Annotated in this window: 210 protein-coding genes, 4 tRNA genes and 2 riboswitches (2 of these 216 only partly in view); of the genes, 115 read left to right on the top strand and 99 right to left on the bottom strand. The window is 36.0% G+C overall.

Annotated elements, in window-relative coordinates; translation table 11 throughout:
• A protein-coding gene (gene rho, locus C1631_RS17025; RefSeq protein ID WP_109713516.1) for a transcription termination factor Rho crosses the window boundary here: on the top strand, positions 1 to 772 show its end. 1,058 nt of this gene lie to the left of the window's left edge; the window shows 772 of its 1,830 coding nt (coding positions 1,059-1,830); the start codon falls outside the window, past its left edge; its stop codon occupies positions 770 to 772.
• A gap of 27 nt (positions 773 to 799) precedes the next feature.
• Here the strand turns inward: rho and C1631_RS17020 are convergent, their stop codons facing one another.
• Positions 800 to 1,549, bottom strand: a complete 750-nt coding sequence (locus C1631_RS17020) for a 4-hydroxy-tetrahydrodipicolinate reductase (protein WP_103247422.1) — start codon at positions 1,547 to 1,549, stop codon at positions 800 to 802.
• A 285-nt stretch (positions 1,550 to 1,834) separates the two neighbouring features.
• Here C1631_RS17020 and C1631_RS17015 point away from each other — a divergent pair, with 285 nt between their 5' ends.
• On the top strand, positions 1,835 to 2,431 hold the full coding sequence (locus C1631_RS17015; RefSeq protein ID WP_103247423.1) for a superoxide dismutase: 597 nt from the start codon (positions 1,835 to 1,837) through the stop codon (positions 2,429 to 2,431).
• A gap of 69 nt (positions 2,432 to 2,500) precedes the next feature.
• Here C1631_RS17015 and C1631_RS17010 read toward each other — a convergent pair whose 3' ends face one another.
• The 3 genes from C1631_RS17010 to C1631_RS17000 all read right to left on the bottom strand — a co-directional run bounded on the left by C1631_RS17010 (position 2,501) and on the right by C1631_RS17000 (position 6,286).
• Complete coding sequence (locus C1631_RS17010) at positions 2,501 to 4,258, bottom strand: T9SS type A sorting domain-containing protein (protein ID WP_103247424.1); 1,758 nt, start codon at positions 4,256 to 4,258, stop codon at positions 2,501 to 2,503.
• 372 nt (positions 4,259 to 4,630) lie between these two features.
• Positions 4,631 to 5,050: a DUF6146 family protein gene (locus C1631_RS17005; protein ID WP_103247425.1), complete on the bottom strand. Its 420-nt coding sequence runs from the start codon at positions 5,048 to 5,050 to the stop codon at positions 4,631 to 4,633.
• Positions 5,051 to 5,098: 48 nt separating this feature from the next.
• Complete coding sequence (locus C1631_RS17000) at positions 5,099 to 6,286, bottom strand: endonuclease/exonuclease/phosphatase family protein (RefSeq protein ID WP_103247426.1); 1,188 nt, start codon at positions 6,284 to 6,286, stop codon at positions 5,099 to 5,101.
• A 247-nt stretch (positions 6,287 to 6,533) separates the two neighbouring features.
• Between C1631_RS17000 and C1631_RS16995 the strand changes: the two genes are divergently transcribed.
• The 4 genes from C1631_RS16995 (at position 6,534) to C1631_RS16980 (ending at position 12,137) form a co-directional block, all read left to right on the top strand.
• Positions 6,534 to 9,398, top strand: a complete 2,865-nt coding sequence (locus tag C1631_RS16995; RefSeq protein ID WP_109713698.1) for a TonB-dependent receptor — start codon at positions 6,534 to 6,536, stop codon at positions 9,396 to 9,398.
• Between the two features lie 39 nt (positions 9,399 to 9,437).
• Complete coding sequence (locus C1631_RS16990) at positions 9,438 to 10,829, top strand: M949_1556 family lipoprotein (protein WP_109713514.1); 1,392 nt, start codon at positions 9,438 to 9,440, stop codon at positions 10,827 to 10,829.
• A gap of 276 nt (positions 10,830 to 11,105) precedes the next feature.
• On the top strand, positions 11,106 to 11,795 hold the full coding sequence (locus C1631_RS16985) for a hypothetical protein (protein WP_103246810.1): 690 nt from the start codon (positions 11,106 to 11,108) through the stop codon (positions 11,793 to 11,795).
• Positions 11,796 to 11,798: 3 nt separating this feature from the next.
• Positions 11,799 to 12,137 (top strand): hypothetical protein, encoded by a 339-nt coding sequence (locus C1631_RS16980; RefSeq protein ID WP_123966718.1) that lies wholly within the window; start codon positions 11,799 to 11,801, stop codon positions 12,135 to 12,137.
• A gap of 186 nt (positions 12,138 to 12,323) precedes the next feature.
• On the opposite strand, the gene C1631_RS16975 is transcribed toward C1631_RS16980, so the two are convergent.
• From C1631_RS16975 to C1631_RS16950, 6 genes are all read right to left on the bottom strand, one after another.
• Positions 12,324 to 12,890, bottom strand: a complete 567-nt coding sequence (locus C1631_RS16975; RefSeq protein ID WP_103246835.1) for an inclusion body family protein — start codon at positions 12,888 to 12,890, stop codon at positions 12,324 to 12,326.
• 279 nt (positions 12,891 to 13,169) lie between these two features.
• Entirely contained in the window at positions 13,170 to 13,640 is a 471-nt protein-coding gene (locus tag C1631_RS16970) for a DUF6702 family protein (protein ID WP_228441297.1), read from the bottom strand.
• A gap of 58 nt (positions 13,641 to 13,698) precedes the next feature.
• Complete coding sequence (locus C1631_RS16965) at positions 13,699 to 14,451, bottom strand: LOG family protein (RefSeq protein ID WP_103246813.1); 753 nt, start codon at positions 14,449 to 14,451, stop codon at positions 13,699 to 13,701.
• A 7-nt stretch (positions 14,452 to 14,458) separates the two neighbouring features.
• Complete coding sequence (locus C1631_RS16960; RefSeq protein ID WP_103246814.1) at positions 14,459 to 15,172, bottom strand: nucleotidyltransferase family protein; 714 nt, start codon at positions 15,170 to 15,172, stop codon at positions 14,459 to 14,461.
• 67 nt (positions 15,173 to 15,239) lie between these two features.
• On the bottom strand, positions 15,240 to 15,656 hold the full coding sequence (locus tag C1631_RS16955) for a RapZ C-terminal domain-containing protein (RefSeq protein WP_109713510.1): 417 nt from the start codon (positions 15,654 to 15,656) through the stop codon (positions 15,240 to 15,242).
• Between the two features lie 97 nt (positions 15,657 to 15,753).
• A complete protein-coding gene (locus C1631_RS16950) occupies positions 15,754 to 16,773 on the bottom strand; it encodes an aminoglycoside phosphotransferase family protein (protein WP_109713508.1) in 1,020 nt (339 codons plus the stop codon).
• Between the two features lie 241 nt (positions 16,774 to 17,014).
• On the opposite strand from C1631_RS16950, the gene xrtF reads away from it, so the two are divergent.
• Together xrtF and C1631_RS16940 are read left to right on the top strand one after the other, a co-directional pair.
• On the top strand, positions 17,015 to 17,545 hold the full coding sequence (gene xrtF, locus C1631_RS16945) for an exosortase family protein XrtF (protein ID WP_103246817.1): 531 nt from the start codon (positions 17,015 to 17,017) through the stop codon (positions 17,543 to 17,545).
• Entirely contained in the window at positions 17,532 to 17,978 is a 447-nt protein-coding gene (locus C1631_RS16940) for an exosortase F system-associated membrane protein (RefSeq protein WP_109713506.1), read from the top strand. Before xrtF ends, C1631_RS16940 begins: the two co-directional genes overlap by 14 nt.
• A 53-nt stretch (positions 17,979 to 18,031) precedes the next feature.
• On the opposite strand, the gene C1631_RS16935 is transcribed toward C1631_RS16940, so the two are convergent.
• The 20 genes from C1631_RS16935 to C1631_RS16835 all read right to left on the bottom strand — a co-directional run bounded on the left by C1631_RS16935 (position 18,032) and on the right by C1631_RS16835 (position 46,190).
• Complete coding sequence (locus tag C1631_RS16935) at positions 18,032 to 19,033, bottom strand: cation diffusion facilitator family transporter (RefSeq protein ID WP_103246819.1); 1,002 nt, start codon at positions 19,031 to 19,033, stop codon at positions 18,032 to 18,034.
• A gap of 56 nt (positions 19,034 to 19,089) precedes the next feature.
• Positions 19,090 to 20,079 carry an aspartate-semialdehyde dehydrogenase gene (locus C1631_RS16930; RefSeq protein WP_103246820.1) on the bottom strand — a complete coding sequence of 330 codons (990 nt, stop codon included), beginning with the start codon at positions 20,077 to 20,079 and terminating at the stop codon, positions 19,090 to 19,092.
• Between the two features lie 72 nt (positions 20,080 to 20,151).
• On the bottom strand, positions 20,152 to 20,589 hold the full coding sequence (locus C1631_RS16925) for a hypothetical protein (protein WP_103246821.1): 438 nt from the start codon (positions 20,587 to 20,589) through the stop codon (positions 20,152 to 20,154).
• A gap of 86 nt (positions 20,590 to 20,675) precedes the next feature.
• Positions 20,676 to 23,348, bottom strand: a complete 2,673-nt coding sequence (locus C1631_RS16920; RefSeq protein ID WP_109713504.1) for a TonB-dependent receptor — start codon at positions 23,346 to 23,348, stop codon at positions 20,676 to 20,678.
• 208 nt (positions 23,349 to 23,556) lie between these two features.
• Positions 23,557 to 24,417, bottom strand: a complete 861-nt coding sequence (gene nadC / locus C1631_RS16915) for a carboxylating nicotinate-nucleotide diphosphorylase (protein ID WP_103246822.1) — start codon at positions 24,415 to 24,417, stop codon at positions 23,557 to 23,559.
• A gap of 12 nt (positions 24,418 to 24,429) precedes the next feature.
• Positions 24,430 to 26,001, bottom strand: a complete 1,572-nt coding sequence (gene nadB / locus C1631_RS16910; RefSeq protein ID WP_103246823.1) for an L-aspartate oxidase — start codon at positions 25,999 to 26,001, stop codon at positions 24,430 to 24,432.
• Between the two features lie 30 nt (positions 26,002 to 26,031).
• Positions 26,032 to 26,658 carry an NAD(P)H-dependent oxidoreductase gene (locus C1631_RS16905; protein WP_103246824.1) on the bottom strand — a complete coding sequence of 209 codons (627 nt, stop codon included), beginning with the start codon at positions 26,656 to 26,658 and terminating at the stop codon, positions 26,032 to 26,034.
• Positions 26,659 to 26,780: 122 nt separating this feature from the next.
• Entirely contained in the window at positions 26,781 to 29,045 is a 2,265-nt protein-coding gene (locus C1631_RS16900) for an FIDD domain-containing protein (RefSeq protein WP_103246825.1), read from the bottom strand.
• A gap of 124 nt (positions 29,046 to 29,169) precedes the next feature.
• A complete protein-coding gene (locus C1631_RS16895; RefSeq protein WP_103246826.1) occupies positions 29,170 to 31,431 on the bottom strand; it encodes an FIDD domain-containing protein in 2,262 nt (753 codons plus the stop codon).
• A gap of 164 nt (positions 31,432 to 31,595) precedes the next feature.
• Entirely contained in the window at positions 31,596 to 32,072 is a 477-nt protein-coding gene (gene rnhA / locus C1631_RS16890; protein ID WP_103246827.1) for a ribonuclease HI, read from the bottom strand.
• Positions 32,073 to 32,120: 48 nt separating this feature from the next.
• On the bottom strand, positions 32,121 to 33,707 hold the full coding sequence (dnaB, locus tag C1631_RS16885; protein WP_103246828.1) for a replicative DNA helicase: 1,587 nt from the start codon (positions 33,705 to 33,707) through the stop codon (positions 32,121 to 32,123).
• Positions 33,708 to 33,862: 155 nt separating this feature from the next.
• The gene (locus tag C1631_RS16880; RefSeq protein WP_109713502.1) at positions 33,863 to 36,019 is read right to left on the bottom strand and encodes an FIDD domain-containing protein; all 2,157 of its coding nucleotides are present in this window, start codon (positions 36,017 to 36,019) and stop codon (positions 33,863 to 33,865) included.
• A 99-nt stretch (positions 36,020 to 36,118) separates the two neighbouring features.
• Positions 36,119 to 38,215 carry an FIDD domain-containing protein gene (locus tag C1631_RS16875; protein WP_165828322.1) on the bottom strand — a complete coding sequence of 699 codons (2,097 nt, stop codon included), beginning with the start codon at positions 38,213 to 38,215 and terminating at the stop codon, positions 36,119 to 36,121.
• A 29-nt stretch (positions 38,216 to 38,244) separates the two neighbouring features.
• Positions 38,245 to 38,856, bottom strand: coding sequence for a hypothetical protein (locus tag C1631_RS16870; RefSeq protein ID WP_103246830.1), 612 nt, complete (start codon positions 38,854 to 38,856; stop codon positions 38,245 to 38,247).
• Positions 38,857 to 39,149: 293 nt separating this feature from the next.
• Positions 39,150 to 41,234: an FIDD domain-containing protein gene (locus tag C1631_RS16865; RefSeq protein WP_109713498.1), complete on the bottom strand. Its 2,085-nt coding sequence runs from the start codon at positions 41,232 to 41,234 to the stop codon at positions 39,150 to 39,152.
• Positions 41,235 to 41,674: 440 nt separating this feature from the next.
• Positions 41,675 to 42,910 carry an MFS transporter gene (locus tag C1631_RS16860; RefSeq protein ID WP_103246832.1) on the bottom strand — a complete coding sequence of 412 codons (1,236 nt, stop codon included), beginning with the start codon at positions 42,908 to 42,910 and terminating at the stop codon, positions 41,675 to 41,677.
• A 92-nt stretch (positions 42,911 to 43,002) separates the two neighbouring features.
• On the bottom strand, positions 43,003 to 43,365 hold the full coding sequence (locus tag C1631_RS16855; RefSeq protein WP_103246833.1) for a hypothetical protein: 363 nt from the start codon (positions 43,363 to 43,365) through the stop codon (positions 43,003 to 43,005).
• Between the two features lie 69 nt (positions 43,366 to 43,434).
• Positions 43,435 to 44,934 carry a GH3 auxin-responsive promoter family protein gene (locus tag C1631_RS16850; RefSeq protein ID WP_109713496.1) on the bottom strand — a complete coding sequence of 500 codons (1,500 nt, stop codon included), beginning with the start codon at positions 44,932 to 44,934 and terminating at the stop codon, positions 43,435 to 43,437.
• A 382-nt stretch (positions 44,935 to 45,316) separates the two neighbouring features.
• Positions 45,317 to 45,622 (bottom strand): hypothetical protein, encoded by a 306-nt coding sequence (locus C1631_RS16840; protein WP_103248791.1) that lies wholly within the window; start codon positions 45,620 to 45,622, stop codon positions 45,317 to 45,319.
• A gap of 175 nt (positions 45,623 to 45,797) precedes the next feature.
• Positions 45,798 to 46,190: a hypothetical protein gene (locus tag C1631_RS16835; RefSeq protein WP_103248792.1), complete on the bottom strand. Its 393-nt coding sequence runs from the start codon at positions 46,188 to 46,190 to the stop codon at positions 45,798 to 45,800.
• Between the two features lie 254 nt (positions 46,191 to 46,444).
• On the opposite strand from C1631_RS16835, the gene mfd reads away from it, so the two are divergent.
• The 7 genes from mfd (at position 46,445) to pth (ending at position 55,287) form a co-directional block, all read left to right on the top strand.
• On the top strand, positions 46,445 to 49,813 hold the full coding sequence (gene mfd, locus C1631_RS16830; RefSeq protein WP_109713492.1) for a transcription-repair coupling factor: 3,369 nt from the start codon (positions 46,445 to 46,447) through the stop codon (positions 49,811 to 49,813).
• A 390-nt stretch (positions 49,814 to 50,203) separates the two neighbouring features.
• Entirely contained in the window at positions 50,204 to 51,001 is a 798-nt protein-coding gene (locus tag C1631_RS16825) for a hypothetical protein (protein WP_228441293.1), read from the top strand.
• Positions 51,002 to 51,008: 7 nt separating this feature from the next.
• On the top strand, positions 51,009 to 51,824 hold the full coding sequence (locus C1631_RS16820) for a hypothetical protein (RefSeq protein WP_109713488.1): 816 nt from the start codon (positions 51,009 to 51,011) through the stop codon (positions 51,822 to 51,824).
• Positions 51,825 to 51,833: 9 nt separating this feature from the next.
• Positions 51,834 to 52,565, top strand: a complete 732-nt coding sequence (locus tag C1631_RS16815; protein WP_103249876.1) for a hypothetical protein — start codon at positions 51,834 to 51,836, stop codon at positions 52,563 to 52,565.
• A gap of 159 nt (positions 52,566 to 52,724) precedes the next feature.
• Positions 52,725 to 53,606 carry a hypothetical protein gene (locus C1631_RS16810; protein WP_109713486.1) on the top strand — a complete coding sequence of 294 codons (882 nt, stop codon included), beginning with the start codon at positions 52,725 to 52,727 and terminating at the stop codon, positions 53,604 to 53,606.
• 96 nt (positions 53,607 to 53,702) lie between these two features.
• Positions 53,703 to 54,638, top strand: a complete 936-nt coding sequence (locus C1631_RS16805) for a hypothetical protein (protein ID WP_103248824.1) — start codon at positions 53,703 to 53,705, stop codon at positions 54,636 to 54,638.
• An 85-nt stretch (positions 54,639 to 54,723) separates the two neighbouring features.
• Positions 54,724 to 55,287, top strand: coding sequence for an aminoacyl-tRNA hydrolase (pth, locus tag C1631_RS16800; RefSeq protein WP_103248823.1), 564 nt, complete (start codon positions 54,724 to 54,726; stop codon positions 55,285 to 55,287).
• A 167-nt stretch (positions 55,288 to 55,454) separates the two neighbouring features.
• Here pth and C1631_RS16795 read toward each other — a convergent pair whose 3' ends face one another.
• From C1631_RS16795 to C1631_RS16765, 7 genes are all read right to left on the bottom strand, one after another.
• Positions 55,455 to 56,090 carry a carbonic anhydrase family protein gene (locus C1631_RS16795; protein WP_103248822.1) on the bottom strand — a complete coding sequence of 212 codons (636 nt, stop codon included), beginning with the start codon at positions 56,088 to 56,090 and terminating at the stop codon, positions 55,455 to 55,457.
• A 52-nt stretch (positions 56,091 to 56,142) separates the two neighbouring features.
• Positions 56,143 to 57,735 carry a SulP family inorganic anion transporter gene (locus tag C1631_RS16790; protein ID WP_103248821.1) on the bottom strand — a complete coding sequence of 531 codons (1,593 nt, stop codon included), beginning with the start codon at positions 57,733 to 57,735 and terminating at the stop codon, positions 56,143 to 56,145.
• A 148-nt stretch (positions 57,736 to 57,883) separates the two neighbouring features.
• Positions 57,884 to 58,183 (bottom strand): hypothetical protein, encoded by a 300-nt coding sequence (locus C1631_RS16785; RefSeq protein WP_103248820.1) that lies wholly within the window; start codon positions 58,181 to 58,183, stop codon positions 57,884 to 57,886.
• A 20-nt stretch (positions 58,184 to 58,203) separates the two neighbouring features.
• The gene (locus C1631_RS16780) at positions 58,204 to 58,872 is read right to left on the bottom strand and encodes a carbonic anhydrase (protein WP_109713484.1); all 669 of its coding nucleotides are present in this window, start codon (positions 58,870 to 58,872) and stop codon (positions 58,204 to 58,206) included.
• 333 nt (positions 58,873 to 59,205) lie between these two features.
• Complete coding sequence (locus tag C1631_RS16775; protein WP_103249708.1) at positions 59,206 to 59,760, bottom strand: serine O-acetyltransferase; 555 nt, start codon at positions 59,758 to 59,760, stop codon at positions 59,206 to 59,208.
• A gap of 12 nt (positions 59,761 to 59,772) precedes the next feature.
• On the bottom strand, positions 59,773 to 60,924 hold the full coding sequence (locus C1631_RS16770; protein ID WP_103249709.1) for a glycosyltransferase: 1,152 nt from the start codon (positions 60,922 to 60,924) through the stop codon (positions 59,773 to 59,775).
• A complete protein-coding gene (locus tag C1631_RS16765; protein WP_109713482.1) occupies positions 60,925 to 61,488 on the bottom strand; it encodes an acyltransferase in 564 nt (187 codons plus the stop codon). It abuts the gene before it with no gap.
• Positions 61,489 to 61,527: 39 nt separating this feature from the next.
• Between C1631_RS16765 and C1631_RS16760 the strand changes: the two genes are divergently transcribed.
• Genes C1631_RS16760 through C1631_RS16750 form a run of 3 tightly spaced genes read left to right on the top strand, consistent with a single transcriptional unit; the run spans position 61,528 to position 63,517 of the window.
• Positions 61,528 to 62,502 carry a 3-oxoacyl-ACP synthase III family protein gene (locus tag C1631_RS16760; protein WP_103247444.1) on the top strand — a complete coding sequence of 325 codons (975 nt, stop codon included), beginning with the start codon at positions 61,528 to 61,530 and terminating at the stop codon, positions 62,500 to 62,502.
• A gap of 23 nt (positions 62,503 to 62,525) precedes the next feature.
• Entirely contained in the window at positions 62,526 to 62,759 is a 234-nt protein-coding gene (locus C1631_RS16755) for a phosphopantetheine-binding protein (protein ID WP_103247445.1), read from the top strand.
• Positions 62,759 to 63,517 (top strand): SDR family NAD(P)-dependent oxidoreductase, encoded by a 759-nt coding sequence (locus tag C1631_RS16750; protein WP_109713480.1) that lies wholly within the window; start codon positions 62,759 to 62,761, stop codon positions 63,515 to 63,517. The genes C1631_RS16755 and C1631_RS16750 overlap by 1 nt, the downstream gene beginning before the upstream one ends.
• On the opposite strand, the gene C1631_RS16745 is transcribed toward C1631_RS16750, so the two are convergent.
• Genes C1631_RS16745 through C1631_RS16735 form a run of 3 tightly spaced genes read right to left on the bottom strand, consistent with a single transcriptional unit; the run spans position 63,518 to position 66,068 of the window.
• Positions 63,518 to 64,678: a glycosyltransferase gene (locus tag C1631_RS16745; protein ID WP_109713478.1), complete on the bottom strand. Its 1,161-nt coding sequence runs from the start codon at positions 64,676 to 64,678 to the stop codon at positions 63,518 to 63,520.
• The gene (locus C1631_RS16740; RefSeq protein WP_103247448.1) at positions 64,678 to 65,517 is read right to left on the bottom strand and encodes a glycosyltransferase family 2 protein; all 840 of its coding nucleotides are present in this window, start codon (positions 65,515 to 65,517) and stop codon (positions 64,678 to 64,680) included. Before C1631_RS16740 ends, C1631_RS16745 begins: the two co-directional genes overlap by 1 nt.
• 8 nt (positions 65,518 to 65,525) lie before the next feature.
• Positions 65,526 to 66,068: an acyltransferase gene (locus C1631_RS16735; protein ID WP_103247449.1), complete on the bottom strand. Its 543-nt coding sequence runs from the start codon at positions 66,066 to 66,068 to the stop codon at positions 65,526 to 65,528.
• Between the two features lie 96 nt (positions 66,069 to 66,164).
• Here C1631_RS16735 and C1631_RS16730 point away from each other — a divergent pair, with 96 nt between their 5' ends.
• From C1631_RS16730 to C1631_RS16715, 4 genes are all read left to right on the top strand, one after another.
• A complete protein-coding gene (locus tag C1631_RS16730) occupies positions 66,165 to 66,935 on the top strand; it encodes a class I SAM-dependent methyltransferase (RefSeq protein WP_103247450.1) in 771 nt (256 codons plus the stop codon).
• Positions 66,936 to 67,038: 103 nt separating this feature from the next.
• Positions 67,039 to 68,061: an acyltransferase family protein gene (locus C1631_RS16725; protein ID WP_103247451.1), complete on the top strand. Its 1,023-nt coding sequence runs from the start codon at positions 67,039 to 67,041 to the stop codon at positions 68,059 to 68,061.
• A 136-nt stretch (positions 68,062 to 68,197) separates the two neighbouring features.
• A complete protein-coding gene (locus C1631_RS16720) occupies positions 68,198 to 69,631 on the top strand; it encodes an MBOAT family O-acyltransferase (RefSeq protein ID WP_109713476.1) in 1,434 nt (477 codons plus the stop codon).
• Between the two features lies 1 nt (position 69,632).
• Complete coding sequence (locus tag C1631_RS16715) at positions 69,633 to 70,556, top strand: SGNH/GDSL hydrolase family protein (protein ID WP_228441291.1); 924 nt, start codon at positions 69,633 to 69,635, stop codon at positions 70,554 to 70,556.
• Here the strand turns inward: C1631_RS16715 and C1631_RS16710 are convergent.
• From C1631_RS16710 to C1631_RS16605, 22 genes are all read right to left on the bottom strand, one after another.
• Positions 70,548 to 71,489: a glycosyltransferase family 2 protein gene (locus C1631_RS16710; RefSeq protein WP_109713474.1), complete on the bottom strand. Its 942-nt coding sequence runs from the start codon at positions 71,487 to 71,489 to the stop codon at positions 70,548 to 70,550. The two genes, C1631_RS16715 and C1631_RS16710, sit on opposite strands and share 9 nt — an antisense overlap.
• A gap of 105 nt (positions 71,490 to 71,594) precedes the next feature.
• Positions 71,595 to 72,536: a glycosyltransferase family 2 protein gene (locus tag C1631_RS16705; RefSeq protein WP_103247462.1), complete on the bottom strand. Its 942-nt coding sequence runs from the start codon at positions 72,534 to 72,536 to the stop codon at positions 71,595 to 71,597.
• A 137-nt stretch (positions 72,537 to 72,673) separates the two neighbouring features.
• Positions 72,674 to 73,669, bottom strand: a complete 996-nt coding sequence (locus C1631_RS16700) for an acyltransferase family protein (protein WP_103247455.1) — start codon at positions 73,667 to 73,669, stop codon at positions 72,674 to 72,676.
• On the bottom strand, positions 73,666 to 74,604 hold the full coding sequence (locus C1631_RS16695) for a glycosyltransferase family 2 protein (RefSeq protein WP_103247456.1): 939 nt from the start codon (positions 74,602 to 74,604) through the stop codon (positions 73,666 to 73,668). Before C1631_RS16695 ends, C1631_RS16700 begins: the two co-directional genes overlap by 4 nt.
• Complete coding sequence (asnB, locus tag C1631_RS16690) at positions 74,604 to 76,400, bottom strand: asparagine synthase (glutamine-hydrolyzing) (protein WP_109713472.1); 1,797 nt, start codon at positions 76,398 to 76,400, stop codon at positions 74,604 to 74,606. Before asnB ends, C1631_RS16695 begins: the two co-directional genes overlap by 1 nt.
• A gap of 47 nt (positions 76,401 to 76,447) precedes the next feature.
• Positions 76,448 to 77,371, bottom strand: a complete 924-nt coding sequence (locus C1631_RS16685) for a glycosyltransferase family 2 protein (protein ID WP_103247457.1) — start codon at positions 77,369 to 77,371, stop codon at positions 76,448 to 76,450.
• Positions 77,372 to 77,400: 29 nt separating this feature from the next.
• The gene (locus C1631_RS16680) at positions 77,401 to 78,324 is read right to left on the bottom strand and encodes a glycosyltransferase family 2 protein (protein WP_103247458.1); all 924 of its coding nucleotides are present in this window, start codon (positions 78,322 to 78,324) and stop codon (positions 77,401 to 77,403) included.
• 3 nt (positions 78,325 to 78,327) lie between these two features.
• Positions 78,328 to 78,645, bottom strand: coding sequence for a hypothetical protein (locus tag C1631_RS16675; RefSeq protein ID WP_103247459.1), 318 nt, complete (start codon positions 78,643 to 78,645; stop codon positions 78,328 to 78,330).
• A 35-nt stretch (positions 78,646 to 78,680) separates the two neighbouring features.
• Positions 78,681 to 79,607 carry a glycosyltransferase family 2 protein gene (locus C1631_RS16670; protein WP_103247460.1) on the bottom strand — a complete coding sequence of 309 codons (927 nt, stop codon included), beginning with the start codon at positions 79,605 to 79,607 and terminating at the stop codon, positions 78,681 to 78,683.
• A gap of 1 nt (position 79,608) precedes the next feature.
• Positions 79,609 to 80,277, bottom strand: coding sequence for an NAD-dependent epimerase/dehydratase family protein (locus C1631_RS16665; RefSeq protein ID WP_103247461.1), 669 nt, complete (start codon positions 80,275 to 80,277; stop codon positions 79,609 to 79,611).
• A 27-nt stretch (positions 80,278 to 80,304) separates the two neighbouring features.
• A complete protein-coding gene (locus tag C1631_RS16660; RefSeq protein ID WP_109713470.1) occupies positions 80,305 to 81,174 on the bottom strand; it encodes a glycosyltransferase in 870 nt (289 codons plus the stop codon).
• A gap of 4 nt (positions 81,175 to 81,178) precedes the next feature.
• Complete coding sequence (locus C1631_RS16655) at positions 81,179 to 82,366, bottom strand: glycosyltransferase family 4 protein (protein WP_103248371.1); 1,188 nt, start codon at positions 82,364 to 82,366, stop codon at positions 81,179 to 81,181.
• Complete coding sequence (locus C1631_RS16650) at positions 82,359 to 82,958, bottom strand: acyltransferase (RefSeq protein ID WP_103248370.1); 600 nt, start codon at positions 82,956 to 82,958, stop codon at positions 82,359 to 82,361. The genes C1631_RS16655 and C1631_RS16650 overlap by 8 nt, the downstream gene beginning before the upstream one ends.
• Positions 82,959 to 82,968: 10 nt before the next feature.
• A complete protein-coding gene (locus C1631_RS16645; RefSeq protein WP_103248369.1) occupies positions 82,969 to 84,342 on the bottom strand; it encodes a GNAT family N-acetyltransferase in 1,374 nt (457 codons plus the stop codon).
• On the bottom strand, positions 84,335 to 85,291 hold the full coding sequence (locus tag C1631_RS16640; RefSeq protein WP_103248368.1) for a hypothetical protein: 957 nt from the start codon (positions 85,289 to 85,291) through the stop codon (positions 84,335 to 84,337). Before C1631_RS16640 ends, C1631_RS16645 begins: the two co-directional genes overlap by 8 nt.
• A complete protein-coding gene (locus C1631_RS16635) occupies positions 85,292 to 85,993 on the bottom strand; it encodes a WbqC family protein (protein ID WP_109713468.1) in 702 nt (233 codons plus the stop codon). It lies immediately after the preceding gene.
• A gap of 1 nt (position 85,994) precedes the next feature.
• Positions 85,995 to 87,080 (bottom strand): DegT/DnrJ/EryC1/StrS family aminotransferase, encoded by a 1,086-nt coding sequence (locus C1631_RS16630; RefSeq protein WP_109713466.1) that lies wholly within the window; start codon positions 87,078 to 87,080, stop codon positions 85,995 to 85,997.
• 10 nt (positions 87,081 to 87,090) lie between these two features.
• Positions 87,091 to 88,287 carry an ABC transporter ATP-binding protein gene (locus C1631_RS16625; protein WP_103248365.1) on the bottom strand — a complete coding sequence of 399 codons (1,197 nt, stop codon included), beginning with the start codon at positions 88,285 to 88,287 and terminating at the stop codon, positions 87,091 to 87,093.
• The gene (locus C1631_RS16620; protein WP_109713464.1) at positions 88,287 to 89,129 is read right to left on the bottom strand and encodes an ABC transporter permease; all 843 of its coding nucleotides are present in this window, start codon (positions 89,127 to 89,129) and stop codon (positions 88,287 to 88,289) included. Before C1631_RS16620 ends, C1631_RS16625 begins: the two co-directional genes overlap by 1 nt.
• A 171-nt stretch (positions 89,130 to 89,300) precedes the next feature.
• Positions 89,301 to 90,164, bottom strand: coding sequence for a glucose-1-phosphate thymidylyltransferase RfbA (gene rfbA, locus C1631_RS16615; protein WP_103247076.1), 864 nt, complete (start codon positions 90,162 to 90,164; stop codon positions 89,301 to 89,303).
• Positions 90,165 to 90,186: 22 nt separating this feature from the next.
• Positions 90,187 to 91,266: a dTDP-glucose 4,6-dehydratase gene (gene rfbB / locus C1631_RS16610; protein WP_103247077.1), complete on the bottom strand. Its 1,080-nt coding sequence runs from the start codon at positions 91,264 to 91,266 to the stop codon at positions 90,187 to 90,189.
• A gap of 4 nt (positions 91,267 to 91,270) precedes the next feature.
• A complete protein-coding gene (locus C1631_RS16605; RefSeq protein WP_103247078.1) occupies positions 91,271 to 92,584 on the bottom strand; it encodes a UDP-glucose dehydrogenase family protein in 1,314 nt (437 codons plus the stop codon).
• A gap of 215 nt (positions 92,585 to 92,799) precedes the next feature.
• On the opposite strand from C1631_RS16605, the gene rimP reads away from it, so the two are divergent.
• From rimP to pckA, 11 genes are all read left to right on the top strand, one after another.
• On the top strand, positions 92,800 to 93,267 hold the full coding sequence (gene rimP, locus C1631_RS16600; protein WP_103247079.1) for a ribosome assembly cofactor RimP: 468 nt from the start codon (positions 92,800 to 92,802) through the stop codon (positions 93,265 to 93,267).
• A 17-nt stretch (positions 93,268 to 93,284) separates the two neighbouring features.
• Complete coding sequence (gene nusA, locus C1631_RS16595; protein WP_103247080.1) at positions 93,285 to 94,520, top strand: transcription termination factor NusA; 1,236 nt, start codon at positions 93,285 to 93,287, stop codon at positions 94,518 to 94,520.
• A 76-nt stretch (positions 94,521 to 94,596) separates the two neighbouring features.
• Positions 94,597 to 97,560 (top strand): translation initiation factor IF-2, encoded by a 2,964-nt coding sequence (gene infB, locus C1631_RS16590; protein WP_109713462.1) that lies wholly within the window; start codon positions 94,597 to 94,599, stop codon positions 97,558 to 97,560.
• Between the two features lie 611 nt (positions 97,561 to 98,171).
• Positions 98,172 to 101,222: a SusC/RagA family TonB-linked outer membrane protein gene (locus C1631_RS16585; protein WP_103247082.1), complete on the top strand. Its 3,051-nt coding sequence runs from the start codon at positions 98,172 to 98,174 to the stop codon at positions 101,220 to 101,222.
• Between the two features lie 13 nt (positions 101,223 to 101,235).
• Positions 101,236 to 102,777, top strand: a complete 1,542-nt coding sequence (locus C1631_RS16580; protein WP_103247083.1) for a RagB/SusD family nutrient uptake outer membrane protein — start codon at positions 101,236 to 101,238, stop codon at positions 102,775 to 102,777.
• 111 nt (positions 102,778 to 102,888) lie between these two features.
• Positions 102,889 to 104,829, top strand: coding sequence for a putative porin (locus tag C1631_RS16575; RefSeq protein ID WP_109713460.1), 1,941 nt, complete (start codon positions 102,889 to 102,891; stop codon positions 104,827 to 104,829).
• A 12-nt stretch (positions 104,830 to 104,841) separates the two neighbouring features.
• Positions 104,842 to 106,431 carry a bacillithiol biosynthesis cysteine-adding enzyme BshC gene (bshC, locus tag C1631_RS16570; RefSeq protein ID WP_109713458.1) on the top strand — a complete coding sequence of 530 codons (1,590 nt, stop codon included), beginning with the start codon at positions 104,842 to 104,844 and terminating at the stop codon, positions 106,429 to 106,431.
• A gap of 38 nt (positions 106,432 to 106,469) precedes the next feature.
• On the top strand, positions 106,470 to 108,419 hold the full coding sequence (locus C1631_RS16565) for a LysM peptidoglycan-binding domain-containing protein (RefSeq protein ID WP_228441288.1): 1,950 nt from the start codon (positions 106,470 to 106,472) through the stop codon (positions 108,417 to 108,419).
• Between the two features lie 70 nt (positions 108,420 to 108,489).
• Entirely contained in the window at positions 108,490 to 109,365 is an 876-nt protein-coding gene (gene fabD, locus C1631_RS16560) for an ACP S-malonyltransferase (protein WP_103247087.1), read from the top strand.
• A 6-nt stretch (positions 109,366 to 109,371) separates the two neighbouring features.
• Complete coding sequence (locus C1631_RS16555; protein ID WP_109713456.1) at positions 109,372 to 110,277, top strand: GYDIA family GHMP kinase; 906 nt, start codon at positions 109,372 to 109,374, stop codon at positions 110,275 to 110,277.
• A 127-nt stretch (positions 110,278 to 110,404) separates the two neighbouring features.
• Positions 110,405 to 112,021, top strand: coding sequence for a phosphoenolpyruvate carboxykinase (ATP) (gene pckA / locus C1631_RS16550; protein WP_103247088.1), 1,617 nt, complete (start codon positions 110,405 to 110,407; stop codon positions 112,019 to 112,021).
• Positions 112,022 to 112,149: 128 nt separating this feature from the next.
• Here pckA and C1631_RS16545 read toward each other — a convergent pair whose 3' ends face one another.
• Together C1631_RS16545 and C1631_RS16540 are read right to left on the bottom strand one after the other, a co-directional pair.
• Positions 112,150 to 112,557 carry a type II 3-dehydroquinate dehydratase gene (locus C1631_RS16545; RefSeq protein WP_103247089.1) on the bottom strand — a complete coding sequence of 136 codons (408 nt, stop codon included), beginning with the start codon at positions 112,555 to 112,557 and terminating at the stop codon, positions 112,150 to 112,152.
• A gap of 30 nt (positions 112,558 to 112,587) precedes the next feature.
• Positions 112,588 to 113,511: a helix-turn-helix domain-containing protein gene (locus C1631_RS16540; RefSeq protein ID WP_123966716.1), complete on the bottom strand. Its 924-nt coding sequence runs from the start codon at positions 113,509 to 113,511 to the stop codon at positions 112,588 to 112,590.
• A 487-nt stretch (positions 113,512 to 113,998) separates the two neighbouring features.
• On the opposite strand from C1631_RS16540, the gene C1631_RS16535 reads away from it, so the two are divergent.
• From C1631_RS16535 to C1631_RS16515, 5 genes are all read left to right on the top strand, one after another.
• Complete coding sequence (locus C1631_RS16535; RefSeq protein WP_103247091.1) at positions 113,999 to 115,216, top strand: phage tail-like protein; 1,218 nt, start codon at positions 113,999 to 114,001, stop codon at positions 115,214 to 115,216.
• A gap of 38 nt (positions 115,217 to 115,254) precedes the next feature.
• On the top strand, positions 115,255 to 115,692 hold the full coding sequence (locus C1631_RS16530; RefSeq protein ID WP_103247092.1) for a transposase: 438 nt from the start codon (positions 115,255 to 115,257) through the stop codon (positions 115,690 to 115,692).
• 18 nt (positions 115,693 to 115,710) lie between these two features.
• On the top strand, positions 115,711 to 116,043 hold the full coding sequence (locus C1631_RS16525) for a transposase (RefSeq protein WP_109713454.1): 333 nt from the start codon (positions 115,711 to 115,713) through the stop codon (positions 116,041 to 116,043).
• Positions 116,044 to 116,293: 250 nt separating this feature from the next.
• Positions 116,294 to 116,390, top strand: a riboswitch (SAM riboswitch).
• Positions 116,391 to 116,473: 83 nt separating this feature from the next.
• Positions 116,474 to 119,413, top strand: coding sequence for a SusC/RagA family TonB-linked outer membrane protein (locus tag C1631_RS16520; protein ID WP_109713452.1), 2,940 nt, complete (start codon positions 116,474 to 116,476; stop codon positions 119,411 to 119,413).
• A 16-nt stretch (positions 119,414 to 119,429) separates the two neighbouring features.
• Positions 119,430 to 120,923, top strand: coding sequence for a RagB/SusD family nutrient uptake outer membrane protein (locus C1631_RS16515; protein ID WP_109713450.1), 1,494 nt, complete (start codon positions 119,430 to 119,432; stop codon positions 120,921 to 120,923).
• Positions 120,924 to 121,063: 140 nt separating this feature from the next.
• Here C1631_RS16515 and C1631_RS16510 read toward each other — a convergent pair whose 3' ends face one another.
• Entirely contained in the window at positions 121,064 to 121,591 is a 528-nt protein-coding gene (locus C1631_RS16510) for a hypothetical protein (protein ID WP_109713448.1), read from the bottom strand.
• 618 nt (positions 121,592 to 122,209) lie between these two features.
• Between C1631_RS16510 and C1631_RS16505 the strand changes: the two genes are divergently transcribed.
• The 7 genes from C1631_RS16505 (at position 122,210) to C1631_RS16475 (ending at position 132,773) form a co-directional block, all read left to right on the top strand.
• On the top strand, positions 122,210 to 122,533 hold the full coding sequence (locus C1631_RS16505; RefSeq protein WP_103246911.1) for a DUF6660 family protein: 324 nt from the start codon (positions 122,210 to 122,212) through the stop codon (positions 122,531 to 122,533).
• 137 nt (positions 122,534 to 122,670) lie between these two features.
• Complete coding sequence (locus C1631_RS16500) at positions 122,671 to 127,032, top strand: CusA/CzcA family heavy metal efflux RND transporter (protein WP_109713446.1); 4,362 nt, start codon at positions 122,671 to 122,673, stop codon at positions 127,030 to 127,032.
• A gap of 91 nt (positions 127,033 to 127,123) precedes the next feature.
• Positions 127,124 to 128,362, top strand: a complete 1,239-nt coding sequence (locus tag C1631_RS16495) for an efflux RND transporter periplasmic adaptor subunit (protein ID WP_103246912.1) — start codon at positions 127,124 to 127,126, stop codon at positions 128,360 to 128,362.
• Between the two features lie 142 nt (positions 128,363 to 128,504).
• A complete protein-coding gene (locus C1631_RS16490) occupies positions 128,505 to 129,386 on the top strand; it encodes a bestrophin family protein (RefSeq protein ID WP_103246894.1) in 882 nt (293 codons plus the stop codon).
• A 21-nt stretch (positions 129,387 to 129,407) separates the two neighbouring features.
• Positions 129,408 to 130,310, top strand: a complete 903-nt coding sequence (locus C1631_RS16485) for a cation diffusion facilitator family transporter (protein WP_109713444.1) — start codon at positions 129,408 to 129,410, stop codon at positions 130,308 to 130,310.
• A 16-nt stretch (positions 130,311 to 130,326) separates the two neighbouring features.
• Complete coding sequence (locus tag C1631_RS16480; RefSeq protein ID WP_109713442.1) at positions 130,327 to 130,746, top strand: Fur family transcriptional regulator; 420 nt, start codon at positions 130,327 to 130,329, stop codon at positions 130,744 to 130,746.
• A 44-nt stretch (positions 130,747 to 130,790) separates the two neighbouring features.
• On the top strand, positions 130,791 to 132,773 hold the full coding sequence (locus tag C1631_RS16475) for a heavy metal translocating P-type ATPase (RefSeq protein ID WP_103246897.1): 1,983 nt from the start codon (positions 130,791 to 130,793) through the stop codon (positions 132,771 to 132,773).
• A 297-nt stretch (positions 132,774 to 133,070) separates the two neighbouring features.
• Here the strand turns inward: C1631_RS16475 and C1631_RS16470 are convergent, their stop codons facing one another.
• The gene (locus C1631_RS16470; protein WP_103246898.1) at positions 133,071 to 133,589 is read right to left on the bottom strand and encodes a GNAT family N-acetyltransferase; all 519 of its coding nucleotides are present in this window, start codon (positions 133,587 to 133,589) and stop codon (positions 133,071 to 133,073) included.
• Positions 133,590 to 133,935: 346 nt separating this feature from the next.
• Between C1631_RS16470 and C1631_RS16465 the strand changes: the two genes are divergently transcribed.
• The 15 genes from C1631_RS16465 to C1631_RS16395 all read left to right on the top strand — a co-directional run bounded on the left by C1631_RS16465 (position 133,936) and on the right by C1631_RS16395 (position 152,747).
• Positions 133,936 to 134,289: a hypothetical protein gene (locus C1631_RS16465; protein WP_228441285.1), complete on the top strand. Its 354-nt coding sequence runs from the start codon at positions 133,936 to 133,938 to the stop codon at positions 134,287 to 134,289.
• A 157-nt stretch (positions 134,290 to 134,446) separates the two neighbouring features.
• On the top strand, positions 134,447 to 134,722 hold the full coding sequence (locus C1631_RS16460) for a YHS domain-containing protein (RefSeq protein WP_103246913.1): 276 nt from the start codon (positions 134,447 to 134,449) through the stop codon (positions 134,720 to 134,722).
• On the top strand, positions 134,709 to 135,386 hold the full coding sequence (locus C1631_RS16455) for an SCO family protein (protein ID WP_103246900.1): 678 nt from the start codon (positions 134,709 to 134,711) through the stop codon (positions 135,384 to 135,386). The genes C1631_RS16460 and C1631_RS16455 overlap by 14 nt, the downstream gene beginning before the upstream one ends.
• A 137-nt stretch (positions 135,387 to 135,523) precedes the next feature.
• A complete protein-coding gene (locus C1631_RS16450; protein ID WP_103246901.1) occupies positions 135,524 to 136,198 on the top strand; it encodes a superoxide dismutase in 675 nt (224 codons plus the stop codon).
• Positions 136,199 to 136,203: 5 nt separating this feature from the next.
• Positions 136,204 to 136,575 carry a hypothetical protein gene (locus C1631_RS16445; RefSeq protein ID WP_185144676.1) on the top strand — a complete coding sequence of 124 codons (372 nt, stop codon included), beginning with the start codon at positions 136,204 to 136,206 and terminating at the stop codon, positions 136,573 to 136,575.
• Positions 136,576 to 136,817: 242 nt separating this feature from the next.
• Entirely contained in the window at positions 136,818 to 137,741 is a 924-nt protein-coding gene (locus C1631_RS16440) for a hypothetical protein (protein WP_103246903.1), read from the top strand.
• Positions 137,742 to 137,745: 4 nt separating this feature from the next.
• A complete protein-coding gene (locus C1631_RS16435) occupies positions 137,746 to 139,725 on the top strand; it encodes a TonB-dependent receptor plug domain-containing protein (RefSeq protein ID WP_109713440.1) in 1,980 nt (659 codons plus the stop codon).
• A 56-nt stretch (positions 139,726 to 139,781) separates the two neighbouring features.
• The gene (locus C1631_RS16430) at positions 139,782 to 140,648 is read left to right on the top strand and encodes an MbnP family protein (RefSeq protein WP_103246905.1); all 867 of its coding nucleotides are present in this window, start codon (positions 139,782 to 139,784) and stop codon (positions 140,646 to 140,648) included.
• A gap of 30 nt (positions 140,649 to 140,678) precedes the next feature.
• Positions 140,679 to 141,698, top strand: a complete 1,020-nt coding sequence (locus C1631_RS16425) for a cytochrome-c peroxidase (protein WP_103246906.1) — start codon at positions 140,679 to 140,681, stop codon at positions 141,696 to 141,698.
• Between the two features lie 119 nt (positions 141,699 to 141,817).
• A riboswitch (cobalamin riboswitch) is annotated at positions 141,818 to 142,002 on the top strand.
• A 109-nt stretch (positions 142,003 to 142,111) separates the two neighbouring features.
• On the top strand, positions 142,112 to 144,163 hold the full coding sequence (locus C1631_RS16420; RefSeq protein WP_103246907.1) for a TonB-dependent receptor plug domain-containing protein: 2,052 nt from the start codon (positions 142,112 to 142,114) through the stop codon (positions 144,161 to 144,163).
• Complete coding sequence (locus C1631_RS16415) at positions 144,160 to 145,296, top strand: YncE family protein (RefSeq protein ID WP_109713439.1); 1,137 nt, start codon at positions 144,160 to 144,162, stop codon at positions 145,294 to 145,296. The genes C1631_RS16420 and C1631_RS16415 overlap by 4 nt, the downstream gene beginning before the upstream one ends.
• Before the next feature lie 14 nt (positions 145,297 to 145,310).
• Positions 145,311 to 146,531: a cell surface protein gene (locus C1631_RS16410; protein WP_109713696.1), complete on the top strand. Its 1,221-nt coding sequence runs from the start codon at positions 145,311 to 145,313 to the stop codon at positions 146,529 to 146,531.
• Between the two features lie 32 nt (positions 146,532 to 146,563).
• Positions 146,564 to 148,843 carry a T9SS type A sorting domain-containing protein gene (locus tag C1631_RS16405; RefSeq protein WP_103246909.1) on the top strand — a complete coding sequence of 760 codons (2,280 nt, stop codon included), beginning with the start codon at positions 146,564 to 146,566 and terminating at the stop codon, positions 148,841 to 148,843.
• 495 nt (positions 148,844 to 149,338) lie between these two features.
• Entirely contained in the window at positions 149,339 to 150,835 is a 1,497-nt protein-coding gene (locus C1631_RS16400) for a hypothetical protein (protein ID WP_109713437.1), read from the top strand.
• A gap of 550 nt (positions 150,836 to 151,385) precedes the next feature.
• A complete protein-coding gene (locus tag C1631_RS16395; RefSeq protein ID WP_123966714.1) occupies positions 151,386 to 152,747 on the top strand; it encodes a hypothetical protein in 1,362 nt (453 codons plus the stop codon).
• A gap of 292 nt (positions 152,748 to 153,039) precedes the next feature.
• Here C1631_RS16395 and C1631_RS16390 read toward each other — a convergent pair whose 3' ends face one another.
• From C1631_RS16390 to C1631_RS16350, 10 genes are all read right to left on the bottom strand, one after another.
• Positions 153,040 to 153,828 carry a T9SS type A sorting domain-containing protein gene (locus C1631_RS16390; protein WP_103249538.1) on the bottom strand — a complete coding sequence of 263 codons (789 nt, stop codon included), beginning with the start codon at positions 153,826 to 153,828 and terminating at the stop codon, positions 153,040 to 153,042.
• A 221-nt stretch (positions 153,829 to 154,049) separates the two neighbouring features.
• Entirely contained in the window at positions 154,050 to 154,823 is a 774-nt protein-coding gene (locus C1631_RS16385; protein ID WP_103249537.1) for a T9SS type A sorting domain-containing protein, read from the bottom strand.
• Positions 154,824 to 154,866: 43 nt separating this feature from the next.
• Positions 154,867 to 155,010, bottom strand: a complete 144-nt coding sequence (locus C1631_RS24140; RefSeq protein ID WP_165828321.1) for a hypothetical protein — start codon at positions 155,008 to 155,010, stop codon at positions 154,867 to 154,869.
• A 256-nt stretch (positions 155,011 to 155,266) separates the two neighbouring features.
• Positions 155,267 to 155,338: transfer RNA gene (locus tag C1631_RS16380), tRNA-Glu, on the bottom strand.
• Between the two features lie 66 nt (positions 155,339 to 155,404).
• Positions 155,405 to 155,476, bottom strand: a tRNA-Glu gene (locus tag C1631_RS16375).
• An 85-nt stretch (positions 155,477 to 155,561) separates the two neighbouring features.
• Positions 155,562 to 155,633 (bottom strand) — tRNA-Glu (locus C1631_RS16370).
• Between the two features lie 10 nt (positions 155,634 to 155,643).
• The gene (gene rpsT, locus C1631_RS16365) at positions 155,644 to 155,898 is read right to left on the bottom strand and encodes a 30S ribosomal protein S20 (protein WP_076353226.1); all 255 of its coding nucleotides are present in this window, start codon (positions 155,896 to 155,898) and stop codon (positions 155,644 to 155,646) included.
• A gap of 66 nt (positions 155,899 to 155,964) precedes the next feature.
• Positions 155,965 to 156,285 carry a hypothetical protein gene (locus C1631_RS16360; RefSeq protein ID WP_068940338.1) on the bottom strand — a complete coding sequence of 107 codons (321 nt, stop codon included), beginning with the start codon at positions 156,283 to 156,285 and terminating at the stop codon, positions 155,965 to 155,967.
• A 353-nt stretch (positions 156,286 to 156,638) separates the two neighbouring features.
• Positions 156,639 to 156,710: transfer RNA gene (locus tag C1631_RS16355), tRNA-Glu, on the bottom strand.
• 59 nt (positions 156,711 to 156,769) lie between these two features.
• On the bottom strand, positions 156,770 to 158,056 hold the full coding sequence (locus tag C1631_RS16350) for an N-acetylmuramoyl-L-alanine amidase family protein (RefSeq protein ID WP_185144675.1): 1,287 nt from the start codon (positions 158,054 to 158,056) through the stop codon (positions 156,770 to 156,772).
• Positions 158,057 to 158,109: 53 nt separating this feature from the next.
• Between C1631_RS16350 and C1631_RS16345 the strand changes: the two genes are divergently transcribed.
• The 3 genes from C1631_RS16345 (at position 158,110) to C1631_RS16335 (ending at position 161,659) form a co-directional block, all read left to right on the top strand.
• The gene (locus C1631_RS16345; RefSeq protein ID WP_109713433.1) at positions 158,110 to 160,695 is read left to right on the top strand and encodes a putative LPS assembly protein LptD; all 2,586 of its coding nucleotides are present in this window, start codon (positions 158,110 to 158,112) and stop codon (positions 160,693 to 160,695) included.
• Positions 160,696 to 160,823: 128 nt separating this feature from the next.
• Positions 160,824 to 161,204 carry a RidA family protein gene (locus C1631_RS16340; protein ID WP_103248503.1) on the top strand — a complete coding sequence of 127 codons (381 nt, stop codon included), beginning with the start codon at positions 160,824 to 160,826 and terminating at the stop codon, positions 161,202 to 161,204.
• Entirely contained in the window at positions 161,204 to 161,659 is a 456-nt protein-coding gene (locus C1631_RS16335) for a hypothetical protein (protein ID WP_109713431.1), read from the top strand. Before C1631_RS16340 ends, C1631_RS16335 begins: the two co-directional genes overlap by 1 nt.
• Before the next feature lie 65 nt (positions 161,660 to 161,724).
• On the opposite strand, the gene C1631_RS16330 is transcribed toward C1631_RS16335, so the two are convergent.
• Positions 161,725 to 163,254 (bottom strand): trypsin-like peptidase domain-containing protein, encoded by a 1,530-nt coding sequence (locus tag C1631_RS16330; protein ID WP_103248501.1) that lies wholly within the window; start codon positions 163,252 to 163,254, stop codon positions 161,725 to 161,727.
• Positions 163,255 to 163,593: 339 nt separating this feature from the next.
• Here C1631_RS16330 and trhO point away from each other — a divergent pair, with 339 nt between their 5' ends.
• Together trhO and C1631_RS16320 are read left to right on the top strand one after the other, a co-directional pair.
• Positions 163,594 to 164,970, top strand: a complete 1,377-nt coding sequence (trhO, locus tag C1631_RS16325) for an oxygen-dependent tRNA uridine(34) hydroxylase TrhO (RefSeq protein ID WP_103248500.1) — start codon at positions 163,594 to 163,596, stop codon at positions 164,968 to 164,970.
• A gap of 5 nt (positions 164,971 to 164,975) precedes the next feature.
• Positions 164,976 to 165,551: a 5-formyltetrahydrofolate cyclo-ligase gene (locus C1631_RS16320; protein ID WP_109713429.1), complete on the top strand. Its 576-nt coding sequence runs from the start codon at positions 164,976 to 164,978 to the stop codon at positions 165,549 to 165,551.
• On the opposite strand, the gene C1631_RS16315 is transcribed toward C1631_RS16320, so the two are convergent.
• Both C1631_RS16315 and C1631_RS16310 read right to left on the bottom strand, forming a co-directional pair.
• Positions 165,500 to 166,081, bottom strand: a complete 582-nt coding sequence (locus C1631_RS16315; RefSeq protein WP_103248498.1) for a hypothetical protein — start codon at positions 166,079 to 166,081, stop codon at positions 165,500 to 165,502. The two genes, C1631_RS16320 and C1631_RS16315, sit on opposite strands and share 52 nt — an antisense overlap.
• A complete protein-coding gene (locus C1631_RS16310) occupies positions 166,065 to 167,246 on the bottom strand; it encodes a hypothetical protein (RefSeq protein WP_103248497.1) in 1,182 nt (393 codons plus the stop codon). The genes C1631_RS16315 and C1631_RS16310 overlap by 17 nt, the downstream gene beginning before the upstream one ends.
• A 183-nt stretch (positions 167,247 to 167,429) precedes the next feature.
• Here C1631_RS16310 and C1631_RS16305 point away from each other — a divergent pair, with 183 nt between their 5' ends.
• The gene (locus C1631_RS16305) at positions 167,430 to 167,771 is read left to right on the top strand and encodes a hypothetical protein (protein ID WP_109713427.1); all 342 of its coding nucleotides are present in this window, start codon (positions 167,430 to 167,432) and stop codon (positions 167,769 to 167,771) included.
• A 129-nt stretch (positions 167,772 to 167,900) separates the two neighbouring features.
• Here the strand turns inward: C1631_RS16305 and C1631_RS16300 are convergent, their stop codons facing one another.
• From C1631_RS16300 to C1631_RS16280, 5 genes are all read right to left on the bottom strand, one after another.
• Positions 167,901 to 168,668 carry a TrmH family RNA methyltransferase gene (locus C1631_RS16300; RefSeq protein ID WP_109713425.1) on the bottom strand — a complete coding sequence of 256 codons (768 nt, stop codon included), beginning with the start codon at positions 168,666 to 168,668 and terminating at the stop codon, positions 167,901 to 167,903.
• Between the two features lie 27 nt (positions 168,669 to 168,695).
• Entirely contained in the window at positions 168,696 to 169,481 is a 786-nt protein-coding gene (locus C1631_RS16295; RefSeq protein ID WP_109713423.1) for a CPBP family intramembrane glutamic endopeptidase, read from the bottom strand.
• A gap of 88 nt (positions 169,482 to 169,569) precedes the next feature.
• Positions 169,570 to 170,058: a LytTR family DNA-binding domain-containing protein gene (locus C1631_RS24135; protein ID WP_165828320.1), complete on the bottom strand. Its 489-nt coding sequence runs from the start codon at positions 170,056 to 170,058 to the stop codon at positions 169,570 to 169,572.
• A gap of 383 nt (positions 170,059 to 170,441) precedes the next feature.
• Positions 170,442 to 170,864, bottom strand: coding sequence for a hypothetical protein (locus C1631_RS16285; RefSeq protein ID WP_109713419.1), 423 nt, complete (start codon positions 170,862 to 170,864; stop codon positions 170,442 to 170,444).
• Between the two features lie 10 nt (positions 170,865 to 170,874).
• Positions 170,875 to 172,368, bottom strand: a complete 1,494-nt coding sequence (locus C1631_RS16280; RefSeq protein ID WP_438502078.1) for a DNA recombination protein RmuC — start codon at positions 172,366 to 172,368, stop codon at positions 170,875 to 170,877.
• Between the two features lie 156 nt (positions 172,369 to 172,524).
• Here C1631_RS16280 and C1631_RS16275 point away from each other — a divergent pair, with 156 nt between their 5' ends.
• The 5 genes from C1631_RS16275 (at position 172,525) to C1631_RS16255 (ending at position 180,380) form a co-directional block, all read left to right on the top strand.
• Entirely contained in the window at positions 172,525 to 173,199 is a 675-nt protein-coding gene (locus C1631_RS16275; protein WP_103248264.1) for a response regulator transcription factor, read from the top strand.
• A 1-nt stretch (position 173,200) separates the two neighbouring features.
• On the top strand, positions 173,201 to 174,562 hold the full coding sequence (locus C1631_RS16270; protein WP_103248265.1) for a sensor histidine kinase: 1,362 nt from the start codon (positions 173,201 to 173,203) through the stop codon (positions 174,560 to 174,562).
• 270 nt (positions 174,563 to 174,832) lie between these two features.
• Positions 174,833 to 176,107, top strand: coding sequence for a TolC family protein (locus tag C1631_RS16265; protein ID WP_109713417.1), 1,275 nt, complete (start codon positions 174,833 to 174,835; stop codon positions 176,105 to 176,107).
• Between the two features lie 59 nt (positions 176,108 to 176,166).
• Entirely contained in the window at positions 176,167 to 177,282 is a 1,116-nt protein-coding gene (locus C1631_RS16260; protein WP_109713415.1) for an efflux RND transporter periplasmic adaptor subunit, read from the top strand.
• Positions 177,282 to 180,380 (top strand): efflux RND transporter permease subunit, encoded by a 3,099-nt coding sequence (locus C1631_RS16255; RefSeq protein ID WP_109713413.1) that lies wholly within the window; start codon positions 177,282 to 177,284, stop codon positions 180,378 to 180,380. Before C1631_RS16260 ends, C1631_RS16255 begins: the two co-directional genes overlap by 1 nt.
• A gap of 89 nt (positions 180,381 to 180,469) precedes the next feature.
• Here C1631_RS16255 and C1631_RS16250 read toward each other — a convergent pair whose 3' ends face one another.
• The 6 genes from C1631_RS16250 to C1631_RS16225 form a co-directional block, all read right to left on the bottom strand.
• A complete protein-coding gene (locus C1631_RS16250) occupies positions 180,470 to 181,225 on the bottom strand; it encodes a DUF5995 family protein (protein WP_109713410.1) in 756 nt (251 codons plus the stop codon).
• Positions 181,226 to 181,339: 114 nt separating this feature from the next.
• Positions 181,340 to 181,567, bottom strand: a complete 228-nt coding sequence (locus C1631_RS16245; protein WP_123966712.1) for a hypothetical protein — start codon at positions 181,565 to 181,567, stop codon at positions 181,340 to 181,342.
• A 561-nt stretch (positions 181,568 to 182,128) separates the two neighbouring features.
• A complete protein-coding gene (locus tag C1631_RS16240; protein WP_123966710.1) occupies positions 182,129 to 183,733 on the bottom strand; it encodes a GEVED domain-containing protein in 1,605 nt (534 codons plus the stop codon).
• A gap of 184 nt (positions 183,734 to 183,917) precedes the next feature.
• Complete coding sequence (locus C1631_RS16235) at positions 183,918 to 184,388, bottom strand: YciI family protein (protein WP_103248041.1); 471 nt, start codon at positions 184,386 to 184,388, stop codon at positions 183,918 to 183,920.
• A 55-nt stretch (positions 184,389 to 184,443) separates the two neighbouring features.
• A complete protein-coding gene (gene pncB / locus C1631_RS16230) occupies positions 184,444 to 185,622 on the bottom strand; it encodes a nicotinate phosphoribosyltransferase (protein WP_109713409.1) in 1,179 nt (392 codons plus the stop codon).
• 95 nt (positions 185,623 to 185,717) lie between these two features.
• Positions 185,718 to 186,194 carry a Dps family protein gene (locus C1631_RS16225; protein ID WP_103248039.1) on the bottom strand — a complete coding sequence of 159 codons (477 nt, stop codon included), beginning with the start codon at positions 186,192 to 186,194 and terminating at the stop codon, positions 185,718 to 185,720.
• Positions 186,195 to 186,632: 438 nt separating this feature from the next.
• Between C1631_RS16225 and C1631_RS16220 the strand changes: the two genes are divergently transcribed.
• The 9 genes from C1631_RS16220 to C1631_RS16180 all read left to right on the top strand — a co-directional run bounded on the left by C1631_RS16220 (position 186,633) and on the right by C1631_RS16180 (position 196,088).
• Positions 186,633 to 187,580 carry a sulfatase-like hydrolase/transferase gene (locus C1631_RS16220; protein WP_103248038.1) on the top strand — a complete coding sequence of 316 codons (948 nt, stop codon included), beginning with the start codon at positions 186,633 to 186,635 and terminating at the stop codon, positions 187,578 to 187,580.
• Positions 187,581 to 187,749: 169 nt separating this feature from the next.
• Complete coding sequence (gene rpsL, locus C1631_RS16215) at positions 187,750 to 188,163, top strand: 30S ribosomal protein S12 (protein ID WP_002983146.1); 414 nt, start codon at positions 187,750 to 187,752, stop codon at positions 188,161 to 188,163.
• Between the two features lie 23 nt (positions 188,164 to 188,186).
• The gene (rpsG, locus tag C1631_RS16210; protein WP_034677991.1) at positions 188,187 to 188,663 is read left to right on the top strand and encodes a 30S ribosomal protein S7; all 477 of its coding nucleotides are present in this window, start codon (positions 188,187 to 188,189) and stop codon (positions 188,661 to 188,663) included.
• Between the two features lie 6 nt (positions 188,664 to 188,669).
• On the top strand, positions 188,670 to 190,787 hold the full coding sequence (gene fusA / locus C1631_RS16205; protein WP_109713406.1) for an elongation factor G: 2,118 nt from the start codon (positions 188,670 to 188,672) through the stop codon (positions 190,785 to 190,787).
• Positions 190,788 to 190,803: 16 nt separating this feature from the next.
• Positions 190,804 to 191,109 (top strand): 30S ribosomal protein S10, encoded by a 306-nt coding sequence (gene rpsJ / locus C1631_RS16200; RefSeq protein WP_002661363.1) that lies wholly within the window; start codon positions 190,804 to 190,806, stop codon positions 191,107 to 191,109.
• Positions 191,110 to 191,415: 306 nt separating this feature from the next.
• Positions 191,416 to 193,425: a TonB-dependent receptor domain-containing protein gene (locus tag C1631_RS16195; RefSeq protein WP_103246780.1), complete on the top strand. Its 2,010-nt coding sequence runs from the start codon at positions 191,416 to 191,418 to the stop codon at positions 193,423 to 193,425.
• 29 nt (positions 193,426 to 193,454) lie between these two features.
• A complete protein-coding gene (locus tag C1631_RS16190; RefSeq protein WP_103246781.1) occupies positions 193,455 to 194,075 on the top strand; it encodes a hypothetical protein in 621 nt (206 codons plus the stop codon).
• Between the two features lie 173 nt (positions 194,076 to 194,248).
• Entirely contained in the window at positions 194,249 to 195,451 is a 1,203-nt protein-coding gene (locus C1631_RS16185) for a PepSY-associated TM helix domain-containing protein (protein ID WP_165828319.1), read from the top strand.
• A 133-nt stretch (positions 195,452 to 195,584) separates the two neighbouring features.
• Positions 195,585 to 196,088 (top strand): low affinity iron permease family protein, encoded by a 504-nt coding sequence (locus tag C1631_RS16180; RefSeq protein WP_103246783.1) that lies wholly within the window; start codon positions 195,585 to 195,587, stop codon positions 196,086 to 196,088.
• A gap of 95 nt (positions 196,089 to 196,183) precedes the next feature.
• Here C1631_RS16180 and C1631_RS16175 read toward each other — a convergent pair whose 3' ends face one another.
• The 8 genes from C1631_RS16175 to C1631_RS16140 all read right to left on the bottom strand — a co-directional run bounded on the left by C1631_RS16175 (position 196,184) and on the right by C1631_RS16140 (position 205,824).
• Entirely contained in the window at positions 196,184 to 198,898 is a 2,715-nt protein-coding gene (locus C1631_RS16175; RefSeq protein WP_109713402.1) for a hypothetical protein, read from the bottom strand.
• 77 nt (positions 198,899 to 198,975) lie between these two features.
• Positions 198,976 to 199,947 carry a hypothetical protein gene (locus tag C1631_RS16170; RefSeq protein WP_103246785.1) on the bottom strand — a complete coding sequence of 324 codons (972 nt, stop codon included), beginning with the start codon at positions 199,945 to 199,947 and terminating at the stop codon, positions 198,976 to 198,978.
• Positions 199,944 to 200,351, bottom strand: a complete 408-nt coding sequence (locus tag C1631_RS16165) for a hypothetical protein (protein WP_103246808.1) — start codon at positions 200,349 to 200,351, stop codon at positions 199,944 to 199,946. The genes C1631_RS16170 and C1631_RS16165 overlap by 4 nt, the downstream gene beginning before the upstream one ends.
• Positions 200,352 to 200,549: 198 nt before the next feature.
• Positions 200,550 to 200,969 (bottom strand): hypothetical protein, encoded by a 420-nt coding sequence (locus C1631_RS16160; protein ID WP_103246786.1) that lies wholly within the window; start codon positions 200,967 to 200,969, stop codon positions 200,550 to 200,552.
• A gap of 186 nt (positions 200,970 to 201,155) precedes the next feature.
• Complete coding sequence (locus C1631_RS16155; RefSeq protein ID WP_103246787.1) at positions 201,156 to 201,959, bottom strand: hypothetical protein; 804 nt, start codon at positions 201,957 to 201,959, stop codon at positions 201,156 to 201,158.
• A 5-nt stretch (positions 201,960 to 201,964) separates the two neighbouring features.
• The gene (locus C1631_RS16150) at positions 201,965 to 202,696 is read right to left on the bottom strand and encodes an MIP/aquaporin family protein (protein ID WP_103246788.1); all 732 of its coding nucleotides are present in this window, start codon (positions 202,694 to 202,696) and stop codon (positions 201,965 to 201,967) included.
• Between the two features lie 24 nt (positions 202,697 to 202,720).
• Positions 202,721 to 204,217 carry a glycerol kinase GlpK gene (gene glpK, locus C1631_RS16145; protein WP_103246789.1) on the bottom strand — a complete coding sequence of 499 codons (1,497 nt, stop codon included), beginning with the start codon at positions 204,215 to 204,217 and terminating at the stop codon, positions 202,721 to 202,723.
• A gap of 8 nt (positions 204,218 to 204,225) precedes the next feature.
• A complete protein-coding gene (locus tag C1631_RS16140) occupies positions 204,226 to 205,824 on the bottom strand; it encodes a glycerol-3-phosphate dehydrogenase/oxidase (RefSeq protein WP_103246790.1) in 1,599 nt (532 codons plus the stop codon).
• A 203-nt stretch (positions 205,825 to 206,027) separates the two neighbouring features.
• On the opposite strand from C1631_RS16140, the gene C1631_RS16135 reads away from it, so the two are divergent.
• The 30 genes from C1631_RS16135 (at position 206,028) to C1631_RS15990 (ending at position 223,236) form a co-directional block, all read left to right on the top strand.
• On the top strand, positions 206,028 to 206,789 hold the full coding sequence (locus C1631_RS16135) for a DeoR/GlpR family DNA-binding transcription regulator (RefSeq protein WP_109713400.1): 762 nt from the start codon (positions 206,028 to 206,030) through the stop codon (positions 206,787 to 206,789).
• A gap of 492 nt (positions 206,790 to 207,281) precedes the next feature.
• Positions 207,282 to 207,908 carry a 50S ribosomal protein L3 gene (rplC, locus tag C1631_RS16130; RefSeq protein ID WP_027371722.1) on the top strand — a complete coding sequence of 209 codons (627 nt, stop codon included), beginning with the start codon at positions 207,282 to 207,284 and terminating at the stop codon, positions 207,906 to 207,908.
• Positions 207,899 to 208,528, top strand: a complete 630-nt coding sequence (rplD, locus tag C1631_RS16125) for a 50S ribosomal protein L4 (RefSeq protein ID WP_103246793.1) — start codon at positions 207,899 to 207,901, stop codon at positions 208,526 to 208,528. Before rplC ends, rplD begins: the two co-directional genes overlap by 10 nt.
• Positions 208,529 to 208,531: 3 nt before the next feature.
• Positions 208,532 to 208,822, top strand: coding sequence for a 50S ribosomal protein L23 (gene rplW / locus C1631_RS16120; RefSeq protein WP_047376571.1), 291 nt, complete (start codon positions 208,532 to 208,534; stop codon positions 208,820 to 208,822).
• Between the two features lie 22 nt (positions 208,823 to 208,844).
• Positions 208,845 to 209,666 carry a 50S ribosomal protein L2 gene (rplB, locus tag C1631_RS16115; protein ID WP_103246794.1) on the top strand — a complete coding sequence of 274 codons (822 nt, stop codon included), beginning with the start codon at positions 208,845 to 208,847 and terminating at the stop codon, positions 209,664 to 209,666.
• A gap of 2 nt (positions 209,667 to 209,668) precedes the next feature.
• Entirely contained in the window at positions 209,669 to 209,947 is a 279-nt protein-coding gene (gene rpsS, locus C1631_RS16110; protein WP_002983209.1) for a 30S ribosomal protein S19, read from the top strand.
• Positions 209,948 to 209,949: 2 nt separating this feature from the next.
• Positions 209,950 to 210,348: a 50S ribosomal protein L22 gene (rplV, locus tag C1631_RS16105; RefSeq protein WP_047096818.1), complete on the top strand. Its 399-nt coding sequence runs from the start codon at positions 209,950 to 209,952 to the stop codon at positions 210,346 to 210,348.
• Between the two features lie 7 nt (positions 210,349 to 210,355).
• Positions 210,356 to 211,105, top strand: coding sequence for a 30S ribosomal protein S3 (gene rpsC, locus C1631_RS16100; RefSeq protein ID WP_034694675.1), 750 nt, complete (start codon positions 210,356 to 210,358; stop codon positions 211,103 to 211,105).
• Between the two features lie 98 nt (positions 211,106 to 211,203).
• Positions 211,204 to 211,629, top strand: coding sequence for a 50S ribosomal protein L16 (rplP, locus tag C1631_RS16095; RefSeq protein WP_034694677.1), 426 nt, complete (start codon positions 211,204 to 211,206; stop codon positions 211,627 to 211,629).
• A 12-nt stretch (positions 211,630 to 211,641) separates the two neighbouring features.
• A complete protein-coding gene (gene rpmC / locus C1631_RS16090; RefSeq protein WP_027371716.1) occupies positions 211,642 to 211,827 on the top strand; it encodes a 50S ribosomal protein L29 in 186 nt (61 codons plus the stop codon).
• Positions 211,828 to 211,839: 12 nt separating this feature from the next.
• Complete coding sequence (gene rpsQ / locus C1631_RS16085; protein ID WP_027371715.1) at positions 211,840 to 212,094, top strand: 30S ribosomal protein S17; 255 nt, start codon at positions 211,840 to 211,842, stop codon at positions 212,092 to 212,094.
• Between the two features lie 2 nt (positions 212,095 to 212,096).
• The gene (gene rplN, locus C1631_RS16080) at positions 212,097 to 212,465 is read left to right on the top strand and encodes a 50S ribosomal protein L14 (protein ID WP_002983226.1); all 369 of its coding nucleotides are present in this window, start codon (positions 212,097 to 212,099) and stop codon (positions 212,463 to 212,465) included.
• Between the two features lie 21 nt (positions 212,466 to 212,486).
• Entirely contained in the window at positions 212,487 to 212,813 is a 327-nt protein-coding gene (rplX, locus tag C1631_RS16075) for a 50S ribosomal protein L24 (protein WP_076353265.1), read from the top strand.
• Between the two features lie 11 nt (positions 212,814 to 212,824).
• Positions 212,825 to 213,376: a 50S ribosomal protein L5 gene (gene rplE, locus C1631_RS16070; protein WP_103246796.1), complete on the top strand. Its 552-nt coding sequence runs from the start codon at positions 212,825 to 212,827 to the stop codon at positions 213,374 to 213,376.
• 3 nt (positions 213,377 to 213,379) lie between these two features.
• Positions 213,380 to 213,649 (top strand): 30S ribosomal protein S14, encoded by a 270-nt coding sequence (rpsN, locus tag C1631_RS16065; protein WP_002983233.1) that lies wholly within the window; start codon positions 213,380 to 213,382, stop codon positions 213,647 to 213,649.
• A gap of 147 nt (positions 213,650 to 213,796) precedes the next feature.
• Positions 213,797 to 214,195, top strand: coding sequence for a 30S ribosomal protein S8 (gene rpsH, locus C1631_RS16060; RefSeq protein ID WP_103246797.1), 399 nt, complete (start codon positions 213,797 to 213,799; stop codon positions 214,193 to 214,195).
• Positions 214,196 to 214,212: 17 nt separating this feature from the next.
• A complete protein-coding gene (gene rplF, locus C1631_RS16055; RefSeq protein WP_103246798.1) occupies positions 214,213 to 214,758 on the top strand; it encodes a 50S ribosomal protein L6 in 546 nt (181 codons plus the stop codon).
• Between the two features lie 15 nt (positions 214,759 to 214,773).
• On the top strand, positions 214,774 to 215,127 hold the full coding sequence (rplR, locus tag C1631_RS16050) for a 50S ribosomal protein L18 (RefSeq protein ID WP_034694689.1): 354 nt from the start codon (positions 214,774 to 214,776) through the stop codon (positions 215,125 to 215,127).
• Positions 215,128 to 215,146: 19 nt separating this feature from the next.
• Positions 215,147 to 215,668 carry a 30S ribosomal protein S5 gene (gene rpsE, locus C1631_RS16045; RefSeq protein WP_103246799.1) on the top strand — a complete coding sequence of 174 codons (522 nt, stop codon included), beginning with the start codon at positions 215,147 to 215,149 and terminating at the stop codon, positions 215,666 to 215,668.
• Between the two features lie 11 nt (positions 215,669 to 215,679).
• Positions 215,680 to 215,856: a 50S ribosomal protein L30 gene (gene rpmD, locus C1631_RS16040; RefSeq protein ID WP_027371710.1), complete on the top strand. Its 177-nt coding sequence runs from the start codon at positions 215,680 to 215,682 to the stop codon at positions 215,854 to 215,856.
• 21 nt (positions 215,857 to 215,877) lie between these two features.
• Positions 215,878 to 216,327 carry a 50S ribosomal protein L15 gene (rplO, locus tag C1631_RS16035; protein ID WP_103246800.1) on the top strand — a complete coding sequence of 150 codons (450 nt, stop codon included), beginning with the start codon at positions 215,878 to 215,880 and terminating at the stop codon, positions 216,325 to 216,327.
• 9 nt (positions 216,328 to 216,336) lie between these two features.
• Entirely contained in the window at positions 216,337 to 217,716 is a 1,380-nt protein-coding gene (secY, locus tag C1631_RS16030; RefSeq protein WP_045491124.1) for a preprotein translocase subunit SecY, read from the top strand.
• Between the two features lie 3 nt (positions 217,717 to 217,719).
• Positions 217,720 to 217,935 (top strand): translation initiation factor IF-1, encoded by a 216-nt coding sequence (infA, locus tag C1631_RS16025; protein ID WP_034684855.1) that lies wholly within the window; start codon positions 217,720 to 217,722, stop codon positions 217,933 to 217,935.
• Positions 217,936 to 217,997: 62 nt separating this feature from the next.
• Positions 217,998 to 218,114, top strand: coding sequence for a 50S ribosomal protein L36 (rpmJ, locus tag C1631_RS16020; protein ID WP_007839480.1), 117 nt, complete (start codon positions 217,998 to 218,000; stop codon positions 218,112 to 218,114).
• A 7-nt stretch (positions 218,115 to 218,121) separates the two neighbouring features.
• Complete coding sequence (rpsM, locus tag C1631_RS16015; protein ID WP_034738759.1) at positions 218,122 to 218,499, top strand: 30S ribosomal protein S13; 378 nt, start codon at positions 218,122 to 218,124, stop codon at positions 218,497 to 218,499.
• A 12-nt stretch (positions 218,500 to 218,511) separates the two neighbouring features.
• Positions 218,512 to 218,901 (top strand): 30S ribosomal protein S11, encoded by a 390-nt coding sequence (gene rpsK, locus C1631_RS16010; protein ID WP_034694697.1) that lies wholly within the window; start codon positions 218,512 to 218,514, stop codon positions 218,899 to 218,901.
• A 19-nt stretch (positions 218,902 to 218,920) separates the two neighbouring features.
• Positions 218,921 to 219,529: a 30S ribosomal protein S4 gene (gene rpsD / locus C1631_RS16005; RefSeq protein WP_045491111.1), complete on the top strand. Its 609-nt coding sequence runs from the start codon at positions 218,921 to 218,923 to the stop codon at positions 219,527 to 219,529.
• A 33-nt stretch (positions 219,530 to 219,562) separates the two neighbouring features.
• Positions 219,563 to 220,558, top strand: coding sequence for a DNA-directed RNA polymerase subunit alpha (locus C1631_RS16000; protein WP_027371705.1), 996 nt, complete (start codon positions 219,563 to 219,565; stop codon positions 220,556 to 220,558).
• 6 nt (positions 220,559 to 220,564) lie between these two features.
• Positions 220,565 to 221,086, top strand: coding sequence for a 50S ribosomal protein L17 (gene rplQ, locus C1631_RS15995; protein ID WP_047422412.1), 522 nt, complete (start codon positions 220,565 to 220,567; stop codon positions 221,084 to 221,086).
• Positions 221,087 to 221,160: 74 nt separating this feature from the next.
• Complete coding sequence (locus C1631_RS15990; protein WP_109713398.1) at positions 221,161 to 223,236, top strand: T9SS type A sorting domain-containing protein; 2,076 nt, start codon at positions 221,161 to 221,163, stop codon at positions 223,234 to 223,236.
• Positions 223,237 to 223,301: 65 nt separating this feature from the next.
• Here C1631_RS15990 and C1631_RS15985 read toward each other — a convergent pair whose 3' ends face one another.
• Positions 223,302 to 223,739 carry a hypothetical protein gene (locus C1631_RS15985; RefSeq protein WP_103246804.1) on the bottom strand — a complete coding sequence of 146 codons (438 nt, stop codon included), beginning with the start codon at positions 223,737 to 223,739 and terminating at the stop codon, positions 223,302 to 223,304.
• 67 nt (positions 223,740 to 223,806) lie between these two features.
• On the opposite strand from C1631_RS15985, the gene C1631_RS15980 reads away from it, so the two are divergent.
• The 5 genes from C1631_RS15980 to C1631_RS15960 form a co-directional block, all read left to right on the top strand.
• Entirely contained in the window at positions 223,807 to 225,666 is a 1,860-nt protein-coding gene (locus C1631_RS15980) for a glycoside hydrolase family 35 protein (RefSeq protein WP_109713396.1), read from the top strand.
• Positions 225,667 to 225,813: 147 nt separating this feature from the next.
• A complete protein-coding gene (gene eno / locus C1631_RS15975) occupies positions 225,814 to 227,106 on the top strand; it encodes a phosphopyruvate hydratase (protein WP_103246806.1) in 1,293 nt (430 codons plus the stop codon).
• An 81-nt stretch (positions 227,107 to 227,187) separates the two neighbouring features.
• The gene (locus tag C1631_RS15970; RefSeq protein WP_103246807.1) at positions 227,188 to 228,474 is read left to right on the top strand and encodes a citrate synthase; all 1,287 of its coding nucleotides are present in this window, start codon (positions 227,188 to 227,190) and stop codon (positions 228,472 to 228,474) included.
• 487 nt (positions 228,475 to 228,961) lie between these two features.
• The gene (locus C1631_RS15965; RefSeq protein WP_109713394.1) at positions 228,962 to 230,023 is read left to right on the top strand and encodes a helix-turn-helix domain-containing protein; all 1,062 of its coding nucleotides are present in this window, start codon (positions 228,962 to 228,964) and stop codon (positions 230,021 to 230,023) included.
• An 80-nt stretch (positions 230,024 to 230,103) separates the two neighbouring features.
• Positions 230,104 to 230,686: the start of an outer membrane beta-barrel protein gene (locus C1631_RS15960; RefSeq protein ID WP_109713392.1), read on the top strand. Its footprint extends 1,592 nt past the window's final position; 583 of the gene's 2,175 nt are visible here — the first part of the coding sequence; it begins with the start codon at positions 230,104 to 230,106; its stop codon lies off the right edge, out of view.

Raw genomic sequence — 230,686 nt, 5'->3', positions numbered from 1 at the left:
AGATTTATTTGCACCCATTGGAAAAGGGCAGAGAGCAATGATTGTTGCCCAGCCTAAAACAGGTAAAACAATGTTGCTAAAAGATATTGCTAATTCTATTGCAGCGAATCATCCGGAAGTATATATGATGGTTCTTCTTATCGATGAACGTCCGGAAGAAGTTACTGATATGGAAAGAAGCGTAAATGCAGAAGTTATTGCTTCTACATTTGATGAAGCAGCCGAAAAACATGTGAAAGTAGCAAACCTGGTTCTTGCGAAAGCTCAGAGAATGGTAGAGTGCGGACATGATGTGGTGATCCTGCTGGATTCTATTACAAGATTAGCAAGAGCGTATAACACCGTTACTCCTGCTTCAGGTAAAGTTCTTTCCGGTGGGGTTGATGCCAATGCTCTTCACAAGCCAAAAAGATTCTTCGGTGCAGCCAGAAAAATAGAAGGAGGAGGGTCTTTAACCATTATAGCAACTGCATTGATTGATACAGGTTCTAAAATGGATGAAGTTATCTTTGAAGAATTTAAAGGTACTGGTAATATGGAGCTTCAATTGGATAGAAAAATAGCTAACAGAAGAATTTATCCTGCCATTGATCTTGTGTCATCAAGTACGCGTAGAGATGATCTTCTTCTTGATGAAGTTACATCGAAGAGAATGTGGATTTTAAGAAAATATCTTTCTGAAATGAATCCTGTAGAAGCGATGGAGTTTGTTGATAAAAACATCAAAGGAACCCTGAATAATGAAGAGTTCCTGATGTCTATGAATAGATAATAAATTAAATTTTCTTAAGCCGGGCTTCTATACTTTGAAATAAGGATGTAATAAATCCTCAAATTTATAGAAGCCCGGTTTTTTATTGATAAGATGTTCGGCGGCAAACAAGGCTCCATTGCCAAAAGCATCTCGCGAAATTGATTCATGAATGAGTCGTACCGTCTGGAAGGGAAAACCAAAAATAACCTCATGTTTTCCGACAATTCCTCCCGCTCTTATAGTATTGATTTTTTCGTCTTTTACATCCAAGACATCCGCAATCCGGATGGCAGTCCCTGAAATTCCTTGTTTGTCTTTAAAGTGCTCTTCAATAATCTCTATATCTACTGATGGGGCAATCTTTTTTAAAAATTGGGCAGCATATAAGAGGTAATTAATTCCCAAAGTAATATTTGGAGACCAAAATACAGTTGCTTTTTGAGCCAGTTTATGAAGAAATCCAACTTCTTTGTCAGAGTAGTGGGAAATTGCTGAAATGATTTTTATTTCATTTTCAGCTGCAGATTCCCCATACATATAAATACCCTCTTTAGAGGAGAAATCTATAATGGCATCTACAGGATGTTCTTTCAATAATGCTTCCACACTCATTTTTTTATCTGAATAAAAATACCCGGGATCATCACTTTCTATCCCTAAGAAATCAGCGGCATCTCTGGTAGTTAGCCGGTTCGTTTTCCTGTAAATCCACTGTAAAGAATGATCTTTGCTTTGAAGGATTACTGAAGCAACGGCCTTTCCTGCCTTTCCAAATCCAAAAAGTCCAATTTTCATAATAAAAGTCTTTTAAGTTAAACATTCAGTGAGAACAATATTTTTTTATGGAATAGTGCTCGTTTTGTGTAAGTTACAAAATTGAAAATAAAGTATGTTTTCAATAGTATTCACCATATGTAGTGATGGCAATCATTTTTAATCAGAGTGAAAAAAAATATTTTTAAAATTTAATTCATTCTAAATCAATATGTCAATGTTAAAGATTTATTAAAGTAATCCCCAATCTTTGATAATAGCTTAAATATTGGCTAATTTTGGGTTATAACATTAAAAATAAAGATTATGTCATTTGAATTACCAAAATTAGGATATGCATATGATGCATTAGAGCCTACTATCGATGCAAAAACTATGGAAATCCACTATACAAAACATCACCAGGCGTATATTGACAATTTAAATAAAGCAATTGAAGGGACTGACTTAGCTGGAAAATCTATTGAAGAAATCTGCCAGACAGGAACTGATAAGCCTGCTGTAAGAAATAATGGAGGAGGACACTTCAATCACTCTTTATTCTGGGAAATTTTGACTCCGGGAGGAAGCAAAGAGCCTGTAGGAAATGTAAAAGCTGCTATAGATAACTATGGTGGTCTTGAAAAATTCAAAACTGATTTTTCAGATGCTGCTAAAACAAGATTTGGTTCAGGATGGGCTTGGTTGGTGAAAAATGCTGACGGATCCGTATCTGTTTCTTCTACTCCAAACCAGGATAACCCATTAATGCCTGTTGCGGACGTTAAAGGAACTCCGGTTCTTGGATTAGACGTTTGGGAGCATGCTTATTATTTAAACTATCAAAACAGAAGACCTGACTATGTTTCTGCATTCTTTGACGTAGTAAACTGGGATAAAGTAGAGGAATTATTCAACAAATAATTTTAGGCTATTATAAAAATAAAAAGGTTCAGAATTTTCTGAACCTTTTTATTTATTGATATTCTGTGATTATTTGATGATAACCATTTTTGAGGTTTGATTTCTTTCTGAATTGATTTTTAGCAGATAATTTCCTTTTACTATACTTCGTACGTCGATCTGTTTTTCATTTCCTTTTAGGATTAATTTTCCTGACATATCGTATAATTCCCAGGAAATCAGTTTCTCATTCCCACTACTGATATTAATATAGTCTGAAGCAGGGTTTGGATATACTTTTAGTTGAGATGGTACTGTCAATGTTTTCTCATTAGAGTAGTTTGCAGATGAAGTATCGTTGTTTTTTGCAAAAGCTTCAATGCCGTCACACGGGGCAATATACGCCTTAAATAAGCTGCCTGCGGTAGCTATTGAACTAAAGCCTGGAAGTAATAGTACATTTTGACCAGCCTTATAATTAACAACTAACCCATTATTAATAACTGAAGATGCAATGATTGACTGAGCTGCCTGAAAATTCATTGAATTTGCAATTGGATAATCAATAACCTCAATATTAGGACATTTATTGGTATTATCTAAATGAGGAACCAATTGGGGAAAAGCATATCCATTTTTTGCATTTGGAATTTGGCTGCCAATATTGTTAAAAGATGAATTAACAATATTGGGATTGTCCATAATTACCCAGGAGTATGAATGATAGCTATTTCCGGATGTCCAGCCTAAAACAACATCTCTGATACCTGAAGCATTATAAGCTGTTTGATAATTTTGAATCATATAAATTTTTCCGTTAGCAGCTCGTTGCATAGACAGGTTATGCCCTCCCTGGTGACCATATACATAATTGAATGTACTGTTTGAAATCTGATATGAATAAACGGTTGATGTTGCTGCCGGATAATCACATAGGCATTTGTCTGAGTTTGTGAAATAGAGGAAATCACTATTCCCCGAAAACTCTGCACTGTTCGTGAAATCAGAAGGTTCTAAAAACTGACCTCCGCTGCTTGGAGGGACAATATTAGTCTGATTGCTGAAAATTCCTGTAGCGTTGTCAAAATCAGAAAGATAAATTCCTTTATTATTTCCCTTATTAATCCTTGTTGCCAGTTTCTTGCTATTGGGAGATATCTTAAAAAAGTTTCCATAGTTGGGCGCAGGGCTGGACACAGGGTTTGTGTTTAGTCCTCCAGGTGTAAGTTTATAAGATAAAAAATTACCATTATTAGCCGTTACAATCCAATAAGAATTTCCATTGCTTCCCACTGTCGACGTTAATGCATTGGTAGGTGAATTCGAAAATAAAATATTATTCTTTGAGGTAACAGCTCCCAAACCTCCATTTAAAGACATATCTACAATGGCATATCGTAATCCATAGTTATAAGAGGTTGTATCGGATAAATTTTCCTGATCATCTACTTTCTTATCACCATTGATGTAAAATACGTAATAGATAGAATTGGAATTAGGTAATGGAACGATAATGGAGGATTGGTCGGATGGATTCCCAAATGTATTGAAGGCGGTGTTATTAACGCCAAATAAATTGTCTCCATTGTTCATAACGGCTCCGTTTTTATCATAAATTTTATAGCCGTCACTATAGAATAAAAGATTTCCCGTATTCTTATCACTAATTACCGAACTGGCATATCTTAAGTAAGGAGAATTTATAGTATGTATGTAGCCCAAATAATGCGTAGCATCAAATTTCCACTTATTATTGCCAAATACCCAATGGTCATTTTCATGTTGGGCATATAAAGAGTTTGCACCAAGACATAGCGCCATGAGTAAAAGAGAGATTTTGTTTTTCATATGGTTATTGGTTTGTTATTTAGTTTTTAAGAATGTTTGTTTTTGCCAGAATAAATATCGGGTTCATTTTTTACCGGCCTGTAATGGAAGAGTAATCAATAAACCTTTGAGCAGGTAGAATGTCAGTTAAATTGCTATTTATATTGATCGTTTCACTGCAGAATGAGGGTGATGCCAGCGGAATGTAAAATTGGTGGGATACGCAGATCGTGAGCACAGATCGTGCTGGAAAAAATTTTTTCATGGCTTACTATTAGTTTTTTGTTTTCTGGAATTCAATATCCAGTGAGTTACAAATATAAATAAAACTTGGAAGAGATGTATACATTATTTATGTATTGAGGCAAGAAAGTTACTGTTTGATAATAAATACTACCTTACAGCGTCACTGCCTGATAACCCATTCATTTTAAGTCCGTATTTCCATTTTACATAGGCAAATACCTGATACAACTTATATTCGAATTTGATTCCGTAGTTTTCACGGGGATCATAATCAATTCCCGACTCTATAATGTTTCTATATTTTCCTGAATTATAATAACCGTTCCATTCATTGACAAGAAAGGTATTCTTTGTTTTCAGATACGATTCTGAATATTGGCTGATAGGTCTGGCAACGGCATTTAAAAAATAATCAAACTGAGTATCTATCACCGTGAGATCCCATTCTCCGTCATCATTTTTAGACGGTTTCATCTCATTATGCTCTTTGTCTTTCTTTGAATTGTCCTGTGAGAAACAACTAAAAGGGATTAAGACAATGAATAGTATTAAAATGATATTTTTCATACTCATAAAGTTACACAAAAAAAGCACTCATTGAGAGTGCTTGAATTTTTATGGTTCTTTCTGGAGAACTACAAATGCCGGGAAGTGGTCACTGTAGCCGCCTGTAAACTGATCTCCATTCCAGGATCTGAAAGGGTAGCCTTTATAATTTCCTTCTTTATTCACAAGATAAGCCGGAGCAAAAATTTCTGCTTTATATACAGAATATTCTTTTGTTACCTGATCAGAAACCAGGTTTTTAGAAACAATAATCTGGTCGAATAAGTTAGGAGCATCCTGGTACGCCAAAGAAGCAACCCCTTTTTTGTATAGAGGATACATTAAATTGAGATAAGGAGTTTCATCACTTAAATCTTTTGGGCTCGCCTGTGCTTTCAGATAATTTTTCAAGCTGGAGCTTACAGGATCATCATTAAAGTCACCCATAGCGAAAAGCTTTGTTGAAGGGTCTACGGCTCTTATACTGTCCATCTGTTGCTTTAGTAAAGCGGCGGCGGCATTTCTTTTAGGTAAAGAAACTGCTTCTCCTCCTCTTCTTGAAGGCCAGTGATTCATAAAGAATGCCACCTTTTCATTATCTAAAAATCCTGTTACCACCAAAATGTCTCTGGTGTATTCTCTTCTTCCGTCACTGCCAAAAATTTTCAATTCCTTTTTTAATGAATTGCTCGGGGTGAATCGTCTTTTCTGATAGATTAAAGCAACATCAATACCTCTGTAGTCATACGAGTTGTAGTGAATAATTCCATAATCGTATTTTTTCAAAGCGGGTTCATTAATAAGATCTTCAATAACCTGTCTGTTTTCAACTTCGATCAGACCTACTACTGCAGGAGCTGTTTTGGTATACTGTGCTCCCATTTCAGAAATTACTTTTGCCTCGTTGGCTAATTTGGCTTTGTATATTTTAGAGCCGTAATTCTTAGCACTTTTTGGGGTGAATTCTTCTGAGCCACTTTGGTATCTGACTACTTTTTTTCCTTTTAAAGCCCCATCACTCCAAGGTCCGTCATACTTTTCAACATCTAAAAAGTTTACAGAATCGATGGGGATGCTTCTATGGAATGCCGGATTTTTGATATCTTTAGTTCCGTCAATATAATCTGCTGAGCGTATTGTATCCCAAAGGTTTTCTACATTCAAAAAGCCAACAGTAGCCACTTTTCTAAGTTTTCCCTGTTGTGCAAAAGCCATTACTGAAAAAATGATGGCCATAAAACTCATAAATCTCTTCATCCTCTAGAGTATTAAAAATTATTTAAACGACAAATTTACTTCTTTTTAATTCATTCAATTTTAAATATTTGTAAATTTAAAAGGGAATAAATATAAGCCTTTTACTTAATCATTCATAAAAGCTTGCAATGTTAAGGAAAAATAATGTTAAAAAAGTTGTTAATTGCAAATTTTGACTAAATTTGTGCCCCCAACTTTTAAACTGTTGAGAATTAAGAAGAAAAGTATTAAAAAAAATAATATACTCATGATTAAAAAACTATCATTAGTCTCTTTATTTACTTTACTTCCTGCTTCATATTATTTTGCACAGACCACTGTGTCTGCGTATCTTAAGGATGCAGAAGGAAAGCCTATTGAAAAGGCACAAGTAGATTTAAAAGGGAGCGAAAATGATGTAACGGCTGACAAAATTGGATATTTCCAGTTTGTAGATCTGCAGCCGGGCCATTACCAAATTGTGATTACGAAACCCAACTTCGAAACCAAGTTGATGGAGTTTGACGTAGCGGATGAGAAAAGAAAGGATTTAGGAGTTATTACTCTTTATTCTGCTCTTACAAGCGCTGATCAAGGTTTAGCGATTATTGACAATGATGATGATGATAGCAATAGCAGTGGACAAGCTTCAACTGTAGGTTTGCTTCAGTCTTCTCAAGACATTTTTAGCAGAATTGCCGCGTTTGATCTTGGATTTTACTGGTTCCGCCCAAGAGGAATTGATGGAAGAACAGGCGAAAATATGCTCAACGGGGTTTCTATGTTGAAATCTGATAATGGTAATGTGGACTTCAATAACTGGGGTGGACTGAATGAAATTACAAGGTATCCTGAAGTTTCTGCCAACCATTCCCCTTCGGAATATACATTTGGAGGAAACAGCTCGGTTGTTTACAAAAATACAAAGGCCAGTGAGTATAGAAAAGGGTTCCAGTTTACCCAATCTTTAACCAACAGAAATTACAGAAACAGAACTTCCCTGCGTTATTCTTCAGGAATGAGTAAAAAAGGATGGGCTTTCACTGTAATGGGTGCAAGAAGATGGGCTGAAGAGGGAATCCAGGAAGGTACATTCTATGATGCTTATGGAGCGTATTTAGGAATTGAGAAAAAATTAAGTGACAATCACACGGTAACATTCAACTTTATTGGTGCTCCTTACAGAAGATCTACTGCAAGCCCGAGTACACAGGAAGTATATGATTACAGAGGAGTACATTATAATTCTTATTGGGGATATCAGGATGGAGAACAAAGAAGTGAAAGGGTAAGAAAAGGTTTTCAACCTATTTTTCAAATTCAGGACTTCTGGAAGATTAATAAGAAATCAAGTCTTTGGACATCGCTTTCGTATCAGTTTGGGAAAGACAAAGGTTCCCGTTTAGACTGGCAGAATGTTCAGAATCCATCTCCTACGTATTACAGAAATTTACCAAGTTATTATGACTCTTTAGATCCTAATGCTTCAGTTATCAATGCTGATGGTTCAATGACCACTTCACAGGATGCCTACAGAACAGCATTGGCAGCATGGCAATCAGGAGATCCAAAAGTTACTCAACTGGATTGGGATAGATTATACAGAAGAAACATGTCCCAGCCAGTAGGATCTTATTATGGGCAGACAGGTAAAAGAGCTCTATATTATCTGGTAAATGATGTAAGCGATGATAGAATCTGGAATGCAGCAACCCATTTTGTACACAATTTCACGGATACAACTAAATTTTTACTCAATGTATCTTATCAAAACTATTATTCTGAGCAATACAGAGAGGTAAATGATCTTTTGGGGGCAGACTTTGTACTGAACAGAGATCCGTTTGCAGCAACCAATCAGCCTGGGAAATCAGGTTTGTTCAATGATGGTGAAGGCAATGTAACGAAGAGGGTAGGAGATAAAATGGGGTATGACTACATTTTCAGAAGACAGGAAGTGAAAGTAAACCCGGGATTAAAATTCTCAACAGGAAAATTTGATGTATTTGTTTCTGCAATGGCAGGATATTCATCTTCCAACAGAGAAGGCTTATTCAAACATTATTTATATAATGATTCTTACGGAAAAGGAACAGACTATAATTACTGGAATTTTGGCCTTAAAGGCCAGATCATTTATAAACTAAACGGAAGAAACTTCCTTGTTTATAATGGTGCTTATTATAATCAGGCTCCTTATCTGGAAGATTTGTTTGTAAATCCAAGAGTCAACGGATCTGTAGCTCCGGGGATAAAAAGTATGGTAGTCAATGCTAATGATCTTAGCTATGTGATTTCTACTCCTTTCCTGAAAATGAGATTGACAGGATATTTGATTGATACAAGCAATGAAACTACTGTTCAGAGATTCTTTGCAGATGGAATTCCATTGAAGAGTGTTGATGCAGACGGTAACCAAACGAACGTTCAGAGTGCATTTGTTTCACAGATCATGACTGATGTGAAGAAAAGAAATATGGGCTTGGAACTGGGCTTAGATGTGAAGGTATTACCTACATTATCATTGCAAGGTTTGGCAAGTATCGGACAGTATACTTATCAGAATGACCCAATGACGTATTTTGCGTCAGATGCTGTAGGAGTTTTCGGTAACGGACTTCCTTATACAAGTATGGGTAAATCTTACCTTAAAAACTACCGTCAGGGAGGAACCCCTCAACAGGCGTTCTCTTTAGGGTTCCGTTATAATAACCCTAAATACTGGTGGGTAGGTGGAAACTGGAATTATTTTGATGATAATTATCTGGATCCTGCTTCATTGGTAAGAACAGAATCATTTGTACAGAATGACAATACCGGTACACCTTATTCAGGTTTAACAGAAGGGGATTTAAGAAGAGTGTTGCAACCTAACAAACTCCCTTCATCTTTCTTCCTGAATGTAAATGCAGGTAAATCATGGGTGATCGGCAAGTATTACGTATTGCTTTCTGCAACCGTAAATAATGTGTTAGATAACAAAAGATACATTACAGGAGGGTTTGAGCAAACAAGAAATGCCAAGTATCCTAGTTTTGCTCAGGATCTTGACAGAGAATTTACTTTATTTGCTCCAAAATACTGGTATACTCAGGGAAGATCATATTTCGTGAACTTACAATTTAGATTTTAATCATCAGTTTATTAACTACTTTAATTAAAAAATATCAAAATGAACATAAAGAAATACTTAAGTCCGGTAACAGGAATTGCATTCGCTGTAATTGCTCTTGCTTCTTGTGTACAAAAAGACGAGTGGGAGACTCCTCCCATTAAATGTGAGAATAAATTTGCTGCACCCAACATTTCTCTTGCTGATTTTAAAGCTCAGGCTCCTGCTACAGGATATAAACTGATTACTACAGATCAGATCTTTGATGGGTATGTAATTTCTTCAGACGAAAACGGAAACTTCTACAAAACCATCTCTTTCCAGGATAAAGCTGAAAACCCTACAGCCGGTCTTCAGATTGAAGTTGATAAGTCAAGTAACTATGCAGACTTCCCTGTAGGTGCTCATATCAGAATTAACGCAAAAGGGTTAAGATTAGGTCTTGACAGAGGAACTGTTAAAATAGGTTCTGTGGACCCCACTTTTTCAATTGGAAGAATTCCTGCCTCTTTGTTAAGCAGATATGTATCTGGGGTTTGTAATGGGAATGGTCTTGAAATCGTTGCTATTAAACCTGTTGAATTACCAAATCTTAATGCAGCTAAGAGCGATCAATATATCAATACTTTAGTTAAGGTTCCTAATTCTCAGTTTGCAATCGGAGATATTTACCCTGTTAACAAAACATATATTGATTATGTTGGAGGTGCTGGTGTAGATACAGACAGAGGATTGGAAGATGGTGCAGGAGGTTCTGTTACCCTGAGAAATTCAGGATTCTTCTCTGAGGGAGCTACTTTATTACCAACAGGTAACGGAGATATTACTTTTGTAGTAAGCCGTTATAATACCACTTGGCAAATGCTTATCAGAAATACTAAAGATATTAATTTTAAAGGAAGCAGAGTAGATGCAACACCGCCTAAAGGAGGTACTGATATTGCTTATTTAGGTTCTTTCTTAGAAAATTTTGAAAGTTATTCTACAAGTCCTACGAACCTTGAGATTTATCCTAAATATGTAAACGATGCGGTGTTAGGAAACAGATACTGGCAGTTAAAAACTTTCAGCGGTAATAAATATATCCAGTTGGGAGCGAACTCAGGTTCGGGAAGTTACCTGACCTATTTTGCTGTACCAGTAAACTTTACCGATGCTAGTACATTAAAATTTGATGTAAATGTTGGATTCTGGAATGGTAATGCTCTGAAAGTTTACTATACAACTAATTATACTCCTCTTGGAGATATTACTGCAGCAACTAAGGTAGATATTACTTCAGAATTTACAATTCCTCAAGCTCCTGCGGTGAATTATGGAACGCTTACCCCTGCGGGAACTTATAATATTCCTGCTTCAGTGACAGGAAATGGATTTATCTTGTTTGAATACTCTGGATCATCATCCGGTGTAACAACTTCAATTCAATTAGATAATATTCAGGTTCAATAATTGAGCTACTATTTAATATACAGGCCGTCTTGAAAAAGACGGCTTTTTTTATCGTTTTTGGCAGCAAAATTATTGTCCAGCGAAATTAAAAGATTAAAAGATTTTTTATGGAAACAAATTTAATTTCTAATTTCGCTGTCTAAACTAATATTTTATATTAGTTTAGATAAGCCAAGAGGGCTGTCAACATACAATTACGCTACCAATAATCCAATACGGTTTATTGATCCTGATGGAAGATCAGAAACAGACTGGTTTAGAAATTCATTGGTTCAGTTGGAATTTAGAGATGATATAAAAAGTCAGGAAGATTTAGATGATAAAGGAGTAAATGGAAAATATGTAGGTGAAACATTCCGTGAAGGAGGAATTTATTATGCAGCAGATGGATGGATGTATGATGATACTGAAGGTGGTGGTGGAAGAGCTATTGCTGATGGGAGAGTTAAGGATGTTGGAGAGGTTAAAATAACTCCTAAAAGTGTTATTGCTGAAAGAAATTTAGATGCTGCACGTACTCGTTTAGGAGAAGCCGAAAACGATTTTTGGGGGCGTTATGCGATTGGTCTTACGGCTGGAGGAAGTTTGGGCTATTATACAGGTAGTTTGACTATGGCATATAATCTAGGATCTGGAAAATTAAATTTTTTTGGTACATATGGAACACTTAATCTTCCTAGTGCGGGAACAATGGTACAGATTAATTTTATGAATGCCTATGGTACTGTAAATGGTCAAAAGTTTAAAGATGTTTTTGGTGGTATGGTTGGAGAAAGTAAATCCTATTCCGGGTCCTATCTATTAGGCTTTGAACATGCTAAGAGTTCTCAAGACGGAGAAATATCTAACTTTGGAACAGCTACCACAAGTATCAATCTAAAACTAGGATATGGAGCAGCCGTAGCTAATACTACTACATATAATTTAAGCAAAATGTATTATGGATTTACACCTCAATTTGATTAGTTTATGAAACAGTTAATTAAAATAGTAGTAATTTATTTATTTGGATGTTTTCTATTACATTCTTGTTTTAATTGTTCTCGGTATACTAATATGCTTTTACAACAAGAGTGTAACATTATTGTTGATATAGTAGTGCCAACTGGAGCGAGTTTGTTTAAAGTCAAAGGACATGATCCGATTACTCATGATCTTAAAATCTCTGAACCAAATAGATGGTGGAGTTTATATGCTAATGAGATAGAGGTTGGAGATACTATTGTAAAAAAGAGAGGAGAGTTGACATTTAATATTCATAAAAAGGACACAGTTATAGTTCATAAATGGAAATGTGATGAAAATTAAAATAACTATTAAAAGATTTATTCTTTATTCTTATACTTAAGAAATTAGATAATATTCAGGTTCAATAATTGAACTATTATTTAATATACAGGCCGTCTTTAAAAAGCCGGCTTTTGTTTTAATATGTTATTTTTAACTCCCTATCAAAAAACCACCGCGCATCCGCAGTGGTTTAATACTATCTGTTTATTCAACCGTAATCGTCGGATCCCAGCAGCAATAGCTGTAAAGTATCTGCCTGTCACTGTTATTAGGGTCTAAAGTATATAGAGCAAAGTTAAGAGTATAATTTCCTATTCCTGTGCGTCCTATCGTAGCGTCATAGCTGTAAAAGTTAACATTGGCAGGTATAGCGGGAAGCCCGTCTTTTTTTGTATGATCCGGGACAACAGCCAGTTTTCGGTCTACAACATCATAAAACATCGGGTTACCGTTAAATATTTCGTCTCCCGAATATTTTTGAAAACCATAGATAATGACAGCGTCATCCGAATTCTGATAAATTGAGCTACCTCTGAAGGATACTCTGTCTCCGTTTCTTGCTTTCAGATTTAAATCTCCTGTTGCCTGGCCCAAAAGAGCGTTTCCACTTGGAACGATCATATATTTGGCAATGTGGTCAATAGGTACCGGGCTGTCACTTTTTGTACTGGGAGCAAGGTTTCTTTTTTTCATGTAGTCTTTCACATAGTCTGTGTCGATAACGACCATAATGTCAATGACCTGACTTGATGATAATTGTGATGTGTCCATGTTATTATTATTTTCGTTTGGTTTTTTCCTACTCATATGGCTTTTCAGATGTCGCCCCGTGATTATTGGTGATACGGCTTCACTGTTGAGTTGTAATTACATCACAAATTTATAATGCCACCCATACCTGCCCAAGAGTATAAATGCTGAAATTTAAAGCTAGGTATTTATACTTAATTAATCTCTTGTCGGTGATTTGTTTTGCTTGTGTTCAAAAAAATACCCCGAAAAGTCTAGCTTTTCAGGGTACCCATTTATAATGGTTAAATCTAATTTTGTTTAAAAAGATACTTCATTCACTTCTTTTCCTCTTTGGAAGTTCATTGTTTTCTGGCTGCCTTTATAGGCAATATTAACCAGATTGATCTGCTTAGGAAAAGCGCTCAGAAGGATCGTATTTTTAATCTTTAAGGTATTGATATCCGAAACACCTCCCGTCTCGAAATATACCCATACAGTTTCTCCGCTGACCTGACTTCCGGTGAAAGTAATTGTTTTAGCAGCACCATTGACAAATACATCAAAATTATTGTTCACATATTTTTTCACTTCTGCTTCGAATCCTGCTGTATTCGGATTGATTTTAATTGCATCAGAGATATGGCTTGTATTCATTTTTGTGGTAAACTTCAATGTTTTGCTTCCATCAATATAATCCACCTTGGTCATTGAAGAGAAAAAGTCTACATACATAAAACTCATTAACACAAAAAATGTTAAAATTCCTGATATATATAAAAGTTTTTTCATCTTAATTAATAGATTTACAATCATACTTGCTAGTTATAGTTCACAAATAATATGCCAATTAGAAATTAACATTTACGGAATATTTGTCATAAAATGCTTTAATATGTGCTACTGCCTCATCTGCAGTGTCTACCACACGGTAAAGATCGAGATCATCTTCTGCAATCATACCGTCTCTAAGGAGAGTGGTCTTGAACCAATCCAATAATCCTCCCCAAAATTCGGTTCCTACCAATACGATGGGAAATTTGCCAATTTTGTTGGTTTGAATCAAAGTCAATGCTTCGGTAAGTTCATCCAGTGTTCCAAAACCTCCTGGCATTACTACAAAGCCTTGCGAATATTTTACAAACATTACCTTTCTCACGAAAAAGTAATCGAAGTTCATTGAATAGGACTTGTTGATATAAGGATTAAAATGCTGTTCAAAAGGAAGGTCAATATTCAATCCGATGGATCTTCCCTTGGCATTGAATGCACCTTTATTTCCAGCTTCCATGATTCCCGGGCCCCCACCAGTAATGATACCGAAACCTAATTTGGTAATCTTTTCAGCTATTTCCACAGCCATTTCGTAGTATTTATTCTCGGGTTTCAGGCGTGCAGAACCAAAGATAGAAACACAGGGTCCGATCTTAGCCAGTTTTTCATAGCCATCTACAAACTCTGCCATGACCTTGAATACCATCCAACTGTCCTTGGTAATGGTTTCATCCCAGGTTTTTTGTCTTAAGCTGTTATGTAATTTTGTTTCATTAATGTCAAGTTCCGGATTTACTAAACTTTCATCCCTAGTTCCATCAAGTTCCATTGCACAATTATTTAAAATATTTTTCGGCTTCTATTACAGATTCTGGTCTTCCGACATCGATTAAAATACTGTCGTGTACAAAACCATGAATATGCTCGGTCTGCATAAGATCCAGATATTCTTCCATAACAGAAAATTTGCCTGTTCTTTTTATTTTTTCAAAGATGACGGGATTGATGCAGTGAACGCCACTGAAGGCAAGAGCTTTGAATCCTTTATTAAATTCAGCAAGCCTTTGTTCTCCTGTCTGTACATTCAGCCAACCTTTTAAAACCATATCATCGTTGAAAAGAAGTTTTCTCGAACTTTCACGGTCCGAAACTGCTAAAGTAGCAAAATCTTTTATCTTTTTATGATATTCTATCAACGTATTGATGTTTATATTGGTTAAAATATCAGCGTTCATGATCAGAAAATCTTCTCCGTGATCAAGAAATCTTCTTGCAAAAATCAAGCCGCCCCCTGTTTCAAGCAATTCGTTGGTTTCATCAGAGATTTCAATCTTACAATTAAAATTATTGTTTTTATGTAAAAAATCAACAATCTGATCGCCAAAATGATGAATATTGATCACAAAATCTGTGATTCCAAAGCTTTTCAGATAATTGATATTCCTTTCTAAAAGAGGAATGCCATTTACTTTTGCCAAAGCTTTAGGGTGATGATCTGTAAAAGGTTTAAGTCTAGTGCCTTTTCCTGCTGCGAAAATAAGAGCCTTCATAGTAGTATACGTAATGAGTGATTAATAATGAGTACTATAACAAGTATATGAAATTACTTACTGCCCATTACTGATTACTGATATTCAGTTGTGGTTGTTCATCGTGATGGAGGGTTACTTCAGTTCCTTCAGGATATTTTTCTTTGATGAATTCTGCAATTTTTATTGCGGAGTATACCGATCTGTGCTGTCCACCGGTACATCCGAAATTCACCTGCAGATTTTCAAATCCCCTTGCAAGATAATCCTCAATGTTGATAGAAATAATTGATTTTACGAGCTCTAAAAATCTGGGCATCTCTGTTTGGGTTTCAAGATATTCCTGAACTCCGATATCGTTGCCGGTTTGGCTTTTATATTCTTCAATTCTTCCAGGATTCAAAATTCCTCTGCAGTCAAAGGCAAATCCGCCCCCGTTTCCGGACTGATCTTTGGGAATTCCTCCTTTTTTGTACGAAAAACTGTGGATGTCGATGTGTAGCATTTTCTTCTTTTTATTTTTTATTTCAAACCATTTAGGTTCTTTAAGTTTTTAAGGTAAGTTAAGATTTTATCATGGTCATCCTGAGGGGAATCGAAGGTTATTTATTTAATAGGGTATCAATCTTTAACTTTGTTTGTTCCAGGGTCAGTTGCCCGATCAGCTTATCAAGCTCAGGATAATTTTTCATTTGATCCCATGAAGCTGCAAACTGGGTGATATTCTGAATTCCTTTTTCCAGACTGGCGATGAAATGTTGTTTTCTCTGAATTAACCCCCTGAATCCATAAGCTCCCAACACCTGTAGAAATCTCATCATTTGAATTGGCTTTACCGAATGATATAGTTGAAGTTGAGTTTCCTGATTTTCAAACTGCTGAATATAGAAATCAAGCATTTCATTTTTAAAATCTTCAGGAAAATCGGCTTTAGCCTGAAAAAGAAAGGAGATCACGTCATACATCAACGGACCTTTCATTGCAGACTGATAATCTATAAATGAGACTTCATTATTTTCATTCACCATAATATTTCTTGCCTGAAAATCACGGATCATGATTCCTTTGGGCTCAAGGCTTTCAATAAGAGCTGCAATGTGTTTAAATTCTTTGAGGAGTTTTGATTTATTATATTCTAACTCCAGAACATCGGCTACAAAATTTTTAAAATAGTAAAGATCATGTATTACAGGAAGCTCGTCGTAGCTTTCATATTCAAACGTTCTGGAGAAGTCTATTTTCCCCTGAGTTTTAATCTGCATTTGAAAAAGCTTTTCCAGGGTTTGTCGCACCAGAGACTTTACATGAGGTGAAAGATGCTCCTTCGTAATTATTTCCGAAAGAGTATGAGCCCCTAAAAACTCCTGTACATAAGTTGTCCGGTCAAGAGAGACAGCCAAAATGGTTGGAGTATTAAGTTTTAATTCAGAAAAAAGGGCAGAATAATAAAGGAAACTTTCATTCTCCGGGATATTTTCATTGTAGGTGATAATGTATTTTTCTGTACCGGCAGTCGCCAGAAAATTCACTCTCGCTGAGCCGCTTTGAGCCAATGTCACGAATTCGGAAGATTTTTTTCCCAGATGGTTTTCAAAAAATCGTTTTGTGTTTTCAGAAGTCATATATGGAAACAAATATAGTAATTTAACATGAGTTAGGAGACAATGTTTCCAGATGTTAAAATGCAGGTCGGATAGGGAGGTTATGAATTTTCGAAATAACAATTGTTTGTAAGTATTTAACGGAAAAATGTTGACATGTTCCCGTTTTATAAAATTCAGCTTTCCCGGGTTTGTGATATAAAATTTGGCTTTCTTCATTCAAAATCAGTTGTGTTTGCAGTCTAATTTTTATATTTGTAACATGTTAAAGGACTTTAAGCCGGTTTTAGGAATTTTACTGCGTTTCATCACCATCTATCTGGTGTTGCTTTTTGCTTACCAGTTTTATCTGAACAGTAGTAAAGAGGGCGGACTGGATCCTTTTTCAAGGCTCATTGCCAATCAGGTAACCTTTTTACAGAACGGAGTAGGATATCCCACTGAATTGTATGATGATGTAAAGAATGAACAGCTATGGTTCTATGTAAAGAATCATTATGTAACAAGAATGGTGGAAGGCTGTAATGCTATTTCTGTGATGATCTTATTTGTTTCTTTTGTTTTTGCTTTTTATAAAGGAGGGAAAACATTCTTATTTGTAGGAATAGGGTTGATTTTACTTTATATTATGAATCTTTTAAGGATTGCAGGGTTGAATATTGTAATGGCGGATTATAAGGAATATGGGAAAATGTTCCATGATTTTATATTTCCTGCTATTATCTATGGAACTGTAGTTGTGCTTTGGTTAATCTGGATTAAATTCTTCGCTTTAAAACATGAAAATTCTTAATTGGTTGTTAGTCATCGCAGGAGTTTGTGGGCTTGTGAGCATAAGAATTCTTGAAGGGCAGCTCTTCTATGATCCTTTTCTGGACTATTTTCATGAGGCTAATAAAAATATTGAATTCCCAACTTTCGAATGGGGGACGTTGATTATGGGACATCTTTTCAGATTTATTCTGAACTTGCTGTTTTCCTGCCTGATTATCTATGGTTTATTTAAAAGTAAACAATGGACTTTACAAGGATCTGTCATGATGGTTATCATATTTGCGATTGCCTTTCCTATTTATCTCTATTGTATCTATGACCAATTTGAAATAGGTTATCTCTTTTCTTTTTATATGAGAAGATTTGTGATTCAACCCTTGATTATTCTTTTGATTGTTCCGATGTTTTATTATAGAAAGCAGATGATGGTGAAAGAGGAGAAAGAAAGCTGAAAAACAGAATAGATACATGTTATTTACTTTCGCAACCTGATTTATTAATTCAGTTATTCTGCACAATGTTTATCAACACTTGTGATATTCTCTGCAGTCCATTCTACCCGTTTGATAAAATCTTTTTGACGAACAGGGCATTCTTTAATCTGGCAAACAGTGCATGATACCGGTTTGCAGTCATCCATGTGGAAATTAAATTCAATGGTCCGTTTAATGTTTTTGGCAAGAAGGATAATAACTTTCTCCATTTCGTTATGGGCATCACGAAGATCATAATACCAGGGAAGGGTAATGTGGGCATCAATATGGAGTGAAGATCCGAATTGCTGGATTTTCATATTATGTACATCAATCCATTCTGTTTGTCTGTTTTCTTCAAGGATTTTAATAACCTGGTGTAATATTTCAGGATCTTGCTCATCCATAATCCCACTTAAGGATTTTCGAACGATTTTATACCCGACAAATATTATGTAAAGCCCGAATATTAATGCTACCGCAGAATCAAGCCAGTAGATTTTTGTAAAATATACAATGACCAAACTACCTACTACACCCAGAGTTGTAATGGTATCCGACTGAAGGTGCTTTCCTGAAGAAATAAGGACCAGGGAGTTTTCTCTTTCTCCTTTTTTAATAGAAATATATCCCAACAGATAATTGATAACGGCGGTGGCTGTAATAATCCATATCCCAAGATCAATTTTGCTTAGTGTTTTTCCAACAATGAGACTATGGATCCCTTCATAAATAATCATCAATCCTGCAATGGCAATCAACGCCCCTTCGATTCCGGAAGTGACAAATTCTACTTTTCCATGGCCATAGGGATGGTCTTCATCTTTAGGTTTAGCCGCGAGATGTAGAGAATAAAGCCCCATGAATGCGCTGATCACATTCACAATACTTTCCATAGCATCAGAGAATACAGCGTCTGAATTGGTCAATTTCCAGGCAATGATTTTTCCTATAAAAAGGATCACCCCAAATACTGCAATAAGCTTCTGGAATCCTATTTTATCTTTATGGGTATTCTTCGAGGTATTTTTCATATTCAGTTTGATAAAAAAAAGAATCTCAATTTTGAGACTCTTTTTATTTTGTTAGTTTATACTAAGTTGTTTGCTACAAGGTATTCAGCAATTTGTACAGCGTTCGTTGCTGCCCCTTTTCTCAGATTGTCTGCTACGATCCAGAGGTTAAGCGTCTTGGGCTGTGACAGATCTCTTCTTATTCTTCCTACGAAAACTTCGTCCTTTCCTTCCGAGTATAAAGGCATTGGATAGTGATTGTTTTTCACATCATCCATTACTACCACTCCAGGAGTTTCAGATAAGATTTTTCTTACTTCATCCAATTCAAATTCATTTTCAAATTCGATGTTTACACTTTCTGAGTGACCTCCCTGAACAGGAACTCTTACTGCTGTTGCCGTTAAATTGAATGTGTCGTCTCCCAAAATTTTCTTAGGTTCTTTCATCAGTTTAATTTCCTCCTTGGTGTAATCATCATCAGCAAATACATCACAATGAGGTAATGCATTTTTGAAGATCTGATACGGATATACTTTTGCAGTATCATTTCCACTGATTTCTCCGTTCAGTTGATCCACAGCAGCTTTACCTGTCCCAGTTACAGACTGATAAGTGGAAACGATTACTCTTTTTAAATCATATTTTTTGTTCAATGGTCCTAAAACCATAACCAACTGAATGGTAGAACAATTCGGATTTGCAATGATTTTATCTTCTTTCGTTAAAACATCAGCATTGATCTCAGGAACCACTAATTTTTTATCAGGATCCATTCTCCATGCAGAAGAATTATCGATAACCGTTACTCCGGCTTCTGCAAATAAAGGAGCAAATTCAAGAGAAGTAGATCCTCCGGCAGAGAAGATAGCAATATCCGGTTTGGCAGCTATAGCGTCCTTCATGCTTACAATCGTAAATTCCTTCTGTTTATACTTCACCTTTTTACCTACAGATTTTTCGGATGCTACCGGAATTAATTCTGTTACAGGGAAGTTTCTCTCCTCCAAAACTTTAAGCATAACTTGTCCAACCATTCCTGTTGAACCTACTACAGCTACTTTCATTGATTTAATTAAAAATTTAAGATTAAACTATTTATAAATTATAACGCATTTTGTATAATTTCTTTGTCTATTTTATGCCCCGAAGACTCTTGTCCAAGGGAACGCGAATGCAAATAAACCTACTGCAATTAATCCCATAATCACTACTCCTAAAGAGATGGTATCATTAGATTTTACTTTTTTGTTGACAATCGTCATCAAAACAGCAGCAATAAGCATAGAAAATGGATGCTCAACATATTGGAATCTTGAATAAGAATCGCTCATTAGTGTTCCTGCTGACATAGCAGCCTTAACACCTGGCGATACCAATAACATGATTATTCCCAGCAAAAACTGAACGTGAAAAAAGATCATTGTGAATAAAGTCGTTTTCTTTAAAAACTTGTTCACTTTTCCACTGAATCCGAACATGGTAGCCAAAAGTGCAATGATAAATAATGCTACTAGCAGCAGTTCAAGATACCCGAATCCTTTGTGGGCATTAAGCAAAATCTTGTAAAAATCCATAATCTATTTTTTTTGTACACAAAGATAACAAAAATCCCGGCTCAAAGCCGGGATTGATATTTATAAAATCTAATGTTGTGATATTATTAGAAGTTGAATGATAATGTTGCTGCCCAAGTTCTTCCGAAACCGAATAAAACACGGTTGTCTGTTGCAACTCCTTTGTACATATACCCTAATTCTTCGTAAGTTTTCTTAGCTGTATTGTTTGAACCATCCGCTAATTTTGAAGGAGCATCATTTGCCATTACATTCGTTGATGCATCAGAAATGTAGAATGTATCAAACAAGTTGTAAACGTTTGCTCCGATTGTGAAATACTGAGAAGCATCTTTTAACTTGATTTTGTAAGAAATACCTAAGTCAAACAGGTTGAAATCAGGTAATTGTAATACTCCTTTGTCCTGTGCTGCCTGATTAGAGAATGTAGCAATATCAATAGAAGAATAAACTTTTCCTACATATCTCCATGTTCCGAAAATGCTTAAATCTTTTACCGGCTTAATGGTAGCTCCTAATGAAGCTGTCATTTGAGGAATACTGTTATTACTTGTTCCTCCTACTTTTACTTTATCAAGGTAAAGTGTTGCTGCTGATGAAGTAGATGTTCCTGCTAATGTAAGAGGGTTGTTGTTGTCATCAAATGCAGAACCTGTTGCATTCCCCTGGTAGAAATAGTCACCCCAAGAGAACATTCCCTGGAATTCTAAGAAGTTTGTTGGTTTGTAAACCGCGTCAAATTCAACTCCCTGGTGGATTTCAGTAATACCACTGATTTCCGCATAACCTGTAGTGGTCGTGTTGTCAGCTAATGTAAAGGTCTGGTTTGTTCTTCTCAACCATCTGTCTCTCCATTCAGTTCTGTATAAGTTAACATTTGCACTGAATTTTGGAGATCTGAAACCATATCCTACTTCAGCTGAGAAAATTTTCTCATTGGTTAAATTAGGATTTACAACCTGGAAGTTACTTGGATAAACAGAGTTCATAAACGGCTGTTTGCTGTAATAACCAATATTTGCGAATACATTGTGGTGATCGTCAATGTTGTAGTTGGCTCCCCCTTTAACATTATATCCAAAAAGATTTTTGAATCCTGTTTTTGTATTCACAACTTGTCCTTGTTGCTTTGTTACTCCATCTTTAACGAAGTTGTCGATTCTTTGGTATCCCTGGTTGGAAACTGATCCCTGAATGAATGCAGATAATTTATCTTTAGTATATTCAACCTGACCAAATGCACTGTACCATATAACTTCACCATCATTGCTGTATCCGATCTGTTCATTTAGAGGAGCTGTTTTCCCTCCGAACGGGTTCCATGCAAGTTGTTTATAGTCGTATGTTCTTGTAACATTATAAGGGGCTACATTATTATTAAGAATTTCCTGATACCCTTTTGCTCCGTATAGATCTGAAACTACCTGATAGTGGTAACCATAGTAATATCTGTCATCTGTACCGATTGAGAAATTCCAGTTATCATTAAGTTTGTGCTGAAAGTTCGCTAAGATACCATACCAGTTGTGAGAGTTAATACTCGCTCTTCTGATAAGACCATCTCTTACCTGATATTGTTTTCCATTAGCAGGGTTAGTCACTGAGTACGGAGTACCAGCCATTAAACCGTTGTTTAATGCGAAAATTTTATCATAGTCGTAAGTTCCATCTGTTCTTCTGTACGAGTTGATGTTGTTTGTTGTAGGAGTTCCGTTACTGTTGAATTTCCCATTCCAGAAGCTACCAAGGTCTCCTGTTCCACCACCTCTACCATTAGACATATATAGAACTGTACTTAGTTTAGACTTTTCATTCATCGTCCAGTCCCAGTTTAACATTATTACTGGTTTTGAGTAATAGTTTGCTCTGTTGGCAATAGAAACTGATCTTCCTTCTGCATTGGTGTAATATCCCCAGTCAGAGTTATAAGTTCTGTCAGGAGTATTGTCTTTATCCGGGTTATAAGTTATATAATCTTTAATGAAAGGAGAATACGTTCTTTGGTCGTGCCATTGAGGAGATCCTGTAATGGTGAACTGGAAATTGTGTTTTTTGTTTGGCTCCCAACCTAAAGCAAAATAGTAAGCATAAGATTCATAATCTGTATTTTGGATATAGGTACCTCCTGCTTGTCTGCTCATTAGGAATGAAGTAGACCAACCTTTGTCTGATTTACCGGTATTGTAGGCAAAAGATGTTTTTAAAAAGTCATTGTTACCAACTCCTAATCTAACGATACCCCCTCTTTTCATGTCTGCAGATCTTGTAAGGAAGTTCATCGTACCTCCTACAGAAGCAATGGCTAATTTAGAAGAACCAAGTCCTCTTTGTACCTGCATAGTACTTGTTACATCTGATAAACCTGTCCAGTTTGACATGTATACGGTACCTCCTTCCATGTCGTTTACAGGCATACCATTTACCATTACGGCAATGTTTCTTGATTCGAATCCTCTGATTACAATTTGTGAGTCTCCGAAACCACCACCACCTTTAGTTGCATATACAGAAGGTGTTGTGTTTAAAATTTCAACAAGTTCCTGATTTCCTTGTCTTTCAAGAATTTGTGCAGCTTTAATAGTAGAAACTGCTACTGGTGTCTTTCTATCTTTAGCGATATCCGTTACACCTTTTAGGATTACCTCTTCAATATCTTTAGACTTACCTTGTACGGTGTCCTGAGTTTGTTGAGCGTAATAAACACTAGCTGTGGATAATGTAATTACCGCAGTTAGTATTGATTTGTTGATTAATTTCATAATCGTTAGTAATAATTAGATTTAATTTTCTGCAAAATTCGCAAAATTAAATTTAACTATTATTAACTCAATGTTAATTTTTAATCAGTCTTAATAATATTAAGTAATTGATTTTCAATATTATAAATAAAAATTGAATTTTTGTATGAAAAAAGTCATGTTGTTGAATTTTTAATAAAGTGGTGGTGTTTTTGTTGAAAATACAAAGCTATTTCACTGCTTTGAGACTCAAATCTATATTTTCAGCCGAGTGTGTAAGGGCGCCTGCAGAGATATAGGTGACACCTGTAGAGGCAATTTCCTTAAGCATATCACGAGTGATTCCACCTGAAGCTTCAGATTCACAAGAGCCATTGATCATCTCTACTGCTTGCTTCATTGTGTTTACATCCATATTATCAAGCATAATTCTGTCGACTTTTGCTTTGATTGCTTCCCGTACCTCTTCAAGGTTTCTTGTTTCCACTTCTATCTTTAACTTTTTTTTGTTCTTTTTAACATAGTCTTTTGCCATATTAACAGCATTCGTAATGCTTCCGTTATAATCAATATGGTTATCCTTCAGCATAATCATGTCGTAAAGACCATATCTGTGATTGGTTCCACCACCAATGGCTACTGCCCACTTTTCACAGATTCTGAAATTAGGAGTGGTTTTTCTGGTATCCAGTAATTTCGTTTTTGTTCCTACCAATCTTGAATCCCATTCATGGGTAAGGGTTGCAATTCCACTCATTCTTTGCATGCAGTTCAGAAGGAGTCTTTCTGTTGAGAGAATAGATCTGGCACTTCCCGTTACCATTAAAACAACATCACCCACTTTTGCTGTGTCACCATCTTTAAGAAAAGTTTCAACTTTTAAATTTTTATCAAAAGTTTTGAAAATAATTTCTGCTAATTCCACACCTGCCAGAATGCAATCTTGTTTTACTAAAAGCTTTGCGCTTTGCACGAGATCATTTGGGATGGTAGAAAGTGTGGAGTGATCTCCGTCCTGTATATCTTCTTCTAAAGCGTTATGTATAAAAGTTTTCAGTGCTTTATCGGTAACGTAGCTGGGTCTTTTCATGATGGTATGCTTTTAAGCTAAATCTTTATTATAGAATGCTCCTTTGTTTTCTTTCATCTCCATAGACTGGCTGATGATAAGATGAGCAACGGTGGTTAGGTTTCTTAATTCTGATAATTGGGGAGACAAAATAGAGTAGTGATAGATTTCGTCAACAGCGGCAGCGATTTCCTGATGTTTCTGCAGGGCCATATTAAGACGTCTGTTGCTTCTTACAATACCTACCAGATCACTCATCATTTCCTGAAGTTGTTTTCTGAGGTAACTGACGATTACCATCTCATCCATGATTTTCATTCCATCCTCATTCCATTCAGGAACGGCTTTCAGATCATCAAAGTTAAAACTATTTTCTTTTAACAACTCGACTGTTTTCATAGCAGCGTTATGTCCAAAGACTAATCCTTCAAGAAGGGAGTTTGAAGCGAGTCTGTTTGCACCATGTAATCCGGAGTTGGTGCATTCTCCTACAGCAAATAGATTTCTGATAGAAGATTGCCCGTCCCGGTCTACTTCTATACCTCCCATTAAATAATGGCAAGCTGGTACGACAGGGATTAATTGCGTAAACGGGTCGATTCCTTCATCTTTACACTTTTTATAAATATTAGGGAAGTGCTCGAGAAATTTTTCCGTATTCATTTCACGGCAATCAAGACCTACATATTCGTCTCCGGAAATTTTCATTTCGTTGTCGATTGCTCTGGCTACAATATCTCTTGAGGCTAATTCTTCACGCTCATCATACTTTTGCATAAATTTTTCACCTCTTTTGGTTCTCAGTTTTGCTCCATCTCCTCTTACAGCTTCTGAGATAAGGAATAGCATTCCGTCAATCTTATTATATAAAGCTGTAGGATGAAACTGGTAATATTGCATATTGGAAACCTTTCCTTTGGCACGGGCTACGAAAGCAATTCCGTCTCCTGTTGCAATGGTAGGATTGGTTGTATTTTTATAAACATGGCCAGCGCCTCCGGTAGCTGCCAGAGTTATCTTTGATGTTATTTTCTTGATGGTTTTAGACTTTTCATCCAGAATATAAGCTCCATAGCAATGAATATCTCCTTCGTTAAGTTCTTTTCCCGGAACATGATGCTGGGTGATGATATCAATGACATAATGGTGGTCTAAAATTTCAATGTTAGGGCTGTTATTTGCTGTTTCCAACAAAGCTCTCTCGATTTCAAAACCTGTGATATCTTTATGGTGAACAATTCTATTCTCCGTATGACCTCCTTCTCTTCCTAAGGCAAATTTGCCGTTTTTCATATCAAACTGAGCTCCCCATTCTACAATTTCATTGAATCTTGCAGGAGCTTCTTTTACAACCATTTCAACAACATCACGCTTATTTTCGCCATCACCGGCGCGCATAGTGTCGTCAATATGTTTTTGAAAATTATCATTTTGAAAATCAGTTACTACAGCCAGTCCGCCTTGTGCGTATTTGGTATTGCTTTCATCTTCATCAGATTTTGTTACAATGATGATTTTAGCATCAGGAAACTGTTCAGAAACTTTAATGGCATAGGAAAGTCCGGAAATGCCGGAACCGATTACTAATACATCCGCTTTTATCATATGCTTGCTTTAGGTACAATCGTTTAAATATTAAATAAATTTAAACAATTTTTCGTTTGGTTTTCTTACTTTTTTCATGTGCTGGAAGTTATCTTCTTCAGAACGGTAGCCTAAAGCGAGGGTGACGGTTACTTTTTCTGTTTCGGAATTTATATTGAGGATCTCTTCGATTACGTCTTGACGGAAGCCTTCCATGGGGCATGAGTCTATATTTTCAATGGCAGCGGCATACATGAGATTGGCCAATACGATATAAGACTGTTTTTCTGCCCAGTTGAAAATTTCCTCCGGTGTTTTTTGGGTAATGTGCTGGCTTATACTTTTTTTGAACGGATCAAGCTCCTCTAGAGGAGTGTCTCTTACCTCAGATATATGATTGAAATAACCACGGATATAGTGCTCTTCAATTGTTTTTTTGGATATAATGACAATAAGGTGAGAGCATGTGGAGATTTGCGATGGATTATAAAAAGCAGGAATCAACTTTTGTTTCATTTCCTCACTTCCAACAATGACGATTTTATAAGGCTGAAGTCCCAGCGAACTTGCAGACAGTTTTCCTGACTCAAGAATATTATTCAAAGTTTCCTGAGGAATGAGTTGATTATTAAATTTTTTCACAGAATATCTTCTGCTTAAAGCTTCCAAATAATTCATGAAGCAAATTTAAGGATTGAATATGAATAAAAAGTCTTTAAAACGAAATATATCCTGTTAATCATACAAAAAATCACCCCGACCAGCGGAGTGATTCTCTTTATAATAGATGAAATTGGTGATTATTCTCTGTTTTTTACAAGAATCCAACCTGAGAACTTGATTGGAGTATTGGAAGTGTTATTTTTATTGCTTTCATCCCATGAGATGGAGTACCAGTAACTTCCTGTTGGAACTCTTCTTCCGTTGGCTGTTCCGTTCCAGGTATATCTGTTGGATTTATCTGCTCTGAAAAGTTGTACACCATATCGGTCATAAATATTAACTTCCAGATTTTGTTTTCGGGATAATGCTGAATAATCTATGATATCATTGATCCCATCGTCATTAGGTGTAATTACATTGATAAGATTTGGAACAGTGATAGTAACTTGTATCGGGACACAATTATAACTGTCCTTTACATATATTTTTGCTTCGCCCCGGGCAACATTAGGAAAAACATTAGAGTCCTGCCAGCTAACATTGTCCATTGAATACTGATAAGGTGGTTTTCCACCGTTTACAAATACTGTAACCGTATTTCCTGAAATATCAATACTTGTTATAACCGGATTTTCAGCGGCATATACTTTTACTGTTTGCAATGCAGTACATTCTCCTGTCTTTAGTTTTACCCAATAGGTTCCAACCCCAACATTGCTGATCGCTTGTGTTGTTGCTCCTGTGCTCCATTCGTAGTTTTTGAATCCCGGGCCAGCATCTAAAGTTGTTTTGCTTTCTATACAAATGGTTTTATCTTTCAAAATACTTGATACAACAGGTGGAACTACCGTAAGGGTAACTTTAGCAATGGAATAACATCCGTTTGCCCCAAATACCTTGACGTAAGCAACTCCGTTAGGTGCAATGTATGCTCCGGCATTGGGGATAGGGTTGGTTCCGTTAATAGCATCTGCCAAAGAAGGATAGTATTCCTTTGTTAGCCCGCCTTGTGAAACCACAGCAGAAGAAATATTGAAAAGCGCCGTGGACGGATTGGTTTCAATAAAACAGGACTTTAGTTCAGTATCATTCACTACGATAACGGGGTGATGGTTCAGTGTAATTTTAGCGGTGCTTACACATCCTTGTGCTGTAGTTACTCTTACATATACCGTTCCTGCCCCAGCAGCATAAGCGGTAGGATTGGCAATTTGATTAGTGCCCGCATTCATGTCAAATAAAGTAGGATAGAACTCTTTGGTGGTACCAGTTAAAGTGGTTACGTTGGCGGTAGTGAGGTCGAAAGTTGCTGTCCCTGCATTGTTATTATTACATCCCGTAAGGGTGGCGTCAGTGGCGGCAAAAGGGGTCGGGTTAAGTTGTATAACTCCATCTCCATTGTCGCACAGTGTGGAAGTTGGATCTTTAATAACCACTTTAATAGTTGTATTTCCTGAATACTGAAAACTTGCAGGATTGGCAATAGGAGTAGCATTTCCTAAAGTATAATAAGTGAAAATATAATTTGCCGGGTTAGTAACGAACTGTGAATTGTAGGATGTCAGATCAACCACACCATTTCCGGTTGCAGGATTAGTACATACAAAAGGAGTAATTGTATTATTTAAAATGGGAACTTTATCTACAAATACTTTTGCATCCTTAATAGAATGTCTTGCGCTTGCTCCTCCTGTGGCGGCGGAGAACCCGAAATATCCTTGTGACATTCCCGCAGCACCACCGGAAGGAGCAAAAGATTGGTCAACGATGAGTACCCCGTCAATTCTTATTTTGATAATCCAGTTGGTAGGATTTGAAAGATCTGTTTCTCCGTTTACTTCAACATGTTTATAAGTGTTTCCCACAAATGGTTGGGTGGCAATCAGGTCTGGTGAGTGGAAGGTACTTCCGGGAGTGTTGTTGAATTCAATATTATTCCCTGCGGTATTATTAGTGCCATATAAGAGATGTACTTTACTCATCTGTCCTTCGGTGGTGTTGTTGAAAATATCAAAACCAACCATTAATCCGGAAGCATTAGCAGGTATTCCTAATCCTCCTCCCGAAACAAATCCTGTAGGAGGATTGGCCAGATACCAAAAGGTAAAGCCGTCGCCTCTTCCAAATTGAGTGGTTCCATTACCGTCAATTCTGAAGTCAAACTCTACTTTCCATTTGTCACAGTAGCTTAGTGTGATAGGATCGGCAAGGGTGATAGCTCCGAATCTGCTGGTCTGGTCTGTAGTAAGTCTTATAAAGTCTGTACTTACAACGGCATCTGAGACAAGATTCCATCCGGTGGTATTGACTGGATTTCCGGTAAGCTGATACGTTTGTGAGAGTAATTTTGATGGTAGCCCTAATAGAATGATTAATAAATAAATAAGTATATTTTTTCTCATAATAATTGGATTGTTAGTTGTCTTTGTATGTATTGAGTGTGGGTTTTTATTCTGAGGTGTGCTGTTTGAATGATTACATATTTATTAAGGGCTGCTATGCCATAGAAAGCAGCCCATAACAAAGTTATTCTCTATTTTTTACCAAAACCCAACCTGAGTATTTGGTTTCGGTATTGTTTTTATTGTTTTCGTTCCAGGAAATGGTATACCAGTAAGTGCCGGTAGGTACTCTTTTGCCTGATGCCATCCCATCCCATGTGAAATTTCTCATTTTCCCGGCCTCGTAAAGTTTATTCCCGTAACGGTCATATACTATGAATACTAGGTTTTTCTTGTATGCCAAGGCAGAGTAATCAATGAAGTCGTTGATGTTGTCTCCATTAGGTGTTATGGCATTTACAAGATTTGGAACTGTGATTTGAACTTCAACCGGCGGACAATTGTAGAAATCTTTTACGTAGACTTTTACTTCTCCTCTTGCCAGACCGGTGAAAATATTAGAGGTCTGCCAGGTGGCACCGTCTATTGAGTATTGATAGGGTGGTGTTCCTCCTGCTACATTAACTGTTATGTTATTATGATTGATGTCAATGCTTGAAATGACAGGATTGGGAGCTGCCAGTACTTTAACAACCTGAGTGGTAATACAATTTCCTGTTGTAAGCTTTACCCAATATTGTCCTACACCAATATCTTTTATTGAAGGAGTGGTTTCTCCTGTGCTCCATTCGTATCCGTTAAACCCTGGTCCTGCATCGAGATCTGTTTTTTCACCAATACAAACTGTTTTGTCTTTCAATATTGCTGATTTTACAGGGGGAAGAACAATAAGATTGATTCTGGCAATCGCAAAACAGCCGTTAGTATCTGTTACTTTTGCATATACAACAGTGCTGGTTGATATATATTGGAGAAAATTTACAATTTCATTAGTACCGCTTAAAGCATTGGCTAAGGATGTGTAGTATTTTTTTGTTGCTCCGCTTGTTAAGGAGGTTACATCGGCAGAATTGAGATTAAATAAGGCGCTTGAAATATTATTTTCAATAAAACAGGATCTGAGAGTTGCTTCTTTTACCGGTGTTTCCGGGTAAAATGCTAAAGTAATTTTCGCACTGCCGGTACAGCCTTGTGGTGTGGTTACTTTTACGTAAACAACTCCCGGAGCAGATAAATAGCTGTCCGGATATAAGATTTCATTTGTATCTGCATTCAGGTCGTTCAGGGTTTTGTAATATTTTTTGACAGCTCCCGGAACTCCTGTTACATCTGCGGTATTCAGGTTAAAAGTGGCAGTACCAATCTTGTTGTTGTTACAGGCAAGAATTGTTTTATCATCTGCTTTAAAAGGAGCTATACTTAACTGAATTTTTCCGTCCGGGTTATCACAGAGTATTCCTGCATTATCTTTTATAACCACAGTAACCGTGGTATTGGCATTGAATTGATAATTGGTAGGGTTCGCAATGGGAGTGGAGCTTCCCAGAGGATAATAGGTGAAGGTATAGTTAGATGGATTGCTTACAAATTGAGCATTGTAACTCGTAAGGTTTACACTTCCATAACCGGTAGTGGGATTTGGACAAAAAGACTGACTTATTGAATTTAACAGAATAGGAACCTTGTCAGTATAAATTTTTACATTTTTAATAGAATGTCGGGATCTGGCACCTCCTGTAGAAGCTGAAAACCCGAAATATCCTACAGTCATTGCAGCAGCTGTACCTGAAGGCGCAAAAGACTGGTTGCAAATTACATTTCCATCAATTGTTATTTTTATAATCCAGTTAGCGGGTGCAGCCGGATCTACCTGGGCGGTTACTTCTACATGCTTATAAGTGGTTCCCTGAAAAGGTTGGGTTGTATTGAGATCGGGCGAATGAAAAGAGCTTCCGGGAACATTAAAGAATTCCACGTTATTGTTATCTGTTGTATTGGCAACTTGTCCATAAGCAACATGTACCTTACTCATTGTGGCAGTAGTAGTATTGTTGTAAGTGTCAAATCCTACAATAAAGCCGACTGCATTTTGTGAAACTCCCAGACCAGAGCCCAGGACGCTTGCAATAGGAGGGTTTGCCAGATACCAGAAGGCAATTCCGTCTCCGTTAGAGCTTTGGTTTGAATCCATTCTGAAGTCAAATTCTACTCTCCACTTGTCACAGTATTTTAGGTTTATAGGATCATTGAGTCTGATAGATCCTGACTGGTTGTTGGTGTCCGGGGTGAGTTGTATGAAGTCAGTATTTACTGTTGCTGTGGGAACTACAGTCCAGCCTGTTGTATTGACTGGATTTCCGGCAAGTTGGTAGGTTTGTGCCAGTATATCATTTCCCGAAAAGCAAAATATAATAAGAACAAAACAAAACGATAGAATTTTATTCATTTAAAAGGGATTTAGATTAATAAGTAAAGATATTAAATCCTGATAAATAAATGTGTATTTAATGTTAATTTTGTTAAAAAAATAAAATATTATTTAATAAATATTATCTCTTATGATAAAATAAGTAAAGTTATAGATGTAAATATGGAATTGTCTTAATTGAATTAAAAAAGAGAATTGTTATCTAATCCTTCAAAATAAGAATCAATTTCTAAATCCGGAGAGTTGGCAGCAGCAACGGCTAATTTGTCACATAGCTCGTTTTCGAAGTGACCTGCATGGCCTTTAATCCAATGCATATGTGGAGTATGTTTATTATAAAGCTCAATGAATTTTTTCCAGAGATCAGGGTTTTTTACATTTTTCCACCCCCTTTTAATCCATCCTGAAATCCATTTCTGATTGACGGCATCAGCTACATATTTGCTATCCGTATAAACATGGATTTCATTTTCTGTAGATTTTAGTTTTTCCAGTGCTGAAATCACTGCAAGCAGTTCCATTCTGTTATTAGTGGTTTTTCTGAACCCTTTGGAAAATGTCTTTTGATAGTTTTTTTCAGGAACACGCATAAGGATTCCATATCCTCCTTTTCCGGGGTTTCCACTGCAAGCTCCATCGGTATAGATTTCGATTTTCAAATCTGCTGTATAAAAATGAGTTATTGAATCTTCTTATAAATATAAGGGCTAAAACGGAAAATCATCATCGTCGTCAAAGTCATTCATGGATGACCCTGAAAGTTTTGAGCTATCCGGCAAATCAAAGGCTGCTCCAGGTTGAATGGTGGTTTTGATTTTATCAAATCCACTAGGTTCACCAAAATTGGATGGGTAACCTCCTCCGGCACCACCATCGAGGGCTGCTTCAATATCACCAAATTTTGCGAAATGCTTTAAGAAAGATAACCTTACGTCAGCAGTAGCACCATTCCTGTGTTTTGCAATAATTAATTCGGCCTGATTTTCTGTAGAAGTTTCCTGTCCTTCTTCATCATTATCCCATACAGTGATTTTATAATATTCAGGTCTGAAGATGAATGATACGATATCCGCATCCTGCTCAATCGCTCCGGATTCCCTTAGATCTGAGAGCTGAGGTCTTTTTCCGGGACGGGTTTCCACACTACGGGAGAGCTGAGAAAGGGCAATTACCGGTACATTAAGTTCTTTTGCAATTGCTTTTAATGATCTTGAAATCATGGAGATTTCCTGTTCACGGTTTCCAACACCTTTTCCACCACCACCTGCCGTCATCAGCTGAAGGTAGTCGACCATAATCAGTCTTACTCCATGTTGCATAACCAGTCTTCGGCACTTTGCTCGGAAATCGAATATGGAAAGGGATGGGGTTTCATCAATATATAAGGGAGCATTTTCCAATTCAGAAACGTTAGAAAATAGTCTTTGCCATTCTTCGTCATCAAGAGTTCCTTTTCTTAGTTTTTCAGAAGAAATTCTGGTTTCGGAAGCAATCATCCTTGTGATAAGCTGTACAGATGCCATCTCGAGAGAGAAAAGGGCCATTGGTATTTTGTAACCTACTGCAATGTTTCTTGCCATGGAAAGAAGGAAAGCGGTTTTTCCCATTGCGGGACGAGCTGCAATAATGATAAGGTCGGAATTCTGCCAGCCTCCGGTTTCTTTATCTACATCTCTGAAACCTGAAGGAACTCCTGAAATACCTTCCTTGTCTTTTAAAGCCTTGATGGTATCAATAGCTTGTTTTACTAAAGAATTTGCGGTGTCGAATCCCTTCTTAATCGTTCCGTTGGTGATTTCAAAGAATGATTGTTCTGCTTTGTCCAGAAGTTCAAAAACATCTGTAGATTCTTTGTAAGAAGAATCGATTACATTGGCTGAAACATTAATAAGACTTCTTAAAATATATTTTTCAAGAATAACACGTACATGATATTCAATATGGGCAGAGGAGCTTACTCCCATTGTCAGATCAATGATATAATGATCACCTCCAGCCTGGCTTAATTTATCACTTTTTTTTAAATCCTGAATAATCGTCATTAAATCTACCGGGTGATTGCCTTCATAAAGCTTTAAAATTGTAGAAAAAATGATCTGATGTCTGGGATCATAAAATACTTCCGGGGTAAGGAGGTCAATGGAATGGTCAAGACCTTTTTTATCAATCAAAAAGGTTCCGATAACAAGTCTTTCAAAATCCACTGCATTAGGAGGCATTTTTCCATCCGCAATAGACAATTCTTTTGCAAAGTTTCCGTGTGTAAGGGATGATAATGTTTCTTTCTGCGCCATGGTGCAAAGATAGTTTATTTAAAAAATAATAAAAAAATAGTATTCAACAAATTATTAGCAGTCTTTCTGGAAATACTGTCAACAGGCGATTGCATGTGTTGATAAAAAAATCACCTCAGTCTGAGGTGATTTTTTTAATATCTTAAGATAAGAACTTATTCTTTATTTTTTACCAATATCCATCCTGAATATTTTGTTTCGGTACTATTCTTATCATTTTCGTTCCATGAAATTGTATACCAATAAGTTCCTGTAAGTATTCTCTTGCCAAAAGCTGTTCCATCCCATGTGAAATTTCTTGACTTGTTGGCTTCATAAAGTTTGTTTCCGTATCTGTCGTATACCGTGAATACAAGATTTTTCTTATAAGCTAAGGCTGAATAGTCAATGTAATCATTGATATTATCTCCGTTTGGAGTAATTGCATTAATCAGGTTTGGAACTGTAACGGTTATCTGAATTGGAGTACAATTATAGGTGTCTTTTACATAGATGGTATTCTCTCCTCTAGGAAGCCCTGTAAATGAGTTGGAATCCTGCCATGTAACACCATCCACAGAATATTTGTACGGAGGAACTCCACCTGTAGCGGTAACAGTGATGTTATTATTGGTGATTTCTATAGCGGTAATCACTGGCTGCTGGCTTGCGCGTACATGTACTTCCTGTACGGTGAAACATTTTCCAGTCTGAAGTTTTACCCAATAGGCTCCTATGCCAACATTGCTGATAGATTGAGTTGTTGCTCCGGTGCTCCATTCATAGCTAACAAATCCAGGTCCTGCATCCAGTGTGGTTTTGTTTTCCGCACAGATAATTTTGTCTTTTAGGACACTTGATGTTACTGGAGGTAATACTTTCAGAGTGATTTTACCAATAGAGTAACAGTGCTTATCATTTTCAACCCTTACATATATTATTGTGTTTTCCGAAATATATGCTGAAGGATTTAGAATAGGGTTTGTTTGGTTCTTAGCATCACCCAATGTTTTGTAATACTTAATAATGGTATTGGCAGGAATCGGGTTGGGAAGACCGATTGAAGCTTTGGTAAGATCAAAGGTTGAACGTGTAATATCATTGTCAATATAACAGTTTTCGATTGTAGTATCTGTCAGATTAACCGTTGGGAAAAACAATAACCTGATGGTTGTTGTAGCCTTACATCCAAAATTAGAAATTACCCTTACGTAAACGGTTGCTTCTGGGGAAAGATAGTTTACAGGATCTGTAATTTCATTGGTTTCAGCGTTCATATCAGCCTGAGTAGGATAGTACTTAATAGTAGCTCCCGGCCCTCCGAAAACATTAGCCTGTGTCAGATCGAATTTTGCTTTACCCTCTCCGTTATTGTTACATGAATATAGAGTGGCAGTATTTGCAGTGATGCTTGCATCAACAAAATTGAATTTTCCGGTAATAAAACATCCGTTTATCGGGTTGTTCGGATTTGTAGGATCTTGATATACGACTCTGTAATAGTAGGTTGTAGTTGCATTTACAGTTTCTATTCCAAGTGGATTCTCCCCTGTAAGTACATCATTGGTGTTGCGGTGGTAGCTCACATGGAAGTTACTGCTGTTTCCGTTGATAATAGCACCGGTCAGAGTTGAGAAATCAAACTGTGTAGGTAATCCACAAACCATAACCTGGCTTGGATCAGCAGGGTTTGCGGCAGGAATTCCCGGTGTTATAAATGGATAAGGCGCAAGAACCGGATCGTTAAAGGCTGAGCTTAAACTTGCAGTACCGGACCATACCATAGAGAATCCTTTGGCTGTACTACGGTAGTTGTCGATAATCAGAAAATAAGTTTCACCTGCCAAAACGTTCATATAAGGGCTCCACTTAGTACCGTTGTTCATATCTGCTGTAGAGTTGGGAGGGAAAGTAGGAAATACTGCAGGTGGTACCATGTTGATATCCAGTCCTGTATCTCCTGATGCACCTGAGAAATTACACCTGATCGGTTGTTTAAAAATATTTTGTGCCGGATCTTGAATTACGCCTGGGCATCCGGTTGTAGAAGGTCCGTAAACAGCAAAGTCATAATCATCAGTTTGCTGATTGGGTTTGATGGTAAATGCCAGAGTTCCTGATGTTGCTGCAGTAAAAGTATACCATACCGATAAGTTTTCATTGGAATTTAGACATCCTCCATTTTGTTTAAGGATTTCTACGATATTACCATGACCGGAAGGGTTATATGAAATATCAGAGTTACCACAAATGGGTATTGCAGAAATACAGTCTGATTGTGAATAGACTGCTTGAGTTATAAATAAAATTAAAAAGAGTAGTATTTTTTTCATTGTTAAAATGATTTTTTGTGAAACAAAATTGTGCAAAATAATTTTTATCATTTTTAAAAGAGTAAAAGCCGCCTTTAGCGGCTTTTAATTATTATATAATTACTCTCTGTTTTTTACAAGAACCCATCCCGAGAATTTAAACGCTGTGTTCTTTTTGTCATTTTCATTCCAGGTTAGGGAATACCAGTAGGTACCTGTTGGTATTTTTTTACCGGCAATTGTTCCATCCCACTTGTATCCGTTCGATTTGTCAGCCTGGTGGATTTTAGCACCGAATCTGTCAAAAACAGTCAATATCAGATTTTGTTTATCTGCAATGGCAGAGTAATCTATTGTATCATTTACCCCATCTCCGTTAGGAGTAATTACGTTAATAAGGTTGGGAACCAATACAGTGATTACAATGGGCTCACAATCATATGCATCTTTTACATATAGTTTGTAACTACCTCTTGCTATATTTGAAAATACATTGGTGGTTTGCCATGTGATATTGTCCATTGAATACTGATAATCCGGAGTTCCTCCGATTACATTTACCGTTAATGTATTGTTTGAAATATCAACATTGCTGATAACAGGTTGTTCTGAAGGATATACTTTAACAGTTTGTGTTGTAACACATTCTCCTGTTTTTAGTTTTACCCAGTAGGTTCCTACTCCTACATTATTGATTACCTGTGTTGTTGCTCCGGTACTCCATTCATAACTTTTGAATCCAGGTCCTGCATCCAACGATGTTTTGTCCTCTATACAAATGATTTTATCTTTCAGTACCTCAGATCTTACGGGAGGAGTTACTTTTAAAGTGATTTTTACTACGGTATAGCATCCTCTGTTATCAAATACCCGTACATATACCACTCCATTAGGAGCGATATAGTTGGCGAAATTAAGTATTTCGTTGGTTGAGTCTACTGCATCTATTAAGGATGGGAAGAACTTTTTACTTGACGTATTTCCCAGATCTGTCACTACAGCATTGTTCAGATTGAATAAACCTGTTGATGGGTTGGTTTCTAAGAAACATGTTGTTAATTCTGCATCACGTGCTGTTACCAGAGGGAAAAACTTTAAAGTGATTTCCGTAGTAGCAGTACAACCAAACTGGTTTGTTGCTTTTACAAAAGCAGATCCTTCTGCTGAAACATATTGATAAGGGTTTGTGATCTCGTTGGTGCCATTATTAAGATCATACATGGATGGATAATACTTTAATACATGAATGGGGTCTGCACCTATTGTTGCTGTTGTCAGATCATATAGTGCCGTTCCTGAATTGTTATTGCTACACGAGGTAAGTGTTGCCGGATTCAGGGTAAATGATTTGTCCAAAAACTTTATCTGACCAAATTCTCTACATTGATTTAAGAAATTGCTTGGGCTGTTAGGGTCTACATAACTAATAGCATAATAATAGGTATTTGTTACGTCGATATTGGTTGGTGCAGTGATAGCATTGGCATCATTTGAAGAATCTGCACTGCTGGCGTAATATTTTACAATAAAATTAGGATTGGTATTTAATATCTGTGCCGAAAAAGTAGAGAAATCATAATTTACAATTTTTCCACAAACCGGAATTTCACCATTTTGAGTAGGTCCCGGCTGTACAAACGGTTTTGGCTGATAAGTCTGTGTGGAATTATGATCAAAAGGAGTCAATAATTTAGCTGTTCCTCCAAAAGTTAAGGTAAATGGAGCAATGAGTGGAGAATAATTATTCAAAAGAAGATGGTATACCTGTCCGGGAAGGACATCAATATATTTTACATAGCCATCTCCTCCTCCTCCTTCCGTGGTATCGGTAGAGGTCATATCAAGCCCGGTAGGGTTTATGATGGTTGAATTAACACCAGCATAAGAACATCTTAATGGGGTGGCACCTGTATTGGCGCAGTTATGATTGGGGCCATACAGTGCAAAATCATAGTCAATCCCTACTGCAGTAGGGCCTGTGGGAGTCACTACAAAAGTCAGTGTCCCTGCGGTCTCTATGCTAAAGGTAAGCCATATGGAATTACTCTCTCCGTTAGGTCCCAGACAACCTACCTGGCCTTCTTTAACAGATCCCCATCCGTTAGGTGTCAGGGAAATAGCGGCATCGCTGCATATCGGTATGGCAGAAGTACAATCTTGCTGTGCAAAAGCCATCTGAGCTAAGAAAAATAGAAAAACGAGTAGATGTTTTTTCATGTTGATCATTTTAATTTGTTATTTCCAGATTATTGTACAGAGGGCACCAATTGCTTTCCCCATGAGGAAGATTGGTTGTCTGAAGATTTTGGAATGGAAAATTCACCTAAAGCTTTATGGTATAAAATGTCAGCATTGGATTTATCTCCTGATTTTTCTTTGATTTTTGCTTGAAGGATAGTCAGTCTCGGATTATTGACGGAGTTAGCTTCAGCTTTTGCTATACTTTGAGAAATGACATTTAGGTCTGGTTGACCGCTTTGAGAGCCATCAAGCTGCATTTTCTGAACATACAGTAAACCTAATAATATGTTAATCTCGGCATTGTCTTTTTGTATTGTCCATACTCCTGTTGCTATTTTTCTAGCTAAAGCATTGTCGTCCATAAGGCTAGCTCCGGAAGCTTTCTTTAGAAGGGCTTCATTCTTAAGGTATAAAGCAACGGCTGAGTAGTAGTCTGCCTGCCACTTTTCAGATGTTTTTGCAGTTGAAAAGTTGTTAAAAAGATTGTCATATTCGTTTGCTGTTTTAGCGGTATTGAACTGTAAAACAGCCTGTGATAGGGTTTTATCGGTAAAAGTCTGTGCCTTTACCCAAAAACATGTTATAAGTAGGGATAAAATTAGTAAAGGTTTATTCATAAGGGGATATTTTATATAGCAAATATAAAAAATTATTAACGTTAAATTAAAGATTTTGAGATATATTTAAGGAAAGTGGAGTATTGGTTTGTAATAATGTATTTCACTATTTCGATTAAATTTATTTTATAAACGAGGATTTTTATAATTTGGTATACCCGCGCTGATATTCATCAAATCTTAATTTCTGAAAAGGTTACTTTTATTACTTTGGAATTAAAAAAATAAAACTCAGAATAGAATGTTTTCTACTCTGAGTTGTAAAGGTGGTGACCGTTCACTATTTGAATATTTTATTCTCTGTTTTTTACCAAAATCCAACCTGAATATTTGAAAGATGTATTTTTTTTATTATTCTCAGTCCATGTTATTGTATACCAATAGGTTCCTGTTGGAACCTTTTTGCCCCCAATGGTACCATCCCATTTATAACCGGATTGCTGATCGCTTTGGTGAATTTTATTGCCATATCGGTCAAAAACATTCATAATGAGATTTTGTTTATCTCCTAATGCTGAATAGTCTATTGCATCATTAATGCCGTCATTGTTGGGTGTTATAATGTTCACCAGATTTAGAATGGCAACGGATATCTTAATAGGGACACAATTGTAAGAATCTTTTACATAAACATTGTGGTTTCCTCTTGAAATGTTCGTGAATATATTAGAACTCTGCCATGTGATATTATCTATAGAATAGCTGTACGGTGGAGTTCCTCCTGTAGTATTGATGATTATTGTATTATTAGAAATTTCAATGTTGGCTATCACTGGTTGCTCAGATGGGTAAACTTTTACTTTTTGAGTGGTAAAGCATTCTCCTGTCTTTAGTCTTACCCAATAAGATCCTACCCCTACGTTATTTATGAATTGAGTTGTCGCTCCTGTACTCCATTCATACCCTGTAAAACCTGGCCCGGCATCCAATGTTGTTTTGCCTTCCATACAAATTATTTTGTCTTTTAAGATGTCTGATTTTATAGGAGGCAGGACAGCTAAGATAATCTTGGCTATTGAAAAGCATCCGCGACTGTCTGTAACTTTTACATATACTACTCCGGAAGGAGCTATATATGCTGTTGAGTTATTTATTTCGTTTGTTCCATTAATGGCATCGGTAAAAGAAGGAAAGTATTTTTTAGTGATGGTAGATTGGGTAGTTACAGATGCATTGGCCAAATTGAATGAAGCGGTTGAGGGGTTAGATTCTATATAGCAGGATTTCATTTCTGCATCTTTTACAATTACGAGAGGATAGAAAGTTAGATTGATCTTTGCTGTGGCTGTACATCCATATGGGGACGTTATCAGTACATAAATGGTATTGGTTGATGATAAATAAGCATTTGGATTTGTAATTTGGTTGGATCCTGTGTTGAGGTCACCCATGGTAGGGTAGTATTTCTTTGTTGCGGTTCCTCCGTATACATTCGCCGTTGTTAAATCAAAAATTGCAGTACCGATATTGTTGTTATTGCACATTGTTAAAGTTGCATCATTAGCGATAATATTTCCTTCTTTGAATTTAAATTTACCAATTTGTTTGCATGAGTTAATAGGATTGTACGGATCAGTAGGATCTTGATAATGGATGCTATAATAGTATGTGGTGTTTGTATTTATGGTCTGTGGTGTTACAATCGGATTGTTTCCTGCCAGTGCGTCGTTCTGGTTGGTATGGTATGTAACTGCAAAATTAGAATTACCATTGATAATTCCTGCTGATAAGGAACTAAAATCAAAAATAGTGGGATTTGTACATACAATTACTTCATTGGGATCTGCAGGATTACCAGCTGGTATACCGGGTGGTATAAATGGGTTGGGAGAAAATGTGGGGTTGTTAAAGGGAGATGCTAATGTTGCTGTACCTCCCCATGTCAGAGAAAACCCATTAGCATTGGCACTATAATTATTGACCAGAAGATAATAGGTTTGCCCTGGTAAAACATCCATATACTTACACCATGCCCCCAAATTTGCTGTTCCGGTACCGGCATAAGGAAAAGTAGTCGTCATATTGAGTCCTGTAGCTCCGGAAGTGTATGTGGTGTTACACCTGATTGTATTGCCTTTATTATTGCAGGTAACATTGGGGCCCCATACGTAAAAATCATAATCCGTTGCAGTACTTTGAAGGGGAGTAATTGTGAATGTTAATGTTCCGGCAGTGGCAATCGTAAACTTATACCATACAGAATATTTTTCTGTAAAAAGACTGCAGTTTCCGTCGGGAAGCTCCTGGACGCCAGGTCCATCTGGAATGTATGAAATATCGGAGTTACCACATACTGCCATTGCGGTAATGCAATCTTGCTGGGCAAATGAATGCTGACACAGAAATACAATTAAAAAAAGAAGTAATGTTTTTTTCATATTTAGTTTTTTATAGAAAAATAGTTATTATTTGTTTTAAATATCAATCCCTATCTGGTCATTTATTTGAATGCTGTGAAAATTTTCATTTGTTAGCACTGGGTACTTGAGGGCTCAGATTTTAAAAACTTTTCGAATTGCGTAGATAACCTTGGTTCTGCACGTTGAAAGAATGCCTTAAAATAATTAGGACAATTAAAGACTAAAATGACGTCCATAGTGAAATAATTTTTATACTCAAATATAAATAAAATACAATATAATCAGCAATAGATTGATTAATTTGTATTTTATTTAAGTATTTAATATTATTTATGAAATTGATATTGATTTTTTATAAAAACAAGTGAAAAAATTCTAAAGAAAGAACATCTCCATTGATGCTTCAATGGAGATGTTCTTTAAAATATGTTAAAAGTGATTCTAAATCTTTAGGGAAGCTAGTATTGCATTTTTCTCAGTTTAGGATTGGTACTGCCCACAATTAGAGCAACTAAAACAGTCATTGTTCCGCCAAATACAACAGATCGAACGACCCCTAATAACTTGGCCATGAGCCCGCTCTCAAATTGTCCCATTTCATTACTGGACATAATGAATATTGAGTTAACACTGAGTACGCGGCCTCTGATGTGATCCGGTGTTTTCAACTGTACAATAGTTCCTCTGATTACAACAGAAATGCCATCAAGCATTCCGCTCATAACCAAAAACATAAAAGACAGCCAATACAATTTGGAGAGACCAAATCCAATAATACACAGTCCAAAGCCGGTAACTACTGTAAGGAGTATTCTGCCTTGGTTTTTACGCAAAGGAACAATTGATAATAGGGTGATAATACACATGGAACCAATATCTGAAGCTGCATTTAACAACCCAAAACCTTCAGCACCGGAGTTAAGTATATCCGTTGCAAATACGGGGATTAAAGCTACTGCACCTCCAAAAAGTACAGCAAACATATCCAGACACAAGGCCCCTAAAATTTCTTTGGTTTTAAAAATATAAGAAATCCCTTCACGCATACTATCAACAACATTTACCGATTCCTTTTTGTATTCTGAATATTGTTTATTCAGTTGCCAGAAATAAAGTGAAGCAACGAATATTAAAGATAAAATAACAACAAGTGTCCATTTTACCCCAAAATATCCAATCAAAAGCCCTCCAATGGCATGGCCACATACTGAAGATATAAGAAAAGTCGCCTGATTCAGTGTTACAGCATTGGGTAGATTTTCTTTTTTTACAATTTTCGGAATCATCGAAGGTACAATGGGACCAATAAAAGCACGCGCAATTCCGGTGAAAAAGATTACTCCATAAATAAAATAGGTAACCTGATGGCCTGTAAAATGCATTTCCACATTGAGGAATGCAGGAATCAGCAGAAGCCCGATTAGAAAGATGTAAGCGTAGTTACAAATAAGCAGTAACCGTTTTTTTTCATTCATGTCAATAACATGACCGGCATACAAAGCACAGCTTACTGCCGGAATTACCTCCGAAAGACCAATAAGTCCGATAGAAAAAGGATCTTTTGTCAATTGATATACCCACCATCCCAACAAGGTGGCAAGCATTCTGAAAGCTAAAACAATAAAAAATCTTCCGGTTAGAAGGTTCCTGAATTCAACATTTTGTAATGTTTTTAACGGGGTAAAGGAAATCATGAACAAAAATAGCCCTAAAAATTTATTTAAGGCTATTCATATGACAATTTTTGAAAGATATATTAAATATATTTCAAAAGATAAAATCTATTTTAGTCGGCTCTTGATGCACTGATGATGATGGCAGCAACACCTGCAGCACCAATTATCGTTGCACCTGTAGCAATTCTTGCTTTTCTGCTGTCTTTTACTGCTGCTACATTAGCTTTAGGAATAATTACTTCTGTACTGTCTTTTTTACCTGCTGTACCTACAAGATTATCTCCTACAACATTTCTAAAAAGAATTTTTTGCTTAGGAGAGCCGTCTCTCATAGTAACCTTATAGATTTTCCCTGCTTCAAGGTTAGAATAGTTATTTTTTGAAATGTCTTCACTATATTTTGTAGTGGCACAAGAGGTAATGACAAATAAAGATGTTAATAAAGACGATTTTAACAGTACAGATGCTTTCATTATTTTCTTTTAGTTTTTCAAATTTATAATTTTTTTTGAAAATATGTTTTTGGAATTCAAAAAATATCTTTAAAGTTTGTAAATTTCTAACAAATTTGCAACATTTCTATCGTTTGCTAATCTTGGAGTCTTATTTTGGCCACCCAATTTTCCCTGAGATTTGGCATATTCATGAAAGGCATTCTTTTTGAGTTTCGTGATTTTCAGTTTTTGCAGAATATTTCCTGAAATCAGATCTTCATAATAAGTATTGCGGGATCTGAGTTGCAGATCCAGTTCACTTCTGAATCGTTCTATATCCTCCGGTTCTTTTTCAAATTCGATCAACCACTCATGATAAGGGAGTCCTTCTTTTGGGTTTACTTGTGGGGCGAGGTGGAACTCTGTAATTTGAGCTGCATGTTTTTCAAGAGTTGCTTTCAGCGCTTCTTCAACTTCAAAAGCAATAACATGCTCTCCAAATGCGGAAGTGTAATGTTTTGTTCTGCCACTCACTAAAACCCGATATGGAGCCTTGTCGATAAATCGAACCACATCTCCTATAGAATAAGCCCATAAACCTGAATTGGTGGTAAGGATTAAAGCGTAATCTTTATTCAGTTCAATGTCTTTTAAGGTCAACCTTCTGGCATTAGGTTTCCCATATTCTTCCAAAGGAGTGAATTCGTAGAAAATTCCATGATTGGTAAGCAGTAACAATCCTTCTTTTGTATAGTCATCCTGGAAGGCAAAAAATCCTTCGGAAGCCGGAAAGGTCTGAATAATATCTACTGTACCTCCCAGAAGATCCTCCATTTTATCCCGGTAAGGTTCGTAATTTACCCCTCCGGTGACAATAAGTTGTAGATTAGGAAACAATTGCTTGATCTTTTTTCCATGTTTTTCAACCAGTTTTTCAAAATACATGATTAACCATGGCGGGATCCCTGAGATAAGGGTCATGTTTTCATGTTCGGTTTCTTCAATAATCTTATCTACCTTATCTTCCCAGTCTTCCATAATATTGGTTTCCCAGCTTGGCAAGCGGTTTTTTTGAAGATAACCTGGAATATGATGAGCTACAATGCCGGATAATCTGCCGGTTTTTATTCCGAAAACTTCCTCCAGTTCAGGGCTTCCTTGCAGAAAAATCATCTTTCCGTTGACAAAGTCAGCACTGTTTTTTTTGCTGATATAATGAAAAAGAGCACTTTGTGCGCCGGCAATCTGAAAAGGCATTGCTTGTTTGGAAATCGGGATGTATTTAGACCCTGAAGTAGTACCTGAGGTTTTGGCAAAGTACTCCGGAGTCTCTGTCCAGAGAATATTGGCCTGTCCTTTTTTTACTCTTTCAATATAAGGTTTAAGGTCTTCATAGTCTGCAACAGGAACCCTTTCCTGGAACTCTTTAACAGAATGAATATTTGCAAAATCATGCTCGCGTCCAAAAAGTGTTTTTTGAGCAGTATGTACAAGAGAGATTAACAATTCCTCCTGATTTTTCTCTGCGTTTTTCTTGAATACCTCCGTTTTCCGAACATGTTTTTTTGCCCAGATAAGTGCTGCATTTTTCTTGAAGAAGTTTAACATGCTCCAAATTTATAAATAAGTAAAGAATTTGTAATCATTTTTACATAGCCAGACATAAAAAAACCGATGAAAATTTCATGGGTTGCAGAGATTTTGGTTGTGAAAGCAACAAAAATTTTAAGTATTCCTATTGTACTGGCGCTTTGTTTTCTGTCAATGTTGCTTTTTTTTTGCGGCATTGATTGTTTTATCATCGGAATTTTATCACGGTTTAAAAAAGATTAAAAAGAAAGAGGAATGTTATGATGGTTTTACAAAAACAATCCAATAGTAAAGCTAAACAGGATCAGTGACCTTGTAGAGCATAAAAAAAACCGATGAATGAATCCATCGGTTTATCGAAATTTGATTATGAAAATAACAACTATATGTTAAGTTATGCTTATTTGTTCTCCTTGTATCTTTTATCAGGAGTACCGTCTTTTTTTAAGTGCTTGTTTTCTTTATATCTTTTGTCCGGAGTACCGTCCTTTTTCATTTTTGCTACAGGCTGAGCGGGTTTTGCCGTTGGAGCTGGCTTCGCTGTTTTTACTTCTGCCGGTTTTGCGGCTTTTACCTCAGTAGGTTTTGTTGCTTTTACAGTTTTTACAGTTTGATGAGTTGTAGTACTTGTAGCGGGAGCAGTCTGCTGAGCAGTGGCAAGTCCTAGTCCTAAGATTAATGACATTGCAGATAATAATTTTTTCATAGGAAATACTGTTTGTTTTTGTTGAATAAAGATATACAAAAAGCAGGCTAGAAAACTGGTATTTTTGAACTTAACTAAAGTTTATCAGAGCTTAAAAAAAAATTAAAGCAATTTTTGATAATAAAGAAGCCTGTTTTAAAGAAAACAGGCTTTGTTATATAATTTTAATTAAATCTTAACGAGTACAATTGGCAGTCCATGTTTTGCCATCTTTCAGATAAAGGATTTTTAATTCATTGTTGTCAATTCTGATATAAGAGGTTGCCGTAGATCCTACCATGACAAGAGTGTTGTCTCCTTTGTTCTCAAACTCAATTCCGTTGAGATCGGGAATGCTGTTTGAAAATGAAAAGTTATACTTGGTTCCGCTCGCAATCTTGGTTACAAATACACTTCCATTATCGGTACTGATATTCGTAGATCCACCATCATTGTAAGAAACTTTTCCTTTGTAGGTTCCTGCAAAAAAGTCGTTGTTTGTAGGATCATCATCCTTACTGCACGATGAGAATGATACAGCTGCAACAATCAGCATAAACAGTCCTAAGATTCTAATTGCTTTTTTCATAATACTATACTTTAATTGTTTGGTAGGAATAAAGTCCCAAACACCATGCCATGTGGAAATATTAGTGATTTTTTAACGAGTTATTAAATAATTTAGCAAAAAATTAAGATTTTAGCGGACTAAGTTCTTTATTTTTACATTTGAAACATTCTGTCACTCATTCAAAGAGAAAAATATCCTTACCTTTGTTATGATATTATAACGGTTTCGGAAAACTCCCGAAATCGCTTTTGTCGTTTTTACAATTACTATTTATGCAGTTAAAATCCATCAACGAAAAGTTTCTTCCGGATCTGATGCAAAAGGAATTCGGGAAAGAAATTTTTACCCAGTTAGAAAATGATCAGCATATTACTGTAAAAGGAAGTGCGGGATCTTCAATTTCTGTTTTTGTAGCTGAACTTTTTTTAGTTCAAAAGAAAAATATTCTTTATCTGGTAGACGATAAGGAGGATGCCTTGTATGCCAATACTGAAATGGAAGATTTGCTTGGAAAAGAAAAAGTACAGTATTTTCCGGCGACTCATCTTGAGCCTTATCAGGTTGAAAAAACCCAGAATGCCAATTTGGTTTTAAGAACTGAGGTTTTGAATAAAATCAATTCCGGAAGATCTCCAAAAGTGATTGTGGCCTATGCGGGAGCTTTATCTGAAAAAGTATTAAAAAAGGAAGACTTTAAGGCTATTTCCCATCATATTAAGGTAGGTGATCAGTTGGATTTCGATTTTGTGGATGAGCTGTTGAACCATTATCATTTTCAACAATCCGATTTCGTTTCAGAGCCTGGAGAATTTTCTGTGAGGGGAGGAATTGTAGATGTATTCTCTTATTCTTATGAAAAGCCTTATAGAATTACTTTTTTTGGGAATGAGGTTGAGAGTATCAAAACATTTGATATAGAAACACAACTTTCTGTAGATAAAGTAAAGGATTTTCAGCTGGTTTCAAATATGAATTTTTCAGTAACAGGAAGCCGGGTCTCATTACTTCAGTTACTACCTAAAGAAAGCTACGTCGTTTCGAAGAATGGAATGATTGGCATGCAGAAGATCAGGACATTCTATGAGAAGTCCCTGGAAAAATATGATACATTAAGTAAAGATATTGCGCACAGAACTCCTCAGGAACTTTTCATTTCAGATCAGGAGTTCTTATTTGATTATAAAAAGTTTAAGACCGTTGATTTTGGTAATACTGTTATTGAGGGATTAAAGGAATTCACCGAGGTTAAAATGGAACAGCTTCCACAACCTTCTTTCCATAAAAACTTTGAGCTTCTGATTGAAGATATTGAAGAAAAGCAAAATAAAGGATTCGATACATGGATTTCTTTTTCAACAGAAAAACAAAAAGAAAGACTTGAATCTATCTTTGAAGAACTGGAACATGAGCTTCCTTTTAAAAGTTTCAAATCGGAGTTGCATGAAGGATTTGTAGACAATGGACATAGGCTGTTGGTGTATACTGATCACCAGATCTTCGATCGATATCAAAGGTATAAAGCGAAAAATACTTTTGCCAAATCAGAACAACTGACATTGAAAGACCTGATGTCTTTGAAAATCGGAGATTATATTGCACATATTGATCATGGGATCGGAAAGTTTATGGGGCTGGTAAAAGTGAACAACGACGGTAAAATTCAGGAATGTTTTAAGTTGACTTATAAGAATGGTGATTTATTATATGTGAGTATTCATTCATTACATAAGATTTCAAAATACAATGGTCCTGACGGCAGAGAAATTGTATTGAGTAAACTTGGATCTCCTACCTGGAAATCTCTAAAACAAAAAACAAAAGCAAAAGTAAAACAGATTGCTTTTGACCTTATTAAATTATATGCTCAAAGAAAGACTGCAAAAGGATTTGCCTACACCCCGGATTCTTACCTGCAAAATGAGCTGGAAGCAAGCTTTATCTATGAAGATACTCCGGATCAGGAAAAAGCTACAGTCGACGTAAAAAAAGACATGGAGGCTGATACAGTGATGGATCGACTGGTGTGTGGTGATGTAGGTTTTGGGAAGACCGAAGTTGCTATTCGTGCAGCTTTTAAGGCAGCAACAGATGGTAAACAGGTTGCTATATTGGTTCCGACAACTATCCTGGCATTTCAGCATTACAGAAGTTTTAAAGAAAGGCTAAAAGACTTTCCGGTAAATGTCGCCTATGTAAACCGATTCAGAACAGCAAAGCAGAAATCTGAAACATTAGAAGCTCTTAAAAATGGTAAAGTAGATATTATTATAGGAACCCATCAGTTGGCCAGTAGTTCTGTGAAATTTAAGGATCTTGGTTTATTAATTATTGATGAGGAACACAAATTTGGAGTATCAGTGAAAGATAAATTGAAGACTCTTAAAAGTAATGTCGATACGCTTACCCTTACAGCAACACCAATCCCGAGAACATTACAATTTTCACTAATGGCAGCGAGAGATTTATCTGTAATAAAAACTCCCCCGCCCAACAGGCAACCTGTAGATACCCAATTAATTGATTTTAATGAAGAAGTACTTCGTGATGCTGTGTCGTATGAACTTCAGAGAGACGGGCAGGTCTATTTTATCAATAACAGAATTGAAAACCTTAAAGATATTGCCGGACTTATCCAGAGATTAGTGCCGGACGCCAGAGTTATTACCGGTCATGGTCAGATGGAAGGTAAACAATTGGAAAAGAATGTCCTTGACTTTATGGAGGGTAAGTATGATGTTCTCGTGTCTACAACCATTGTTGAAAGTGGGGTAGATGTACCTAATGCGAATACCATCTTTATTAATGATGCCCAGAGATTCGGAATGGCCGATCTTCACCAGATGAGAGGAAGGGTGGGACGAAGCAACAGAAAAGCATTTTGTTACCTGATTACACCTCCTTATGATATGATGACCTCCGATGCCAGGAAGCGTCTGGAGGCTATTGAGCAGTTTTCAGATTTAGGTAGTGGTTTCCAGATTGCGATGAAAGATCTTGAGATTCGTGGTGCCGGTGATTTGCTGGGGGCAGAACAAAGTGGATTTATCAATGAAATGGGTTTTGAGACCTATCAGAAACTAATGCAGGAAGCTTTGGAAGAGCTGAAAGATGATGCTGATTTTGAAAGCTTATTTGAAAATGAAGAAGACAGACAAAAATTATTCAAGTCAGTAAAGGATGTCAATATAGACACCGACTTAGAGTTAATGTTGCCGGATTTCTATATTTCCAATACCGAAGAAAGGCTGTTATTGTATCAGAAAATTGCTGAAATTGACAATGAAAATGATCTTCATCAGTTTGAGCTTGAGTTGATTGACCGTTTTGGTGCCTTGCCAAAAGAAGCTGTGAATCTCTTAAAAAGTGTTTCTTTAAAATGGCTGGCAGCAGATATTGGTTTTGAAAAAATTGTGATGAAAAATGGGGTGTTTCTGGGATATTTCCCGGGCAACCCACAAGATAAATTTTATCAAACAGACCGATTCAGACATATCATCAGCTATTTGACAAAAAATCCTGCAGAAGCGCAGCTTAAAGAGAAATCCGGTAAGGAAGGAAACCAACTTATGATGAGAAAGGAAAGGGTAAAAAATGTAGACGAAGTCAACATATTGTTAAAAACAATAATTGAACATAATTAGGTTATAAATGTAGTATCAGGTAGATATTTTCAATACATTCAAAAAACATATAAAAACTTAAGTTTTTATATGTTTTTTTGTGATTAATATCAGTTTTTCTTTTTAAAATATTCAATACTAAGAGAGTTAATGCTGTTTTAACAGTGTGAAAATCACCTTTTAATGATTAAAAATAGCTGGCAATTGACTGTACAGAAAGGGTTTGAAGTTGTTTTTCATTCCAGATTAATTTCAAAATTTGAGTCATGTAGTAATAATTCTACTTTTTCGTGTGATTAATTCTATGCCGTAATGTGTTTATTTCTATGGGTTTATGATGTATAACTGGAATTTTTTCGATTTCTAATTTGTACATTTGCAGTCCTTATTATGAAAAAAATTATATTTTGCATGGCTGGATTTTTATCATTCTACGCCAACGCACAGGTGGGAATCGGGACTGCTAAGCCAAAGTCTACACTCGATATCAATGGAAAAACCACCTTAAGAAAAGAACTTAGAGTAGGAGGAACCTCAACTCAGGCCGGAAGTGCGGGTCTGAACGGTCAGGTTCTGGTTTCTCAGGGAGAAGGTAAAGCTCCTGTCTGGAAATCATTGAATGTTCCTTTTATAGAAGAAGGGCAGTATAAGCTGATCAATTCGTATTTGTCATCAGATCAGATTGGTATTGCAAGCCTTTCAAATGGTGTAGCAGGTGATAATGTAAACAAGAATAATGTGGAAGATGATATTACCGATATAACAAAGGGAAAATGGGCGAAAATTACTGGGCTTGAAACTACTTTTACCATAAAAAACGGAAAAAACAGATTAACGTATCAGTTTCAGACGGGCGTTGAAATGAAAGCTCCTACAGCGACAACATCTGAAAACATACGGTTTGCCTGCGGTGTTTTCCGAAATGGGAAACTGGTGGCAGTGCGACCTGACAGAATAGCTTCAAATAATAACTCTGAAAAAGGAGGTCTTCAGGATTATATTTTTACCCTTAATTACACAGAACTTAATGTTCCGGTTGGAATACAGAAACTTGAGTTTGCATGTAGAAAAATTACGACTTCAAATTTAAACTCTCAGTTTGCAATAGGTCGTGATGTTGCAGGTTCCAATGGTGCTTCTAATGCATTTACGCTGGAATCTACGATGAAGATAGACGTTATTGAATACGTAACCTATAAATCCAATTAATCAAGTGATGAAAAATATAATATCAACTTTATTCCTTTTTTCAGGATTGATGTTGTCTGCTCAGATAGGCATTAATACAGATTCTCCAAAAGCAAAACTTGATGTAAATGGTGATGCGAATTTAAGAAAGAAAATAATGGTATCGAATACCACGGATAATACACTTTCAGAAGGGAAAAATGATCAACTTCTTGTTTCTCAGGGTGAAGGCTATGCCCCTATTTGGAAAACACTTCGTATTCCCGAATATGAACCAAACAAGTTTTATCTGATATTCAATAACTCCTTCTCAGATAAAAACGGGATTGAGTTTTTAACTTCTGAAGAACCTGTTATGACCACTTCTAAAGGAGCTACCTTTACCAAAGGGGCAGATATCAGTACATTGAAAGGATTTAAAAAAATTGATGGTCTTTCTCAAACAATCAGTGTGTTTAGTACTGAGAGTAAGGCTTATTTTCAGTTTGAAACTGTTGTACAGGCAAATTTTGCGGGTAATGGTTCCCCAGATACTTCTATAGACTATACCTGTGGTATTTTTGTCGATAATAAGCTGATTAATATGAGACAAAGGAATTTAAAGGCAATTAATTCTCAGTATCCTTTCCTTACTCACAACCAAATCGGAATTGTAGCCAACCTTTCCAAAGGAGACCATACAGTAAGTGTAGCATGTTCGAGACTTGCATCATATGGCGATACTTCTAAAAAGCTGGCTATTGGAAAAAATACGAGTACCAATATTAACAACTTTATTGCACAATCCTCTTTAAAAGTGGATGTTTATGAAGTTCCGCAAGTATTTAATCCGATAATAAACTAAAAAACAATTATGAAAAAAATATTTTTTACTCCATTCTTACTGATGATCGGATGGGTAAACGCTCAAATCGGAATTAATACGGCAAATCCTGTCAATACACTAGACGTAAACGGTGATTTAAATGTAAGAAAAGAGATAAGAACTGGAGGAACAGATTTATTGAAAGGATCGGCGGGAAATGCAGGAGAAATTTTTCATAACAACTCAGAAATGCAGGCCAACGATTGGAAAAGTATTAAAATTGCAGACGGACAAGGGAGTATGTCTTTGTTTTCAATCAATACGACAGCAGATCAGACCGGAGTTTCATTTACAGGAAATGGTAGCCCCGTTCCTTACAATGATGGGGATTCTATTAATGGTTGGAGTGTACTACCCGGGAATTCAGATACTTTTTCTGTGACAAACAGCAACAATAAGGTGACATTTTCTTTTCAGACTACTGTTCAGAAAACGGAAACAGATGCGTCAAGTTTTGCGTGCGGGGTTTTTGTGGATGATGCACTGAAAGCAGTAAGAACAGATGTTTTGCTGGGTGAAAAAGGAGCGTATAAAATTTTTAATCTTAATGCTACCCTTGCTAATCTTACTCCTAAAAACAAGTATGTTGTAAAAGTTGCCTGTATAAAAAGAACGATCAGTAATAATATATTGGGAATAGGAAGAGCGGTTGATGGTACATTCCTTAGTAATGACATGTCTCAATCCGTTTTGACAACTTCTGTATTACAACCTTATTAATTTTTAATTTTCATAATAAACAATAATTAAGAATCTAAAAACGTTATGTTTTTAGATTTTTTTTGTTTATTATCTTTATTTATTGTGAATTTGTCTGCAAAAATTAATCGGTTTTATCGAAAATTGAATTATATTTGAAGATGTTAAAACTAATTTTCTATGGCGAAAAACTATTTTCTTAAACTATTTGCCGGTATTGCTATTTTTGGTATGCTGGCTTCATGTAATACTACTGCAGATCCTACGGAATCAATTCCTAATCCGGATCCGGGGGTTCCCCCTCCAAAAATTTTAGAAAAGGTTTCTGTAAACAATGTTTCCCAGGAAGAATATGTAAGCACCGCAGGAATATTGGATCAGGCAATTTTTAAAGATGAAACATCTGCTTCCGGTGCCAGCTATACCGCAACTTTAACCTATACCATAGGAGCTGATAATAAAAAGAAAGACATTAAGACGATAAGCTTTGTAAGTTCCTCATCTACAAGTTTTAAATATGTTTTTGATATCACTCCGGATAGCAAAGGGCAAATTTACAATGCAACCTGTATTGCTACAAATCCGAATGCCGGACTCTCATATTTAAGTGATTATACTTTTACTTATGATGTCACTTCAGGCAAATTATCTAAAATTCTGGAGAAAAGAAAAGAAGGAGGAATCAGTGCATACAATAAATTTATTGAATATGCCTTTACCTATAACGGAGAAAATATTTTCCAGACGATCTGTTCAAAAGGAATACTGGATATCAATGGAAATCCGAATATGGGTACAGCAACTCAGTCCAAATATAGCTTTCAAAACTATGATAATCACAAAAGCCCGTTTTCTACTCTTCCCAAAACGTATTCCATCGTCCGAAGTTTAATAGATCCGGCTCATTTCTATAAGGCATCTCCGAATAATCCAACTTCAATGTATATTGAAATTCCATTAAAACCTTCGGTTAATACTGCCCAAAGTTATAGTTATGACAATCAGGGATACCCAACGGTTGAGAAAAATCAGAAAGTGGCGTATACCTACAAAAATTTTTAGGAAGACTGTAGCCACGATATTACTTAGAATATAAATAATCATATAATTTTAATATAAAAAAATTATATTTGTCAAAAAATAATCAATTATCAGGAAATGAAACAAATTTTCTATTTTATTTTATTAATAGCAGGCTTTTCCTCAATACACTCCTGCAAAAGCTTATTAGATGAGGAAGGAAATCCTTTGCTGGATCTGAATAACACAGGAGGTTTATCTGGTCCCAGAGCATTATATAGAGAAATTACAGATAAAGATACCATAGCCGAATACTTTTATAGTGGGCTTCTGGTTAATAAAGTAATTACAGATAGTGCATCGGTTACAGACATTATGTACAGTGGTGATAAAATCAGCCAAATTAACTTCAATGGTTTCCTGGATCTTGATGGAAACGGAAAACTAGATAAGGACAGTGTATCATATACTCAATTGTTCACGTACGGACCTAATAATAAAATAGATAAGATTTCTGAAAATCGTTCTATTTTTAGAAGACCACCACCTGTTCCACCGGCAACAACACCGGGACCACAGACTTTGCTAAGAAAAGAAAAGACTTTATATAATGTGTACTATAATAACAGTACAGCAAAATTAGATTCTATCATTATGAGAAATGGTCCTGATGCAGCAGGAACAACTTTTGCTTTTACAGCATATTCAAAAACACGATATACCTACGTAGGGGATAATGTCTCTAAAGTAGTAAGACATTATGGACCTTTAGGAGCCGGAGATGTGTTTGGTGCGCCAACCACAAAATATAGCTATGAGTATTATGCTTATGATGATCAGATAAGTCCATTCACGTTATTGCCTCATGCTTACAAGCTTTCAAGATTATTGTCTACGGTAATTAATGATAAAGAAAGTCTTATTCTTTCTCCAAACAACCCTAAGAGATGGTCGGTGACAGATCTTTCGCCACCTATTCCAACTCCGATTGTAAAGAGTACAAACTATGTTTATGATCCTCAAACCTACATGACAAAAGGATATGGTGTTAATTATATTTATAAACCTCAGTAAAATCCTTTTTTAAGAATATTTAAACTCAATCTTCCGAAGATTGAGTTTTTTATTTTTTATCTCTTAATTTTGCAAAAAATTTCTGATGAAATATTTAATAGTTGGCCTGGGAAACAAAGGCGCAGAATACGAAAATACCCGACACAATATAGGTTTTAAAGTAGCAGAGAAAATTGCGGAATCCATGGATGTATCATTCAATACCGCAAACTTTGGCTGGATGGCAGAAGGTAAACACAAGGGCAGAAAAGTTTTCGTCCTTAAACCGGATACCTATATGAATCTTTCAGGAAATGCTGTAAGATACTGGATGCAGAAAGAAAATATCCCTTTAGAAAATGTACTGATTGTGACGGATGATCTTGCACTTCCTTTTGGAACATTAAGAATGAAGGGGAAAGGTTCCGATGCAGGTCATAACGGGCTAAAAAATATTAATGAAGTATTGCAGACTCAAAATTATGCGAGGCTTCGTTTCGGGATATCTGCTGATTTTGCAGCCGGCCGTCAGGTTGATTACGTATTAGGAACCTGGAGTGAAGAAGAAGCAAAAACACTCTCTGAAAGAATTGAAACCTTTTCCAAAGCGAGTCTTTCTTTTGTTTTTGCTGGTATCAATAATACCATGTCAGCATTTAACGGAAAGTAGGAATACTATTACAAAACCCAATTGCGATAAAAATAAAGGCCATCGGATTTCCGATGGCCTTGTTGTTGTGCTTTAAAATTTGATTTCCAATCAATTTGACCAGAGCAAAGCTCTGTTTTATATTATTTTTTGTACTAGCTAGCTGAAATATGGATAATTTAATAATCTTATAACCAGGTTACGGCACCGGTTTCAACATCATAATTGGCTCCAACAATTTTAATTTTACCCTCTGCTTCAAGATTTTTAAGAGTAGAGCTTTGTTTACGGATATCCTCAATTGCATTTTTTACGTTCTGCTGATTAAGTCTTTCCAATAGTGCACTGTTTTTTGACGAGCGCTCTTCATTTTCTTCAATCACTTCATCGATGATTGGGCTAAAATGATTGATCAGGTGGTTTAGGTTATCCATTCCCATTCCTTCAATCTGTGCTGCATCAAGACCTCCTTTTAATGCTCCGCATTTCGTATGGCCCAGAACTACGATCAGTTTAGAACCTGCAACATTACAACCGAATTCCATTGAACCAAGAATGTCCTGATTAACAAAATTACCGGCAATTCTGATACTGAACACATCTCCCAGCCCCTGATCAAAAATTAGCTCTGCAGAAGTACGGCTGTCTATGCAACTTAAAACTACAGCAAAAGGCCACTGTCCTTCACGGGTAGCATTTACCTGCTCCAGAAGATCTCTGTTTGCTTTAAGATTGTTGACAAACCTTTGGTTACCTTCCTTTAAAAATTCTAATGCTTTTTCAGGAGTAATTGTTGATTGAGTTTCGTATGTATGTGCTTTCATATAATTGTATTGTTTGAATTTAAAGTTAAAAAATAATTGATAATAAATGAGCTTACATAGCTCTTTTGTGAGTAATTAATATGTGAGAGTCTTCGCTTCTTTCATAATCTCTGTATGAAGTTTTGAAGCCTAAAAGCTCTACATTGATATCTTCTTCTTTTGCCCGTATATTGGCAAAATCCTGAATCATCTCCAGAACATCTGTAGCAATGTATGAGGTATCTCTCGCATCAATAGTTACAGTAGAATTAGGTTTGATATTTTTAAGCGTTTTTTTAATAGCGGCTTTATTTAAAAATGAAACTTCCTCAGCCAGTTTGATCTTGATTCCATCTGCATCATCCAGTTTTTCTCTGCTTAAATAATACGCTCTTTTCATATTTCCCTGAAGGATATAGAAAATAGAGATGGCAAGACCAATTCCCACTCCTTTTAGCAAATCTGTTGCTACCACGGCTACAACCGTTGCAACGAATGGAACAAACTGGAATTTTCCAAGATGCCAGAAGTGCTTGAAAGTAGCCGGCTTTGCCAGTTTATACCCTACTAAAATTAATACGGCAGCAAGAGTGGCAAGTGGAATGAGATTGAGGATGAAAGGTATGGTAAGTACACATACCAGTAATAATACACCATGGATCATTGCTGATGATTTAGATGTAGCTCCGGCATTGGCATTAGCAGAACTTCTTACCACCACAGAAGTCATTGGAAGCCCTCCGATGAAAGAGCTTATCAGGTTTCCTATTCCTTGTGCTTTCAGTTCAAGGTTAGTGTCTGTGATCCTTCTTTGTTTGTCTAATCTATCCGATGCTTCAATACAAAGTAAAGTTTCAATAGAAGCTACAATGGCAATAGTTGCTCCTACGATCCATACTTTAGGATTCGTAAATCCTGCGAAATCAGGCATAGTGATCAGATTCTTAAAGTCATCCAGTGTTTTTGGAACAGGTAATAGTACCAAATGTTCCTTCGCAATAGCCAAAGAACTTCCGGACATTTTGAACAGTTCATTGATTAATATTCCGGCAACAACTGCCACTAAAGCCCCCGGAAGCATTTTCATTCTTTTTAAAACCGATACTTTATCCCATGCAATAAGAATGGCAACAGATACCAGCGTTATGATGATTGCTCCTGCGTGAATATCGTTAATCAGTTCATTGAAGTAATTGAAATTGATCCCATTATCGAAAAGACTTTCATGGCCTTCGTGATCTTTGTCATATCCAAGCGCATGAGGAATTTGTTTTAAAATAATAATAATACCGATAGCGGCAAGCATTCCCTCAATAACGTTATTGGGAAAATAATTTGAAATACTTCCTGCTCTTATGAATCCTAAAACCAATTGAATGAGCCCTGCAATGATACCAGCGCAAAGGAACAGTTCAAATGCTCCAAGATCAGTGATTGCGGTAAGAACAATCGCCGTAAGGCCTGCAGCGGGCCCTGAAACGGAGATGTTGGAATTACTAAGAAATCCAACAACAAGTCCTCCTACAATCCCTGCTATAACCCCGGATAACGGTGGTGCGCCGGATGCCAGAGCAATCCCTAAACACAGAGGGAGTGCTACTAAGAATACAACGAGTCCAGAAGGGAAATTCTCCTTGATTCCTCCTAAAAATGATGTTTTTTTCATGATATTTTTGAGAATATTATAACCGATCGATTTATCTCTAAATCATCAATTATAAAAGATTGGAAATTTAATTTTAAAGCACGCACATGATATCCACTGCCTAAAAAAGACAGGAATAACTATAAAAAAATCTAATTATACTTTAAAATTAAGCTTCCGGAGGCGGAGAAAATATAGTAAGTAAGGGAGCCAGATGAAAAGAATCATCCAGCGGTACAAAAGACACACCCTGAGGGTCAGGTTCTGAAAACTTCAGATAATCAAAGACATCCAAAGGTTTTGGAAGCGTCTTTTCATACACAATTAATGAGGATGGATGAGAATGTGGCTCTTCTTCATTGACTATTATATTCGTTCTCAGAATATCCCAGCCTGCTACCGCAGCAATGCTTGGCAGCGCTGTAAAATTCAGAAAAAACGTTAATACAATAATACTCCAGAATTTCATTTTACATTCTTTTTACAAGACTATTTAGTCTTTTTGTTCATGACCCAATCAGAACCTGTAAGATTGTAGATTTTCTGAATGTCTTTCAAGATTTTCTCAAAATCAATCTCCAAATCGATGATCTTACCCGTTCTAAGGTCAAATACCCAGCCGTGTACAATAGGTTGTTCTTCTAAAATATATCTTTCCTGTACACATGCCATTTTGATAACGTTAATACACTGTTCCTGAACATTAAGTTCCACAAGTCTGTCATAACGCTTGCTTTCATCTTCAATAGAATCAAGCTCGATCTGATGCAGTCTGTAAACATCACGAATATTTCTCAACCATGGATTTAATAATCCAAGATCCTGAGGGGTCATCGCTGCTTTTACACCCCCGCAGTTATAATGCCCACATACTACAATGTGTTTTACTTTAAGATGTTCTACAGCATATTGGATTACTGCTGTGGAGCTCATATCTAAAGTATTGACAACATTAGCAATGTTTCTGTGAACAAAAACCTCTCCGGGTTTTGCCCCCATCAATTCTTCCGCTGTTGCTCTGCTGTCTGAGCATCCGATATACAGATAATCAGGATGTTGAGTTTTTGCCAGCTCGTGGAAGAAATTCGGATCTTCTGATATTTTGGATTCTACCCATTTTCTATTGTTTTCAAAAATAACTTCGTACGATTGTGACATAATTTTAAATTTTTAAAAGGTTTATAATTATTTGTTTCGTTTAAATTATTTTTAAAATCAATAGATCAAATCAATAATCATGCAAAAATATACTTTTTGCTGAAGAATCAATCACCTTTAACAAAGTTTAATATTAAAATATGCTTAAAATCATATGTAATATTGTGATATACTTTGTTTTTAGCATGATGATTATCCATTCAATAATCCCAACGTTTAAAAACTAAGATAAAATTACAAAGTAAAAATTAAACTTTGCCATTTGAAAATTAAAATATTCTTAATTTTTAAATAAAAAACTCCTTTAAGGAACCGGCCGGTTTTTTTGAAATATTATATTTTATTATTGATATAACCCTTTGTTGCATTGATTGCCGGGGTAATCTTTCCAGGATTTCCCATCACTACCGAATCAGCTGGCACATCGAAATTGACATAAGAATTGGGAGCAATAAGAACATTGTCCCCGATGTGGATATTTCCTACAATAACAGCATTGGGACCAATCCATACTTCATCACCAATGACCGGAAACCCTTCATTTTTTCCACGGTTTTGTTGCCCTATGGTAACACCTTGTGCAATATTACAGTTTTTTCCGATTTTTGCTTTCGGATTAATGACCAATGCACCCCAGTGTCCAAGATAGAAACCTTCCCCGATCTCTGTCTCAGGATAAATCTGAAAACCATATTTGATCTGATAGTGTCTTAATGCAATTCTCCAAAATATACCTGGAATCGATTTTTTTTTGTAGGTCTGTGCTTTTCTCAGAACATAAATATAATGAAGGTTGGGGTTGATGCACTTTGCCCAAATCCCAAATGTAGAAAGCCACTTGCCGCTTTCTCTATAAAAATCTTTTTGTATTGCTGTGTAATCTGACATAACAAAATATATTTATACTTCGTCAATAATTTCCTGAAGATAGGTTACTGATTTTTGTAAGACAAATGGAAGATCTGTATGGGCTATTTCTTTTTCATAATGTTTGGATAACTCCTTTTCAGTGAGTAATTTTTTCATCCCTTCATAGATTCCGTCTTCGGAATTGGGAGTGATTATCCCCAGTTTCCCATCCTGAAGGAGATCTTTGATTCCGGAAACATCAGTAGAAACAATAGGTTTATTCAGAATAAGTGCTTCTGCAATAATCGTTGGGAAACCTTCATGCCTGGAAGACATGACATAAAAATCTGATTTTTTCAGATAAGGATAAGGATTGCTTCTGAAACCTAACATCTTAACGGTACTCTGTAGCCCAAGCTGATTCAGTTTGGATTGAATGGTGTCAAAATCAAAGCCGTCACCGATGATGATGATCTGGTGTTTCAGCCCTTCATCAATCAGTTTTTTATGAACGTCCAGAAGTCTGTCGTATCCTTTTTGAGGATATACAGTACCTATAGTGATAAATGTAGGAAGGTCTTTAGAGAAAGGATAATCATTGATGTCTGCATTGGCTTTTTGCAAGGTATCTTCTTTATCGATAGGATTGAAGATTTTGACAACTGATTGTTTTTCTTTGTCATTTATTGCCAGCTTTTGCATCTCTTCTTTAAGTTTGTTGGAAATAACAAGAATCCTGTCAAATTTGAAAAACTTCCTGATGATATCCGGAGTATATTCTTTTAGATTAAAAATATCATTCTGAATCCAGATAATCTTTTTTGACTCTTTCTGCGGACTGGATAAGAGCTCTCTGTACATCCCATGGATTGCTGCAATTTCTACATCGTATTTTTTATTCTTTAGTACAAATCGGTAAAGAAGTGAAGGGAACTTCAGAAACATTTTCTGATAAAGAACTCTGAAAGCCTTTACGGGAATTTCATGAGGCTTGTTGGTGGTGATCATTTCACCTTTGATCAGGTAATATAAATTGACCCATGATGGTACTTCCTGAATGTACATGCCGGTATAAAGGTTAATAAGCAAATCAACTTCGTATTTGTCTTCCGGCAGGTTTTTCAGAAAATTAATTAAAACTTTTTCTGCACCTCCATGTCGTAGGGAACCGATTCTGATAAGGATTTTCTTTTTTTCAGTCATTTATTTTTTAATGGGTTTATAGGTATATGGAAGATTCTTTTTAATATAATCTTCCAGTTTTGCCCGGTCAAGTTCCAATTCTCTGGGGTATATGCTGTTGTTTTTTAACGCTTTATCACCATATTCTTCAATGGTACATATGTATTTTGCGGGAACCCCGGCATATACCGTTCCATTGGGCATGGACGAAGTTAAAATTGAGCCGGCTCCCAGAACACAGTTGTCTCCCATTTGTACACCCAGCATAATGATACAGTCTGCACCAATTAAACATTGTTTTCCAATTTTTATTCTACCGAATGCTCTTACATCCTTATATTTTTCAAAAAAATGTAAGGCATTATATCCTCCATCATGGTTGATGAGTCTTACATTATTTGAAAATGTAGTTTCATCCCCAATTTCAATCAAAAAAGGTTCGGTTCCAAATTCGGGAACTTCTACAAAACGAACATTTTTTCCTACTTTTAATCCTTTTGCAATACAAATTTTAAGGTAAATTTGCTGGATGAAATATTGATAGGTCGTATGAATTTTCAATATGATACGGTATAGCAATATCATTATTCTAAATTTGTTTTTCCTACAAAGAAAAGAATTTCTATGATAAAAATTTCTAAAATAGCATATTATTTGCCTCAGTCAGTTCTTACTAATGAGGATCTGGAAAAAGAATTTCCTGAATGGAGTTCTAACAGAATTAAAGAAAAGGTAGGGATTACTCAACGTCATGTTTCTGCTGAAAATGAAACGGTTCTGGATCTGGCGATACGATCTTCAGAAAAGCTTTTTGAAGGTTATGATAAAAATAAAATTGATTTCATTCTTTTTTGTACACAAAGTCCTGATTATTTCCTGCCAACTACGGCTTGTATTCTACAGGATAAATTGGGTTTAAGAAAGAATATAGGGGCCATGGATTTTAATCTGGGCTGTTCCGGATTTGTGTACGGCCTGGCATTTGCAAAAGGTTTAATAGCTGCAGGAATTGCCCAAAGTATTTTATTGGTTACTTCAGAAACATATACCAAGCACCTTAATCCTAAGGATAAAGGAAATCGTAGTATATTCGGGGATGCATCTGCATCTGTCATCGTTGAAAAAGCGGATAATAAAAGAGATTATAAATTCTGTTTGGGAACGGATGGAAGTGGAGCTGAAAATCTTATTGTTAAAAAAGGAGCTTTCAGAACTGACTTTCAATTGAATTCTGATCATGAATTTAATGCAGATGATCTTTATATGAACGGACCTGAAATTTTTAATTTTACCATCGAAAATATTCCGGGGCTGGTAAAGGAAACGCTGGAAACAAATGAACTGACAATGGAAAATATAGATCATTTTGTTTTTCATCAGGCGAATTCCTTTATGCTGAACTATTTGAGAAAAAAAATAAAAATACCGGCAGAAAAGTTCTATATTGATATGGAAAAAACCGGAAACACCGTTTCAGCAACGATTCCTATAGCCTTAAAAAATATGATAGATAAAGGAATGCTGAAGGAAGGAGACAAGGTTTTATTGGCGGGCTTTGGAGTGGGGTATTCCTGGGGCGCAACCATATTGGAGATTTAAAGAATATCATAAATAAAAAATATATGAAGACATCCGTTTTTTTAGAAAAATTGCAAGAAGAATTAGAAGAAGAACAAGCGCTTACGGTGGATACCAATCTGAAAGAATTAGAAAGTTATGATTCTATCAGTTTGCTTTCAATCATTGCATTTGTTGATGAAAACTTTGAGAAAACAGTGGATACAAAAGATTTTAAAGATGTAGAAACCGTTTCAGATCTTATGAAAGTGATCGGTAATGAAAACTTTGAAGATTAATGAATCAGTTTTCACTAAAAGATAAAACTATTCTTATTACAGGGGCTTCTTCCGGGATCGGGAGAAGCTGTTCTGTAGAATGCAGTAAGGCTGGAGCCAACCTGATTTTGATGGGCAGGAATGAAAAAGAAATGGCAAAAACGATATCCATGCTTGTCCCGGATGTTAGAGTTGAAACTATTATTGCAGATATTACAGGATGCCATAATCTTGAAGAATTGATTGCGGACAAGGTTTCTGTAATGGGAAAAATTTCAGGATTCATCCACTGCGCCGGAGTTGAAAAAACGCTTCCCTTAAAAAAACATACCGTACAACTATATCAGGATATTTTTGCCGTGAATGTCATCGCAGGATTTGAGATTGCAAAGATCATATCCCTTAAAAAATATAAAACCGAAACTTCTAGTTTTGTGTTTGTCTCTTCTGTAGCAGGAATGGTAGGGGAAATAGGAAAAACAGCATATTCATCGAGTAAAGGAGCCCTTATTTCCGGTGCTCGTTCTATGGCTATGGAGCTTTCAAGAAGTAATGTACGGGTCAACAGTATCAGCCCGGCAATGGTTGATACTCCGATCTTAGAGAAAATGTTTGAAAGTATTGGAGAAGAAGCTGCTGAAGAAATCCTTAAAAAACACCCTATGGGAATCGGAAAACCCGAGGATGTAGCAAATGCCTGTATCTTTCTTCTTTCTGATGCTGCAGGTTGGATCACCGGCTCCAATCTCGTAGTAGATGGAGGATATTCTGCTCAGTAATTATCCCTGATAAAGATCCTCAATAATACCTTCTACGGCATTGAAAATTTTCTGATTGTCAAACTGACTTTCGATCGTTTCAAGGTTCTTTTTGATCCTGGAAGTGAGTTCAGTATCGGTCAGGAATGTTTTCATTGCTTCATACATCTCATTCGTGTCATACTTGATGAGGTAACCTGTTTCTCTGTCTTTGATCATAATGCCTACGTCACCGGTATCTGTAGCGATAATTGGTTTTTGCAGGATGAGAGCTTCAGCAATCACCAAAGGCCATGCTTCAGACTCGGAAGGAAGTATAAAATAATCCGCATTTTTGATGTAAGGATAGGGGTTCATCCTGTTACCTGTTAAAATAAAGCTATCCTGAACATTATTGGTTTGAATCTGGTCGGTAAGATTTTTCATTTCTTCGCCACTCCCAATGACCATAATGCTATGCTTAAATCCCTCGTCAATAAGCTTTTTATGAGCATCTATCAGTTTATGGTAGCCCTTTCTGCTGTGAAGACGACCTACAGAGACAAAAACAGGACCTTGAGGAAGGGGTTCTATTTTTTCTTCTGCTTTTTTCTTTATTTCCTCAATGGGAATAGCATTGATCACAACACTTTCCGACGGATATTGTAAATCCGGATAGCATTGGTGCATAAGATCCTTTATTTTTTGAGAGCAATAGATCATATGGTCGAATTGAGGAAAGTTATGCAAAATGTCCGGAACTAAAGGCTTCATTGCCGGGATATTGATTTCTGAGTGAAACCATCCTATCTTTTTTGATGCCTTATTACTGGAATTAATAACTGATGAAAATGTGGTATAAGTAGGAGCTATCTCTATATCAAATTTTTTATTTCCCAATATGCGATCAGAAAATTTTTGATCTTTCATCGCGCGGGAGAGTTTTATTCTTCTGCGGATAAGCTGGAGCTTATGAATAAGTGGATTTTTAGAAAAGCCTTCTTTCCCTTCAGTCATGTATATTTTTTGTACATGTTTTGGAAATTCATTCCTAAGTTCCCCCTGATTGAGATTGAGGTATACTGTAATGTCAAATTTTTCAGGATTCAGATTGTTGAGCATACTTAATATCACTTTCTCAACACCTCCCATTTCCATAGAGCGGTGTCTGAACAGAACCTTTATTTTCTTATTTTCTGACATTATCTGAAAAGTTTTTGTAAAGTAATGAAGATTTTTTTCTTTATCCTATGTAAAGGTTTGTTTTGATATTCAAGAAGTGCAAAAATTTCCTTTTGATCGGTGTAGGTTTCCGGAACTTTTTTACCGTTGATGCTTTTCAGGTTTCTTCTCTTCATGGTATTAAACACTACCTGAGCAAAATATTCATAAGATTTTCCTTTGTTATCATTTTGGGAAATTCCTCCGGCATGTGTTCTGTACAGATAATTGGTTTCATCAATAAAATAGACATCCCCTTTTTCATACAATTTTAAATAGAGATCCTGATCTTCTGAAATTTTAAGTGAAGTGTTCATTTTTGCAGTTTGCTCATACACCTCTTTTCTGAAATTTACGAAATGGCTGATCTGTATCGGATAATTGAAAAAATAGGGATCGTTGTTTCTTACCTGCATCGCAGATTTAAAAGGAGCCAGCGGTTTAAGATTTTTATCACAAGCCATAAACCGTGAATAGGAAAGGACTACATTTTTCTTCTGTTGAAAAACATTCATTGCAGATTCAATAGCTGTTGGAAGAATAGCATCATCCGGATCTACAAAACCGCATATTTCCCCTGTAGCCAGCTCAATAAGTTTACTTTTGGTAACCCCTACGCCAGAATTTTTTTCATTCTCAAAAAATTTAAACCTATTGTCTCCTGCGATAATCGCTTTTATTTGTTCTTTTTCCTCTTTTGAAGAGGCGTCATCCAGAATAACAGCTTCCCAGTTTTTATAGGTTTGTAGAAGTAGGGAATCATAACAATCCCTGAATAGCGCAGAATTGTTATAATGAGCAATGAGTACGGAAAATTTCATGCCTGGGTTTAAAGTGTATTGAGTATTAATTCTTGTTTGTTAATTACCTGTGTGTTAGGGAGAACATCCTGATAAATGGTGCATCCAGCACCAATAATACAATTATCGCCGATTGTTACCCCTTTCAGTACCGTTACGTTGCTTCCCAGCCAGCAGTTATTTCCTATTTTGATGGGAGCCTTCGTAAATTTTGAAGGGTATACTTTAAATTCAGGGGAGGTTTCATATACATGGTTGTGATCATAAAGCTTTACATTTTCACCAAACAATGTATTGTTACCGATTGATATATGGTCCAGGCAATTAATTGAACAGAAATTATTCATAAAAAAATCAGTTCCTATTTCTAATGATGCATTTTCTAAAACTACGATCGAAACATAGTTCCTAAAGTCGGCTGATGTCCCTATACTTACTTTTTTCAGGTTTTGATGAAAGATAAAATGAGTTCCTACTCCCAATCTTATATTTTGAGAAGTAATATTAGGATGTTTTTTGAGCAGAGAGAGCTGCTTTTTTCTTTGAATCTTTTCGAGAAAACTGTAAAGCATAGGCTAACTTTTTTTTCATTTGAGTTAGACAAATATAATCTGTTTTAGATAAATGAAAAAAAAAATCTTTACTTTTGCCTTATTAAAGCCAACACAGTGAGTGAAATAGCAAGAGTTCTCAAAACATTTATAGGGTATATAAAAAGACCCGATCTTTATCCGGAGCTAGGCCGGAAAATTATTAAAAATACGATCAACAGAGGTAACGCTTTTAAAGGAAAAGAAAAAACACATTTCTGGGCTGCCGAAAGGGCAATAACGCAGAAAGAAGCCATTTCAAAACTTTTTGGGCTTGAAATGGATGCTTTTCGAAAAGATTATCAGGAAGTTTTAGCTAACGCTGCACAGAAAGAAAAGGATTGTCCTGTAAAAATGGGAGGTCCGGGAGCATTAGAATTATTGTATTATGCCTGTGAGTTTACCAATGCTCAAAACGTAGTGGAAACAGGAGTAGCATACGGATGGTCTTCCCTTGCCTCTCTTTTGTCTCTAACGAAGAGACAAGGTACATTATACAGTTCGGATATGCCTTACCTGGCACAAGATGGTGATCAATATGTAGGCTATGTAGTTCCTGAACAATTAAGAACCAATTGGAAACTTTTCCGGTTTGCAGATAAAGAATCATTGCCTAAAATATTTGCTGAAAACGCTGTTTTTGATGTTTTGCATTATGACTCAGACAAAAGTTATAATGGAAGAATCTGGGCTTATGATGAGTTGTATAAACACCTGAAGAAAGGAGGCGTTTTCATCAGTGATGATATTGGTGATAATTCTGCTTATCAGGATTTTTGTGAAAAGAACAGGGTTGATACGACTGTAGTAGAGTATGAGGGAAAATATATTGGTGTTTTTATCAAATAGTCTTTAGAATAGCTACAGTTAATTGTTGAAAAATCGTGAGACGTTTCCGGATGCAGAAAAGTTTGTATAAAACTTACAATACAGCGCTGTTTAAGCAGTTTTTATGAAGATCCCACAGATTACATTTACCCGGTTTCTTGCGGCTATGGCAATTGTCATTTCCCATTTCAACAAAGACATGTTTCTATACAAAATAGACTACATCTCAAATATCTTTCTGAAAGCTAATGTTGGTGTAAGCTACTTTTTTATTCTTTCCGGATTTATTATGATTATAGCCTATCACAGGAAGGAAAAAATAGGGTATCTGGATTACTATAAAAACAGATTTGCAAGGATCTACCCTCTTTATGTACTGGGGCTTCTGCTTTATCTGGTCACGAAATATTCTAACTTTAGTTTTTATAAAGGATTTTTGTATTTGTTTGGATTGCAAAGCTGGGTTCCGGGAGAAGCAATGGTTCTTAATTTTCCTGGCTGGTCTATTTCAGTGGAGTTTTTGTTCTACCTGATCTTTCCATGGCTGTATAATTATTTTTATTCTAAGGGGAATAAAAGCATTTGGATCATTACCATTCTTATCTGGATTGTAACGCAGGTATTTTGTAGTCTGTATGCAGATTCATCGTATTATCAGGGGCCTCATACACAAAGCCATGAGTTGTTGTACTATTTTCCGCTGATGCATATTAATGAATTTTTAGTTGGAAATCTGGCAGGATTGTTTTTTATGAAAAATCATAAACGAAAAAACTATGACCTCCCTGTGATCATTATTTTCGGGTTGGTGCTGTTGTCTTTGGTCTTTCTTCCTCTTTTCTATCACAATGGATTAATGGCGCTGCTGTTTATTCCGCTTATTGTTTTAATATCAAGAAATAACGGAGTGCTGACAAAAATATTTTCATTAAAACCGTTAGAATACCTTGGAGAGGCAAGCTATGCAGTGTATATTACCCATATTCCTGTTTTATATATTTTGAGAGAGGTTTTAAGAAAATATCAACTTGATATTGACAGCATGTTTGCAATTTATATGGTAATTCTTATCATGACTTCAGTGCTGTTTTATCAGTTTATTGAAAAGCCGTCAAGAGATTATCTTAAAAAAATAAAAATTAGCTGAGAATATTTATTTTTGTGTAATTTAAAACACTCAAAATGATCGAAAATAAACGTTGTTCCCAAAGAAATAGCATCGAAAAGAAAGTTTCATTGCTTATGGGAAGTGTTTACATATTAATAACTTCTAACAAGGCAATATGTTATTTAATTCTATAGGATTTCTTATTTTTTTACCGATCGTATTCTGTCTTTATTGGTTTGTTTTCAATAAAAAGTTTCAACAACAGAATAGATTGTTGCTTTTGGCAAGTTTTTATTTCTATGCTTGTTGGGACTGGAGATTCCTTTTCTTACTCATGTTTTCAATTGGGCTGGATTACTTTTCAGGGATTAAGATTGAGAACAGTAAAAATAAAAATGAAGCTAAATTCTGGCTTACTTTAAGTATTGTGATCAATCTGGGTTTTCTTGGATTTTTTAAATATTACAACTTCTTTGTAGGAAGTTTTGCAGAACTTCTTAACGGGTTCGGATTCAAAGCGAATGTCTGGCTTCTTAAAGTTATTCTGCCGGTGGGGATTTCCTTTTATACATTTCATGGGCTTTCTTATGTCATAGATGTATACAAAAAAAGAATTAAGGCAGAACGGGATTTTACAGACTATGCTGTTTTTGTCAGTTATTTTCCTTTGCTTGTGGCTGGTCCTATAGAACGAGCAACCCACTTATTGCCTCAGATCCAAAAAAAGAGAGTATTCAATTATGAGCAGGCTGCTGATGGGATGCGCCAGATTCTTTGGGGATTTTTCAAGAAAATGGTGATTGCGGATAACTGTGCACCTTTGGTCAATGAAATCTTTACTAATTACCAGACGGAAAGCCCGGGAACTCTTGCGATTGGAGCCGTATTGTTTGCTTTTCAGATCTATGGTGATTTTTCCGGGTATTCGGATATTGCTTTAGGGGTTTCCAGATTGTTTGGTATTGAGCTTCTTAAAAATTTTGCATTTCCGTACTTCTCAAGAGATATTGCAGAATTCTGGAGAAGATGGCATATTTCACTTTCATCATGGTTCAGAGATTATCTTTACATTCCATTAGGGGGAAGTAAAGGAGGGCTTCCCATGAAAATCAGGAATACATTTATTATTTTCCTCGTTTCCGGATTCTGGCATGGTGCTAATTGGACATTTATTATTTGGGGCGGGCTGAATGCTCTGTATTTTATGCCACTTTTGCTTACCAATAAAAATCGTCAGAATCTTGAAGTTGCAGCACAGGGTAAACTATTACCATCTTTTAAGGAAAGTCTTCAGATGTTTATTACTTTTATGGCGACCTGTATTGCCTGGGTTTTTTTCAGGGCAGCCACCGTTAGTCAGGCATTTGAATATATAAAAAGAATTTGTAGTAAGGATCTGTTCACTATACCCCATCCATTGCCTGTAAAAATAATAGCATTGGTGGGATGTATGCTTCTGGTAGAATGGATCAATAGGGAGAAGTTTCACGGACTGGAAATAAAGAGGTTCAGCCCGTGGATAAGACGTTCGTTTTATGTGGTAATCATTTATATTATTCTCCGCTACGCTAACTTCGGGAATAATGAATTCATTTATTTTCAGTTTTAGGATGAAAAAGTTTTTAATAAAAATACTACCTTATTGTATTGCAGTAGCGATTATATTTGCTGTATTGGGAAGCTTTGCTGACGGAAATACAGATGACAATTATATGCATTTTGCGGTCAAAAAACCGCAGAATATTATTTTAGGGGATTCCAGAGGATCACAGAGTGTGGTGCCGGGAGTTTTGAAAAATAAGTTTTCCAGGGAATTTGATAACTTTTCTTTGAATATTGTTCAGTCGCCATACGGGCAGGTGTATTTTTCGGCGTTAAAAAGGAAGTTAGATCCTGAAACTAAAGATGGAGTTTTCATTTTGACTGTCAATCCATGGAGTTTATCATTGGATAAAAACGTGAGGAACTTCAAGGAATATCCGGAATATCATTCGCCTTTAAATGACGTATACACATACGATCGGGCTCCGAATTATGAATACCTTTTAAAGCATTATACGAGAAGCTGGTTTAAAATCTATACCGAAAGGGAAGCTGCAGTTGGGAAATCAAATTCATTCCTTCATGAAGACGGGTGGATGGAAATTAATGTGGATATGAATCAGGATTCTGTTCAGGCCAGAACCAGGCAGAAGGTTATATTTTATGAGAAAATTGCAAATCAGGTTGAATTATCAAATGACCGTCTGAGAGCTTTTGACGAGATCATTAATTACCTGAGGACCAAAGGAACGGTTTATCTTGTCCGGATTCCTACCTCCAGAAATATTATGGCTATTGAAAATAAAAAATATCCACATTTTAATAAATTATTACAGGATATTTCTCACAAACAGAATGTGAAATTTTTTGATTTTTCCAATAATACTGATGATTACAGATATACTGACGGGAACCATATGTATAAAGAATCAGGTAAGATTTTTACTTCCAGACTTGCAGACTCTATTCGGGCAGGGAAGACCCTAAAATAAACTGTTTCTAAAATTGATATTGTAAACTCCGGAACGTATACTCTGATAGTCTGATATAAGGTTTTTTAGAATCATGCCCCACTTTTTAGGTGCCGGAGCATTGGCAATCTGGAAACTTCTGTAGATTCTGTTGATATGAAGTTTTATATGATCTGGAATTGTTTTTTCATTTTTAGCCCAATCATCTACTTCTTTCCATAAGAGAATTCTGGTCGTTGCAGGATTTATTTTTTTAGCATCTACCATAGTGATTCTGTTGTTTTCATGTACCCCTCTCATCGCCACAGCCTTATCCAGTATTCCCGGATGCAGATCAAGATAAAAGGAGAGGCGAAATAAAAATTCCGTATCCTGATGAAGCCTTAAGCTGGATTTAAATAATGGATTCATTTTTTGAATCAGCGCATCTTTCCTTATTGTTAAAGCATCAATACTAAATAATCCAAAAGCTCCCAACATAAAAATTTGACCTGGAAAAACCTCTTTTGGATTGTGTTTTTTGTAAACGGTAGTCAGTTTATCTCCAAATACGGGATAATATTGTTCTCTTGCTTTCTCTGAATAATAATGAACCCCCAGAGCGCCGTAAACTCCTTCTACCTCAGATTTTTTAAATAATTCTTTTTCTGCATCAAACCTGTTGGGAAGATAGTAATCATCTGCATCCAAAAAAGCAATGAAATCTCCTGTAGATTTTTCTATTCCCAGATTTCGGGTAGGGCCGGCTCCATGATTTCCTTTGTCGGGATGCTGATACAATTTTACTCTGTTGTATTTTTCAACAAGCTGCTCACATATCTGTAAAGCATTGTCAGGAGATTGGTCTTCAATCAGGATCACTTCATGCACTTCATCAAATTGAAGAGCAGACTCTACTGCTTGAGTTACGAATTTTTCGGCATTATAAACAGGGATTATTACTGAAATTTTCATTTTTACTAATTGTCCTTTTTGATCATTTGTGAATTTAGCGCAAGATAATCAAATATAAAGACTTGTGGCTTAAGAATCAATTTTGTTTTAAATATAAAGTAATAATCATATTAAAGAGCCTCTGAAGTTAATATTATAAAGACCAGATCTGATGCTTTTATAATCTGTAACCAGATATTTGGCAATCATCCCCCATTTCTTTAATGTGGGAGCTTTGGCAATTTCAAAACTTCTGCGCATTCTTTTGATATGTATTTTTGTTTCCCTGGGAATTGCATTTTCAGTTTGTGACCACTGATCAACTTCCTTCCAAAGCAGTGCCCTTGAGAAGGCAGGGTCAATTACACGCATATCTACTTTAGTGATCCTGTTATTTTCATGTACCCCTCTCATGGCAACGGCTTTGTCTATGCTTCCGGGATAAAGATCAAGATAATAGGACAGGCGGAAAAGAAATTCGGTGTCCTCATGAAGCCGCAAATGGCTTTTGAACAAAGTTTTCATTTTTTTCATTAAGGATTCTCTGCGTATTGTTAGTGTATCAATACTGAAAAGACCGAAACTCCCCAGCATATGAAGCTGGCCAGGAAAAACATCTTTTGCCTTATACTTTTTATAAACGGTGGTCAGGCGATCTCCATATAGCGGATAGTATTGTTGTTTAGCTTTTTCAGAATAATAATGAACACCAAGAGCTCCGTACACTCCTTCAACCTTTGGATTTTTGAACAATTCCCTTTCTGCATCAAATCGATTGGGCAGGAAATAATCGTCTGCATCAAGAAAGGCTACAAAATCTCCGGTTGCTTTTTCTATTCCCAGGTTTCTGCTTGAGCTAGCACCGTGATTTTCTTTATCCGGGTGTTGATAAAGTTTTACTCTATCATGCTTTTCAGCTAGTTGCTGACATATTTGTAATGCGTTATCCGGTGATTTATCTTCAATCAGAATGATTTCAATTACTTCATCGAATTGAAGAACAGATTCAACTGCCTGATAAATAAATTTCTCTGCATTATACACGGGAATAATTACTGATATCCTCATTTCCATTTCTCCTTTGTCAATAAATTAGAATTATTTTGTGTTTTACTAAGTACCTTTTGAAAAACGAAATTTAAGCTTTTAATTTTAGTTTCACAATTATAAATTTCCTTTTATTGTGAAATATTCATTAATATATTTTATGCCTTCATTTTTAGTTTTAAATACTTCGTTATCTTTTTTTCTACAAAATGGTAAAGGAATGCGGCCAGTGCAATGACAACAATTATTTTTAGGATAAAATAGGGAATGTTGAGGTATCCGTCAACTTTAAACCTTCTGAAAAGGATTTCAACGAAAGGGTGGGAAAGGTATAAGGAGTAGGAGATATCCCCTAAAAAGACCAAAAAACGATTTCCCTTGAAGTGGAAAGTATAATCAAAAAGCAAAAATGAAAATACAAATAATGAGACAATCAATAGACTGATAAAAGTACCTGAAGGGATACTATTGAATAACAACAGCAGGAAAGAGATAATTCCTGTTGCAGAAATGAGAATAGCCCATTTCTTATGGATTGTTACCTTGCTCAGTAGCAATGCAAATAATATTCCTACTACAAAATATAGATTTAACGGGCTTGTAACCATTTGAAAGTATGCGCTATCAGGCGGATTAAGGACTCCCGCAATGTAAGAGATAATAAAAAAGGCGACAATGAATATATATCTTCTTGCGTAGAACAATAATGAAATTCCGAATATCAGATAGAAGAACATTTCATAATTGAGTGACCAGCCAAGATATAATACCGGAAAAGTATTTTTTTGTGGAAGGAAGAGAATAGAGTGAATGAGTCGGTTTAATCCATCCCCGTGCATGTAACTCATAAGAGATCTTCCAAGAATGATCCATGCAAAGGTCAGTAAAAAATATAACGGTATTATTCTTATAATCCTCCTTTTGAAGAATAAAATAATTTCTTTTAATGTATTGACACTGAAGTCTTTTTTTTGGGTAGTAAAAGCCATGATGAATCCACTGATTACAAAAAAAATATTAACCCCAATACTGCCTTTACTGAATAAAATATCACCAAGGCGAAGATTCTGGAAATTAATATAATCCGCGAAGTGAAAGCAGCATACCAATAATGCTGATATTCCTCTTAGTATTTGAAGGTTATTGAGCTTCATGAGTGAGAATACGTAAAGCGGTATTTGGTCCTTAGGATATCAGAATTTTTAAGAGCGGCTACCAATATGCCTACCATCTTTGAAATTCCTTTTTTTTCTGAAAGTTCAAAGGCCTTTTTCTGTAAATAGATATGCCGGGAAACATCTTTTTCCAAAGGTAAAGGTTTTGACCATTCATATAAAGAAGTCCAGAAAAGGTGTTGTCTTTGGTTGTATTGTGGTGAGTATCTTGCAATCTTTGTTATCCTGTTGTCATCATGTATTCCTCTCATCGCAACTGCCTGATCTATGATACCGGATTTTAAATGACAATGATAGGAGAGTTTAATAATAAAATCTGAATCCTGATGTACACGTAAAATATTATTAAACCTCAAATTGGATTGTTCAAGAGCAGACTTTCTTACCGTTAATGCATTCAGGTGAAAAAATGAACCGAAAGTTTTCGGTGTAAGCCCCAGAAGTCCTCTGAATACTTCTTTCCCTTCTGCTGGATATTGTACAGTAGTTAATGTACTGTCACTAAATTTAGACTGGAATTCCAGTTTCCCTTTTTCGGTAAGATACTCAATGCCTATAGCGCTAAATACTCCATCTATTTTAGGATCGTTTAATAGTGTTTTTTCGGCATCAAATCTATTGGGAAGGTAGTAATCATCTGCGTCCAAAAAAGTAATGAAATTCCCGGTAGCCTTTTCAATCCCCAGATTTCTTGAAGCTGCTGCCCCATGATTTTCTTTATCCGGATGCTGAAAAAGAAGAACCCTTGAGTTTTCATCAGCTAATTTTTTGCAAATTTCCAGTGACTGATCAATGGATTTATCTTCAACTAAAATAATTTCTTTAACTTCTTCAAATTGTAAAGCTGATTGTACTGATTTTTCTAAAAACTCAGCAGCGTTATATACCGGGATGATGACAGAAATATCAAGCATTATAGTACAGATTTATTATTATGAGCCCAAAGAGCAAGTTGCAGCAAATTCCAGTGTTTATGATCTTTGTTTAGAAATTTCTGCGTAGCATCAAAATCAATATAACCGAAAACTTTTTGATTCGGATCTTTAAGCAGATCGTTGGAAAGTCTTATAAGATTGTCTTCTTCAAACCAGCTTTTAACACTGATTCCAAAACCTTGTTTTCGACGGCCTCTGATTGTATCTGTCCAATAAGATCCCATAGATTCGCGAAGAATGATTTTATCGTTTTCATTTGTAAGTTTAAGCTGATCCGGAAGTTGAATGCAAAATTCTGCAAAATCAATATCCAGAAAAGGAGTTCTTACTTCTAACGAGTTGGCCATGGCCATTCTGTCTGATTTTACCATCATATTTCCGGGAACATAATTCTCCAGATCAACCCTCATAATGTCGTTTAACGAATCGGGATCAGGGGTAAAACTGTAACCTTGCTGATAATTTGTTGAACATCCCAACATCATACGTTCATCCTTATTGAAATCATTTCTCACTGAATTCAAATGGAAATCAAGGATGGAATCATATTTTAAATTTTGTTGGGTAACGAAAGAAACCGTTTTTGCTCTTTTATAAAGATTAAGCCCGAACCTTGCAATAATATTTTTATAACTGAAATGATTTTTCATCATATTTTCCACGGTATAAAAATGATATCCGCCGAATAGCTCATCTCCAACATCTCCGGAAAGGGCTACGGTAAGATTTTTCCTTGCATTTTTACAGATTTCATAATGAGGAAGGTAAGAGGTATCTGCAAAAGGTTCGTCAAAGAAAGGAGAAACATGTAATAATGATTCAGCCAGATCCTTTTTCTGCTCGTGGACTTCTATATGATTTGTTTTGTATTTATCGGCAATCTCTTTAGCATATTTGAGCTCACTGTCTTTGTGGTCATAGCCAAAACTGATCGTGGTCTGATGAGGTAAGAATTCATCCACCAAAGCAACCACAGATGATGAATCTAAACCGCCACTGAGAAAGCTTCCTACCTGCACATCTGCAATAAGTTGCTTTTTAACGGCATTTTTCAGAAGATACATAAATTCTTCTTTGGCATCGGAAAGACTGATTACCCTGTCTTTTGCCGGTAAACTGTAGTAGCGTGAGACATTTACTTTACCTTCTTTCCAGATCAATTGGTGGGCGGGTGGTAAAGTATGTATATTGCTGTAAATACTCTGATAAGTACTTACATATCCATATTGAAGGTAGTTGGATATCGCTTCAGGGTTTACTGCCGGCCGGATTAACCCGGAAGCCAGAATAGCTTTGATTTCTGAAGCAAAAATAAACTCATTATTATTTCCTATGGCATAATAGAATGGTTTTTCCCCAAAACGATCTCTTGCGCAGAATAATTGCTGTTTACGATCATCCCAGAGGGCAAAAGCAAACATTCCCGGAAGGTCATGGATGAGGTTTTCCTGTTTTCTCTGATACATGGCAAGAATAACCTCCGTATCTGAATCTCCGTGATAAGGATATTCCGCATATTGTCTTTTGAGGTCCTGGTATCCGTAGATTTCTCCATTAAGGACAATACATTCATTTTTTGTATTAGAGAACATAGGCTGTTTCCCATTTTCAGAAAGGTCTATAATGGAAAGCCTGCGATGGCCTAATGCAGCATTGTCATAGAATTCAAAGTCTGAAGAATCAGGGCCACGATGGATCAGGGAATCTGTCATTTTTTTGATTTCCGCCTGATAATTTCTTGCGTTGTTACTTATAATTCCTGCTATTCCGCACATATGCTTTTATTTTTCATCATTAATTTTCTCATTTTGTATAGGCTAATTTACGATAGATTAAGGAAAGTAGGGCCTGTTTGAATCAGTTGATTGCGTAAATCGGTCAACCTTCCTCCTTCGTGGGAAATTTTTTTGTATTTTTTAGATAGCTGTTTATATTGACTGAAATTGCCCGTCAGAAAATTTTTGAGCATGCTTTGTTTAAGTGCTTTCTTTTCCAGGTTCAATCCATTGGGTAAATTGGGGTTCATGGCATTCACTTCTACCCGCACATTTTCAAATTTTGTAAAATCTATTTTGTGTAAAGATTGTACTCCATCATGTACGACTTTACTGCCCGGAACAAGCAGTACTTTCTTTTGGTGAAAATGAATACGGTTTACATACTCATCATCTTCTCCGTAATGGAAAAAATAAGGATTAAACCCACCCACGGTTTCTATTGTTTTTCTGGGAAGCAACCAATGGGCAGCATTAACGAAATGAATTTCATAATAAGGTTTCAGTGTCTGAAAATACAGGTCCGAAATCAGTCTTGTCTTTTCATAGTTTTTGGCAATATACTGGTCTAAAAAAATATCCAGAAATTTTTCTGAACCATCTATATGAAAAGGGCTGATGATTCCAATTTCATCTTTTTCGGGATGCTGGGCATAGATATCAAGCATTTTTTCCAGGCTGTCTTCGTAGAGCCAGGCATCCTGATTCATCAGGTAGAAGAATTCCGCGCCATTTTTATATGCTTTTTCAATTCCTATATTATTGGCTTTCCCGAATCCTAAATTGCTTTCAGACTGGATAAAACTCACTTCAGGAAATTCATTTTTGATATATTCCTGTGTCCCGTCAGTAGAACCATTATCAATCACAATGCATTGTACCGGAACTGAAGATTTTCTTAAGCTGGTAAAGCATCTTTCAGCCCATTTCATGGCATTGTAAGTAACAATAATAATATGAACGTCAGGCATTGTAAAAAGTTTAATTGTATAGGGTTAAATTATCTTGTAAAAGTATATTTTATCGTTTTTAACAGTTGTTTGATCGCTGTACCTGTATTTCCGGAAATACTAAGGCGTTCAAAAATTGTCGCGTAGAGCTTTCCGTTGAATAGGGGAGAAACAAACTCCTTTTCATAATAATACTTGTTGATAAGCTGATCCAGTGTACTTAAAATTTGCTGATCTGCCCTTTTATCACTATTGATTCGTTTGATATTCTTAAAAAGATCAATAGAAGTACGGTATTGCTTTTCAGTCTCTAATGAGCTGAAAACACCTCCACTGTGAAGCCTGTAGACGCCTACAATTTTATTAAAGCTTCTTCCTTTTCCAAATTCCAGGGCATGATAAAAATAATACAGGTCTCTGTAATTGGGATAAACATCTATCCATTTACTATCAATACAGTCTTTTCTGATCAGATAAGTAAAGGTTTGGGTAGGACGCTGTACAAAAAAGCTGTCCTGTGTATAATCAATATACTCCTTTCCTTGAAACATATGATCTTTTCCGTCCTCTGTCAATGTATTTTCATCCTGATGAAACAGTAAATTTCTGGCAGTCACCATAACATATTCCCGGTTTTTTTCAAGAAAATCATATTGAAACTGTAATTTTTCATGATCAGTCCAGTAGTCATCACCTTCACAGTAGGCTACATATTTTCCTTTTGCCTGTGCAAATGCAAATCTTTGGTTTTCAACAAATCCGATGTTGGTCTTATGATTAAAATATCGGATAATGTCGGGATACTGAGCAGCATATTCGGCAATAACACGATCAGATTCATCTGGCGAGTTGTCATTGCAAATGATCAGTTCAAACGGAAAGTTTGTTTTTTGGGAAAGCACACCTTCAATCGCCTCCTTGAGATAAGGCGCGTGATTATAAGTGAGCATGATGACTGATATTTCTGGCTTCATTGGTTAGTAATGAAATCTGTTAATAGAGGGAACGATATCCTGAGGTTTCAAATTTATTAATTCCTGAGGATTATTTTTAAGATCCTGATAGGTATAAGGAATAAACTTTCTGAAAAAACAGGTGTCCAGCTCCACATTTATGGGTAAGTTATACTTTTTTTGAACAATTCCGAGGCCATTATCTGTGTCACAAACAAAGACACCCGGATTTTGTAGATGTTTTTTAGTGTATACACCACAAACACTGTTGGTGCCAATCTCAAGATACCTTTTAAGATTACCCTTTTGTATTATACTGTTAATAAGACGGAGTTTGTTCATTTGTGTAAATTTGGATTACTATTTCATCATTGAAATTATTGCGATATATTGAGAAAAGCAGTTCCTTTATTTTTAATGATGGACCTGGAGTTTATGATTTCATTAAATCTGGCCTTTTGATACTGGTATTCTTTCAAAGTATCAGAAGCAGCAGAAAATTGCAGTTTGAGAGCTTGCTTTATCATTTTAGGGATAAAATCTCTGTTGAGTACTTTCGAGTCGAAAGGAAGTGCCGGATCCAGATATCGTTGTTCCCTTTGTACTCTCAGGGCATTAATATGACTGGTTTTCTGGAAATCCTGTTTGCCGTCATGTACCACTTTGCTTGCCGGACATACAATGATTTTCTTCCTGAAAAATGAAATACGCTGTACATATTCATAATCTTCAGAATAATGAAAAAAATAAGGATTAAAGCCCCCGATTTCTTCAATCGTCGCTTTGGGAAGCAGCCAGTGGGCGGCATTCACAAAGTCTATATCATAATAATCTTTCAGGGTACCATTAAAGCTGTCTGAAAATATTCTGTTGGTCTGGGTGTTTCTTGCCAGATACCGTTCGAAAAAGATATCGAGCTTTTTCTCGCTACCGTCCATGTGTATTGGGCTTAAAATTCCAAGCTCGCTTTTATCGGGGTATGCGTCGTAGACATCCAATAGTTTCCGGAAACTGTCCGGGTAAATCCATGCGTCCTGATTCATCAGGTAGAAGAAATCTGCTCCTTCTTTATAAGCTTTTTCTATCCCGGCATTGTTCGCTTTTCCAAAACCCAGATTTTGTGGGGATTGAATAAAATCGACTTCGGGAAAGTGTTTTTTGATATATTCCTGAGTGCCATCTGTTGATCCGTTATCTACTACTATACATTGTACGGGAACAGAAGAGGTTCTTAAACTTGAAAAACATCTTTCTGCCCATTTCATGGCATTATAGGTAACAATAATCACATGAATAGTCGTCATCTTAAATATACTTTCGGGTTAACGTTTCCAGATATTTTTCAGGACTCATCCCTGAGAAAAAGGCGTGAATTTCTTTTTCAAAATCGACTTTGTAGAAGTCACCTTCATTTACCTCTGAATAACAGGCTTTTTGATGGGTTTCATTTTCAATAGCGCCGATAATTTCTTTTAAATCAAAATTATAAGGAAAAGAAAAATTGATCACTTTATTAGGAAGATGCAGGCAATAAGATTCTAAAAATTTAGAAATATCCTCTATATCCAACAATAACCTTCGGGCTTTGGTATGCACAGTAAACTGGTTTGAATGCGCAATCTGATTTTTAAGAAAATTGAATAAAGTATTAGGATTTCCTCCGTTTCCTACAATATTTCCAATTCTTAAAATTAAATAATGATCAATATTATTCTTTATATACTCCTCTATATTCTTCTTGTAAATAACATAAGGACTATTTTGTTTGGATTGGTCATGAATACTTAATGTAGAAAAATAGATGATTTTTTTTTCTCTATGTTGCTCATATGTAGTTTTTAGAAGAGAAAACTCTCTTTCGAATTCGGAATCTTTGGTTTCCAGAGAGTTTGAAACACCCGAAGCAAAGAATACATAATCCTTTGAATCAATTCCTGTTAATGAGTTCGCAATAAGTCCGTTTCCTATAATCATATTTTATTAAACGATTTTAGATAAATTTTAATTCTTTGTGTTCTGTTTTTTATTGATACTTCTTGCGTACCTTATATAGTTATAATATTTTTTTATGATTTCCCGATGATCATTAAAATTAAGTTTTTTGGGATAAAATTTTAATGTTAGAAATATGTTTTTTTGACTAACAGGATAATATTCAAAAAAATTATACAAAAAGCCTAAAAATATTTTCTTTTCAGTTTCTGGATCTATTTCTTTTTGAAAATCAGATCCTATACTTTCCCTTACTTTGATATTGGCATCCAGCCAGTTTTTATCCAGCTTTCCACCAGAGAAATGTTGAATCAGGATATCATCAACTACATAATTCTGATGTTTTTTAGAAACTCTTAAACTAAAATCAAGATCGTAGCCGTGAAAGCCTTTCAATAGTTCCTCGTTGAATTTAAATTGATTAAAATTTTCTTTTTTAATTCCTAAAAAAACTCCGTCAACGGCAAAAACTTTATTTCTGTTTTCCTTAGTTGTTTGAATTGGGAAATATTGTGTGTCCTCTTTATTTCCCTGTAAAATATTTACAAAATTATACTTCTCTGCAACAGTCCAGCTTGATGGCGCAGAAGGGACATAAGATGATCCTGCTAGTCCTATAATCCCAGTGTTTTTCTGACTTAAATGATTGATGAGCTTATTTCCCCAATCTTCATTTTTGAATAAAATGTCTTCATGGATAAAAAGCAAATAATCAAAATTAGCTTTTCCTGCACCTTTGTTATAAGCTTCACAGATTCCCATTAATCCCGGATTGTCAATTTTTATAATTTCATAAGGCACACCAATAGTTTCTTCAATATTTTTCTCGAGTGCAGAAAAGTAATGGGGAAGGTATGATGAAATAATAATCGAAATCATTTAATTAATTTATAAGACCATCAATAATTTGGAAAATCTCGGATGTAAGCTTGCCTTCAGAATATTCGTTTTCCAGCCTGTTCTGAATTTTCAACCCATAATTTTCTCTTAATTCGTTGTTTTGTAAAAGTTTTACTATTTCTGAAGCCATTATATCAAGGTCAAGATAAGGCGCTAAAACGCCGAAACCGTTTTCAAGAAATTCTACAGCGCCCCCACTATTTTCAAATGCAACGATTGGTTTCTTCAACTTAGCGGCAGTAAGCATCACCAATGGAAATGGATCCTCTCTGGATAAGAGTAGAAAAATATCAAATATATTTATATAATCATTGGGAAACTTGTTGTGATCCACATAAATGATTTTATCCAAAACCCCCAACTTCTCAGCATCTAATTTTGAACATTTTACCGGACCGATGCTTGAAGAACCTCCAAGATTAATAAACTTAAAATTAATATCTGTTTTATCTGCAATTTTTTTGACAAGAAGCGGAACTAAATCTGTTCCCTTTCTTAATTCCTGAGAACTTGCTATTCCCATAATAATGTCAGATTCCGGGATGTTGAGTTCTTTTTTTATTTGAATCTGATTTTTTTGAATCTCAATTTTTTCATCAACAAACGAATGGATAGCCTTTACTTTTTTAGGATCTGCTTTGTATCTATTGATAAGATTATTTGCTACAGCATTAGACCCTGCAATAATCATCGAAACGTTTGATATGTTTTCTACAATAAAATCCGGTGAATAGGCACTTTCAATCCCAAAAGTAAGCTCATGGATTGCTACAACGGTAGGAATGTTCTTTTTATAAAAAGGTATCGTCCAGATTAATGTTTCAGCAGTGTTTGCATAAACAAGATCGTAGTTATTTTGAAGAAGTCTCCCTGTTATTTTTTCAATTTGTTCTTCTCTGCTTTCTGTTTTTGGAAAAAAAGCATTTTGGATTTTTTTGAAGTTTCGGTTTACAAAAGGTAAAGACTGGTTGTAATAGTTGGCAACCATAATCTTACTATCAGAAAGTTTGGCAAAGTCTTCATACAGCTGACCTGGCCTTAATAATAAGACATCAATTTTGTAGTTTTTTCTTTCTTGTCTAAGTTTTTTCAAGACACTTAAAACAAGAATTGGAGCTCCTGATAAGGATGCTTCATGGGATATTAATAATATTTTTTTTGTTTCACTCATTTTGCAAAGATTCTGATATTAAATTTTGACTGTTTTTCATAATAGTATTTGATGGAATAGACTTGTGTATTACACATCCTGCACCAATGATACAATTGTCGCCGATCTCAACACCTTTTAATATAACAGCATTGCTTCCAACCCAGCAGTTTTTTCCAATTTTTATTGCCCCTGTTTTAAATGCTGTCTTATCAACAAAAAAATCAGGATTAAATCCATATTTGTGATTATGATCGTATAATTTTACTCCTTCTCCAAATATTGTGTTGTCTCCAATAGTAATTGTATCAATACAGTTTATAGACGAGTAATTGTTAAAGAAAACTCCGTTTCCAATAATGAGATTTGCCCCCGGAAGAACTGAAATACGACAATAGTCCCTTACAAAAAAGGTTTCACCAATCGTAATATTTCCAAATTCACCTTCATTTCCTTTAAAAATATGTACATCCTGAGGTGCGAAAGTATGATGAATATTAATATTAGGTAATGCTGTAAAACGCCACCACATCTTCTGTTTCTCTTGTTTCTGAAGATCAAATATAAGAGAAGTTATTTTTTTATTGATGTAATTTTTTATTTTTTGGAACATTGAAATCGATTTATTTCTTTAGCCTCATTTTTTTTAAAAGCTTGATATTTAACATTTTTAAAAGATAACTAAAAGATGTTATACTTTCGAGATAGTTATAATCTTTAACTTTTATCTCTAAAGATCTTTTTTCGTCGAAAGGTCTTAAAAGTGCTTTTTGAAAATTAGTATATTGTACTTTCAGATTATCAGAAACTTCTTTAGCACTTTTAAAATGGTGCAATAAAAATTTTAGAGAAAACATTGTGTTTATAATCTGATCTACTGTGTTTTGTGTACTCCATATACCGCTTCCGACTCTGTATACAGCCATTTCTTCAGGGAAATATTTTATAAGACCATAAGATGCATTCAATAAATGCAAAGGATAATCTCCGATCGGAGAATATTTCATCCATTCAGGAAGTTTCTCAAAATTTTTTCTAAATAAAACGGAAACAGTAATAATGAAATTTTCTTTTGATAAATCTTCTAATGTGTATGTTTTTTCTTCGTTTGGATTAGAGTATGTGAATTTTTCTTCTTTCGTGGTTAGCTCTTTAATCTTATGAAAACTAAGACTATATTCAGGATTTCTTTCTAGAAAGTCAACTTGTTTTTGAAGTTTTAGAGGATTGATCCAATAATCGTCACCTTCACAAATTGCAATATATTTTCCGGAACAGTTTTCATAAATCGTATTTTGATTATCTATGGCTCCAATATTATTAGGGTGAAGTAAAAGTTTAAATTTTCCAGGATATAGATTTTGATAGCCAAGTAATATTTCTCGGGAATTATCTTTTGAGCAGTCTTCGCCTACAACAATATCATAATTGAAATTTGTTTTTTGCTCTAATAAACTATCAAGACAATCTTTTAAAAATTGTGCGTGATTATATACCATTACAAATATACTTACAGTAGGATTTTTAAGTTCACAAAGCTGTAACGACATTTTAATATCATCAGAGTTCTCCTCAATAACTACAAAATTATTTCTTTTATAAGATTTTACGGCGGCAATATTTTCTGGCTTTACATGTAGATTTATTTCAGAAAGTTTCAATACTTCCTTGGCATAATAAAGTATTTGATATGTTGCTAATTGAGAAATTCCTTTCCCCCAAAAGTTTTTATTACCTATGAAAATATGAAATTCAGCAGTAGTATTTTCAATATTTGTAAGCTGTACATTTCCTACATATTGGTTATCGCATAAAATGGCAAATCTTTTACTTTTTTCGTCCTTTAGAATCCGATCAATCCACTCTGATTCTATTTCCTGAGTAATTTCTCTATCGGGACGGGAACCTGTAAATTTCCAAACTTCAGGATCGTTTCTCCAATGATATGAAGTAAGAGCATCTTCTTTTACAAGAGGTCTTATTAAAACATTATACATATTCTAAAATTTTTTTCATATCATTAACGGAATATCTTTGGTCTACGGGTATTGCAATAATCTCCTTTGTTAAAGCGTAAGAGTTATGCTCTTCGCGGCTCCACTCCAGAACATTGGGCCAGTAAGTAGCACAATAGATACGATTACTGATAAGCTTTTGTCTGAGTTTTGTATCAAGCGTTCTAAAGGGATATACCATAGGGACGCATTTTTCGTCGAGGTCAATTGGCAAAAGATTCTTTTCTTTTAGTATTTCATGTAAGAACAGAAAATTTTCTTTCCTTTTTTTCCTGATATATTCAAAATCTATCCCGGATAGAATTTTTTTAGTAAGCGTTGATATTGCTTTTATAGACTGATTTTCTATAGAATTATCATTTTCCGTGAAATCATTATACCCTTCCTCGGCAGAGAGGTCTATCCTTTTTAAGAGATGGCTCATTCTATCGTAGCTTACATCTTTTTCAAGAACTAAATCGAGCTGTTTGTCGGTATATAAATAGCCTCCATCTGCGACTCCAAAAAACTTTCTTGGAGAATAAAATGTATCAATACCTTGTATTACAGGCGAAAAAAAAGCTTGGGCATTATCTAAAATCAAATTTTTGGTTATTTTTTCTGCTAATTTTTCAATAAACTTTTCTTTGATTCCAAAGTAGTTCGTGTATAAAAAAGCTTCCGAATCTTTTATGGAAGAATAATCAAAAAGTGGTTCTAAATTAAAATCTATATCATAGAACTCATATGAAATATTTAATTTCTTAATTGGTTGTAAAAGTACATCACATGTATAGTATGGAATATAAATTTTTGTGTAAGCTTTTACTCTAAGAATATATTCCAAACAATTTCTCGCTGAATTTAATTCTATAGCGTCTTCTCCAAAATAACATGTTTTGTTATTTGGAAGTTCAAGCTCAAAATAACCACCTATTGCTTTTGTATCCATTTATATTAATTCAAGCTGGTTTAACATATCTTTTATTTCTTCTATAGAATTGAACATTAAAATATCAATAATAGATAACCAAGGTACAAAATCATGATTAAATTGTAGATAATCCACTTTTTGAGTCTTTAAAAAAAGTAAATTGATATCATGTTTGTTAAAATATTCTTTAGTATACAATTCTTGTCCTCCAATGGGATTGATATAAGTGACCGCATTTTCTTTTTTACAAATATCAATAAGTCTTTCTTCTCTGGACAATTCTACATTATGATAGATTTCAGATGTCTTTTCAATTTTTGTAGTAATACCAAGATAATTGCAGGTTTCTACAAGACTCAGATAAATTAAATCACTTATTTTGTCATAATCATCAAAAGATTTTTTTAAAATTGAAATGACAATATCATAGTTTGGAGCTTTTTTATAAGCCAACTCAAGTGTTTTGAAAAATTTATCTTTCCATTTAATAAAAAGAACCTTATTAATTTCTATTTCATTGATTTTTTTAAATGAACTTGCGTCTTTCAACGGGATAGAAAATAAATGACTTTTTCCGTTAAGAAGAATGTTATTTCTATTGATCCAGCCTTGTTTTATATAATTTACATCATCATAGATAATAAATTTATCAACAGCATTGATGAGTTGAAAATATCCAATATAAGGCATGAAATATGGTTGCATGACAGCGATTCTCATACTAATCGTTGTTTTGTATTCTCAGCATTAATCTGGCAATTAATTCTATTTCTTCAAATGTTAGATCATAATAAAAAGGAAGGCATAGAGCTCTTTTAGCAATGTCTTCAGTTATAGGAAGTTCCAGTTTTGGTAAGTAAGGTAATGCTGAAGCCAGACTCGGATAGAAATATCTTCTGGTAAAGATTTCCTGTTTATCCATTTCTGTTTTTAATTTTAAAAGTAATTCTTCACTTTCTAATATAATAGGATAATATGCATGATTATCATTAGCCTGAATGTGCCATGCAGGTTTAAAATGTTTTAATCCTTTAAGCTTTTTATCATAAAGTTCAGCCAAAGCCTTTCTTTTATCATGTATTTTAGAAATGTATTTCAAATTTACAAGCCCCATTGCAGCATGAAACTCAGAGTTTTTACCATTAAGACCTAATTCTGAAAAAGAATCAAACCCGGAAATTCCAAAGTTTCTGATAAAGGCTAGTTTTTTTAACAAATCGGGATCTTTTGTTATTACTAAACCGCCTTCAACGGTATGATAAAGCTTAGTAGCATGAAGGGAGCAGGTAGAAATATCACCGTATTCAAAAATTGATCTGCCATTTACTTCTACACCAAATGCGTGGGCTGCGTCATAAATAACTTTAAGATTGTGCTTTTTGGCAATAGCCTCTATTGTAACAACATCGCAAGGGTTTCCATATACATGAGTAGCAAGAATTGCACTAGTTTTTTCTGTAATTGCTTCTTCTATCTTTTTAGCATCAATGCATAAACTATTGGGGTCTATATCTACAAAAACGGGTGTGCATCCTTCCCAAACAATAGTGCTGGTGGTAGCAATAAAAGAAAATGGAGTAGTAATGACTTCACCTGAAATTTCCAATGCTTTTATGGCCATTTGAATCGCAATAGTACCATTCGTTACAAACAGTAGGTGATTAAGTTTTAAGTGATCTTTAAGCTCCATTTCCAGCTGGCTCGCTAAAGGCCCCATATTAGTAAGCCAGTTTCTTTTCCAGATACCGTCTAAATATTTTTGAAATTCTTCCTGTGGAGGAAGAAAAGGTTGTGTTACTGGAATCATAATAAATTTTTTAATGTAAAGTTATCATATTTTCACTGTCAAGTTCAAATGGTATCCATTGTTCTTTTTCCCCACTTACCGTAAACTCAATGATATTGTTAATTCGAAGATAGGGTGATTCTGTAGAAGCATCATATAAGCTGACATCTAAAATGTATTTTCCTAATGTGAAAAGTGGATTTTTAACAGTGATCTTATAAGTGATTGTTGTGCTTTGTCCTATACTTTCTTTGTGTTCTTTAATAGAAATTCCTGCAATTGGTTTCTGTTCTTTATCCTTGAATTCTAAATACAGCACAGGTAACTCCTCAACGGGTTTATTCATTTTGAATTCAAAAACGAGATTAAAATCCTGATGACGGTGTATTTCGTTATTCAAAAGATCTGTTTTTACAGAGCTTAATGCAAAAGTTTCATTATCATATACCTTGTTTTGGCTGTTGTTTGAAAACTTATTGTAATAAAGCTGTATCCCTTTTCCGATTTCTCTTCCCTGATACTCAACTTTGCCATGATCCATTAAAACTATCTCATTGCATATTCGAGATACCATTGGCATACTGTGAGAAACAAAGATAACAGCAGTATGAGGAAGCAATTCGTCAATTTTACTAAAGCACTTTAATATAAATCCCAGATCTCCCACGGCCAACACTTCATCAATAATTAAGACATCCGGTTCAAGATGGGCTGCAACAGCAAATCCCAAACGCACTTTCATACCTGAAGAATAGTTTTGTACTGGAGTATCTATAAATTCTCTAATCTCCGAAAAATCTATTATAGATTGTAATTTCTCTTCAACTTCTTTTTTAGTAAATCCTAAAATGGAAGCATTATTATAAATATTCTCCCTGCCTGTAAGAATGGGATTAAAACCAGCCCCTAATTCTATCAAGGCACCTATTTTTCCTTTCATTACAATTTGTCCTTTATCAGGAGTATATAAGCCATTGAGGACTTTTAAAAGAGTAGACTTCCCGGCGCCATTATGACCGATCAAGCCAATACATTCTCCTCTTCTGAGCTCAAAACTTACGTCATGCACAGCCCAAAATTCCTGAGGACGTAATTCTTTATTTATTGCTAAACCTAATGTACTGCGGATAATATCTGAAGCTCCATATTTAAGAGAGCTTTTCAGATTTTTACTGAATTTTTTAGATACATTTTGTACGGATACTAAAACCTCTTTGTCTTTTTTCATTATCCTGCGATTTTTTCAATAACTATTGGCATTGATTTTCGGAAAATAACCAAGCCTATTAATAAAACAATAAAGCTAACAGCCGTTAATATCATTGTAAACATGAATGACTGAGTTTCTACTCCTACCAATGTATTTCTGGTATCATTGATTATATACGTTAAAGGATTTAAATTGAATAAAAATTTAAAAATTCCTGATCTTGGCACGGCATAGACAACGGGTGTCAGATACATTAATAAAGGAATTCCTGTAATGAGAACCTTACTTATATCCGTGTAAATTAACCCTAAGGGGGTGATAATTAATCCTATAGCAAAAGCAAAGATGATTAAAGCTACCATATAAAAAGGAAAAAGCAGCAGACTCTCTGATGGTGTAACCTGATAAATTATCAAAATAGCAACAGCAGGGATCATTTTTATCATTAAATTAAAAAAGGTAGTGTACAATCCTTTCATTAATAGCGCTTCTTTTGGAAAATTGATTTTAGAAATGATCGCTTTTCCTGAATTTACCGAATTTATTGGGCTCTGTACAGCTTCAGCAAAAATATTCCAGATAGTGGTGCCTAAAATAACAAAAACAGGATAAGGTATTCCTCCTGGTATATTTACATTTACCACTCCCGAACCATTCAAAAATAACCAAATTAAAGAATTTATAATTACAGGAGCCAGTATCCAAAAGAACCCTAATAAAGACTGTCTATGTTGAGATTGTATATCTCTCTTAGTCATTTGGTAGGCCAAAAAATTGGATGATTTAATATCTCGAAAAATAGATTTGAGTTCTTGGAAAAAATGTGTTTTTTTATCAGATGTGTATACTACGGTTTTCAAAGTAGATTTTTTTTCAAATTTATAATAATTAATCTTATTCCTTATTTTATGTATTAGGAAATATTATTTACATATAACAAGAAAATTACAACTAATATATTAATAGTTGTATTATAATCAAAAACTATTAACATTTGCGTCAATAGTTTTTGATTTTTACATATAAATTTATTATTTTATTACCAATTGCTTAAGGTATTCACCGTATCCGCTTTTCCCATATTTAACTGCCGTTTCAAGCAGTTTTTCTTCATTGATGAATTTATTTCTAAAGGCAATTTCTTCAATACAACCGATTTTGAACCCTTGTCTTTTTTCAATAACACTTACAAATTCAGAAGCATCGTGAAGGGAATCAAATGTACCGGTATCCAACCATGCGGTTCCTCTATCTAATACTCCGACTTCAAGTTTACCATTTTGAAGATAAACGTTATTTACGTCTGTGATTTCAAGTTCTCCTCTGTGGGAAGGTTTGATATTTTTAGCAATTTCCACAACGTTATTGTCATAGAAATATAATCCGGGAACGGCGTAATTTGATTTGGGTTGTAAAGGTTTCTCTTCAATAGAAACTGCTTTGAAGTTATGATTAAATTCAACCACACCATATCTTTCAGGATCTGCTACATGGTAAGCAAAAACGACTCCTCCGTCAGGGTTGGTCTTGTTTTTTAGTAAAGTTCCCATTTCGGAACCATAGAAAATATTATCTCCTAATACAAGAGCTGCGGGATCATTTCCAATAAATTGTTCTCCCAGAATGAACGCTTGTGCCAGTCCATCCGGGCTTGGTTGTACTACATATTCTATATTGCAACCCAATTGGGAGCCATCACCTAAAAGTTTGATGAAACCGGGCTGGTCATGTGGAGTAGTAATGATCAGAATATCCTTAATCCCGGCTAAAAGAAGGGTAGAAAGCGGATAATAGATCATGGGTTTGTCATAAACAGGCATCAGTTGTTTGCTGACAGCGATAGTTAGAGGGTAAAGTCTTGTACCGGATCCTCCGGCTAAAATGATACCTTTCATCTTTTAAATCTGTGTTTTAATATTAATTGTATTGATTTTCGTAATACTTCTGGTAATCTCCACTGGTTACGTTTTCAAGCCATTCTTTGTTTTCAAGGTACCAATCTATGGTTTTTCCTAATCCTTCTTCAAAGGTAACTGATGGTTTCCATCCAAGATCTTTGTTTAGTTTAGTCGCATCAATAGCATAGCGCTTGTCATGTCCTGGTCTGTCCTTAACGAAAGTAATCAGCTTTTCAGAATAACCTTCAGGTCTACCCAGTTTAGCATCCATTTGCTTAATTAATTCTTTGACCAGATCGATATTTTGCCATTCATTAAAACCTCCGATATTGTAAGTTTCTCCTGTTTTTGCTTCATTAAAAATCTGGTGGATACCTTTTGCGTGATCAATAACAAATAACCAGTCTCTGGTATATTTTCCATCCCCATAAATTGGTAAAGGTCTTTCGTTGATGATATTTGAAATACACAATGGAATTAATTTTTCAGGGAAATGGTTCGGGCCATAATTGTTGGAACAGTTAGATACAATAAATGGCAGCCCATACGTATTTCCATAAGCTCTTACCAGATGGTCAGATGCTGCTTTTGAAGCAGAATATGGAGATTGGGGGTCATAAGAGGTTGTTTCTAAAAAGAATCCTGTTTCTCCTAAACTTCCATATACTTCATCGGTAGAAACATGATAGAATAAATTAGTTCTTTTCTCATCAGGAAATCTGCCATGAGTGTGATCAGCATTTAATGTCCAGAATTCCTTACACAGGTTCAGAAGATTAGCTGTTCCGTTAACATTGGTGTCAATAAAAGCCATTGGATCTGTGATGCTTCTATCCACATGGCTTTCTGCAGCCAGATGTACTACTGCATCCGGATTGTATTTTTCAAATACTTTCCTTAGTTCTTCCGGTTTGGTAATATCTGCTTTTTCGAAAATATAATTAGGTTCATTTTCGATGTCCTTTAAGTTTTCCAGATTTCCGGCATATGTAAGAGCATCAAGGTTAATGATGGTGGTATTCGGGTTCTCTTTTACGAACTCTCTTACAACATGAGAGCCAATGAATCCTGCTCCTCCAGTAATGATAATATTTTTCATTTAATTATTTTGAAATGGTCTTTCTTCCTATACTTTTATAATAAAATCCGTTTTGCTCCGGGATTTCAAGCGGATACATATTCCTTCCGTCAAAAATAGCCTTATTTTTCATTTTTTTGGCAATGAGTTCAAAATTTGGATTTTTGAATTCCGGCCACTCTGTCGAGATGAATAGGGCGTCTGCATCTTCCAATGCATCATACATCCCTTTGGCATATTGTATTTTTTCACCAAGAAGTTTTTTAACATTGCCTTCTGCAACAGCATCATATGCTACAACTTCTGCGCCTTTTTCCAATAAAAGGGCGATATTATCTAAAGAAGAAGCTTCTCTGATGTCATCGGTGTTCGCTTTGAAGGCTAGTCCCCACATCGCAATTTTCTTGCCGGCAATGCTTCCTCCGAAATATTTTTCAATTTCTGAAATAAGAATTACTTTCTGGGCGGTGTTTACATTTTCAGTCGCTTCCAGAATCTGGAAATTGAAGTCCTCCTGTTTTCCAGATTTGATAAGGGCTTTCACATCTTTAGGAAAACAACTTCCTCCATATCCGATACCTGGAAACAAGAATCTGTGCCCGATTCTATCGTCACTTCCCATTCCCAGTCTTACTTTGTCTACATCCGCACCTACTTTTTCGCAATAATTGGCAATCTCATTCATAAAGGTGATTTTTACGGCTAAGAATGAGTTGGCTGCATACTTTGTCAGTTCCGATGATTTTTCATCCATGAAAATAATTGGAATTCCGGTATTGGTAAAAGGCTGGTATATTTTAGACATAATGTCTTTCGCCTTTTCGGAACTGGCTCCTACCACAACTCTTGAAGGGTTCATCGAATCTTCAACGGCAAAACCTTCCCGTAAAAATTCAGGATTAGAAACAACATCAAAAGGAATATCTGTTTTAGAAGAAATTACTTCTCTTACCCTATCAGCGGTACCTACAGGAACTGTGCTTTTATTCACAATAACTTTGTATTCGGTCATCATTTCACCAATATCACTGGCCACCTTCAATACATAAGACAGGTCAGCAGACCCATCTTCTCCGGGAGGTGTAGGTAATGCGAGATAAATAACTTCGCTTTTGTCTAGGGATTCTTTTAAATTTGTAGTGAAAAATAATCTTTCAGACTGAATGTTTCTCAGAAACATCTCTTCAAGGTTCGGCTCATATATGGGAACAATGCCGTTTTTCATACCTTCTACTTTCTTTTCATCAATATCAACACAGTATACTGAATTGCCAAGCTCTGCAAGGGTAGTTCCTGTCACTAATCCTACATAACCTGTTCCTACAATCGTTATATTCAAAATGTTTGTTTTTAAAATTCAGAAACAAAAATAATAAAAATACTTTCATCTGCTTCTTTAAATTATTGTAAAAGAATTTCTCTCTATTTACTTGATAATAAGATAATTTTGCATTTTTGGAAAAAAAGCGTATATTTGCATTGGATTTACAGGAAAAATGGGAAGGCTTCGAAAGAAAGCCTTTTTTCGTACTGTAAATCAAGATAAAAGAATGTATGGAGTTTAAAAAAAGAATTGAAGAATTATTAAATGAATTCCTTGAGACCAGAAAAGATCTGTTTCTTATTGATCTTAAGATTTCTGCAGGGGATGATATTACAGTGATTTTAGATGGTGATGACGGGGTTTCTTTGCAGGATTGCCTTGATGCAAGCCGCGCCATAGAATTCAATATGGATCGTGAAGAGCATGACTTTAGCCTTCAGGTGATGTCCGCAGGATTAAGCGAGCCATTAGCGACACCAAGACAGTTCAATAAAAATATAGGAAGAGAGATTGAAGTGATGCTGGGGGATTCTTCCAAGATTGAAGGGGAATTGTCAAAAGTAGACGATGAGAAGATCACACTTGTTTTACGTTACCGGAAGCCGAAAGATATCGGAAAAGGAAAGGTAGATGTGGAAGAGGAGAAAGAGATTTCTTACTCTGAGATCAAAAAGGCATTAGTAGTAATTAAATTTTAAAAAAGAAAAAAGAATAGATGGATAATATAGCGTTGATTGAATCCTTTGGTGATTTTAAAGACGAAAAAGGGATCAGTAAGATTGATCTTATGGCAATTATTGAAGATTCACTGAAAACACTTTTGAGAAAAAGATTCGATTCAGATGATCATTTTGATGTAATTGTAAACCCGGATAAAGGAGATTTTCAGATATTTTTAAATAAAACAATTGTTGAGGACGAAATGTCTGAAGATGATGATTTGGAAATTGAAATTTCTGAAGCGAAGAAAATTGACCCTACGTTTGAAGTAGGTGAAGACTTTACAATGGAAATTCCTGTTGCTCAGTTGGGAAGAAGAAATATTCTTACCCTGAAGCAAATCCTGGCTACAAAACTTCAGGAGCATAATAATGCAATGTTGTATGAGCAATTCAGAGATAAAATCGGAGAAATTGTAGTAGGTGAAATCCACCATATCCGCCATAAGCATGTGATTTTGCTGGATGATGAAGGAAACGAATTTATCTTACCAAAAGAAAACCAGATCCCGTCCGATTTCTTTAAAAAGGGGGAGAATATCAGAGCTATTGTTGAAACAGTAGACTTTAAAGGTTCTAAACCACAGATTATTATTTCCAGAACTGCACCTAAATTCCTTGAGAAATTATTAGAACTGGAAATTCCTGAGATCCAGGATGGAACAATCATGCTGAAAAAAGTAGTGAGAATTCCTGGTGAGAAGGCGAAGATTGCAGTAGATGCTTACGATGACAGAATTGATCCGGTAGGAGCTTGTGTGGGTGTTAAGGGATCCAGAATTCATGGCGTTGTAAGAGAGTTGAGAAATGAGAACATCGATGTTATTCAGTGGTCTAAAAACCCTGAGATTTTGGTGAAGAGAGCTTTAGGAAATGTTACAGTTAATAAAATTGACATTAATGAGGAGCAAAACTATGCACTAGTATATACTCCGGTTGAAGAAATTTCTAAAGTAATTGGAAAACAAGGACAGAATATTAGACTGGCTTCTTGGTTGTCAGGATATGAAATTGATGTATATAGAGAATCCAGTGAGGATGATGATGTTGAATTAAGAGAATTCAACGATGACATTGATCAGTGGATTTTGGATGAATTTAAGAAAGTAGGATTAACTACTGCAAAATCTGTATTAGACAAAGAGACGGAAAGTCTTTTAAATATGGTTGACCTTGAAGAAGAAACTATTGAAGAGGTGAAACGTATTCTGAGAGAAGAATTTGAAGATTAAGATTTTAAATAAATTTTAATAAACAGTAAAAAGAAATACTTTAATTTTAAGAATTAAAAAACAGTAAATAATATAGATGCCAAAAATTAGATTAAATAAAGCGGTTAAGGAATTCAACATTTCGATGTCCAGATTAGTAGAATTTTTACAATCTAGGGGATTTGAGGTTGAAAGCAATCCTAACGCTCAATTGGAAGAAGCGGCATATTCTGCATTGGAGGCTGAGTTTGCTAAGGATGGCGAACAACGAAAGGCTTCCCATGAGGTGGTGATTACTAAAGTTCCGGAAGAAAAGCTGGAAATTGAAGAGAAGAAAACCCCTGAAGTGATAAGAGCTAAAGCAAATAAACCAGAAACTAAGATTTTAGGTAAAATAGATTTAGAACCTGGAAAACCTGAAATTGAAGAAACCCCTGCTGCTCCTGTAGCGACACCGGTTGAAGAAAAGAAAGAAGAAATCGTGAAAGAAGAACCGGAAGTAAAAGCAGTACCTGAAAAGCAGGAGTTTAAAGTTTTGGATAAAATTGATTTGTCTCAGATAGAATCTAGAAATAGACCTGTGAAAAAAGACAAACCGAAAGTAGAGGAGAAAAAAGAAGAAATAAAACCTGTGGAACCAGTAAAAGAAACTCCTAAGCCGGTAGTTGCAGAGGAGAAAAAAGTAGAAGCTCCAAAAGTGGAAGCTGAACCGGAATCTCAGGAACCACAAAAAATTGAGACAGTTTATCAGAAGCTTGATGGTCCTAAGATTGTCGGAGAAAAAATTGATTTGACTCAATTTGCACCAAAACCTGGTTCTGGAGCTAAAAAGAAAAGAAAGAGAATTGAAAAACCTGGGCAAAATAACCAACAAGGTCAGGGGAATAATCAAAACTCAGGAAATAACAACAACAATAACCAGGGTGGTCAAGGCCAGGGAAACCGTCAAAACAATAATGGTGGACAAGGTGGAAACCGTCAGGGACAAGGAGGTCAGGGGAACCGTCCTCAAGGTCAGGGAGGTCAAGGTGGTGGAAACCGTTTCGGAAACAACCAGGGAGGAAACCGTCCTCAAGGTCAAGGTGGTGGCGGCTTCAAGAAAGGAGGCCAGAACAACAGACCTGGTCAGAGAGTGATGCCGGTTGAATTAACTGATGAGCAAGTTAAAAACCAGATTAAAGAAACCTTAGAAAAGCTTACAAACAAAGGAGGTAAATCTAAATCTGCAAAACATAGAAAAGACAAAAGAACTTTCCGTAGAGAGCAGGATGAGCGTCAGCAGGAGCTTGAAGCACAAGACAGAACTCTGAAAGTAACTGAGTTTATTACAGTAGGTGAATTAGCGAGTCTAATGAACGTTTCACCAACTGAAGTAATCTCTGCTTGTTTCTCACTTGGGGTAATGGTGACCATGAACCAGAGACTGGAGGCTGATACCTTATTATTAGTAGCAGATGAATTCGGTTATAAAATTGAATTCTCGGATGCTGATCTTGAAGATACAGATACAGAAGATGAAATCGATGCTGAAGAAAGCTTATTGTCAAGAGCACCTGTAGTTACCGTAATGGGTCACGTTGACCATGGGAAAACTTCATTATTGGATTATGTTAGAAAAACGAATGTAATCGCAGGTGAATCTGGAGGGATTACCCAGCACATCGGTGCATATAATGTGAAACTGGAAAATGGTCAGAGAATTACATTCTTAGATACTCCGGGTCACGAAGCCTTTACGGCAATGAGAGCAAGGGGTGCGCAGATTACCGATATTGCAATTATCGTGATTGCTGCCGATGATGATGTGATGCCACAAACAAAAGAAGCAATTGCTCACGCACAAGCTGCACAGGTACCAATGATCATTGCAATCAATAAAGTTGATAAACCTAATGCAAATCCTGATAACATTCGCCAGCAGCTTTCAGGCTTGAACCCTCCGGTTTTAGTAGAAGAGTGGGGTGGAAATGTTCAGGCGCAGGAGATTTCTGCTAAGTTTGGTAATAATGTAGACGTATTATTGGAGAAGGTTTTATTGCAAGCTGAAATGCTTGAATTAAAAGCGAATCCTGATCGTTCTGCCAATGGTGTTGTTATTGAAGCATCTCTTGATAAAGGTAGAGGATATGTTGCTACCATGTTGGTACAAACCGGAACCTTAAGAGTGGGAGATTATGTAGTAGCAGGTAAAAACCACGGTAAAGTAAAAGCTTTGCTTGATGAAAGAGGGAAAAATCTTGCGGAAGCGGGTCCTTCAATTCCTGCAACGATCTTGGGATTAGACGGAGCACCGACAGCTGGTGATAAATTCCGTGTATATGCTGATGAGAGTGAAGGTAAAGCTATTGCAAATAAGAGAGAACAACTTCAAAGAGAACTTTCCATCAGAACGAAAAAACATACAACTCTTGAAGAGTTGGGTAGACGTATTGCTTTAGGAGAATTCAAAGAATTGAATATTATTCTTAAAGGTGACGTTGATGGTTCTGTAGAAGCGTTATCTGATCAGTTACAAAGACTTTCAACGGAGGAGATCAGTGTGAAAATTCTTCACTCAGGTGTAGGACAGATCACAGAATCTGATATCAACTTAGCGGCAGCATCAGATGCTATTATCATTGGATTCAACGTAAGAGCTGGTGCTAATGCAAAAGAACTTGCAGATCGTGAGGAAATTGAAATCAGAACTTATTCGGTAATCTACAAAGCTATCGATGAGGTTAAAGAAGCAATGGAAGGAATGCTTTCTCCGGAGATTCAGGAGCAGGTGATAGGTAATGTTGAGATCCGTGAGGTATTCAAGATTTCTAAAGTCGGATCTATTGCTGGTTGTATGGTTCTTACCGGAAAAGTGACAAGACAGTCTAAAGTACGTTTATTGAGAGACGGTATTGTTAAATTTGACGGGGAGCTTGAAAGCTTGAAGCGTTTCAAAGATGATGTGAAGGAAGTAACAAAAGGTTACGAATGTGGTCTGAACCTTAAAGGATATAATGATATCGAAATAGGTGATATTCTTGAAGTGTACGAAGAAGTAGCTGTTAAGAAAAAACTTAAATAATATCTTAATATAATCATATAAAGTGCCATCTCTTGAGATGGCACTTTTTTTATGTCTGATCCTATAGTGTTGCTGCTTTTATGTATGTTATTAATTTTATTTTCTATTAGAGTTTATTTTTTTCATGTACGCGCTTTTTTTTAAGTTATTATATAAAGAAGTTTTTTTTTAAATAAACAGTGTTTGTACTGGAAATATTCCTTGTCGCTATTTATTCAACAAATATGATTGAGTGTTTTTATGACTTTTTATTGATCGTTTTAATTTGATCTGTTCTATGGTAAGATGTTGAATTTGTGACTTAAATATCTGAATTTGGCTTTTTTTAACGTGGTAATACAGGTTGAAAAGTTAAATTTATTCAATAATTAAGTTTAGAATGATTATAAATAAAAAAATATTCATTTATAAATTAATTATAAAAAGTGGTTATTTTGAGCTTTTGTTTGAATTTAACCCTTTTTTATTCATTTAAAATTGCGATAAATTCATAATTTAAACTGTAATTCATGTTTGTTGTTAAAAATATACATATAGATGTGGGTTAAAAATTTGCTAGTGTTAATATTTATTAACATATTTGTCGCTAAAATATATTAAAATTTGTTAATATGAATGTTAAACTACGTGTACTAAGTGCGGGAGCATTGTTCTTTTTGGGACAGGCAGCTTACGCACAGCAAAAGCCTAAAGATACAACAGCTGGAGAAACAGCGATTGAAGAAGTTGTTGTAATAGGGTATAGCCAGGTTCCAAAAGAAAGTTATGTTGGAACAGCGTCTAAAGTTGATGCTAAGTCAATTGATTCGAAAAACGTATCAACTGTGAGCCAGGCGCTTGCAGGGGAAGCAGCAGGGGTAAGAGTAATCAATACTTCTGGACAACCGGGTACAGATGCGACCATCCGTATCAGAGGTTTTGGTTCAATGAGTGGAAACAGAAGCCCATTGTACGTACTTGATGGTATGCCTTTTACAGGAAACGTTAGTTCAATTAACCCTGAGGACATCGAAAACATGGTGATCCTTAAAGATGCTACTGCTACTTCTATCTATGGTGCTAGAGGTGCTAACGGGGTTGTTGTTATTAATACCAAGAAAGGTAGATCTAACAAATCTGTAATTCAGTTGGAGTCTAAAGTAGGTTTCAACATGTCATTACTTCCAAGATATTCAACAATCAGTTCTCCTGAAGAATATGCAGGACTAAGCTGGCAGGCTTTAAGAAACCAGGGTAGACTTGCAGGAAATGCTAACCCGACAGCGTATGCTAATACAAGACTATTCAGTACTGCAGGGATCAGCCCGGATTATAACATCTGGGGTACGGCGGCTGCAAACCTGATTGATCCTGCTACAGGTATGGTACGTCCTGGAATTGGTAGAATCTATGATCCGGAAAACTGGGAAGATTATGCTTTCCAAACATCTGCGAGAACAGAAAATAACTTATCCATCAGTGGTGGTAGCGGTAAAACTACATATTATACAAACATTGGTTACCTAAGTGATAAAGGATATTCCATCAACTCAAACTTTGAAAGATATAACGGTAGATTAAATTTAACGCACCAGGCAAGACCTTGGTTGAAAGGAGAATTTAATTTAGGTTATGCATATTCAAAAGCAAAAAGAAACGGACAAACGAGTGACTCTGGAAGTATTTTCTGGTTTGTAGACAATATTCCTTCTATCTATCCTTTGTTTACTCGTGATGCGGCAGGAAATAAAATCCCGGATCCGTATTTTGGAGGAAATCAATTTGATTATGGTTTGGGAGATTATGGTAGAGGTTTCGGAGGTCTAACCAATGCAATTGGCGATGCTACGAATAATATCAATAATTTCTACAAGCATGAAATCAATGCCAACATGTTCTTAAAAGCTGATATTACTAAAAATTTAAGCTTTGAAACAAGAGTTGGTGGTCAGTACTATAACAACAGTAATGATCAGGTAGATAACCCTTACTATGGAAACGCTGCAAGTCAGAATGGTTATATTTCTAAGTCTAAGACAGAATTAATGGCTTATAACTGGTTACAGTTATTAAGATACCAAAAGAGATTTGGTGACCATAATGTAATGGCTTTTGCGGCTCACGAAAGTAACAGCTGGGAGCAGAAATATTTATCTGCCGGAAGACCAACGATTATTGACATGATTCCTGAATTGAATCAAGGGGTAGGAGAATCGTTATCAGAATCTTATACTTATAATTATACATTAGAATCTTACTTTGGTCAGTTAACTTATGATTTCAAAGGAAAGTATTTCTTCAATGGTACAATCAGAAGAGACGGAACTTCAAGATTCTTACAAAATAAATGGGATACATTCTGGTCAGCTGGTCTTGGATGGTTAGTTACTAAGGAAGATTTCCTTAATGACAATAAGATCGTTAAGCACTTAAAACTGAAAGCAAGTTATGGTACTGTTGGTGACCAGGCTATTGTTGGAAGTACAGCTGCTTCTGCTCAAAACATGGGGTATTATCCAGGATATAACGTTTACAATCCAGGGAACTTCATGGGACTTCCTGGAGCAACATATGTACAGGATGGTTATCCTAGATTGACTTGGGAGAAATCAAATATATTCCAGGTAGGTGCTGAAATCGGATTATTCAAAAACAGAGCTGTTGAACTTGAGGTGGATTACTACCACAGAACAACAAACGATTTGATTTTTGATAACAGATTAGCTCCTTCTACAGGTAATGGAATTTTAAAAGTAAATGACGGTAAGCTTGTTAACCAAGGTTTAGAATTTACTTTGAAAACACATATCATTAATAAAGATAATATGTACCTTGATTTTGGTATCAATGGGGAGATCTTACGTAATAAGCTTACTCAGATGCCATTGGATCAATCTACAGGAAATGCTAAGATTATCGACTTATCTGAAGCAGGATTTGGTAGAGCAGAAGGAAGATCTTTATATGACTTTTACATGAGAGAGTATGCGGGAGTAAATTCTGCTACCGGTGCTGCTCAATGGACAGTTAATTATGTTGATACCAACGGAAACGGAAAATTTGATGCTGGTGAGCAAATTAATTCACTTTATGAATTCCAGAAGCTGAATCCTAATGCGGATATCAGAACAGGAGTAACTGAAGTATACTCTCAGGCAACTCAGAAATTCTTAGATAAATCTGCTATACCTGCAATCAGAGGTGCATTTAACCTTGATTTTGGATATAAGCAATTTACTTTAGGAGTACAATTCCTATATAGCCTTGGTGGATATTCATATGACGGATTATATGCCGGATTAATGGGTAATGGTGTTGTAGGTAGCAACAACTGGCATACTGATATCAGACAAAGATGGCAAAACCCTGGTGATGTTACAGATGTTCCAAGAATGTCTTCTAACGCTGCCATTGATGCTAACCAGAATGCGAGATCAAGCAGATTCTTAGTGAAGTCTGATTATCTTGCACTTAACAATATCCGTTTAGGATATAACCTTCCACAAGACTTTGTAAAGGCAATTGGTCTTACAGGATTTAACTTATTCGTAAGTGGAGATAACTTATGGATTGCAACTAAGAGAAAAGGATTTAATCCAAGTGTTTCAGAAACAGGAGCGAGCAGCACTTATTCATATGCACCGCTATCAACTATAACTTTTGGAGCAAAAATTAACTTCTAACAATTAATTTACAATGAAAAAGATATTATTATTAAGTATAGCATTATCAGCATTGACTGTTTCATGTCGTGAAGAATTTCTTGAATCTGCACCGACAGAAACAATCGCTGATGCTCCTGCACAAACAAAACTGAACGGTTTGTATGTGATGATGATTAATACAGGAACGGGGGGGACAAGTTTAGATCACGATGATTTCGGTCAGAAAGGATACGATATTTACAGTGACATGCTTTCTCAGGATATGGCGCTTGAAGCTACCTCTTACGGATGGTATGTGGCTATGGCGAATATGACGGCTCAGACTGACTTTACCAATACCATGAACTACAAGCCATGGAGGTATTATTACAGAATGATTGCAGGTGCTAATCAGATTATCGACGCTCTTGGAGGAACAACTGCGGTTCCTACTACCGATGCAGATAAATATGCTATGGGACAGGCGAAAGCTTTACGTGCTTATGCTTACTTTTATCTAATGCAATTCTATACGAAAGGATATAGTGCTAGTGAAGCAGCGATTCCTGTATATACTAAAGCGGGTATGCCTGCTCAGCCTAAATCTACTCAGGCTCAGGTATATGCTCTAATTGTAGATGACCTTACGAAATCAGTTAACTATCTGGAAGGTTTCGCAAGAACAAACAAAGGGATGATCGATCAGTCGGTTGCCAAAGGACTTTTAGCATACACGTATGCAGCTATGGATCAGCCGGCACAAGCTGCGGCATTATCTAAAGAGATCATTAATGATTACGGATATACATCAACTTCAAAAACAGAGACGGTGAGAATGGCTCATTCTGCAGGATCTACTGTTGTAAGTGGAGGTGGATTTAACGATTTGAAAACACCAAGCTGGATGTGGGGATTTGATATTGCGGTTGTGAACGGATTAGATCTAGTAAGCTGGTGGGGCCAGGTAGATATGTTCACGTATAGCTATGCCTCTGTAGGAACCAGAAAAGGAATAGATTTAGGTCTGTATGGTACTATGAAAGGTAGAGATATCAGGAAAAACCAGTTTGTAATGAGTACGATCAATGATAGTGAGGGGACTCCTATTGCTACGACTCCTGCAAGAAACTTCCCGGGTAATAAATTCTTTGACCTGAACAGAATTGCTCAGGGACAAAGACAAGTTACCGCTGACTATATCTTCATGAGAGTGGATGAATTCTATTTCCTTGCTGCTGAATCTCTTGCTAAAACTGGTCAGGATGCAGAAGCTAAAGCTATTTTAAAACAAGTGCTTTATAATAGATACTCAGATGCTCCTGGTAGTACTACAGAACCAGTAACTGCTGCTGCATATGTTGACAGTTTCCTTGATCCATTAACAGGAACAGGTCTTCAAGCTGAGATCTATAACCAGACAAGACTTGAATTCTGGGGTGAAGGTAAATCTTATCTTGCATTTAAGAGAAACAAAGCTACCGTTACAAGAGGTTCTAACCACTTGTTCTTCGTAGGTACTGCGTTCCCTTATAATGATGCTAGAGTATCTTTAACAATTCCTCAGGAAGAAATCGTAAATAACCCTCATTTCTAATTATAGAAAAAAGGTATAAAAAAAGAAAATTTTCTTTTTATTTAACTAAAAAGGTTGTCTCAAAAATGAGACAGCCTTTTTTTTATTAAATTTGCTGAACAATAATGAATAATGAAGTACATCCTTTTCATAATCACCTTCTTCAGTTTAGCTGCCCAGGCGCAGATTGTTGATTCAACAAAAACTCAAAAGCTTCAACGAAACCCGGAAGATACTCTGGTCATCGACTCCGGAAAAAAAGATTCTTTAAAAATTTTCAAACCCACCATCAACGATTATTTGTTTCAGACTCAGTTTTCTGAAAAGAAAGTCTTTGATACGGTGATGACTTTTGATAAAACACATATTTTCTCTCAGTATAATAATCGCGATAACTTCGGAAGAGTACAGCCTGCCAATATTGGTTCAGGATTTAATCCGCTTGTATTTGAAGTAAATCCGGAGCAGAACCTGTCTTTGCTGCCATCTAATAAATCTTATATGATTTTAGGAGCAAATGAAGTGAAGTATTATGATGTAAAAACTCCTACCGCTTCATTCATCTATCACAATGCAATGAGAAACGGAGCAGCATTACGATCTACTTATACTCAAAACATTGGTAAAAGGTTCAATTTTGCTCTTGAATATATGGGTCTTAGGTCTCAGGGATTATACAGAAACTCACTGGCTGCGAATAATAATACCATATTCTCCGGACACTATATTTCCAAAAGTGGAAATTATGAGCTTTTTGCCCATTATATCCATCAAAACATAAATAATCAGGAGAGTGGAGGGATCACCGAAGATAATCTGTTTCAGAATGGGGACAGTAACTATAAAAACAGACAGAATGCTCAGGTAAACCTGGCTTCTACAAGCTCTCAGTTTTCATATAGGAGGTATTATCTCAGCCATCAGTTTACGCCTTTTAATGCAGAGAAGTTTCCTTTTAGTATAAGACATACAATGTCACATCAGGGAAATAAATACTATTATAATCAGGGATCGTTGGAAAGGTATTGGTACGAAGTGCCCACAGAACTGGTCAACGGATTTCCTTTAACAACAAAGAAGTACTCGGATAATTTCAGCAATACAGTAAGTTTGGTTTTTAATAATGAAAAATTCAAGCTTGATGCTGGAGTACGTTATCAGATGATTAAATTCGGAATAAGAGATATTGCGACAGTAGGAGGGGTTCCTTTTCCGGGTGAGCTTAAAGAAAACAGGATAGGGGCAGTAGGAAATCTACAGGTGAAGCTTTGGGATAAAGTTCAGCTCAATTCATTCTTGGAATTTTCAAACGGAAGTCAGTTTAAAAGCTATCTGAGGACTGCCAATAATTTGAAGTTCGAGCCTGTAAAAGACTATTTTGTCAATGCAAAAGTAAACTTCCAAAGTGCTTATCCTTCATTTAATTACCTGTTGAATACTTCTGTTTATAACAATTTTAATTATTATCTGGAAAATGCCAAAAATCAGTCGGTAATGGAAATTGGAGGAAGTGTTAACTTAAAGTGGTTTAAAACAGAAATTTTTGCCAATTATTTCAGAATCGACAACTATACGTATATTGATAATGAAGGGAGCCCACAGCAAAGCGACAGCTCGCTCAATATTTCCCAAATTGGAGGAGATGCAACATTCAGCTTTGGCAAATTTCATTTGAATACAAGATTGCATTTTCAAAATGCATTAACCAATAAAAACTTGCTTCCAATGCCGAGTTTTATCGGAAGAGCCAATTTCTTTTATCAAACTCAGGCCTTTAAAAAAGCTGCAGAAATTCAGGCGGGGCTTAAGGTATACTACTTCTCTAAATTTGCTTCAAGAGAATATTTCCCTGTCCTAAATGAATATATGTTACCCGGTTCCGATTCTTTTTCCATTGGAGGACAGCCGATGGTTGACCTTTATATCAATATGAAAGTGAAAAAAATGTTCTTTTTCATAGAAGGTCAGCAAATAGGAACCGTTATTTCCAACAACAAAGCCTATGCATTTCCACATTATCCGGTATATGACTTCAGATTGAATATTGGCATCGTGTGGTATTTGTTCAACTAAAAACGATACAGGTTGAAAACAATTAATAAAATATCATTTAATGATATAGAAAACATCCCTCAATTGGTAAAAGACTTTTTGAGTCAAAAGATTGAAGGGTTTGAAAATAAAATATTTTCTGTTGAGAACTTTCGCCAACAGATCCACCTTAAAGCAGATTCTTCTTTATCGGTAGAACAGAGGAATATATTGTCCGGAGTGTTTGAAGAGCAACTTTCGCATGTGAAACTGTCTTCAAGGCAAAAAGAAAATTTGGAGAGCCTTAAACTCCCTAATACATTTACCATCACCACAGGACATCAGCTGAATTTATTTTCAGGACCGGTTTTCTTTGTCTATAAAATTTTACAGACGATTAAAACATGTACTTATCTGAAAGAACATTTTCCGGATTTCAATTTTGTGCCGGTCTACTGGATGGCATCTGAGGATCACGATTTTGCTGAGATTAATCACTTTAAAACCGAAAATAACTTCTATGAAATCAATGAAAAATCAGGAGGTCCGGTAGGTAGAATTCAAATCAGTGATACCTATTTTATTTCTGAGTTTGAAAAAGAATTCAATGACACTGTTTTCGGGACGGAATTGATTTTAATGTTGAAAGAAGCCTACAAAACAGGAAATACATTAACACAAGCCATTCAAATTCTTGTTAATCGTCTTTTCTCTGAATTTGGACTTTTGATCCTGGATGGTGATTCCGAAAAGCTTAAAAACGAAATGAAAGAAATCTTTAAAGATGAGCTTCTTCACTTCAGCTTACACAAAGAATCTGAATCGAAAGTAAATTTCCTCACTGAAAAGTACGGTAAAGTTCAGGTGAATCCCCGTGAAATTAATCTATTCTATCTTTCAGAAACAAGAGACAGAATTGAGTTTAACGGACAGAAATATATTATTGTTGACAAAAATATTCAGTTTACAGAGGAAGAAATACTGACTGAGCTGGAGAATCATCCGGAAAGATTTAGTCCAAATGCCTTAATGCGCCCAGTATATCAGGAAAAAGTATTGCCTAATCTGGCTTATATCGGAGGAAATGCCGAAATCATGTACTGGCTGGAACTGAAAGATTATTTTACAAAAATCAAAATTCCTTTCCCTGTACTTATTCCAAGAAACTCTATGCTTTTCGTTAAAGAAAAGACATTGGGGAAAATTGAAAAACTGGATCTCAGAATTGATGATTTCTTTCAAAATTTTACCGCAATTACCAATCAGAAAATTTTAAAAGATAACAGCATTTTAAAATTATTGGATGAAAAAGAAAACCTTCTGATCAATAATTTTTCAGAGCTCAGAACTTCTGCAGAAAGCACTGAAAAGTCATTTGGAAATATGGTCAAAGCAGAAGAAGTGAGACAGCTGAAATCATTTAAGAGAATGAAAAAACGTTTGCTTCATGCTGAAAAAATAAAGCAGGGAGAATTATTGGAAAGACTTGAAAATCTATTTTTAAATGTACATCCTTCAGGAACCTGGCAGGAAAGAGTCTATAACTTTAGTGTGTTCTTTTCAGACTATGGGTATTCATGGCTTGAAAATTGTTTGGAAGAAATGGTGGTTCAAGAATCCAAATTAATAATTGTTGCCATTTAATTTTAAAGGAGTATTTTTGTAAATTATAAAGATCGAATATGATAAAGAGGTTTTTTATTCTATCCAGTTTATGTATGGTTTTGGGAGTTTCAGCCCAGAAGTCGCATACCGTTGTACAAGGTGATAATCCTTACAATATTGCAAAGAAGTATGGAATAACTGTAGATGAATTGCTGAAGCTAAACCCTAAGCATAAAGATGGCAAACTGGCTATCGGAGATATTTTAACGATCAAATCTGATAAAACAACCTCTCCGGTTGTAACAAAAACGGTTGTTGCAGAAAAGGTAAAAACAACTCCGGTTGCCAATGGTGCTCTGGGAAAAATTGTTTTACAGCCTAAACAAACCATTTATGGGATTACAAAACAATATAGAATTTCTGAAACCGATTTAAGAAAACTGAATCCTGAATTGGATTCTCACATGAAAATAGGGGATGAAATTACTTTACCACTGGCCAGTATCAAAAAATATGGTGACAGCCAGCAGGTTATTGCTGCCGAAAAACCGGTGGAAATTCCCGTTGAAAAGAATGTAACCCCTTCTACCCCTGCTGCAGCGACAGAAGGTGAAGCCTATGTAATTCAGGCAAAAGATAATTATTACAGAATTACAAAACAGTTTGGAATCAGTCAGCAAGATTTGTTTGCTTTAAACCCGGGTTTGGAGGAAAAAGGATTAAAGCCGGGTGAAACTATTAAAATAAAAAAATCAACTGCTGCGGACTCTGTAGTAACAGAACCTGTACATCCAAAAGAAAAAATGGATTCCGGGAACGAAAAACCATCAGCATCCAATACTGTTGTGGCAGGAGATGACTATGTAACCTACACTGTTCAGCAAGGAGATACTGTATTTTCTATTGTCAACAGATTCGGAGTTTCAATTGATGACCTGATTGCTCTTAACCCGGATCTTTCTCATGGGCTAAAGACAGGTATGGTTTTAAAAATCAAAAAACAGGATCCTGTTTACATCAAGAAAAATGGGGATGCTCTAAGTGTGGTATTAATGCTTCCATTCGGATACAGTACCAATGAAACCCAGTACAGAGGGATGGCCCTAGACTTTTTGACGGGTGCTAAGCTGGCAATCGAAAGAAATGCAAAAGGAGGTCAGAAACTTGATATTAAAGTCGTGGATTCAGGGAATGAAGCCTCATTCAAGAATTCTTTGACTCAAATCAATCCTGAAAATACAGACCTTATTATTGGACCATTCTTCAAATCGAATGTAATTGATGTTCTGGATTTTACAAAAAATCAAAAAATTCCTGTTGTAGCCCCATTTGCCAACACTCCGGAACTTTATAACTACAGCAACCTGATCATTGTTGAAACCAATAATCAAACCTATGCTGATAAAATTGTGGAAGAAGTAAAAGCGGTCTATTCAGATCAGAAAATATATGTGGTAGCAGATTCGAAAAAAGAAAATGCCAACTACATCAAAGCAGGTCTCGAAAAAGCAGTGAAAAACCCTAATGTTGTAATTGTTAATTCCCCTGCTGATATCCAGCTGGATCAGAATATGATGACAGGACAAGCTGCTCCGGTTGTTGCTATTTTAGCTAATGACGATATGGGAGAAGCTTTTGCAAACAAAATCGTTGCTCTTTCCAAAGAAGCTCAGGGAGTAAAAGCATTCAGTATGTTTTACTCTCCGGTATTTGAGAAGAGAGTGGATGATTTGAGCCAGGCAAGTCTGGTATACCTGATGGATAGAAAGATCAATACAGATGGTAACTTTGAAAAGGAAATCCTTGCGGCTTATAAAAACAAATATTGCAAAACACCTCCAAAATATGCAATCGTAGGTTTTGATGTGGTGAATGATATGTTGACAAGAGAGAATAAAAAGGGGGAAATATTCAAACAGATGAATAAAGTACAGACTCAGCTTGCTACCAAGTTTGAATTTGTAAAATCAAAAGCAAATGGTGCTTATGTAAATACCGGTTACAGAGTAATCAGGTTGGTACCTTAGATGATTTATATCTGTTTAAAAGGATATTATTAACATTATAAGTATATTTGCATAATATTTAATTAAGTACATGAAAGCACTTGTATTTCCTGGGCAGGGTTCTCAGTTCGTAGGAATGGGAAAGGAGTTGTATGATTCTAGAAAAGATATTAAAGATCTGATGGAATCTGCCAATGAAATTTTAGGATTCGATATTCTTTCCATTATGTTTAACGGAGCAGATGAGGATCTGAAGAAAACAGAGGTTACCCAGCCTTCAATTTTTATTCATTCAGTAGCAGCATTAAAAGCAGTAAACGGTCTTGGAGCTGAAATGGTAGCAGGACACTCCTTAGGAGAATTCTCTGCGTTAGTTGCCAATGGCGTTTTATCTTTTGATGACGGTTTGAAACTGGTATCAGAAAGAGCTAAGGCAATGCAGGCTGCTTGTGATGCAAATCCAAGTTCTATGGCTGCAATTTTAGGATTGGAAGATGCTAAAGTTGAAGAGATCTGTGCTCAGATCAGTGGAATTGTTGTTCCTGCAAATTACAACTGTCCCGGACAATTGGTTATTTCAGGAGAAACACCTGCTGTAGAAGAAGCTTGTGCAAAACTAAAAGAAGCAGGTGCAAAAAGAGCATTGCTATTACCTGTAAACGGAGCGTTCCATTCACCATTGATGCAACCGGCACAAGAAAGATTAGCCGCAGCGATCGAAAAAACAAAATTCAGAAAAGCGACTATTCCTGTATATCAGAATATTACAACTACTGCAGTTACTAATCCTGAAGAAATCAAACAAAATTTGATTGACCAACTTACAGGACCTGTAAAATGGACGCAGTCTGTTCAGAATATGATTAAAGACGGTGCATCTAATTTCGTAGAAGTTGGGCCAGGAAAGACCCTTCAGGGATTGATTAAAAAAATTGACGGATCTGTAGAATCTGCCTCTGCAATATAAAAAAATATGAACGCGATTTTTTCACCGGGAAAGCTTATGCTTACTTCAGAATATTTCGCGATTGATGGAGCTCTTGTCTTAGCGGTACCAACCAAGCTGGGACAAGAGTTTTTTTTTGAAGAAAAAGAAGATGGAAAATCACTGATTCTTTGGGAAGCTTATCATCAGAACAAATTATGGTTAACAGCTGTCATAGATTATAAAAACTGGCAGATTCTAGAAACCAATCTCCCTTCAGGTGCTGAATTTATTTTAAAAACTTTACAAAACGTTCAGCAACTTTCTACTACAAGGTTCAAAGATAATCTTACTTATTATTTAAAAACAAATCTTCAGTTTCCGGCGGACTTTGGTTTTGGAAGTAGCTCTACCTTAATGAATAATCTTGGTGAATGGGCTGAGATTGATCCTTTCCATTTGAATTCAATCAGTCTGGGAGGAAGCGGATATGATATTGCAGTAGCAAAAGAGAAGTCTGCTGTTCTTTTTCAAAGCAAGCCTGAAATCAAATATGAAAAGGTAGATTTTAACCCTTCTTTTAAAAATGAGCTGATTTTTATTCATTTAAATCAAAAGCAAGACAGTCGGGAAGGAATTAACCTTTACAAGTCAAAAAAGAAATCCCAGAAATTAATTAATGAATTTTCAGATATTACAAAGAAAATTTTATTATGCAATGAATTGGAAAAATTTTCTGCCTTACTGATGATTCATGAGCAAAAAATTGCTAATTTTCTTGAAATACCTACAGTTAAAGAAAAATTATTCTCAGATTGCCCTTCTTTTGTCAAAAGTTTAGGGGCATGGGGGGGGGATTTCGTGATAAGTGCCAAATTTGGGGGCTTTAAAGACTATTTTTGGGAGAAAGGATTTTCCACCGTTTTTGAATGGTCTGATATAATTGATTTATAATCAATATTTTACGATCCCGTTTTTTTATTTGCCATTCTGACTTATATCAGTATATTTAAACCGTCTTTAACAAATAATTAATATTATTTTTGTTGAACTCAATAAAGAAATAGAAAATATAAGTAAAATGAAAAACACTAAAATCATCCAGGATTTAGAAAAATTAGGGATTAAAGGAAACTATGAAGTAGTGTATAATCCTTCTTATGAAGAATTATATCAGGCTGAAGTTTCTCCTGAAAATCAAGGATTTGAGGAAGCTGAGCTTACAGAGTCTGGCGCGGTATCGGTAAAAACAGGAATTTTCACAGGTCGTTCACCTAAAGACAGATATATTGTTCAGGATGATGTTACAAGAGATACAATTTTCTGGGATGGTAAAGTAAATTTACCAACTACAGCAGAAACTTTCGGGTCTTGTAAAGAATTAGTGCTGAACCAGCTTGCTGAAGCTAAGAAAATTTATGTAGTTGATGCTTTCTGCGGAACCAATGCAGATACAAGACTTAAAGTAAGATTTATCGTTGAAGTAGCATGGCAGGCGCATTTCGTTACTAATATGTTCATCCGTCCTTCTCACTATGAGCTTGAAAACTTCGGAGAGCCTGATTTCACCGTAATCAACGGATCTAAAACAACAAATCCAAACTGGGAAGCTCAAGGTCTGAACTCTGAAAACTTCATCATGTTCAACCTTACAGAAAAATTACAGATCATCGGAGGTACCTGGTACGGAGGTGAAATGAAAAAAGGAATGTTTGCCATGATGAACTACTATCTTCCATTAAAAGGAATGGCTTCAATGCATTGCTCTGCAAACGTTGGAGAAAAAGGAGATGTTGCTTTATTCTTTGGTCTTTCAGGAACAGGTAAAACAACTTTATCTGCTGATCCTAAAAGATACCTTATCGGTGATGATGAGCACGGTTGGGATAACAACGGAGTATTCAACTATGAAGGAGGATGCTATGCAAAAGTAATTGACTTATCAGAAGAAAAAGAACCGGACATTTTCAGAGCAATCAAAAGAGATGCACTTCTTGAAAACGTTGTTGTGAATAACGGGGTAGCTGATTACAAAGACGGATCTATTACTGAAAATACAAGGGTTTCTTATCCAATCTACCATATCAATAAGATTGTACTGCCATCTAAAGCGGGACATGCGAAAAAAATCGTTTATCTTTCTGCTGATGCATTCGGGGTATTGCCTCCTGTTTCTATCTTAAATGAAGATCAGGCACAATATCACTTCCTTTGTGGGTATACCTCTAAATTAGCAGGAACTGAAAGAGGAATTACTGAGCCTCAGCCATCTTTCTCGCCTGCATTTGGTGAAGCATTCCTTACGTTACACCCAACAATGTACTCCAAAACATTGATCGGTAAAATGAAAGAGCACGGAGCTAAAGCTTATTTGGTAAATACAGGTTGGAACGGTACTGGAAAGAGAATTTCTTTGAAAGATACAAGAGCAATTATCGATGCAATCATTGATGGTTCTATTGATAACGCTCCTAAAACTCAGGTTCCTATCATGAATCTTGAGATTCCTACTGAGCTTCCAAACGTTTCTGCTGGTATTCTGGATCCTAGAGATACTTATGAAAATGTTTCGGAATGGGAAGAAAAAGCAAAAGATCTTGCTTCAAGATATATCAAAAACTTCGAACAGTATTGTGATACTGAGGAAGGTAAGAGATTAATCCCTTCCGGACCTCAATTACAGGAACAAACAATCTAATACGATTACTAAATATAGAAAGCCTCATCATTGATGAGGCTTTTTTATTATATTTCTCATGAGCTAAGGCATTTAAAGATGTTCTTCTGAAAGGAAACTTTTTAACTTTAAAATCTGCCTATTTGATTTTACTGTAAGCTCAGTAACGCTAATCTGTAGCCATCCATTCCAAAACCAGACAAAACTGCATCTGTATTGGCTGCCGTTACAGATTTCTGTCTGAATTCCTCTCTCTTATAAATATTACTGATATGAACCTCCACTTTTGGCTTCTGTATGTTTTTTAAACAATCTGCAATAGCATAGGAGTAATGGGTAAAAGCCCCGGGGTTGATCACAACTGCATCAAAATCATCTTTCTGAAGCCTGTTGATAAGTTCCCCTTCAATATTAGACTGATAGTAATTTAATTCATGAGTGTGGAACTCCGATTTCAGATTTTCCAAATAGGTTTCCATAGAGATAGTGCCGTAGATTTCAGGTTCTCTTGTGCCTAAAAGATTTAAATTAGGGCCATTAATAATCAAAACTTTCATATAAAAAATTTACTCAAAGATAAATATTTTCTATAGATCCTGAGCGTCTCCGATCTTTAGGTTTTGATGAATGTACTCTGATGGGGTAATTCCTTCTATTTGTTTAAAAACTCTGTTGAATGTAGATTGGTTAGAAAAACCAGCTTCTGTATAAACATACATAAGCGTGGTTTTCTGAAAGTCAATTTCTGTGAACAGTTTTTTTACATATTCGATTCTGTAAATATTAAGATAGGTATTAAAGTTAGGATATCCCTTATATCGGATTGCTTTGGAAATATATGAACTGTTAACATCAATAACGACACTTAATTTTGAAAGATTGAATTTAATATCCTTAAAAAGCATGTCCCTACTCATTGAAACTTCGATTCTTTCAAATAATTTTTCCATTCCTTCTGTATCTATAATTGTTTCTGAAGGAGTCTTAATTTCTATTATTCTGTTATTGAGCTGATGCAAGAATTCTTGTCTTTTCAATTTGTCTTTGTAATAAATAAGCAACGCAATGACCGCAATATTTGAAATAAATAATATGATATCTGTAATCATTACTTCCTTATGAGAATGATGAGGAAAGTTAAAGTCAATGGTATTGCCTGCTATGATCGCGGCAATAATGGTTACTAAAGTATAGACAGTAAACCATACTACTTCTTTTTTAGGAAAAAAGATATAGGCGCCTAAGGGAATAGGTAATAACCAGCAAAATCCTGCTACTGAATTGTTCCAATAAGCAAGCAAAATATAAAAATTATAGATAGGTGCAAGAATCAGATAGGATCGTACAAGTGTATTTGCTGAACATTTTTTTCGCAAAAAAGGATAGGTAAACGCAAGCGAAATAATTCCCAAAAATAGATACCATGACATCATTTTATAATGAATATAAAAGTAATAAATGGAAAAGTAAACGGTCAGGATAGAAATCATAAGAATGATGTATCGATCCATCAGTTCGAGTTTTAATTTTTCTATTTTATCTGTTTTTATATTCAAAGTAGCTATTTAAAATTGTTATTATTTCAAATTCACTAATGATTTTTAATAAATCATTATTTTATTGATTTGTATTTCAGGGAAATACGGCTTTTAAGTTATTTTCCGGATTTTCATTGATCAATCTTTCCATTCGCATGTTTAATACAAATAAATTTGCTGAACAGGATTTTTAAACATACAATATATTGTAAAAAATACATTTCTAATATTCTTTATTTAGCCTATTAATTAAGTTTTAATGTTTAATATTTCCTTTTTTGGATTGAAATTTAATAAAATTATTGAGAAATTATGGAATATCCAAGTGATATTTTTCTTGATGCCAGTCATTCTTTTTAGGAATTTTTTCGAATTTATTTTGAACCAATGATCAACACAAATGCTTTTAGAGACAGACTTTATTTTTTAAGATATAAATACTAGTTAAAATTATTTCAGGATGAAAAAAACATTATTATTACTTAGTGCCGTTGTTTCTGTAACGGCAGCTTCCCAGATTGGGATAAACACTTCAAATCCACAAGGAATTTTCCACGTAGACGGTTCGAAAGATAATGCTGTAACAGGTGTTCCTACAATTTTGCAGCAAGCCAACGATTTTACAATAACTTCAACCGGGAGTGTTGGTGTGGGTACTGTTGTGCCTCATTCTTCGGCTTTGTTGGATATCAATACGGATGGTTTGGCAGCTAACAATAAAAAAGGGGTTTTATTTCCACGTGTACCACTTAATTCAAATACAGATGTCATTACAATCCCTAATCCGGCTACCGGACTGATGGTCTATAATACAGGTACCGGTAGTTTACTAAATGCAGGATATGTATATTGGAATGGTTCTGAATGGAGAAGCATTACCAATACAACTTCCATAGCTCCTAAAATCTCATCACTAAATTGTTCGGGTGCTAAATTGAATCCCCCTACATATACTGCAGGGCAAGTGTATAACGGAACAATGACGGTTCCCTACAGTGGAGGAAATGGAGGTTCATATCCCGCAGGAAGCTCTATTGTGTCAACAGGAGTAACAGGATTGACTGCAACCCTGCAAGGTGGAACATTATCTAATGGTGGTGGTTTTCTTACCTATTTTGTAAGTGGAACTCCTTCAGCTTCTTCGCCTAATACGGCTTCATTTGTGATTCCACCAATGTTTGGAGCCTCTTCATGTACTGCAACAGTAGGGGCAGATGTTCTTAATATTGGAGAAACTGTTACGGCTATTTATTCTGTACCTAACGCTACGGCGGCGAATACAGCCTTTAATCTTAGTTCTTATGTTGCAGCCAACGGGTTGCAACCTCTTCCAACTATTGACGGAATTGAGGTTTCCTTACAAGGAAATAGCAGTGCCTATTATTATCCGAGAATTTATAACAGAGCAAGTACGTCTCAGTTGATCAGCTATCAGTCTTTTGCTACTCAGGTGAATCAGAATAAAACAAACCTTAACGTAACATTAGCTTCAGGTGATTTTGAAAATACAGACAGCGACGGGATTGTTTACTGGACAACCTCGGCTGCAGAAGTGGAAACAACCAATCTTCAGGTACAGGTAAATACCAATACCTACCGATGGTATGAAATTAAGTGGTGGTGTATGGAAGTTTCGGGAGCAAAAAAGATTTTTATATCCCTTACAAGAAAAGCATAGTCTTACTAACAAATGGTGAAATATAATATTGCATAATAATGAAAGTAGATCTTAAAAGCATTAGCATTGGCTATTGTATTAAAGAAAGGGTTAAGGAGAAAGGTATTTCTATAGAGCGTATTTGCAAATTTTTAAACTCTACAGAGTTGGAAGTTGAAAAAATGTATAAACAGGATAGTTTAGATACAGAAAGCCTTCTCAGGTGGAGTAAACTTTTGGAGTATGACTTCTTTAGAATATATACTCAGCATCTTATTATGTTTGCACCTCAGGATGGGAGACAATATAATGTTGCATCAAAGAGAGTGAACTCTTCGTTACCTCAATTCCGGAAAAATATATATACTAAGGAGCTGATCTATTTTATCTTAGAATTAATAAAAACCGGTAAGAAAACAAAGCTCCAGATAATAAAAGAATATGCAATTCCAAAAACAACACTTTATAAATGGGTTGAAAAATATCAGGTAGATTAATTTGAAAATGAGAAGATAATGAAATACACACAGCCCCATTATAAGAAGATTTATACTGATATTATTATGATGAAATATCCTGAGAAATTTGAAGCATGTAAATTTCTTTTACAGAAGGAGAAATTCTCAGCATTGGATGTTATTAAATTAGATCAGATTATTTTTGGTAACATTACCAGACATACAAATCAGTTTAATCAAAGACATAAATCCTATGACCAGTCCACAATTCTAAAAATTCTGGAATTCCAGAAGGAGAATGGTTACAATAATTCTGAGATGGGACTTCAGTTTAAAATAAGCAGAAACTCCTTAGCGAAATGGAAAAAAATGTTTCTTTCTAAAAATTAAATATTCCTACAGTCTAAAACAAAAAAAATGACACCACAGTGTCATTTTTTTTGTTTTAGACAAAATTATTATTTTGAATAATTTGTAATGATATTTATCATGTTTGATGAAATGATAATTGCTGTAATGCTTTATTTTAATGGTTTTTAATAAAAATGAATGTTAATTTTTTTAAAATTATGATAATAAAATTTAAAGTCTACTTGTTTTGTAGACTAAATATTTCTAGCTTTGCAACCATATTTCGATCGGCTTATAAAGAAAGATGGAGGGAACTGACCCTGCGAAATCTTGACAACCTGTATGATGCAAGGTGTTACATTCAGCCTTTAAAGGAAAAATAAGCATTTGGTTTATCGTATTTATCGATACCCTTTGCTGTCTATTCTGCAAAGGGTAAAATTTTAATATATGATAAATAAAACTGATTATGATTGGTAGAAGTTTAATTAATTATAAGGTTTGGATTCCGCCTGTCGCTGCATTTTTCTTAGGGATTACCAGTGTAAGCGGGCAAAGTATCAGACCCAAAAAAGATACACTCAAAGAAAAAGAAATTGATGAAGTAGTAGTGGTGGCCTATGGAAAGGCAAAAAGGAACAGTTATACAGGTTCTGTATCCACTATTTCGAGTGATAAAATCAATAACAGACCCGTAACAAATATAACAAAGGCTTTAGAAGGACAGGTTCCGGGGATTCAGACGACAAGTGCATCCGGCCAGCCGGGTTCTACGGCTACCATCCGAATCAGAGGGATTGGATCTATCAGTGCTGATAGTAATCCTTTATATGTTGTAGATGGAATTCCTTTTGATGGTAATATCAACGCTATCAGCCCCAACGACATAGAAACTATCAGTGTTCTCAAAGATGCTACAGCCAGTGCGTTGTATGGATCAAGAGGGGCCAATGGGATTATTATCATTACCACAAAATCGGGCAGAAAAGGTGAAGCTAGAGTTAATTTAAATATCAGCCAGGGATTTTCCGGAAGAGCGGTAAAAGATTATGAACAGGTAAGTACCGATCAATATTTTCAATTGTACTGGGAAGCATTGAGAAACGGATATCAGTCCGGGCAAATCAATGCTCAGCAGGCAGCACAAATGGCTACTGATAATCTTACTTCAGGGGTAGGTTTATCAATTAACCCCTACGGTGCCGGATATCCAAAGCCTGTAGGTACAGACGGAAAGTTGTTACCGGGTGCAAGTGCTTTATGGAATGACAACTGGAAAGATATTTTACAGAGGGTAGCTTCCAGAAATCAGGTAGATCTGGATATCAGTGGTGGAAGTGAAAAAAGCAACTATTTCTTTTCATTAGGATATCTTGATGATAAAGGAATGGCTATTGAGTCAGGATTCAAAAGATACAACACCCGATTAAAAATCAATTCTGAGGTAAAAAGCTGGTTGAATGTTGGAGTGAATTTAAGTTATACCAATAGTATTCAGCAGGCTCCTCCTTCATCCGATTCTAAATCGAGCAATATCATCCAGGCGGCAAGGACTGTTCCTTCTTTCTATCCTTATTATGAAAGATACGCCGACGGATCGTATGTGCTGGATGCCAATGGAAACAGAATTTATGATTTTGGGAAATACAGACCGACAAGTGCTTTGCAGAATGAAAATGCCGCAGCAACCTTACCCCTGGATAAAAATGAAAACAAAGAAGATAACTTTTCAGGGAAAGGATTTCTAGATTTTACCTTCTTACCTGAATTGAAATTCAGATCAAGCTTCTCGGTTGATTTAGTGAATTATAACGGACATTTTTATTCAAATCCGCTGATTGGACAGGGAAGTGAAACTAATGGTTCTGTAACAAGATCAAACAGCAGAACATTATCCTATACCACAAGTAATATTCTGACCTTTGACAAGAAATTCGGGAAGCACCACTTCAATATTCTGGGAGGTCAGGAATTTTACAAATATGATTATCAAACCATCTCAGGAACAAGAACTCAGTTTTCATTACCTTACTATTATGAACCAGATGCTGCGGCTTTGTTAGGTAGCTTTAGCGGAAACAGTGATAAAGTAAGCCTTTTAAGTTTTCTGGGTAAGGTAGAGTATGATTTTAACAATACCTATTTCTTATCTGCGTCTGGAAGAGCAGATGGTTCTTCAAGATTCTCTCCGGGAAACAGATGGGGTAAATTCTGGTCTGTAGGGGGCTCATGGAAAATCTCGAATGAAGAATTTATTAAAAACCTGAACTTCTTTAACCAATTGACTCTTCGTGCAAGTTATGGTGGACAAGGGAATGACAAATTATTGCAACCTAATAAATCTCCGTTATATTATGCTTATCAGGAATTATACAGGTTCTATAACAACCTTGGTGAGCCGGGAACTGTTCTTGAAAAAGCCTTGACAGAGAATTTGAAATGGGAGACCAACCTTAATCTGAATGTGGGATTGGAGTTTGCAATTCTTAACAACAGAATTAAGGGTAATGTAGAATATTTCCAGCGAAAAAGTCAGGATCTTTTGTTTAACATGCCTGTTGCTCCGTCATTAGGAATCAGTGATTTCCCTGCCAATATCGGAACCATAAAAAATACAGGTTTTGAGTTTTCATTGTTTACGACCCCTGTCAAGACAGAAGATTTCCAATGGAATGTAGATGTTAACTTAAGTACTTTAAACAATACCATCACCAAGCTTCCTAAAGGATCTATTGTAAGCGGAACCAAGTTGTTGCGTGAAGGAGGTTCAGTATATGATTTTTATCTGGCTGAATGGGCAGGTGTTGATCCGAATAACGGAAGCCCGTTATGGAAAACTTTTACCACAGATGCTAAAGGAAATACAGTGGAAGGAACAACTTCTGAGTTTGCAAAAGCTACGAGAACGATTCAGGAATCTGCATTGCCTAAACTTACCGGAGGGGTAAGTACCAATATCGCGTATAAAAACTTTGATTTTTCAGCATTGCTGACCTTCAAGATTGGAGGTAAAGTATTGGACACAGATTATACTTCAATCATGCATAGCGGAAATCTGGGTGGTCGTGCATGGAGTGCAGAGATGATGAACAGGTGGACCCCGGAAAACCGTTATACAGATGTTCCTGCATTGAGTACAATAACAACGAACTGGACGGGTAATTCTACAAGGTTTTTATACTCCGGAACGTATGCAAGACTTAAAAATATAAGTTTGGGATATACCCTTCCTTCGGATTATTTTGAAAAAATTGGATTGAAAAAATTCAGAATTTATATTCAGGCAGAAAACCTTCTGACTTTCTACAAACATAAAGGAATGGATCCTGAACAGGCCCTGGACGGTACCACATATTACAGGTACCCGGCAATGAGAACCATTACTTTTGGTCTTCAGGCAACGCTTTAACTTTAAAATTGAAACAATGAAAAATTTAAAATATTTATCGCTTAGTTTAATCGGGTTGTGGTCGCTTACAAGTTGTGAAAATGAACTGGAGACTGCTCCCACAAATCAGGCGAATCAGGTCGAGGTTTTCAAAACAGCGGAAAGTGCAGAAACCGTAATCAACGGAGCCTGGGCTAAATTTAATGATGATGGAACGACCTATGCCAATATTGGGTATTCAACGGTTTTGAGAGCCAGTGATGCCATGGGAAGTGACGTAGCTGTTTTAACGAATAAATATGGATTTGCGTCTACCTATCAGTTTACAGAAATGGCTAACAACACCGCCAGCCGGCCATTGTTTATCTGGTCTATGTTGTATTCCACGATTAATAATATGAATAATGTTATTACAAAAATTGATGGAACAGAAGGAAGCCAGGAAAAGAAAAATCAGGTGAAAGGACAGGCGAAAGCATTGCGTGCATTCTGCTACCTCAATATTGCAAGCTTTTATCAGTTCAGTTATTTTAAGGATAAAACAGCTTTGACAGCTCCTATTTATACAGAACCTTCAACGATCAATACTCCGGCAAAGAAGAGATCAAGTCTGGAAGACATTTATACTTTGATTAAAAGTGATCTGACAGATGCGGATATCTTATTGAAGGATTATGACAGAAATAATAAGGATAAAATCAACCGTGCAGTAGTGAACGGGCTTCTGGCAAGAACTTATTTAAATACCGGAGACTGGAGCAAAGCGTCTGCCTCTGCGAAAATTGCAAGAGAGGGTTTCCCATTGATGCCGTCCGAAAAATATAAAGACGGATTCAATGACATCAATAATGTAGAATGGATCTGGGGACACGGCCAAACTCAGGAGCAGTCGGATGCGAGTTATGCCTTCCATTATTTGGATGTGTCTTCATCAGGAAGCTTCTACTACAGCTTTATGGCTGATCCGTACTTTAAAGATTTATTTGATTCCAATGATATCAGATCTCAGCTATTCTCATGGGATGGCCTTAAAGGAAGGGAAGGTTTACTTAGATATGCTAAGTTTAAATTTAAACCCACTCTAATCGGAGATCTTGTATATATGAGAGCTGCTGAAATGTACCTGATCGAAGCTGAGGCTGAAGCAAGAATAGGGAATACCTCACAAGCTGTAACGGTTTTAAATCAATTAAAAGCAGCGAGAAAAGCTAATGTGTACACCGGTCCTTCGGGCCAAAATGAGGTAGTGAAAGAAATTCTGATTGAAAGAAGAAAAGAACTCTTCGGAGAAGGGTTTGCCCTTTCAGATATTATCAGAACACAAGGAACGGTAGTAAGAAAACCGTTTGTTGATGCTGATGGAAAACCTGTGAAAGTTCAGATCACAGCTCCGGACGGAACCGTAAAAACGGTGGACGGAAGAGGACATTCTATTTTTGCTTTCCCTGATAAATCTGCTTTTGTTCCGAACAGCAATTATTATTTATTCAGTATTCCACAGAGAGAAGGGGAGAACAACCCGAATCTATAAGATAAAGTCCATAGTTTATAATTAGATTGATTTTTTAGCCATCGTGTTTGCGGTGGCTTTTTTGTGAATAGTATTTTTAATAAAAATGCCTGCCTCATTTTTGAGGCAGGCATTTAATTAGTATTTTAAAAAATCAATATCTATTTTATCACAAAATCTTTAGGGATAAATTCTTCCAATCGATAGGTTTCAATCATTTCATTTTGCAAGAAGTGTTCAACTTTCATAAGTTTATCTAAATCCTTCCAAAGGATCATTTTCCCCAAAATATCAGAATAGAATATAGCAATATCGATTCTTATTTTTTCAATTCCTATATGATATGTTTGGACGTCTGATTGAAGTGCTTCGTTAAAATCAGATAAAAGTTTGCAACAATATAAGATTTGATCTTGCTCTAATGAGAAAGCCTTAAATATAATAGGTTTTAGTCTATTAAATATGGACTTTTTTTCAGGAATAAAATTAAAATTCTTAAAATCTGTTTTAGGCAAATGAAAACAACTGTCTAGGTATTGGATTACTTGAGAAGGAGTTATAATATTGTTAAAATAATCCTGAAGTTCCTCCCATGTAGTCCACCTGCTCCTGTCGAGTGATAGATCAACTAGCCTTAGATAAGCATATAAAAACAATAACTGAGAATAATTTATTTGAACTTTTTTCATAATAACAATTTATAATCCTAACCAATTCCATCGTATATACTTTGGATAAAATCTGATGTTTTTGATAGAGCACTATTGCCTCAGCTGCAAACAAATAGAAAGTTATATACGTTGAGAAAAAGTAATACAAATGCCATTCTCGTCAAAGAGTCCATTTTCTGATAAAGTAAAATCAAATTCTTTATCCGGAAATAGATAATAAAGTCCCATCTTCCAAAATTACAGAATATATAATCCTATTTTTTTTGAGCTTCAGGTTCATGAGATTTAACGTCCTCTGAGAAATAAAAGACATCAGAGATTGAAATATTATTTATATATTTTTCCTTTCCTGCTGAGTGTTATCAAATCTATTTTCTTCTTCGCCATAACCATTAAAATTCGAAAGCAAGTAGATATTGCTATTTATTTGAATAAAATCGGGACTCATAGCTTTCATTAGAAATAATATTTGTTCGATTGATAAAGTATATCCAATATGATAAATCAGACTCTAAATCATAATCCAAAATAGTTTTAAATAAAAAGATGTCATGAAAATGATAAAGTTTATTTTACATTTCCACTAAGTTTCAATTGAATTTACTCATTTTAGAAAAAAACTTTACCTTTGTAGCAATGAATCTATTAAGATGGATACTGGCAATTTATTTCATGGCGTTATCATTAATGCCATGTGAAGATGCGTCCCATCCTCTGGATTCGGGAAATAAGAAAGTTTCTCTAACTATTCATGGAGTACATTCTACTGAAAAAGGAGATATCTGTTCTCCTCTTTGTGCATGCAGTTGCTGCCAGATGGCGGTCTTTGCATTTAAAATGGATCCTCTCCTGGAGATCCCTGAACCGATTCAAGCTTATTTTTCAAAGAAAATACTATTTCGTAAAAACGACTTTGCCTACCAGGTATATGATCCTATCTGGCAGCCTCCCAAAATTTAATTTTTATTGACCGTTAGAAAGTTACGCTTTCTGAACATAATGAAACTTTGCAATACCATTGCAGAGCTTTTCAGGATATTTTTGCTGCAGTATTCTTACTGTATGCATTTATTTTCAATACAAATTAAATAGAGATCGTGTTAGATAAAATCATAAAATTTAGTATCAAAAACAAGGTGGTCATTGGTCTTATGACCTTAGTGTGGATCATCTGGGGAGTGTGGAGTGCTACCAAACTACCCATAGACGCTGTGCCGGATATTACCAATAACCAGGTGCAGATCATTACCGTATGTCCTACATTGGCAGGACAGGAAGTAGAGCAATTGGTAACCTTCCCGATTGAGCAGAGTATTGCCAATGTACCGGGAATTCAGGAGACAAGAAGTATTTCAAGATTCGGGCTTTCTGTCATTACGGTGGTATTCAAAGAAGAAGTTGATGTGTACTTTGCAAGACAGCTGATCAGTGAACAATTGAAAAGCGCAGTAGAAGAAATTCCCAAAGGGGTAGGAACGCCTGAACTTGCTCCTGTGAGTACAGGATTGGGAGAAGTATATCAGTATATTCTCCATCCTAAAAAAGGAAGTGAGAAAAAATACAATGCTAAAGAACTCAGAACAATGCAGGATTGGATCGTCAGAAGACAGCTCAACGGAACACCGGGAGTTGCTGAGATCAACAGTTTTGGGGGAGAGTTAAAGCAATATGAAGTTGCCATAGATCCTAACCGCCTGAAAGCGATGGGAATTAGCATCAGCGACTTATTCACCGCACTTGAAAAAAATAATCAGAATACCGGAGGGGCTTATATTGATAAAAAGCCTAATGCTTACTTTATCCGGGGTATCGGGTTGGTATCGTCTCTGGAGGATATAAAAAATATAGCCGTAAAAAATGAAACAGGAAGTGTTCCTATTTTTATAAAAGACGTTGCAGATGTACGTCTGGGAAGCGCTGTTCGATACGGAGCTTTAACGTATAACGGGAAAGTAGATGCTGTTGGGGGAGTCGTCATGATGCTGAAAGGAGCCAACAGTAATGAGGTGGTAGAAAATGTTAAAGCAAAAATTCCTACCATTCAGAAATCTCTTCCGGATGATGTGGTGATTGAACCTTTCCTGGACAGAACCGATTTGGTGAGCAGAGCGATCAGTACGGTAGAAAAAAACCTGATGGAAGGAGCTTTAATCGTTATATTCGTTCTTGTGGTTTTTCTTGGAAACCTAAGGGCCGGACTTATCGTGGCTTCTGCCATTCCGCTTTCTTTGTTATTTGCATTGGGAATGATGAATGTTTTCGGGGTAAGTGCCAATCTGATGAGCTTAGGAGCGATAGACTTTGGACTTATTGTGGATGGGGCGGTAATTATCGTTGAAGCCACACTCCATTTATTACATAATAAAAATAAAGGAGTGCTCACTCAGGTTCAAATGGATCAGGAAGTGGGAAATGCAGCCTCCAAAATGATGAACAGTGCCATATTCGGGCAGATTATCATCCTGATTGTATATGTTCCGATCCTTACACTGGCAGGTGTAGAAGGGAAAATGTTCACCCCAATGGCTAAAACGGTAGGGTTTGCTATCATTGGAGCAACCATATTATCGATTACGTATATTCCGATGATGAGTGCATTATTCTTATCTAAAAAGATCTCCCACAAAGAGACACTTTCAGATAAAATGATGAATGCAATCCAGAAGGTGTACCAGCCATTGCTACAGAAGGCAATCAAAATAAAATATATTATCGTTTCAGCAACAGTTGCTATTTTTGTCATTGCTGCCTTTATCTTTAAAGGCATGGGGGGAGAATTTATTCCACAATTACAGGAAGGTGATTTTGCCTTTCACTGTATTCTTCCTCAGGGAAGTTCTCTGAGCCAGAGTATAGAAACATCCATGCAGGCTTCCAGAATTATCAAGCAATTTGATGAGGTAAAAATGGTGGTAGGAAAAACAGGTTCCGCTGAAGTTCCTACAGACCCTATGCCACCTGAAGCTACCGATATGATTGTGGTATTGAAACCGCAAAGTGAATGGAAAAGTAAAAAATCCTATAACGAACTGGCTGATGAAATCAGTGAAAAACTGGAAGCCATTCCTGGAGTGTTTTTTGAGAAAAACCAACCAATCCAGATGCGTTTCAATGAATTGATGACCGGGATCAGACAGGATGTGGCTGTGAAGATTTTTGGAGAAAACCTTGATTCTTTAGCAGTATATGCAGATAAAGTAGGAAAAGTGATTCAGACAGTTGATGGTGCTACTGCCCCTCAGATTGAAAGAGTGAGTGGTTTACCACAAATCAATGTACAATATGACAGAACAAGAATTGCCAATTACGGATTAAATATTGAAGACGTTAATAATGCAGTAAGTACTGCATTTGCAGGAAAAGCTGCCGGGCAGGTTTTTGAAAACGAGAGACGTTTTGATCTGGTAGTTCGTTTAGACAGCCTTCATAGATCAGATATTTCTGATGTTAATAATTTAATGATTACTACCGCTACAGGAGCACAAATTCCATTATCACAGGTAGCCAATGTAAGTTATAAGCTAGGTCCTGCACAGATCAGCCGTGAACAAGGAAAACGTAGAATTGTTATCGGATTTAATGTAAAAGGCCGTGATGTGGAAAGTGTCGTGAAAGATATTCAGGCAAAACTGGACAAAGATATCAAACTTCCTTCCGGATATTACTTTACGTATGGCGGACAATTTGAAAATTTACAGGAAGCAAGCAAGCGTTTGATGATTGCTGTTCCGGTATCTTTACTCCTTATTTTTATGCTGCTTTATTTTACGTTCCGATCATTCAAACAGGCCGGATTGATTTTTACAGCCATTCCGATGAGTGCTATTGGAGGAGTATTTGCGCTGCTTCTCAGGGATATGCCATTTAGTATCAGTGCCGGGATCGGATTTATTGCCCTCTTTGGGGTAGCTGTTCTAAACGGGATTGTACTGATAGGAACTTTCAATCAGCTTGAAAAAGAAGGGGAAACCGATCTTTTAAAAAGAGTATATGAAGGAACAAAAAGCAGATTAAGACCTGTTTTAATGACTGCAACAGTAGCCTCATTAGGATTTTTGCCAATGGCTATTTCCACAGGAGCAGGAGCGGAAGTTCAAAAACCTTTGGCAACGGTAGTTATCGGTGGGTTGGTATCAGCAACTTTTCTTACTTTATTCGTTTTGCCGATGCTGTATATTATTTTTAACACGAAGATTTTGAAAAGAAAAAGCAATAATACGGGATCCTTTACCATAGTTCTTGTGTTGGGATTGATGGTGATAGGGCAAACCTTTAAAGCCCAATCTAAACAAATGTCCGTAGAACAGGCAGTACAGATGGCGGTTGATAATAATTTAATTTTAAAATCAAAAGATTTAAGTATAAAATCGGCTGAAGCATTGAGGCCTACATCCAAAGAACTTCCCAAATTAAGTTTTGAAGCTCAGTTGGGACAGTACAACAGCCGGAATTTTGATCAGTCGTTTGCTATTTCCCAAAGTATTCCTTTTCCAACATTGTTTAAAGCAAAAAAGGAATTAATCAATGAAAATATCAAAAGCAGACAAATTGATAAAGAAGTAACGGCCAATGAATTAATAAGACAGGTTCGTACTTACTATTATCAGATTGAGTATTTACAATATAATAAAGCACAGCTTACAAGCCTCGATAAGGTGTATGATGATTTTATCAGAATTGCAACTGTAAGATTTAAGGCTGGTGATATTAAAAAAATTGAAATAAATACAGCAGAAACACAAAAAGGAGAAATTGATCTGCTATTAAGACAGAATGAAGTATTTTTAAATAATGCCTATAAGAATTTAAAAACGGTTTTAAATTCTTCTGAAGACTTTGAAGTTCCTTTCAATCAGAATTATGAACCTTTAAAGGTGGAAAATGTATTGGATAGTACAGTTGTTGCCAATAATCCCTCTGTGAGGGCCCTCTACCAGGAAATGGAAATTGCCGAGAAGAATAAAAAGGTTGAGAAATCTATGGGATTGCCTGACTTTAGCTTGGGATATACAAACCAGTCATTGATAGGCTTTCAGAATGTAAACGGGCAGGAAAGATATTATGGATCCGGAAATCGGTTCAGTGCTGCAACAGTGGGAGTTTCTATTCCGTTGACGTTTGGAGCAACCAAGGCAAGAATCCAGTCACTGGAATATGAAAAACAGGTAGCTGAAACCAATGCAAAAATGCAGCAGAAACAGCTGACCACACAGTTGGACAACGCATTCAGTCAGTATCAGCAGGATATTCAGCAGTATGATTATTATACCAACCAGGCGATTCCTAATGCTGAAAAAATTGTTAAATCCGCTCAGTTAGGATATAAAACGGGAGAAATATCTTACGTAGAATATCTTTTTGCTTTACAAACGGCAACCAATATTCAGTTAAAATATCTGGAATCTATCCAGCAAGTCAATCAATCTGTAGTAACTATTAATTCAATTATCAATAAATAATATGAAATCATTATTCACAACGTTTTCAGGTAAACAAACACAAATGAAAGTGGTGATTACATATGACCGTATCAAAAATAAATATTTGCATATGAAACTCAAATATAATATCATATCCCTTGTTCTTGTTTCACTGTTCATTGTAAGCTGTGGAAAGAAAGAAGCTTCAGCAGAAAATACCACTGAAAAAGCTCCTGAAAAAACAGAACAAAAGGAAAAAGCAAAAGAAGAAGCTCCCGCAACAATTGCGGCATTAACTGATGAGCAGATGAAATCAGTTGGGGTTGCCATTGGAACTGTAGAAATGAAAGAACTTACTTCCACCATTAAAGCCAATGGCTTGTTAAGTGTTCCCAACAGCAATAAAGCTACCATTACTTCTTTGTATGGAGGGATCATTAAAACCTTGAATATCCAGGTGGGAAGTGTTGTGAAAAAAGGGCAGGTAATTGCCACCATTGCCAACCCGGAATATATCCAGCTACAGGAAGATTATCTGACGACTAATAGTAGAATTACTTATGCAGAGCAGGAATTCAGAAGACAAAGAGAGCTTTTTGATAATGATGCCGGGGCAAAGAAAAATCTGCAAAGTGCAGATGCTGAACTGAAAACATTGAGAACCAAAAGATCTTCTCTTTTAAAACAACTTCAGATGATGGGAATAAACCCGGGAAGTGTCAATAACGGAAATATGAGATCAGGTCTGGTGATCACGGCTCCTATCAGTGGAACCATCAGTGGAATTACTGCACAGATCGGAAGTTATGTAGACATTTCTTCTCCGGTGGCTACCGTGATTGATAACGGTTCTATTCACCTGGATCTTCAGATTTTTGAAAAAGACCTTCCGAAAATGAGGGTAGGACAAATTGTGCATTTTAATCTGACCAACAACCCCGAAACAGAATATGATGCAAGAGTATATAGTATAGGATCTTCATTTGAAAATGAGAGTAAAACTATTTCAATGCATTGCGAGGTGATCGGAAATAAAGCAGGGCTAATTGACGGGATGAATATTACCGGAATTGTAAGTCTCGATAAAAGTACAACACCAGCTGTTCCTACCTCAGCGATTGTAGAAGCAGACAGCAAATATTATGTTTTCGTTCAAACCGATAAAAAACCGGAAGAAGAACATGAAGAAAAAGGAAAACCTCATCCTAAAACCACCAATTTTGAAAAAATAGAAGTGGTGAAAGGAACTTCAGATATGGGGTATACAGCAATTACTCCTATTGGGCAGATTCCAGCTGATGCAAAAATTGTAGTCAAAGGTGCCTTCTTTGTGAATGCTAAACTTGTGAATTCAGGAGAACATGAATAAGTCGTAATGAATACGATTGGAATCAGCTGAATATCAATTTTTATGCTTAAATTAGAACTGTTTACGAAATAGTTGATTGAAGTATAAACAAGCTGGTAGGAAGTAAAGATCATCTTACAGTATTTTAATAAATGATTCTACTATGCTATTAAACAAAAGAATATCAATCGGATATTTCCTTCGCGGAATACAAACTCAGGTTCTGTTTATCGGTATATTTGCCGTGACTATAGGACTTCTGGATATGCTTCCATGGTTCAGAAAAATTTCCCTTCCATTAAACATTCCTGCGTTGTTAGGAACTGCGGTATCACTGCTGCTTGCTTTCCGGACTTCTCAATCGTATGAAAGGTGGTGGGAGGCCAGAACTGTTTGGGGAGCTATTGTTAATGATTCCCGCTCTTTTGTAAGGCTGGTGATACAATTTATGCCTGAAGGAGAAGATAAAATTATTAAAGATTTTGCGGAAAGACAGATTATCTGGACTTATGCCCTGGGAGAGTCGTTAAGAAAACTCCCTTTTTCTGAAAAAGTACAGCAGTACCTTAAGGAACATCATATTAATGGAATAAATATTCCAAATGCCCTTTTGGATGCTCATTCCAGACAATTAAAAGATGTCGCAGTGGCAAAAGGATTAACAGATTTTCAACAGATGCAGCTGAACGATATGATTACCCGACTGTGCGATAGCATGGGGAAATGTGAAAGACTGAAAAATACAGTCTTTCCAAGATCTTACAGTGTTCTGGTACATATTTTAATCTATGTATTTGCTATACTACTTCCTTTTGGATTGGATGACTCACAGCTGGCAGTAGAAATAGGGATTACTTTTCTGATTCCGATCGTATTCATTAGCATTGAAAAGACCTCAATCATTATGCAGGATCCATTTGAAAATACACCAGTGGATACTCCAATGACTTCTTTGGCTCAAACCATTGAGATCAATATCAGGCAAATGACAGGTGAACAAAATGTTCCTTTAAAAAAAGAAAATACATTATACTATGAAATGTAGTTAAAAACCATACTTACCATTATGGAAGAAACAAAAACACAAATACAGACAGCCTCTGCAGCCAGTAAACATAAAAAAAATCTACTGATCGTACTTGCCTTAAGTGGTACTTACCTTATTGCTGAAGTAATCGGAGGAATTGTTACCAATAGCCTTGCTTTATTAGCAGATGCAGCACATATGCTGACGGACGTAGTAGGATTGCTTTTGGCCTTTATTGCCATAAAAATTGGAGAAAGAAAAGCAGATTCCTCTAAAACATACGGATATTACCGTACCGAAATATTGGCAGCGGTGATCAATGCTGTTGTTTTATTGGGAATATCAATATATGTTTTAGTTGAAGCCTACAAACGTTTTCAGGATCCACCGGAAGTACAAAGTACCTCCATGTTGATAGTGGCCGGAATCGGTTTATTGGTTAACGTTGTTGGTTTAATGATTTTAAGAAAAGATTCCGAGGCCAGTCTGAATATGAAAGGAGCCTATTTTGAAGTCCTTTCAGATATGCTTACTTCCGTTGGAGTAATGATAGCCGGAGTTATTATGCTGACTACAGGTTGGTATTATGCTGATCCTTTGATTTCTGCCGCTATTGGATTATTAATTTTTCCCAGAACATGGAAATTGCTGATGGAAGCAGTGAATGTTTTGCTGGAAGGGACGCCAAAGGATGTAAATATTCAGGAACTTCGTATGTCGCTGGAGCAGACCCAGGGGGTAAAAGATGTTCATGATCTCCATGTATGGTCCCTTACTTCAAGTGTAAATGCCATGAGTGCTCACATTGTGAAAGAAGAGGCATATGGTCAGAATCAATTGTTGAAAACATTAACTGATCAAACAATTCAGAATTTCAAAATCAGTCACACCACTTTTCAGATTGAGGAAGAAGGATACGAAGAAAATGAAGTTCATCTATAACAATTAAATGGTACCAATGAAAAAAGATATAGAAAACAAACTCATTGATAAAAATACCAAACCTACAAGCATGAGGATTTTGGTGTATGATTTTTTGAATGGGCAGGAAGCTGCATTATCTCTGTCTGAAATAGAAAACCACTTTGATAATGCAGACAGAATTACAATTTACAGAACCTTAAAAACATTTGAAGAAAAAGGTATTGTCCATAGTATTCAGGAGAACACCACAACGAAATACAAATTATGTGAGGACGATTGTGATGAAAAAACGCACAAAGACTGGCATCTGCATTTCTATTGTAAAATATGCAAACAAACAACCTGTAAAGAGGATATTTCGTTTCCCGAAAATATACAGACCAACTTCAGAATCGATGAAATAAGGCTTTTTGCCAAAGGAATTTGTGAAAATTGTCTTGAAAGTTTGCAATAGCATTGCATCAGTCTCACCCTTAAATTTGTATAAAAATATCAGTTATGGAAAAATGCTGTAGTACAACCCCCGAAAAACCAGATACAAAAGGACACCAACATAATCATTCAGAAGGAGACGGACATGACCATGATGGTCACAATCACTCTCATGATTCCGGAGATCAGACTGTTTTTCAGATGTTTCTCCCGGCGATTATTTCATTTGTACTCCTGTTGATAGGGATTGGTTTTGATAATTATATAAAACCTTCATGGTTTACAGGATGGGTACGTTTAGTATGGTTCTTGGCCGCTTACATTCCTGTAGGGCTTCCTGTTTTGAAAGACGCTTATAAAAGTATCATCAAAGGCGATGTTTTTTCAGAATTCTTTTTGATGAGTATTGCCACCATTGGTGCTTTTATCATTGGAGAATATCCTGAAGGAGTAGCGGTAATGCTTTTCTATGCAGTAGGAGAAGTATTTCAGACTATGGCAGTGTCCAGAGCAAAAGGAAATATCAAGGCTTTGCTAGACCAGCGCCCTGATGAGGTAACGATTATCGAAAACAATCAGCCTAAAACAATTAAAGCAAAAGAAGCCAAAATAGGTGATACCATCCAGTTGAAGCCCGGTGAAAAGCTTGCGTTGGACGGAGAATTGCTTTCAGATTCAGCTTCATTCAACACGGCTGCATTAACAGGCGAAAGTAAACCGGATACCAAAAATAAAGATGAAATAGTACTGGCAGGGATGATCAATATGAACAGTATTGCCCTTGTGAAAATTACCACTGCCTATGAAGACAGTAAGCTAAGTAAAATATTAGAGCTGGTTCAGAATGCAACCGCTCAAAAAGCCCCCACGGAGTTATTCATCAGGAAATTTGCAAAGGTGTATACCCCTATTGTTGTACTGCTTGCGATTGCGATCTGTTTATTACCATATTTCTTTGTCAATGACTACCAATTCAGAGATTGGCTATACAGAGCATTGATCTTTCTGGTAATTTCTTGCCCATGCGCATTAGTAATTTCTATTCCGTTGGGATACTTTGGAGGAATTGGTGCTGCCAGTAGAAATGGAATTCTGTTTAAAGGAAGTAACTTCCTGGATGCTATCGCCGAAATTCAGAATGTTGTAATGGATAAGACCGGAACTATGACGGAAGGAGTCTTCAAAGTTCAGGAAGTAACCATTGTGTCCGAATTTAATAAAGATGAAATCCTTCAAATGGTGAATGTTCTTGAAAGTAAAAGTACTCACCCGGTAGCAACAGCAATACACAATTATGTAGGAGATATCAACTATTCCATCCCGTTGGAAAATGTAGAGGAAATTGCAGGCCATGGACTGAAAGCTACCGTTAATGGAAAAGAACTCTTGGTTGGGAACTTTAAATTAATGGACAAATTCAATATCAGCTATGATATTAATCATGCCAATATTGTATATACGGTTATTGCTGTGGCATACGATAAAAAATTCGCAGGATATATTACCATTGCAGACAGTATCAAAGAAGATGCAAAAATAACGGTGGATAATCTGCATAAAATGAATGTAAAAGCTACCATGCTGAGCGGTGATAAGAGTACCGTTGTAAAATATGTGGCAGATCAGTTGGGTATAGATAATGCCTTCGGAGATCTTTTGCCGGAAGATAAGGTTAATAAAGTAAAAGAAATTAAAGCAAAAAACCAAACTGTGGCTTTCGTTGGAGATGGAGTGAATGACGCACCGGTAGTGGCTTTAAGTGATGTCGGAATAGCTATGGGAGGACTCGGAAGTGATGCAACTATTGAAACTGCGGATGTAGTGATTCAGGATGATAAACCAAGCAAAATACCAATGGCTATTAATATAGGTAAGCAAACGAAAAAAATTGTCTGGCAGAATATTATTTTAGCTTTTGCAGTAAAAGCAGTAGTCTTAATACTTGGAGCCGGAGGTCTTGCCACCATGTGGGAAGCGGTGTTTGCGGATGTAGGAGTTGCATTATTGGCTATTTTAAATGCGGTAAGAATTCAGAGAATGAAGTTTTAACAGCCAAAAAGGCAGAGAATGAAGATGGCAAATTAATTGCTTTACATAAGATACATTCAACTAAATTATATTGAAAAAGCTCTGCCGGATACTATTCGGTGGAGCTTTTTTATGCGGGGAATGTACGAATGAAAATAATTGGTGTGTTCGTGGCAATAATAATCAGCATTGCATTTTATCTATACTGTGTTTTGCTGTCCTAACGTATTTGCTTACCTAAAGGGAGGATAAAGAAAAAGCTCTGCTGATGCTGTTCAACAGAGCTTTTATTAACAAGATTAAATTGTATAAAAGAAACTAAATTTTTTGTTTTGATAAGGCAAAAAAATCAAATAGCTCTTTACCTATGATGAATTGATGTTCACCGATTTTTATAAAACCATTTTTATAATAAAAATTCAAAGCCCGCTCATTGGAATGTAAAACGGAAAGCCAGATATGACTCTGAGTTGAAGCCGTAAATGAAGACATCAGTTCATCCATTAAAGCTTTTCCTGCTTTTTTGTCCAAAAATTCTTTCAGGACATAGATCTTCTGCAATTGTGAAACTGTCGAAACAGCAATAAATTCTGTTGGAGAATGTATTTTAAGCTTTGCATATCCAACAGGAAGGTCATTCCAACTGGCTATCCAAAATCGGTTATTTTCGTTTTGGAGGCTGTTTCTGATCTTTGCCACATTGAAAGTCTTTTCAAAATAATCGAACAAATCCTGAGGGTCACGGAAATATTCTGAAAATGTTTCTGTAAAGGTTATTCTTCCTAACAGTGCAATATAGGATGCATCTTCCGGAGTTGCTGTTCTTATTTTGATCATGGTAAGGACTTGTACTCAAAGTTCGGAATAATTTACTTCTGGTGACAGGTACAGTTTTACTATTTTCATAGGTAACAGTTTTGTTTTGAATCAGAGATTAACAAATATAGACTGTTCGGTTGAATGAATTTTGACTAAAAAAATTGCGTGATCTGAACGATCAACGAGAAATAAAAAAACTAGAGTCTGGACTGAATATATTTAATTGTTACTCTTTTTAAATATCCTCAATGAAGTCCGGTAATAAAAGAACATATAAAAAAACATCAATGACATTCATCATAAATGAAGCAGAAAACGATTTTGAAATAGTATATTTGTAACACAGAATCTATCGTTGAGGTTATTGATTTCCATATTTATCATTTTTACCGTTGCAATACGTCCCGTGTTGCCATTGGTAAATTACGCCGTCAACTATGATTATATTGTGAAAAATCTTTGTGAGAACAGAAGCATTCCACAATCTACCTGTAAAGGGAAATGTTATGTGGAAAAAGAACTGGCAAAAACAGAAAAGCAATCCACAAGCTCTCAAAATGTAAAGATTGCAGGGTTGGATGTTTTTCTTTCTCATGATATATTTTCCTTTGCAGATAAAAATGAGATTGAGTCTCTGATGAAAATTTCAGACTCGAATTATATTGACGCCCATACTACTGAATACTTTTCTCAGATATTCCACCCTCCGTTAGCTTAGAATATCTTCTTAAACTAAGTCTTTAGTTTTTTTGAGCTTTGTCCGAAGCTACTTAACAGTAATGTTTCTGATCTTATTCTGCTCAGGAACCCAGCTTGGTTTAAATACAGTATATTTTTTACCTAACAATATCATTAATTTCAATTGTAATTTCAAAATGAAATCACTCATTATTCTGACGGCTCTGCTGTCAATATTCCTGTTTTCCTGTGCGAAAGAAACCCCTCAGGTAAAGCATAAATCCCATATGACTTCTTCCAAAGAAAATATGAAGAATGTACAAGTGGTAAATGAAGAAGATCCAATCTGCCATATGAAAACAGCAGAGTTTCTTAAAGATACGGCTGTTTACAAAAATAAAACCTACGGTTTCTGCAGTTCTTACTGTAAAGACGAATTCAAAAAAAATCCTGAGAGCTATGCCCAAAAATAAGCAGAATAATAATAAGAGCAAAGTCATTATCCCTATTGCGGTTATTGCCTTACTTTTCCTGGGGATCGGAGTAGGGATGAGCTATTTTAAGAAAAACCTTTACACAGTGATGAAAGTTCCTGATTTTGAACTGACAGATCAGAATAATAAAAAAATCACCAACAAAGATATGCTGGGAAAAGTATATCTGGTAGAGTTTTTCTTTAGCAAATGTCCTACAATATGTCCTGTGATGAATACCAATATGAAGGCTATCCAAAATCAGATCAATGATCCGGATTTTGGGATTATCTCCATTAGTATTGATCCGGAAAATGATACACCGGAAGCTTTAAAAGAACATGCTAAAAGAATCGGAGCTACTTCTCCTAATTGGCATTTTCTGACAGGAGACAGAACGTATATCGGAAATATTGCCGATAAATTTAATATCTACGTCGGAGATCAGGAAGATGAAGGAGAGAGCCTTAACCACAGTGGTATGATTGCTCTGGTAGATCAGGAAGGAAATATTCGTTGCAGATATAATAAAGATAATATGCCTATCTTGTACTACTCAGGACTGAATTATGATGATCCGGAAGGAAAGACACCTAAATTAAACGGGAAATACCACCCTGACAGAGAAATTCTGATTGAGGATATTAAGAAGTTATTAAACTAGGATGAAAGATAGAAGCACGAAGATGGAAGTACTCTTTGTGTATAGAATAAAAAGAGTACAAATGATTAACTAACATAGCTTCCAGACTCCTTACTTCCTTTCTAAAGAAATATTGTTTAACCATACAACAAAACGTTATGAAGATTTTGAAAATAGCTGCTTTAGGTGCAGTTTTAGCGGCTCAGTTTACCTTTGCCCAATTTAAACAAACTCCTTTGCCATACGCTTATAATGCGTTGGAAGGTTCTATCGATGCACAGACGATGGAGATTCACTATTCAAAACACGGAGCTGCTTATGCTGCCAATTTGAATAAGGCGATTGCAGGAACACCCCAGGAGAAACAAACATTGCTTCAGATTCTTTCTGAAACGTCAAAGTTAACCCCTGCCATTAGAAATAATGCCGGAGGACACTACAATCATGAACTTTTCTGGACGATCTTAACTCCTGAAAAAAATACGCAGCCTTCTGCAAAATTAGCTAAGGCTATTAATGAAACTTTTGGAAGTCTTGATGCTTTTAAAGAAAAAATGAGCAAGGCAGGGGCAGACCGTTTTGGTTCAGGATGGGCATGGCTTTCTGTAGATAAAAACGGAAAACTATTCGTTTCATCAACCCCTAACCAGGATAACCCATTGATGGATATCGTTGAAGAAAAAGGAACTCCTGTTTTAGGAATTGATGTTTGGGAACATGCCTATTATCTGAAATACCAGAATAAAAGAGCAGATTACCTTTCTGCGATCTGGAATGTGCTGAACTGGAAAGAAGTAAGCAAAAGATATGAAGACGCTTTAAGTAAGAAATAAACTTCATGAAATTATTTTACAGCATACTCTTTACCTGCTATATGGTGTTCAGACCTCTGATACCATTGGCTGAGTATGCTGTAAATTATAATTATATTGTCAACAGTCTCTGTGTTAATAAAAGCAAGCCTGAGCTGCATTGTAACGGAAAATGTTACCTTGGTAAAGAGCTGGCAAAAGCAAACAGTGATTCAGAATCTACACCATTTAACAAAATAAAAAATTCAGGACAGAAAATCCTGGATATCTATCTTCTTCCTGATATTACAAAGGTTACCATTACTGAAAAAATACTATTTTTCGTAAGTGCCTTCATATACAAAACAGACTATTCTTTTCTGTTTCTGAACCATATTTTCAGACCCCCCGTTTTTTAAATTTCAACGATTCACTTATAAAAATTAAACTGCAGAAATCACAAAAAGTTTACTTAGGAAACTGTAAGTAAATTATAATGTCGTGGGTAAAGTGTTCACAAAGCTTGAAAATATCTGATTTTCAAAACTCTTGTGTGCCTTTCAACCGTTTATTGATAGGCTTTACAATAATTTGTATGTTATAAATTTTTTGTGCCTTTTTGTGGTAAAAAATTGAAATCCATTTAATTTAAAAATCAACAATGAAAATGTATCAACTTTTCATAATGGGTTTACTGTTGACGGTCGTTTCCTGTACCCTCGACAAAACAAATTATGAAGATGAAATCAACACAGCCGTTCCTGAACATTATGAATTTAAGGAAGCTGCTACTATTACCAAAAGTGACTACACGATAAGCATTGAAGCATTGAACGGAACATTCTATCAGGGATATAATGAAATCCGTGTGAAGATTCTCAATGCCCAAACCAAAGAAAGTATCAGTGCATCAAACATCACATTTTTACCTGTGATGACTGGTGGTGACGGAAACAAGACCTCATGTCCTCATCGGTATTCTCTGAACAGTCAATCCACAGACTCGTATTTTTCCGGATACTCTGTGTTCACCAATACAAGCAGTGCCGGAAGAATCTGGAAGCTATACATGAGTTTTACCGTGAATCAAAAGATTTATACAGTCGATAAGGAGGTGATCGTGAAGGAGCAACTTAATAAAAATCTTAATATGACTTCGTTTGCAGGGAATGATGGTGAACAGTATTTTATTGCGCTTGTATCCCCTCAAAAACCACAGGTTGCAGAAAACAAACTGGTTGCAGGTATTTATAAATACAATCAACCTACAGCTACAGGAGGAAGTTTTCCCGATCCATCGCAATTTTCATACAGTGAAGTAAGTGGCTACACATTGCTGCTTGATCCAAGAATGCCGGAGCCTTCTATGGGAAATCACTCATCACCGAATAATAAAGATTTGATTCAGGGAAATGACGGCTTGTACCATGGAGTGGTCAATTATACGATGACCGGAAACTGGACTTTAAACTTCATTATGCTAAACCAAAACGGCAAAATCATCAAAGGAACCAAGGTTTCTACCGATTTTACACCCGGTGTTGAAGGCGCAAAAAGTGAACTTTTTATTGATACTTTATTCTAATTTCATGAAGCAATCAGGACTTATTTTTGTCTTTTTGGGGGTGTTGATCAATGCACAGCACAGACCGGTAACTAAAGACAGTATTGCCCTTTTGGATGAAGTAAAAGTAAAAGGGGAGCAAAAGAAAATTGAAACAAAAATGAAAATGGCTGTTTCAGTGGACGAATTTCTGGCATCTTCAGATAAAATAAGTTTTATCAAACGAGGAGCCTATGCCTGGGAGCCCTTACTCAATAACATGAGTACAGAGCGTTCTACGGTTACGATTGACGGAATGCACATTTTCGGAGCATGTACGGATAAAATGGATCCGGTTACCTCATATCTCGAGAGCAATAATCTTTCTTCTATTGATATAAAATCAGGACAGGAAGGAAGCATGCATGGAGCAACTATTGCGGGAAGTATTGATCTGAAAAGGAAAAGTACTCCTTTCGGTCTTGAAAAAAAATGGGGTGGTACCTACCAGACTGGTTTTGAGTTTAATAATGAACAGGCTTTTAATCTGGGCTCTGTGTCATATTCAGGGAATAGACTTGTGGTGGATGGAAGTATTTCTTACCGAAAAGCAGGGAATTATGACGATGGAAATGGTGATGAAGTAAAACATTCGCAATTTACCAAATTCAATACCGGATTAGGAGTCGCCTATAAAACAAGTCCATTATCTTCCATACGGGTAGATGCTATTTTTGATATGGCAAAAAATGTAGGATTTCCTGCATTACCTATGGATTTATGGCTTTCCCGCGCCATGATTACCTCAGCATCTTATAAACAGTTGTTTAAAGAAGGACTGATCAAATCCTGGGACACTAAAATTTATTTCAATACCATAGAACATTATATGGATGATACGAACCGTCCCGAAAATCTGGTTCACATGGATATGCCCGGCTGGAGTACAACCTATGGACTTGTTTCAACATTGAATGTAAAGAAAGATCAATATGCTTCCGAGCTTCAGCTCAATGCTTATAATAATGTTTCAATTGCCGAAATGAGGATGTATCCGCAAGACCGAAGCAAGAGAACAATGTTTGCTTACAGCTGGCCTTGGGTGACAACGAGATTTATAGGACTTTCCATGAATAATGTATGGGATATTTCTGACCATAGCCGATTAAATTTAGGTGGCTCCCTGGGAATGAATTATAATCAATCGAAGTATGCAGAATTCAACTGGATTTTTCATCCGGGAACACCACAGCAGAAAACGAGAATTCTGCCGGCTTTGCATGCGGGATATGAGTTGACTGTCGATCAGTTTAATTTCTCTGTCGGAACGGGGTATGGTCATAGAGCACCTTCAGTTTCGGAGGGGTACGGATATTACATCTATAACAGTTTTGACCGTTATGATTATATCGGAAATCCTGACTTAAAAAATGAAGTTTCCTATGAAACCAATGCCAGTGCCGGTTTTAAAAACAATAAACTGAGTATTGAAGCTAAGGTGAACTATTTCTATATCCAGAATTATATCATCGGAAAGATTTTAAGTCTGGGAAGCCCGATGAACTATCAGTCGGTAGGTGTGAAAGCCTACACTTCTCTGGATCATGCGACCCTTTTTAATATGTCTTTGAATACGGGATATAATATTACACCAGATTTACATTGGAAAGGTACGTTAATGTATGCAAGAGGAAAAGATAATAACGGAAAAAATTTACCATTCATCCGGCCTCTGAGCTATATGACATCTCTCCATTTTATGCATCGTAATTTCGGATTTCAGACTTCTGTAAACGGAGATTTTCTCCAGATGAATTACAGCCCGGAATATGGAGAAGATCAGACCCCGGCGTATACCGTCTGGAATGTTTCTGGGGACTACACTTTCAGAATCAGACAATTTAAAACTATTCTCCAGATTGGAGCCGAAAATCTTTTAAACAATTATTACAGTACCTATGCGGATTGGGGAAATATTCCCAGAATGGGTCGTAATATTTTTACGTCTTTAAAATTCAGCTTTTAAGCTGATAAAACAGGGATCGTATCCTATTAATTTATAACAATATTAAAAAAACAACAATGCAACATTTAAAAAAATACCTTTTATTATCAGCTTTTACCTTAGGATTGACTTCATGCCAGAACAGCGATGATAATACTGTCGCGAATAATGTTACCCTTGAATTCAATAATACATTCAAGAGTCAAACGATCGTTCTGGGAGATGCCACTTCGGGTCAAGCGACCGTAAACACTTCAGCGGAAGGACAAGCACATCAGTTCTCAGAACTGAAATATGTTATCAGTAATATTCGTCTTATCAAAGCCAATGGTGACGAAATTCCTTATCATATTAATGACCTTGATCAGGGAGCTACCGTAATTGATCAGTCAAAACCTGAAACACTTCGTTACTTGTTGGGCAATATACCTGCCGGAGAATATAAAAAGATCAAATTTGGTCTTGGCGTGAAAAAAGAAATGAATGTGCTGGATCAAGTGAAATTTCCCAAGTTCTATGCGATGGCCGGTTCCAACAATACTCAAATGATGTGGGAATGGGGAGCCGGATATCGTTTCACAAAAATTGAGGGATTTTATGGCACAGATCATAAACAATTGTCTATTCACACAGGAAGTACGATCAAGGGAACAGAAGGGAATTACACACAAGGGGTAGATGCTTACAGAGAAGTAACCTTGGATCTTCCCAAGATTGCAGTCGTAGATACTAAGGCTCCTAAAATCACAATTAAAGCAGATTTTGATAAACTATTAACCGGAAAGACCAATACCATTCTTTTGACCACAGGAACAGGAATGGATGGTAATGCGACTCCAAACATTCATACTGCCAATCAAATGGTGAAATTTGTTGATAATTTGGGCGGAAACGGTTCCAGTGACGTTTCAGGAATGTTTTCTGTAACCAGTGTTGAAAACTAGGCTTTTCTTTTTTAACCTATGGTAATAACAATGAAAAACGGACCTGGTTTTTTAGTGATACTTATACTTTTAATGTCATGTAACAATGATTATTATGAACCTGTTTCTTATGATAATCCGGAAGTGTCACTCAAGATTCCTTTTGGTTTTCCTGAAGTAAATAGTTCGGTGAATGCTAATAAACCTACGATGTATGGTGTGGAACTGGGTGAAAAACTATTTCATGACAAAAGACTGAGTGCAGACAATACAATTTCATGTTCCAGTTGCCACATGCAGTCCAATGCCTTTGCAGATCATAATGCACAGTCCATCGGAATTGAAAATAGGGTAGGGCTCAGAAATGCTCCTGCGGTCCAGAATATGATGTTCATGAAGTTTTATAATTGGGACGGTAATATTCTGCAGTTGGAGAAACAGCCTCTGGTTCCGATTATCACTCATGAGGAAATGGGTTCTTCTATTCTGGAAGTCATAGGGAAAATAAAAGATGATCTGACGTACAAAGATTTATTCACAAAAACATTCGGAGACGGAAATATAACACCTGAAAGAATTTATAAAAGTATTGCCCAATATGAGTATACCTTGATTTCTGCCAACAGTAAATATGATAAGGTAAAACGAAATGAAGGTGAAAAATTTACAGCGGAAGAAGCACAGGGGTATCAGACGTTTCAACAAAAATGTGCAAGCTGCCACAGTACAGAATTATTTACCGATCAGAGTTTCAGAAATATCGGTTTCCCTTTGAATCCTGATACCAATGAAGCAGGACGGGCAAGAGTCACAGGTATTGCTGCGGACTATATGAGTTTTAGAGTTCCTTCATTACGAAATGTAGAATATACAGCTCCTTATGGAAGCTTTGGACAATTTCCTACATTAATGGCCGTTCTGGATTATTTTGATAACGGTGTTTTAAATGCAGACAATCTTGATCCTGTTTTTAAACAAAATGGAAACAGAATTCCATTGACTGAACAGGAGAAGAAGAATCTTATTTTGTTTATGAAAACATTGAGCGACCGGGAATTTGTACAGAAATAACCGGGCCTGACCAATCACGAACCATTCAGAGATCCTGCTACATTGTAGCGGGATTTTCTTTTGTTTATGTCTTGAAAATCATTTTGTTCTGTATGATATTGTATCTGGTTAATAATTTTCTATCTTTGCCGAAATTTGGTGAGCCCTAATAAGCTCTTAAAAGGGAATCCGGTGGAAATCCGGAACAGACCCGCTGCTGTAAGCTCCGCACCAAAGTTTTTGAAGATTTTATCCACTGTTTTTTAATGGGAAGGATTTCAAAAATGGAGTAAGTCAGAAGACCTGCCAGAATAGTAAACGTTTGACGCTTTCGTGGAATAAAGCTTAGGACTACAATGATACTATGCGGTGATAGCTGTGCTTTGTCGTTGCTTTCTTACATCCATTAGCGTCATCATTATCCCAATGAGCTAATGGTGGCAAAACTAAATACATCTCAACTCCATAAAGTTGTTTTCACATTATGTGTGTTAACCTCACAATTCCTGTTTTCCCAAACCGGGAAAAAAGACAGCATTAAAGAAAAAGCCATTAAGGCGGTTACTATTTACAAAAAGAATTTTAGAGAGATTCTTCCGGCACAAATCTTACAGGGAGAAGAACTGGAAAGACTCAATAGTCATTCTGTAGCGGATGCGTTGCGGTATTTCTCCGGAATCCAGATCAAAGATTACGGAGGAATGGGAGGTCTGAAGACTGTTGATATCCGAAGTATGGGAAGCCAGCATGTAGGAGTTTTCTATGATGGAATTCAACTGGGAAATGCTCAGAATGGCGTAGTGGATCTTGGGAGGTACTCTTTGGATGATCTCGAAGAAATATCCTTGTACAACGGGCAGAAAAGTGAAATATTCCAGCCTGCAAAAGATTTTGGCGCATCGGGATCTATCTACTTACAGCCGAAAACACCTGTATTTACAGGAAATCGAAAAACAAACCTTGTGATAAGAGCAAAAAGTGCTTCTATCAGTTTGTTTAATCCATCTTTCCGTTTAGAACAGAAAATTTCACAACGAATTTCTACCAGCTTTAGCGCTGAATTTCTGCAAAGTGATGGTCTTTATAAATATCGTTATACCAGAAAATATCCTAACGGTACAACAGCCAATGATACCATTGCCAAAAGATACGATTCAGATATCAAGTCAAAACGTTTTGAAACCTCCATCAATGGTATTTTAAATAATGGTAACTGGAATATCCGGGGATATGGTTATCTTTCAGACCGGGGTATTCCGGCACCTATTGTGAATAGCCGTTTTAAGGCAAGGGGAGCGAGAATGGTTGATGAAAATTATTTTATACAGGCCAACCTCAGAAAAAAACTATTTCCCAAGTTTGAAACCCAACTTAAAGCAAAATTTGCTTACGATTATACCTATTTTAATGATACAGTATTGTCGCAGGCAGCCTATCCTTCACAAAATACATATATCCAGAAGGAAGTCTATCTCTCTTCGTCCAATATCTATACTGTGAATTCCAATTGGGATGTCAGTGTAAGCGGAGACTTTCAGTATAATAAATTGGATGCAGATCTGACAAATTTTTCTTATCCTACCCGTTATACAACTCTTGTAGCATTAGCTACTACCTATCAATGGAAAAGGTTTAAATTTCTGGGAAGTCTTTTAGGAACATTTACTTTTGAGGAGGTGAGGAAAAATAAAAGACCCGATGACAGAAGAGAATGGACACCGGCTGTATTCATGAGCTATCAGCCTGTTGCAATTCCTGAACTTACATTGAGAGCTTTTTATAAAAAGATCTTCAGGTTGCCCACCTTTAACGATTTGTATTATACCAATGTAGGAAGCACATTCCTGCAGCCTGAATTTACCTTTCAACATGATATAGGATTTACCTACCAGAAAAAATATGATCATCCGGTATTTAAAGGATTTTATATAAAAGCAGATGGATATTATAACAAAGTAAAAGATAAAATTATTGCGGTACCTACCACCAATATGTTCCGGTGGATGATGCTGAATCTTGGAAAAGTTGAAATTATTGGTGCTGATATTAACGCCCGGGCAGAACTTGAATTAGGAAAAGTAAAGCTTAAACCTTTGTTATCTTATACCTATCAAAGTGCGAAAGATAAAACCTTCAATGGCGAAGGACTTGATCCTGCAGACACTTTTTATAATAATCAGATCCCTTATACTCCGTGGAATAGTGGCTCTTTTACCATGATGGCAGACTATAAAGACTGGAGCTTCAATTACAGCTTCATTTATGTAGGAAAACGTTACGATGGGCAGCAGGATAATATTCAATACAATTTTATTCAGCCATGGTACACTCATGACCTTTCAATTCAAAAGAAGCTTGACCTGGCAGGACATCCTTTTAAAATCAATCTTGAAATGAACAACATTCTTAATCAATATTATGATGTTGTGAAAAATTACCCCATGCCTGGAAGAAACTTTAGGCTCACTTTAAATTTCACCTTATGAGAAAACTGAATATTTGTTTTGTGTTTTTTGCATTGCTTTCTCTGATATCCTGTCGTACCGATGAAATAGTGATTCCTATGGAAGTCGTAGACGGGCTTGCTCCCATTGAAAATACTGCAATCAAAGGATTCTATGTGTTGAACGAGGGAAATATGGGAAGCAATAAGTGTACGCTGGACTTTTTCGATTATACAAAAGGAAACTATTACAGAAACATTTATGCAGAGATTAATCCTGAAGTTGTAAAAGAATTGGGAGATGTTGGAAATGACATTAAAATCTATGGAAGTAAGCTTTACATTGTCGTCAATGTTTCCAATAAAATTGAAGTCCTTGATGCTAAAACAGCCAGACGTATAAAATCGATCCCCTTGCAGAACTGTCGATACCTAACCTTCAAGGATGGGAAGGCCTTTGCCAGCAGTTATGTAGGTCCGGTAGATATCAATCCAAATGCTCCGAAAGGAAAAGTAGTGGAGATTGATACAGCCTCTCTTGCGATAAAGCGTGAAGTAACAGTAGGGTACCAACCCGAAGAGTTGGAAATTGTAGGTAATCAGCTTTTTGTTGCTAATTCCGGAGGTTATATGGTTCCAAATTATGACAAAACAGTTTCGGTAATAGATCTCAACACATTTACAGAAACAAAAAAGATAGATGTGGCGATCAATCTTCATCGCCTTAAAAAGGACAATTACGGGGATTTATACGTAAGCTCTAGAGGGGATTACTATACGGTTCCTTCCAATTTATACCTGATTGATGCAGCTACAGGAACAATAAAAAAGAATTTCCACATTGCCGTAAGTGAGATGACCATCGTTAATGATAAGCTCTATTACTACGGAAATGAGTTTAATTATAACACCCATACTTCACAGAAAACATTTGGAATTATTGACGTGAAAACGGAGCAGATTATTTCCAATAAAATTGTTGATCAGGAATATGAAAAAATTATTAAAACGCCATACGGAATTGCAGTAAATCCAATCACAGAAGATATCTATATCACCGATGCCCGAAATTATGTGTCGATGGGTTTTGTATACTGTTTTGATAAAAACGGACACTTCAAATGGAAAACAGAAGGCGGAAATATCCCTGCCCACTTCGCTTTTTTATATAAATAATGAAACTGACAGACATGAATAAAAAAACTATTAATTATTTGACAATCGGGCTTTTATCTTTGTTTTTTGCAGGGATGATTGCTTCTTGTAAACATGATGACGATGAGGTTTTGACTCCTACAGATCCTGTAGTAGAGCCATTTAAAGGATTAGACTCCGTGTATACCATTGAACGCTTCAGAGTATTAAGTATTCCTACCCAGCTTTCAGAAAATCTTACGTGGAGTATTAATGATTCTCTTATTTCTCAAAATTCAGAATTAGAATTCATTAGCCCTAAGGCTACCACTTACCCTTTGACTTTAAAGATTGGAAACAACGCAGATGCAAAAGTTTATCATTCAAAAATTAGAGTAACCAAAGAAGCTGGTGTTTTAAGTAAATACATTTCTAAAGTATTTGATTTTAGGCCTGCTGTAGGGCAATTCATGAACGAAATCCCAGAATATAATCAGGGAAATACTGCCGTGAACATGCTTCAAAAAGCCAATGCGTCTCTTGTGGGTTCCAATTCTACCATGATCAGCCTTGGTGGTTTCGGAGGGTATGTGGTGTTTGGTTTTGACCATACGATTCCTAATCTTGACGGAAGAGATTTTAAAATTCTTGGAAATGCCTTTTTTGGAAATGCAGCCAATGATCCTCGCTCAGGAAACTGTGAACCTGGAATTATCATGGTAGCCTACGACAAAAATAAAAACGGAAAACCTGATGATAACGAATGGTATGAGATCGCAGGAAGTGAGTATTTTAAAAATACTACGGTAAAAGATTACAGTATTACCTATATGAAGCCTAATGAAAACAAAACTCCGGTGGCGGGAAGTGAAGATTGGCAGGCTGATATAGAATATATAAAATGGACAGATAATCTCGGAAATACAGGATTTAAAACCCGAAATGTTTTCCACTCACAAAGCTATTATCCATTATGGTTTACTGATGCTTCCTATGGATTTACAGGAACAAGGCTTAAAGATAATTTCTATGACCAGAGTGGAAACGGATCCTATTGGGTAGGAAAGTCTTACGAATTCGGATATGCAGATAATGCTCCGAATAATGATGAAGCTTCTAATATTGATATATCCTGGGCGGTGGACAGAAACGGGAAATACATAAAACTTCCGGGAATTGATTTTGTGAAAGTATATACAGGGATCAATCAGGAGGCAGGATGGCTCGGGGAAGTGTCTACAGAGGTAGCCGGTGCCTATGATCTGCGTCTTAAATAAAAACAAACAAAATATTTTTAAATTAATAAAGAATGAAAAAGTTTTATCTTTTTACCATGCTTTTTCTGTTTGCATTTTTTACCAATGCACAGATAAAAGTGCAGGGAGTACCCCGAAATGACCTTTCCGGGAATGCTACTCAACTCAATATAGCCAATACTGCTGCTAATATCAGTTTTTCTGATATTCAGTATTGGGTAGGAACAGGTTCCAATCAGGCAGCATTTGTTGTACAGTGGAATGACAGTAAGAATCCTGACGCACTGGTATGGGGATTCAGATGGGATGGAAATGCTACGGGAGAAGATATGCTGAAAGCCATTGCAAAGGCGGACCACCGTTTTTTTACTTTGTTATATCAGGGAACACAGTTTGGAACTGCAATAGGAGGTCTTGGATTTGATTTAAACGGTCAGAACTCCAATGCATTGATTAAAAGTGGAAATGCGACCTACCCGTTATATCCTGTAGATGGTATTGTCAACACAACGGCTTATGATTTTGATGATTATACAGCACAGGATACCAGTGATCATTGGGTTTCCGGATGGTACAACGGTTTCTGGTCGTATTATGTTAAAAACCCTACTGATGCAGATTTCGGATTTTCAGGAGTAGGTGCCACCTCAAGAATATTACAAAACGGTTCCTGGGATGTATGGAACTACAGCCCTATGTCAGGATCATTCCCGATTTCTTCAACATTGACGCCGGTTTCACCTTATGTAACTTCTACTAATTTTACAAACGGATTCTTCATGGTCAATGAAGAATGGTTCGGGCACACCAATGGGTCTGTTAACTTTATTGGTAATAACGGACAAATCAATTATAGAGTGTATAGTAATGCCAACAACAACCATGCTTTCGGAGCAACTACCCAATACGGAACCATCTATGGGGATAAGTTCTATTTTGTATCGAAACAGGCAGCTGATGGAGGAGATTCTCAGTATACGCCAGGTGGCAGATTAGTTGTTGCCAATGCTCAAACGATGCAAAAAATCGCTACGTTCAATAATATAGGTGGAGGAGATGGAAGATCTTTCCTTGGTGTCAATGAACATAAGGGATATATCGGAGCATCCAATGGGATCTATTTATTTGATATTGATAATATGCAGGTGGGAAGTTTAGTTTCCGGAACGGGAGGTGGAAGCCAGTATTCAGGACAAATTGGTAATATGATCCGTACTTCGAAATATGTTTTTGCTGTGAAACAGGCTGCGGGTGTTTTGGTGATTGATCCAGCTACCGATACAGTAGTCAATACTATTGCAGGACCTTTCAGCTCTATTGTCCATGCAAAAGATGGAAGTATCTGGGCTATTCAAAACCAAAAACTGGCTTTGATTGATCCAGCAACTTTCGCAGTACAGTATTTTAATATTCCAACTACGAAATATGCAGATACTTGGGGAGCATGGAACGCCGGAAGTTTCACGGCGAGTAATACAGAAAATACATTATATTGGATCAAGGCTGGAACAGGATTTAATCCCGGAAATCAAATTGTTAAATTTGATGTAACTGCTAAAACATTCAATGAAAGTTTTATTACCCTTCCCGGGCAGACAGGAACATATAAACAAATTCCTTACGGAGCTGCATTACGTGTGAACCCTTCCACAGGAAACCTTATCCTGAATACAACAGAAAGCGGTTTTGGAGCCCATTATCAAAAAAACTGGATCCATACCTATGATGTGAATGGAAATCTTACCAATACCCAAACATTGAATGATTATTACTGGTTCCCGGCCTTGGCTGTATTTCCGGATAATACAGCTCCGATTGTGAGCAATACCTTCCCTTCTCAGGTTACAGCGGCAAATGTTACAACAATTGATCTGAAAACAATGGTTTCTGATGGAGACAGTTTTGGAGCCTCAATTGTAAAAACTGTAAAGTCAAATAATAATCCTTCAGTAGTTTCTGCAGAGATTAATGCTAATGAAGAATTGGTGATAACACCACTGGCAACTGGATTTGCTGAAATTGTAATCAGCTTCAATTCAAATGGTAAAGTTGTTGAAAGAACACTTGACATCAATAGCCTGGGTTCTACGCTAGCAACTGTAGAAGTGAAGAAACTTGAATTTGGAATTTATCCAAATCCGGTTACAGATATTCTTTATATTAAAACTCAGGAAAAAGTAGGAAACATATCTATTTATGATGCTTCCGGGAAACTAGTAAATATGCAGTTCAATAACGGACAAATAAATGTTAGCATGTTACCAAAAGGAATGTATATCCTGAAGGCAATAACTGATAAGGCAGTATACCAACAAAAACTGATTAAGAAATAATTTTTAGAATAGCTAATTTTGTTTCATTTTGCCGGCCAATATATTGGTCGGCTTTTTTATGGCTCTGAATTATTAATTGATACCAGACAAATATAAACCACCATCAAATAATAGTAAAAAATCAGTAAAGTATGTCCTGTCCACGTGGACCTGAAGTTAGTCTGTTTAAAAAATACTACATCTAACATTAATATTTTAAAAAATATAAGTCAAAACTAGAATTTGATTGTCATCTTTTGGAAAGACTCTATAGGTTTTGCCTGTTATTATTGATCAATATCTGAAATTTTTACATCAAAACCGAGAGATTTATTGATGTAAAACATTTGAAAATATAGCACTTTATTCTTCATGGTTATTGATTTTGTAGAATAAGTGTAGTATTAAAGCAATAGATTGTAAACCTTATGGATATTGATATTGATGTATGTGTGACGTATGGGGATTTTTGGAAAAGCTATAGTGTAAAGTCTATTTTTGCAGTAAACAACACAAATGAAAAACAGGAAAAATTATTTATTACTGATGATATTCTTTATGAATATCTTATTCTCTCAGGTAGGTATAGGTACGGCCAACCCCAGAGGTGCTTTGGACATCAATAAAGAGACTACCAATAACATGGGGTTGGTACTGCCTACCAATAGTGATCCTGGAAATCTGATCAATCCAATGGGAGGAAATGTAGCCATAGGAACTATCATGTATGATTCCACGTTGAGTTGCGTAAGAGTATACAAATCTTCCGGGTGGTCAAAATGTTTATGTGATCAATGTGGTCCAACCCCAGGATTTACTTTAGATTGTTCCACGGGAGCTCTTAGCGGGACATTCATAGCAGGAGTGCCGAGTACTGGGACAAAAACCATTAACTATACCAATGCTTCCGGGCAGCCGTATAATGCTATTTCGGTCACTTCAACAGGAGTGACAGGATTAACGGCAACGGCGCCAGCCGGTACATTGGCTAACGGAAGTGGAAACATATCACTTACAGTGAGTGGTACACCTTCGGGATCAGGTATAGCCAGCTTTGTGGTGAGTGTAGCAGGGGAATCTTGTTCTTTTACAATAAATGTAAATGGTGAAGGAACTTTTGATAATCCTTCCGTAAGCTGTCAAAGTATATTTGATAAGTATAATTCATCTGGAATCCTTGTTGCCAATGATGGGGAATACTGGATTGGAACGGCTACCAACAAATATAAGACAAGATGTGATATGGTAGATGCTGCGGAAGCCGCTGCCTTGGATAAAGAGGTGGGAGGGTATACTTTATTATGGTCTTATTCTGAAGGTACAGCTACCAAAGATAATGCTTGGGGGACTAACGGAACAGTAAGTTGGGGAGCAACTACTTTGGATAACAGAAATGTTGTGAAAGTACAAAATGGAACGATGAACTATAATAATTTCAGAATTGAAACAACTGAAAAGGCAAGATGGACAGGTAAGGTAACAAGGCAGACATTTACAGATGAGCCTACCAATTCAAATAAGGATCTCAACACGTATCTTAATTATCCCAAATCGGATATTGTTAATGGGGGGCTTAATTTTCGTTTGGTTGGATCCGGAACTGTGACAGGGAAATATCTTGGAGGAGTTACGAGTTTGACCAAAAATGCAGGAGATGACAGAGGTACTTTGACTATTGATAATGTTATGATCAAAAATAATATTTATTTCTATAATGGAGATTACAATACTCACTGGGATATTACAGACTATAGATATTCTCCAACAATTAATGGTGGAAATGGGGCTATAATCTCCAATTGGCCTCTATGGGTAGTAGGTGAGTGGACAAGTGAAATGCCTTTCGGGCGTTGCATAAATGGTTTAACGAGCTATACGCCTCTAGCACCACAAGGGGGAGGCTATCCAGTAAAAACATTTACAGATGCTTGTCTGCCGAATAATGCAAATATAGGCAGACACCCAGGTATAAATGGTACAGAGGGATATGTGATGCAATGGTGGGCAAAATAATTTGTAAGATATTCATATCAAGGTTTACAACAGATCTTATGTGCTCTTGTAGTGAATGAAAAGGATAAACAATAAAATAGATTCTCGATAACATTCTTCATAGTATCTTGATATTTGCACTTAAAACAAGGACTGACAGATTTTGAAAAATAGATGTCAGTATAATAAGGTCGGTTTTATCCGACCTTATTTTTTTGAATAAAGTGTTGAGTAAAGATATCAGAACTTGGATGTTTTCTATTGATATTTCTTTGTAAAGATGTTTTACATCAAATATTATATGAAATATGTTGGTTTTTTTGTGGCAAATTTTGAGTATTTTATTTAGTCATATCACCAGGTAAAAGAAAATTTTATGTTTTCTATCTTATGTTATATTTTTTCAAAATATTTTAAAAACAAGGTTTTTTCCACCTTTGTATTGATATTGTAGAATGCATGTAGTAGGTCTTGAAGTACCATGAATACTACTAATGATGTATGCGTGATGTATGTTGATTTTTGGAAGAAGCGGTTAGTAAAGGATACTTTTGCAGCAAACAAAAACACAATGAAAAATAGAAAAAATCATTTATTACTGATGATATTCTTCATGAATATCTTATTCTCTCAGGTAGGTATAGGTACGGCCAACCCCAGAGGTGCTTTGGACATCAATAAAGAGACTACCAATAACATGGGGTTGGTACTGCCTACTAATAGTGATCCTAGAAATCTGATCAATCCAATGGGAGGTAATGTAGCCATAGGAACAATAATGTATGATTCTACGTTGAGTTGCGTAAGAGTGTATAAATCTTCAGGATGGTCAAACTGTTTATGTGATCAGTGTGGTCCTGGTCCCACACCTGGTTTTACATTAGATTGTTCAGGTGGGGCACTTACCGGAACATATGCAGCTGGAACGATGAGCAACGGAACAAAAACAATCAATTATACTAATGCAACGGGACAACCATATGGTGCTATTTCAGTTGCTTCATCAGGAGTATCGGGATTAACAGCCAGTGCACCGGCCGGAACATTAGCAAACGGAAGTGGAAATATCTCGCTCACAATTTCAGGCACTCCTTCTGCTTCAGGAACGGCTTCTTTTACGATAAATATTGCAGGCCAATCTTGTAGCTTCTCCGTGAATGTAAATTCAGGTGTTATTCCTAAAAGAACGATATTATCATTAGGAGCAGGTATGTATACTCCAAATTCTGGTAATACGACCGCACCAACAACAATACTGCAGTCTGCAGCGAACTTTGGCCCTACAGGAACTGTCCCGTCACAAGGCTTTGATATTAAAGCAATGGGAACAGGTCAGGGAAATCTTGCAGCCAATATTGCCACTTATAATCCGTATATAATTATTATGACATGGGATTATACATGTAATGCAGCAGATGCTATTGCTCTTAAGAGTTATTTGGATAACGGAGGTAGAGCTATGGTTTTCCTTCAGCAGGCACAGCCAACTCAGATTCTGAATCAGGTATTTGGAGGATCTACTGTTGTTACCGCAGCTACAGGTACGAATTACGTAAAAACTATTACAAATGTTAACCATCCTATTCTTAATGGACCATTTGGTGATGCAAGAGGAAAGCTGGTTGGGGATGATAACAATGATGCAAGCTCTTATACAAATTCTAATATGAATAATTCAAATGTTGATATTTTGTCTGCTAATAATGGGTTGATGGTTGGTTTTGTCCATAAGACCTATAAACTATTCTTCTGGGGAGATGGAGGATTTCCTTTGGGAGCTGTTAATAATACTTCAACTGGGTCTTATCCCGCTGGTGTAGATGCATCAGGTAAGCCAATTCCAAAGATCAATTTTGGAACAGGGGTAGCAGCAGGAAGTAGTGTTTATAATAGTATTTTATATGCTAACGCGATAGCATGGATGATACAATAAATTGTCAATAACATTCTTCATAGTATCTTGATATTTGCACTTAAAACAGAGACTGATAGATTTGAAAAAACAAATATCAGTATAATAAGGTCGGTTTTCCCCGACCTTATTTTATGAAGGGATGGACATAAACAACGCAGTTGGTATTATTGCTACGATCAAACTTACGTGTTCAGTATCATTTTACAAGAATAAGGCTTTCTTATCTTTTGTCTGTTTATGGAAAATTATACCCTATAAAATCAAAACGGCAGGCTTTTAGGCCTGCCGTGTGAATTGATAAGATTTGTTATTACTTAATCATAATTTTATTGGAATATGTTTTTCCTTCTTTCGTCTTAATAGTCATAATATACATTCCTTGAGCCTGCTTTGTCTCAAATGTATTAGACGTTAATTTAGAACGATAAACTTCTTTTCCTGAGGTGTTGGTTAAAGTAACTTCAGCCTCTTCCAACGGAAGCTTTTTGTCAAGAGTGATCTGCCCGTCTTCACTATGTGCCATAAAACTGATAAACGGATCTTTGTATTGATAAGAATAATACAGGCGAAGGGCACCGTTTACACTTAGTAATCCACCGTTTAGATTTACTTTAATTCTATCAAACGGTTTGTTCATGGTAAGTTCAAGCTCTCCTTTACTTGGATCTGTGCCTCCCAGCTTAATCGCATCATTATTAAGATTTTGATAATCATTATTGGATACATCTCCATTAAACGTTTCGATGGAAATACCACTGATTAATTGAGCGGATAACATCACCTGATCCGTACCAAAACCTAATACCAGTTTATTGGTTCCCAAGGCGATATTGGTTGCCGGGAAAATCAAGGTTTGCTCCGTTCTTGCGAGTAATCCTACAGAAACCTGAAGGGTAGAATAATCGCTTTCATTGCTTCCCAATGCATTTTGTGGGTTCAATACACCACATCCAAGGCAGATACCAACTACCTGATTGGTTTGGCTACTTGCGTAGACTTTGGTAATTTGAGCGAAAGACATTGTGCTTGTTAAAAACAGGAATGAAGCCAAAAATGCAGCTTTAATTGTGCGTTGGCTAAGTAATAAATGAGTTTTCATATATAAAAAATTTTGAGTTTTTTAGTTTCTACTAATTTACACATAAAATGATTATGTTGTGTAATTTATTTCAAATTTAAGTGATTTGTTAATGATTTGTTATTTTTGTGAGGTTATGATTTTGTTTTAATTAATGCTATAAAGCTATTTTATCTTTTCTAAAAGCACTAAAATAAATAGGCAGGCTTAAGCCTGCCGTATGGAAGTTGAAAAACAATTATTTATTTAATCATAATTTTACGGGAGTACATTTTTCCTTCTTTTGTTTTAAGAGTCATGATATAAACTCCTTCAGATTGCTTTGAATCAAATGTATTTGATCTGAGAATACTGCGGAATACTTCTTTTCCGGATGTATTTATCAACGTTACTTCGGCTCCATCTACAGGAATATTCCCATCAAGGGTAATTTGCCCGTACTGACTGTGAGCCATTAATGAATTCAGGGGATCTTGATAAGCATAATAAATTCTGAATCCACCGCCAAGGCTAAGTACGCCTCCCGAAAGACCTATTCTGATTCCATCGTATGGTTTTGCTGGTTTAAATTCTATGGTACCTCTGTTAGGAGTTGCTCCTAGCTTAAGCAGGCTTACGTCTATAGTTCTTCGGTCATTATTAGAAGATCCTCCGTTCATTGTTTCCAGGGTGACTCCGCTTAGTAACTGAACAGATAAAGGAATGTTATCTGTTCCGATACCAACAACAAGTCTGGTATCAGATCTAAGATCCGGGAAAATGAGGGTTTGCTGAATACCTCCCAGTAAAACAGTGCCCAACACCATAGTAGAATAGTTGTCTTCATTATCCCCCACAGCATTCTCTGGATTGTCTACACGGCAGCCTAAACATGCCACTCCGAAAACTCCTGAACTTTGTGCATGAGCATAAATACGGTTTTGAGCAAAAGATAGAGTTTGTGATGAAAGTAAAATGAAAGCAATAAGAGCAGTTTGTAAAGAGAGTTTCTCTTTCAATAGTAAATTAAATTTCATGTTGTTGATATTTTTTGATGAATAGTTTTTTCAAATTTAAGGATTAATGAGAAAAGTAAGAAATAATATTTCCTTTTTTGGTGATTTTTAAGAATGAGTTATGATTCTGATTTTCCATTTCGCTGAGGGTAGTTCCTAAATGAATAAAATGAAAAAGGAATGGCATGGAAAATCCTGTCTTAATCATAAATTATATTTTTACGGGTGCAGATCATTTTTTTGAGTACATGTTTTGTTTCCCTGATCTGGGGAGAAAGAAGATAAACTCCTTCCGGTAAAGTTGAAAGTAAAGCTAATATTCCGGATTATATTTTGAACGAATACTTCCTGTTTTAGTAAGATATCTATGATTAGCTTGTGTGAGGTATGCACTAGGTAAGGGGGAGAGATCTGAAAATATATTGCAAAAAAAAGAGAAGACTTACTGAAAAGTCTTCTCTTTGTAGCCCGTAGGGGAATCGAACCCCTCTTACCAGAATGAAAATCTGAGGTCCTAACCGATAGACGAACGGGCCCTCTATCTTCCATTACCGAAGTAATGTGTTAGTTTTTGTTTTTATAAGTATCAACTCTTAATCTTGTAGCCCGTAGGGGAATCGAACCCCTCTTACCAGAATGAAAATCTGAGGTCCTAACCGATAGACGAACGGGCCGGTTAGATGTTGTTGTAAAAAAAAGCTTTTCTACTTTGTCTTTAAAAAACCACTGATGTTATACAGTGGTTTTTTAAGATTTAAGTAGCCCGTAGGGGAATCGAACCCCTCTTACCAGAATGAAAATCTGAGGTCCTAACCGATAGACGAACGGGCCAGCTATATTTTTACGCTAATTTATTAACGTGCTTTGTTAATTTGCTTTTTAAGTTAGCTGCTTTATTTTTGTGGATAATGTTTTTCTTAGCTAATTTATCCAATAAAGCGATAACTTTTGGCAATTGTTCTGTAGCAGCAGCTTTGTTCTCTTCATTTCTTAAAGTCTTTAAAGCTGTTCTAGCAGTCTTGTGGTAATATCTGTTACGAAGTCTTCTAGTTTCGTTTTGTCTGATTCTCTTCAGTGCTGATTTATGATTTGCCATATCGTTTAAATGTGAGTGCAAAACTATAAACTTTTTTTTAAAGTACCAAATTTATTTTGAGATTTTTTAATTTTCTTCTGAAAGGTACTTTCTAAGCTTATCTATTGCTTGTTCTATTTTTAAATTTTCTTGTTCTTTCTCTATTTTTTTGATCGTATTTCCTAACATGATCAATGCATTATTCCATTCTCCAGTGGTATTGGTGAAAGTGAGTCCATCAATTGTTACTTCAAAAGCAACCCTTTCTCCAGTCCTGTAAAGTCTGAAACTGATTTTATCATCTCTGCCTGTAATCCCGTCTTCATTGATTTGTAAATCATAACTTTTTGGGTTAGAGTGGATTTTCTTAAAAAGCAATTTTGCTTCTTGTATTTTTAAATCCGGCATGATATAAAATTTGATAGCTTGTAAATTACTACAAACATTGATTTATCAATAATATTTTTCATCAGTGTCACCATATTTGGGTGAGCAATTATGGCTAAATTTATTTTAAATTTTTGCAAATATAAGGCTTTTGTGATATATAATGTAAATCGAATGTTTTTTTAGACCGAAAAGAAATGTCTTTTAAAATAAGAGCCAGTATATCAATATACTACAATTCCAAAAAAAAACAGACTTTTGATGTTTATAAAGTTTATGGTTCCTTGGGGGCATAAGATTTAAATGGAAATTAAAATCGGGAAAGTATAAAAAAACCTCTAACTCCCGGAGGATGGTTAGAGGTCTGCGAGAAGTAGCCTATAGGGGAATCGAACCCCTGTTGCAAGAATGAAAATCTTGAGTCCTGACCACTAGACGAATAGGCCAAATTTTGAGGTTGCAAAAGTAATCATTAACTTTTAAACTTCAAAATTATTTCTACATTCTATTTATAGACTTTTTGTATTACCGTATTTTTCACTCCTTTAGCTTCAAGTTCTTTTTGAAGTTTTGCAGCATCTTCCAGCGTATACACCTTTCCGTAGGTATAGTAAAATACTCCGTTATCTTTATTTCTTTCAACATCTTTAAGGTTCTGGATGATATAGGAATTGCCATTCAGTTTGTCTCCTGAATAAACTTCAATTGTATAGTACCCCATGCTTATTTTCTGATTAGGCATGAATCCTACGGCAAAAGCATTTCTGAATCCTGCATCCTTAGCCGTTTTAAGATTAATATCTCTCACAGAAGCCATATTGGTAACTGCATAGTAATACTTGTATTGCCCGTTTTCTTTAATGGTAAGAACGTAATTTAACCCTTTTAAGGCAGGATCGTTTTCGTTATACTTGTTTGGAGAGCTCATCAGTAAAATCCTGAAATCATTTTTCAGTGCAACTTCTGCTGGTTTTTCAGGTTCCGGTTTTTTAGTGGTAAAAGATCCACCAGATTTTCTATCAACGGCTTTCTTATAATCGATAATTGCATTATAAATACTTTCCGCAATCTCATTCTGTCCTTTTTCAGAAGCTATATAATGGCTTTCTTCAGCATGATTGATAAATCCTGTTTCTATCAGAACTGACGGCATCGCATTCATACGAAGAACGTGAAGGTTTTTCTGAAAAACACCTCTTGAAAACCTTTTATCTTTATTCACAAAGTTATCTTCGACCAGCCCTCCCAAAAGAAGACTTGATTCAAGATATTTACTCTGTTGAAGTTTTAACGCAATTAATGATTCCGGAGAATCGGGGTTATAAGAACCGAAGGTTTGCCTGTCTTTTTCATCAAGGAAGATCACGTCGTTTTCCCTTTTAGCAACTTCAAGATTTTCATTATTCTGGTTGGGTCCCTGTACATAAGTTTCTGTACCATATGCTGTTGATCTTTGTGCGGAATTACAGTGAATGGATACAAACAGATCTGCTTTGCTTCTGTTGGCTAAATTGGTTCTGTCCGACAGAGAAGGGTACTCATCAATTTTACGGGTGTAAATTACTTTGAAATCTCTGTTTTTCTCAAGCATTGCTCCTACCTTTAAAGTAATAGCAAGGGTAATGTCTTTTTCAGCAACTCTTCCGATGTCTGAATAAGTCCTGTTGGCCCCATGATCACTTCCTCCGTGTCCTGCATCCAGAACGATGGTAAACTTCTTCTGGGAGAAAAAAAAGTTGCTGACAAGGATAAGGAGAAATGATAAAATTATTTTAAAATTTTGTTTGTGCATCTTACAGTTATAAAAATTATATTAATTTTGAGCCTTAATTATATAGAACAAAATTGGCCAAAACCGTCTTCAAAAATATATTACAAATTTTAATTATCCTAATTTTTAACAATTTTTTAGCACAAAAAAATCCTGAAAAATTGCCTAAAAATGCGGTTAATGATACTATTTCCAAAAAGGATACCATTGTTGTAAAAAAGGAGTCTTTGGATGATATTTTGCGTACAAAAGCAGATGATCAGAGAAGAGACATTCCTAAGAAAATGACTTTCCTTAATAAGAATGCACAGGTAAAGTACCAGGATATGCAGATTGATGCAGATTATATCTCAATTGATGATAATAAAAGTCTGATCTATGCCCGTGGTAAACAGGATTCGTTGGGGAAAATTATTGAGCCTGTGATTACTTTACAAGGTGGTAAGAAGTATGAAACCAATGAATTCAGCTATAATACAAAGACCAAACAAGCCATTGCTTTTAACGCAAGGACAGAAGAAAGTGAAGGGGTGATTATAGCTCAGAAAACCAAAAAATATAATGACTCAGTGTATGCGATGAGAAAAGCAGATTATACCACTGACGATTATTTTATCAAGAAAAAAGATACAGTAGCGGATTATTTTATGAGAGCTTATAATATTAAGTTGATTAAAACCAAAACTAAATCTCAGATTGTTACAGGGCCTATTCAGATGTTTATAGAAAAGGTACCTACCCCTCTTTATTTGCCATTTGCGATTCTTCCATTTTCAGATAAAAGAGCAGCTGGTATTTTAATTCCAAGTTTTGGAGAAAGAGAAGATGTAGGATTCTTTTTGAATGGAATAGGATATTACCAGCCAATCGGAGAACATTTTGATCTCAAAGTGCTTGCGGATATTTATACAAAAGGAAGTTGGAATGTACGTCCTCAGGTAAATTATCAGAAAAAATACAGGTATTCAGGAAACTTTAATGCGGATATCGGAACCATGGTAAGAGGAATTAAGGGGCTGGATGATTACACCAGAAATAGTACCTATAGAATCAACTGGACACACTCCCAGGATGCTAAAGCTAATCCTTTCCTGACATTCAGTGCTTCTGTGGACATTGTAAGTACAAAATTTTATAATAACCCGCTTAACAACAATTATATTTTTAACCAGAATGTATTGAATACGCAGCAGAACTCAACAGTAACGCTTACTAAAAGATTTCTGAAACTGCCAATAACCATTACAGGAACGGCATCATATTCTCAAAACTTTGCTACCGGACTAGCAGATCTGCGTCTTCCGCAGATGAATGTGGCCGTGAACCAGTTCTACCTTTTCAAATCAAGAACAGGGGTAAGACAAGGGCTTATTGAAAATATTACTGTAAATACCGGGTTTAATCTTACAAACTTTGTAAATACCCAGGAAAACGAATTGTTCAAAAAAGAAATGTGGGATAAAATGCAGACAGGACTTAAAAATAATATTACCCTGGCTACCAATACTACATTAGCAAAATACTTTACCTTCAGCTTAAGTGCTAATATTGACAATGCCCTGACGACAAAAACGCTGAACAGATATTACGATCCTTTAAAAAATGTTGTAGTGGATCAGATTGAAAAAAATGTTGCGGGATATTCGACTTTTTCTACTACGGCCAGTCTTCAGACAACGCTGTATGGAATGCTGAAATTTAAAAAAGGGTCAGCGGTAGAAGCAATACGACACATGATGACCCCAAGTATCGGATTTACCTATTCACCGGATTTCTCAAGTCCTGGCTTCGGATATTACAGAAATTATTATAATGCAGCAGGAGCATTGACTCCTTATTCTATTTTTGATAAAGGAATTATAGGAAATCCGCAAGGTGGAATGGTGGGGTCTTTAGGTTTTAATATCGGAAATAATATCGAAATGAAGGTAAAGTCGAAGAGTGATTCTACTGGAGTGAAGAAGATCAAAATCTTTGAATCTTTAAACCTTTCAGGAAGTTACAACTTTGCCGCGAAAGATCATCCCTGGTCTATCTTTACCATCAATGGACAATCATCATTCTTCAATAGTAAACTTACCGTTAATACAAGCCTTTCTCTTGATCCGTACAAGATTGAATTTCTTCCGGGACAGGATACAGGGATAAGAACTGAGAAATTCGGAGCTTTCAGTGTACAAGGCTTCAACGTTCAGTTATCTTATCCTTTGAGCAGTGAAATCTTTGGCGAAAAAACTGACTATGCCAAAAAGTATGCTTCAAAAGGAGAAGTGAGAAATGAAAATTATTATTTTGATGACGATAATTATGCTCATTTTGATCAGGCCTGGACTTTGAATATCAATGCAAACTATGCCTACTCAAAAGGGCTTAGCCGATTTGGAAATAAAATTGCCTCTTTAGGTTTGGATGGAAGTATTAAACTTACTCCTTATTGGAATATTAATGGAAGTACCCATTATGACTTGGTGACCAAACAGCTCGCTTATACAAGGATTGGCTTCTCAAGAGATCAGCGAAGCTTTACAATTAATTTTAACTGGGTGCCTTTCGGACAATACAAAGTGTATGATTTCTTTATCGGTATCAAAGCCAATATCTTAAGTGATGCACTGAAATATAAAGACCGAAGCTTTACCCAGCCAAATGCACCTTTCTAATATCAGATTGGCATTTGACAATATAAATTTTATATTTGCAACCAGAATAAATCACTGGGAGAAAATTTTTCTTAGAAATCCGATAGACAGTGATTGTACATAACTTTAGAAAAAATAAATATCCGCATATGAAACAAATAATCAATACAACTCATGCACCTGCAGCTATCGGTCCTTATTCGCAAGCGAATATGGCAAACGGAGTTTTGTATATTTCCGGACAGATTCCGGTAGATCCTGCAACAGGTAAATTGGTGGAGGGAATTGAAAAAGAAACACATCAGGTTATGAAAAACCTTGAAGCGATTCTTACAGAAGCTGGGATGACTTTCAAAAATGTGGTAAAGGCTACCATATTTCTTAAAAGTATGGATGATTTTGCGGTAATGAATGATATTTATGCTTCTTATTTAGATGCAGATAGCTATCCAGCACGTGAAACAGTACAGGTTTCTTGTCTGCCTAAAAATGTGGATATCGAAATTTCTATGATTGCACATCAGGATTAATGAATTTTATAAGAAATACAATTGCGATTTTAGTAGGTCTTGGAATAACGGGGCTTATCATTACTCTTGGAATAAGAGCTTTTCCGCAATGGGTTACTTTTGAAGCTTTTGCTCCGTTTGAGCATTGGCAAAGATTTTTATTTAGCATGAAAGATGATAAGACCTTTTTTGGCTTCTTATTATTTATTTCCGGGTTGGGTACTACAATTGGCGGAGTTGCTACTGCAATCATTGTTAAATATGCTAAAGTAGCTTACGCCATCCTTATCGGTTTTATTATGCTTTTTATAGCGATGCTGGATGTTATTATATTTCCCTATCATCCTACCTTTTATAAGATTTCTATTTTCCTTACTTTCTTTCCGTTTTCCTGGATTGGGGGTAAAATTGTAGAAGTAATTTATGAAAGAAATAAAAAGAAAAGGATTGCTGAAAAAATGAATAAATCCAAATAAATAATAAAAAACGCTGCAAGAATTTGCAGCGTTTTTTTGATATGAAAATATCTATCTTGTGTTAATTAAGGCATTTTGAATCCTCTTTGATAATTTCTTCCATAGTCATCCATATATTTTATCTGACCTGTTCCAGAGAATTTATTTAATAAGCTTTCTACATCTTTCTGAGAATTTACCGGCTTACCATTAATTTCCGTGATAATATAACCGTCTACAATACCTGCCTTAGCTATTTCACTTCCTTCAACTACATTTTTAGCTACAATCCCACTGTTTAGACCATAGTATGCCTTAGTTCTGTCATCCAGACTCTGGAAATCAGCACCCAGCTTTTCAGTGACACTAAGATCTGCTCTGGTTCTTGTAGAAGTACCTCCTTTTTGATCCTTAAGCGTTACAGTCGTAGTAGATTCTTTACCGTTTCTTAAATAGGTAACCTGAACTTTATCACCAGGGCGCTTGCTTCCGATGGACATCGACAGGTCAGCAAAATCAGTAATATCGTAGGTGTCTACTTTAGTGATAATATCTCCTTTCTTCAATCCTGCATCTTCAGCACCACTGTTGTCTCCAAATCCTGTTACGTAAACTCCTGAGCCTACCTTCAGATTTGTTTTATTTTGTGCGTTATAAGCCTGAACCAATTGATCATTGGATAAGTCTAGCGACTGCACTCCAAGGAATCCTCTCTGTACAATTCCAAATTTCTTGATATCCTCAACAATTTTTCTAGCTAAGTTAGCCGGAACTGCAAATCCATATCCCTGATAATATCCGGTGGTTGATTGAATAGCTGAGTTAATTCCTATAAGCTCTCCATTTGTATTTACCAATGCTCCTCCGGAATTGCCCGGATTAATAGCGGCATCAGTTTGAATAAAGCTCTCAATCGGATTAGCTGCTTTTCCCTGGCTGCCAAGGATTCCAATGCCTCTTCCTTTTGCCGATACAATACCTGCAGTTACCGTTGAGTTTAATCCAAGTGGGTTTCCTACGGCAAGTACCCATTGTCCTACATCAATGTTGTCTGAGTTTGCAAAGTTGAGATAAGGAAGTCCTTTTTCTTCAATTTTTAGTAATGAAATATCCGTATTCGGATCTGTTCCTACCAATGTTGCGATGTATGATTTTTTGTTGCTTAATACAACTTCTAGTTTATTGGCACCTGCCACTACGTGGTTATTGGAGATAATGTAACCATCCGGAGAGATGATGACACCGGAACCCATTCCTGATGGCATATTGTCCGGAGCCTGCTGTTGTTTTTGTCTTTGTTGTCCTCTGCCTCCGAAAGGATCTCCGAAGAAGAAGTCAAACAAGTCCTGTTCTGAAGCTCTGCTCGATGTTCTGCTCTGATAGTTTTTAATAGTAACTACTGCCGGAACTGTTGTTTTAGCTGCTTTTACAAAATCATCACCCGTAGCTGCGGTATTCATGCCTGCAAACGATGTATTAGGTGCTGCTGTTGTGAAATAAGATTGATCTCCGTTATTGGATGTGTGTCCAAAATATTGTATTGCTCCAACGGTTGTAGCACCTGAAACAACCCCAACTACTGCAAATGGTAATAGTTTTTTTAAAGTACTCTTCATTGTATATCTTTCTTGTTTATTAATTAATTTTTATTGTATGTTTTTGAGTAAACAAATTTAATGTTAAATAAGTAATCAATTAGTATGCTATGTTTCAATTTTAACTAAAATTTAACGGCTATTATATCATTTTATACATTATGTCATAATTGTTAAGCCTGTAGTTAACAAAACTTAAAAAAAAATTAAAGAAAATAAGACATAATGTTACCTGATCAGGTACAATATAATCATGATCTGCTGCTGTTATCCGCCAATTATCATTGAGGACTATAAATATACTTATTTTAAAATGACTATCTTTGCAAAAATATTTTTCTCACTTATAACGTTTATAGCATGCAACTGTATAACACTTTAAGCGCAGAAGAAAGAGCTCAACTTATTGATGAAGCTGGTAAGGAACGTCTTACTTTGTCTTTCTATGCGTATGCCAAAATTGAAGATCCCAAAAAATTTCGCGACGATTTATTTATAGCCTGGAATGCACTCGATGCTCTTGGTCGTATTTATGTTGCTCATGAAGGAATAAATGCTCAGATGAGTATTCCTGCCGATCAATTTGAAGCTTTTCGGGATACGCTGGAAGAATATGACTTTATGAAAGGTATTCGTCTGAATGTAGCTGTTGAGCAGGACAATCACTCGTTTTTAAAATTAACCATAAAAGTCAGACATAAGATCGTTGCCGATGGATTGAATGATGAGACTTTTGATGTTACCAATAAAGGCGTTCACTTGAAAGCTCAGGAATTCAACAATATGCTTGATGACCCTAATACGATTGTAGTAGATTTCAGAAATCATTATGAAAGTGAAGTGGGGCATTTTGAAGGAGCAATTACTCCTGATGTGGAAAATTTCAGAGAGAGCTTACCGATTATCAATGAACAACTACAGGATTTTAAAGAAGATAAAAATCTGTTGATGTATTGTACCGGGGGAATTCGTTGTGAAAAAGCGAGTGCCTATTTCAAGCATCAGGGTTTTAAAAATGTTTTCCAGTTAGAAGGCGGAATCATCGAATATACCCGTCAAATCAAAGAAGAAAACATCAAGAGTAAATTCATTGGGAAAAACTTTGTATTTGACCACCGTTTGGGAGAGAGAATTACAGATGATATTATTTCGCAGTGTCATCAGTGTGGAAAACCTTGTGATAACCATACAAATTGCTCTAATGATGCCTGCCACCTATTGTTTATTCAATGCGATGAATGTAAAGCAGCGATGGAGAACTGTTGCTCCACGGAGTGTTTGGAAACCATACATTTACCTTGGGAAGAGCAGGTGAAGCTTAGAAAGGGGCTTCAGGTAGGTAATAAAGTATTCAGAAAAGGAAAATCTGAAGCGTTGAAGTTTAAAAACTCCGGAGATCTGTCGACTCAGGCTTTAGCAAAAGCTACAAAAACTGAATCAAAAGATATTCGTCAGAAAATTAGGGTTAAAAAGACTTTGATCGGACGAGCAGAGCATTATTATTCAAAGTCAAAAATTGCTCAGTTTCTTATTGAAAGTAAAGAGCTTTCAGTGGGTGACAAGGTATTGATTTCTGGTCCAACAACGGGAGAATGGGAAATGACCATTACAGAAATTTATGTCAATGGAGCGCCAAACGAAACGGCGAAACAAGGTGATCAAATCACATTTGAACTTCCGTTCAGAGTTCGTTTATCGGATAAATTATATAAAATTCAGCACCCTGAAAATGCATAATCGTTATGTTAAAAGCTGAACTTAGAAAAGAATATATACAAAAAAGAAAAGCCTTGTCATCTGATGAGGCTTTCTTGTTATCTGAGAAGATTTTCAACAATTTCATGAGGCATTTTAACCCGAAAGAAAGGGAGAAGGTGCATATTTTCCTCCCCATTCCGGCAAGAAATGAAATTGACACCAAAATCTTTATTCATTATTTTTTGGAGCATAAAATTCGTGTTTTTGTTCCAAAGGTGGCTGCAGATCAATTGGTAAATATTGAAATCTTTGCAGATTCTATTTTTGAGATGAGTAAATGGGGAATTCCTGAGCCTGTTTCTAATGAAGATTCAGGAGAGGATTATTTTCATTATGTCATTACACCTTTGTTATATTGTGATAAAAATGGAAATAGAGTAGGATATGGAAAAGGTTTTTACGACGGATTATTCCAACGTATTTCGCCGGAGACAAAAAAAATCGGAGTCAATTACTTTGACCCCGATGTATCTGTTGATGATGTCTGGGAGAATGATATTTCTCTTGACTATTTGGTTACTCCTACTAAGGTACTGTCTTTCTTTAAAGGTTTAGAATAAAAATCTAAAAAATAGAATTTGAATTCTTTCTTAAGCTTTGGCTTGGATAGTAAAATGTACTGCGCATTCTTTTCAAAGCTCCCCAAAGACTTATTCTTGTCATCAAAATATTCGACATTAAATTTGGCGTAATCTAAAGTGTCTTTTTTATAGAACTCTTTGTAGACATTCAGATTATTTACCTTTACCGCTCTTACTTTCATACTGTCTAATTCTTTAAAAAGCCTTTTGAAGGTTAAAGAATCAGGCTTATGGAAATAACTTTCCATTTGTGAATAAATAACAGTATCTATTTCAGTATTTCTGTTGCCGGATAAATATAGGGTTGAAAGGTCAAGAAGTTCCTGAACTTTTTGCTTGGTAATAGAATTGATCGCCTGCATACTATCCATCTGTACAGCAGGATAACTCTTTGCATTATTGCTGTTTCTTAGTTTATCAAGGTCACTTACCTCTGTGCTTTTTTTAGTACATGCAGCGAAAAAGACGAGAAGTACGGTTAGAATTAAAAAATTATTTATTTTTTTCATCTGTGGAGGTGATTTTAAATTTTATGGATACAATTTTACCATTAGTATCCTTTTTCATTTCTATAACATTCAGATTTTTCAATGAGGTGGTAGGTGTGGTTACCAGAGTGATATACTTTTGTTTGTCTAGTCTTTCAATACCATAAGTGTCATTGTCATAAACCTGATAGATCACAGCGCTGTTGCTGATCAGGTTTTCAAGTTGATTTCTTTTTTGCTTAATAAGAGCAACCTGTTCTTCAGGATTTCCTCCTTTCACATCTTTAATCGAAAAATAATAAGCTGCCATTTTATAGTCATCAGGCTTTAGCTCTATTTTCTCCTCTTCGGGCGCATTTTCAAGATTTCTGTTAACATCCAAGGTCTCATAGAAGGGTGCACTAATGCGCATTTTAAGGTTTTTATCTTTTGTTGAATAGAAAAAACATTCTCCCGGTTTTATTTTATACATAATTGGAGACTCATTTTCTTTCATGACCATGATGTCCAATGTATTAATCACGTTGACCCCTCTGTCTTTGTCGATGAAACAGTATTTATATGTTTTAGAAAAAAGTGCGTCCTTGAATCCTAATAAACCTGTTATGGTAATTAATACAGAAGTAATAATGGCCCAGGCGTTCTTTTTGAAGAAATTTTTCTTAGGAAGTTCAGAAGAATTTGTGGTGTTTTCTGAATTTGTGGGATTTGTTGTAATTAGTTGATTTTCAGTAGTTGTTTTTTGTAAATCAGCATTTTGAGAGGGCTGGATCTCAATTTTTTGAGGTTGAAGTTCAGTTTTTGGAAGTTCAGGCGTTTCAGAAACTGTTTTCTCAAGTTCATTGATGTCTTCCTCATCCATGTTTTCATTTTCCTGTAACAATTCTCCGGCAAAAAGATGCTGTTTTTTGAATTCGTACCATGAGTCGTAACCTGCATAGTTACTCAATAAATTGAGCATATCTATCCTTGGTAATTTGGTCACAGGTGAAGTTTTGAAATAGGTATAAAATGATTTTTCACTAATGTTCCCTTTCGCTTTTTTGCGCAGGTCTTCCTGAAAATATATGATATCTATACCCTTCCATTTGGATATGTCATCCTGAGAAGGGGTATATTCTTTTAAATATTGACTCTGAACGTCCTTTTTTAGTTGTTCAAAGTGTAATAGATCTAAATCTGTCAATTTTTTTTAAAATAATTAAATTGTTGATTATCAGTTATGTTCTTTTGTAAAACAATTTTACAAAGGTATTACAATTATTTTTCATAAACAAATTTTCTAACTGCTATACCTTTGTCTTGTTCAAATAACAGAACAGAAGAAAATTTTATAAAACAATATTAACAAAATTAAATTTAATTTATTATGAAAAAGTCATTATTCGTAGCTGCTATCGCTGCAATCTCTCTAGTTGCTTGTAAAAAAACTGAAGCTACTGCTACTGAAGGTACAACTGATTCTGCTGCTGCTAACGTAGCTGATTCTGCTGCTGTAGTTTCTGATTCTGCTGCTAAAGTTATCGATTCTGCTGCTACTACTGCTGTAGGTGCTACTAAAGATGCTGCTGCTGCTACAACTGCTGCTGGTGCTGAAGTTGCTAAAGATGCTGCTAAAGGTGCTGCTGACGCTGCTAAAGGTGCTGCTGATGCTGCTAAAGGAGCTGCTGACGCTGCTAAAGATGCTGCAAAAGACGCTGCTAAGAAATAATTCTAGCATAAGCTTAAAAATAAAAGAACCGTTTCACCCAGTGAAGCGGTTTTTTATGTCCGGTGATTGTGAGCCAAGGGCAAAGCAACCTAATAAAGTTAATTTAAATACCGGGTAACCAATCAGTGTTTATCCTTTCTTCTGCTTTAAAGACTCGTAACAAGTAATAGCCACAGCGTTACTTAAATTTAACGAGTCAATACTGCCCGCCATAGGAATCAGGGTGTTTTTTCCTTTTCCAATCCAGAAATCACTTAATCCGGAATGTTCAGTACCGAATAATACCGCAGAACGTTGGTTGAAATTTCTTTTATAAAGATCTTCCGCGGAGTCATCCATCAGCGTGGTATAGATGTTAAAAGCATTTTTTTCAAGAAATTCCAGGGTTTCTTCATTTTCTGCCTGATATACTTCCATTCCAAAAAGACAGCCAACACTGGATCTGATTACGTTGGGGTTATAAAAGTCAGTTTTTCCATCTGCAACAATTAGGGCATCAATACCGAATGCTTCACAGCTTCTTAAAATAGCTCCAAGGTTACCGGGCTTTTCTACTCCCTCCACAATAATTATGGTAGAATTGTCTTTCGGAACAAATGCCGAAAGAGGAGTTTCTTTGATTTGATATATACCAATGATACCTTCTGAACTTCCTCTGTAAGCTATTTTTTCATATACCTTTTCACTCACATAGTGAATTTTTCCATTGGGAAGTTTCCCCTTAAATATATTTTCACAAACAAAAAACTCCAGTGCTTCAAAATTATATTGAATAGCTCTTTGGTTTTCTTGTTGTCCTTCGACTACAAAAACTTTGGATTTTTTACGGAATCTATTGTCACTAAGAAGTTTAGTGACATTTTTTATCTTTTCGTTTTGAAAACTTTCTATCAGCATACTGCAAAATTATGCAAAAAATTATGATTAGTCTTCTCTGCTTTTTATAAAAAGGTTTTTGTAGATAATTTGAAAGGGGCTCTTATTTCTTTTTTTATAGTAAATAACCAGGATAATAATGACAAGAAGGGACAGGACTTTATATATATTTCCATACAGATTTCCGGAAACATTTTGTGAAACATTAAAGATTTCCCAGTATAAATTCATAAAGAAATGAACGAATATCGCCGTCCAAAGATTGTATTCTGTCTCAATGTACACCCACGCAAAGAAAACGGATCCAATAAATGTAATCGAAAAGATTTCAAAAAGCTCTGTAGTGTCCTGGCTTTGATATAAATGAACCTGTGCAAAAAGTAAAGAGCCGAAGAATACCGAAGACAAAAACCCCAATGAAGTAAATCTGTATAATATTCCAATCAGAAAAGATCGGAAAATGATTTCTTCGAAGAATGCTGATGACACAGTGTTGATAAACAGGGATTCCACATCTATTTTTGAAATCAGATTAAAATGAACCAGGTATCCTGCAACCATCGGTAGTGTTCCCAGAAATGCTAAAACAAATCCTTTTTTGAGAGGTGCATTAAGGGAGAGTAAATCAAAAATACGCTTTCTGGGAAGTAAAATTTTTACAGTAAGGATTATCGGTAGCAGGGTTATTGAATAGGCAATGACATGTGCGAGAGCTTTGCTATGAAAAAAAGCTTTTGAAGCGGTCTGGATGTTTTTAAAACAGAACAAATCAAAGAAATAATACACAGAAAATCCAAAGATGAAGACCAGAAAAAAGCGAATATTTTTACTCATGTTAATTTTTTGAGCAAAAATGAAGCTTTACAGAACAGTTTTCAAATGCAAGTGATGAATGGCAAGCAATAGTGACCAATGACAAACTTTACTTCTTTTGCTGTTGTAGTTTGGGAATGATTGTCGCAATAAAACTTCTGGAAACGGGGATTTCAACTTCGAAACCGGATAAATGTAATTTATATCCCTGTGCATTTCCTTTCAGGCTTTTTACTTTTCCAAGGTTGACAATGTAGGAACGATGACATTTTTGAACAGACTTTGTTTCAATTTGATTTAAAACATTGGCTAAGCTGATTCGGATGATATGCTTTTTCAACTGGTTATCTTCCAAATAATAAAATGTACAATAATTTTCCATTGACTGAACACAAAGAAAATTACTTTCATCAATCAGCAATTCTGTATTGGCTGATGAAACTTTCAAAAGATGATTTTGTTGTACAGGCTTGGCATCCGCTAATTGTTCAGAGACTTTCATAGCAATATTTTCATGGATATTCTTCAAATAAATATATCTGGAGAGAACATAAATGGCAGATATAGGAATTCCTATTGCCAGAGAATAGAGAAGCATGTAAAAATAATTGCCAATACTAAGCGGAACATGGCTCAGAAATAATGAGTTATAAAAATAAGACAGAACAGATCCTATTATTAATATAATTATGACTTTTAGAAGCTCAGACCCAATATTCCAATTGTTGAATTTTGATGTAAAAAGGTTGGTCAAAAAAAAAGCTCCCCCAAAAATAATGCAGTACGGAAAAAGTAATAGGAGTTTATAGGGGTGATGAAAGTTTTCTGTTCCGAAAGGCTGAAAAATAATGAGAAACAGATAAATTAAAATCCCGGCTACCAACGAAGAACCCAGAATTTCTTTGAGAGATTCTGATTTTGGATAAGGATATGAGGTAAAAGAAAACATCCTGACAATTGTATAAAACTTAGATCTTTATCTTATGCCGGATTATTAATTTTTACTTTATCTGGTGAAACAATGGAAATAATACTTCCGAGAAACAGAATGGCGCAACTGGCTATCCAAAGAAAATAAGCGGGGCCATAACCTGTTATAGGAAATTTATGACCGGCTTCGTTTACCGTAATTTCGCTTACAGACAAAAAGCAAAATGTAAGGCATACAGCAATAAAACTGATAACAGCAGAAATTTTTGGTTTTTTAAGTAAAAAGAAAAAAGCTGCAATAAACATGAGGGGATTGGCCATCCAGGCGATTCCGCCACCTTGCATTTCAGCCCATCCCAAAAGAAAACAAGCCAGTCCACTCATTTCATGGTTTTGTGCGAATACAGCAGTAAAAGGAAGGGAGATTATAAAAAGAAAAAGACTTATAATAAGAATGAGATTTGATTTTTTCATGGTATTGTTTTTATTCTATGATATCATTATTATCGATAAGACTTTGTGGTAAGTCTTTTTTGTTTTTAATGCCTAAAGATTTTAGTTTCTGAGTTTGGATAATCAGATTATCATTTCCAGTATACAATTGTTTGTAAGCTTCATTATATATGTTTTTAGCCTGATCAATATTTCTTCCTACTTTTTCCAGATTATCCACGAAATTTACAAATTTATCATATAATTTGGCTCCTCTTTCTGCTATTTCTACAGAATTTCTGTTTTGATATTCACGCTTCCAGAGATCTGCAATAAGCTTAAGAGAAGTAATGAGGTTACTTGGATTTAATAGCAGGATTCTTCTTTCATAAGCATAGTTCCAAAGGTTTTGATCTGCCTGCATGGCTGCAATATAGGCAGGCTCACTTGGAATGAACATCATGACAAAATCGAGAGATTTCCCATAGTCGTCATACGCTTTCTGACTGAGTTGGGTAATGTGATTTTTTATGGAACCAAGATGTTGATTCAGCTTTATCACATAGACATCCTGATCTGTTTCGTCTACCAATTCAGTGAAAGCAGTGAGTGAAACCTTGGAATCTATGATTACATTTCTTTCATCCGGGTATTTGACTACGGCGTCGGGGCGCATTTTTTTGCCTGAGAACTCCGAGAACAAAGCTTTATTATCTTCATCCCGCAATTCATGCTCAAGAAAATATTCTCTTCCTTTTACCAGTCCGGATTTTTCAAGAATACTTTCCAGAATCATTTCTCCCCAGTTACCCTGGGTTTTGCTTTCTCCTTTTAAGGCTCGGGTTAATTTTTTTGCGTCTTCAGAAATTTGCTGATTCAGGTCAGCCAGTTCCTTTACTTTTTCAGCGAGAGAGAAGCGTTCTTTGTTTTCCTTTTCGTAGGCTTCGTTTACCTTATTTTTTAAATCTGTAATTTTTTCCTGAAAGGGTTCAAGGATATTTTTTAAATTATTCTGGTTTAAGGTGGTGAATTTTTCTGTTTTCTCTTCTAAAATTTTGTTAGCCAGATTCTCAAACTGTAGTTTTGCTTCCTCCTGAATTTTCGTGATTTCTTCTTTTTGAGTTGTAAGAGACTGTTGAAGACTTTCATTTTTAGCAAAAAGTTCAGAATTCTTAGCAAAGATATTTTGTTTCTCAATCGTCAATGACTCAATCTGGGAAGTTTGTTTAATGTTCAGCTGCTTTTGCTCCTGAAACTGAGAATTCAAAGAGGTATATTCTGCTGAAATTTTGGCAAACTCACTTTTAAGATCATTCAGAAGATCTTGTTGTTGAAGGTTTATTTCTTTTTCTTCGTTTATATTTTGAGTAAGCTCTTTAACTTTCAGGCGGGTATTTTCCAATTCAGAATTATTTCTGATATGTTGGCTGTTCAGTTCATCATAACTACTTCTTGCAACCATTGATGATTTCAAGGCAAAGTATAAAATGAGAGCCCCTAATATTCCGCCCGCAATACATCCAATAATTAAATAAGTCATCTCCATTTTTCAAAATTATGAAAAAAGGTTATAAGTTGTAGAAAAGATAGAAATACGGATATTTAAGGCATTCATTATTTATGCCTGTGAAAATGTGTGACTTGTTGCTTTCAGCTCGCTTTCCCAAAGATTACCTATATTTATGGGAAATTTCAGAAGCATATGAACATTTTATTGGTAGAGGATGACCAGAGAATTAGCAACTTCCTGATAAAGGGCCTTTCCGAAGCAGGGTATAATATGACTCTCGCTGATTCGGGAGAGAAAGCACGTGAGATCATCAATACTTATGACTTTGATATAATATTGATGGACATTATGCTTCCCGGGCTGGATGGTATGCAGCTTACTCAGGTCATACGATTTAAAGGAAACTATACTCCGATTTTAGTGTTGAGTGCCCTGAATAGTCCTGATGATAAAATTAAAATGCTTGATCTGGGAGCCGATGATTATTTATCCAAACCTTTCCATTTTGAAGAGCTGATCTCCAGGATTAAAGCTTTGACGAGAAGGAATAAACTAAGCTATCAGAAGGAAGATCAGTTTCTGTCCTGCAGTAATATTGTGATCGATACAGATCTGCATAAGGTAACACAAGACAATAAGGAAATCGAGTTTTCTCCTACAGAATATAAGCTTTTTACTTTTCTGATGGAGAATAAGAACAAGGTTCTCAGCAGGACTCAGATTCTTCACAAAGTCTGGGGAATTGACTTTGATAATACAACCAATCTGGTTGATGTTTATATATCTTATGTCCGTAATAAGATTGATGAAACGGATCAGAAAATTATTCACACAATAAAAGGAACAGGATATTTAATCAAAGACTGAAATGACACTTAGGAGTCGGTTTACCCTTATTTCAAGCCTTTCATTCGGCATAGTTTCTATCATCACATCCGCGGTGATATTTTTTGCCTACTATGATAGTACAAAGATTTTCTATTTTGAAAAGCTAAGAAATACGGCTCTTATTTCTGCAATCTATTACCTTGAAAAAGATGAACTTCCCAAAAACAGGCATGCTCAGATCAAGAAAGAGTACAATCACCTTATTCAAAATAACCGGGTAGCAGTATATAACGGAAATAATGAGGTTACATTTGGGCATAATCTGAATGACAGAAATATCAAACCTTCCCATTTACAGGCTGTAAGGACGAATAAGGTGGTGCAGTTTATGTCTGACAATCAGTTTTATTACGGGATTTTTTACCCGGATAACCAGGGCGATTTCGTGGTTTTTGTAAAATCACCCAATGATTCATTTCAATCCCAGATATGGAGGCTTTCCATTATTATGATTTCTGTTCTGGTGCTGGGGTTGCTGGTCATCTTTTTTTTAAGCCGGTATCTTTCCAAGATTGTGTACAAGCCCATTTCCAATGTAGTAGAGCGAATCAATAAGGTTGATTATAATAATATTTCTACTGCGATCACTTCTACCAATACCAATGATGAGATTGAGGATCTTATTAAATCTTATAATAAATTGATCGGGAGGATTTCCGAAAATGTACTCTTACAGCAGAATTTTATCAATTATGTCTCTCATGAATTTAAAACGCCGCTGGCGGCTATTTCCGGAAACCTCGAAGTATTTGCTCAAAGAGACCGTACCCCTGAGGAATATCATCAGGTTGCAAAAGAATCACTTGAAAATGTATTTGAAATTGAAAATATTCTCAATAACCTTTTGCTGATGTCCGGGATGACTAAACTTGAAGCTTCCCATCAGCAAGTCAGGGTAGATGAACTGATCTGGAAGATCTATGAAAAATTACAACTTAAAGCAAAAGAGAATAATTCTTCCATCAAAATACAACTGGAAGTTACGAAGCCTTCTTTATTGGAGTTTCCGGGAAATGAAACACTGCTATATTTAGCGGTATACAATATTGTTGAAAATTCTATCAAATATTCCTGTGATAAGCCAGTAACGCTTATATTATCAGAGAAAAGTAATCATTTGTATATTGAAATAAGAGATGAAGGGAGGGGAATCCCGCCGGATGATCTGATGAAAATAACAGAAACTTTTTACAGAGGAAAAAATGTAGATTCAGTCAAGGGTAGTGGAATTGGTCTGTCTCTTTCTAAAAGTATCTTTGATCATCATCATATTGTAATGAAAATTGATTCTACTGTCAATATCGGAACAAGTGTTCTTCTTGAATTTCCGGTTTATTCCTGACTATGCAGATTGAACGGATTCTTGAATTTCATATTAAAAAGAGTTGTGTTGTTCACCAAATCTCTGCAAAATTTAAAGTATTCAATGGAAGCAGATTTTAACTCGTTTGCAAACTCGTTTTATTTATCCTAAACATAATTATTCAAGAACAATTTTCAAAATTAAAAAACATTCTAATCAAACTCTAATGTTGGGCTAATTGAATTTTAATTCTATTCAAAATTGGGTTTAATATGAGACAAATAGCTTTGTGGTCTTAAATATCAGACCTTGAAGAAAATTATATTTACCTTATTTTATATTCATTGCTTCAGTTTTTTTTCAGCCCAGATTGCAGATACCGTGAAAGTAAGCAGGAAGGAGGCTGAAGCAGTTTTTCTTGCTAAGAATTTAGATCTTATCGCTCAGAAATTAGAGATCTCCCAGGCTGAGGCACGAGCTCTTCAGGCTAAATACTGGCCCAACCCGAAATTAAGTATCAGTGAAGTTAATCTATGGAGAACTTATGATATTGAGGAACAACCTGCTCTGATAGGTAACTGGGGAAAGAACACTCAGATTTCTGCAGAAATAGAACAGGTGATTCAGACTGCCGGGAAAAGAAGAAAAAACATCGAGCTTCAGAAAATTGAAGTGGAAGGAGAAAAATATGAATTGCAGGAAGTCCTCCGCGAGCTTAAGAAAACTCTTCGAAATACTGTTACTGAGATCCTGTACAATCAGGAGCAACAGAAGATTTATGAGGGGCAGATTGCTTCCATAGAAAAATTAACAAAATCTTATCAAAACCAATTAAACCTCGGAAATATCAGTAAAGCGGAGTATGTTCGCTTAAAAGCGCAGGAAATTGAATTCAAGAAAAAGCTTATTTCATTGAAACAGGAAATTGAAGACCAACAAGTGGAATTGAAAGCTTTACTGATGATTCCATCTACTTCCTATCTGGTGATATCGGATTCTTTTACCTTACCAGAGAAACAACTTTCGGAATTGGAACTGGGACAATGGCTGGAAAAGGCCAAAGAAAACAGACCGGATATTTTAATCTCAAAAAATAAAGAGAAACATGCGGCAAAGAATCTTGAAATTCAAAATGCAATGAAAACTCCTGATGTAGCAGTTTCCATAGGATATGACAGAGGTGGGAATATTATGAAAGATTTTATCGGACTGGGACTTTCACTGGACCTTCCGATTTTCGATCGGAACAAAGGTAATATTCAGGAAGCCAGACTGGAAATTGAGAAAAGCAAATACGAAACCCAAAAGAATATTTTGAAATCTGAAAATGAAATTGTTTCTGTCTTTAGAAACTATATAAGGACACAGCAGGTTTCAGAAGAAATAGACGATTCGTATGAAGCTACCCTGGACGGTTTGTTGGTCAGTCATGAAAAAAACTTCAGATTAAGAAACATCAGCATGCTGGAGTATATGGATTTCCTGGATACTTATATCGGGAATAAAATGATCATCCTTGACACCAAAAAAGAACTTAATCAATACTACGAGAACCTGCAGTATGTTGTAGGACAGGATTTGTAAAACCCGGAAGTGTTATGCATACAACTTCTATGATTGTATAAAAAAATGAACATCTACATATGAAAATGAATACTACCAGATATATTGCAGTTCTTTATCTCTCTGCTTTGGTCGCCCTTACAGGTTGTAAAGATAAAAAGCAGGATAAAGCAGCAGAAAAAGGCTATTGTATCAGTAAAGAACTTAAAAAAGACATTAAGCTCATTAAAGCGGAAGTACGTCCTATCGAAGAAAGCATCACCCTTACCGGTGAGGTAGAGAGTAATTCTGACAAAACAGTTCCTTTTGTCAGTCTTGTAGACGGAGTAGTTACAGATACCTACTTCTCGTTGGGAGACTATGTGAAAAAAGGACAGGTGTTGGCTACTGTAAAAAGTACAGCGGTCAACGAAATGCAGGATGATACACAAACCTTGCAGGCACAACTTGCTGTTGCCAAAAGAAAGCTGTCTTCGATAGAAGCGATGTACAAAGATGATATTGCTTCTCAAAAAGATCTTCAGGAAGCAAGATCCGAAGTAGCTATACTGCAATCCAATATTTCTAAAACTCAGAAAAATATGCAGTTGTATTCTGCGGGTGGAAATACAATTCAGATTAAAGCTCCGGCTGATGGGTATGTGATATCGAAGAATGTTTCTAAAGGAATGCCGGTTACTGCAGGGGGTGATCAGCTATTTACCATTTCAAATCTTGATAAAGTATGGGTAATGGCTAATGTGTATGCTACCAACATGAGGAATGTGTATGTCGATCAGCCTGTCGTAGTAAAAACGTTAGCGTATCCGGATGAGAGTTTTGCCGGAAAAATTAATAATATCTCTCAGGTATTTAATGAAAATGAAAGAGTACTGAAAGCCAAAATTATTATGGACAATAATGGTATGAAGCTGAGACCGGGAATGTCTGCAGATGTTATTCTACCTATTAATTCACAAAATAAAAGTGCATTGGCTATTCCTGCAAAAGCACTGATCTTTGATAACAATCAAAGTTATGTGGTGGTATACAAAAAAGATTGTGAGCTGGAAATACGGCCGGTGACAGAAATAGCATCCAACAGCCAATATATTTATGTTGAAGGAAATTTAAAATCCGGTGAAAATATCATTGCTTCCAATGGGCTGCTGATCTATGAAAACCTGAAAAACCAATTAAATAATTCTACGAAGTAATGCGAAAATTTGTACAGAATATAGTTTCCTTCTCCCTAAAAAATTCTTTGATTGTTCTTTTAGGGACATTTCTTCTGTTAGCCGGAGGGATCTATTCCTATATACATACTCCTATTGAGGCATTTCCGGATGTTACCAACACGAGGGTTAGAGTTATTACCCAATGGCCGGGGAGAAGTGCTGAAGAAATCGAGAAATTCGTTACTCTGCCTATTTCGAAGGAAATGAATGCTATTCCAAACAAAACTTCGGTGAGGTCTATTTCATTATTTGGATTATCTGTGGTGACTGTGATTTTTGACGATCATGTGAATGATTTTTATGCTCAGCAATATGCATCCAACAAGCTCGGAAATGTACAGCTGCCAAATGGAGCAGAATATAGTATTGAGCCACCATCCGGAGCCACCGGTGAAATTTACAGGTATATCATTAAAAGTAAGCTGCCCATTAAAGAAGTGACTGCGATCCAGGATTGGGTGGTTGAACGTGAATTACTTGCCGTTCCCGGAGTAGCAGATGTGGTAAGCTTTGGAGGTGAGGAAAAAACATATGAGATAAAAATTAATCCAACCGAATTGCACAATTATGACTTATCCCCTCTGGATGTATATGAAGCAGTTTCGAAGAGTAATATTAATGTTGGGGGAGATGTTGTAGCAAAAGGTGATCAGGCTTATGTAGTGAGGGGGATAGGTCTTTTGGAAAGTAAGGATGATATTGAAAATATTCAGATTGAAGTAAAAGGTTCCACACCTATTTTAGTAAAGCATGTTGCTGAAGTAAAAGTGTCCGCAAAGCCAAGGTTGGGACAAGTAGGATATAATAAAGAAAATGATGTTGTAGAAGGTATCGTCATCATGCTGCGTGGTGAAAACCCGAGTGAAGTGATTGCCAGATTAAAAGACAGGATCGAAGAATTGAATGGGGGAGAGTTACCCGGTGATGTTAAGATTGAACCCATTATTGATCGCACCGAACTGGTGAATACAACTGTTCATACCGTATCTAAAAATCTTGTTGAAGGGGTGATTCTTGTTTCCATTATCGTATTTATATTCCTGTACAACTGGAGAACAACCTTTATTGTGGCATCAGTGATTCCTCTGGCATTTCTTTTTGCAATAATTATGCTTAGGATTCAAGGTTTACCTGCCAACCTGATTTCTATGGGTGCACTGGATTTTGGCCTCCTCCTGGAAGGTACGCTGGTCATCGTCGAAAATGTCTTTGTGGCTCTCGAACATAAAGCGAAAAAGATCGGGTTGCAGAGATTCAATAAAATTTCAAAATTGGGGATTATAAAGAAAAGTGCAGGAAGTGTGGCGAGTTATATTTTCTTCGCACTCTTGATTCTGATTGTTGCTTTGATGCCGATCTTCTCATTCCAGAAAGTGGAAGGGAAGATGTTCTCTCCGTTGGCATTTACATTAGGATATGCATTATTAGGATCATTGATTCTGAGTTTGACATACGTTCCTGCGATGTGTAAATTGTTATTAACTAAAAATATAGAGGAAAAGGAAAACTTTATTTCAAGGTTCTTCAGAGTTAATATCTACAGGATTTATGAGTTCAGTGACCGATATAAAAAAGGATTTATCATTGGCTTTCTCACATTGCTTGCAATTTGTGGCTGGAGGTTTTCCAACTACGGTTCTGAGTTTTTACCTAAACTGAATGAAGGAGCTATTTATGTTCGTGCCACATTACCCAATAGTGTAAATCTGGATGAGTCGGTAAGACTGACCAAAGAAATGAAGGAGATCTTAATGAAATATGATGAAGTAAAATTTGTCATGACTCAGACAGGCCGTCCGAATGACGGAACTGACCCTACCGGTTTCTTTAATATTGAATTTAATATCCAGCTAAAGCCTGAAAATGAATGGAAGAAAAAAATATCTAAGGAAGAGCTTTTAGAAGAAATGAGAGTTTCCCTTGAAAAATATCCCGGAATTAACTTCGGATTCAGCCAGCCGATACAGGATAATGTTGAAGAATATGTAGCCGGTGTTAAGGCTCCGTTGGTGATTAAAATTTTCGGAAACAATTTATTTGAACTCGAGAATTATGCCAATCAGGTTGCGAATTCTATCAGAACTGTTCCGGGAATATCGGATGTGAATGTGTTTAAGAATATCGGTTTACCTGAGCTTAGAATACAACTTCATGATTCCAAGATGGCCAAATATGGGGTTTCTACTGCAGATGCACAGGCGGTTATTGAAATGACAATCGGAGGACAGGCCGCCACTAAATTTTATGAAGAGGAAAGAATGTTTGACGTGATGCTTAGATTCGAAAAACAATATCGTGATACTCCGGAAAAAATGGGAAATATTCTGATCCCTACTCAGGATAATAAAAAAGTTCCTCTGAAGGAAATAGCAACGATTGATTATCATACAGGCCCGTCTTTTATTTACCGTGAAGGAAACAGCAGATATATCGGAGTGGGATTCAATATTGAGGGGAGAGATTTGGGAAGTACCATCGAAGAAGCCAAAGCCAAAGTGGCAAAAGAGGTGAAACTTCCTAAAAATCATAAAATGACCTGGGCAGGAGAATTTGAAAGCAAGGAACGAGCTGCAAAGCAGCTGGCAATGGTTGTTCCCATTTCACTGGTGCTGATCTTAATGTTGTTGTATTTCAATTTCGGAAACGTGAAAGATACCCTGATTTCATCCATTACACTGGCTTTTGCATTCATTGGTGGCTTTCTGTCCCTGTGGTTCACGGGAACTATCTTTGGAATTTCGGCAGGAATTGGTTTTATCATCCTTTTCGGGGTAGCCACTATTGATGGTATTGTTCTGATTGGAGTGATGAAAGAAAATCTTCAAAATAAAATGTCTCTTAAACAAGCTATTTCAGAAGGCGTTCGAAGCAGAATCCGTCCCGTTGTGATGATAGCTCTGATGGGTTCAATGGGGCTTTTCCCGGCTGCAATGTCTAATGGAATGGGATCTGAGATTCAAAAACCTTTGGCGATTATGATCGTAGGAGGGTTGATCATCTGTATGTTGCTATCTTTTACCATACTACCGATTGTCTTTTACTATGCCTATCGTAAAAAGTACAGGGAAACCACGTAGTTTCTTTTTATTTGTTCATTATTTAGGCCGGGATCCGTGAGGAAGATCCCGGCCTTTTTTATGATCAGGTTATATATTGTGTAAGATACTTATGAAACTTTAGTGGATTCCAGAGTTTCAATATTCTTTACAATATCATTGCTTTCACATTTTTTAAGTTCTTTGATCAGTTTGGAAGTAATAAGTTTAGGATTGATAATCTGTGTAGCAACTTTAGCAGCGGCATAATCAACAATACCGATGACGGATTCCTTCAGAAAATTGGGTGTATTTGAAGAAACTACAGCTGTTGTCCATGATGTTTCTCTGGCTTTGGAAATCGCAAAATCAAGCACAGCATTGTCACTGCCGTTAGAAAGCTGATCAATGAGATTAATCGGGTAGCAAATTGTATTCAAGGAATCCTGAACATTTTGGTTGATAGAAGCAATCACATTGTTGATATTTTCAAAATCTTTTCTGAGTGGATTTACCTTTCGGTAAGGCATTATGGAAGCGGCTGAAATGCCAAGATCAAGATTGATATGAGCATTCATGCCTAGAAAAATATGTTGCAGAATGAGGAGGTCTTTATTTTTGGATGCTTCAAAGGCAATAAACCATGAATTGGAACATCGTATTCCTTGATGATAATTTTCCCATGCCTGGAGATATCTTTGGGCAAATGCAATATCAAGTTGTGTCATTCTTGGATTATCGTCAAATTTCTTTTGTTGAATTCCTTTGAGGACTTGTGCCGTCATAATCCGGTAGGTGCAAGCAAAATATCCGGCAGGGCTTTGATTTTCTTTACACCAGATAATAATAGTATCCAGTTTTTTCAAAACTTCTTCAATAGTTTTCATGGCGTTTTATTTATTTAAATATAATAAAAAGTATATATTGCCTTGAAAATTAATTAGGATGATATCTTTATAAACAACAAAGTGAGCAGAAAGCTCACTTTGTTGTTTATTGCGTTAAGGAGTAATTATAATCGGATCTGGAAAAGGTTCAAGAACCAATGGTTTACACATTGCTGCCGGTTCACATCTGTCGCCCATACATATAAAATTAGTCATTGTAGTGGAGCCATCGGGACATCTGATCATAGCCTCACCAGGGCATCCGCCGGGACATGGTGCAGGATATAAATACCCGCCGAATACATCTTTCAGTTCTGTTCTCGAAAGTTTTGAGAGATTCATTTTTTTCATGGAATTAATTTTTTATTAATAGTTTGGTTGGTAAGTTCTTATAATGTATGGTATAAGTTGATTACTATATCGCTAAAATAATAAAAATTGATTGATTTTTGATGGTTTTATAGGAAAAAATATTCAATATTTTATTTATAATATATTGAAATGTAGTGTTTTGTAAAATATTTTATATATTTAAATCTCTAAAAAAGGAAATAAAGAGACAGAGGTATCCAAAAATCTTAAAGAGTAGGAACTTATAGTAAAACAATACCTATGAAAAATGTAAAAAGTTTAAACAGAAGAGAATTGAAAACCATTTTAGGTGGATTGGAAAGGGCATGTGAACCTCCTATAGATGGAGTTTGTAAACCAGGCTATGCATCCTGTGATCCTTATTGTTGTTTTCGTATCATAAAACCACACCCTATTTGCAGTGACTGGTAAAGATCCGCCATCCGGAATTTTTTATATCGCAAAACGATATGAAATGAAAGAGAGTATGAAAAATAAAATAGCAGCAGTTGATTACTGCTGCTATTTATATGATAATGATGTTACTGTTAATTATTTTTTTACTGCTTTAATTGTTTTAGAGCTTCCATCTTTCATCTGAAGGCTGATCAGATATAATCCTGCATTCAAATCAGAAAGGTTAAGCTGATGCGTGGCGGCGACAGTTTTCAATTGTCTTCCGGATACATCACTTACGATAATCGTTTTTACATCCTTGATATCTGAAATGTTCAGAATATCCTTAAACGGATTAGGATAAACTGAGATATCGGCTTTTTTATTAGCCATTGTTTCAGAAGTTCCCAGTACCGCATCTACTTTTATCGTGTAGTCTTCAACTTGTCCCTCGTTTACATCAGAACATGGATTAGATAATTCTGTTCTTACTGACGTTGTGGAGCTGTTGAACTGATACTTAACTCTCATTCTTGTATTTCCTAAAGCTGCTGTAGCAGGTACTGCAATGTTTTTGTTGACCGTTACAGTATTACCGGTACCTCCTGCAAAATCAGAAGTTACGAAATAAGATTCTCCAGGATCACTGAAGCTTCCATTCTGATTCCAGTCTATAAATACGGTAAACCCAAATCGGTTGTTACCAAGTCCTGTAGCGGTAAGAGTTAATGGATAAGAGGACCCTCTTGCAACAGTAGCTATTTTGGAAATGAAGTTTTCATGACCACTTCCTGTATTGGCTGTAGTGCTTGAAGCATTAGTCATATCACTCAGGACGACGTTAGAGATTGGGTATACGCTGGATCTTGCCAAAAGTGGGCTACAATATGGAGCAAACGGGTTGCTACCTGTTGTGAAAGAAATTTCAGTACACCCTGTTGCATCACCTAAAGAATTCGTTGGAGTAACAGTTGCATAAAGAGTTGTGTTTTGCGGGAATGTCTCGGTTGATGCCGGGGTATGGAACGTATTAGTAGTTGTTCCTGTATAAATATTTGAACTTCCCGGAGTTGTTCCTATTTTCACTTTATAACCTTCAGATCCTGCAGTGGCGGCCCATGTAATTTGTTGGCGTACAGACGTGCCAGTTGCACCTGTAACAGGAGCACTTATTGTTGTACAAGCAGGAGGTGCTGTTACTTCCTGTTTGATGCTGACCTTATCTATAAAGCTGTAAAAATCAAACGTAGTTCCTGAACTACCTACTGTCTGGATTCTTAATCTGAAATTACCATTGACATTGGCGCTTTCTGGAATAGTACCTGTAAACGGAGCACAGGTCTGAGCTGTACTGGTTAATGTAATTGGGCTTCCAACCGGAAGATAGGTAGTTCCGTTATCCGTTGAATATTCAACATTGATAACCCCTCCGATACTGCTCGTTGCATCATATGGAGTGGTCGTGTATTGAAAAGAAATATCAATTTTTTTCCCGTTGGCCGTCACACTTGCAGGTTTCGTATACACGAGATTAATTGTTCTGTTGGCTACACTTGACCCGTAGGCTTCAGCACCTATCTGTATATTTCCATCACAGGTGCTTCCTAAATAAGTACCTGCCGTACCACCGCTGGTATCGGTGTAACCGCCGCTGATAACAAAGCCGGGATAGGTTCCGTTTTCAAAGCTCTCATTAACTAAAATTTGGGCACTGCTCATCGAGGCAAGTACCATTGAACTCAAGAATAGTATTTTCTTCATATGGTAAAGTTTTATTTCACCGAATATAATAATATTCTGAAAAACAACCAAATAATTGTAAAATTTAGAATTTATCTATTGATCTTTCATAGATTTTCTTTTTTTACTATCATATTTAAATTGATTTTTACCTTATGTTGTGACTCTGTTTTTGGAGGATTGATTAGCTAGGGTTTAAAAGCTATTACGGATTTTCCTTTGAAATTTCATCATGATGCTTAAGGTATAAAGGTAAAGCTGCTGATCCGTACCAGGGGAATATTTCATAACTGAAAACACCTGCCTGAACTGCCGGATCTGTTTTTACCCATTGTTCGGCTTCTTCTTTGGACTTGGTATTGAAAATAAACATGCCCCTGTAATTTTCCTTATTCTTTTCAAGGAAAGGCCCTGCTACAATAATCTTTTCCTCATCAGCCAATCTTCCGATATTAGCCATATGTCCTTTCATGACTTCGCTCATTTTAGTTTTATCGTCAATTTTCGTATTGCCGGTGGTGAGCATCACAATCGTATAAGCTTTCATTCCATATTGGTCAGCTCCCAGTGACGTTGCCAGTTCCTGATTGAATTTTGCTTTTTCTTTTTTCTTTTCCTGAGCAAAAGAGAAAGTGGTTATCAGAATACTAAGAACTAAATAAAATTTTACTTTCATGATATGATTTTTAAGATGATATGAATATCTGAAATATAATACCTCGAAACTAATTCTAGTCTTTTATTCTTAAAAACTCTTTTGCCAATTCAATCATTTTAGGATCGCCGGTATATTTTCCATGCTCATCAGAAAGTTTTACGGTAGGGATCCACTCTTTATTAGGAGCCTGTACACCGATAAGTTTCATGACAATATTCATAGGTTTCAATCCGACATCATTGGTAAGGTTGGTTCCGATTCCAAAAGAGATCCCTATTTTTCCTCTGCAATAATTAGTAATTTCTTCTACTTTTTCCAGATTAAGAGCATCTGAAAAAATAATGTATTTAAACATAGGGTTAATGCCATTTTTCTGATAGTGGGCAATTGTTTTATCTGCAAATTCTAATGGATCACCACTGTCATGGCGGACCCCGTCAAATAGCTTGGCGAATTTTTTATCAAACTGCTGAAAGAAGACATCTGTAGTGTAGGTGTCGGACAGAGCCACTCCGAGATCTCCTCTGTACACGTCTACCCAATGTTCCAATGCCAGTTCATTGGCCATTTTGAAACCATATTCTGCTGCATGAAACATAAACCATTCGTGAGCGTGGGTTCCTATTGGTTTTACGCCGTACTTCATCGCAAAATGAACATTTGAACTTCCTATGAATGTAGAATCTTTCTTGTGCATTAATGCTTCCATTACCAGATTCTGTACCTTATAAGAATGTCGTCTTCTGGTTCCAAACTCTGCGAAGGTTACCCCAAGTCTGGCCAGAGAATCTGCTTTTTCAACTGTTCTTTTCATCACCACTTCGTTAGAATCCCTTTCCATATGGTTCATTTCATAATGCAACTCACTGATCAACGCCAGTAATGGAACTTCCCAAAGGATCGTTCTGTACCAAAGTCCTTCAACCACCACAGATAAGTCACCCCCTTCCTGATGGATTTTTACTTCAGAAGGGTCAAAATGATAACCTTCTAAGAAATCCAGATAAGGAAGATCAATATAAGGACAGGTTCTGGCCATAAATTTTTTCTCGTCCTTGGTCAGCTTAAGTTCTGCCATTTTGTTAACTGCTTCTTTTAATGCAGCATCAAAACCTTCAGGAAAATGATGTTTACCTCTGTTGATAAATTCATACTTAACGATAGAATTTGGAAATAATTTTACCACTGCATTTTGCATGGTTATTTTATAAAAATCATTATCTAGAATAGAGTTCAGTCTTACATCGTTCATAATATGTGTAATTTTAACGCAAATATAGAAAATAAAAATAAAATCGCCTAAATGTAAGGCGATTTTTTTGAATTATTTTGATCATGTTTTTCGATCTATTTTCCCAGATAAGAATTATACATCCAAACTTCTTTTTCCTGTTCGGTAATATAATCGCTCATTTGAGAGTTGGTTCCTTCATCTCCTGCTGCATCCGTAATATCTAATAGCTCCCTTTGAAGATCAAGCACTACTTTAAATGAACTTAAAATTTGTTCAACACTTTTAGTACCATCACTCACTTCTTTGCTTTCTTTGATCGTGGCTACTTTCAGGTAGTCTGAATAGTTATGTGCCGGAATTGCTCCCAATGTCAGGATTCTCTCTGCAATTTCATCAATTTTTAAAACCAGACTATTGTAAAGTTCTTCAAACTTTGGGTGAAGGGTAAAGAACTGGTCTCCTTTAATATTCCAGTGAGAGCCTCTAGTATTTTGATAGAATACGGAATAATTGGCTAAAAGGACATTTAATTTTTCTGAGATCTTTTTGCAGTCGGCTTCTTTAAGGCCAATAATACTAGCATTTTTCATATGTATATATTTATTTTTAAGGTTGTGTGCAATTCGCTATCACAAGTCGGACTATTAATTTTCGGTGATAGCTGTTGATGCGTTTATCAATTGATATATCAAATTTACGAAATATCATGCCGAACTCTATTGATTATTAATAGATGATAACTATAAGAAAGTTTTTTAAAATAGTTTGGATTTATTAGAATATTCAGGTTAGCCTATAGTGGCCTAATTAAGGATGTATATCTACCAAATTAAAGGTTATATAATATGTTTGATTACTCCTAAAAATGAAAAAATGTAGCCCTGATCAGGTAAGAGGGCATTCCAGAAATATATATATTATTCCCTTGTTGTTGAATTCTTAAGAATTAGATAATGATTAGTTAATATACCGCGGATTCTGTTTCTCTAGCTTTGCAACCGAAATCCACAAATAATATATATAAGGTTATGAAAAAAATCTTCTTGTATTCAATACTATCATTCTTTGCTCTGTCATGCAGTAATAATGATACTGACGCACAAGCAAAAACCGAAGATAAATACCAGACAAAAAATGTAGTTCTGCTTGTTGTAGACGGGCCGCGTATTTCTGAAACCTGGGAGGCTGCCAATAAAGAAAATATTCCAAACAGGGTTAATCTTTTAAGTCAGGGGGTATTTATCAGCAATTTTAAAAATAACGGAACAACCAATACCAATCCGGGGCACAGTGCGATGTGTTCAGGGATATATGAAAATATTAAAAACAATGGTACCGAATTACCGGGATATCCTTCTGTGATGCAGCAGTGGTTAAAGTTTACAGGAGCAGATAAGACGAAAGCATGGGTGATTGCTTCCAAAGATAAACTGGAAGTGCTCAATGACTGTAAGCTGGCAGACTGGAAAGGAAAGTTTCAGCCGAGTGTTGACTGCGGTGTTAGCGGTAATGGATCAGGATATCGTGAGGATGCTGTGACGATGACCAATACAAAAGAGGTCATGAAAAAATATAGCCCGAATCTTATGGTAATCAACCTTAAAGATGTAGACTCCAATGGACATGCTAACAACTGGGACGGATATATTAAAGCGATTAAAACTACAGACGTCTCTATTAAAGAAATATGGGATTATATACAGTCGCTTCCTGCTTATAAAGATAAAACAACTCTTATTGTCTCTAATGATCATGGCAGACATATAGATGCCAACGGAGGTTTTGCAGAGCATGGCGATGATTGTGCAGGATGCAGGCATATCGAATTTTTTGCCATGGGTCCTGATTTTAAAAAGAACATCATCATCAGCACAGGAAACTATGAGCAGATTGATATTGCAAGTACAATTGCTGAACTCTTAAGATTTCCCGTACAGTATGCAAAAGGAAAAGTTATAAAGGATGCATTTAAATAAAAAATAATTTTTGATATGAACCTCTTTGATTTGAATGCCATAAAATCAAAGAGGTTTTTAATAGCGATCAAAAGCAAAAAATATATTTTTAAAAGAAATAAAAATACATAACTACTTGTCAATTAAAAAAATATTAGTATTTTTGCAGCCTAAAATAAAAAGCAATTAAATGCCTACTATTCAACAATTAGTAAGAAAAGGAAGAGCCACGCTTGCCAAGAAGAGCAAATCGGCTGCCCTTGATTCTTGTCCACAAAGACGTGGTGTATGTACGAGAGTATATACAACTACACCGAAGAAACCTAACTCTGCACTTAGAAAAGTAGCAAGGGTAAGACTTTCTAACGGTAAAGAAGTTAACGCCTATATCCCGGGCGAAGGACATAATCTTCAAGAGCACTCGATAGTATTGGTTAGAGGCGGAAGGGTGAAAGACCTACCGGGAGTACGTTACCACATCGTAAGAGGTGCATTAGACACCGCTGGTGTAAATGGAAGAACTCAGAGAAGATCTAAGTACGGAGCTAAGAGACCTAAACCAGGACAAGCAGCTGCTGCTCCTGCAAAAGGAAAGAAAAAATAATCATTAAATAAGGTACAGAAGCAATGAGAAAGACAAAAGCGAAAAAAAGACCGTTGTTACCAGATCCGAAGTTTAATGATCAATTGGTAACGAGATTCGTAAACAACTTAATGCTTGACGGTAAGAAGTCAATTGCATTCAAAATTTTCTATGATGCATTGGATATCGTAGAAACTAAAAAAGGAGAAACTGAGAAAACAGCCCTTGAAATCTGGAAAGATGCATTAACAAACGTTATGCCTCACGTAGAAGTACGTTCTAGAAGAGTAGGTGGAGCTAACTTCCAGATTCCTATGCCAATCAGAGCTGATAGAAAAATTTCTATGGCAATGAAATGGTTAATTAGCTACTCTAAAAAGAGAAATGATAAGTCTATGGCTTTGAAATTAGCTAATGAAGTAGTAGCTGCTTCAAGAGAAGAAGGTGCTGCTTTCAAAAAGAAATCTGATACTCACAAAATGGCGGAAGCTAACAAAGCTTTCTCACACTTTAAATTCTAATCTGAAATGGGTAGAGATCTTAAATTTACAAGAAATATTGGTATTGCTGCTCACATTGATGCAGGTAAGACTACCACTACAGAAAGAATTTTATTCTATACAGGGGTAAACCACAAAATTGGTGAAGTTCACGATGGTGCTTCTACAATGGACTGGATGGAGCAGGAAGCAGAAAGAGGTATTACTATTACTTCTGCTGCAACTACTTGTTCTTGGAACTTTCCAACTGATCAAGGAAAACCTGTTGCAGATACTAAACCTTACCACTTCAACATCATTGATACACCGGGACACGTTGACTTCACTGTAGAAGTAAACAGATCTTTAAGAGTATTGGATGGATTGGTATTCTTATTCTCTGCAGTAGATGGAGTAGAGCCTCAGTCTGAAACAAACTGGAGACTTGCTGACAACTACAAAGTTGCTAGAATGGGATTCGTAAACAAAATGGACAGACAAGGTGCTGACTTCCTTAACGTGGTAAACCAGGTTAAAGAGATGCTAGGATCTAATGCAGTTCCAATCGTTTTACCAATCGGTGCTGAAGAAGATTTCAAAGGAGTTGTAGACTTAATTAAAAACAGAGCGATCATCTGGGATGAGGCTGGACAAGGTGCTACTTTCGAGGTAGTTCCAATTCCTGAAGACATGAAAGATGAAGTTCTTGAATATAGAGAGAAATTAGTAGAAGCTGTTTCTGAGTATGACGAAACTTTGATGGAGAAATTCTTTGAAGATCCGGATTCAATTACAGAAGAAGAAATCAATGCTGCATTGAGAGCTGCTACTATCGATTTATCTATTATCCCAATGACTTGTGGTTCTTCATTCAAGAATAAAGGAGTACAGTTTATGTTGGATGCAGTATGTAAATACTTGCCTTCTCCATTGGATAAAGATGATATCAAAGGTACTGACCCAAGAACTGACGCAGAAATTACAAGAAAACCATCTGTAGATGAGCCTTTCGCTGCTTTGGCATTTAAGATTGCTACTGACCCGTTCGTGGGAAGATTAGCATTCTTCAGAGCATACTCTGGAAGATTAGATGCTGGTTCTTATATCTTGAACACTCGTTCAGGAGATAAAGAAAGAATCTCTAGAATCTATCAGATGCACGCTAACAAGCAAAATCCGGTAGAATATATTGAAGCTGGTGATATTGGTGCTGCAGTAGGTTTCAAATCTATCAAAACGGGTGATACAATGTGTGACGAGAAAAATCCAATCGTTCTTGAATCGATGGTTTTCCCTGATCCGGTAATCGGTATCGCTGTTGAGCCTAAAACTAAAGCTGACCAGGATAAAATGGGTAACGCTCTAGCTAAATTGGCTGAAGAAGATCCTACGTTTACGGTTAGAACTGACGAAGCTTCTGGACAAACGATCATCTCTGGTATGGGTGAACTTCACTTAGATATCATTGTAGACCGTATGAAGAGAGAATTCAAGGTTGAAGTAAACCAAGGACAACCTCAGGTAGAGTACAAAGAAAACTTAACAAAAGTTGCCAACCACAGAGAAGTTTACAAAAAACAATCTGGTGGTAAAGGTAAATTTGCTGACATTGTATTTGAACTAGGACCTGCAGACGAAGGTAAAGTTGGTTTAGAATTCATCAATGAGATCAAAGGTGGTAACGTTCCTAGAGAATTTGTTCCTGCAATTGAAAAAGGATTTAAAGCTGCAATGAAGAACGGTCCATTGGCTGGTTTCGAAGTTGAAGGTATTAAAGTTACTCTTAAAGATGGATCTTTCCACGCGGTGGATTCTGATGCTCTTTCATTTGAAATGGCTGCTAAATTAGGATTTAAAGAAGCGGGACGTGCTGCTAAGCCAGTAATTATGGAGCCTATTATGAAACTGGAAGTTGTAACTCCGGAAGAATATATGGGTAACATCATTGGTGACCTTAACAAAAGAAGAGGTACAATCAGTGGTCAGGAAGAGAAAAACGGTGCTGTTGTAATCAAAGGTTCTGTTCCACTTTCTGAAATGTTTGGATACGTAACTACTCTAAGAACACTTTCATCAGGAAGAGCTACTTCTTCTATGGAATTAGAGAAGTACCAGGCTACTCCACAAAACGTTGCTGAAGAAATCATAGCTAAAGCAAAAGGTTAATTTTTAAATTAAAGAAATGTCACAAAGAATCAGAATAAAACTAAAATCTTACGATTACAACTTGGTAGACAAGTCTGCTGAGAAAATCGTAAAAACGGTAAAGGCTACTGGTGCTGTTGTAAACGGTCCTATTCCATTACCAACGAATAAGAGAATCTTCACAGTGTTGAGATCTCCGCACGTAAACAAGAAAGCAAGAGAGCAGTTCCAATTATCAGCTCACAAGAGACTGATGGATATCTACTCTTCTTCTTCTAAAACTGTTGATGCTCTAATGAAATTAGAACTTCCTTCAGGAGTTGACGTTGAAATTAAAGTGTGATAACTGCATACTTTGCAATGATTATAGAATCCGTTCCTTTTAGGGACGGATTTTTTTGTGTAGTAAATGAAGAATAAAACAGGGTTTGAAAATAAATTTGCTCTTTTTTTGATTTTGCTATCCTTAATCATAAAGTAGCTTTGAAGGGATATGATTATACATTTTGTAGATGCTTTAACTTATTTTTAACTATTCTAAATTAGAGTTGATAATCTGATATTGATTAGTCTTCTTTGGGTGACATATCTCACCTTAGTTTATTTATTTAGAATTATTAAAAATAATAATTTTGCAAAAAAATTATTGATGTTTAGAACAGTATCTTTTTCCTTACTGGTTTTAGGATCAGCTTTTGTGAGCGGTCAGAAAACTAAGGACACGTTAAAAAGTAACCATATTAATGAAGTAGTAATAACGGGTTCCGGGTATGCTCAGAAGATCAAAGATACCCCTGCAACTATTTCTGTAATTTCTCAGGCAGACCTTAAAAAAAGAGCGTATAGAGATATTACAGATGCATTACAGGATGTTCCGGGTGTGTTCGTGACAGGAGGAGGAAGTACAAGTGATTTTTCAATAAGAGGAGCTGAATCTGGGCAGACATTAGTTTTAATTGACGGTAAAAGAATCAATACAAGGGAGACCAGACCCAACTCTGACGGTCCCGGTATTGAACAGGGATGGATGCCACCATTGGAAACCATTGAAAGAATTGAAGTAGTAAAAGGGCCCATGTCTTCACTATACGGTTCAGACGCCATGGGAGGAGTAATTAATATTATCACTAAGAAACTGAGTGACGGTTGGAGAGGATCTGTTGGAACAAGTTTAATCCAGCAGGTACATAAAGAATCAGGGAATACTTACCAGATTGATGGATATGCTGCCGGTTCTTTAGTGAAAAATCTCCTTCAGATGAAAGTTACAGGAAGCTATTCAGACAGAAATGAAGATAAATTTGTAGGTGGATTTACCGAAAGAATAATCAAAGCTTTTGGTACAGAATTCAGCCTTACTCCCAATACAAAAAATACCTTTAAGCTAAGCTACGATTATAACCGTCAGGAAAGAAACCAGAATCCGGGGTATTCATTGGGACCTAAAGCAAAGAGCTCACGTAACAACTACGAGAGAAATGTATTGGCATTAAGCCATAAAGGTGATTACTCAAACTTCCATACGAACTCTTATATCCAGTACGACAATACCAACAATCCAAACAGGGATATGAGATACGAAACTCTATCAGCGTACAGCCTTAATAATTTCAATATTAAAGATCATGTGATCAGCTTTGGTGCAGAATACAGATATGAAAGACTGAATGACTTAGGAAATAAGATGAAGTCTGAAAATGGAGAAGTGGTAACCAAACTTACACGTTGGAACTGGTCTGCATTTGCTGAAGGAAACTGGAAGTTAGTCAACAAATTACACCTTGTTACAGGGGCACGCTTGGATAACGATGAGAACTATGGTGCCAACTTTACACCAAGGGGATATTTAGTATGGAGTGCTACAAACAACTTTACTTTTAAAGGAGGTGCTTCATGGGGGTATAAAGCGCCAGGTTTAAGAGCAGTTAATCCAGGATGGGGACAAGTAACAGGAGGTGGAACTCAGGATGGGGTTATCATTGGAAACAAAGACCTTAAACCGGAAAAAAGTTTTAACCAGGAGTTAACGGTAATGTTTGAGGATAATAAGAAAGTGATTAATCTAAGTGTAACAGGATTTAACACAGACTTTAAAAACAAACTGGTTGAAGTTAGAAAATGTAACAACACCGAAGAATGTAAAGAATTTGAAGCGCTTTACAATCATATCTATGACTTTATCTCAACAAGAGAAAATCTTGGTAAGGCAAACAGTATGGGACTTGAAGCAAACCTTGGAGTCAATGTATCAAAAGATATTATATTAAAAGCAAACTATACATATACAGATACAAAGATTAAATCTGAAGAAATTCCTGCATTGTACAATAAGCCGTATGCAAGAATTCCTAAGCACATGGCCAACGTAAATCTATCCTGGAAAGCAAATGACAGCTTCGAGTTCTGGTCAAGAGGAAACTACAGAAGCGAAAGCCAACCAGGCGTAAGCAGAGGTAAAGCCCAGGAATACCCAATCCCATCTTACTTCTTATTAGATTTAGGGACAGTGTACAGACTCAATAAACATGTTCGTTTCACATTTGGAGTATACAATCTGCTGGATAAAGATATCCGTAATGATACAACAGACCCTGCTAACAATTTTGGTTTCAGAATAGATGGAATAAGATATCAGTTTGGAGCGAATTACTTCTTCTAAAATACAGTAAACATTAAAATAAAATATCGATGAAAAGTACTTATATTAAAACTATTGCAGTAGCATTTGCAACTTTATTGATTGTTTCATGCTCAGGAGATAAGAAGAAGGGAATCGACTATAACGAGTTTAAAACTCTGGTACAGCTTACTCCGGATCAGGTAAAAAGTTTCGACGAAATCACTAAAAAATATCAGGATATTCAGGAGCAAAACTTCCAGGCTGCCAAAGCGCAAGGAGGTAATATGGATCGTGTAGCGCTGGGAATCAAAAATGAGGAAGTACGAGCGCAACAATCTATTGAAATGGCTAAAGTTCTGGATGCTCCTCAAATGGAGCAATTCAACAAATTTGTAGATGAAAACTCCAGAAAAAGACCTAGATATGACAATGCTTTGTTAGAAAGAATCAAGGCTGAAGCTCAGCTTTCAGAAGATGAGTTCAAAGTAGTAAACGCTGCCAATGATGCATTTGAAAAAGCATTTAATGATGCCCACGATGTGTATCACGGGAATAATGATCTGGCAAAAGAATACTGGGAGAAATTTGATGCACAAAGAAAAGCAGCAATTCAAAAAGCACTTACTCCTGAACATTATACAAAATTCGCTGATATTGTAAAAGATGTTCAGTTCAAAGGAAGAAAATAATATGTTTTAAGTTTTGAATGTGGGAAAAAGAGGTGTTTTAGCTATTAATAACTTCTTTGCTCAGATTCCAACTTGTATTCGTATTAACTTTTTTTAATTTATTCATATCAATTTTAATTTTGGAAAACATTAAGACGGTCATTCGTCTTAATGTTTTTGCTATAATGACCTCAATGAAGTTACTATTAAAAAGCCTTTACCGAAAAAGAAGAAAAAATGAATCCGTTGCTAAATACCTGATGTGGCTCATACACCTGTGGTTGGGACTTTTGTCAAGTATCATTGTTTTTGTGATGTGTGTTACCGGGTGTTTGTATGCGTTTAAAAACCAGATTACCGATTTAAGTAACAGGGATAAAGTCTATATTAGTGCCAGTTATGAAAAAAGGAGAAATGCAGATCAGATCCAGGCTGAGCTTTTGAAAGAAAATAAGCAATTAACATCTTTGCTGATTCCGGACGATAAAGCGAGAAGTTACGTCCTTGGCTACAAGGAGAATCAACTGGATAAGAGTGCTTATTATAATCAATATACAGGTGAACTTCTGGGACAGGCAGATGTTGGGTCAAACCATTTTTTTGAAGTAGTTTTGGACCTTCACCGGAATCTGATGATGGGGAATATTGGGCGGCAGATTGTAGGAGCATCTGTATTGATGTTTTGTGTTTTACTGATCTCAGGTTTTATACTATGGTTGCCTAAAAAGGTGAAGTTTCTGAGACAGGGGCTGACCGTAATGTGGAACGCTAAATTTCAAAGGGTGAATCATGATCTGCATAATACACTTGGGTTTTACACTTTTCTGATGCTTTTCTTCATCGCAGTTACCGGTTTGTATATTACTTATCCCTGGGTAAAGAACGCTCTTATTATCAGCTTGGGAGGTTCATCCATAGATAACATTTCAAATGATCAAGATAGGGGAGATGATGCTTTTGGTGGACTTCTCGAAGATATGCTTCAAAAACAAGATGAAAAGAAGACCCTAAAAAATTCGGCCTCAGCTTCTATAGATAAAATTTTAAACCTGGCTGATCAATATTTACCGTATACCGCGGTGACCCGTATAGAGCTTCCCAATAAAGATAATCCACGGTATGTTGTGATTAAAACCAACACCCGGAATCTACTCGGAGTAATGCTGCCGGACCAAATAACTTTTGATAAAACCGGAGTGCTCAAAACAAAAGAATTATTTTCAGACAGACCTTTGAATAAGCAATTCACTGCTTTGGCAAAACCTTTACATACGGGGGAAATTATGGGTTTGCCAAGTATTATTCTGTATTTTATAGTATCACTTATCGGATGTTCCTTACCAATTACAGGTTTTTTGATCTGGTGGCACAGGTACAGGAAGATATCGAATAAATAACGTGAGAACTCTTTAATAGGAGAATTGGAGAGTAATTCTGACTTTTCTTTTCATCTTTATATACCTCATTTTCTATTTTATTCTTTTTGATTCCGGTTAATTTTCTAAATTTATTAGAAGAAAAATAAATGGTATGAGTCATCAGAATAATCGTTTCTTTGAAAAATTTTCAAACTGGGCCGTAAAATTTACGGGCAGTGCATACGCTTTTATCGGGGCTTTTCTTATAGTTGTGGTATGGGCAGTCTCCGGTCCTTTCTTTGATTACTCTGAAACCTGGCAGCTGGTTATCAATACAGGGACTACGATTATTACTTTTCTTATGGTATTTCTCATTCAGAAAGCCCAGAATAAAGATTCAAAGGCAATACAAATAAAGTTGAATGAACTTCTTGCCGCTCATGAAAAAGCAAGCAACAGAATTGTCGATATTGAAGATCTTACCGAAGCTGAGTTGGATCAGCTTCATCATTATTATGAACAACTTGCCCAGTTGGCTAAAAAGGATTTGGATATACACACTTCTCACTCCATTGATGCTGCGCAGAGAAATAACGATTATAAATATGAATTTTTCAAGCGCAAGCACGAAGAGTGGATGCAAAAACAAGAACAACAAAAAAAGGAATCAGACTGATTCCTTTTTTATTAATAAGACTTTCTGATCAAAAAAAGTTTGGCCGTTTGAAGACATCGACAACTTTCTATTTTCAGTCCCGGATTTATTCTTGATTATCTCATAAAATAACTGAAATAACTGCAACTTCCCATCAGGCTTTTTGTAACTTCAGTATCTCCATACTGTGTTTTCAATTGTGCAAAATAGGTTCTGAATTTCTGATTTTTAAGATTGTCCATCTCTTTCTGAAAGGCAGTCTCTTTCTCTGACCATTTCGGATCAGAATAGTCATACTCTCTTTGATTTTTCGCTTCATATTGGTAATATTTCCCTTGTTCAGCACTTGCCATCTGGAAGAGAATTCTTGCTTTTTCTTCTTTATTGTTCGAAAGTTTAAGAGCCTTTTGATAATAATTGATCGCGAGATCAAAATTATCAGGTTCAATGTAAGTAGTATTAAGAAAATCCTTATAATAATATTGGTATGGATTAGCTCTGTCTGTAGTCCAGAAATGATATTTTCCTCCATTGCTGTTATCAATATCCATCACAAATAATTGTCTGTAATATCCCAGTACTGAGGTATTGTATAGAAGATTTCCGATAAGCTGGTTAGCTTTTGCAGCCTTTTCATCATTACCAGTTCCAATCTTTTTCAGCTGAATAAGATTAGTAGCCAGATCCAGCTTGTTCATATTATTTTTAATAAACGGAAAATCAGAGTAATTCTCAGCTTTCATTGATTCCGTATCCCCACTCTCAAAACTTTCCCATACATTATGTCCGAAAACAAGATCTGATATATTATTAAAACCGTTGTATTCAGTAGTAGCATACTGTTTTTGAGTGATCTTTTGACCATCTTTCTCCGTCCAGTCGTAGTTTTGTCTTGGTATTCCGGTAAAGTTCCGGGCTTTTTCATAATATGATTTTGCTTTTTCAAAATCTGCAAGTCTCATAGCTCTGTCACCATAAATCATATTGAAGAAGGCATCAATATTTCCTACACTATCCATATTTTTAGCAATGACCTGTTGCTCAAACTGACTTTTATTTGACTTTCTGTAAAAATCTTCAACACTCTTTACCAAACTGGAATTCGGATTATACTGCAAATCTGAAAGTTTATTGTTCATCAGGAATGATTTTCCGTCTTCTCCCTGAAGAAAATAACGGTTGGCCAATACATCTTTAAGGAAGCGTGCCGTTGAAGGTGTACTTCCGTAATAATCGGATTTATCGGTAGTAGCAGTATCTTTTTTAACCTCTTTTTCTACAAAATACTGAGGGTAATCTTTCATTAAATGATCTTCGTAGGCTGCATCAATTTTAGGTTGGGATACAATGTCATTCAGAACTTTCATTCTTTTGATTTCTTCCAGATATTCAGGATTGGTTGTTTTAATATCATTCAGAATTTCAGAACTGGCTTTATAGTCTTTCTTCAGGAACTTAAGGTAAGCGTCCGCAATCTGCCAGTATTCATCACCGGATTTTTCTTTTGTTTTTTCTGTGAACTTTTCAAGGTCATCCAGGAAGTCCTGATTTTTCGTATCGTAATAGTAATTAGCACGGGTATAAAAAGGGATCCTGTCCGGATTACTGAATAACGCATCATCACTCAGGTCTGATTTGTTACCATTACCATTTTCGTCAGATGAAGAACTTCCGAAAAGGTTTTTGAAAAATCTTACTATCTTTTGCCAGAAAGAGATCTTTTCTTCCTTGACTACAGGTGCTACTTTATCTTTTGATTCTTTGGTTTCCGCATTTCCTTTCTGAACAGAACTTTTTTCTGAAGCTGATTCAGAATAATAATAAGTAGGAAGGTAATTTCTTTCCAGCTCATTAATAGCTCTTGCAGCCATCACCTTTAAGATTTCCGAATCAGGATTGATGTCATACATCTTTTCCATAGTAGGAATAGGATTAGTGTACTCCTCATATCCTAAAAGAAAATAAGCCATATTTTTTTCCTCGTTGGTGCCGGCTCTTTTCATAATATTATTGAAAGAAGCGGTATCCGAAAGTTTCATAGACACAAATGCAGATTCTTTACGATCTTTACTGTTCATAAATACCTGGAAGAAGTTCCAGTTAGCGTCACCGGTCATTTCGAGCCCTCTCTGAGCTCCCGCCAGCTGATCCAAAGCCATAAAGTAAACAGTACCTTTTAATTTGATGGGACTTACATAGGTATTGAAGGCTTTTACTGCAGAATCATAGTTTCTGGTATAATGATTAAGACGGACCAGCTGATAGCCGTATCGTTGTTTGATCTCAGGATTCCTGGCCGCATTATACAGCGATGTTAATGCTGAGATCGTTTTATCATAATCAAGAGCAGTGGCATTTTTTCGGTTGGCATCCCTGTCATAATAAAATGAATTTTCACTTTCGATATAATTGATGCTCATGTAAGGTTCCAGATATTTAGCTTCAATTAAATAGTCAATACCTTCTTTATATTTCTGATATGCCCCGTTACCTAATTTCAGAAGCAATGGATTAGTCGGATTGCCATTTTTAAGAGCATTCAGATCACTCATACTCATTTTGTACACAAGATTTTGTGTCTCGGGATAAGTAAGTTGGTTATTAAAGAATTTTCTCCATGTTTCAATATTGTCATCAGGAATCAGAGAAGGGCTATATTCTCCATAGAACCTATTGGAATACGTCCGTAGAAAAGGAAGATATGATTTATCTTTGATAATGCTTTGGGTGAAAAGGTTGAAGTAATCATAATCAGGATCTGACCATGCACAGGCGTCAGATTGAGTATAGAAAAGTGATACAACCGCAAGTGAAAGAATATACTTTTTCATAGGGTTTGTCGTGTTTTTAGTTTTTTGTAATTGATGTTTATGGTTCCGGCAAATGTAATGCCTCTATCTTTTGAGATTTAAAATTTTCGATCTAACACAAATTTACTATCTAATTGATAATAAATGACATTAAAAGCTGGTATTTTTTTTTCTAAGAACTGCACAACATTTTCAAGTTGTTCTTCAGATATTTCTTCCACTTTTATAGTGAATCCTTTATTTAAATAACTCCCAAAGTAGAAACCGTCTTTTGTGATTTCTGCTTCATATTCAGAGATCTTCTTAAAATTGGGATTTTCAAGATCTTTTTTAGATAGAGCATTAATAAGTTTATGCTTGCCCAGATGATTGGTTACTATGCCCCAGGAATAAATAGGCAAAGCCACTTTAATATTCCTGATGGGATATTCTTCCAGATGTGAAAGATAACTTTTGAGAATATTGACATCCAGAATTGAATTTTTATCAGATTTCTCTAAAGGGGATGAAGTAGAATAACACATTAAATATACCTTATCAACAGGAGGAATTCCTGTCAATTTTTTATCCTTTACCTGATGAAGACGAAGAGTGCAGGTAATCGCTTTTCCCGAAACTCTTTTCAGTTCTTTTAAAAATCTAAAATAATCATCCCGTGTGCCGGCGGTCCAGTCACAGTCAATTTGAATTTCATTGTTTGTTGTCAAATGATATTCTTCCGATTTCTTTTGAATCAGATGATGAATACTTTCTGCCAGAAACTTAATTTCCTCCTGACTAATTCCTAACAGAGTAGGATTGGTGATAAATACCGTGGGTACAATCTTTTTGTCCGTTTTAAAACTTGATTCCTTGGTAATAACGGCAACCGGCTGAAACTTCCCGTTCACTTTATCAACATCGAAAAATCTTGTATAGAGAAAAGGTACCGAAGCTTTGTTCAGCACCTTTTTTTCTTCCTGATCCAGCTTCAGATTGGTTTTCCAGTAATAAAATGTATAAGAGTGATCTTTCTTTTTATCACAAGAAACAATAAGAAGGAAGAAGAATAAAAGTTTTAATGATTTCATTGATATAGAATACTCTTGCAATTGCAGTTTTTCTCACCCATTTCCGGGCAACAGTCATCAGACTTTTTAATATTTCCGTTGGCATCCGTAAGATAAATATCTTTTTTGTCAAATTTTACATAAAAAATTTCATTGTATGTTTTGAAATGAACTTTCATGACTTCTGGATTATACTTTCCGGCATTGATGACTTCCTTTTTTTCTTTTCCACTTTCAGGGTCTACCTGTACAGAGCCAAAGTGAACATCTCCGTTGCTCTTTACATCCAGATAATAAGATGGTGCTCCTGAACCTTGCTCTCCGGTTTCAATATTAAAATCTCTTTTCCCTGTAAACGGAGTCTGAGACTGTGCAAAAGATAAAATACTCAGGCATAAGATCAGTACACTGAAAATCTTTTTCATATTATTTTTTTTCAAAAGTAGAAATATTTATCTGAATCTTCAACCGTAAATTCCCGGTGATTAACGGTAATAGGGCGTTTTTATCTCTTATATCATGATAAACAGACATTGCATTATATGCATTGAATAAATAGAACAAGTGGGGCCTTCATACAAAAAATAAAAAACCACTCCAAAAGGAGTGGCTGTATCTGGTTGTTAATATAACTCACTTTCACAATTGCATGTATCTTTATCTACACTTTCGCGGGATGAACAGCACCCTTCAAGATTTTGAACTTTCCCTTTTTCGTCTGTCATAAAGATTTTGTCTTTATCAAACTTTACAAAGAAAGTCTCGTTGTATTTTTTGAAATGCACTTTCATTACTTTATTAGGAGCATACTTCCCGGCGTTTACTTCTTCAGTCATTTCTTTTCCGTTCGCCTGATTCACCTGAATGTATCCAAAGTAAACATCACCGGTCTTCTTTACATCCAGATAATAATGAGGAGTACCGGTACCGCTGTAGCCTTTCATAATGTCAAAACTTCTTTTCCCTGTAAAGGGTACCTTGCCCTGTTGTGCTAAAGCAAAAGTACAAAGACATACAACGACTAAGCTTAAAATCTTTTTCATAGTTTCTTTTTTTCAAAAGTAAAAATAATTGTTTAAATCTTCAACCGTAAAATCCCGGTGAATGAATAGGGATTCATCATATCAATTTTAAATCTATACAAGATAATTTGTAAGGGTGTCTCCATATAATAAACAAAAAACCACTCCGAAAAAGAGTGGCCCTATATCATTTTTATTGAAACTGATTTAAAAAACAGTTGCTGCCAACTGAATCCTTGCATACTTATTGGAAGGATTCCACATCACCATCATATTCACAGGAAGACTATAATGGTCAGTTATTTTAACAACCTTTCCTGCCTTAACACCTACATTGACAATGTCAAAACTGTTTTTTCCATTCCCATAAAGAAATGTTTTGTCATTGAGAGCAAAACCAGCTCCTACAAAAGCATCCAGATTAACTTTCTGTCCGCTGATTACAGGATAGCTTGCCTGAATATAAGTGGAATATCTGTTCTTTTTATAACTTCCATCCGGTTCAAGAATTACTTCTCCGGCATTAGCTCCTCCATACAACATAATGTCTGCTTCGATATTGATAGGGAATGAAGGCCCGAAGGTATAATTCGTTCTCAGATCAATAATATGGGCAGTTCTTCTTTGTGAGTAACTGAAAATATCATCAGCTGCGACAGCCGTATTGATATTCCTGGAATTATAAAGATCCCATAATCCAATATAAAAACGCCCATTGGAGTACTGAATGTAATAATTAATCTCTTTGTAATGGGTATTGTCTTTGTCATCAGCTAAAGCGGAGGCGCCCCAGATTCCGACCTTCCATTTCTTTTCTGCATCCAAAGCATAGGAGAGATTTCCCATTACAACAGGTTTATCTGTAATAATAAGCCCTCTCCATAAATGATTGTTTTGGATATTGGCTGTAAAATCCAGCCTGCCTTCTTTGGATTCTGTGTTTTCCTGAGAAAACAATCTTCCTGTACCTAGAGCAAGAAGGAAGATTCCTTTTAAGATTTTTCTCATCATTTGTTTTATTTTAAAAATCCATATAAAACAGCGGCGATAATAGCTCCTGTTACCGGGCCTACTACAGGAATCCAGGAATAGCTCCAGTCACTGTTTCCTTTTACAGGAAGAATAGAATGCATAATTCTAGGGGCTAGATCTCTGGCAGGATTAATGGCGTATCCTGTTGTTCCTCCCAGGGATAATCCTATGACCCATACAACAAATGTCACAGGGATGGCTCCCACAGAACCTAGACCAACTTTTGCTGATGGGTCCGCGTGTAGAGAAATACTGGGATCTGAAAAGTAAAAAATTGAAAAAACAAGTACAAAAGTCCCAATAATTTCACTGATCAGATTAGAAGAGGTTTTTCTAATAGCAGGACTTGTACTGAAACAAGCCAGCTTTGCCCCTTCATCCTCAGTAATGGCAAAATGATCTTTATGAAATAGCCACACCAAAAATGCTCCCAACATGCCACCAATCATTTGAGCGGCGATATATGACGGAACCAGATCCCATGAAAATTTTCCGGCAGTAGCCAGACCAATTGTTACAGCGGGGTTTAAATGGGCTCCACTTACAGGGCCGGCTACAGTAACACCGACAAAAACGGCTAGTGCCCATGCGGTGGTAATCACAATCCATCCGGAATTATTTCCTTTGGTACCTTTTAAGACAACATTGGCTACAACACCGTTGCCTAATAATATAAGAAGCATCGTCCCGATTACTTCTGCAATAAATGGAGTCATATGTGTATTTTTAAAGTATCAAGATTAATCTTCTATCCAGCTCTGAGCACGGGTCACAGCTTTTTTCCACAAGTGGATCATTTTATCCACCTTTTCCTTTTCCAGTTGAGGATGAAAATCTTTGTCCACAATCCATTGAGATTGGATTTCGTCAATGCTTTTCCAGTATCCTACAGCAAGACCTGCGAGATAGGCAGCTCCTAAAGCTGTTGTTTCCAACGTTTTTGGTCTCGTGATCTTAAAACCAAAAAGATCAGATTGTATTTGCATCAGAAGATCGCTTGCGGATGCGCCCCCATCTACTCTTAGCTCAAGACTTGCTCTTCCGGAATCTGCCTCCATTGCTTTTACGATGTCATATACCTGAAATGCAATTCCTTCCAAAGTAGCTCTTGCAACATGTCCGTCAGTAGTACCACGGGTGATGCCAACAATAGTTCCACGGGCGTATTGGTCCCAATAAGGAGCTCCTAATCCTGTAAGAGCAGGTACGAAATAGACACCACCATTGTCTTTAACAGATGATGCCAATGTATTGATCTGTTCTGAAGAATCAATCAGTTTAAGTCCATCTCTCAACCATTGAATGGCTGCACCTCCAACGAATACACTTCCTTCTAAAGCGTAATTTACTTCTCCATTGATTTTCCATGCTACTGTAGTAAGAAGGTTGTTCTTAGACGATACCGCTTCTTTTCCCGTATTCATTAATAAGAAACACCCGGTTCCGTATGTATTTTTTACCATTCCCGGAGAAGTACACATCTGGCCGAATAAGGCTGCCTGCTGATCTCCCGCTATCCCTGCAATCGGAATCTTCGTAGAAAATAGAGTAGTGGCAGTTTCTCCGTATACTTCACTGCTTTGTTTTACTTCAGGAAGAATGGCTTTAGGAATATTAAATAGCTCCAGTAAATCATTATCCCACTCGAGAGAATGGATGTTAAGAAGCATAGTTCTGCTGGCATTGGATACATCGGTGATAAACATTTTACCACGGGTAAGTTTCCATACAAGCCATGTATCAACAGTTCCGAAACATAATTTTCCGGCTTCGGCTTTTTCTCTTGCCCCATCAACATTATCAAGAATCCATTTTAATTTGGTTGCCGAAAAGTAGGCATCAAGTACAAGTCCTGTTTTTTCTTTAATAGCTTCGGCGTGTCCTTGCTCTTTCAATTCATCGCAGTACTTCGCTGTTCTGCGGTCCTGCCATACGATGGCATTGTAGATAGGTTCACCTGTTTCCTTATCCCAAACAACCGTTGTTTCACGTTGGTTGGTAATTCCAATGGCGGCAACTTCCAGTCCGGAGATTCCTGCTTTTGCTATCACTTCAGCTGCTACGGAGATTTGCGATGACCAGATTTCATTCGGATCATGTTCTACCCAACCCGGAGTCGGAAATATTTGTCTGAAGTCTTTCTGAGATACATATTTGATTTCTCCACTGTGGTTGAAAAGAATCGCTCTGGAGGATGTTGTTCCCTGGTCAAGAGCGAGAATTAGTTTTTCATTCATATATGGTGTTAATTTAGGTTTATAACTTTCGGTGAATAAGGAGTCAGTAAATATCCTTTTGCCAGTGCAATGAATTCGTCTTCCTGTTTTTGAGCCCATTCTTCAGAATACCCATTCTCTTCAGCAATGATTCGGGCTACATTGTGAGCACAGTCTATTGCAGCTCTTGCATCTAAGAATAGTAAACGAACTCTTCTTGCTAAAATATCTTCGATGATCACAGCCATTTCGTTTCTTACAGCCCAAACTACTTCTGCCACCGTAAAAGGGTGGTCCGGGTGAATTTTTTGCGCATAACGGGGGTTGCTTTCCTGTAGAGCTTTTACAGCCGGGATATCAGATCCGTAAACATATAAATGATTTGTTCTGTCTACCAGTTCTGGTTTCATATTCCCATGGATGGAAAGATGTTCTGTTTTTGAAGGCGTATTTCCAAGTTTGTGAACTTTCATAGCTTCGTCTACGGTATCCTCTGCCATTTTACGATAGGTAGTCCATTTTCCACCAATGATGGAAACTAATCCTGTGTCTGAGGTAATTACTTTATGGCTTCGGGAAACTTCTTTAGTGCTTTTGGCTCCGTCTTTAGGAGCGGCAAGCGGACGAAGTCCGGCAAAAACAGATTTCACATCCTCACGGGTAGGTTTTTTAGCTAAATATTGTCTTGCAGTATTTAAAACAAAGCTGATCTCTTCTTCCAGTGCACGAGGTTCAAAACTTTCATCTTTAAGAAGGGTATCTGTAGTTCCTACCAATGCTCTGTCATGCCATGGCACGACAAACAAAACTCTGCCATCGGACGTTTTTGGAATCATGATGGCATCGTCACTTTTAAGGAAAGACTTATCCAGTACCAGGTGTATTCCCTGGCTTGGTACAACAAATTTACCATGCTTTGGATTATTCATATTGAGAATTTCGTTGGTGAATACTCCTGTTGCATTGATGACAACATTGGCATGAATCTGATATTGCTGTTGGGTAAACTGGTCTTCAGCAGTAACTCCAATGACTTTACCGGAATCATTTTTCAGAAGACCAACGACCTTCATGTAATTGATAGCACTTCCCCCTTTTTCAATAATAGTCTGAGTTAAATTGATCGCCAATCTGGCATCGTCAAACTGTCCGTCCTGGTAGACAACTCCACTCATCAAATGGTTTTGTTCAATAGTCGGTAGTTTTTCGATGGTTTTTGATTTGCTGATGTATCTCGTCTTACCCAGACTCAATTTCCCTGCAAGGAAATCGTAAACAGATAATCCTATTTTATAATAGATTCCACCCCACCATGTATAATTAGGAATAATAAAAGACTGGTTTTTTACAATATGTGCTGCATTTTTAGCAAGCAAACCTCTTTCTTTTAAAGCTTCTTTTACTAAACCGATATCTCCTTGTGCGAGATATCTTACTCCACCATGCACCAATTTGGTACTTCTGCTGGATGTTGCTTTCGCAAAATCATGAGATTCAAGCAATAATGTTTTGAATCCTCTGCTTACTGCGTCTAATGCTGAACCTAAACCACTGGCTCCTCCTCCTATGACTATAAAGTCCCATTGTTTTACATTGGTTAACTTACTGAGTTCTTCGTTTCGTTTCATAAATGTTTCGTTTATGTTTCGTTTTCAAATATATAAATTAAAAATGAAACTAAAAGAAAAATAAATGAAATTTCAACAACTCGAATGATTATTAATGGAAAAAGGCTTTTATTATTGAAAACGAATTAATTGTATGCACTCGTTAAAAAACAATAAAAACGCATATATGAAAAAAAAACGGTACTTTTGAATAAACGAAATAAATGGAGAAGCTAATACCAAGGCATGATGAAATATTAAAAGAACTTGACGAAAAGGGACACGTTCTTGTTCAGGATCTTTGTGAAAAGTTAAATGTTTCTTCGGTTACGATCCGAAAGGATCTGAATTATCTCGAAAGTCTGGGATTGCTGTTCAGAAATCATGGTGGAGCGAGTAAGCAAGTAAGATATGCTTACGAGAAAAATGTAGGAGAGAAAGAGAATATTAATGTGGAAGCAAAGCAGGCAATCGCAAAAGCTGCTGTGTCGTTGATTCAGGAAAATGATTGTATTATTCTGGCTTCAGGAACCACAATGCATTATCTTGCACGGATGCTGGTGAATTTTGGTCCGCTTACGGTATTGACATCCTCTTTGAGAGTGGCGATTGAGCTTTGTAATAATCCTAATATTAATATTATCCAGTTAGGTGGAGAGGTGAGAAAGAGTTCTACTTCTATAGTGGGATCCATTTCCGAAGGAATTCTTAAGCAGTTTTCCTGTAATAAACTTTTTCTGGGTGTGGATGGGATTGATCTTGAATTTGGAATAAGTACCTCCAACGCGGCGGAAGCTCATCTTAATCAGGTTATGATTGAGTGTGCTGATCAGACAGTGATTCTTGCAGATTCTTCCAAGCTGAATAAAAAAGGTTTTGGTAAAATAGGCTCTTTGGATCAGATCGATTATCTCATTACGGATCATGGGATTTCGAGTGAAAATCAGGTGAAGCTGGAAGAAATCGGAGTAAATGTTATCAAATAATACAGTCTGAAACTTCTGAAATATTCTATACATACTATAAATAATACAACCTTATGATTTCATAAGGTTTTTTTGTCACTACAATGAAATGTCATCATGACAGTTGTGTCCGGTGTTGCTTTTTTTGTCCGATAAAATTGAAGAAATGAAATATTTTTCTGTTAAAAACAGGAAATGTTTCATTATCTAGTAGTTATGGCATTTATTTTGTGTATAGCTGTTCGCTGCAAAGTCTTTGAAATGAGTTGGTGGATAGAATGAATGTTTTTTAGTAAACAATTCCTTTTCTTCACGTCTTCTGTTTTTTCAAAAATGATCTAAATGATTAAAAATCAAAATATTTTAATCTAAATATTTGTCAGTTACAAAATTATTCATAAATTTGCACACTCATTTTAGGGGCGTAGTATGCCTATATCAGAAGTAGAAATTACTTTAGACCTCCTAAAAATGGTGATAAACAGAAAGATAAATTTTATTATAATATAAACAATGTCAGGTATTATTGGTAAAAAAATCGGTATGACGTCTTTGTTTAACGAAGAAGGAAAAAACATTCCTTGTACAGTTATCCAGGCTGGTCCATGCTCGGTTTTACAGGTCAGAACCTTAGAAAAAGACGGTTATAAAGCTGTTCAATTAGGTTTCGATGACAAGAGTGAGAAGAACGTTGGTAAAGCGTTAGCTGGCCATTTTAAAAAGGCTGGTTCTGCTCCTAAAGCTAAATTAGTAGAATTCTACAGAGAGTTCGTTGATGAGGTGAAAGTAGGAGAAGAAGTAAAAGTTGATTTATTCACTGAAGGTGAGTATGTTGACGTAACAGGAACTTCAAAAGGTAAAGGCTTCCAGGGTGTTGTTAAAAGACACGGATTTGGAGGTGTAATGCAGGCAACTCATGGTCAGCACAACAGACTTAGAGCTCCAGGTTCTATCGGTGCTGGTTCAGACCCTTCAAGAGTATTCAAAGGGATGAGAATGGCTGGAAGAATGGGAGGTGAGCAGGTAACAGTTCAAAACCTTCAAGTGTTAAAAGTTGATCAAGAACAAAATCTTTTAGTAGTAAAAGGTGCTGTTCCGGGAGCTAAAAATTCTTATGTAATTATCAGAAAATGGAACTAGTAGTATTAAATACATCAGGAAAAGAGACCGGAAGAAAAGTAACTCTAGACGAAACAGTATTCGGAATTGAGCCAAATCAGCACGCGGTTTACTTAGAAGTTAAACAGTACCTTGCTGCACAAAGACAAGGAACTCATAAAGCAAAAGAAAGAAGCGAAATTACTGCTTCTACTAAAAAGCTTAAGAAGCAAAAAGGATCAGGATCTGCTAGATATGGTGATATCAAATCTCCAACTTTCAGAGGTGGAGGTAGAGTATTCGGACCAAAACCAAGAGACTACAGATTCAAATTGAACAAAGCTCTTAAGAGATTAGCTAAGAAATCTGTTTTATCTCAGAAAATGAGAGATAACAGCATTAAAGTTTTAGAAGATTTGAGCTTTGGTGCTCCTAAGACTAAAGATTTTATCAATGTATTAAGTGCATTGGAACTTAACGGTAAAAAATCTTTATTCGTTCTTCCTGAAGCTAACAAGAATGTGTATTTATCTTCAAGAAACTTACCTAAAACTAAAGTAATGAACTTCAACGAAATCAGTTCTTACGATTTAGTAAACGCTGGTGAGATCATTTTCTTCGAAGGTGCAGTTGAAAAATTCCAGGAAAATTTAAAGAAATAAGTCATGTCTATTATTATTAAACCAGTTATTTCAGAAAAGGCTAATTACCTTACAGATTTAAGAGGTTCTTATTCTTTCTTAGTTGATCCTAAGGCGAATAAAATCCAGATTAAAAAAGCTGTTGAAGCAGCTTACGGTGTAAAAGTAGCAGACGTTAACACAATGATTTATGCTCCGAAGGTTTCTTCAAAATACACTAAAAAAGGTCTTCAAGTAGGAAAGACAAATAAATTGAAAAAAGCGGTAATCAAACTTGCTGAAGGTGAGGTTATCGATATTTTTGCTGTAAATTAATTATTAATTATAAATAATAGTAATGTCTGTTAGAAAATTAAAACCTATCACCCCGGGACAGAGATTCAGAATTGTAAACAATTTTGAGGAAATTACTACCAACAAACCAGAGAAATCTCTAACAGTTGGTATTAAAAAGTCAGGTGGACGTAACCAAACAGGTAAAATGACCATGCGTTACACCGGAGGTGGACACAAAAAGAAATACAGAATTATTGACTTCAAAAGAAACAAAGCAAACGTTGAAGCCACTGTAAAATCTGTAGAATACGATCCAAACAGAACTGCATTTATCGCTTTATTAGAGTACGCAGATGGAGAGAAGAGATATATCATCGCTCCAAACGGTATCAAAGTTGATCAGAAAGTAATTTCTGGTGAAAGCGTAGAACCAAATGTAGGGAACGCAATGAAGTTGAAAAACATTCCATTAGGTACTGTGATTTCTTGTGTTGAAATGAAGCCTGGTCAAGGTGCAATTTTAGCAAGAAGTGCTGGTTCTTCAGCTCAATTGACTTCAAGAGACGGAAAATATGCAATCATCAAATTGCCTTCAGGAGAATCAAGAATGATCCTTACTGAATGTTATGCAATGATTGGATCAGTTTCTAACTCTGACCACCAATTAACAGTATCAGGTAAGGCTGGTAGAAGCAGATGGTTAGGTAGAAGACCAAGAACAAGAGCGGTTGTAATGAACCCAGTAGATCACCCAATGGGTGGTGGTGAAGGACGTTCTTCAGGAGGTCACCCAAGATCTAGAAACGGTAAACCATCTAAAGGTTACAAAACTAGAAAGAAAAACAAAGTGTCTAACCGTTACATCGTATCTAAAAGAAAATAATTATGGCAAGATCACTTAAGAAAGGACCGTTCATTCATCATACTTTAGATAAGAAGGTTCAGGCAAATATAGAGTCTGGTAAGAAGACAGTTATCAAAACTTGGTCTAGAGCATCGATGATCTCTCCGGACTTCGTAGGACAAACTATTGCAGTACATAACGGGAAATCTTTTATCCCTGTATATGTTACAGAAAACATGGTTGGTCACAAGTTAGGCGAATTTTCTCCAACAAGATCTTTCAGAGGTCATGGTGGTAACAAAAACAAAGGAAGCAGATAATCATGGGATCAAGAAAACAAGATAGTTCAATCGCAAGAAAAGAAGCTAACAAAGACGTTGTAAAAGCTTCATTAAATAATTGCCCGTCTTCTCCAAGAAAAATGAGATTAGTTGCTGATATCATTAGAGGAGAGCAGGTAGATAAAGCTCTTTATATCCTAAAATATTCTAAGAAGGATGCTTCTAATAAGTTAGAAAAATTACTTCTTTCTGCTATGGCAAACTGGCAGACTAAAAACGAAGGTGCGGATATTGAAGAAGCTAACCTTATCGTTAAAGAAATCTTCGTGGATAGTGCAAGACAATTGAAGAGACTAAGACCAGCTCCACAAGGTAGAGGGTATAGAATCAGAAAAAGATCTAACCACGTTACATTAATCTTAGGTAATAAAGAAAATTAATCAAGGTATGGGACAGAAGACAAATCCAATTGGTAATAGATTAGGTATCATCAGAGGATGGGATTCTAACTGGTTTGGTGGAAACGATTATGGAGACAGAATCGCTGAAGACTACAAAATCAGAAGATACCTTGAGGCTAGATTATCTAAAGGTGGTATTTCAAAAATCTATATTGAAAGAACACTAAAATTAGTAACAGTTACAATTACTACTGCTAGACCGGGACTTATCATCGGTAAAGGAGGTCAGGAAGTTGATAAATTGAAAGAAGAATTGAAGAAACTTACAGGTAAGGATATTCAAATCAACATCTTCGAAATCAAAAGACCTGAATTAGATGCTGTACTAGTTGCTGATAGTATTTCTAAGCAAATTGAAAACAGAATTTCTTACAGAAGAGCTGTTAAAATGGCAATGGCAAGTACTATGAGAATGGGTGCTGAAGGTATCAAAGTTCAAATCTCTGGTAGATTGAACGGAGCTGAAATGGCAAGATCAGAATCTTTCAAAGAAGGAAGAATTCCATTGTCAACTTTCAGAGCTGATATTGATTACCACTGGGCAGAAGCTCACACTACTTACGGTAGATTAGGAGTGAAAGTTTGGATCATGAAAGGTGAAGTTTATGGTAAAAGAGAACTTTCTCCACTAGTGGGACAACAGAAAAAAGGAGGTCAGTCAGACAGAGGAAACAGAGGTGGAGACAGAGACAACAGAAGACCTAGAAAAAACAACAACAATAACAATAATAATTAAAATTTTAGATTAGAAATTTTGAATTTTAAATTACCGTTACTTTTTTAAAATTAAAAAAAATCTAAAATCTAAAATCTAAAATCTAAAATTTAGAAATTATGTTACAACCAAAAAGAACCAAATTCCGTAGAGTTCACAAGATGAAGATGAAGGGGAATGCCCAAAGAGGTAGTCAACTTGCATACGGAACTTTTGGGATCAAAGCAACGGAAGGAGCTTGGATCACTGCAAGACAGATTGAAGCAGCTCGTATTGCTGCGACAAGATATATGAAGAGAGAAGGTCAACTATGGATCAAAATCTTCCCGGATAAGCCAATTACTAAAAAACCAGCGGAAGTACGTATGGGTAAAGGTAAAGGTGCTGTTGAATACTGGGTAGCTGTAGTAAAGCCAGGTAAAATTATGTTCGAAGTAGGAGGTGTTCCTTACGAGATCGCTAAGGAAGCTCTTAGACTTGCGGCACAAAAATTACCAGTAGTTACTAAATTCATCGTTGCTAACGATTTTGTTAAACCTCTATAATCTTTGAATACAATGAAAAATGCTGATATTAAAAATTTAAGCGCGGGTGATATTCAAGCTCAATTAACTGAAGCAAAAGCTCAATATTCTAAATTGAAATTAGCTCATGCGATCAGCCCAATTGAAAACCCGATTCAAATCAAAGATTTGAGAAGAACAATCGCAAGACTAAACACTGAGTTAACTAACAAACAATAATTTCATTTTACAATGGATAGAAATTTAAGAAAAGAAAGAATCGGAGTGGTTTCCAGCAATAAAATGGAAAAAACTATTGTTGTTAGTGAAACTACAAGAGTAAAGCACCCGATGTACGGTAAATTCGTTTTGAAAACGAAAAAATATACTGCACACGACGAGAACAACGAATGCACAGAAGGTGATACAGTTTTGATCCAAGAAACTAGACCTTTGAGCAAGAGCAAGAGATGGAGATTAGTAAGAATCATTGAAAAAGCTAAGTAATAATGTTACAAACAGAATCAAGATTAAAAGTTGCTGATAACACAGGTGCAAAAGAAGTACTAGTTATCAGAGTTCTGGGAGGAACCAGAAGAAGATATGCTTCAGTTGGTGATAAAATCGTTGTTACTATCAAGGATTCTACACCATCAGGAAACGCTAAAAAAGGTCAGGTATCTAAAGCTGTAGTAGTAAGAACTAAAAAAGCAGTAAGAAGAAAAGATGGTTCATACATCAAATTCGACGACAATGCTTGTGTATTACTAAACGCAGCGGGAGAAATGAGAGGAACACGTGTTTTCGGACCGGTTGCTCGTGAGTTGAGAGACAAAGAATATATGAAAATCATTTCATTAGCTCCTGAAGTACTTTAATTTTTAAAATTTTTTAAAGAAATGTCAAAGTTAAAAATAAAAAGAGGAGATAACGTAATCATTACTACTGGTAAGAAAGATATCAAAGGTAAAACTGGTGAAGTTATTGAAGTGATCAAGAAAGAAGGTAGAGACCCAAGAGTAATCGTTGCAGGACTTAACATCGTTAAAAAACACGTTAAGCCTTCAGCTTCTAATCCTCAAGGAGGAATTACTGAAAAGGAAGCTTCTATTCATATCTCAAACGTAGCTTTAGTTGGTAAAGACGGAAAAGCTATCAAAATCGGTTACAAAATCGAAGGAGATACGAAAGTAAGAATTAACAAAAAAACGGGTGAAACTTTATAATTTGAATTAACATGGAATTTATAGCAAGACCCAAAAAAGCATATAAAGAGACAATTGTTCCTGCAATGATGGAAGAATTCGGGTATAAGTCAATCATGCAAGTACCTAGATTAGAGAAAATCGTTGTATCACAAGGTTTAGGAGATGCTACTGCAGATAAGAAAATCATTGATTATGCTGTAGAAGAATTGACAAACATCACAGGTCAGAAAGCAGTTGGTACGATCTCTAAGAAAGATGAAGCTGCATTCAAACTAAGAAAAGGAATGCCTGTAGGTGCAAAAGTAACGTTGAGAGCTCACAGAATGTATGAGTTCTTAGACAGACTTACTGCTTCTGCTTTACCACGTATCAGAGATTTCTCTGGGATCAAAGCAGATGGTTTCGATGGTAGAGGTAATTACAACTTAGGTATTACTGAGCAGATTATCTTCCCTGAAATCGTAATCGACAAAGTGAAAAAAATCCAGGGGATGGACATCACTTTCGTTACTACTGCGAAGACAGATAAAGAAGCTAAAGCATTACTAACTCACTTCGGTTTACCATTTAAAAAGAACTAAGAAATGGCTAAAGAATCAATGAAAGCGCGTGAGCGCAAAAGAGAAGCACTAGTTGCTAAATACGCTGCTAAAAGACAAGCTCTTAAAGAAGCTGGTGATTACGAAGGACTTCAAAAATTACCTAAAAATGCTTCTCCTGTAAGATTACACAACAGATGTAAACTGACAGGTAGACCAAGAGGATACATGAGAACGTTTGGTATTTCCAGAGTAACTTTCAGAGAAATGGCAAACAACGGTCTTATCCCAGGTGTAAGAAAAGCTAGTTGGTAATAATTACTAATTAAAAATCGGGACAATTAAGTTGTCAAGATACTAGAGAATAAAAATATCAGACCGAAGATTTCTGACGTCTGATATTTTAATCTTCAAGTCTTTTCAATACTGATTGTTCTTTAACCAATAATTTATAAAAGAAAAATGGTAACAGATCCAATTTCAGATTTCCTAACAAGAGTAAGGAACGCACAAAGCGCAGGCCACAAAGTGGTGGAAATTCCTGCATCGAAAATCAAAAAGGAGATTACTAAGATCCTATTTGATCAAGGGTATATCTTAAACTTCAAGTTTGAAGATAACGCTGTTCAAGGAGTGATCAAAATCGCTTTAAAGTATGACAAACAAACCAACAAACCGGCTATCAAGTCTATTCAAAGAGCTTCTAGACCAGGTTTGAGACAGTACAAAGGTTCAGCTGAGCTTCCAAGAGTACTAAACGGTTTGGGTATTTCTATCATCTCTACTTCTAAAGGAGTAATGACTGATAAGAAAGCTAGAGAAGAGAAAGTAGGCGGTGAAGTAATCTGCTATGTTTATTAATTTTTAATCAGAGGAAAATGTCAAGAATTGGTAAAGCAATTATAACAATTCCAGCTGGAGTTACAATCACTGAAAATAACGGTGTAGTAACTGTAAAAGGAGCTAAAGGAGAACTTTCTCAAGAGCTTACAGCAGGAATTACTTTAGAACAAAAAGATGGTGAGCTGAATGTAAACAGACCATCTGATTCTAAACAACACAAAGCGCTTCACGGTTTATACAGAGCGTTGATCGCTAACATGATCGTTGGTGTATCAGAAGGTTTCGAAAAGAAACTAGAACTAGTAGGGGTAGGATATAGAGCATCTCACACAGGTCAAAAACTTGAGTTAGCTTTAGGATTCTCTCACGGTATCGTATTAGAACTTCCAGGTGAAGTAAAAGTTGATACATTGACTGAAAAAGGTAAAAACCCAATTATTACTTTAACGTCTCACGACAAGCAACTTCTAGGAATGGTTACTGCAAAGATCCGTTCTTTCAGAAAGCCTGAGCCATACAAAGGAAAAGGTGTGAAATTCGTAGGAGAAATTGTTAGACGTAAAGCTGGTAAATCTGCTTAATAAATTATAAGTATTATGGCATTAAGTAAATTAGAAAAAAGAATAAGAATCAAAAGAAGAGTAAGAGGGAAAATCTCTGGATCTTCTGAATTGCCAAGATTATCTGTATACAAAAGTAATAAGGAAATTTACGCTCAGTTAATCGACGATAAAAATGGTAAAACTTTAGCATCAGCTTCTTCTAGAGAAAAAGGTGTAGACGCTAAAGGTACTAAAACTGAAGTTTCTGCTGCTGTTGGTAAAGCTATCGCTGCTAAAGCTATTGCTGCAGGAATCGAAAGTATTGTATTTGACAGAAACGGTTTCGTATATCACGGTAGAGTAAAAGCTCTAGCTGATGGTGCGAGAGAAGGTGGACTTAAATTCTAATCATTAAATTTCGGAAAATATGTTAGGACTAGATAATATAGAAAGAGTAAAACCGGGAGGATTAGAATTAAAAGATCGTCTCGTAGCTGTTAACAGAGTAACAAAAGTAACTAAAGGAGGTAGAGCTTTCGGATTTTCTGCTATTGTTGTAGTAGGAAATGAAGAAGGAACTATCGGTTTCGGTTTAGGAAAATCTAAAGAGGTAGCTTCTGCAATCGCTAAAGCAGTTGAAGATGCTAAGAAAAACCTTGTTAAGGTTCCTGTAATGAACCACACTATTCCTCACCAGACTTCTGCTAGATATGGAGGTGCAGATATCTTCTTAAGACCTGCTTCTCACGGTACAGGGCTTATCGCCGGTGGTGCGGTAAGAGCAGTATTGGAATCAGCTGGTATTCACGATATCCTTTCAAAATCTAAAGGATCTTCTAACCCTCACAACGTGGTGAAAGCTACTTTCAAGGCGTTATTGGATATCAGAAGACCTGAAGAGATCGCTAGAATGAGAGGAGTTTCTCTAAGTAAAGTGTTTAACGGTTAATAAATAAAACAATGGCAACAATTAAAGTAAAGCAAGTAAGAAGCGCTATTGGTAGAACAAAAACCCAAAAGAGAACGCTTGAAGCATTAGGATTAAAAAAACTTCACCAAGTTGTAGAGCACGAAGCGACTCCTTCTATCTTAGGAATGATCGCTGCTGTAGGTCACTTACTTGAAGTTCAAAAATAATTTTATAAAAGAGAAATTAAAATGAATTTAAACAATATACAACCTGCTGCTGGATCTACTTTCAACTCAAAAAGAATTGGTAGAGGTCAGGGTACAGGAAAAGGAGGTACTTCAACAAAAGGACACAAAGGTCAGAAAGCTAGAGCTGGTTATTCTCAGAAAATCGGTTTCGAAGGTGGACAGATGCCTTTACAAAGAAGATTACCTAAATTCGGATTCAAAAACGTAAACAGAAAAGAGTTTAGAGGTGTTAACCTTGATACTATCCAAACTTTAATCGAGAACAAATCCATCACTGGAGATATCACGAAAGAAGTTTTAGTAGCAAACGGGATCGTTTCTAAAAACGAATTAGTGAAAATTATGGGTAGAGGAGAATTGAAATCTGCGGTTTCAATCTCTGCTGATAAATTCACGAAATCTGCTGAAGAGCTTATTGCTAAAGCAGGTGGAAAAGCAATTACCTTATAATACTTACTAATGAAAGAATTTATACAAACACTTAAAAATATTTGGAGTCTTAAAGAATTGAGAGACAAAATTCTCTTCACTTTAGGTATTATCCTTGTGTATAGATTCGCATCTTATATCTCACTTCCTGCAATTAACCTTGCAGAGGTGGGAGATCTCTTAGAGCATTATAAAAATCAAGGCGGTAACAAGCAAGGAGCAGGTCTCCTTGGCTTGCTTTCGTCGTTTACGGGGGGAGCTTTCAGCCACGCTTCCGTAATGGCGTTGGGTATCATGCCTTATATTTCTGCTTCTATTATTGTTCAGTTGATGGGGATGGCTATTCCTTATCTTCAGAAGCTTCAGAAAGATGGAGAGTCAGGTAGAAATACATTGAACCAAATTACAAGATGGTTAACGATCGGGGTTTGTCTGGTACAGGCACCTTCTTACTTAACTTCTATTACTCAATTATTCTTACCGTATGCTCAGTTCCAATCTGCATATTTTGTAGAACCAAATTCAATTATGTTCTGGTTACCAAGTATTGTTATCTTGGTAGGTGGTTCAGTATTTGCAATGTGGTTAGGTGAAAAGATTACCGATAAGGGAATCGGAAATGGTATCTCTATCCTTATTATGGTGGGGATCCTTTCAAGATTACCTGAGGCATTCGTACAGGAGATGGCCGTGCAGAACGGAAAAGGAGGAATGGGATCTATCATGATCCTTATCGAAGTATTATTCTGGATGTTGGTAGTTCTTTTAGCAGTGATTTTATCAGTCGCTGTAAGGAAAATTCCTATTCAGTATGTAAGCAGAGCTCAAGCAAGAGGAGGTGTAAACAAGAATCTTATGCAGGGCGCAAGACAATGGATTCCATTGAAAGTAAATGCTGCTGGTGTAATGCCGATTATCTTTGCTCAGGCATTGATGTTCGTACCAGGATTATTAACAAAATTCGACGAGTCCAATACTTTTCTTGCAGGTTTCAAGAATGTTTTTAGCTGGCAGTACAACGTATTGTTTGCGCTATTAATTATTATCTTCTCGTTTTTCTATACTGCAATTACAATTCCGGTAAACCAAATGGCTGATGATTTGAAGAGAAATGGTGGTTTAGTACCGAAAGTAAGACCCGGAAAAGAGACAGCAGATTATTTAGATGATATTTTATCAAAAATTACCTTGCCAGGTGCAATTTTTTTATCTATCTTTGCAGTCCTTCCAGCAATTGTGCATGGAAGCTTTGTTCAGACAGATGCGTTTGCCCTATTTTTCGGGGGAACGTCACTATTAATTATGGTAGGTGTAATTTTAGATACTGTTCAACAGATTAATACATATCTGCTGAATCATCATTATGATGGCTTAATGCAGTCTAAACTGTCTAGAACGACTGGATATTAATTTATGGCAAAACAAAAACATATTGAACAAGACGGCGTTATAACGGAAGCACTTTCGAACGCTCAGTTCCGTGTAGAACTTGAAAATGGGCATATTCTTATTGCTCATATTTCTGGTAAAATGCGAATGCACTATATTAAACTTTTACCTGGTGATAAGGTAAAACTAGAAATGTCTCCCTATGATTTAACGAAAGGGAGGATCACATTTAGATATTAAAACAATTAGCCAAATGGAATGATCATTCCATTTGGCATTTGTAAAAAATAAATACTATCAAAATGAAAGTAAGAGCATCAATTAAAAAAAGAAGCGCTGATTGCAAAATCGTACGCAGAAAAGGTGTACTATTCGTAATCAACAAGAAGAACCCAAAATTTAAACAAAGACAAGGTTAATTAAATTATGGCGAGAATTGCAGGTATTGATTTACCAAAAAACAAAAGAGGAGTTATCGGTTTAACTTACATCTACGGAGTTGGAAGAAATACTTCTTCTGAAATCCTTAAAGCTGCCGGTATCAGCGAAGACAAAAAAGTCAACGAATGGAATGACGATGAATTGGCTGCAATCAGAACTTATATCTCAGAAAACGTAAAAGTAGAAGGAGAATTAAGATCTGAAGTGCAATTGAACATTAAGAGATTAATGGACATAGGATGCCAACGAGGAATACGTCACAGACTTGGATTACCTTTAAGAGGCCAGAGAACGAAAAACAACTCTAGAACCCGAAAAGGAAAGAGAAAAACTGTTGCTAACAAGAAAAAAGCTAGTAAATAATCGTTAGGAATTATGGCAAAACAAACTAAAGTAGTTAAGAAGAGAAAAGTAAAAGTTGAAGCTATTGGTGAAGCGCATATTCAGGCTTCTTTCAATAACATCATCATTTCTTTAACAAATAAAAACGGAGAGGTTATCTCTTGGGCTTCTGCCGGTAAAATGGGATTCAGAGGTTCTAAAAAGAATACTCCATTTGCTGCTCAGATGGCAGCTGAAAATTGCTCTGCTGTAGCTCACGAAGCTGGTTTAAGAAGAGTAAAGGTGTTTGTGAAAGGTCCAGGTGCAGGTAGAGAATCTGCGATCAGATCTATTCATAATTCAGGAATTGAAGTTAGCGAGATCGTTGATGTGACTCCAATGCCACACAACGGATGTAGACCACCAAAAAGAAGAAGAGTTTAATTTTTAGAATTTACCCATTATGGCAAGATATATTGGACCTAAAACTAAGATTGCTAGAAAGTTTGGTGCTGCAATCTACGGAGATGATAAAAACTTCGAAAAGAGAAAAAACCAACCGCCAGGACAACACGGTCCTAACAAAAGAAGAGGTGCTAAAAAATCAGAATATGCAGTTCAGTTAGCTGAAAAACAAAAAGCTAAATATACTTACGGTATTTTGGAAAGACAGTTTGCTAACTTATTTGAAAAAGCACACAGAAGCAAAGGAGTAACAGGTGAAGTTCTATTACAACTTTGTGAATCAAGATTGGATAACGTAGTATATAGATTAGGTTTTGCTAAAACCAGATCTGGAGCTAGACAATTAGTTTCTCACAGACACATTACTGTAAACGGAGAAATTCTTAATATCCCTTCTTACTTGGTAAAAGCTGGTGATGTAATCGCCGTAAGAGAAAAGTCTAAGTCTCTTGAAGTTGTTACCAATGCATTGGCTTCTAAGTCAAACTATGAGTGGTTACAATTCAACGATGAGAAGAAAGAAGGTACCTTCATTTCTGCTCCTGAAAGAATCCAAATTCCGGAGGACATTAAGGAGAACCTTATCGTCGAACTTTACTCTAAATAATTTTTTAATCAAATTTTTGCTCAACCCAATAATATGGCAATTTTACAATTCATAAAACCCGATAAAGTAATTTTACTTAACTCTGATGAATTTAAAGGTCAATTCGAATTTAGACCTTTAGAACCAGGTTTCGGGCTTACAATCGGTAATGCTTTGAGAAGAGTGTTGCTTTCTTCTCTGGAAGGATATGCTATTTCATCTATCAAAATAGAAGGTGTAGAGCACGAATTTTCAACCATTCCAGGAGTAATCGAAGACGTTACCGAAATTATTCTTAACCTAAAGCAGGTAAGATTAAAAGCTGCAGCAGAAGGCCAGGCTAACGAGCAGGTTGTTGCTAAAGTTTCAGGTCAAACGATTATTACTGCTGGTGATTTAGGAAAGTCGATCAACGGATTCGAGGTGCTGAACCCGGATTTAGTGATTTGTAACCTAAACAGTGATGTAACTTTCGAAATTACTTTCAATATTGAAAAAGGTAGAGGATATGTTCCTTCAGAACAAAATAAGTCAAACAATGCACCTGTTGGTACTATTGCTATTGACTCTATTTTCACGCCGATCAAGAAAGTACAATACAGCATTGAAAATTATCGTGTAGAGCAAAAAACAGACTACGAAAAACTTGTATTAGATATAGAAACTGATGGGTCTATCAGCCCTCAGAATGCTTTAACTGAAGCTTCTAAGATATTAATTTATCACTTCATGTTATTCTCTGATGAGAGAATCACTCTTGAAACTGAAGCTGTAAAAGCATCTATCCAATATGACGAAGAAACACTTCACACAAGACAACTTCTTAAGTCTAAATTAGCAGATATGGATCTTTCTGTAAGAGCCCTAAACTGTCTGAAAGCAGCTGAAGTAGAAACTCTTGGAGAATTGGTTTCTTACAGTAAGTCTGATTTGATGAAATTCAGAAATTTTGGTAAAAAATCTTTGACAGAACTAGAAGAATTAGTGCATTCAAAAGGTCTTAACTTCGGTTTCGACGTTGCAAAATATAAGTTAGACGCTGATAAATAATTAATAATGAGACACGGTAAAAAATTCAATCACTTAGGAAGAACAGCTTCTCACAGAAGTGCTTTACTTTCTAATATGGCTTGTTCTCTAATTGAGCATAAAAGAATCAACACTACTGTAGCTAAAGCTAAAGCTTTAAGAGTATATGTTGAGCCTCTATTAACAAAAGCAAAAGAAGATACTACACACAACAGAAGAGTAGTATTCTCTTACCTTCAAAATAAATTTGCGGTTGCTGAATTATTCAGAACTGTAGCTCCTAAAATCGCTGAAAGAAACGGTGGTTATACAAGAATCATTAAGACAGGTTTCAGACCAGGTGATGCTGCTGATATGGCTCTTATCGAATTGGTAGATTTCAACGAGCTTTACAACCCTAATGCTGAAGAGAAAAAAGCTACAAGAAGAAGCAGAAGATCAACTGCTGCACCTAAAAAAGCTGAAGCGGTAGTTGCTGAAGCTCCTGCAGTAGAAGAAAAAGTAGAAGAAGCTAAAGCTGACACTACTGAAGAAAAAACTGAAGAATAATAAGTTTACACTTCAAAATACCTTAAACGAGCTTGTGGATTACCACAGGCTCGTTTTGTTTAAAAACTATAACTATGAAAAAAATATTACTTTTGACAGCAATACTATGCTGTATTTTATTTTCCAGCCAGTCATTAGATGCGGATTGGCAGCTTACTACCCCATTTTTAAAAGCAGAACGTGTGGTGAAAATGGAAATTTTACCAGATGGAAGCTATTTAGTAAAGAAGAAAAATGAATATGATGACTTATTGATTACTGAAAATGACGGTAAAACATGGCGACAAATCAATGAAATGAGTTCAGTAGCAGATTTTGCAATTCATAATAACAAAGGATATGCTGTAATAGGATATAATCTGATAATTACCGATCCTAAATTCTCTACTCCCGGTACTTCCCATCCATTACCCAGCTCATACTTTCCCCAATCTTTATTTGTTCTGAATGATAACACGATATTTATTAGTACAACAAATAGCAGGATAATGAAATCTATGGACGGTGGGGTAACATGGAATGTCTATACTGTGCCTACAGTTTATGCAGACAAGATTACCAGTGTCTTTTTTACCGATGCCAATACCGGATATTGTGTAACTGATGCTACATTAGGTAAGAGTTTTATTTTTAAATCAACCGATGGAGCTGCAACCTGGACTAAGGTAAGTGAGACCTCTGAAAAATTCGATAAAATTATTTTTAAAAATCCACTCAATGGGATTGCAACTCTCACCGGAGGAACTACAAGGTATACACTAGATGGCGGAAATACTTGGATTGATGCTAATATCAATAATAGCCTGAGGGATATCAAGATATATAATAATGAATTCGTCGCAGTTGGACTTGGTATTCCAAACAAATTATATAGAACTCTTACAGGGGAAGTATGGGATTCAACTCTTATCTATCCTTCTTCATACTATATCTTTACTTCTCTCGCAGTAGGAGGAGGGAAATTCCTTTTGGGTACAGATAATGAAACCAGTGATGAAATAAACCATTCTATTTTTAAAAGTACAGATCTTGTTCATTGGATTCCTACAAATGTCAAATGGATTCTTCGAGGAGGCTTAATGTATAATAATGCTTATGCATCTAAACATTTGGCAACAGTGGGAGGTTACGTCTCTGTAGATAAAGGAATGACCTGGAAGTATATGCCTCCTAATGTACCCACCGGTTCTTTAAGTATACTTTCTAACGGTAAAGGAATTGGAATTCGTAATAATTCCTATGAATTTTGGAGGACACAAAATAGCGGTTTAACATGGACTGCCCAAAATATTCCGTATCCTTTAACAGGTGCAGTTGCAATGAAACCTAATGGTGATTTCGCAATAGCAACGAGAGGAGACAATGCAAATTCTTATAAAGGATATGTTACTACTTACAATGCAACTACAGGATGGTCAACTCCTTTTGAAGTAGGACGACATGTGAGAGTAATGAAGTTTGTGGATAACAATGTAGGATTTCTTCTTACTAGTGAAAAAATGATGAAAACAATTGATGGTGGTATAACTTGGACTGTCATTAACTTTCCGGGAGTGTTTAATCAACCCAGAGATATTGTTTTTGGAAATTCATCAAGGATATATGTAGGACAATACTGTTCTGTTGATCTTGGAAACACATGGTTTATAAATAATAACTGGACATCATCGTTTACAGATTTTGAAATTTTCGATGATGGCATGGGGTATGGAGTCTATAAAGGGGATGTTTGGAAAACAACAAATTATGGAGTATCCTGGCAAAAAATTTTGGAAACCAAATTATTATATTTAACTGGAGCGAATATGGGGAAGTTCGCCATTTATAAAGACTATATAATAGGAACGGCATCGTATGGATTTTATGCATTGGATTTGGTAAACGGAACTTTGTCGACCCATGATGCAAGAATCGAAACCAATCATAAAATGAGAATTTATCCCAATCCTACTTCTTCCGTTTTGTTTTTTGATAGTAGTAAAGAACAAATAAAGAATATCGTTGTAGTTGATATGGCAGGAAGAGTTTTCAAGAATATAGATTCTCCTAAAGAAACCTCTATAGATATTTCTGACCTTGCAAAAGGAAACTACTTTGTAAAAATTACTACTCATAGCAAAACATATTTGGAAAAAGTAATTAAAAAATAAAAAAAAACCGTTCAGAATAGACTGAACGGTTTTTTTATCATATAATTTTTCTGATTATATCAGTACTAAATCTTAGTTCTTTTCAATTCTATAATATTGTTCCCTTGCTCAAGATGAAGACTATCTCCTTTTACTCTGGCAGTCATATCATCTTTCTTATAAATGGTTTCATCACCATTGGTTTCTGTTTTAGGTAAAGTAAATGTCTTTTTGTTGCTGGTAATTGCAACAGTACTTTCTTTAGGATCATTTTTGAAAATAACCTTCACCAGAGTGCCATCCGTGGCTTTGTAAACAAAATCAGTTTTTTCATACCTTTTACCATTGACATCTACTATGGATGAACTCTCGGTTGCCGAATCAATTTTCCCGTTGTTATTCGTGACGATCGTTGTAGAACTGTCTGTTTTTATGACTCCAGTATTTCCGCTTTCAGTTGATTTTTTACATCCTATTGCCGTTAATAGGATAACAACATTTAGTGCTATAAGACTTTTTTTCATGATTGTTTAAGTTTGATAGTAAGCTTGATTTTTATTCTTTACATTTACAAAAATCATGCCCTGCAATATGAGAAAAATTTGTAAATATTTATTGGTAATCCTTTTTATTTCGTCATGTAATTCGATGTTTTCACAAAAGGGAAGCTTTAAAATCAAAGATGGACATTTTTTATTAAATGAGAAACCTTTCACGATTTATTCCGGAGAAATGCATTATCCAAGAATCCCGTCTGAATATTGGAAGCATAGGTTACAGATGATGAAAGCTATGGGATTGAATACAGTCACCACCTATGTTTTCTGGAATTATCATGAAGAGTCGCTAGGAAAATGGAATTTTACCGGTGAAAAAGATTTAAAGAAGTTTATAAAGACTGCTCAGGAAGTTGGATTGTATGTTATCATCCGTCCAGGTCCTTACGTTTGTGCAGAATGGGAATTCGGAGGATATCCGTGGTGGTTACAAAAAGATAAGAATTTAGTGATAAGAGCAGATAATGAAGCTTTTCTTAAGCAGTGTGAAAGCTATATTAATCAACTGGCTAAACAAATTGTACCGTTGCAAATTAATAATGGAGGCCCTGTTATTATGGTTCAGGCGGAGAATGAATTTGGATCCTATGTAAGCCAGCGCCCGGATATCCCTCTGGAGCAACATAAAAAATACAGTACTAAAATCAGGAATCTTTTGGTAAAGTCTGGAATTTCAGTGCCTTTTTTTACCTCGGACGGGAGCAGTCTCTTCAAAGGAGGGGCTATTGAAGGAGTTTTACCTACAGCCAATGGTGAAAGTAATATTGAAACCCTGAAGAAAACTGTCAATGAATATAATGGTGGTAAAGGCCCTTATATGGTGGCAGAATATTATCCGGGATGGCTGGATCATTGGGCAGAACCCTTTGTGAAAGTTTCAACGGAGGATGTTGTAAAACAAACAAACACTTATATTGAAAATGGAGTTTCTTTTAATTACTATATGATCCACGGTGGAACCAATTTCGGATTTACCAGTGGTGCCAATTATGATAAAAACCATGATATTCAGCCGGATATCACGAGCTATGATTATGATGCTCCCATTAGCGAGGCAGGATGGGCGACACCAAAATATAATGCTTTAAGGGACCTTTTCCTGAGAATCAATCAGAATAAACTTCCTGAAGTTCCTAAGGCTGCAAAAGTCATCACGATTCCAGAAATTAAGTTTTCCAGAATAAACAATCTGTTTGATTGGATTGTCTCCAGGAAACCCATTGTAAAAGATCAACCACAGACCTTTGAAGACCTGAATTTCGGAAGTGGTTACATGCTTTACAGAAAAAACTTTGCTAAAGCTCAGAAAGGGCAACTTGAAATAAAAGGGCTCAGAGATTATGCTAATCTCTATGTGAATGGAATCTGGAAAGGAGAATTAAACAGGATTGATAAGAAATATGATCTTGAAATAGATCTTAAAGCAGGAGATCGGTTAGATATTCTTGTTGAAAATATGGGAAGAATTAATTATGGGGCTGAAATTGTTCATAATTTAAAAGGAATTATAAGTCCGGTAAAAATAAATGGAACTGAGATTTCGGGGGATTGGCAGATGTTTCCTTTACCTTTTGATGAGTTTCCTAAACATGATTATTCTTCAGGAAAAATAAACAATCTTTCACCTGTCATTCAGGAAGCTGAATTTGAGCTTGGAGAAACAGGGGATACCTTTCTTGATATGAGAAAATTTGGAAAGGGAATTGTCTTTATTAACGGAAAGAATATCGGAAGATATTGGAGCAAAGTGGGGCCGCAACTCACTTTGTATGTTCCCGGTGTATGGTTGAAAAAGGGAAAAAATATAATTCAGATTTTCGAGCAGCTTTATGAAAATCAAAATACAATTCATTCCATTGATCATCCGATATTGGATCAACTTGTCAAGAAATGATTTTTCAAAATTTACTATGAACCAAATAAGATGTTAGCCTGCTTATTAACTAAATTTTAACTTGCAATTGTTGCAAAAAGATATTCATGAAATACCCTTGAAAAGTTTAATTTTAGCTAAATTTGTATAAACTAAAAAAAATAAAAAATGAGTGCAATTTCTTACATAGAAGCAAGACAGATTTTGGATTCCCGAGGTAATCCTACCATTGAAGTAGACGTATTTACAGAAAGCGGAGCAATGGGCCGTGCTGCTGTACCTTCAGGAGCATCTACAGGAGAACACGAAGCGGTGGAATTACGTGACGGTAGATCAGAATATCAGGGTAAAGGAGTCCTGAAAGCTGTTGAAAATGTAAAAGAAGTAATTGCAGAGAATTTAGTTGGGCAACCGGTTTTTGAACAAAACTATATCGATCAGATTATGATTGATCTTGATGGTACGCCAAACAAAGGAAATCTTGGTGCTAATGCAATTCTTGGTGTTTCTCTGGCAGTGGCAAAAGCTGCAGCAGCAGAATTGGGAATGCCTTTATATAAATATGTAGGAGGAGTAAACGCAAACACACTTCCCGTTCCAATGATGAATGTAATCAATGGGGGATCTCACTCTGATGCTCCAATTGCATTCCAGGAATTTATGATCATGCCGGTAAAAGCAGATTCTTTCTCTCACGCTTTGAGAAAAGGAACGGAAATTTTCCACAACCTGAAATCTATCCTTAAAGGAAGAGGTCTTTCTACAGCTGTAGGAGATGAAGGTGGTTTTGCTCCTACCTTCAACGGAACTGAAGACGCTTTGGATACTTTACTTCAGGCAATTGAAAAAGCAGGATATAAACCTGGTGACGATATCATGCTGGCATTAGACTGTGCTGCTTCAGAATTCTATAAAGACGGAACTTACGACTATAGAAAATTCGAAGGAGATAAAGGTGCTCACAGATCAAGAGAAGAGCAGGTTTCTTACCTTGCAGAGCTGGCTGCTAAATACCCTATCATTTCTATCGAAGATGGTATGCAGGAAGATGACTGGGAAGGTTGGAAAATGTTGACAGATAAAATCGGTGACAGAGTACAATTGGTAGGAGATGACTTATTCGTAACTAATGTAGACAGATTGTCAAGAGGTGTGAAAGAAGGTATTGCTAATTCAATCCTTGTAAAAGTAAACCAGATTGGTTCTCTTTCCGAAACAATGGCTGCCGTACAAATGGCGCAGAATAATAAATTCACTTCAGTAATGTCTCACAGATCAGGAGAAACTGAAGATGCTACCATTGCTGATTTAGCAGTAGCAATGAACTGTGGACAAATCAAAACAGGTTCAGCTTCAAGATCAGACAGAATGGCAAAATACAACCAGCTTTTGAGAATCGAAGAAGCACTAGGTGAAACTGCAATTTTCCCAGGTTTAGAAGCATTTAAAATTAAAAGATAATCGAATTTATAAATAACGGCAAGCGATAATTTTTGTTTGCCGTATTTTATGGAAAGTAGTATATTTAAAAAAAAATAAATAATGTCAGACAACAAAGTAATATTGAATTACGACGGTAATTCATATGAATATCCTATCGTGGATAGTACTATCGGAGACAGAGGGATTGATATTTCAAAATTAAGAGACCAGACAGGTTTAATCACTCTGGATTTAGGTTACAAAAATACAGGAGCTACCATTAGCGACATCACTTACTTAGACGGAGATAAAGGAGAATTATTCTACAGAGGTTATCCAATCGAACAGATTGCTGAAAAATCTAACTTCACTGAAGTAATGTACCTTTTATTACATGGAGAACTACCTACTCAAGACCAGTTTACTTCTTTCGACAACAATATTAAAAAATATAACTTCATCGCAGATGAGATGAAAAAGATCATTGATGTTTTTCCTCGTTCTGCTCACCCTATGGGAGTACTTTCTTCTATGACTTCTGCATTAACAGCCTTCAACCCGAAAGCCGTTAACGTAAACTCTAAAGAAGAAATGGATCACGCTGCTGAGCTTATGATCGCTAAGTTCTCTCACCTTTGTGCCTGGACTTATAGAAAAACTCAAGGTTTACCATTAAACCACGGAGACAACAACCTGAACTATGTAGAAAACTTCTACAAAATGGCATTCAGATTACCAAACGCTGATTTCGAAATCGATCCGGTAGTCGTTAATGCATTAGATAAATTATTAATCCTTCACGCTGACCACGAGCAAAACTGTTCTACTTCTACAGTAAGAATGGTAGGTTCTGCTCATACAGGTCTTTTCGCATCTATCTCTGCTGGGGTATCTGCACTTTGGGGGCCACTACACGGTGGTGCTAACCAGGCTGTAATCGAAATGCTTGAGCTTATCGAAAAAGATGGCGGTGACGTATCTAAATATGTTGCTAAAGCAAAAGATAAGTCTGATAACTTCCGTTTAATGGGATTCGGACACAGAGTGTACAAAAACTTCGACCCGAGAGCAAAAATTATCAAGAAAGCTGCTGATGATATTCTTACAGCATTAGGAATCCAGGACAAAGCTCTTGATATTGCAATGCAATTAGAAAGAGTAGCTCTTGAAGACGAATACTTCGTAGAAAGAAAGCTATATCCAAACGTAGATTTCTACTCAGGTATCATCTACAGAGCATTAGGAATTCCTACAGAAATGTTTACCGTAATGTTTGCATTAGGAAGACTACCGGGCTGGATCTCTCAATGGAAAGAAATGAGATTGAAAGGAGACCCTATCGGAAGACCAAGACAGGTATATCAAGGTGCTCAGGAAAGAAATTATATCGATATCGCAAGCAGATAATATCTGCTTTTACCATATCAAAATCCCAAGGCTTGCTTTGGGATTTTTTGTTTTTAATCGTTAGAAGCTGTTTCCCGCTATCCACTCATACTCCTCACGCCTCTGCATTTCCGACGTATGCTGCGGGGTAACCGTTCCTATCGGGGCTAAGAATATTAGTAATCAGTAATAAACATAACGATTCCCGCTCCTAATGATTATGTCGTATTTTGTTACCCCATACGGATCCAAATAACGTTAGCCACAACGCTTATGATTCAATAGAAACGGGCTTTAGCCCGTTTTGAAAACAAAAATAATTCCATTGGCTTCAGCCAAAACCTAAAAAAATATTTCATCTATCTGACATTCAATTTAATAATTTATTAAATTTACTCTTGCATAAAATAAGTTTCGGCTAAAGCCGAATGAATACTATTTATGGATTAAACGGGCTAAAGTCCTTTTCTATAAATACAGCAACTTAGAGTAGAAAAATAAATATACCATGACTTTCGGACAACAGATGTTATTTTTTTTCAGTGCAGTAGGAGCATTCAACGGGCTTTTGCTGGGAATGTATCTGTTATTTGTCAAAAAACTGAAATACCTGCCTGATTTTTTTCTTGGTCTTCTTTTATTAACGTTAAGTATAAGAGTTGGGATTTCAGTTGGGATTTATTTCTATCCTGATTTACCGAGAATTATTCCACACCTTGGATTATCTTCATTATTTTTTACAGGACCGGCCCTATATTATTACATTAGGTCTTCTTTTCAGCAGGAAGAATTTGATCAGATAAATTGTCGCAGAATGTTTGGAATATTGACCCTTATTTTAGGAGCAGTCGGATTACTTTATCTATTTTTTCCGGTTATCTGGGATAATTATTTCGGAACCTTTATTTACGCAGTTTGGTCTGTATTTATATTTCTTGCTATATATCAGTATTATCAATATTCAAGACAAAACAGTAAAAATCCTAATAAATTTGTTCTTCCTGTATTGATGAGTAATGTAATTATCTTTTTAACTTATCAACTCATTTCTACGGGCTGGGTACAGGTCTACTGTGCGGGTGGCAGCTTAGTCTTTTCTTTTGTATTGTATGCTAACTTCCTTATCTTGTTCAACAAAAAGTATCAACAGATATCAACAAAAGAACCAGGTAAATATTCTAATAGAAAAATTTCGGGGCAGCAAGCTGATAATTTTGTTTCTAAGCTGGAAAGATTAATGAGCTCTCAGGAACTGTATAAAAATCCAAATCTAAAATTAAATGATCTGGCATCCGCGATGAATATGTCAGCGCATCAGCTTTCACAATTGTTGAATGATAATCTGGGAAAAAGTTTTTCTACCTATATCAATGAATACAGAATTGATGAAGCCTGTGAAAAAATAGAAAATGGTTCCTATTTGAAAATTGAAGAGATCGGATACGAAGTTGGTTTTAATTCCAAGTCTACTTTTTTTTCAACATTCAAAAAAATTAAAAATACAACACCTCTTTTATATAAACAATCGCAAACCCTTACTGAGCCTGGGTTGCAAAGTTCTAATTTATAATTTCGTACTGCGGAATTTAAACTTCAAAACCTCATTTTTATTTCTGGTCTTTACTTTTGATCTCGTAAAAATTAAAATTTATGATGATCAAATTATGGTACCTGCTATTACTGTTTTTTCTGTTAATTTTTGGAAAAGCACAAGACATTACAAAAAGAAAAGTTCCGGATTCTCTTAGTGAACAAAGGTCCCCGACAACAAATATTTCAGAGGTAATTATTCAATCTGCTCCCCGAAGTATAAAGTTAAATGATGGAAATACGGTGATGGCGGTTTCTGGTAACAGAGATTTTAAAACTTCATCAAACCTTTTAGAAGTTCTGAGGAAAACACCGGGAGTGACTGTAGACCAGGAAGATGGTATTTTTATCGGAGGAAGGATCAGTCCGGCGATTTTTATTGATGGAAAACCCATTGTAATGAGTGTTCAGGAGTTACAAGCCTATTTGCGGTCTTTATCACCCGAAATGGTAGAATCATTAGAAGTCAACGCTAATCCTTCTTCAAAATATGATGCAGAATTTAAAGGGATTATTGATATTAAATTAAAAAAGAATACCAATCTCGGATGGAAAGGAAATTATAATGGAAATGTATATATCAATAAATTCAATTACAGAGAAAATGCCTTAACCCTTTCCTATAATATCCCAAAGGCTGTTT

The organism is Chryseobacterium phosphatilyticum, from assembly GCF_002899825.2.
In the GTDB taxonomy this organism is placed as follows: domain Bacteria; phylum Bacteroidota; class Bacteroidia; order Flavobacteriales; family Weeksellaceae; genus Chryseobacterium; species Chryseobacterium phosphatilyticum.
This window is presented reverse-complemented; position numbering and strand designations above follow the sequence as displayed.

Coding starts and splice junctions, on each gene's coding strand:
- C1631_RS16965 (WP_103246813.1), bottom strand. CDS start 14,451: ATGGAACTTGATGGAACTAGGGATGAAAGTTTAGTAAATCCGGAACTT.
- C1631_RS16515 (WP_109713450.1), top strand. CDS start 119,430: ATGAAAAATTTAAAATATTTATCGCTTAGTTTAATCGGGTTGTGGTCG.
- rplP (WP_034694677.1), top strand. CDS start 211,204: ATGTTACAACCAAAAAGAACCAAATTCCGTAGAGTTCACAAGATGAAG.
- C1631_RS16900 (WP_103246825.1), bottom strand. CDS start 29,045: ATGAGAAAAAATATACTTATTTATTTATTAATCATTCTATTAGGGCTA.
- rpsH (WP_103246797.1), top strand. CDS start 213,797: ATGGTAACAGATCCAATTTCAGATTTCCTAACAAGAGTAAGGAACGCA.
- C1631_RS16820 (WP_109713488.1), top strand. CDS start 51,009: ATGAAAAATATAATATCAACTTTATTCCTTTTTTCAGGATTGATGTTG.
- C1631_RS16735 (WP_103247449.1), bottom strand. CDS start 66,068: ATGCTTTACAGTTTTCTCGAAAAGATTCAAAGAAAAAAGCAGCTCTCT.
- rplR (WP_034694689.1), top strand. CDS start 214,774: ATGGCATTAAGTAAATTAGAAAAAAGAATAAGAATCAAAAGAAGAGTA.
- C1631_RS16415 (WP_109713439.1), top strand. CDS start 144,160: ATGAGAAAACTGAATATTTGTTTTGTGTTTTTTGCATTGCTTTCTCTG.
- C1631_RS16650 (WP_103248370.1), bottom strand. CDS start 82,958: ATGTTCCAAAAAATAAAAAATTACATCAATAAAAAAATAACTTCTCTT.
- C1631_RS16525 (WP_109713454.1), top strand. CDS start 115,711: ATGAAATACACACAGCCCCATTATAAGAAGATTTATACTGATATTATT.
- C1631_RS16870 (WP_103246830.1), bottom strand. CDS start 38,856: ATGAATAAACCTTTACTAATTTTATCCCTACTTATAACATGTTTTTGG.
- rpsJ (WP_002661363.1), top strand. CDS start 190,804: ATGTCACAAAGAATCAGAATAAAACTAAAATCTTACGATTACAACTTG.
- C1631_RS16350 (WP_185144675.1), bottom strand. CDS start 158,056: ATGCACAAACAAAATTTTAAAATAATTTTATCATTTCTCCTTATCCTT.
- C1631_RS16925 (WP_103246821.1), bottom strand. CDS start 20,589: ATGGATTTTTACAAGATTTTGCTTAATGCCCACAAAGGATTCGGGTAT.
- C1631_RS16540 (WP_123966716.1), bottom strand. CDS start 113,511: ATGGATCGATACATCATTCTTATGATTTCTATCCTGACCGTTTACTTT.
- C1631_RS16575 (WP_109713460.1), top strand. CDS start 102,889: ATGAAGTACATCCTTTTCATAATCACCTTCTTCAGTTTAGCTGCCCAG.
- rfbB (WP_103247077.1), bottom strand. CDS start 91,266: ATGAAAAATATTATCATTACTGGAGGAGCAGGATTCATTGGCTCTCAT.
- rplQ (WP_047422412.1), top strand. CDS start 220,565: ATGAGACACGGTAAAAAATTCAATCACTTAGGAAGAACAGCTTCTCAC.
- C1631_RS17005 (WP_103247425.1), bottom strand. CDS start 5,050: ATGAAAAATATCATTTTAATACTATTCATTGTCTTAATCCCTTTTAGT.
- C1631_RS15965 (WP_109713394.1), top strand. CDS start 228,962: ATGACTTTCGGACAACAGATGTTATTTTTTTTCAGTGCAGTAGGAGCA.
- C1631_RS15970 (WP_103246807.1), top strand. CDS start 227,188: ATGTCAGACAACAAAGTAATATTGAATTACGACGGTAATTCATATGAA.
- C1631_RS16680 (WP_103247458.1), bottom strand. CDS start 78,324: ATGAAGCCAGAAATATCAGTCATCATGCTCACTTATAATCACGCGCCT.
- C1631_RS16150 (WP_103246788.1), bottom strand. CDS start 202,696: ATGACTCCATTTATTGCAGAAGTAATCGGGACGATGCTTCTTATATTA.
- rpsM (WP_034738759.1), top strand. CDS start 218,122: ATGGCGAGAATTGCAGGTATTGATTTACCAAAAAACAAAAGAGGAGTT.
- C1631_RS16175 (WP_109713402.1), bottom strand. CDS start 198,898: ATGAAAAAGTATATTCTTTCACTTGCGGTTGTATCACTTTTCTATACT.
- C1631_RS16835 (WP_103248792.1), bottom strand. CDS start 46,190: ATGAAAAAAGCAATTAGAATCTTAGGACTGTTTATGCTGATTGTTGCA.
- rpmD (WP_027371710.1), top strand. CDS start 215,680: ATGGCAACAATTAAAGTAAAGCAAGTAAGAAGCGCTATTGGTAGAACA.
- dnaB (WP_103246828.1), bottom strand. CDS start 33,707: ATGGCGCAGAAAGAAACATTATCATCCCTTACACACGGAAACTTTGCA.
- C1631_RS16255 (WP_109713413.1), top strand. CDS start 177,282: ATGCGAAAATTTGTACAGAATATAGTTTCCTTCTCCCTAAAAAATTCT.
- C1631_RS16400 (WP_109713437.1), top strand. CDS start 149,339: ATGAAAAACAGGAAAAATTATTTATTACTGATGATATTCTTTATGAAT.
- C1631_RS16360 (WP_068940338.1), bottom strand. CDS start 156,285: ATGCCGGATTTAAAAATACAAGAAGCAAAATTGCTTTTTAAGAAAATC.
- xrtF (WP_103246817.1), top strand. CDS start 17,015: ATGTTAAAGGACTTTAAGCCGGTTTTAGGAATTTTACTGCGTTTCATC.
- C1631_RS16335 (WP_109713431.1), top strand. CDS start 161,204: ATGAATTTTATAAGAAATACAATTGCGATTTTAGTAGGTCTTGGAATA.
- fabD (WP_103247087.1), top strand. CDS start 108,490: ATGAAAGCACTTGTATTTCCTGGGCAGGGTTCTCAGTTCGTAGGAATG.
- rplW (WP_047376571.1), top strand. CDS start 208,532: ATGTCTATTATTATTAAACCAGTTATTTCAGAAAAGGCTAATTACCTT.
- C1631_RS17010 (WP_103247424.1), bottom strand. CDS start 4,258: ATGAAAAACAAAATCTCTCTTTTACTCATGGCGCTATGTCTTGGTGCA.
- rpsN (WP_002983233.1), top strand. CDS start 213,380: ATGGCTAAAGAATCAATGAAAGCGCGTGAGCGCAAAAGAGAAGCACTA.
- infB (WP_109713462.1), top strand. CDS start 94,597: ATGCCAAAAATTAGATTAAATAAAGCGGTTAAGGAATTCAACATTTCG.
- C1631_RS16700 (WP_103247455.1), bottom strand. CDS start 73,669: ATGAAGCTCAATAACCTTCAAATACTAAGAGGAATATCAGCATTATTG.
- C1631_RS16640 (WP_103248368.1), bottom strand. CDS start 85,291: ATGGATACAAAAGCAATAGGTGGTTATTTTGAGCTTGAACTTCCAAAT.
- C1631_RS16940 (WP_109713506.1), top strand. CDS start 17,532: ATGAAAATTCTTAATTGGTTGTTAGTCATCGCAGGAGTTTGTGGGCTT.
- C1631_RS16655 (WP_103248371.1), bottom strand. CDS start 82,366: ATGAGTGAAACAAAAAAAATATTATTAATATCCCATGAAGCATCCTTA.
- C1631_RS16555 (WP_109713456.1), top strand. CDS start 109,372: ATGAACGCGATTTTTTCACCGGGAAAGCTTATGCTTACTTCAGAATAT.
- C1631_RS16225 (WP_103248039.1), bottom strand. CDS start 186,194: ATGAAAAATGCTAGTATTATTGGCCTTAAAGAAGCCGACTGCAAAAAG.
- C1631_RS16585 (WP_103247082.1), top strand. CDS start 98,172: ATGAATGTTAAACTACGTGTACTAAGTGCGGGAGCATTGTTCTTTTTG.
- C1631_RS16495 (WP_103246912.1), top strand. CDS start 127,124: ATGAAACTCAAATATAATATCATATCCCTTGTTCTTGTTTCACTGTTC.
- C1631_RS16505 (WP_103246911.1), top strand. CDS start 122,210: ATGAATCTATTAAGATGGATACTGGCAATTTATTTCATGGCGTTATCA.
- C1631_RS16530 (WP_103247092.1), top strand. CDS start 115,255: ATGAAAGTAGATCTTAAAAGCATTAGCATTGGCTATTGTATTAAAGAA.
- C1631_RS24140 (WP_165828321.1), bottom strand. CDS start 155,010: ATGATTAAGACAGGATTTTCCATGCCATTCCTTTTTCATTTTATTCAT.
- C1631_RS16630 (WP_109713466.1), bottom strand. CDS start 87,080: ATGATTCCAGTAACACAACCTTTTCTTCCTCCACAGGAAGAATTTCAA.
- C1631_RS16270 (WP_103248265.1), top strand. CDS start 173,201: ATGACACTTAGGAGTCGGTTTACCCTTATTTCAAGCCTTTCATTCGGC.
- C1631_RS16510 (WP_109713448.1), bottom strand. CDS start 121,591: ATGAAAAAAGTTCAAATAAATTATTCTCAGTTATTGTTTTTATATGCT.
- C1631_RS16330 (WP_103248501.1), bottom strand. CDS start 163,254: ATGAAGAGTACTTTAAAAAAACTATTACCATTTGCAGTAGTTGGGGTT.
- C1631_RS16905 (WP_103246824.1), bottom strand. CDS start 26,658: ATGAATTATTTGGAAGCTTTAAGCAGAAGATATTCTGTGAAAAAATTT.
- C1631_RS16185 (WP_165828319.1), top strand. CDS start 194,249: ATGAAGTTACTATTAAAAAGCCTTTACCGAAAAAGAAGAAAAAATGAA.
- C1631_RS16440 (WP_103246903.1), top strand. CDS start 136,818: ATGAAAATGTATCAACTTTTCATAATGGGTTTACTGTTGACGGTCGTT.
- C1631_RS16425 (WP_103246906.1), top strand. CDS start 140,679: ATGAAAAACGGACCTGGTTTTTTAGTGATACTTATACTTTTAATGTCA.
- C1631_RS16280 (WP_438502078.1), bottom strand. CDS start 172,368: ATGGAGATGACTTATTTAATTATTGGATGTATTGCGGGCGGAATATTA.
- C1631_RS16340 (WP_103248503.1), top strand. CDS start 160,824: ATGAAACAAATAATCAATACAACTCATGCACCTGCAGCTATCGGTCCT.
- C1631_RS16320 (WP_109713429.1), top strand. CDS start 164,976: ATGTTAAAAGCTGAACTTAGAAAAGAATATATACAAAAAAGAAAAGCC.
- C1631_RS16645 (WP_103248369.1), bottom strand. CDS start 84,342: ATGTATAATGTTTTAATAAGACCTCTTGTAAAAGAAGATGCTCTTACT.
- C1631_RS16535 (WP_103247091.1), top strand. CDS start 113,999: ATGAAAAAAACATTATTATTACTTAGTGCCGTTGTTTCTGTAACGGCA.
- C1631_RS16275 (WP_103248264.1), top strand. CDS start 172,525: ATGAACATTTTATTGGTAGAGGATGACCAGAGAATTAGCAACTTCCTG.
- C1631_RS16675 (WP_103247459.1), bottom strand. CDS start 78,645: ATGAACAAACTCCGTCTTATTAACAGTATAATACAAAAGGGTAATCTT.
- C1631_RS16865 (WP_109713498.1), bottom strand. CDS start 41,234: ATGAAAAAAACATTACTTCTTTTTTTAATTGTATTTCTGTGTCAGCAT.
- C1631_RS16760 (WP_103247444.1), top strand. CDS start 61,528: ATGATAAAAATTTCTAAAATAGCATATTATTTGCCTCAGTCAGTTCTT.
- C1631_RS16745 (WP_109713478.1), bottom strand. CDS start 64,678: ATGTCAGAAAATAAGAAAATAAAGGTTCTGTTCAGACACCGCTCTATG.
- C1631_RS16285 (WP_109713419.1), bottom strand. CDS start 170,864: ATGAAAAAATCAAATCTCATTCTTATTATAAGTCTTTTTCTTTTTATA.
- nusA (WP_103247080.1), top strand. CDS start 93,285: ATGGATAATATAGCGTTGATTGAATCCTTTGGTGATTTTAAAGACGAA.
- C1631_RS16995 (WP_109713698.1), top strand. CDS start 6,534: ATGATTAAAAAACTATCATTAGTCTCTTTATTTACTTTACTTCCTGCT.
- rpmC (WP_027371716.1), top strand. CDS start 211,642: ATGAAAAATGCTGATATTAAAAATTTAAGCGCGGGTGATATTCAAGCT.
- rimP (WP_103247079.1), top strand. CDS start 92,800: ATGGAGTTTAAAAAAAGAATTGAAGAATTATTAAATGAATTCCTTGAG.
- C1631_RS16430 (WP_103246905.1), top strand. CDS start 139,782: ATGCAACATTTAAAAAAATACCTTTTATTATCAGCTTTTACCTTAGGA.
- rplC (WP_027371722.1), top strand. CDS start 207,282: ATGTCAGGTATTATTGGTAAAAAAATCGGTATGACGTCTTTGTTTAAC.
- C1631_RS16860 (WP_103246832.1), bottom strand. CDS start 42,910: ATGATTTCCTTTACCCCGTTAAAAACATTACAAAATGTTGAATTCAGG.
- C1631_RS17000 (WP_103247426.1), bottom strand. CDS start 6,286: ATGAAGAGATTTATGAGTTTTATGGCCATCATTTTTTCAGTAATGGCT.
- rpsL (WP_002983146.1), top strand. CDS start 187,750: ATGCCTACTATTCAACAATTAGTAAGAAAAGGAAGAGCCACGCTTGCC.
- C1631_RS16975 (WP_103246835.1), bottom strand. CDS start 12,890: ATGGACACATCACAATTATCATCAAGTCAGGTCATTGACATTATGGTC.
- C1631_RS16935 (WP_103246819.1), bottom strand. CDS start 19,033: ATGAAAAATACCTCGAAGAATACCCATAAAGATAAAATAGGATTCCAG.
- rpsC (WP_034694675.1), top strand. CDS start 210,356: ATGGGACAGAAGACAAATCCAATTGGTAATAGATTAGGTATCATCAGA.
- C1631_RS16855 (WP_103246833.1), bottom strand. CDS start 43,365: ATGAAAGCATCTGTACTGTTAAAATCGTCTTTATTAACATCTTTATTT.
- C1631_RS16790 (WP_103248821.1), bottom strand. CDS start 57,735: ATGAAAAAAACATCATTTTTAGGAGGAATCAAGGAGAATTTCCCTTCT.
- C1631_RS16960 (WP_103246814.1), bottom strand. CDS start 15,172: ATGAAGGCTCTTATTTTCGCAGCAGGAAAAGGCACTAGACTTAAACCT.
- C1631_RS16685 (WP_103247457.1), bottom strand. CDS start 77,371: ATGCCTGACGTTCATATTATTATTGTTACTTACAATGCCATGAAATGG.
- C1631_RS16670 (WP_103247460.1), bottom strand. CDS start 79,607: ATGACGACTATTCATGTGATTATTGTTACCTATAATGCCATGAAATGG.
- C1631_RS16565 (WP_228441288.1), top strand. CDS start 106,470: ATGATAAAGAGGTTTTTTATTCTATCCAGTTTATGTATGGTTTTGGGA.
- C1631_RS16660 (WP_109713470.1), bottom strand. CDS start 81,174: ATGATTTCGATTATTATTTCATCATACCTTCCCCATTACTTTTCTGCA.
- C1631_RS16385 (WP_103249537.1), bottom strand. CDS start 154,823: ATGAAATTTAATTTACTATTGAAAGAGAAACTCTCTTTACAAACTGCT.
- C1631_RS16250 (WP_109713410.1), bottom strand. CDS start 181,225: ATGAAAACTATTGAAGAAGTTTTGAAAAAACTGGATACTATTATTATC.
- C1631_RS16950 (WP_109713508.1), bottom strand. CDS start 16,773: ATGACTTCTGAAAACACAAAACGATTTTTTGAAAACCATCTGGGAAAA.
- C1631_RS16720 (WP_109713476.1), top strand. CDS start 68,198: ATGTTATTTAATTCTATAGGATTTCTTATTTTTTTACCGATCGTATTC.
- C1631_RS16775 (WP_103249708.1), bottom strand. CDS start 59,760: ATGTCAGATTACACAGCAATACAAAAAGATTTTTATAGAGAAAGCGGC.
- C1631_RS16825 (WP_228441293.1), top strand. CDS start 50,204: ATGGCTGGATTTTTATCATTCTACGCCAACGCACAGGTGGGAATCGGG.
- C1631_RS16920 (WP_109713504.1), bottom strand. CDS start 23,348: ATGAAATTAATCAACAAATCAATACTAACTGCGGTAATTACATTATCC.
- C1631_RS16240 (WP_123966710.1), bottom strand. CDS start 183,733: ATGAAGAAAATACTATTCTTGAGTTCAATGGTACTTGCCTCGATGAGC.
- C1631_RS16475 (WP_103246897.1), top strand. CDS start 130,791: ATGGAAAAATGCTGTAGTACAACCCCCGAAAAACCAGATACAAAAGGA.
- C1631_RS16635 (WP_109713468.1), bottom strand. CDS start 85,993: ATGAGAATCGCTGTCATGCAACCATATTTCATGCCTTATATTGGATAT.
- C1631_RS16770 (WP_103249709.1), bottom strand. CDS start 60,924: ATGACTGAAAAAAAGAAAATCCTTATCAGAATCGGTTCCCTACGACAT.
- rpsD (WP_045491111.1), top strand. CDS start 218,921: ATGGCAAGATATATTGGACCTAAAACTAAGATTGCTAGAAAGTTTGGT.
- rplB (WP_103246794.1), top strand. CDS start 208,845: ATGTCTGTTAGAAAATTAAAACCTATCACCCCGGGACAGAGATTCAGA.
- C1631_RS16435 (WP_109713440.1), top strand. CDS start 137,746: ATGAAGCAATCAGGACTTATTTTTGTCTTTTTGGGGGTGTTGATCAAT.
- pckA (WP_103247088.1), top strand. CDS start 110,405: ATGAAAAACACTAAAATCATCCAGGATTTAGAAAAATTAGGGATTAAA.
- C1631_RS16000 (WP_027371705.1), top strand. CDS start 219,563: ATGGCAATTTTACAATTCATAAAACCCGATAAAGTAATTTTACTTAAC.
- C1631_RS16135 (WP_109713400.1), top strand. CDS start 206,028: ATGGAGAAGCTAATACCAAGGCATGATGAAATATTAAAAGAACTTGAC.
- C1631_RS16480 (WP_109713442.1), top strand. CDS start 130,327: ATGAAAAAAGATATAGAAAACAAACTCATTGATAAAAATACCAAACCT.
- C1631_RS16580 (WP_103247083.1), top strand. CDS start 101,236: ATGAAAAAGATATTATTATTAAGTATAGCATTATCAGCATTGACTGTT.
- C1631_RS16295 (WP_109713423.1), bottom strand. CDS start 169,481: ATGAGTAAAAATATTCGCTTTTTTCTGGTCTTCATCTTTGGATTTTCT.
- C1631_RS16315 (WP_103248498.1), bottom strand. CDS start 166,081: ATGAAAAAAATAAATAATTTTTTAATTCTAACCGTACTTCTCGTCTTT.
- C1631_RS16805 (WP_103248824.1), top strand. CDS start 53,703: ATGAAACAAATTTTCTATTTTATTTTATTAATAGCAGGCTTTTCCTCA.
- C1631_RS16490 (WP_103246894.1), top strand. CDS start 128,505: ATGCTATTAAACAAAAGAATATCAATCGGATATTTCCTTCGCGGAATA.
- C1631_RS16840 (WP_103248791.1), bottom strand. CDS start 45,622: ATGAAAAAATTATTATCTGCAATGTCATTAATCTTAGGACTAGGACTT.
- rpsG (WP_034677991.1), top strand. CDS start 188,187: ATGAGAAAGACAAAAGCGAAAAAAAGACCGTTGTTACCAGATCCGAAG.
- C1631_RS17020 (WP_103247422.1), bottom strand. CDS start 1,549: ATGAAAATTGGACTTTTTGGATTTGGAAAGGCAGGAAAGGCCGTTGCT.
- C1631_RS16545 (WP_103247089.1), bottom strand. CDS start 112,557: ATGAAAGTTTTGATTATTAATGGCCCTAATTTAAATCTTTTAGGCACA.
- C1631_RS16395 (WP_123966714.1), top strand. CDS start 151,386: ATGAAAAATAGAAAAAATCATTTATTACTGATGATATTCTTCATGAAT.
- C1631_RS16190 (WP_103246781.1), top strand. CDS start 193,455: ATGAAAAGTACTTATATTAAAACTATTGCAGTAGCATTTGCAACTTTA.
- C1631_RS16165 (WP_103246808.1), bottom strand. CDS start 200,351: ATGAAAAAGATTTTCAGTGTACTGATCTTATGCCTGAGTATTTTATCT.
- fusA (WP_109713406.1), top strand. CDS start 188,670: ATGGGTAGAGATCTTAAATTTACAAGAAATATTGGTATTGCTGCTCAC.
- C1631_RS16990 (WP_109713514.1), top strand. CDS start 9,438: ATGAACATAAAGAAATACTTAAGTCCGGTAACAGGAATTGCATTCGCT.
- rpsT (WP_076353226.1), bottom strand. CDS start 155,898: ATGGCAAATCATAAATCAGCACTGAAGAGAATCAGACAAAACGAAACT.
- secY (WP_045491124.1), top strand. CDS start 216,337: ATGAAAGAATTTATACAAACACTTAAAAATATTTGGAGTCTTAAAGAA.
- C1631_RS15990 (WP_109713398.1), top strand. CDS start 221,161: ATGAAAAAAATATTACTTTTGACAGCAATACTATGCTGTATTTTATTT.
- C1631_RS16300 (WP_109713425.1), bottom strand. CDS start 168,668: ATGCTGATAGAAAGTTTTCAAAACGAAAAGATAAAAAATGTCACTAAA.
- C1631_RS16155 (WP_103246787.1), bottom strand. CDS start 201,959: ATGATGAGAAAAATCTTAAAAGGAATCTTCCTTCTTGCTCTAGGTACA.
- C1631_RS16195 (WP_103246780.1), top strand. CDS start 191,416: ATGTTTAGAACAGTATCTTTTTCCTTACTGGTTTTAGGATCAGCTTTT.
- eno (WP_103246806.1), top strand. CDS start 225,814: ATGAGTGCAATTTCTTACATAGAAGCAAGACAGATTTTGGATTCCCGA.
- C1631_RS16625 (WP_103248365.1), bottom strand. CDS start 88,287: ATGAAAAAAGACAAAGAGGTTTTAGTATCCGTACAAAATGTATCTAAA.
- C1631_RS16420 (WP_103246907.1), top strand. CDS start 142,112: ATGGTGGCAAAACTAAATACATCTCAACTCCATAAAGTTGTTTTCACA.
- C1631_RS16470 (WP_103246898.1), bottom strand. CDS start 133,589: ATGATCAAAATAAGAACAGCAACTCCGGAAGATGCATCCTATATTGCA.
- C1631_RS16245 (WP_123966712.1), bottom strand. CDS start 181,567: ATGAATCTCTCAAAACTTTCGAGAACAGAACTGAAAGATGTATTCGGC.
- rpsE (WP_103246799.1), top strand. CDS start 215,147: ATGTTAGGACTAGATAATATAGAAAGAGTAAAACCGGGAGGATTAGAA.
- C1631_RS16930 (WP_103246820.1), bottom strand. CDS start 20,079: ATGAAAGTAGCTGTAGTAGGTTCAACAGGAATGGTTGGACAAGTTATG.
- C1631_RS16695 (WP_103247456.1), bottom strand. CDS start 74,604: ATGCTTGATATTTCTGTCATCATCCCGGTATATAACGCTGCTGAGTTT.
- C1631_RS16455 (WP_103246900.1), top strand. CDS start 134,709: ATGCCCAAAAATAAGCAGAATAATAATAAGAGCAAAGTCATTATCCCT.
- C1631_RS16405 (WP_103246909.1), top strand. CDS start 146,564: ATGAAAAAGTTTTATCTTTTTACCATGCTTTTTCTGTTTGCATTTTTT.
- C1631_RS16875 (WP_165828322.1), bottom strand. CDS start 38,215: ATGAAAAAACATCTACTCGTTTTTCTATTTTTCTTAGCTCAGATGGCT.
- pth (WP_103248823.1), top strand. CDS start 54,724: ATGAAATATTTAATAGTTGGCCTGGGAAACAAAGGCGCAGAATACGAA.
- C1631_RS16980 (WP_123966718.1), top strand. CDS start 11,799: ATGAAACAGTTAATTAAAATAGTAGTAATTTATTTATTTGGATGTTTT.
- rplE (WP_103246796.1), top strand. CDS start 212,825: ATGGAATTTATAGCAAGACCCAAAAAAGCATATAAAGAGACAATTGTT.
- C1631_RS16740 (WP_103247448.1), bottom strand. CDS start 65,517: ATGAAATTTTCCGTACTCATTGCTCATTATAACAATTCTGCGCTATTC.
- C1631_RS16710 (WP_109713474.1), bottom strand. CDS start 71,489: ATGAAAATTTCAGTAATAATCCCTGTTTATAATGCCGAAAAATTCGTA.
- rplX (WP_076353265.1), top strand. CDS start 212,487: ATGTCAAAGTTAAAAATAAAAAGAGGAGATAACGTAATCATTACTACT.
- C1631_RS16785 (WP_103248820.1), bottom strand. CDS start 58,183: ATGAAATTCTGGAGTATTATTGTATTAACGTTTTTTCTGAATTTTACA.
- C1631_RS16850 (WP_109713496.1), bottom strand. CDS start 44,934: ATGTTAAACTTCTTCAAGAAAAATGCAGCACTTATCTGGGCAAAAAAA.
- C1631_RS16780 (WP_109713484.1), bottom strand. CDS start 58,872: ATGTCACAATCGTACGAAGTTATTTTTGAAAACAATAGAAAATGGGTA.
- pncB (WP_109713409.1), bottom strand. CDS start 185,622: ATGAACGATGTAAGACTGAACTCTATTCTAGATAATGATTTTTATAAA.
- nadB (WP_103246823.1), bottom strand. CDS start 26,001: ATGATAAAAGCGGATGTATTAGTAATCGGTTCCGGCATTTCCGGACTT.
- rplV (WP_047096818.1), top strand. CDS start 209,950: ATGGGATCAAGAAAACAAGATAGTTCAATCGCAAGAAAAGAAGCTAAC.
- C1631_RS15980 (WP_109713396.1), top strand. CDS start 223,807: ATGAGAAAAATTTGTAAATATTTATTGGTAATCCTTTTTATTTCGTCA.
- C1631_RS16140 (WP_103246790.1), bottom strand. CDS start 205,824: ATGAAACGAAACGAAGAACTCAGTAAGTTAACCAATGTAAAACAATGG.
- rpsS (WP_002983209.1), top strand. CDS start 209,669: ATGGCAAGATCACTTAAGAAAGGACCGTTCATTCATCATACTTTAGAT.
- C1631_RS16795 (WP_103248822.1), bottom strand. CDS start 56,090: ATGAAAGCACATACATACGAAACTCAATCAACAATTACTCCTGAAAAA.
- mfd (WP_109713492.1), top strand. CDS start 46,445: ATGCAGTTAAAATCCATCAACGAAAAGTTTCTTCCGGATCTGATGCAA.
- C1631_RS16815 (WP_103249876.1), top strand. CDS start 51,834: ATGAAAAAAATATTTTTTACTCCATTCTTACTGATGATCGGATGGGTA.
- rplF (WP_103246798.1), top strand. CDS start 214,213: ATGTCAAGAATTGGTAAAGCAATTATAACAATTCCAGCTGGAGTTACA.
- C1631_RS16460 (WP_103246913.1), top strand. CDS start 134,447: ATGAAATCACTCATTATTCTGACGGCTCTGCTGTCAATATTCCTGTTT.
- glpK (WP_103246789.1), bottom strand. CDS start 204,217: ATGAATGAAAAACTAATTCTCGCTCTTGACCAGGGAACAACATCCTCC.
- trhO (WP_103248500.1), top strand. CDS start 163,594: ATGCAACTGTATAACACTTTAAGCGCAGAAGAAAGAGCTCAACTTATT.
- C1631_RS16725 (WP_103247451.1), top strand. CDS start 67,039: ATGAAGATCCCACAGATTACATTTACCCGGTTTCTTGCGGCTATGGCA.
- C1631_RS24135 (WP_165828320.1), bottom strand. CDS start 170,058: ATGCTTCTCTATTCTCTGGCAATAGGAATTCCTATATCTGCCATTTAT.
- rplO (WP_103246800.1), top strand. CDS start 215,878: ATGAATTTAAACAATATACAACCTGCTGCTGGATCTACTTTCAACTCA.
- C1631_RS16715 (WP_228441291.1), top strand. CDS start 69,633: ATGAAAAAGTTTTTAATAAAAATACTACCTTATTGTATTGCAGTAGCG.
- C1631_RS16235 (WP_103248041.1), bottom strand. CDS start 184,388: ATGAAAGTAAAATTTTATTTAGTTCTTAGTATTCTGATAACCACTTTC.
- rpmJ (WP_007839480.1), top strand. CDS start 217,998: ATGAAAGTAAGAGCATCAATTAAAAAAAGAAGCGCTGATTGCAAAATC.
- C1631_RS16750 (WP_109713480.1), top strand. CDS start 62,759: ATGAATCAGTTTTCACTAAAAGATAAAACTATTCTTATTACAGGGGCT.
- C1631_RS16160 (WP_103246786.1), bottom strand. CDS start 200,969: ATGAAAAAGATTTTAAGCTTAGTCGTTGTATGTCTTTGTACTTTTGCT.
- C1631_RS17015 (WP_103247423.1), top strand. CDS start 1,835: ATGTCATTTGAATTACCAAAATTAGGATATGCATATGATGCATTAGAG.
- C1631_RS16450 (WP_103246901.1), top strand. CDS start 135,524: ATGAAGATTTTGAAAATAGCTGCTTTAGGTGCAGTTTTAGCGGCTCAG.
- rpsQ (WP_027371715.1), top strand. CDS start 211,840: ATGGATAGAAATTTAAGAAAAGAAAGAATCGGAGTGGTTTCCAGCAAT.
- rfbA (WP_103247076.1), bottom strand. CDS start 90,164: ATGAAAGGTATCATTTTAGCCGGAGGATCCGGTACAAGACTTTACCCT.
- C1631_RS16810 (WP_109713486.1), top strand. CDS start 52,725: ATGGCGAAAAACTATTTTCTTAAACTATTTGCCGGTATTGCTATTTTT.
- C1631_RS16880 (WP_109713502.1), bottom strand. CDS start 36,019: ATGAAAAAAATACTACTCTTTTTAATTTTATTTATAACTCAAGCAGTC.
- C1631_RS16520 (WP_109713452.1), top strand. CDS start 116,474: ATGATTGGTAGAAGTTTAATTAATTATAAGGTTTGGATTCCGCCTGTC.
- infA (WP_034684855.1), top strand. CDS start 217,720: ATGGCAAAACAAAAACATATTGAACAAGACGGCGTTATAACGGAAGCA.
- C1631_RS16180 (WP_103246783.1), top strand. CDS start 195,585: ATGAGTCATCAGAATAATCGTTTCTTTGAAAAATTTTCAAACTGGGCC.
- rplD (WP_103246793.1), top strand. CDS start 207,899: ATGGAACTAGTAGTATTAAATACATCAGGAAAAGAGACCGGAAGAAAA.
- C1631_RS16220 (WP_103248038.1), top strand. CDS start 186,633: ATGAAAAAAATCTTCTTGTATTCAATACTATCATTCTTTGCTCTGTCA.
- C1631_RS16705 (WP_103247462.1), bottom strand. CDS start 72,536: ATGAGGATATCAGTAATTATTCCCGTGTATAATGCAGAGAAATTTATT.
- C1631_RS16755 (WP_103247445.1), top strand. CDS start 62,526: ATGAAGACATCCGTTTTTTTAGAAAAATTGCAAGAAGAATTAGAAGAA.
- asnB (WP_109713472.1), bottom strand. CDS start 76,400: ATGTGCGGAATAGCAGGAATTATAAGTAACAACGCAAGAAATTATCAG.
- C1631_RS16445 (WP_185144676.1), top strand. CDS start 136,204: ATGAAATTATTTTACAGCATACTCTTTACCTGCTATATGGTGTTCAGA.
- C1631_RS16410 (WP_109713696.1), top strand. CDS start 145,311: ATGAATAAAAAAACTATTAATTATTTGACAATCGGGCTTTTATCTTTG.
- C1631_RS16665 (WP_103247461.1), bottom strand. CDS start 80,277: ATGATTATAGGAAACGGACTTATTGCGAACTCATTAACAGGAATTGAT.
- nadC (WP_103246822.1), bottom strand. CDS start 24,417: ATGAAAAGACCCAGCTACGTTACCGATAAAGCACTGAAAACTTTTATA.
- C1631_RS15985 (WP_103246804.1), bottom strand. CDS start 223,739: ATGAAAAAAAGTCTTATAGCACTAAATGTTGTTATCCTATTAACGGCA.
- C1631_RS16895 (WP_103246826.1), bottom strand. CDS start 31,431: ATGAATAAAATTCTATCGTTTTGTTTTGTTCTTATTATATTTTGCTTT.
- C1631_RS16485 (WP_109713444.1), top strand. CDS start 129,408: ATGGAAGAAACAAAAACACAAATACAGACAGCCTCTGCAGCCAGTAAA.
- C1631_RS16765 (WP_109713482.1), bottom strand. CDS start 61,488: ATGATATTGCTATACCGTATCATATTGAAAATTCATACGACCTATCAA.
- C1631_RS16305 (WP_109713427.1), top strand. CDS start 167,430: ATGAAAAAGTCATTATTCGTAGCTGCTATCGCTGCAATCTCTCTAGTT.
- C1631_RS16970 (WP_228441297.1), bottom strand. CDS start 13,640: ATGAAAAAACTTTTATATATATCAGGAATTTTAACATTTTTTGTGTTA.
- C1631_RS16260 (WP_109713415.1), top strand. CDS start 176,167: ATGAAAATGAATACTACCAGATATATTGCAGTTCTTTATCTCTCTGCT.
- C1631_RS16170 (WP_103246785.1), bottom strand. CDS start 199,947: ATGAAATCATTAAAACTTTTATTCTTCTTCCTTCTTATTGTTTCTTGT.
- rpsK (WP_034694697.1), top strand. CDS start 218,512: ATGGCAAAACAAACTAAAGTAGTTAAGAAGAGAAAAGTAAAAGTTGAA.
- rplN (WP_002983226.1), top strand. CDS start 212,097: ATGTTACAAACAGAATCAAGATTAAAAGTTGCTGATAACACAGGTGCA.
- C1631_RS16955 (WP_109713510.1), bottom strand. CDS start 15,656: ATGCTACACATCGACATCCACAGTTTTTCGTACAAAAAAGGAGGAATT.
- C1631_RS16390 (WP_103249538.1), bottom strand. CDS start 153,828: ATGAAAACTCATTTATTACTTAGCCAACGCACAATTAAAGCTGCATTT.